General features: G+C 56.3%; 181 protein-coding genes, 10 tRNA genes, 2 pseudogenes and 1 riboswitch (1 of these 194 only partly in view). Of the genes and pseudogenes, 125 read left to right on the top strand and 68 right to left on the bottom strand.

Translation table 11 applies throughout. The features are described 5' to 3' along the window. Positions 1–533, top strand: a 533-nt coding sequence (locus BM155_RS17275; RefSeq protein WP_217641420.1) for a DUF8616 domain-containing protein, incomplete at its 5' end; no start/stop codon positions are given. Positions 534–552: 19 nt separating this feature from the next. After that, positions 553–960, top strand: coding sequence for an SEL1-like repeat protein (locus BM155_RS04920; protein WP_139223137.1), 408 nt, complete (start codon positions 553–555; stop codon positions 958–960). A gap of 438 nt (positions 961–1398) precedes the next feature. Here BM155_RS04920 and BM155_RS17515 read toward each other — a convergent pair whose 3' ends face one another. After that, complete coding sequence (locus BM155_RS17515) at positions 1399–1563, bottom strand: hypothetical protein (RefSeq protein WP_254773111.1); 165 nt, start codon at positions 1561–1563, stop codon at positions 1399–1401. Between BM155_RS17515 and BM155_RS04910 the strand changes: the two genes are divergently transcribed. Further along, positions 1546–2388 carry an RHS repeat domain-containing protein gene (locus tag BM155_RS04910; RefSeq protein ID WP_074901364.1) on the top strand — a complete coding sequence of 281 codons (843 nt, stop codon included), beginning with the start codon at positions 1546–1548 and terminating at the stop codon, positions 2386–2388. The genes BM155_RS17515 and BM155_RS04910 overlap by 18 nt on opposite strands. A 366-nt stretch (positions 2389–2754) precedes the next feature. Continuing rightward, positions 2755–3066 carry an immunity protein CdiI family protein gene (locus tag BM155_RS04900; protein WP_074901359.1) on the top strand — a complete coding sequence of 104 codons (312 nt, stop codon included), beginning with the start codon at positions 2755–2757 and terminating at the stop codon, positions 3064–3066. Between the two features lie 92 nt (positions 3067–3158). Here BM155_RS04900 and BM155_RS04895 read toward each other — a convergent pair. Beyond that, positions 3159–3784 (bottom strand): annotated as a pseudogene (locus BM155_RS04895) (transposase). A gap of 607 nt (positions 3785–4391) precedes the next feature. Here BM155_RS04895 and BM155_RS04890 point away from each other — a divergent pair. After that, positions 4392–7307, top strand: a complete 2916-nt coding sequence (locus tag BM155_RS04890; protein WP_074901354.1) for an RICIN domain-containing protein — start codon at positions 4392–4394, stop codon at positions 7305–7307. A gap of 489 nt (positions 7308–7796) precedes the next feature. Here the strand turns inward: BM155_RS04890 and BM155_RS04885 are convergent. Then, positions 7797–7873: transfer RNA gene (locus tag BM155_RS04885), tRNA-Arg, on the bottom strand. 324 nt (positions 7874–8197) lie between these two features. Here BM155_RS04885 and ftsH point away from each other — a divergent pair. Beyond that, positions 8198–10147: an ATP-dependent zinc metalloprotease FtsH gene (ftsH, locus tag BM155_RS04880; protein WP_074901351.1), complete on the top strand. Its 1950-nt coding sequence runs from the start codon at positions 8198–8200 to the stop codon at positions 10145–10147. 200 nt (positions 10148–10347) lie between these two features. Here ftsH and BM155_RS04875 read toward each other — a convergent pair whose 3' ends face one another. Continuing rightward, the gene (locus BM155_RS04875) at positions 10348–11337 is read right to left on the bottom strand and encodes a tRNA dihydrouridine synthase (protein WP_083421081.1); all 990 of its coding nucleotides are present in this window, start codon (positions 11335–11337) and stop codon (positions 10348–10350) included. A gap of 389 nt (positions 11338–11726) precedes the next feature. Here BM155_RS04875 and BM155_RS04870 point away from each other — a divergent pair, with 389 nt between their 5' ends. From BM155_RS04870 to BM155_RS04860, 3 genes are read left to right on the top strand one after another with little or no spacing between them, the layout of a single operon-like run. After that, a complete protein-coding gene (locus BM155_RS04870; protein WP_067153893.1) occupies positions 11727–11960 on the top strand; it encodes an OadG family protein in 234 nt (77 codons plus the stop codon). 51 nt (positions 11961–12011) lie between these two features. Next, a complete protein-coding gene (gene oadA / locus BM155_RS04865; protein WP_074901345.1) occupies positions 12012–13796 on the top strand; it encodes a sodium-extruding oxaloacetate decarboxylase subunit alpha in 1785 nt (594 codons plus the stop codon). Between the two features lie 20 nt (positions 13797–13816). After that, entirely contained in the window at positions 13817–15130 is a 1314-nt protein-coding gene (locus BM155_RS04860) for a sodium ion-translocating decarboxylase subunit beta (protein ID WP_067153880.1), read from the top strand. A gap of 191 nt (positions 15131–15321) precedes the next feature. Here the strand turns inward: BM155_RS04860 and BM155_RS04855 are convergent, their stop codons facing one another. Together BM155_RS04855 and BM155_RS04850 are read right to left on the bottom strand one after the other, a co-directional pair. Continuing rightward, positions 15322–16248: a hypothetical protein gene (locus BM155_RS04855; RefSeq protein WP_074901342.1), complete on the bottom strand. Its 927-nt coding sequence runs from the start codon at positions 16246–16248 to the stop codon at positions 15322–15324. Positions 16249–16250: 2 nt separating this feature from the next. Then, complete coding sequence (locus BM155_RS04850; protein WP_074901339.1) at positions 16251–17276, bottom strand: isopenicillin N synthase family dioxygenase; 1026 nt, start codon at positions 17274–17276, stop codon at positions 16251–16253. Positions 17277–17871: 595 nt separating this feature from the next. After that, positions 17872–17974: riboswitch (guanidine-I (ykkC/yxkD leader) on the top strand. Positions 17975–18037: 63 nt separating this feature from the next. Between BM155_RS04850 and BM155_RS04845 the strand changes: the two genes are divergently transcribed. The 12 genes from BM155_RS04845 (at position 18038) to ligB (ending at position 33608) form a co-directional block, all read left to right on the top strand. After that, positions 18038–19078, top strand: a complete 1041-nt coding sequence (locus tag BM155_RS04845) for a putative urea ABC transporter substrate-binding protein (protein WP_074901337.1) — start codon at positions 18038–18040, stop codon at positions 19076–19078. 78 nt (positions 19079–19156) lie between these two features. Further along, positions 19157–19975 carry an ABC transporter permease gene (locus BM155_RS04840; protein WP_067153859.1) on the top strand — a complete coding sequence of 273 codons (819 nt, stop codon included), beginning with the start codon at positions 19157–19159 and terminating at the stop codon, positions 19973–19975. Next, positions 19975–20760: an ABC transporter ATP-binding protein gene (locus BM155_RS04835; RefSeq protein ID WP_074901335.1), complete on the top strand. Its 786-nt coding sequence runs from the start codon at positions 19975–19977 to the stop codon at positions 20758–20760. The genes BM155_RS04840 and BM155_RS04835 overlap by 1 nt, the downstream gene beginning before the upstream one ends. Continuing rightward, positions 20757–21473, top strand: a complete 717-nt coding sequence (locus tag BM155_RS04830) for an urea amidolyase associated protein UAAP1 (RefSeq protein ID WP_067153854.1) — start codon at positions 20757–20759, stop codon at positions 21471–21473. The genes BM155_RS04835 and BM155_RS04830 overlap by 4 nt, the downstream gene beginning before the upstream one ends. 10 nt (positions 21474–21483) lie before the next feature. Beyond that, positions 21484–22128: an urea amidolyase associated protein UAAP2 gene (locus BM155_RS04825; RefSeq protein WP_074901334.1), complete on the top strand. Its 645-nt coding sequence runs from the start codon at positions 21484–21486 to the stop codon at positions 22126–22128. Positions 22129–22256: 128 nt separating this feature from the next. After that, entirely contained in the window at positions 22257–25886 is a 3630-nt protein-coding gene (gene uca / locus BM155_RS04820; RefSeq protein WP_074901332.1) for an urea carboxylase, read from the top strand. Next, positions 25883–27685, top strand: a complete 1803-nt coding sequence (atzF, locus tag BM155_RS04815; RefSeq protein ID WP_074901329.1) for an allophanate hydrolase — start codon at positions 25883–25885, stop codon at positions 27683–27685. The genes uca and atzF overlap by 4 nt, the downstream gene beginning before the upstream one ends. Before the next feature lie 148 nt (positions 27686–27833). Further along, positions 27834–28619, top strand: a complete 786-nt coding sequence (gene djlA, locus BM155_RS04810) for a co-chaperone DjlA (protein WP_067153846.1) — start codon at positions 27834–27836, stop codon at positions 28617–28619. Between the two features lie 63 nt (positions 28620–28682). Continuing rightward, positions 28683–28988, top strand: a complete 306-nt coding sequence (locus tag BM155_RS04805) for a BolA family protein (RefSeq protein ID WP_067153844.1) — start codon at positions 28683–28685, stop codon at positions 28986–28988. Positions 28989–29497: 509 nt separating this feature from the next. Then, a complete protein-coding gene (locus BM155_RS04800) occupies positions 29498–30295 on the top strand; it encodes an OmpW/AlkL family protein (protein ID WP_139223136.1) in 798 nt (265 codons plus the stop codon). Positions 30296–30682: 387 nt separating this feature from the next. Further along, positions 30683–31504, top strand: coding sequence for an OmpW/AlkL family protein (locus tag BM155_RS04795; protein WP_067153841.1), 822 nt, complete (start codon positions 30683–30685; stop codon positions 31502–31504). Positions 31505–31877: 373 nt separating this feature from the next. Next, positions 31878–33608 carry an NAD-dependent DNA ligase LigB gene (gene ligB, locus BM155_RS04790; protein WP_217641418.1) on the top strand — a complete coding sequence of 577 codons (1731 nt, stop codon included), beginning with the start codon at positions 31878–31880 and terminating at the stop codon, positions 33606–33608. A 220-nt stretch (positions 33609–33828) separates the two neighbouring features. Here ligB and BM155_RS04785 read toward each other — a convergent pair whose 3' ends face one another. From BM155_RS04785 to recQ, 3 genes are all read right to left on the bottom strand, one after another. After that, positions 33829–35325 carry a CoA-acylating methylmalonate-semialdehyde dehydrogenase gene (locus BM155_RS04785; protein ID WP_074901324.1) on the bottom strand — a complete coding sequence of 499 codons (1497 nt, stop codon included), beginning with the start codon at positions 35323–35325 and terminating at the stop codon, positions 33829–33831. 76 nt (positions 35326–35401) lie between these two features. Next, complete coding sequence (gene aptA, locus BM155_RS04780) at positions 35402–36736, bottom strand: omega-aminotransferase AptA (protein WP_067153831.1); 1335 nt, start codon at positions 36734–36736, stop codon at positions 35402–35404. A gap of 166 nt (positions 36737–36902) precedes the next feature. Continuing rightward, complete coding sequence (gene recQ, locus BM155_RS04775; protein WP_074901322.1) at positions 36903–38720, bottom strand: DNA helicase RecQ; 1818 nt, start codon at positions 38718–38720, stop codon at positions 36903–36905. A 163-nt stretch (positions 38721–38883) separates the two neighbouring features. Between recQ and BM155_RS04770 the strand changes: the two genes are divergently transcribed. Beyond that, on the top strand, positions 38884–39321 hold the full coding sequence (locus BM155_RS04770) for a hypothetical protein (RefSeq protein ID WP_074901320.1): 438 nt from the start codon (positions 38884–38886) through the stop codon (positions 39319–39321). Positions 39322–39364: 43 nt separating this feature from the next. Here BM155_RS04770 and BM155_RS04765 read toward each other — a convergent pair whose 3' ends face one another. Further along, positions 39365–40168: a glutaminyl-peptide cyclotransferase gene (locus BM155_RS04765; protein WP_074901318.1), complete on the bottom strand. Its 804-nt coding sequence runs from the start codon at positions 40166–40168 to the stop codon at positions 39365–39367. Between the two features lie 12 nt (positions 40169–40180). On the opposite strand from BM155_RS04765, the gene BM155_RS04760 reads away from it, so the two are divergent. Then, positions 40181–40801 carry a DUF502 domain-containing protein gene (locus BM155_RS04760; protein WP_074901316.1) on the top strand — a complete coding sequence of 207 codons (621 nt, stop codon included), beginning with the start codon at positions 40181–40183 and terminating at the stop codon, positions 40799–40801. 321 nt (positions 40802–41122) lie between these two features. Here the strand turns inward: BM155_RS04760 and mnmC are convergent, their stop codons facing one another. From mnmC to BM155_RS04740, 4 genes are all read right to left on the bottom strand, one after another. Next, a complete protein-coding gene (gene mnmC / locus BM155_RS04755; RefSeq protein WP_074901314.1) occupies positions 41123–43150 on the bottom strand; it encodes a bifunctional tRNA (5-methylaminomethyl-2-thiouridine)(34)-methyltransferase MnmC2/FAD-dependent 5-carboxymethylaminomethyl-2-thiouridine(34) oxidoreductase MnmC1 in 2028 nt (675 codons plus the stop codon). Positions 43151–43165: 15 nt separating this feature from the next. Beyond that, positions 43166–43699: a flavodoxin FldB gene (gene fldB, locus BM155_RS04750; RefSeq protein WP_074901311.1), complete on the bottom strand. Its 534-nt coding sequence runs from the start codon at positions 43697–43699 to the stop codon at positions 43166–43168. 11 nt (positions 43700–43710) lie between these two features. After that, entirely contained in the window at positions 43711–44181 is a 471-nt protein-coding gene (gene trmL, locus BM155_RS04745) for a tRNA (uridine(34)/cytosine(34)/5-carboxymethylaminomethyluridine(34)-2'-O)-methyltransferase TrmL (protein ID WP_074901308.1), read from the bottom strand. Positions 44182–44289: 108 nt separating this feature from the next. Further along, positions 44290–44820 carry a glycine cleavage system transcriptional repressor gene (locus BM155_RS04740; RefSeq protein WP_067153811.1) on the bottom strand — a complete coding sequence of 177 codons (531 nt, stop codon included), beginning with the start codon at positions 44818–44820 and terminating at the stop codon, positions 44290–44292. Between the two features lie 92 nt (positions 44821–44912). Between BM155_RS04740 and BM155_RS04735 the strand changes: the two genes are divergently transcribed. The 4 genes from BM155_RS04735 to BM155_RS04720 all read left to right on the top strand — a co-directional run bounded on the left by BM155_RS04735 (position 44913) and on the right by BM155_RS04720 (position 47007). Continuing rightward, positions 44913–45236, top strand: a complete 324-nt coding sequence (locus tag BM155_RS04735) for an MTH1187 family thiamine-binding protein (protein WP_074901306.1) — start codon at positions 44913–44915, stop codon at positions 45234–45236. Beyond that, positions 45233–46039, top strand: a complete 807-nt coding sequence (locus BM155_RS04730) for a class I SAM-dependent methyltransferase (RefSeq protein WP_074901304.1) — start codon at positions 45233–45235, stop codon at positions 46037–46039. The genes BM155_RS04735 and BM155_RS04730 overlap by 4 nt, the downstream gene beginning before the upstream one ends. A 112-nt stretch (positions 46040–46151) precedes the next feature. After that, a complete protein-coding gene (locus BM155_RS04725; protein ID WP_067153805.1) occupies positions 46152–46376 on the top strand; it encodes a YheU family protein in 225 nt (74 codons plus the stop codon). Beyond that, positions 46369–47007, top strand: a complete 639-nt coding sequence (locus BM155_RS04720; RefSeq protein WP_074901302.1) for an alpha/beta family hydrolase — start codon at positions 46369–46371, stop codon at positions 47005–47007. The genes BM155_RS04725 and BM155_RS04720 overlap by 8 nt, the downstream gene beginning before the upstream one ends. On the opposite strand, the gene BM155_RS04715 is transcribed toward BM155_RS04720, so the two are convergent. After that, the gene (locus BM155_RS04715; RefSeq protein WP_074901300.1) at positions 46982–47269 is read right to left on the bottom strand and encodes an antibiotic biosynthesis monooxygenase family protein; all 288 of its coding nucleotides are present in this window, start codon (positions 47267–47269) and stop codon (positions 46982–46984) included. The genes BM155_RS04720 and BM155_RS04715 overlap by 26 nt on opposite strands. Positions 47270–47372: 103 nt before the next feature. Here BM155_RS04715 and tusA point away from each other — a divergent pair, with 103 nt between their 5' ends. Beyond that, positions 47373–47621, top strand: a complete 249-nt coding sequence (gene tusA, locus BM155_RS04710; RefSeq protein ID WP_074901298.1) for a sulfurtransferase TusA — start codon at positions 47373–47375, stop codon at positions 47619–47621. Positions 47622–47851: 230 nt separating this feature from the next. Here tusA and BM155_RS04705 read toward each other — a convergent pair whose 3' ends face one another. Further along, positions 47852–48538 carry a hypothetical protein gene (locus tag BM155_RS04705; RefSeq protein WP_074901297.1) on the bottom strand — a complete coding sequence of 229 codons (687 nt, stop codon included), beginning with the start codon at positions 48536–48538 and terminating at the stop codon, positions 47852–47854. 313 nt (positions 48539–48851) lie between these two features. Here BM155_RS04705 and BM155_RS04700 point away from each other — a divergent pair, with 313 nt between their 5' ends. From BM155_RS04700 to BM155_RS04680, 5 genes are read left to right on the top strand one after another with little or no spacing between them, the layout of a single operon-like run. Then, positions 48852–49424 carry an elongation factor P hydroxylase gene (locus BM155_RS04700; protein ID WP_074901295.1) on the top strand — a complete coding sequence of 191 codons (573 nt, stop codon included), beginning with the start codon at positions 48852–48854 and terminating at the stop codon, positions 49422–49424. Then, positions 49421–50314 (top strand): 5'-3' exonuclease, encoded by an 894-nt coding sequence (locus BM155_RS04695; protein WP_074901293.1) that lies wholly within the window; start codon positions 49421–49423, stop codon positions 50312–50314. Before BM155_RS04700 ends, BM155_RS04695 begins: the two co-directional genes overlap by 4 nt. Beyond that, positions 50311–51456, top strand: coding sequence for a 4-phosphoerythronate dehydrogenase (locus tag BM155_RS04690; RefSeq protein ID WP_067153782.1), 1146 nt, complete (start codon positions 50311–50313; stop codon positions 51454–51456). Before BM155_RS04695 ends, BM155_RS04690 begins: the two co-directional genes overlap by 4 nt. Further along, positions 51435–52598, top strand: a complete 1164-nt coding sequence (locus tag BM155_RS04685; RefSeq protein WP_067153779.1) for an ATP-NAD kinase family protein — start codon at positions 51435–51437, stop codon at positions 52596–52598. Before BM155_RS04690 ends, BM155_RS04685 begins: the two co-directional genes overlap by 22 nt. Continuing rightward, entirely contained in the window at positions 52588–53520 is a 933-nt protein-coding gene (locus tag BM155_RS04680; RefSeq protein WP_074901290.1) for a class I SAM-dependent methyltransferase, read from the top strand. Before BM155_RS04685 ends, BM155_RS04680 begins: the two co-directional genes overlap by 11 nt. Before the next feature lie 15 nt (positions 53521–53535). On the opposite strand, the gene BM155_RS04675 is transcribed toward BM155_RS04680, so the two are convergent. Further along, positions 53536–53934 carry a hypothetical protein gene (locus tag BM155_RS04675; RefSeq protein WP_067153773.1) on the bottom strand — a complete coding sequence of 133 codons (399 nt, stop codon included), beginning with the start codon at positions 53932–53934 and terminating at the stop codon, positions 53536–53538. 6 nt (positions 53935–53940) lie between these two features. Next, positions 53941–55155 (bottom strand): pyridoxal phosphate-dependent aminotransferase, encoded by a 1215-nt coding sequence (locus BM155_RS04670; RefSeq protein WP_067153770.1) that lies wholly within the window; start codon positions 55153–55155, stop codon positions 53941–53943. Between the two features lie 82 nt (positions 55156–55237). Here BM155_RS04670 and msrB point away from each other — a divergent pair, with 82 nt between their 5' ends. From msrB to BM155_RS04620, 10 genes are all read left to right on the top strand, one after another. Continuing rightward, positions 55238–55663 carry a peptide-methionine (R)-S-oxide reductase MsrB gene (gene msrB, locus BM155_RS04665; protein ID WP_074901288.1) on the top strand — a complete coding sequence of 142 codons (426 nt, stop codon included), beginning with the start codon at positions 55238–55240 and terminating at the stop codon, positions 55661–55663. Next, positions 55660–56415 carry a DUF1499 domain-containing protein gene (locus BM155_RS04660; protein ID WP_083421080.1) on the top strand — a complete coding sequence of 252 codons (756 nt, stop codon included), beginning with the start codon at positions 55660–55662 and terminating at the stop codon, positions 56413–56415. The genes msrB and BM155_RS04660 overlap by 4 nt, the downstream gene beginning before the upstream one ends. A gap of 175 nt (positions 56416–56590) precedes the next feature. Next, positions 56591–56666, top strand: a tRNA-Glu gene (locus BM155_RS04655). A gap of 2 nt (positions 56667–56668) precedes the next feature. Next, positions 56669–56744: transfer RNA gene (locus BM155_RS04650), tRNA-Gly, on the top strand. A 125-nt stretch (positions 56745–56869) separates the two neighbouring features. After that, positions 56870–56945: transfer RNA gene (locus BM155_RS04645), tRNA-Glu, on the top strand. A gap of 44 nt (positions 56946–56989) precedes the next feature. Continuing rightward, a tRNA-Gly gene (locus BM155_RS04640) sits at positions 56990–57065 on the top strand. 152 nt (positions 57066–57217) lie between these two features. Continuing rightward, positions 57218–58153, top strand: coding sequence for an ABC transporter ATP-binding protein (locus BM155_RS04635; protein WP_074901286.1), 936 nt, complete (start codon positions 57218–57220; stop codon positions 58151–58153). Further along, positions 58153–58923, top strand: coding sequence for an ABC transporter permease (locus BM155_RS04630; protein WP_067153758.1), 771 nt, complete (start codon positions 58153–58155; stop codon positions 58921–58923). The genes BM155_RS04635 and BM155_RS04630 overlap by 1 nt, the downstream gene beginning before the upstream one ends. Positions 58924–58995: 72 nt before the next feature. Continuing rightward, the gene (gene queF, locus BM155_RS04625) at positions 58996–59823 is read left to right on the top strand and encodes an NADPH-dependent 7-cyano-7-deazaguanine reductase QueF (RefSeq protein WP_074901285.1); all 828 of its coding nucleotides are present in this window, start codon (positions 58996–58998) and stop codon (positions 59821–59823) included. Between the two features lie 74 nt (positions 59824–59897). Beyond that, positions 59898–60422, top strand: a complete 525-nt coding sequence (locus BM155_RS04620; protein WP_175487759.1) for an HdeD family acid-resistance protein — start codon at positions 59898–59900, stop codon at positions 60420–60422. 215 nt (positions 60423–60637) lie between these two features. Here the strand turns inward: BM155_RS04620 and BM155_RS04615 are convergent, their stop codons facing one another. After that, positions 60638–62038 carry an adenylate/guanylate cyclase domain-containing protein gene (locus tag BM155_RS04615; protein WP_067153751.1) on the bottom strand — a complete coding sequence of 467 codons (1401 nt, stop codon included), beginning with the start codon at positions 62036–62038 and terminating at the stop codon, positions 60638–60640. Between the two features lie 230 nt (positions 62039–62268). Here BM155_RS04615 and BM155_RS04610 point away from each other — a divergent pair, with 230 nt between their 5' ends. Beyond that, positions 62269–62832 (top strand): nitroreductase family protein, encoded by a 564-nt coding sequence (locus BM155_RS04610; RefSeq protein ID WP_074901282.1) that lies wholly within the window; start codon positions 62269–62271, stop codon positions 62830–62832. 185 nt (positions 62833–63017) lie between these two features. Beyond that, positions 63018–63105, top strand: a tRNA-Ser gene (locus tag BM155_RS04605). A 91-nt stretch (positions 63106–63196) separates the two neighbouring features. Here the strand turns inward: BM155_RS04605 and BM155_RS04600 are convergent. From BM155_RS04600 to BM155_RS17265, 5 genes are read right to left on the bottom strand one after another with little or no spacing between them, the layout of a single operon-like run. Further along, complete coding sequence (locus BM155_RS04600) at positions 63197–63556, bottom strand: hypothetical protein (RefSeq protein WP_139223135.1); 360 nt, start codon at positions 63554–63556, stop codon at positions 63197–63199. A gap of 11 nt (positions 63557–63567) precedes the next feature. Continuing rightward, complete coding sequence (locus BM155_RS17270; protein WP_175487758.1) at positions 63568–63732, bottom strand: hypothetical protein; 165 nt, start codon at positions 63730–63732, stop codon at positions 63568–63570. Next, positions 63732–64070: a hypothetical protein gene (locus BM155_RS04595; RefSeq protein ID WP_074901269.1), complete on the bottom strand. Its 339-nt coding sequence runs from the start codon at positions 64068–64070 to the stop codon at positions 63732–63734. The genes BM155_RS17270 and BM155_RS04595 overlap by 1 nt, the downstream gene beginning before the upstream one ends. Beyond that, positions 64067–65029 carry a hypothetical protein gene (locus BM155_RS04590; protein WP_083421079.1) on the bottom strand — a complete coding sequence of 321 codons (963 nt, stop codon included), beginning with the start codon at positions 65027–65029 and terminating at the stop codon, positions 64067–64069. The genes BM155_RS04595 and BM155_RS04590 overlap by 4 nt, the downstream gene beginning before the upstream one ends. Beyond that, complete coding sequence (locus BM155_RS17265; protein WP_175487757.1) at positions 65016–65159, bottom strand: hypothetical protein; 144 nt, start codon at positions 65157–65159, stop codon at positions 65016–65018. The genes BM155_RS04590 and BM155_RS17265 overlap by 14 nt, the downstream gene beginning before the upstream one ends. A gap of 146 nt (positions 65160–65305) precedes the next feature. Here BM155_RS17265 and BM155_RS17260 point away from each other — a divergent pair, with 146 nt between their 5' ends. Then, positions 65306–65467: a hypothetical protein gene (locus BM155_RS17260; RefSeq protein WP_175487756.1), complete on the top strand. Its 162-nt coding sequence runs from the start codon at positions 65306–65308 to the stop codon at positions 65465–65467. A 223-nt stretch (positions 65468–65690) separates the two neighbouring features. On the opposite strand, the gene BM155_RS04585 is transcribed toward BM155_RS17260, so the two are convergent. The 7 genes from BM155_RS04585 to BM155_RS04555 form a co-directional block, all read right to left on the bottom strand. Then, the gene (locus BM155_RS04585) at positions 65691–65918 is read right to left on the bottom strand and encodes a hypothetical protein (protein WP_074901266.1); all 228 of its coding nucleotides are present in this window, start codon (positions 65916–65918) and stop codon (positions 65691–65693) included. Further along, positions 65911–66414 (bottom strand): terminase small subunit, encoded by a 504-nt coding sequence (locus tag BM155_RS17255; RefSeq protein ID WP_175487755.1) that lies wholly within the window; start codon positions 66412–66414, stop codon positions 65911–65913. The genes BM155_RS04585 and BM155_RS17255 overlap by 8 nt, the downstream gene beginning before the upstream one ends. 357 nt (positions 66415–66771) lie before the next feature. Beyond that, positions 66772–66975, bottom strand: coding sequence for a hypothetical protein (locus BM155_RS04575; protein ID WP_139223133.1), 204 nt, complete (start codon positions 66973–66975; stop codon positions 66772–66774). 62 nt (positions 66976–67037) lie between these two features. Next, positions 67038–67451 carry a hypothetical protein gene (locus BM155_RS04570; RefSeq protein ID WP_074901260.1) on the bottom strand — a complete coding sequence of 138 codons (414 nt, stop codon included), beginning with the start codon at positions 67449–67451 and terminating at the stop codon, positions 67038–67040. Positions 67452–67633: 182 nt separating this feature from the next. Next, positions 67634–69640 carry an AAA family ATPase gene (locus tag BM155_RS04565; protein WP_074901258.1) on the bottom strand — a complete coding sequence of 669 codons (2007 nt, stop codon included), beginning with the start codon at positions 69638–69640 and terminating at the stop codon, positions 67634–67636. A gap of 61 nt (positions 69641–69701) precedes the next feature. Further along, positions 69702–69893, bottom strand: coding sequence for a helix-turn-helix transcriptional regulator (locus BM155_RS04560; RefSeq protein WP_074901436.1), 192 nt, complete (start codon positions 69891–69893; stop codon positions 69702–69704). Between the two features lie 204 nt (positions 69894–70097). Next, positions 70098–71402: a tyrosine-type recombinase/integrase gene (locus BM155_RS04555; protein ID WP_074901256.1), complete on the bottom strand. Its 1305-nt coding sequence runs from the start codon at positions 71400–71402 to the stop codon at positions 70098–70100. Positions 71403–71761: 359 nt separating this feature from the next. Between BM155_RS04555 and BM155_RS04550 the strand changes: the two genes are divergently transcribed. Continuing rightward, complete coding sequence (locus tag BM155_RS04550) at positions 71762–72778, top strand: isoaspartyl peptidase/L-asparaginase family protein (RefSeq protein WP_139223132.1); 1017 nt, start codon at positions 71762–71764, stop codon at positions 72776–72778. 199 nt (positions 72779–72977) lie between these two features. Here BM155_RS04550 and BM155_RS04545 read toward each other — a convergent pair. Next, a tRNA-Arg gene (locus tag BM155_RS04545) sits at positions 72978–73053 on the bottom strand. Positions 73054–73408: 355 nt separating this feature from the next. Here BM155_RS04545 and BM155_RS04540 point away from each other — a divergent pair. After that, positions 73409–73672, top strand: a complete 264-nt coding sequence (locus BM155_RS04540) for a PA3496 family putative envelope integrity protein (RefSeq protein ID WP_074901254.1) — start codon at positions 73409–73411, stop codon at positions 73670–73672. 431 nt (positions 73673–74103) lie between these two features. Further along, a complete protein-coding gene (locus BM155_RS04535) occupies positions 74104–74457 on the top strand; it encodes an STAS domain-containing protein (protein ID WP_067153742.1) in 354 nt (117 codons plus the stop codon). A 161-nt stretch (positions 74458–74618) separates the two neighbouring features. On the opposite strand, the gene BM155_RS04530 is transcribed toward BM155_RS04535, so the two are convergent. Next, positions 74619–75320, bottom strand: a complete 702-nt coding sequence (locus tag BM155_RS04530) for a 2OG-Fe(II) oxygenase (RefSeq protein ID WP_074901252.1) — start codon at positions 75318–75320, stop codon at positions 74619–74621. 270 nt (positions 75321–75590) lie between these two features. Here BM155_RS04530 and ccmA point away from each other — a divergent pair, with 270 nt between their 5' ends. The 8 genes from ccmA to BM155_RS04490 all read left to right on the top strand — a co-directional run bounded on the left by ccmA (position 75591) and on the right by BM155_RS04490 (position 81649). After that, positions 75591–76268: a cytochrome c biogenesis heme-transporting ATPase CcmA gene (gene ccmA, locus BM155_RS04525; protein ID WP_067153736.1), complete on the top strand. Its 678-nt coding sequence runs from the start codon at positions 75591–75593 to the stop codon at positions 76266–76268. Continuing rightward, positions 76255–76959 (top strand): heme exporter protein CcmB, encoded by a 705-nt coding sequence (gene ccmB / locus BM155_RS04520; RefSeq protein ID WP_082817465.1) that lies wholly within the window; start codon positions 76255–76257, stop codon positions 76957–76959. The genes ccmA and ccmB overlap by 14 nt, the downstream gene beginning before the upstream one ends. Before the next feature lie 11 nt (positions 76960–76970). Further along, a complete protein-coding gene (locus BM155_RS04515) occupies positions 76971–77714 on the top strand; it encodes a heme ABC transporter permease (protein WP_067157775.1) in 744 nt (247 codons plus the stop codon). Further along, complete coding sequence (ccmD, locus tag BM155_RS04510) at positions 77715–77942, top strand: heme exporter protein CcmD (RefSeq protein ID WP_231902343.1); 228 nt, start codon at positions 77715–77717, stop codon at positions 77940–77942. Positions 77943–78054: 112 nt separating this feature from the next. After that, positions 78055–78504: a cytochrome c maturation protein CcmE gene (gene ccmE / locus BM155_RS04505; protein WP_074901250.1), complete on the top strand. Its 450-nt coding sequence runs from the start codon at positions 78055–78057 to the stop codon at positions 78502–78504. Next, the gene (locus BM155_RS04500; RefSeq protein ID WP_074901248.1) at positions 78501–80483 is read left to right on the top strand and encodes a heme lyase CcmF/NrfE family subunit; all 1983 of its coding nucleotides are present in this window, start codon (positions 78501–78503) and stop codon (positions 80481–80483) included. Before ccmE ends, BM155_RS04500 begins: the two co-directional genes overlap by 4 nt. Positions 80484–80499: 16 nt before the next feature. Further along, on the top strand, positions 80500–81084 hold the full coding sequence (locus BM155_RS04495) for a DsbE family thiol:disulfide interchange protein (RefSeq protein ID WP_067153727.1): 585 nt from the start codon (positions 80500–80502) through the stop codon (positions 81082–81084). Further along, positions 81047–81649: a YigZ family protein gene (locus BM155_RS04490; RefSeq protein ID WP_074901246.1), complete on the top strand. Its 603-nt coding sequence runs from the start codon at positions 81047–81049 to the stop codon at positions 81647–81649. The genes BM155_RS04495 and BM155_RS04490 overlap by 38 nt, the downstream gene beginning before the upstream one ends. 125 nt (positions 81650–81774) lie before the next feature. Here BM155_RS04490 and BM155_RS04485 read toward each other — a convergent pair. Both BM155_RS04485 and BM155_RS04480 read right to left on the bottom strand, forming a co-directional pair. Further along, a tRNA-Asp gene (locus BM155_RS04485) sits at positions 81775–81851 on the bottom strand. A gap of 37 nt (positions 81852–81888) precedes the next feature. Beyond that, a tRNA-Val gene (locus tag BM155_RS04480) sits at positions 81889–81964 on the bottom strand. Between the two features lie 373 nt (positions 81965–82337). On the opposite strand from BM155_RS04480, the gene BM155_RS04475 reads away from it, so the two are divergent. The 13 genes from BM155_RS04475 to BM155_RS04415 all read left to right on the top strand — a co-directional run bounded on the left by BM155_RS04475 (position 82338) and on the right by BM155_RS04415 (position 99991). Continuing rightward, positions 82338–82877: a cytochrome c-type biogenesis protein gene (locus BM155_RS04475; RefSeq protein WP_254773107.1), complete on the top strand. Its 540-nt coding sequence runs from the start codon at positions 82338–82340 to the stop codon at positions 82875–82877. After that, complete coding sequence (gene ccmI, locus BM155_RS04470; protein WP_074901244.1) at positions 82874–84100, top strand: c-type cytochrome biogenesis protein CcmI; 1227 nt, start codon at positions 82874–82876, stop codon at positions 84098–84100. The genes BM155_RS04475 and ccmI overlap by 4 nt, the downstream gene beginning before the upstream one ends. 179 nt (positions 84101–84279) lie before the next feature. Further along, positions 84280–87783: a chromosome segregation protein SMC gene (gene smc, locus BM155_RS04465; protein WP_074901243.1), complete on the top strand. Its 3504-nt coding sequence runs from the start codon at positions 84280–84282 to the stop codon at positions 87781–87783. 24 nt (positions 87784–87807) lie between these two features. After that, positions 87808–88902 carry a cell division protein ZipA gene (gene zipA / locus BM155_RS04460; protein ID WP_074901241.1) on the top strand — a complete coding sequence of 365 codons (1095 nt, stop codon included), beginning with the start codon at positions 87808–87810 and terminating at the stop codon, positions 88900–88902. Between the two features lie 106 nt (positions 88903–89008). Then, positions 89009–91048, top strand: a complete 2040-nt coding sequence (gene ligA, locus BM155_RS04455; protein WP_074901240.1) for an NAD-dependent DNA ligase LigA — start codon at positions 89009–89011, stop codon at positions 91046–91048. A 466-nt stretch (positions 91049–91514) separates the two neighbouring features. Next, entirely contained in the window at positions 91515–91949 is a 435-nt protein-coding gene (locus BM155_RS04450; RefSeq protein ID WP_067153712.1) for a hypothetical protein, read from the top strand. A 98-nt stretch (positions 91950–92047) separates the two neighbouring features. Continuing rightward, positions 92048–92491 (top strand): DUF4399 domain-containing protein, encoded by a 444-nt coding sequence (locus BM155_RS04445; protein ID WP_067153710.1) that lies wholly within the window; start codon positions 92048–92050, stop codon positions 92489–92491. A 20-nt stretch (positions 92492–92511) separates the two neighbouring features. Continuing rightward, positions 92512–93897 (top strand): class II fumarate hydratase, encoded by a 1386-nt coding sequence (locus tag BM155_RS04440; RefSeq protein ID WP_074901238.1) that lies wholly within the window; start codon positions 92512–92514, stop codon positions 93895–93897. Between the two features lie 291 nt (positions 93898–94188). Continuing rightward, the gene (locus BM155_RS04435) at positions 94189–94392 is read left to right on the top strand and encodes a hypothetical protein (RefSeq protein ID WP_067153706.1); all 204 of its coding nucleotides are present in this window, start codon (positions 94189–94191) and stop codon (positions 94390–94392) included. Next, entirely contained in the window at positions 94393–95445 is a 1053-nt protein-coding gene (locus tag BM155_RS04430) for an AraC family transcriptional regulator (RefSeq protein ID WP_067153704.1), read from the top strand. A 157-nt stretch (positions 95446–95602) separates the two neighbouring features. Next, positions 95603–97396, top strand: coding sequence for an acyl-CoA dehydrogenase C-terminal domain-containing protein (locus tag BM155_RS04425; RefSeq protein WP_067153702.1), 1794 nt, complete (start codon positions 95603–95605; stop codon positions 97394–97396). Positions 97397–97724: 328 nt separating this feature from the next. After that, positions 97725–98060 (top strand): SCP2 sterol-binding domain-containing protein, encoded by a 336-nt coding sequence (locus tag BM155_RS04420; RefSeq protein ID WP_067153700.1) that lies wholly within the window; start codon positions 97725–97727, stop codon positions 98058–98060. A 293-nt stretch (positions 98061–98353) separates the two neighbouring features. Beyond that, positions 98354–99991 carry an AMP-binding protein gene (locus BM155_RS04415; protein WP_067153698.1) on the top strand — a complete coding sequence of 546 codons (1638 nt, stop codon included), beginning with the start codon at positions 98354–98356 and terminating at the stop codon, positions 99989–99991. Between the two features lie 380 nt (positions 99992–100371). On the opposite strand, the gene BM155_RS04410 is transcribed toward BM155_RS04415, so the two are convergent. Beyond that, on the bottom strand, positions 100372–101493 hold the full coding sequence (locus BM155_RS04410; RefSeq protein ID WP_067153696.1) for a M14 family metallopeptidase: 1122 nt from the start codon (positions 101491–101493) through the stop codon (positions 100372–100374). 469 nt (positions 101494–101962) lie between these two features. On the opposite strand from BM155_RS04410, the gene BM155_RS04405 reads away from it, so the two are divergent. After that, a complete protein-coding gene (locus BM155_RS04405; protein WP_067153694.1) occupies positions 101963–102445 on the top strand; it encodes a hypothetical protein in 483 nt (160 codons plus the stop codon). Positions 102446–102674: 229 nt separating this feature from the next. Here the strand turns inward: BM155_RS04405 and BM155_RS04400 are convergent, their stop codons facing one another. Further along, complete coding sequence (locus BM155_RS04400) at positions 102675–103673, bottom strand: AraC family transcriptional regulator (protein WP_074901236.1); 999 nt, start codon at positions 103671–103673, stop codon at positions 102675–102677. 104 nt (positions 103674–103777) lie between these two features. Here BM155_RS04400 and BM155_RS04395 point away from each other — a divergent pair, with 104 nt between their 5' ends. From BM155_RS04395 to BM155_RS04380, 4 genes are read left to right on the top strand one after another with little or no spacing between them, the layout of a single operon-like run. Beyond that, positions 103778–105133, top strand: a complete 1356-nt coding sequence (locus BM155_RS04395; protein WP_074901234.1) for a flavin-containing monooxygenase — start codon at positions 103778–103780, stop codon at positions 105131–105133. Next, on the top strand, positions 105133–106065 hold the full coding sequence (locus tag BM155_RS04390) for a bile acid:sodium symporter family protein (protein ID WP_231902339.1): 933 nt from the start codon (positions 105133–105135) through the stop codon (positions 106063–106065). The genes BM155_RS04395 and BM155_RS04390 overlap by 1 nt, the downstream gene beginning before the upstream one ends. 2 nt (positions 106066–106067) lie before the next feature. Continuing rightward, on the top strand, positions 106068–107048 hold the full coding sequence (locus BM155_RS04385; RefSeq protein ID WP_231902338.1) for an SDR family oxidoreductase: 981 nt from the start codon (positions 106068–106070) through the stop codon (positions 107046–107048). Further along, the gene (locus BM155_RS04380; RefSeq protein WP_067153690.1) at positions 107045–107869 is read left to right on the top strand and encodes an SDR family NAD(P)-dependent oxidoreductase; all 825 of its coding nucleotides are present in this window, start codon (positions 107045–107047) and stop codon (positions 107867–107869) included. Before BM155_RS04385 ends, BM155_RS04380 begins: the two co-directional genes overlap by 4 nt. Positions 107870–107934: 65 nt before the next feature. Here the strand turns inward: BM155_RS04380 and BM155_RS04375 are convergent, their stop codons facing one another. Both BM155_RS04375 and BM155_RS04370 read right to left on the bottom strand, forming a co-directional pair. Beyond that, positions 107935–108387, bottom strand: coding sequence for a hypothetical protein (locus tag BM155_RS04375; RefSeq protein WP_074901233.1), 453 nt, complete (start codon positions 108385–108387; stop codon positions 107935–107937). A 267-nt stretch (positions 108388–108654) separates the two neighbouring features. After that, on the bottom strand, positions 108655–109248 hold the full coding sequence (locus BM155_RS04370; RefSeq protein ID WP_067153686.1) for a LysE family translocator: 594 nt from the start codon (positions 109246–109248) through the stop codon (positions 108655–108657). A 61-nt stretch (positions 109249–109309) separates the two neighbouring features. Here BM155_RS04370 and BM155_RS04365 point away from each other — a divergent pair, with 61 nt between their 5' ends. Then, positions 109310–110080, top strand: a complete 771-nt coding sequence (locus tag BM155_RS04365; protein ID WP_074901232.1) for a TatD family hydrolase — start codon at positions 109310–109312, stop codon at positions 110078–110080. Then, positions 110077–111720 carry an aminotransferase class V-fold PLP-dependent enzyme gene (locus tag BM155_RS04360; RefSeq protein ID WP_074901230.1) on the top strand — a complete coding sequence of 548 codons (1644 nt, stop codon included), beginning with the start codon at positions 110077–110079 and terminating at the stop codon, positions 111718–111720. Before BM155_RS04365 ends, BM155_RS04360 begins: the two co-directional genes overlap by 4 nt. Positions 111721–111772: 52 nt before the next feature. On the opposite strand, the gene tcdA is transcribed toward BM155_RS04360, so the two are convergent. From tcdA to BM155_RS04340, 4 genes are all read right to left on the bottom strand, one after another. Continuing rightward, positions 111773–112606: a tRNA cyclic N6-threonylcarbamoyladenosine(37) synthase TcdA gene (gene tcdA / locus BM155_RS04355; RefSeq protein ID WP_067153681.1), complete on the bottom strand. Its 834-nt coding sequence runs from the start codon at positions 112604–112606 to the stop codon at positions 111773–111775. Then, complete coding sequence (locus tag BM155_RS04350; RefSeq protein WP_067153679.1) at positions 112596–113033, bottom strand: thiol-disulfide oxidoreductase DCC family protein; 438 nt, start codon at positions 113031–113033, stop codon at positions 112596–112598. The genes tcdA and BM155_RS04350 overlap by 11 nt, the downstream gene beginning before the upstream one ends. Before the next feature lie 95 nt (positions 113034–113128). After that, positions 113129–113593, bottom strand: coding sequence for an FKBP-type peptidyl-prolyl cis-trans isomerase (locus BM155_RS04345; protein WP_067153677.1), 465 nt, complete (start codon positions 113591–113593; stop codon positions 113129–113131). Positions 113594–113722: 129 nt separating this feature from the next. Then, on the bottom strand, positions 113723–114082 hold the full coding sequence (locus BM155_RS04340) for a globin family protein (protein WP_067153675.1): 360 nt from the start codon (positions 114080–114082) through the stop codon (positions 113723–113725). A 498-nt stretch (positions 114083–114580) separates the two neighbouring features. Here BM155_RS04340 and BM155_RS04335 point away from each other — a divergent pair, with 498 nt between their 5' ends. The 4 genes from BM155_RS04335 (at position 114581) to BM155_RS04320 (ending at position 118703) form a co-directional block, all read left to right on the top strand. Continuing rightward, complete coding sequence (locus BM155_RS04335) at positions 114581–115003, top strand: HIT family protein (protein WP_067153673.1); 423 nt, start codon at positions 114581–114583, stop codon at positions 115001–115003. Positions 115004–115230: 227 nt separating this feature from the next. Next, positions 115231–116031: a GIN domain-containing protein gene (locus BM155_RS04330; RefSeq protein WP_139223131.1), complete on the top strand. Its 801-nt coding sequence runs from the start codon at positions 115231–115233 to the stop codon at positions 116029–116031. A 114-nt stretch (positions 116032–116145) separates the two neighbouring features. Continuing rightward, positions 116146–117585: a YcjX family protein gene (locus BM155_RS04325; protein ID WP_083421076.1), complete on the top strand. Its 1440-nt coding sequence runs from the start codon at positions 116146–116148 to the stop codon at positions 117583–117585. Next, entirely contained in the window at positions 117585–118703 is a 1119-nt protein-coding gene (locus tag BM155_RS04320; protein ID WP_074901227.1) for a TIGR01620 family protein, read from the top strand. Before BM155_RS04325 ends, BM155_RS04320 begins: the two co-directional genes overlap by 1 nt. A 148-nt stretch (positions 118704–118851) precedes the next feature. Here the strand turns inward: BM155_RS04320 and BM155_RS04315 are convergent, their stop codons facing one another. Continuing rightward, positions 118852–119361, bottom strand: a complete 510-nt coding sequence (locus tag BM155_RS04315) for a hypothetical protein (RefSeq protein WP_067153666.1) — start codon at positions 119359–119361, stop codon at positions 118852–118854. A gap of 282 nt (positions 119362–119643) precedes the next feature. Between BM155_RS04315 and gorA the strand changes: the two genes are divergently transcribed. After that, positions 119644–120999 carry a glutathione-disulfide reductase gene (gorA, locus tag BM155_RS04310; RefSeq protein WP_074901225.1) on the top strand — a complete coding sequence of 452 codons (1356 nt, stop codon included), beginning with the start codon at positions 119644–119646 and terminating at the stop codon, positions 120997–120999. A gap of 52 nt (positions 121000–121051) precedes the next feature. Here gorA and hpf read toward each other — a convergent pair whose 3' ends face one another. Beyond that, entirely contained in the window at positions 121052–121396 is a 345-nt protein-coding gene (gene hpf / locus BM155_RS04305) for a ribosome hibernation-promoting factor, HPF/YfiA family (protein ID WP_067153662.1), read from the bottom strand. 546 nt (positions 121397–121942) lie between these two features. Here hpf and BM155_RS04300 point away from each other — a divergent pair. After that, positions 121943–122875 carry a coiled-coil domain-containing protein gene (locus BM155_RS04300; protein WP_074901223.1) on the top strand — a complete coding sequence of 311 codons (933 nt, stop codon included), beginning with the start codon at positions 121943–121945 and terminating at the stop codon, positions 122873–122875. A gap of 266 nt (positions 122876–123141) precedes the next feature. On the opposite strand, the gene thpR is transcribed toward BM155_RS04300, so the two are convergent. Then, positions 123142–123729: an RNA 2',3'-cyclic phosphodiesterase gene (gene thpR / locus BM155_RS04295; protein ID WP_074901221.1), complete on the bottom strand. Its 588-nt coding sequence runs from the start codon at positions 123727–123729 to the stop codon at positions 123142–123144. 144 nt (positions 123730–123873) lie between these two features. On the opposite strand from thpR, the gene BM155_RS04290 reads away from it, so the two are divergent. Together BM155_RS04290 and BM155_RS17675 are read left to right on the top strand one after the other, a co-directional pair. Then, entirely contained in the window at positions 123874–124347 is a 474-nt protein-coding gene (locus BM155_RS04290) for an Hsp20 family protein (protein WP_067153656.1), read from the top strand. Next, positions 124313–124996 (top strand): class I SAM-dependent methyltransferase, encoded by a 684-nt coding sequence (locus BM155_RS17675; RefSeq protein ID WP_067153654.1) that lies wholly within the window; start codon positions 124313–124315, stop codon positions 124994–124996. Before BM155_RS04290 ends, BM155_RS17675 begins: the two co-directional genes overlap by 35 nt. A 118-nt stretch (positions 124997–125114) precedes the next feature. On the opposite strand, the gene BM155_RS04280 is transcribed toward BM155_RS17675, so the two are convergent. Further along, positions 125115–126101 carry a GlxA family transcriptional regulator gene (locus tag BM155_RS04280; protein ID WP_067153652.1) on the bottom strand — a complete coding sequence of 329 codons (987 nt, stop codon included), beginning with the start codon at positions 126099–126101 and terminating at the stop codon, positions 125115–125117. A gap of 139 nt (positions 126102–126240) precedes the next feature. On the opposite strand from BM155_RS04280, the gene BM155_RS04275 reads away from it, so the two are divergent. The 12 genes from BM155_RS04275 to BM155_RS04225 all read left to right on the top strand — a co-directional run bounded on the left by BM155_RS04275 (position 126241) and on the right by BM155_RS04225 (position 141850). Further along, positions 126241–128097 (top strand): beta-ketoacyl synthase, encoded by a 1857-nt coding sequence (locus tag BM155_RS04275; RefSeq protein WP_067153650.1) that lies wholly within the window; start codon positions 126241–126243, stop codon positions 128095–128097. A gap of 73 nt (positions 128098–128170) precedes the next feature. After that, complete coding sequence (locus BM155_RS04270; RefSeq protein ID WP_231902335.1) at positions 128171–128758, top strand: cupin domain-containing protein; 588 nt, start codon at positions 128171–128173, stop codon at positions 128756–128758. Positions 128759–129079: 321 nt separating this feature from the next. After that, a complete protein-coding gene (fadB, locus tag BM155_RS04265; RefSeq protein ID WP_067153648.1) occupies positions 129080–131236 on the top strand; it encodes a fatty acid oxidation complex subunit alpha FadB in 2157 nt (718 codons plus the stop codon). An 11-nt stretch (positions 131237–131247) separates the two neighbouring features. Continuing rightward, positions 131248–132423 carry an acetyl-CoA C-acyltransferase FadA gene (gene fadA, locus BM155_RS04260; RefSeq protein WP_067153646.1) on the top strand — a complete coding sequence of 392 codons (1176 nt, stop codon included), beginning with the start codon at positions 131248–131250 and terminating at the stop codon, positions 132421–132423. A 328-nt stretch (positions 132424–132751) separates the two neighbouring features. Beyond that, positions 132752–132836 (top strand) — tRNA-Leu (locus BM155_RS04255). A 74-nt stretch (positions 132837–132910) separates the two neighbouring features. Further along, entirely contained in the window at positions 132911–133033 is a 123-nt protein-coding gene (locus BM155_RS17670; RefSeq protein ID WP_266002332.1) for a hypothetical protein, read from the top strand. Between the two features lie 22 nt (positions 133034–133055). Beyond that, positions 133056–134369 (top strand): trigger factor, encoded by a 1314-nt coding sequence (gene tig / locus BM155_RS04250; protein ID WP_067153644.1) that lies wholly within the window; start codon positions 133056–133058, stop codon positions 134367–134369. Positions 134370–134541: 172 nt separating this feature from the next. Further along, positions 134542–135183 carry an ATP-dependent Clp endopeptidase proteolytic subunit ClpP gene (gene clpP, locus BM155_RS04245; protein ID WP_067153642.1) on the top strand — a complete coding sequence of 214 codons (642 nt, stop codon included), beginning with the start codon at positions 134542–134544 and terminating at the stop codon, positions 135181–135183. Between the two features lie 172 nt (positions 135184–135355). Beyond that, the gene (clpX, locus tag BM155_RS04240) at positions 135356–136642 is read left to right on the top strand and encodes an ATP-dependent Clp protease ATP-binding subunit ClpX (RefSeq protein ID WP_067153640.1); all 1287 of its coding nucleotides are present in this window, start codon (positions 135356–135358) and stop codon (positions 136640–136642) included. Positions 136643–136921: 279 nt separating this feature from the next. Continuing rightward, positions 136922–139327, top strand: a complete 2406-nt coding sequence (lon, locus tag BM155_RS04235; RefSeq protein WP_074901219.1) for an endopeptidase La — start codon at positions 136922–136924, stop codon at positions 139325–139327. Positions 139328–139580: 253 nt separating this feature from the next. Further along, complete coding sequence (locus BM155_RS04230) at positions 139581–139853, top strand: HU family DNA-binding protein (protein WP_067153636.1); 273 nt, start codon at positions 139581–139583, stop codon at positions 139851–139853. Between the two features lie 119 nt (positions 139854–139972). Continuing rightward, complete coding sequence (locus tag BM155_RS04225) at positions 139973–141850, top strand: SurA N-terminal domain-containing protein (RefSeq protein WP_074901217.1); 1878 nt, start codon at positions 139973–139975, stop codon at positions 141848–141850. A gap of 578 nt (positions 141851–142428) precedes the next feature. On the opposite strand, the gene BM155_RS04220 is transcribed toward BM155_RS04225, so the two are convergent. Both BM155_RS04220 and gloB read right to left on the bottom strand, forming a co-directional pair. Beyond that, positions 142429–143982: a LysM peptidoglycan-binding domain-containing protein gene (locus tag BM155_RS04220; protein WP_074901216.1), complete on the bottom strand. Its 1554-nt coding sequence runs from the start codon at positions 143980–143982 to the stop codon at positions 142429–142431. A 222-nt stretch (positions 143983–144204) separates the two neighbouring features. Then, positions 144205–144987, bottom strand: a complete 783-nt coding sequence (gloB, locus tag BM155_RS04215; protein ID WP_074901214.1) for a hydroxyacylglutathione hydrolase — start codon at positions 144985–144987, stop codon at positions 144205–144207. A gap of 205 nt (positions 144988–145192) precedes the next feature. Between gloB and BM155_RS04210 the strand changes: the two genes are divergently transcribed. The 3 genes from BM155_RS04210 to dnaQ are packed head-to-tail and all read left to right on the top strand — an operon-like array spanning position 145193 to position 147201. Further along, a complete protein-coding gene (locus tag BM155_RS04210; RefSeq protein WP_067153627.1) occupies positions 145193–145981 on the top strand; it encodes a class I SAM-dependent methyltransferase in 789 nt (262 codons plus the stop codon). Positions 145982–146020: 39 nt separating this feature from the next. Continuing rightward, positions 146021–146458, top strand: coding sequence for a ribonuclease HI (gene rnhA, locus BM155_RS04205; RefSeq protein WP_067153625.1), 438 nt, complete (start codon positions 146021–146023; stop codon positions 146456–146458). 14 nt (positions 146459–146472) lie between these two features. Continuing rightward, positions 146473–147201, top strand: coding sequence for a DNA polymerase III subunit epsilon (dnaQ, locus tag BM155_RS04200; RefSeq protein ID WP_067153624.1), 729 nt, complete (start codon positions 146473–146475; stop codon positions 147199–147201). Positions 147202–147459: 258 nt separating this feature from the next. On the opposite strand, the gene nhaB is transcribed toward dnaQ, so the two are convergent. After that, positions 147460–148995 (bottom strand): sodium/proton antiporter NhaB, encoded by a 1536-nt coding sequence (gene nhaB, locus BM155_RS04195; RefSeq protein WP_067153622.1) that lies wholly within the window; start codon positions 148993–148995, stop codon positions 147460–147462. Between the two features lie 274 nt (positions 148996–149269). Here nhaB and BM155_RS04190 point away from each other — a divergent pair, with 274 nt between their 5' ends. The 7 genes from BM155_RS04190 (at position 149270) to BM155_RS04160 (ending at position 157023) form a co-directional block, all read left to right on the top strand. Beyond that, complete coding sequence (locus tag BM155_RS04190) at positions 149270–150988, top strand: FimL-related protein (RefSeq protein WP_074901213.1); 1719 nt, start codon at positions 149270–149272, stop codon at positions 150986–150988. Positions 150989–151020: 32 nt separating this feature from the next. Beyond that, entirely contained in the window at positions 151021–151836 is an 816-nt protein-coding gene (gene nudC, locus BM155_RS04185) for an NAD(+) diphosphatase (protein ID WP_067153620.1), read from the top strand. 123 nt (positions 151837–151959) lie between these two features. Then, positions 151960–152610: a cation/multidrug efflux pump gene (locus tag BM155_RS04180; protein WP_067153619.1), complete on the top strand. Its 651-nt coding sequence runs from the start codon at positions 151960–151962 to the stop codon at positions 152608–152610. Positions 152611–152697: 87 nt separating this feature from the next. Beyond that, the gene (sohB, locus tag BM155_RS04175; RefSeq protein ID WP_067153617.1) at positions 152698–153882 is read left to right on the top strand and encodes a protease SohB; all 1185 of its coding nucleotides are present in this window, start codon (positions 152698–152700) and stop codon (positions 153880–153882) included. A 49-nt stretch (positions 153883–153931) separates the two neighbouring features. Then, a complete protein-coding gene (locus BM155_RS04170; RefSeq protein ID WP_067153615.1) occupies positions 153932–154933 on the top strand; it encodes a YhdH/YhfP family quinone oxidoreductase in 1002 nt (333 codons plus the stop codon). Between the two features lie 163 nt (positions 154934–155096). Beyond that, entirely contained in the window at positions 155097–156362 is a 1266-nt protein-coding gene (locus tag BM155_RS04165) for a patatin-like phospholipase family protein (RefSeq protein WP_067153613.1), read from the top strand. Beyond that, a complete protein-coding gene (locus BM155_RS04160) occupies positions 156343–157023 on the top strand; it encodes a DUF4919 domain-containing protein (protein ID WP_067153611.1) in 681 nt (226 codons plus the stop codon). The genes BM155_RS04165 and BM155_RS04160 overlap by 20 nt, the downstream gene beginning before the upstream one ends. Positions 157024–157159: 136 nt before the next feature. Here the strand turns inward: BM155_RS04160 and BM155_RS04155 are convergent, their stop codons facing one another. The 5 genes from BM155_RS04155 to BM155_RS04135 form a co-directional block, all read right to left on the bottom strand. Then, complete coding sequence (locus tag BM155_RS04155; RefSeq protein ID WP_074901211.1) at positions 157160–159376, bottom strand: ATP-dependent helicase; 2217 nt, start codon at positions 159374–159376, stop codon at positions 157160–157162. A 90-nt stretch (positions 159377–159466) separates the two neighbouring features. Further along, positions 159467–161185, bottom strand: coding sequence for a SulP family inorganic anion transporter (locus tag BM155_RS04150; protein ID WP_074901209.1), 1719 nt, complete (start codon positions 161183–161185; stop codon positions 159467–159469). A 107-nt stretch (positions 161186–161292) separates the two neighbouring features. Next, positions 161293–161745 (bottom strand): YeeE/YedE family protein, encoded by a 453-nt coding sequence (locus tag BM155_RS04145; protein WP_067153605.1) that lies wholly within the window; start codon positions 161743–161745, stop codon positions 161293–161295. Between the two features lie 4 nt (positions 161746–161749). Then, on the bottom strand, positions 161750–162187 hold the full coding sequence (locus BM155_RS04140; RefSeq protein ID WP_074901207.1) for a YeeE/YedE family protein: 438 nt from the start codon (positions 162185–162187) through the stop codon (positions 161750–161752). Positions 162188–162192: 5 nt separating this feature from the next. Then, complete coding sequence (locus tag BM155_RS04135; protein WP_067153601.1) at positions 162193–162507, bottom strand: ArsR/SmtB family transcription factor; 315 nt, start codon at positions 162505–162507, stop codon at positions 162193–162195. Positions 162508–162603: 96 nt separating this feature from the next. On the opposite strand from BM155_RS04135, the gene BM155_RS04130 reads away from it, so the two are divergent. The 4 genes and pseudogenes from BM155_RS04130 (at position 162604) to BM155_RS04115 (ending at position 167090) form a co-directional block, all read left to right on the top strand. After that, a complete protein-coding gene (locus tag BM155_RS04130; protein ID WP_067153599.1) occupies positions 162604–163482 on the top strand; it encodes an MBL fold metallo-hydrolase in 879 nt (292 codons plus the stop codon). Positions 163483–163592: 110 nt separating this feature from the next. Next, positions 163593–164015 (top strand): protein tyrosine phosphatase family protein, encoded by a 423-nt coding sequence (locus BM155_RS04125; protein WP_074901206.1) that lies wholly within the window; start codon positions 163593–163595, stop codon positions 164013–164015. A 30-nt stretch (positions 164016–164045) separates the two neighbouring features. Beyond that, complete coding sequence (locus tag BM155_RS04120) at positions 164046–165764, top strand: SulP family inorganic anion transporter (RefSeq protein WP_074901204.1); 1719 nt, start codon at positions 164046–164048, stop codon at positions 165762–165764. A gap of 383 nt (positions 165765–166147) precedes the next feature. Beyond that, positions 166148–167090: pseudogene (locus tag BM155_RS04115) on the top strand (IS5 family transposase). Positions 167091–167614: 524 nt separating this feature from the next. Here the strand turns inward: BM155_RS04115 and ahpF are convergent. After that, on the bottom strand, positions 167615–169201 hold the full coding sequence (gene ahpF / locus BM155_RS04110) for an alkyl hydroperoxide reductase subunit F (RefSeq protein WP_074901427.1): 1587 nt from the start codon (positions 169199–169201) through the stop codon (positions 167615–167617). Between the two features lie 86 nt (positions 169202–169287). After that, positions 169288–169854 carry an alkyl hydroperoxide reductase subunit C gene (ahpC, locus tag BM155_RS04105; protein WP_074901202.1) on the bottom strand — a complete coding sequence of 189 codons (567 nt, stop codon included), beginning with the start codon at positions 169852–169854 and terminating at the stop codon, positions 169288–169290. Between the two features lie 245 nt (positions 169855–170099). On the opposite strand from ahpC, the gene BM155_RS04100 reads away from it, so the two are divergent. From BM155_RS04100 to BM155_RS04085, 4 genes are all read left to right on the top strand, one after another. Beyond that, entirely contained in the window at positions 170100–171416 is a 1317-nt protein-coding gene (locus BM155_RS04100; protein WP_067153591.1) for a DUF2157 domain-containing protein, read from the top strand. Further along, positions 171413–171940 carry a GDYXXLXY domain-containing protein gene (locus BM155_RS04095; protein WP_074901200.1) on the top strand — a complete coding sequence of 176 codons (528 nt, stop codon included), beginning with the start codon at positions 171413–171415 and terminating at the stop codon, positions 171938–171940. Before BM155_RS04100 ends, BM155_RS04095 begins: the two co-directional genes overlap by 4 nt. 57 nt (positions 171941–171997) lie before the next feature. Beyond that, positions 171998–172552 (top strand): CPBP family intramembrane glutamic endopeptidase, encoded by a 555-nt coding sequence (locus BM155_RS04090; RefSeq protein WP_175487752.1) that lies wholly within the window; start codon positions 171998–172000, stop codon positions 172550–172552. A 338-nt stretch (positions 172553–172890) separates the two neighbouring features. After that, complete coding sequence (locus BM155_RS04085) at positions 172891–175188, top strand: TonB-dependent receptor (protein WP_067153588.1); 2298 nt, start codon at positions 172891–172893, stop codon at positions 175186–175188. Positions 175189–175632: 444 nt separating this feature from the next. On the opposite strand, the gene pgmB is transcribed toward BM155_RS04085, so the two are convergent. Together pgmB and BM155_RS04075 are read right to left on the bottom strand one after the other, a co-directional pair. Beyond that, complete coding sequence (gene pgmB / locus BM155_RS04080; RefSeq protein WP_074901195.1) at positions 175633–176313, bottom strand: beta-phosphoglucomutase; 681 nt, start codon at positions 176311–176313, stop codon at positions 175633–175635. Further along, positions 176310–178661: a glycoside hydrolase family 65 protein gene (locus BM155_RS04075; protein WP_074901193.1), complete on the bottom strand. Its 2352-nt coding sequence runs from the start codon at positions 178659–178661 to the stop codon at positions 176310–176312. The genes pgmB and BM155_RS04075 overlap by 4 nt, the downstream gene beginning before the upstream one ends. Positions 178662–179061: 400 nt before the next feature. On the opposite strand from BM155_RS04075, the gene BM155_RS04070 reads away from it, so the two are divergent. Both BM155_RS04070 and BM155_RS04065 read left to right on the top strand, forming a co-directional pair. After that, complete coding sequence (locus tag BM155_RS04070; protein ID WP_067153586.1) at positions 179062–180327, top strand: MFS transporter; 1266 nt, start codon at positions 179062–179064, stop codon at positions 180325–180327. A gap of 69 nt (positions 180328–180396) precedes the next feature. Beyond that, entirely contained in the window at positions 180397–181455 is a 1059-nt protein-coding gene (locus BM155_RS04065; RefSeq protein ID WP_067153585.1) for a LacI family DNA-binding transcriptional regulator, read from the top strand. A gap of 29 nt (positions 181456–181484) precedes the next feature. On the opposite strand, the gene BM155_RS04060 is transcribed toward BM155_RS04065, so the two are convergent. Continuing rightward, the gene (locus tag BM155_RS04060) at positions 181485–182069 is read right to left on the bottom strand and encodes an exopolysaccharide biosynthesis protein (RefSeq protein WP_074901192.1); all 585 of its coding nucleotides are present in this window, start codon (positions 182067–182069) and stop codon (positions 181485–181487) included. Positions 182070–182285: 216 nt separating this feature from the next. Here BM155_RS04060 and BM155_RS17665 point away from each other — a divergent pair, with 216 nt between their 5' ends. Beyond that, positions 182286–182411 carry a hypothetical protein gene (locus BM155_RS17665; protein ID WP_265964811.1) on the top strand — a complete coding sequence of 42 codons (126 nt, stop codon included), beginning with the start codon at positions 182286–182288 and terminating at the stop codon, positions 182409–182411. A 176-nt stretch (positions 182412–182587) separates the two neighbouring features. On the opposite strand, the gene BM155_RS04055 is transcribed toward BM155_RS17665, so the two are convergent. Further along, on the bottom strand, positions 182588–182962 hold the full coding sequence (locus BM155_RS04055; protein ID WP_067153580.1) for a SpoIIAA family protein: 375 nt from the start codon (positions 182960–182962) through the stop codon (positions 182588–182590). 49 nt (positions 182963–183011) lie between these two features. On the opposite strand from BM155_RS04055, the gene BM155_RS04050 reads away from it, so the two are divergent. Continuing rightward, positions 183012–183506 carry a SixA phosphatase family protein gene (locus BM155_RS04050; RefSeq protein WP_067153578.1) on the top strand — a complete coding sequence of 165 codons (495 nt, stop codon included), beginning with the start codon at positions 183012–183014 and terminating at the stop codon, positions 183504–183506. A 250-nt stretch (positions 183507–183756) separates the two neighbouring features. Here the strand turns inward: BM155_RS04050 and BM155_RS04045 are convergent, their stop codons facing one another. Next, positions 183757–184041, bottom strand: a complete 285-nt coding sequence (locus BM155_RS04045; protein ID WP_074901191.1) for a hypothetical protein — start codon at positions 184039–184041, stop codon at positions 183757–183759. A gap of 865 nt (positions 184042–184906) precedes the next feature. Here BM155_RS04045 and BM155_RS04040 point away from each other — a divergent pair. Continuing rightward, complete coding sequence (locus tag BM155_RS04040; protein ID WP_067157749.1) at positions 184907–186616, top strand: cation:proton antiporter; 1710 nt, start codon at positions 184907–184909, stop codon at positions 186614–186616. 295 nt (positions 186617–186911) lie between these two features. On the opposite strand, the gene BM155_RS04035 is transcribed toward BM155_RS04040, so the two are convergent. After that, entirely contained in the window at positions 186912–187739 is an 828-nt protein-coding gene (locus BM155_RS04035) for a hypothetical protein (RefSeq protein ID WP_074901189.1), read from the bottom strand. Positions 187740–187967: 228 nt separating this feature from the next. Continuing rightward, entirely contained in the window at positions 187968–189047 is a 1080-nt protein-coding gene (locus BM155_RS04030; protein WP_082817461.1) for a linear amide C-N hydrolase, read from the bottom strand. 541 nt (positions 189048–189588) lie between these two features. Here BM155_RS04030 and BM155_RS04025 point away from each other — a divergent pair. Continuing rightward, positions 189589–190164, top strand: a complete 576-nt coding sequence (locus BM155_RS04025; RefSeq protein WP_074901187.1) for a GIY-YIG nuclease family protein — start codon at positions 189589–189591, stop codon at positions 190162–190164. Positions 190165–190390: 226 nt separating this feature from the next. Here the strand turns inward: BM155_RS04025 and acnB are convergent, their stop codons facing one another. Continuing rightward, positions 190391–193006, bottom strand: a complete 2616-nt coding sequence (gene acnB / locus BM155_RS04020) for a bifunctional aconitate hydratase 2/2-methylisocitrate dehydratase (protein WP_175487751.1) — start codon at positions 193004–193006, stop codon at positions 190391–190393. 300 nt (positions 193007–193306) lie between these two features. On the opposite strand from acnB, the gene BM155_RS04015 reads away from it, so the two are divergent. After that, positions 193307–193780 carry a DUF1289 domain-containing protein gene (locus tag BM155_RS04015; protein ID WP_074901184.1) on the top strand — a complete coding sequence of 158 codons (474 nt, stop codon included), beginning with the start codon at positions 193307–193309 and terminating at the stop codon, positions 193778–193780. 133 nt (positions 193781–193913) lie between these two features. On the opposite strand, the gene BM155_RS04010 is transcribed toward BM155_RS04015, so the two are convergent. Beyond that, positions 193914–194864, bottom strand: coding sequence for a hypothetical protein (locus BM155_RS04010; protein ID WP_254773105.1), 951 nt, complete (start codon positions 194862–194864; stop codon positions 193914–193916). A gap of 83 nt (positions 194865–194947) precedes the next feature. On the opposite strand from BM155_RS04010, the gene BM155_RS04005 reads away from it, so the two are divergent. Beyond that, the gene (locus BM155_RS04005) at positions 194948–195727 is read left to right on the top strand and encodes an iron-containing redox enzyme family protein (protein ID WP_083421075.1); all 780 of its coding nucleotides are present in this window, start codon (positions 194948–194950) and stop codon (positions 195725–195727) included. A gap of 59 nt (positions 195728–195786) precedes the next feature. Then, positions 195787–196428 carry a MiaE family protein gene (locus BM155_RS04000; RefSeq protein WP_067153564.1) on the top strand — a complete coding sequence of 214 codons (642 nt, stop codon included), beginning with the start codon at positions 195787–195789 and terminating at the stop codon, positions 196426–196428. Between the two features lie 62 nt (positions 196429–196490). Here BM155_RS04000 and BM155_RS03995 read toward each other — a convergent pair whose 3' ends face one another. Beyond that, positions 196491–196751, bottom strand: coding sequence for a DUF3081 family protein (locus tag BM155_RS03995; RefSeq protein WP_074901182.1), 261 nt, complete (start codon positions 196749–196751; stop codon positions 196491–196493). A gap of 76 nt (positions 196752–196827) precedes the next feature. Between BM155_RS03995 and BM155_RS03990 the strand changes: the two genes are divergently transcribed. Further along, on the top strand, positions 196828–197460 hold the full coding sequence (locus tag BM155_RS03990; protein ID WP_067153560.1) for a malonic semialdehyde reductase: 633 nt from the start codon (positions 196828–196830) through the stop codon (positions 197458–197460). A 21-nt stretch (positions 197461–197481) separates the two neighbouring features. Here the strand turns inward: BM155_RS03990 and BM155_RS03985 are convergent, their stop codons facing one another. Then, positions 197482–198013 carry the 3' portion of a saccharopine dehydrogenase family protein gene (locus BM155_RS03985; RefSeq protein ID WP_067153558.1) on the bottom strand. 572 nt of this gene lie beyond the right edge of the window, so only the last 532 of its 1104 coding nucleotides appear in the window; its start codon lies beyond the right edge, outside the window; its stop codon occupies positions 197482–197484.

Genomic DNA, 198013 nt, shown 5'->3' with positions numbered 1-198013 from the left:
GTGGCCTGAATAACTATATCTACGTAAAAAACCCCGTTAGATGGGTCGATCCATTAGGCCTAACATGTAAAGAAATCCCAGAAAATTATGACCCCCTGACAGACACCTATACTGGTGTTGATATTAATTTATTCCCGACAAATGAACATATTCACTACTATGCTAAAAAAGTTCCAAACAACCATACTAGCTTAAGCATTGGGGCTCATGGGGATCCGCATGAAATTATCGATCAAAATCACAATCCAATTTCAGCAAATAAATTGGCCCAAATGATATTAAGTCATCCCAAGTATGAACCCGGGATGCGAGTGAACTTGCTATCATGCAACACCGGAAATTTCAAAGCCAACAGCAACTGCTATGCACAGCAATTGGCTAATGAAATAAAGTCAGATGTATTGGCGCCAGATACTACGTTATGGTATTGGCCTGATGGAAAGGTAGCCCCTTATGAGGAATTAGAAATCGGGGGCATAGACTACAATAGGCCTGGAAATTTTTATCTTTTTAAACCTCAAAACGGCTTATAAGAAAAGGATAGATAGCACCATGTCACAAGAAAAACCAAAACCTGTTGAAATGCCAGAGATAACTAAAAGTAAAGAAAGCGCCATTATCTCCGATGAGCAACCAATTTCTACTGCCTCGATCTATTTCCTGAACCCTGATGAACTTTCTAGTTATATAAAGAAGGGGGAGTCTGGCGACGTAGTAAGTGCCACAAAAGTGCTAAATTATTATACGTTCTCCCGTTTAGACCGAAAAAAACAAATTTATTGGATGAAAAAATCCGCAATCTTGGGGGACGCCATATCCCAATTTCGTTACGCCATTTTTTTAAGAGAAGAAGGTCAAATTAAAGAATCAATAAAATGGGCTGAGAAATCAGCATTATCAGGAAATGTTGAGGCTAAAGCTTTTCTTGCAGAAATTAAATCCAATGGCTATAACCCATAGATCATTTCCGGGAGCATTTTCGGGGCGCCCAAAACTTGGAAAGATAAAGAAAATTAGCCATAAACGCCATCATTTCGGGACACCCATAAAAATGTAACCCCAATGTATTTCGGGACACCCATAAAATGTAATCGAAAAGCCCCAGCGCCCGCTGTCTGCGCCAATGGGGCGCCCCCATCGACAGCCAGCCCACCTACAGCTACCAATTCGACTACGACATTTCGGTACGACATTTCGGGACACCCATAAAAATAGAATACCCTCCTTAGCTTCATCGCCGACTGGCAAGGCCAGGCCAAAATCACCCACCACTACGACGCCGCCGGCAACCGCATCGCCACCACACTGCCCGACGGCGAACAACTGAAATTTGCCTACAACGCCGCCGGCCAATTCCAAAGCCTCCACCGCCGACTCGCCGGCGCCGAAGCGGAACAGCTACTCGCCGCGATAGCCCACGACAACCTCGGCCGCGAAATCCAGCGCCAGCACGGCAACGGCCTTGCCACCGAACACCAATACGACCCCCAGGGCCGGCTGCAACAAATGCGCCTTGGCAAAGCCCAAGGCACCACCGAAAAACCCGTGCAGAACCCCCTGCACCAACGCCGCTACCGCTACAACACCGCAGGCCAACTGGCACAGATCGAAGACAGCCTGCGCGGCACCCGCAACTACCACTACGACCCCCTCGACCGCCTCACCCAGGTCGAAGGCCCCAACCCCGAACACTTCATCCACGACCCGGCCCACAACATCCTCGCCGCCGCCGGCTCCGTGGAAGAAGCCAAACAACAAGCCGCCAACACCCAAATCCGCGGCAACCGCATCGCCAAAACCGACAGCGACCAACACACCGACTTCCTCTGGGACGGCGACCTACTCCTGCGCGAAACTGCGCGCGACCTGAACACCCAACAGCAACTCAAAACCCGCACTTACTACTTCGAACCGGGCACCTTCAAACCCATCGCCCTGGACGAAAACGGCGAGCTCTACCACTACCACCTGGACCACCTGGGCACCCCCGACACCCTGACCGACAGCCAGGGCGAAATTGCCTGGAGCGTCAGCTACACAGCCTATGGCAACCTAGCCATCAAACACTGCAACCGCATCGAACAACCGATCCGGTTCCAGGGACAGTACTACGATGAAGAAACTGGGCTGCACTACAACCGGTTCAGGTATTATGATCCGGAGGTTGGGGCGTTTACGCAGCAGGACCCGATTGGGCTTTTAGGTGGGGTTAATAACTACCGGTATGTGCCGAATCCGGTGGGTTGGGTTGATCCGCTAGGATTGACGTGTAAAGAAGAAACGCAGCATCCTAATGTTTCAGGCAATAGTAGTACTGTAAATAGTGCGTTGCATGCTAAGTACGTGGATGAACTAGCTACGCTGAATAAGCAGCTATTATTTAGATGAGCTTAGCCAGAGAGTTATTAAGCATACTGCGGAAAACATCGTAGACATACGTAAGGCTCAAGATGGAAAAATTGTCTTCCTCGAAACGGGAAATAAACGAGCTGGCCTTGAGCATATACTAACTCGACATAAGCAAGATTTTGCCAATGTCGGAATACATTCAGATCAGATTCCAGACGCAGTAATGACTGCGGTCACTCAAGGGAAAATAATAGGATATCAAGGTAAGAATCGGGGTAGACCAATCTATGAAACTGTGTTTAACGATACTAGGCATCGAATTAGTGTCACTGTCTCTGATAACCGATTCATCGTTGGAGCTAATCCTCAATCACGGCCTTCACCATATACAACGGAGTAAGATACATGGTTAAAAATTTAAAGCTTATGCCGGATTACGAATGTTTCGCATTGTGGGATATCGATAGTACTGACAATATTAATCCAGCTAGCTTGCCGATCTCAGAAGATCTCAAAAAAAGAATCGAAAAGTGGCAAGATGTATATGACGCCACTCTAAATGAAGTTGATCCAACCTCATCTGGCTTTGAAAGCCCTGATGCAGAACAAGCTTTTGACATCGAGGGCAGGGCAATTTGGGAAGAACTTAAGAATGAGTTGGGACGATCATATAATATACAGTACTTCAGTGTTATAGAAAATGACGTGATCAAGTAAACACGGGCATTCCTTGCAACATTTCGGGACACCGATAAAACTGTAATTGAAAAGTTCGAGGGTGTTCAAAATTCTGTGTCAGCCAAATAGCCTCACAGACTGATGTATTTCTCCAAGCGCTCTGGGAAGTGGTTTGCCAGCTGTGACAGCGTCAGATTCCAGTTCTGGATTGGGTGCGTCCAGCGCTCGGAGGCCTTCAGTATACCGGCGTACAGCAGCTTGAGTAAGCTGTTCGCATTGGCGAAGCCACCCTTGGTTTTGGTCAGTTTTCGAAACTGCCGGTGCACGGTTTCAACGGCGTTTGTGGTGTAAATTGGCTTGCGTACGTATTCCGGATATTTGAAGTAGGCCGATAGTGTGGGCCACTTGCTGCCCCAGGATTTGATTACCATTGGGTATTTATTGCCCCACTTGGCATCCAGTTCGTCGGTAAGCTGCGTTTGACGCTTTTGGGTGATCTGTGGTTCTAAGGTGCCGGCACGGTCCCGCGGCGTATCCAGTTCAAAGCTGCCAGTGTAGCTCTTTATGGTCTTAGATGTATGGCCATTCTTTCGGTTGGGCTTGTCCTCGCTTGTGAGGTGCTCCTCCTGCTCCGCCCGCATGGCCGCTTCGGTAAGCTGTTTGATCAGTGGGGTCAGGATGCCGTCTTTGCCACTGAGGTCTTTGCCCTCACGCAGTGCCTTGATGCGGCATCCATATCGAAGGTAGGTTTGGTCATGGGTCATCTCTTTTTTGTTAATGGTAAAGAAATGACGCAGAATTATGAACAGTATTTCCAAACCGTATGCCCACTTTTTCAACTCGTGAGCAAGTATTGGCAAATATTGCTGGTAGTCGTGATGATTGCGAAGTCTTTAATTCCATCGGCCTGGTCGATACGAAACTGTATATGATTTTTATCGTCAGGCTGGGGTCGTGTAGACCAAGCACTGAGTCACCTTGATGGGTGAACCTTTCAAAAATAAAAATTTTTTTAACAGAAGGATGAAGTTGCACTGGATTTTTAGAATCCGAAGCAAGTCTGTTGATGAAATTGCTCGATCTAAATGCTGGGTAGTTTAAGAAAGTGCCAAAAAAACAAAATTTATAGCATTGTTTCACATTTTAAGCGGAGGCTCTTTGCTACGGTACTGGGGCTTATCTTCTAATTGGGTTAGAAGTCATTTTTTTCAAAAAATATAGTATGCCTAGCCCAATGGTGTTAATTGAAAAGAGTGTGTTTAGGATGCATAACTAATGCGTAGTTCCTATTAACAATAATTTTTGTTAGATCGCTGCTAAAAAATATTCGATCTAAATGCCGAGAACATTGCTCAGGGAACGCTATGTTGAAAATATGTCGCATTTTGTTGGCAATCACTATGGTTGCCGTCAGCTCGTTTACGCTATCAGCACCTATGGTGTCTATTGATTTAACCGCCGAGAAAAAAATTGGTGGGGTCTCATCACTTGATCGCAGTAAATATTTTAATCTGCACTCAACCCACGCCTCTGCAGGAATGACTGAATCTGAATTGGACTATTTAGTCAATCATCTCAATATTGGCTATGGCCGTCAATTCTGGAGCCCGTTTTCAGTTTATAAAGGTAATGCACCTTACCCTAGCGAGGCCTTTGCCAAAGAGAATGGTCCAAAAAATATTTCCAATACCAAAAAAAATCCAAAGTATCGTTTTTTTTCTAATCGAGTTGTCGTGACAGATCATCCTAAAGCCGTTTTTGTTGCCAATGAAGACCCGACTAAAGGGGCCAAATGGGCTGCTAACTATTTTAAATATTATTTTGACGACGAAACCCGTCCTAAATTTTATGAGCCAATCAACGAGCCGTTTGTGCACGCTGATGAGTTTGGTATAGATGATGATATTGCTCGAAAGCAAATAACGAATTTGTACAAAGAAATTGGTAAAGAGTTTGATCGGCAAAATATTGATACAAAAGTCCTCGGGTATGCCAGTGCATGGCCCTCATTGGAACTCTGGGATTTTGATCACTTTAATTCACGCATGAAAATGTTTATGGATGAGGCTGGTCCTTACATGGATGGTTTTTCCTTGCACCTATATGATGGTGTAAATGTTACCGGCGCCAATAGTCAGCGTTCTGGTAGCAACCTGGAAGCCATATTGGACTTAGTGGAAACCTACAGCTATGTGAAGTGGAACAAAATCAAACCGCTCGCCATTACGGAGTATGGTGGAATTGAAGAAGGATATGGCGATACTTACAGCGATGTTAAAAGTGTTCAGTCTATCCGTTCAATTAATCACATGTTGTTCCAGCTTATGGAACGTCAAGATCGTCTGCTGACTTCCATTCCCTTTATTAGCGATAAATCCGCATGGCACTACAGTGCTGAAAACAATTGGGAACCATATGTTGCAGTACTTTTGCGCCCCGATAAAAACAGCATTGTAAATGGAAAACCAACACGGTTTATTTGGACGCCGCGCGTTCACTTTTACCAGCTGTGGTCAGAAGTAAAAGGTAAGCGAGCCTATGCCGTTTCTGACAACCCTGATATTCAAGTTCAAGCTTTTGTCAGCGGTAGCAAAGCCTATGTGGCATTGAACAGTCTATCTGAAACAAACCAGTGGGTTGATTTGGGGTTTGTGAATGATATGGGTTCAGTCACCAATGTACGAAAAAAGTCTTTGAAAATATATACCCAGTCTAACCCAATATATTCTGACCAAAGTAACCTTTCTGCACCATCTTCTGTCCAGTTAATTCCTGGAGAAACGGTGGTGCTGGAATACTCTTTTAATTCCCCAATCGAGTTTACTAAGACTGTCGATGTGAATTCTTATTATTCGAAATCGCATTTGACTCCCATTGTTGCGAACAAGACGCTTAACTTCCCAATTAATGGCATTAAAGTGTCAGAGGGGACATCGGTTTTAAAATTGAGTGTTGGTCGAAAGCATGGAATGTCTTTAAAGCCCGTTGTAAAAGTAAATGGGCATACGGTAGGCGTCCCAAACAATTGGATGGGTGGCGATCAGGCGTCTCGCAATGACTTTTTTGGTTCGCTCCATATTCCGGTAAATAATGACATACTGAAATCCAACAATACTATATCTGTTACATTTCCGGACACTGGTGGTCGAGTAAGTTCGGTCGTTCTTAAGGTTGTTAACGGTGGTGCGATAGAAGCTGGTAACGAATCAGTATCCTTCGTTAGTGCCTTGCAGTACCTTGAACCGGCCAGTCAATATACACTTGACGTGAAATACAGCGCTCTTCAGCAGAGAGACTTGGTTCTGGAATTGTGGAAAGACAATATTTATCTGAACCAAACTCGTGAAACGGTGCCTGCTGGCAGCGGCAGCAAGTCTATGACAGTATCGCTCCCTAACCCAACCATAGATGGTGAGCAGGGCTATTACTTCAAAGTCAGTATTCGACCTGTAGGCGGCGACTGGCATACTAATTTAAATATTGCAACGACAGACAAGTTGGCGGTCAAGAAATCATTGGGCGCAGTGATCGATGAGTTTCGCTTTGCTGACGCGTTGACCTCGTTACCGAGTCAAAAAGAGTATCACTTCAAAGTGAATTTTAAGGCGAAGCAACGAAGAGATATTGTTGTTGAAATTTGGAATGCCGCCGGTTGGTTGAGCCAAGGTAGAACGACGGTTTCTGCGGGCGAAAGTATCGCTACAGTGACTGTTCAATTGGAGGCTGATGCGGTTCCAGGAAATGATTACATTTTGAAAGGGTCAATTCGTCCCGTAGGGGCGGATTGGAAGCAGAATCTTGATACTGCACAGATAAATGGTATTCAAGTGACGAGTGTGGGGTCTACTGTCCCTACAGGCTGGACCCAAATACAGGTTCGCCATTCCTCAAAATGTGTGGATGTTGCTGGTGGAAAAACTACCAATGGCAGTGGCTTGCATCAGTGGACGTGTGACGCTTCGAATGTGAATCAACGGTTTAAGTTTGAAAGCCGTGGCGATGGGTATTATAGCATCCGTGCGCAAGTCAGTGATAAGTGTATTGATCTCGCGTATGGGGGAAGCGCAAATGGCCAGATGATCCAGCAATACAATTGTGGTGTGGCCAATGAAAACCAGCATTGGTTGCTAACTCCGGTGATTGATGGTTGGTTTGAGTTAAGAGCCAAACCCAGTGGAAAGTGTATGGATATCGCTGGTTTTGGTCAGAACAATGGAGCAGCTGTACAGCAATGGGCGTGTACGGCGGCTAACAATCAACAGTTCAAATTCTTACCTTAGAGAAAACAGCGAATCGATTCGAATACAGATGGGTTCTTAACTCAAAGCGCCGCCAGTGGCGCTTTGAGTTAAGGCATTAAGGCCCCACCACCGGTGCAGTCCTCAATCGGGGTGGTTGATTCGATTTTACTGGACGGGAACCGGCACCTGAATGGCTTGCAAGTTGTTGCACAAAAGTGCCGGGATCTAAATGCTCTTAGTTGGCTACTGAATTGTGCGAGCAATGGCACCTTGGCAGGACACTGCTCTCAGGTGCAAGTTGGCGGGTTGCTCAGATACATTGGCTTTGGGTACGCCTCTCATGGGCGCGCGTGCTCGCCCTGAAACTGGCTTTTGTTATCAGAGGAGGTGAAAGAGGGGTAGTGTTCTGGTGGTGTCTCTGCACCGCATTTTGATTAGCGTTGACACTTCAACGAAAAAGGGCGGTATCAATTGGCTTGATACCGCCCTTTTCTTGACTTTAACCCATTGATTTTCAATGGATTTATATGGCGCGCTCGGGAGGATTCGAACCTCCGACCGCCTGGTTCGTAGCCAGGTACTCTATCCAGCTGAGCTACGAGCGCGTTACGTTGTGGTTGCGAACTATAGTGAGTTGGCTTTGCGGTGTCAACTCTTTTTTAAGATTTTTTTAAGAAAAAAGTCTTAAAAATCCGCAACTTACCGAAACTCCAAGGGGCCTTTGGGGGCACCGCTGAAGCTCGACAGGGCGCGCATTCTGCCGCGACACGCGGCGCTTTGCAAGCCCTAATTTTAGATTTTTTCACACGCGTGGGAGACGGGGTCCAAAGGCGCGGGAAACTATACTGGTGACGGGTGCCATCCTGTGCCTGTTTGCACGGGGACTAGTAGTCACTGTCCGGTTCCGGTAGTGGCGCCGCGGAGGGTATATGACAGAAGAGCAGGGCGAGGATAAACAGACGCGCGGGCCGGGCCCCCCGCCGGTTCAGCCGCCTCCACCGCGGCCCATGGCTCCTTGGGGGCAGTATCTGATCTGGATGTTTCTGGTGTTCCTGGTTGCCCAATTCTGGATAGGAATGGTGCGGGACCAGGGTCAGCAGTCCCTCTCCTATACGGAGTTCAAGGAAAAAGTGCGCAGCGGCCAAGTTGTCGTTGTGACCATCAAGGGGGACCGACTCACTGGAGAATACGAGGAGGCAACGGGCGGGCAGATAGCGTCCGGCCAGCCCCGCGAGAGCCGATTTACTGTGATCTTGCCGCCCGTGGAAGACCCGGAGCTGATGCCGCTGTTGGAGGAGCAACAAGTTGAGATTAGGGCCGAGTCAGAGCAGGCTGATTTGTGGACGCGGGTCCTGATTGGGGTATTGCCCTGGATTCTGATTATCGGCCTGTTTATCTGGGCCGGGCGCCGGATGCAGGAGCGCATGGGGGGAGGTGTTGGCGGCGGCGGTGCTTTCGGTTTCGGCCGCTCTCGCGCTAGGCGGTTTGAGCGGGGTGAATCCAATGTGACCTTCGACGATGTGGCGGGACTGGAGAACGCCAAACGCGACCTGTGCGAGATTGCAGAATACCTGAAGAATCCAGAGCGCTTCCAGCGGCTCGGTGCCAAGGTGCCAAAGGGCATTTTGCTGATGGGCCCCCCCGGCACCGGTAAGACACTGCTGGCAAAAGCGTTGGCGGGGGAGAGTGATGTGCCTTTCTACAGCATCAGCGGCTCCGAATTTATTGAGATGTTTGTGGGGGTCGGCGCGTCTCGAGTGCGGGACATGTTTGCCGACGCCAAGAAGGAGGCGCCATCGATTATCTTTATCGATGAGATTGATTCCGTGGGCCGGGCTCGTGGCACGGGTCTCGGTGGCGGCCACGACGAGCGCGAGCAGACGCTAAATCAAATCCTCAGCGAGATGGATGGTTTTTCCCCGCAAGAGACGGTCGTTGTGCTTGCCGCTACCAACCGCCCGGATGTGCTCGATGCGGCGCTGCTGCGCCCTGGCCGTTTCGACCGCAAGATCACGCTGGACTTACCGGATAGAAAGGCGCGCAAAGCGATTTTGCATATCCACGCGCGCGAAGTGCCGCTGGCTGCGGACGTGGATATGGAGCGGCTGGCGGCGCTGACGGTGGGCTTCTCCGGCGCGGATCTGGAAAACCTGATTAACGAGGCGGCCCTGCTGGCGGGGCGCCAGGACAGTGAAGCGGTGGATATGGCCGCAATGCTTTCCGCCCGCGATAAGGTGGTACTCGGTGGTGAGCGGGAGATGGTCATCAGCGATGAAGACAAGAAAACCATTGCCTACCACGAGGCCGGCCATGCCCTGGCTGCCAGCCTGCTTCCCCACGCTGATCCGCTGGATAAAGCCACAATTATTCCCCGTGGGCACAGTCTGGGGGCCACAGAACAGATTCCAGAGGAGGAGCATCACAATTTGCGCGCTAGCTACCTTTGCGACCGCATCGGAGTGATGCTGGGTGGACGTGTGGCGGAGCAGGTGGTTTTCAATGAACTCAGCTCCGGGGCTGAGGCAGATCTGAAGCAGGCCACACGCTTGGCGCAACATATGGTGACGCACTGGGGAATGAGTGAGAAACTGGGCCCGGTGGCGTTTCGCCGCGGTGAGGAGCATATTTTTCTCGGCAAGGAAATGGCGCAGTCGAGGGACTTCAGCGAGCACACTGCGGAGATTATCGATGAGGAAGTCGTCAAGCTGATTACCGGTATCGAAAGCCAAGTGCGGGTATTGCTGGAAAGATATCGCGACAAGTTGGACGCATTAGCCGAGGCACTGCTGGAAAAAGAAACGCTGGAAGCTGCGGAAATTCAAGCGATTGTCACTGATTCTGGTCGGGCTTCAAAGAACGCAACAGGTGTCTATAAATAGTTAAAGCTCAAATATTTAAGGTGTCTTAGACGTATTTGTGCGAACCGTCTATCTGGGTTAGAGCAGCTATTTAAAATTCTTCTATTGCGAAGATAAAAATAATTTGTGCATTTCTCAATACTTGTTTTTTTACCTTTTCGCTCCAAGACCGTTCGCAGTGATTGCGCAGCTTTGCACAACTTTATCGGTTACAACGGGCGTTACGCGGCTTCGGTTTTTGTAGACAGTTCTCGGGAAAATTCCGCTTCAATGCATTCTGCATCGCGAAGCCGTTTAATGCGCTCAAAAAATAATTGCGCCTCTGGAAAAGTGAGTTTGAGATAGGCCAGCCACTGCTTGATGCGGTTGCCCAAGTATTTGGCCGGATATATTTCGCGGGTCGTTAGATAGTAATCCCACAGTAGCGCTACCACCTGTTTCCATGTTATGGGTTCATAGTGGCGCCCTTCCGTGAAGGCTTTGACCTGCAGTCCCAGGTCGGGCCGCGCCAACAGGGTACGGCCGAACATAAAGCGGCGGCAGCCGGTCACTTCGCGGCAGCGTTGGAAGTCTTCCAGTGTCCAGATGTCGCCATTGGCGATTACCGGTATGGCCAGCTGTTGACGGATCTCGCCGATATACTCCCAGTAAGCTGGCGGGCGGTAGCCGTCGGCCTTGGATCGGGCGTGCACGGCCAGCTCGGCGGCGCCGCCATTCTCCGCCGCGCGAGCGTTGTCCATGTAGCTGCTTCTGTCCAAATAGCCGAGGCGGATTTTCGCGGTCACAGGGATGTGATCCGGCAGGGCACGGCGCACGGCGCCGACGATGGCTTCCACCCGGTGGGGGCTCTGCAGCAGGCAGGCGCCGCCGTCGCTATTGTTGACTGATTTGGCCGGGCAGCCAAAGTTGAGGTCTATGGCGCGGGCCCCGGTTTCCGCTGCTTTGACCGCATTGATGGCCATGGCCTCCGGATTGCCGCCCAGCAGTTGTAGGCGCACTGGAACCCCGCATGCGGTCACCGCACCAGCTTTCAGCTCCGGGCACAGGCGGGTAAAAACCCGGCGCGGCAGCCGGGTGTGCGTGACGCGCACAAATTCGGTGACACAGATATCCACGCCGCCGAGGGCGGATAGCAGGGCGCGCATATGGTGGTCTATGACCCCTTCCATTGGGGCCTGGTAGATCATTGGCGTATCTGAGCTGGTGGTCATTTGTGCGCGTTTAAGTGATGGGTTGGATTAGACGCCCATTCTAAAGGCGATCAGGGAATCGCAAAAGATAGGGTGGTAAATCGATATCGGGAAGATATTGATCACATTTTTTCGGGATTTACAGGGTTTGTGTTTTCTGCGTCATCGTTGCGGCTGAAACTAATAAGTGTTTGATTTTAAAAGGTTGTTGTATTGATAATAGCGCCCGCGGTGGCGCCTAAAGTTGTCATAACAATCTGCTAGGGAATTTGACCGGATAGGATATTGCAAATCTCCCGCGAGCCACACTGCGCCAATATATCCGTGCGGTTAAGCGGATATTATTGCGGACGGAAATAAAACCATTCAGGATGTCCGGTTTTATCGCCCGATTCGAATAGGGGAATAAAGTGCAAGACACGCTTCTACAACAGGGGCTGGACATTACGTTGTTCGGCATGGGGATTGTTTTTGCTTTCCTGCTTGTGCTGGTAATTGGAACCAGCATTATGTCCCGCATTATTACCCGCAATTTTCCTGAGGAGGAGCCGTCGGCTCCTGTACCCGGCAGTGCCAGCGGTGAGGATGCGCGCCTGCGCGCCATTATCAAGGCGGCCATCGATCAGCACCGCAAAAGACGTTGATACGTAAAACTGCTGAGTCACTTCCTGTAAATTTGCCGAGAGAGACGACCCATGACTGAGGTTAAAAAGCCACTGGGCATTACTGACGTAGTCCTGCGCGACGCTCACCAGTCACTGTTTGCCACGCGCCTGCGACTGGACGATATGCTGCCGATTGCGGAAAAACTCGACAAAGTGGGGTTCTGGTCATTGGAATCCTGGGGCGGTGCTACTTTTGATGCCTGCATCCGCTATCTCGGCGAGGACCCCTGGGAGCGTATCCGGGAGCTGAAAAAAGCTATGCCCAATACGCCGCAGCAGATGTTGTTCCGCGGGCAGAATATCCTCGGTTACCGCCACTATGCCGATGACGTGGTGGAAAAATTTGTCGAGCGGGCGGCGAAAAACGGCGTGGATGTTTTCCGTGTTTTCGACGCAATGAACGATATGCGCAACTTGGGGACAGCGCTCAAAGCAGTGAAAAAACAGGGCAAGCACGCCCAGGGGACTATTTCCTACACTGTAAGTCCGGTGCATACCATGGATTTGTGGGTGGATCTGGGACGCCAGATCGAGGACATGGGCGCAGACTCTATCTGCATTAAGGATATGGCCGGTTTGTTGCGCCCCTATGAAGGCTACGAGCTGGTTAAGCGCCTGAAGGCGGCGGTGGATATTCCCATCCATATGCAGTGCCATGCCACCACCGGGCTTTCTACCGCTACCGCACTCAAGTGTATTGAAGCCGGTATCGACAATGTGGATACCGCGATTTCCTCCATGTCCATGACCTATGGCCACAGCCCCACCGAGGCGCTGGTGGCGATTCTCGAAAACACTGATCGGGATACCGGCCTGGATATCAAACTGCTGGAGGAGATTGCGGCCTATTTCCGCGAGGTGCGCAAGAAGTACGCTAAGTTCGAGGGCTCACTGAGAGGTGTGGATTCCCGCATTCTGGTGGCTCAGGTACCCGGTGGCATGCTCACTAATATGGAAAATCAGCTGCGCGAGCAGGGCGCCGGCGACCGCCTCGACGAGGTCCTGGAAGAAATCCCCCGTGTGCGAGAAGACCTGGGGTTTATTCCGCTGGTTACACCGACTTCTCAGATCGTCGGCACCCAGGCAGTGCTCAATGTGCTCACCGGCGAGCGCTACAAATCCATCTCCAAGGAGACTGCAGCGGTGCTGAAGGGCGAGTATGGTTCTACGCCGGCTCCGGTCAATAAGGAACTGCAGGCGCGGGTATTGGAAGGTGCTGAGCCTATCAGCTGCCGTCCGGCGGACCAATTGCAACCGGAATTGGAGAAGCTGACCGCAGAGTTGAAAGAGAAGGCTGCGGAGCAGCAAGTCGCACTAACTGAAGGTGAAGGGGAAATCGACGATGTCCTCACTTACGCACTGTTCCCGCAGATCGGTCTCAAGTTTTTAAGCAATCGCGGAAACCCTGATGCCTTTGAGCCTGTACCTACGGGCAATGAAGGCAGTGCGGTTAAAAACGACAAGGGTGAAGAAGTCTACACCGTGACAGTGGAGGGTAAGAGCTACACGGTGACCGTTGCCGACGGCGGCGACCTGACCAGTGTCACCCCCGTGGCCAGTGAGGCTGCGTCGCCTGCTGGTGCGGCGGCGCCTGTCTCCGGCGGTGAACCAGTCAAGGCACCTCTGGCGGGCAATATCTTCAAGGTACTGGTCAAACCCGGTGACCAGGTGACGGAAGGGCAGACCATCATTGTGCTGGAAGCCATGAAAATGGAAACCGCCGTCAGCGCGCCTCGCGCCGGCAGTGTGACCAGCGTGTCTGTGAAAGAGGGCGATTCCGTGGCGGTGGGCGATGCCCTCCTGTCCATCGCGTAAGGTCGTAACAGGAGTCGCAAGTGGAAAATCTACTGAATCTCTGGCTGTCGTCCGGCGCCAATCAGATCACGTCAGGTCAGTTTACGATGATCCTGATCGGGTTGGTGCTGCTGTTTTTGGCCATTCGCAAGAACTTTGAACCGCTGTTGCTGGTGCCCATTGGTTTCGGGGGCATTCTCGCCAATATCCCCGGAGCACATCTGGCGCTGTCGGCGGCGGAGACAGCATTGACCTCCGGCGATGCGTTGGTGCTGGCGCAAATGGCTCAGATCCTGGGCGTGGAAAGTACAAGTGATATCTACGCGCTAAAAGCGGCTCTATCCAGCGCGCCGGCGGCAGTGCACGCCCAGGCGACGCAATATGCGCTGGATGCCGGCTTCAGCAATGGCATGCTTTATAACTTCTATTCCGTTGCCATTGCGTCCGGCGTTGCACCGCTGGTGATTTTTATGGGCGTCGGCGCCATGACAGACTTCGGTCCGCTGTTGGCCAATCCGCGCACCCTGTTTCTAGGGGCCGCGGCACAGTTCGGTATTTTTGCCACTGTGCTGGGAGCGGTGGGCCTGTCTGTGGCGGGAATTATGGATTTCTCTATCGCCGATGCTGCGGCCATTGGCATTATCGGCGGTGCCGACGGGCCCACGGCCATCTATGTGTCCAGCCTGCTGGCTCCGGATCTTCTCGGTGCCATCGCGGTGGCGGCCTACTCCTATATGGCGCTGGTGCCCTTGATTCAGCCGCCGATTATGCGCGCCCTGACTACGCCGGAAGAGCGCAAAATCGAAATGGTGCAGCTGCGCCATGTGAGCAAGCGCGAGAAGATCGTATTTCCGTTGTTGTTGCTGATTCTGGTGGCTCTGTTTCTGCCGGATGCAGCGCCGCTGCTGGGTATGTTCTGCTTCGGTAACCTGATGCGCGAGTGCGGCGTGGTAACCAGGCTGTCGGATACGGCTCAGAATGCGCTGATCAATATCACGACGATTTTCCTTGGCCTGTCTGTGGGCTCCAAGCTGGCTGCGGATAAATTTCTGGACCCCAAAACCCTCGGCATTCTCGCACTGGGAATTATCGCCTTCGCGATCGGTACCGCCGCAGGTGTATTGATGGCGAAACTGTTAAACCTAGTGAGTAAGCACAAGGTCAACCCGCTGATCGGCTCTGCCGGTGTTTCCGCAGTCCCCATGGCTGCGCGGGTATCCAACAAGCTGGGCCTGGAAGCCAACCCGCATAACTTCCTGTTGATGCACGCTATGGGGCCCAATGTGGCCGGTGTGATCGGCTCAGCGGTGGCCGCCGGTGTGATGATCACCATGGTGCGGGCGATGACAGGCTGATGTATCTTCGACAACACTTCTGATTTATTTGCTTCAGATGCGCTGAGAGAGCGATTTTTTGAAGCCGCTGGATACAGGGATGTGTCCGGCAGCGCAACAGAAATCAGTTTTCCAAATTCACAAAGCCCTCTAGAAGCGAATACGCCTTTCCCGCGAGCTTATCAGTCGTTGCTTGAATTCAGGCCGGCTTTTCAATTCTGATAAAGCACACGGGTATAGCGCGTCAGAGTCGGTGCCTCCCGCTGGAACCACTCGAGGCTATCCTCTGACGACGGTGTACACGGGGTAAAGGGAAATTCCATTTCGCAACAATCAATACGAAAGAGCCGCTCTACTGCTTTGCCGTTGTCTTCTGTGCGCTGGCGCAGGTAACCCGATTTTGCATCGAGCTCAAACCCGGTCAGAGAAAGCAGGGGTTGTTGCAAGCGGTATTTATGCAGGCTGTGCTGTACGGTGAACCCTTCAGACAGCGATCCCAAAGCCACTGAAGTTTCAAAGTCCAACAGATTGCTCCGTTCGCTTTCATCAATCTGTAGATTCGTCAATCGTTGCTTTAACAGGCCTCCACTATCGCTGATCGGGTGGGGGCGGTCGATTACCAGTCCGGCATGCCGGCCGCAGATAATCAGTGCCCCCTTGCGCGGAGACGTTGTGCCGCTGCTGAGGTCTGTCTCACTGATCAGCTCCAGTCCAATGAGTGGCCCAGGTTGATCTGAAAGTAACCGCCAATCCTCGACATAAATACCACTCGGGGCAAATTCCATCATGCAATTGCCGATGCGCTGTAAAATCGCCGGTTCCGGCCAGCGATTGTGCAACTGATAAGTGGCACCACCACGCCACTGAAGTTGTTTTCCATCCCAGTCGGCATGCGCATACCAACCTTCGTAATCTGCTTTTTTTTGAATATCGTCGCCTTCTTTTTCCTGCTGTGCGGTGACCGGTAAACGCAGGTCAATGGTCAGAAGGTTAGACTGCAGCCAAAATACGCGGGTATCTGTATCCGTCTGGCCGTTGGCAAAACTGATACTGCGCCGCTGAAAGCAGCCGCGCATCCAGCGCGGCACAGTGTTAGCAGTGGGTGAATTGATTACAGAAGTGAGCTCGGCAAGGTGCATGATTATAAAACCTCCCGCAGTTTGCCGAAGGATGATGCATCGGCCGAGGAATCTGGGAATTGCAACTCGCCTTTTGCTACCCGCTCCTTCAAGTAGTGAAACGTATGCATGGTTTGAGCGAGTAAATGATCTCCACAGCACATGGGTTGATAGGTCCCAGGCTTAATTCCGGGAGCAGGATCGACGAGAGGTTCAATGATCGTGTCGTAGTCACAACTGCAAAACAATGGGAAAGAATAGCGCTCTTCTTTTACTTTGCGGACTCTATGTGAGGTGGCGATAAAACGGCCATTACTGAGTATTTCCATCATATCGCCGATATTGACAACAAAGCTCCCAGGAATTACGGGCGCATCAATCCATTCTCCGTTATCGTTTAGAACTTCCAAGCCATCGGTAGTTGGTAATAGCAGGGTAAAGCACTCGTAATCTGTATGAGCACCGATGCCCTCCCGGTCCTGAGCATCGGGGTTGTAAGGGTAATGGATCAGTCGAAGCTGGCTGGGAGGGTTTTTGACTTTATCGTCAAAGGTATCTTCCGGCAGGTCGAGTGCAAGCGCAAAGCCCCGGAAGAGTAACTGACCTAAATTTAACGCAGCCTGGTAATAAGCGCTGACATCCTCTTTAAAACCAGCCATATCCGGCCATTGGGTCGGGCCTATCATTGGCCCTTGCTGGCTCAGATGGCCAAGATCATTATTGATGTCATAGGCTTCTTTGTGATCGATTTTCCCACCGTAAAACTGCTCTTCGCCTTCGGGGACATAACCGCTATGGTTGGATGAATTGCCGATGTAGTAGCGCATTTTTTCCCGGTGAGGGCGGGCGAAGAATTCCTTGGTGCGGATTAGCAGGGCATCGATCAACGACTGTGGAATTCTGTGGCCCGTAATGTACAGGAAGCCCACGTTGGTGGCTGCATCAGCGATTTGTTTGGCCACTTGCTGCCGATCTGCCAATTTATCGGAATAAAGGCCGCTGATATCGACAACAGGGATGTGGTCAAAGGTGCGGGTGGGTTTGCTCATGCTCCAGTCTCCTTTGTGCAATAAAAAGGTTTCTGGCCGTCCAGAGCGGTTCCGGCGGATGCCGGCCGGGTCGTCCCGGTTGGGGGGAATACTTTATGTAACTATGTAACTCAATTTTTATGCACTAATTATGCCACTCGGCCACTGGAGAGTATGTTTCCCGGTGTGCAGGAATATGCTGGCGGGTATAGGAAGCGCAAGTGATGGGATAGCTCTTCTGAAAGAGAGGGTTTTAAGAGTATTTTCAGAGGGATTTGGTGCATCTTTGTGGAACAATTTTATTGTGATAGAGGCTGGTGAAGCGAAGAAAGCACCAACAAAGGTTGGGTCTTGGCTACATGCATGGAATATTGGTTTATTCCATGGGTAAAAATGTATGTGCTTTGGAGTAATGCGATGTCGGCGCATTGTGTTGCGCCAAAAGTGGGCGTTCAGAGGTTTAGATTGATTCAAAGTGGTGCGCAAAAAGGCTGGATATTGTTCTGTTTGGACTTTTATATGGAAATGAAGCGCAAAGACAGACTTTTATGTTTGGCACGTATTTTGATTGTTTATTTGTGTCCGTACTCCTGACACTACGTGACAGACAATTCGCAAAATGGAGCGCTAGGGTTCCGGCTGTTTTATAACGGTGACTGGTCCGAGAGCACTCGACCTTTCAGTGAAAGGTTACACGGCGGGATAAAAGCCCGGGAGGACTACAGGCGTGATGCCGGGAGTACTCCGTGAGCAACCGACCGAAGCCAACTGAGAGGTGCGCCATGAAGCGACTTTCCATTCTTCTACTTGCATTGACGCTGTCGTCGACAGCTTCCGCCCGCGATACTTTCAAAGTGTGCTGGTCCATCTATGCCGGCTGGATGCCATGGGCATATGGTGTCGAGCAGGGGATTGTGCAGAAATGGGCCGATAAGTACGACATCGATATCGAAGTTGTGCAGTTCAATGACTATATCGAATCGATCAATCAGTACACGGTCGGCGAATTCGATGCCTGTTCCATAACCAACATGGACACGCTGACCATTCCCGCAGCAGGTGGTGTCGATAACACCGTCTTGATTATCAATGACTTTTCCAACGGCAATGATGGCATTGTGCTCAAAGACAAAACGTCATTGGCGGATATTAAAGGCCAGAAAGTGAATCTGGTCGAGCTCAGTGTATCCCACTACTTCCTCGCCCGCGCTCTGGAAACGGTCGGCTTGAGTGAGCGGGATATTCAGGTGGTCAACACTTCTGATGCTGATATGGTCGCGGTCTATGGAACGCCGGAAGTTACGGCGGTGGCGACCTGGAATCCGCCGTTGGGTGAGATTTTGTCCATGCCGGGCGCAAACCAAGTATTTGATTCGTCCCAAATCCCCGGGGAAATCCTCGATATGTTGGTGGTTAAAACCGAAGTTCTGGAGAAAAGCCCCGAGCTCGGTAAAGCTTTGACCGGAGCCTGGTTCGAATTAACGGAAATTATGCAGGCGAAGGATGCCACCGCTAAGGCAGCAAAAACCTTTATGGCTCAGGCCGCAGGTACTGATTTGGCAGGCTATGAAGCACAGCTTGCCACTACCGCGATGTTCTACACCCCTGAAGCGGCCTTGAAATTTACCAACAGTCCAGACCTGCGCACCACGATGCAAAAAGTGGCCGAGTTCTCCTTCGAGCACGGTCTGCTTGGGGAAGGCGCACCAGATGCCGGTTTTATCGGTATCGAAACACCTGCCGGTATCTATGGCGATCGCAACAATATCAAGCTGCGTTTCAACCCAGCCTGGTTGCAGATGGCCGTTGATGGTGATCTCTGAAGCCCTGCGTGCGGGCGTATTAAGCCCGGTACCCCCGAGCCCTTAGGAGGGAAGTTTGTGCTTCCCTAAGGACTGAAGATGAAACGATTTATTAACCTGACGCCGGCACCGGCAACGCGCATGATGTTCGGTTTGCTGCCTTTTGTATTGCTGGTGATTCTTTACATTGTTGCGTCGGATGCACGCCTGGCCGAAAACCCCAGTGACAAACTGTTGCCGGGCTTCAGTCAGATTGGCGACGCTATCCAGCGTATGGCGTTTGAACCGAGCAAGCGCACGGGGGAATATTTATTTTGGGGGGATACCACCAGTAGCCTGACCCGTCTGGGGCTGGGTGTATTGATCGCAGCGTTTGTCGGTTTAGTGCTGGGTTTACTGACCGGTGCATTGCCCAGCGTTTCTGCGGTGGCCAGTCCACTGCTCACTGTGGTATCGCTGATTCCCCCGCTGGCTCTTTTGCCGGTGCTGTTTATTGTCTTCGGTTTGGGGGAAGTATCCAAAGTGGCGTTGATCGCCATTGGGATCACACCCTTTATCGCGCGTGATATCCAGCGCAGAACACTGGAAATTCCCCGTGAACAGCTGGTAAAGGCACAAACCCTCGGTGCCAATACCAGCCAAATTATCTTCCGCGTATTACTTCCGCAGTTAATGCCGAGACTGATTGACGCCGTGCGCCTGTCGCTGGGCGCCGGCTGGTTGTTCTTGATTGCGGCGGAAGCCATTGCCTCCACTGATGGCCTCGGCTACCGGATTTTTCTGGTCCGTCGCTATATGGCCATGGACGTGATATTGCCTTATGTGGCCTGGATCACTGTGTTGGCCTTTTTGATCGATTCGGTTCTGGCCTGGGTCAGTCGCCGTCTCTTCCCCTGGCAGAGTAAAGGAGTGCAGTAATGATAGAGGCGCGCAATCTGTGGAAGAAATACGGTGACAAGGTTGTTTTGGAAAGACTCAATCTGCGGGTTGAAGAAGGTGAATTTATTACGCTGGTCGGGGCGTCCGGCTGTGGTAAGAGCACCTTTCTTAAAATGCTATTGGGGACAGAGACCGCCAGTAGTGGTGAACTTCTGCTAGACGGAAAACCGATCCCCGACGAGCCGGGTCCGGATCGAGGCATTGTTTTTCAGCAGTACTCGGTTTTTCCTCACATGTCAGTGCTGGAAAACGTCATGGCGGCCCGCGGTTTCGGGCGCCCCGGCGTGACCGGTTTGTTGTTTGGGGCGGCCCGCCAGCAGGCGCGGGATGAAGCGCGGGCAATACTGGCGGAAGTCGGTTTGGGAAATGCGGAATCGCTTTATCCGGGGGAGCTTTCAGGGGGAATGCGACAACGTCTCGCCATTGCTCAGGCATTGTTGGGACAGCCGCGTATTCTGCTCCTGGATGAACCTTTCGGCGCACTGGACCCCGGTATTCGGGCCGATATGCATGATCTCGTGTTGCGTCTTTGGCGCGAATACGAGCTCACTGTGTTTATGGTTACCCATGACCTCACCGAGGGGTTTTATTTAGGTACCCGGTTGTGGGTGTTTGACAAGACCCGTCTCGACCCCCAGGCGCCTGATGCCTATGGCGCCACGATTACTTACGACCTGCCGGTGGGTCAGATGGACGGCAGAAAGCTTAAGAAAATTGATCGCGATCTCACGCTCACTGCAAGAGAAACAGAAAAGGCATTATGAAAAGCATTGAATACACCACCGAAATTCCGGCGGGTGGCCACTGGTCGCTGCGCATGCGCAAAGGCACCCTGATGCGCCTGACCGATCTCGAGGGCGGCGCCAATGTGGGCATGCTGTTCTACAATCCGGAGAACCTGCTGGAGCGCTACAACGCACCAGATACGCTCAAGTGCCAACATACCTTTAAGCTCACCCGGGGCAACTGTCTCTACTCCGATATGGGACGTATTTTTGCCTCCATTGTTGAGGACAGCCTGGGTTGGCACGAAACCGTCTGCGGCAATATCCGCGCCGATCAGGTCACCGGGCGCTGGGGTGTGCGTGATTATCAGCACGACCGCAATAACTGGCACCAGAATGGTCACGACGCCTTTCTTGTCGAGCTGGCTAAGTACGGTCTCGGATGTGCGGACCTGGCGGCCAATATCAACTGGTTCAGCAAGGTGGCCGCCGACGCTGAAGGTCGTATGCAACTGGTGGAGGGACACAGCCAGCCGGGCAGCCATCTGACCCTGCGTTTCGAGATGGACACCCTGGTGGTGCTGCACAACTGCCCGCACCCTCTGTGCCAGGAGCCCACCTATCCCCAAAGGCCGGTCCGTATCGATCTGGGTGAAGCAGATCCCGTGTCCGACGACGATTACTGCCTGAATTTCCGCCCGGAAAACCGGCGCGGTTTCCAGAACAACGCCTTGTATCACCTGGGCAAATAAGGAGGCGAATATGTTGACTGAAAGTACACGTCAGGCAGAGCAGGCGGTTTCCCGTACCAAGGTGGATGCTGGGGATTACTTTATCGGTATTGTCCGTGAGGGACAGACATTGCGCATCCTGGATCTGGAGGGCAACCAAGCGGCGGATACGCTCTTTTACAGTGCGGCCGACCCTGCCGAACGCTACAGTGCCATGGATACCATCCGCGAGCAGGGCAACCTCTACCTGACCACCGGCAGCGTACTGCGCTCCAGCGAAAACCGCCCGATGCTGGAAATCGTGGCTGATACTTGTGGCCGCCACGATACCCTGGGCGGCGCCTGCGCCACCGAAAGCAACACAGTGCGTTACGCCCTGGAAAAGCGTTGCATGCACGCGTGCAGGGACAGTTGGATGCTGGCCATCGCCGAGCACCCGGAATATGGCATCAGCAAGCGCGACATCGGCCACAACATCAATTTCTTCATGAATGTTCCGGTCACCGAAGAGGGCGGACTCACCTTCGAGGACGGCATCTCGGCCCCCGGCAAATATGTGGAGCTGACGGCTCTGATGGATGTGGTGGTACTGATCTCCAACTGTCCACAGCTAAACAACCCCTGCAACGGCTACAACCCCACGCCGATTGAACTGCTGGTGTGGGATAACGAATAAGGCACTGCCAACCATCCCCGTTTGCTCCCTGTCAGCAACGGTCTTCAGACACCACACCGGATACACACCTTCAGCGGACGACCGCTGTCGTATAGAAGTTCACGGGACGGCCCGTGCGGGATACCACCATGTTTACCAAGGTTCTGATTGCCAACCGCGGCGCTATTGCAACCCGCGTGATTCGCACGCTGCAGCGTATGGGTATCGCCTCGGTGGCAGTTTATGCCGAGTGCGATGCCGACAGTCTGCATGTGCGTCACGCCGATGAAGCCTACAGTCTGGGGGAAGGCGCTGCGGCTGATACCTATCTGAATGTCGAGCGCCTGCTGGAGATCGCCGCCGACAGCGGCGCTCAGGCCATACACCCCGGTTACGGATTCCTCAGTGAAAATGCCGCCTTTGTGGAACGCTGTGAGGCGGCGGGCATCACCTTTATCGGCCCCACCGCTGAGCAGATGCAGGCGTTCGGTCTGAAGCACCGGGCCCGTGCCCTGGCGGAGGCCGCCGGTGTGCCCCTGCTGCCGGGCTCGGAGCTGTTGACCGATCTGGCCGCGGCCCGCGCCGAAACACAACGCATCGGTTATCCGGTTATGCTCAAGAGCACCGCCGGTGGTGGCGGCATCGGTATGCAGTTATGCCATGACGTCGCAGAGCTGGATGCGGCCTTTGATTCTGTCAAACGCCTGGGCGCCAACAACTTTGCCGATGACGGTGTTTTTTTGGAGAAGTTCATTGCCCGTGCCCGCCATATCGAAGTCCAGGTGGTGGGCGACGGCTCCGGCAGAGCCCTGGCCATCGGTGAGCGGGACTGCTCCAGCCAGCGCCGCAACCAAAAGGTGGTGGAGGAGTGCCCAGCGCCCAATCTGAGTGAAGCGGTGCGCACCCGCCTGCACAGTACCGCAGAGAAGCTGCTGGCCAGTGTTGAGTATCGCAACGCGGGCACGGTGGAGTTCATCTACGACGCTGACAGCGGGGATTTCTACTTTCTTGAGGTCAACACCCGGCTGCAGGTGGAGCACGGGGTGACCGAGGAGGTGTACGGCGTTGATTTGGTGGAATGGATGCTGCGTATCGCCGCTGGCGAAGCACCGGATCTGGAGGCGCAGCGGGCACAGCTGAAACCGACGGGGCACGCTATCCAGGTGCGCCTCTATGCGGAAGATCCCTGGCGCGATTTCCAGCCCTGTGCCGGCCTGCTGAGCCATGTGTCCTTTCCCGAGGGGGAAGGTGTGCGGATTGACCACTGGATCGAATCCGGCATCGAGGTTCCTCCTTTCTTTGACCCCATGCTGGCCAAGGTCATTGTCCGCGCCGGCGATCGCCCCGCAGCATTGGAAAAACTGCAACAGACACTGGATGCCACCGAACTGTACGGCAGCGAAACCAACCTGGACTACCTGCGTGCGCTCAGCCGTGACGATACCCTGGCCCGGGGCCAGGTCACCACTCGCTACCTGAACAGCTTCCGCTATCAGCCGGCCCGGATCGATGTGCTTCAGGGGGGCACTCAGACCACCATCCAGGATTTTCCGGGGCGGCAGGGGCACTGGGATGTGGGCGTGCCACCCTCCGGTCCTTTCGACAGCCGCTCCTTCCGCCTGGCCAACCGATTGCTGGGTAACCCGGACAGTGCAGCGGGACTGGAGATCACCCTGCAGGGACCCACGCTGACCTTTGCCTGTGATACCCGGATTGCCCTCACGGGCGCCACCATCGATGCCACCCTGGACGGACAGGCAATACCGGGCTGGCAGGTAGTTCCGGTGGCGGCGGGACAGACTCTGCAGCTGGGGCGAGTCCGGGCGGGGGCGCGGGCCTACCTGGCTGTGTGTGGCGGTATTCAGTGTCCCGGTTACCTGAACTCCCGCTCCACCTTCACCCTCGGTCAGTTCGGCGGCCACAATGGCCGCGCTCTGCGTACCGGTGATGTACTGCATCTCGATGCGGCCGCTGACCCCGGCTCTGTTCCCGTGCGGGGGGTCGCGGAGGCGCTGCGGCCTGTTCTGGACCATCACTGGGAGCTGCGCGTGATCTACGGCCCCCACGGGGCTCCGGACTTCTTTACCGATGAGGATATGCGCACCTTCTTCGATACGGATTGGGAGATCCACTACAACTCCAGCCGCACCGGTGTGCGTCTGATCGGCCCCAAGCCGCAATGGGCGCGCCGCGATGGGGGAGAAGCCGGTTTGCATCCCTCCAATATCCACGACAACGCCTACGCCTTCGGCACCGTGGATTTTACTGGCGACATGCCGGTGATTCTGGGGCCGGACGGTCCTTCCCTGGGCGGCTTTGTCTGTCCGGCCACGGTGATCACGGCGGACCTGTGGAAACTGGGCCAGTTGCGGGCCGGGGACAAGGTGCGCTTTGTGCCGGTCAGCCTGGAACAGGCCGTGGCCCTGGAAGCGGCTCAGAACCGGGCGATCGAAACACTGCAGGCACAGACGTGCAGCTGGCAGCCGGTGGAGCCGGACACCCCAATACTGGCCCGATTTGACGCTGAGACTTTTGGCGACGAGATCGTCTGCCGCGCTGCCGGGGACCATTTCCTGTTGGTGGAGTACGGCCCCCAGGCGCTGGATATCCGCCTGCGCTTTCGCGCCCATGCGCTGATGCAGTGGCTGCAGCAGCATCCCTTGCCCGGGTTGCGCGAGCTGACCCCGGGTATCCGTTCCCTGCAGATCCACTTCGACACTCAGGAGCTCAGCCATAAACATCTGCTGGCCCATATAGAGAAAGGCGAGCGCGAGCTGTCACAGCAGCTGGCGCAACTGAGTGTGCCGTCGCGTATTGTCCACCTGCCACTTTCCTGGGATGACGCGGCCTGCCGGCTGGCTATTGAGAAATACGAACAGAGCGTGCGCAGGAATGCTCCCTGGTGTCCAAGTAATTTGGAGTTTATCCGTCGCATCAACGGCCTGGACAGCATTGACCAGGTCAAACAGATCGTATTCAACGCTTCCTATATGGTGATGGGGCTGGGGGATGTCTACCTGGGGGCACCGGTGGCCACACCGGTAGACCCGCGCCACCGCCTGGTGACTACCAAATACAACCCGGCGCGCACCTGGACCGCGGAGAACTCCGTGGGGATTGGCGGCTCCTATCTCTGCGTGTACGGCATGGAAGGGCCCGGTGGCTACCAGTTTGTCGGCCGCACCCTGCAGATGTGGAATCGCTACCGGCGCACCGATGCTTTTGAAAAACCCTGGCTGCTGCGTTTTTTCGATCAGATACGTTTTTACGAAGTCAGCCATGAGGAGCTGCAGCAGATTCGGCGCGACTTCCCGCAAGGTCGCTACCCGTTGAAGATCGAGGACAGCCATTTCTCCCTGGCGGAATACGAGCAGTTTGTTGCGGACAACGCCGGTGACATCCAGACATTCCTTGAACAGCGCAACGAGGCCTTTCAGGAAGAGCTGGAACGTTGGCATGCCAACGGCCAGTTCAACTTTGAAGTGGAGGAGGCAGAAGCCGAATCCATTGAGCAGAGCTGGCCAGAGGACGCCACTCTGGTGGACAGCCCTGTGTCCGGCAGCGTCTGGCAGACGGAAGTCCGGGCCGGTGACACGGTGGAAGCCGGACAGCTGCTGATGATTCTTGAGTCCATGAAAATGGAAATCCCCATCTGCGCCCCCTGTAGCGGCGTCGTCAGCCAGCTGCTCTCCAACCAAGGCGGGCGGGTCAGCGCCGGTCAGGCGCTGGTGGTGCTGGAGGATGAAGCCACACTGACAACCGGGGAGGACAAGGTATGAGCATTGACATGAGTATTTCTGCGCTTCAGCGTGCCTTTGCCGAAGGCCGCCTGACACCGGCGCAGCTGATGGCGGATATCCGCCGCCGTACAGCTGAATATGAGGCGCACAATATCTGGATTCACCTGCTGACGGCCGAGGAGCAGCAACCCTGGCTGGAGGCCCTGGCACAGAAGGACCCGGCCAGCCACCCCCTGTGGGGTATTCCCTTTGCCATCAAGGACAACATTGATCTGGCCGGGATACCCACCACCGCGGCCTGCCCAACTTTTGCCTACACACCGGAAAGCTCGGCACAGGTAGTGCAGCAGCTGATCGATGCCGGCGCCATTCCCGTCGGCAAGACTAACCTGGACCAGTTTGCCACCGGGCTGAACGGCACCCGGTCACCTTATGGACCATGCCGCAACGCCTTTGATTCGGATTACATCTCCGGAGGTTCCAGCTCCGGCTCTGCTGTAGCGGTGGCGCTGGGGCTGGCCAGCTTCAGCTTGGGCACGGACACTGCGGGCTCTGGCCGGGTCCCCGCCTGCTTCAACAATCTGGTTGGCCTCAAGCCCACACGGGGACTCTTGTCGTCCACGGGGCTGGTGCCCGCTTGCCGGTCGCTGGATTGCATCAGCATTTTCACTTTGGACACTGATGACGCCAATACGGTTTTGGCCTGCGCTGAAGGTTTTGATGCCCGCGACGGTTATAGTCGTCGCAACGGGTTCGATAACGCCGCCCGCCAGTACGGCCTGCGAAGCGGTCCGTTGCGAATCGGCGTTTTGCCTCAGGAACAGCTGAAATTCTTTGGGTCTGACCACTATGCGCGGGCCTATGCGGATACCCTGGCGGCACTGACTGGCGCGGGCATCGAACTGGTAACCGTTGACTTCACCCCCTTCGATGAGGCGGCGCGGCTGCTCTATGAAGGCCCCTGGGTGGCCGAACGCTATATCGCCTGCGAGTCCCTGTTAAACAGTGATCCCGAAGCGATCCATCCAGTGGTGCGCGCCATCATTGAGCCGGGCAAGACGCCACCTGCCACAGACCTGTTCCGAGCCCAATACCGCTTGCAGGAGCTGCGCCTGGCCTGTTTCGAGCAGATGGAAGGGCTGGACTGTCTGCTCACCCCGACGGCGGGACGTCTCTTCCGCGTAGACGAAATGCTGGCCGAGCCGGTGCGCTTCAATTCCCAGTTGGGTTATTACACCAACTTCATGAATTTGTTGGATATGGCGGCGGTTGCCATTCCCACGGCCTTTACAACGCGAGGTTTGCCGTTTGGCGTGACCCTGGTGGGGGATCACTTCAGCGATCGCAGACTGCTATCCATCGGTAATCGGATACGCCAGATATTGCCGCTTCCTCAAGGTGCTCTGGGCACAGAAGCTGCGCCCACAACGGCGCCAGACTGCGGCGGAAGCGAACGCACAGATCTGTTAGTTTGCGGTGCCCACTTGCAAGAATTGCCTCTGAACTGGCAGCTGACTGAGCGCGGGGCTGTTCTGAAGGCCCGCGCCCAAACCGCGGCTTGTTACCGGCTGTTCGCCCTCGCCGGAGGTCCGCCGTTGCGACCGGGACTTATGCGCGATGAAAGCGGCGGCAGAGGTATCGAAGTGGAAGTCTGGTCTATTCCCACCGCAGAACTGGGCAGCTTCGTCGCCGCCATCCCGGCCCCCCTGGGTATCGGCAAGGTGGAATTGGCCGATGGCCGTTGGGTGAGCGGGTTTATCTGCGAGGCGTCTGGCCTCAAGGGTGCCGAAGAAATCACCCACTATGGCGGTTGGCGCAATTGGTTACAGAGTCAGTAAGCAGTCGCCGATAAAGGAACCCCGGAGTGCCATGAATTTGGGTATGGGGGAATGACTTTCCCGGCAGGGCACCAGGGCGCTGGAGGCGCGTGGTATCATAGGCGCCTTTTTGTATGAGGGGCGCGGTGAGGCGCCTGGAGGAACGATTATGTCCTGGTTGGGCGCGGGAATCGGAGCCGGTATCGGCCTGATGTTTGGAGGCCCTATCGGTGCGGCACTGGGCGCCTGGATAGGCAGCTCTTTTGGCTCCGGACTGCAACGGGCGGCTGGTGCCGCGGTGGCAGGTCTGAACCGTGAAGGAGCACAGACGGTATTTATCGTCACCGTTTTTTCCATGTTGGCGAAGATGGCCAAGGCGGACGGTCTGGTTTCGAAGGCGGAAGTCAACCTGATTGAAGACTTCATGCAGAATAATCTGCGCCTCAGCGCCGAGGATCGGGCGCAGGCCATCAAGATTTTCCAAAACGCGAAAACCGACGCTTACAGCATCTACGACTACGCCCGTCAGTACCGTCAGCTGGTGCGCAACGAGGCCATGCGCGAAATGGTCTACCGCCTGCTGTTCGCAGTGGCCTGTGCGGATGGTGAGCTGCACGCGGCGGAAGAGGAGATACTGCGCCGTATTCCCGAAGATCTGGGGTTACATAGCTCCATTTTTTCCGCCATGCAGGGGGAGTTCGGCCATCGCGCATCGGTTTCCGCGCAGAGCCTGAAGCAGCATTACGATGTATTGGGCTGCACTCCCGATGTCAGCGACCGAGAGCTGAAACTCGCCTATCGGCGCAAGGCTGCGGAATTCCACCCGGATAAGCTCGCCGCCAAGGGGTTACCGGAAGAGTTTATGCGGCATGCAGAAGACCAGATGAAAAGTATCACTCTGGCTTACGAAACCATTGTGGAGGCGCGCAAACGCAAGGCGGGGGCTTCGGCCTGAGCACCCGTAACTACCTACGACACTTCACAGGAATGGATCAGCGATATTTTGAGAGGTAGTGGCATGAGCTTGGCAAACCAGATTAAAGAGAAGCTTACCGAGGCGCTGGCGCCTGAATATATCGATGTACAATGCGAAAGTCATATGCACAATGTGCCGCCTGGCGCGGAGATGCACTTTCGCGTCGTTTTGGTCAGTGACGCTTTCACTTCGATGAGTAAAGTGCGACGCCACCAGCGGATTTACGCAATACTGGCCGAGGAAATGGCAGGGCCGGTTCACGCCCTGGCGCTACATACATACAGTCCGGAAGAGTGGCCGGGTGAGGCGCCGCAGAGTCCGGAGTGCCTCGGTGGCGGCAAACATTGAATTTGCTAAGTCATCCTGAATAAATCGTTTCATGACGGTCAAGATACATTGAGATCCGATGAGAAGCTCAGCTGATGGGGATGGATATTTCGAAACTGTTGGGCATAGGGGTGCACCTGGGCGTTTTCAAAATGCCCATCCCATTGACTGAGTGTCCCAGAGCCATTACAGCTCCCGTGTGAATTAATCAAAGGCATTTTTGTTATCGGGCTGTTCCTTTCACGTCGGCATATTTTTCCACGTATGGCGTTCGCTTCTTTTCCGATGGAATTAGGGCCCTCTGCATAGTTCGTGCGAACGCTGTCGCTGGTTTCACAGCCTTAGGGCAGGGAGTATGGCAAGTGACTATGCGTGCCAAAAGAACTTTTCTTGCGCCAAAATCTCCGTGACTTTTTTTTTGACGCCAATAATTGGTTGTTTTTTCTACAGCTGTATTACCCCGCGACTAAACTGACCATTGATTGGGCTGATTGCTGTTTAATCCGCTGAAAATCAATGGAGTTACCTCAATGAAGATGATGCGTATTCTGACCCCGGTTCTGGCACCTCTGGCACTGGCGGTTTCTACTAATGCGTTAGCCGGTCCTTCGGGTTATATACCCGCACCGCCTCCGCCTAAAACTCAGGAGTTTATTATCCGGATCGGTGCCTCTTATATTCATCCGAATTCGGAGCAAGTAAGTTTTGTCGATGATTCGCTACAGTACTTCGACGCTTTTCGGGCAACTATAGACCCGGATGATGAGTGGGGCTGGAATATCAGCGGTGTCTGGAAGCCTCACGATCATTTCGGATTCGAGTTGATGTATGTTGACGGCGATGATCATGTTGGCGGCAACAGCAAAGGATTCGTAACAGTAGCCGGATTCGACGATGTGGCACTGCGGAACCTCGCTAAATTTGAAGCCGATATGAGCATGGCTTATGTCAACTGGTATCCGCTGGATCCATCCTGCATGTTCCAGCCCTATGTCGGTGTTGGTATTAATTACACGGACTTTGGCGGTGAGAGCTTCAGAGGGGTTGCACGTGCGGACCTCAATGACCTTGGCCTCACTTCTCGCATGTCTCTGGGAAATTCCTGGGGATACACTTGGCAGATTGGTGCCGATATTAACTTTGGCCACGATAGTGCGTGGCTGGTGAATATGGCTGCAATCTACGTGGATTCGGAGACCGATTTGGGATTCACCGTCCGCAATAACGCCTCAACCAATACCGATTTCTTCCTGGAATCTTATTCCGGTGATTACCTTTACAATCCGTGGGTGTTCAACTTGTCCATCGGATACAAATTTGATTTTTGAATCTGATGATGAAAGGTTGTGTTAAAGGGCGCTTCGGCGCCCTTTTTTATAGCGGCTATGTAGGGTTATTCACTGAAATGCAGCGGTCGGGAGAATAGTGCTAATGAGAGGAAAGTGATTGTTCGCACCGGAGCCAACAATGACGCTCAAATGAAAAAGAAGGGGGTTGCATAGCAAAGCGGAGGGCCAGTGAAAAGGTTGGCACAGCATGCAATGGAGAAATTCGCGCCAAAAGATGCGAATAAAAATGCGCCAATACCACACTATATGGGCTGTCGGTGAATGGCTGGGGGAGGAATTTCTACAGAGGTGTTTTTTCGTGTCTAGACTGAAAAGTGATTGGGTTGATTGTTGTTGAATTAGCCGAATATCAATGGAGTACTTCAGATGAAATTGACGCGCATTCTGACACCTATGGCGATTGCTGTAGCCGCGGCGGTCAGTGCTGAACCGGTACTGGCCGGCCCGTCCGGCTATGCAGCACCAATACCTTCAGCTCCTCCGGCGGTGTATGAGGCGGGTACTGTGATGCTTCGCATTGGCGCCTCCTATGTCGATCTCGACGATGACTCAGGTAAGTGGCGCTACGACCGGGATCTGCAACCGTTTTTTGATGGGCTCAGATACGACCTGGATGGAGAGACAACCTGGAATTTCTCTGTGGGGTTTATGCCGATTGACCATATGTCCGTAGAACTGGGCTATATCGGAAAAGCGGAGCACGATCTGGATTTAACGGGGCTGGATGCCACTTTTGTGCAGGATTTTGGCGTCAGCAAAATTCGCGCCGGCAGTATCGACCGCCGCTCGGCAACACTGATGTTCAACTGGTTCCCTGTTTGCAAGGAGTCCTGGGTGCAGCCCTACGTGGGCATCGGAGCGCACTATACCGATTACGATAGTGTGCGCTTTCGAACTGCGGCCAATGACTATCTGGCAGAAGTGGCCGGAGCCATAGGGCCGGCAAAACTGTATCTGGAAGATGATTGGGGCTGGGCTGGTCAAATAGGGATCGATATTATGCTGGGCCGCGAGAGTAACTGGCTGGTCAATGCGGCTGTCCAGTACCTGGATTCAGATGTGCAAACCGATTTGCACTATCAGGCTCCCAATTTTTATTTTTCTCCCACTACCGTTATTAATGCGGCGAGAACAGACATTGAACTGGATTCCTGGGTATACAACTTGGGTATCGGATATCGATTCTGAATCGTTTGCATTACAGTGCAGATGAAAAAGGCGCTTCGGCGCCTTTTTTTGTATTCCTGATTGCTAAGGAACCTCTGATTAATTCGCGTGAACACTATGGTAGGTCCCGGGGCGCTCAGGCGATAGGGCGGATATTTCGAAAACGCTCGAGTACTTCCCTGTAGCTCCGACGGATACATCCCTGTATCCGACGGTTTAGAAATAGCCGTCTTATCACTTGAGCTTCACATCCGCCCCTGAAGAGCCTCTACCACCAGGACATGAATTAACCAGAGATTCCCTAATGCATCCGCTGTTTTCCGGACTCTATCACTCGCGTTGGCAAATCGGTTAATGTAGAGCCTCAGTCAATTACGATGACGGAGTATGGCAAATGGAATTGTCACCTCCCTCAGGCGCGCGGGGCCTTATTCGCGGACTAATGTTCGCGGTTTTCTTTGTTCTATTCAGTAGCGCTGGAGCGGGAAACGCTCTTGCAATCGAGTGTCCCGACTGGACCGCTTCCCGCGCAGAGCGGGAAATCAACCGGCTTGCCGATCAGATCAGCCAGTGGGATCAGGCCTATTACCTGGAACACCAGTCACTGGTGGACGATGCGGTGTACGACCGTGCGCAAGCGGTGCTGGCGGCCTGGAACCGCTGCTTTCCGGAGCAGTCGCGGGCACAGGAGGCGCCACCGCGTCAGGCTGGGGGCCTTCTCGTTCACCCGGTGGCTCATACGGGCCTGCGGAAACTGCGCGATGCCGATGCGGTGGAGCGTTGGTTACAACGAGATGGTGACATTTGGCTGCAACCCAAAATCGATGGCGTTGCCGTGACCTTGGTTTACCGGCGGGGATTGTTGCACCAAATGATCAGTCGCGGCGATGGCCGAAGCGGTCAGGATTGGACCCGGCATGCGCGCAGAATGCCGGCTATTCAGTTGGAAATTCCCGACCAGCGGGAAGAACTGGTATTACAGGGAGAAATCTACTGGCGCGTGGAGAATCATGTGCAGGCAGAGGGCGGCGGCAAGGCGCGGGGTCTCGCCAGTGGGGCCATGGCTTCCCGAGTCTTGTCGCGCCCGCAGGCGCAGTCCCTGGCGTTGTTTGTCTGGGATTGGCCCAATGGCCCCGCGACAATGCCCGAGCGGCTGCGTGCTCTGAGGGCGCTGGGGTATGACGTCAGTGATTACACACACCGGGTGCGCTCGCTGGATGAAGTGCGCCGCTGGCGCCGGCACTACTACGAGTCCCCTCAGCCTTTCGCCACAGATGGGGTCGTTCTGCGGCAAAGTGAACGTCCAGCGGGAGATAGCTGGCAGCCCCAGCCGCCGGAATGGGCGGTGGCTTGGAAGCACCCGGCGGCCACAGCGTTGGCGTCGGTAGTGGGGGTGCAATTTCCCGTAGGTCGTACCGGTAAGATTGTGCCGGTGGTGGAGGTTGCGCCAACGTTACTGGATGATCGCGAAATCCGCCGCGTCAGTGCCGGTTCCTTCGAGCGCTGGCAGTCTCTGGATATCCGCCCCGGTGATCAGTTACGCCTAACACTCGCTGGCCAGACGATCCCGCAAATTCGAGACGTGGTTTTGCCCGCGCTGGAAAGGACGGCACTGCCAGTGCCGGACCCCGATGCCTATGGCCCTTTGACTTGCTGGCAACCGGAGCCGGGCTGCGAGGATCAATTCCTGGCGCGGTTGCTGTGGCTTGGGAAAAGTCTGAAATTCCGCGGTATGGGTGAGGCGCGCTGGCGCTCGTTGCAAGAGACAGGTCTGTTGACAGACCTATTGGCCTGGACATCGCTTTCGGAGAAGCAATTGGTCGCTGTGCCCGGTGTTGGCCCGAAAAGGGCGCGGCAGCTGCTGGATAATTTTAACCGGGCACTGGCACAGGATTTCCGCAGCTGGATGCTGGCTTTGGGCATGCCGTCAATCCACTTGTTGCCGGAGGCGGCCTGGCGGCAAGGTTCGTTTTCTATTTTTTCCAAACGGGGAGAAAAAGACTGGCGACAGTTTCCGGGTATTGGGCCCCAGCGGGCGGGGGAGCTCGTCAGCTTTCTGCGCCACGAAGAGGTGCAGCTCCTGGGGGTGAAGCTGCAATCGCTCGGTGTAGCGGGGTTCCGCTAGGGAACCTCTGATTAATTCGCGTGAACACAATGGTAGGTTTCGGGGCGCTCAGGCAATAGGACGGGTATTTTGAAAACCACAAGTACTTCCCTGTAGCTCCGCCGGATACATCCCTGTATCCGCAGTATTGAAATTTCCTTTCCATCACTTGCGTTTCTTATTTGGTCTCGCAGTATCTTTACTGCGACTAAGCAAACGTATCAGACTGCCGGTAGAGTCTTTAGTCGTTACTGGGAAAGTTGAATTGGGCTCCCTCGCGCAGGCCGCTGGCCGGCCAGCGCTGGGTCACCGCTTTGCGCTTGGTGTAGAAACGCACGGAGTCAGGGCCATAGGCGTGCAGATCGCCGAATAGTGAGCGTTTCCATCCACCGAAACTGTGGTAGGCCACGGGTACCGGCAGCGGTACATTGATACCCACCATGCCCACTTTTATATTGTCGGAGAAGTAACGCGCGGCCTCTCCGTCGCGGGTGAAGATGCAGGTACCGTTACCGTATTCGTGGGCGTTGATAATCTCCATCGCCTCTTGCAGGGTGCGAACCCGCATCACGCAGAGCACCGGGCCGAAGATTTCGTCGCGGTGAATCGTCATGCCTTCTTTGACTTTGTCGAACAGGCAGGCGCCTAGAAAATTGCCATCCTCGAAACCGGTAACCTTCAGATCACGCCCATCCACAACCAATTCCGCGCCTTCCTCAATGCCCTTGGCGATGTAGCTGCGGATTTTTTCCAGATGGGCGCGGCTGATCAGCGGTCCCATATCGTTGTTGTTGTCCATGCCGTCGCCGACTTTCAGTTTGGTGATGTGGGCTTTCAGTTTCCCAATCAATGCATCGGCGACGGCGTCGCCGACGGCCACTGCGACGGAGATGGCCATGCAGCGCTCGCCGCAAGAGCCGTAAGCGGCGCCCATCAGTGCATTGGCCGCGTTGTCCAAGTCGGCGTCGGGCATGATCACCGCATGGTTCTTGGCACCGCCGAACGCCTGGACCCGCTTGCCGCTGGCGGTACCTGTGCGGTAGACGTACTCGGCAACCGGCGTGGAGCCCACGAAGCTGACCGCCTGTATCCGCTGGTCCGTCAGCAGCGTATCCACCGCTTCTTTGTCGCCGTTGACCAGGTTCAGCACGCCGGCGGGGATGCCCGCTTCAAGGCCCAGCTGGGCAATAAACAGCGCGGAACTGGGAGCCCGCTCGGAGGGCTTGAGTACGAAGGTGTTGCCGCAGGCGATGGCCATGGGCCACATCCACAGGGGCACCATGGCGGGAAAGTTGAACGGGGTGATACCGGCGCAGACGCCCAGGGGCTGGAATTCGCTCCAGGCATCGATGCCGGGTCCGACGTTCCTGCTGTGTTCGCCCTTTAGCAGTTCTGGGATGCCGCAGGCGTACTCGACATTTTCGATGCCGCGCTGCAATTCGCCCATGGCGTCGCCCAGTACCTTGCCGTGCTCGCGGGTGATCAGTTCGCAAATCTTGTCGGCATTGGTTTCCAGCAATTCCTTGAAGCGAAATAGGATGCGTGCGCGCTTGATGGGCGGAGTGTCCCGCCAGGCGGGATAAGCGGCCTCGGCGGCGGCGATGGCGTCTTCCACGGTAGCGCGGCTGGCCAGGGCGACTTTGGCGATCACTGCGCTGGTGGAGGGATTCATCACTTCCTGCTGACGAGAGTCATTGGCGGTGGTAGTGCCATTGATCAGGTGGCCGATGGTGTTCATGTTTGTGCTCCTTCGGATGGCTCCGGTGCTCCGTGGTCGTAGTGCTGCGGTGATTTTTGCCAATGCGCGGTGGGGGTCAGTCAACTTTTTGCAGCACGGCTCGCAGGGTCTTTGCAATCGTTTCAATCTGAGCGGTATCGATAATAAACGGCGGCGCCACTGCGATGGTATCGCCGGTCCAACGCAGCAGCAGTCCGCGCCGGTAGGATTCCAATACCACTTCCATCGCGCGCTTGGATGCCTCCCCGGCGCGGGGTTGCAGTTGGATGGCACCGGCCAGGCCGCAGTTGCGGATGTCGATCACATGGGGGCAATCCCGGAGGCTGTGCAGGGCTTCTTCCAGGTGCGGCGCCAGCGATTGTACGCGCGCGAACAGCTTTTCGTGCTCGTAGATATCCAGAGTGGCCATGGCCGCGGCGCAGGCCACCGGGTGGGCGGAATAGGTGTAGCCGTGGGCCAGTTCGGGGATATGCTCGGGACCCTGCATAAAGGTGTTGTAGATTTCTTCCCGCGCGAAAACGGCTCCCATTGGGACAGCGCCATTGGAAATGCCCTTGGCGGTGGTCATGATATCCGGCACCACGCCGAACGCTTCGGCTGCAAAAGCTGCGCCGGTTCGGCCAAAGCCGGTAATCACCTCGTCAAAAATCAGCAGAATTTCGTATTGGTTGCAGAGTTCGCGCAGCCGCTGCAGATAGCCTTTCGGCGGCAGTATCACTCCGGCTGAGCCGGCGAAGGGTTCAATCATCACCGCGGCGATATTTTCTGCGCCGTGCAATTCGATAATGTCCAGCAGCCTCGCCGCCATGGCCTCGCCGCCATGCGCGGGCAGGCCGCGGGAAAAGCGGTTCTCCGGCAGCAGAGTGTGGGGCAAATGGTCCACATCCAGGGCCGGGCCAAAGTGTTTGCGGTTGCCCGGCATGCCGCCGATGGAGATGCCGCCGAAATTCACACCGTGGTAGCCCTGGGCGCGGCCGATTAGGCGAATCTTTTCCGGTCGGCCTTTGGCGCGCCAGTAGGCACGTGCGATTTTCAACGCTGTGTCCGCCGCCTCTGAACCAGAGTTGCAAAAGAAAATGCGGTTCAGATCGTCGGGCGCCATATCGGCCAGGCGCTTGGCCAGTTTGAAAGACAGTGGATGGCCGAACTGAAAGGCGGGGGAGTAATCCAGCTCAACCAGCTGCCGGGCCACCGCGTCGGCAATCTCTTTTCGGCCGTGGCCGGCGTTACAACACCAGAGGCCGGAAAATCCGTCCAGCACTTGGCGGCCGTCGGCGGTGGTGTAGTGCATTCCTTCGGCGCGGACAAACAGGCGCGGGTTGGCCTTGAACTGGCGATTGCCGGTGAAGGGCATCCAGTGCGCGTCGAGTTCGTCGGGGCTCAGACCGGCAAAGCTGTCGATCTCGGCCATGATTCACCTCGTACGGTTTTGTTATCGTATCGCGGTGAGTCTAGGGATGATTAATAAAATTTACAATAGGTGAAGGATTATTCAGTTTTTTGTGTGGCGTCTCTTGCAGCAATGGTGAGCCAACGGGCGATATCCTGGGGTTTTTTATAACCATGTGTTAAATATATTAATCGACAGCAGAGGGGTTGAAGTCTCGTAACACCGCCAGAAAAGCGTCCCCGAATTTTTCCAGCTTGCTGTCTCCGATACCGGATACGGCGAGCATTTCTTCGCGGCTTTGCGGTCGGGCGGCCACCATGCCGCGCAGTGTGGCATCGTGGAAGACCACATAGGGCGGTACACCGTGTCGGTCCGCGAGCTGTTTGCGGCAGGCGCGCAGCGCTTCCCACAACGGCAGATCGGCGGGCGCTATCTCTGCGGGTGGAGTGGCCTTACTGGCATCACTTCGGGCCCCTTTGGCTTTCGGCGGCAGCTTGCGCAACTGAATGCGCTCCTCGCCGCGCAGTAGTGGGCGGCAGGCTTCGGTCAGGCGCAGGCTGTGGAATTCACCCTCAACTTCGAGGTAACCGCGTACCACAAGTTGCCGCGTCACTGCCCGCCATTCGCTGGCGGACAAGTTGGTTCCGATGCCGTAGGTGGACAGGGTGTCGTGGCCGAACTTGCGTACCTTCTCGTTTTCCGATCCGCGCAACACGTCGATGACATGGGCGGCGCCGAAGCGTTGGCCGGTGCGGTAGACGCAGGACAGCAACTTCGCCGCGGCTTCCGTACCGTCCCATGTTTGCGGCGGGTTTAGGCAGGTATCGCAGTTGCCGCAGGGTTCCGGCAGCTCCTCGCCGAAATAGTGCAGCAGGGCCTGGCGACGGCAGCTGGTGATTTCGCATAGGCCCAGCATGGCATTCAAGCGCGCGCTCTCTTGGCGTTTGTGCTCTTCGCTGCCGTCGGAATCTGCAGCCATTTGCGACAGCTTGACCACATCTTCGAGGCCGTACAGCAGGAGTGCCGTCGACGGCTCGCCATCTCGTCCGGCGCGGCCAGTTTCCTGGTAATAGGCTTCAATGCTTTTGGGTAAATCCAGGTGGGCGACGAAGCGCACGTCCGGTTTGTCGATGCCCATGCCAAAGGCGATGGTGGCGACGACGATGATTCCGTCCTCGCGCAGGAAGCGACGCTGGTGCTCGGCGCGCATTTCAGCGGGTAGTCCGGCGTGGTAGGGCAGGGCGGTATACCCCTGCTGGCAGAGCCAATTGGCGGTGCTCTCTACCTTGGTCCGGGACAGACAATAGACGATACCCGCCTGCCCCTGGTGCTCCGAGCGCAGAAATTGCAGCAGCTGGCGGCGTGGATTGTCCTTTTGCGCGATGCGGTACTGGATATTGGGCCTGTCGAAACTGCTGACAAAGTGCTCGGCGTTTTCCAGATCCAGGCGCCGGGCAATTTCCGCGCGGGTGCGCCGATCGGCGGTGGCAGTAAGCGCGATACGCGGTACATGGGGAAATTGTTCGTGCAGGCAATTGAGCTGCAGATAATCTGCGCGGAAATCGTGGCCCCATTGGGATACACAGTGGGCCTCGTCGATGGCAAACAGCGACAGCTCCGCGCGGCGCAACAGTTCCAGTGTGCGCGTTTGCGACAGCCGTTCGGGGGCCAGGTAGAGCAGGTCCATTTCTCCGCGCACCAGCGCCTCTTCGACTCGCTGGGCCTCGCTGAAAGGCAGGGAAGAGTTGAGGTAAGCCGCGCGCACACCGGCGGCCCGCAGTGCTTCCACTTGGTCCTGCATCAGGGCGATCAGTGGTGATATCACCACACCGCAGCCGGGGCGGGCCAGGGCCGGTATCTGATAGCACAGGGATTTGCCGCCTCCAGTGGGCATCAGTACCAGAGCGTCGCGACCTGCCATGAGTGTGTCGATGATCTGTCTCTGTTGCCCTCGGAACCGGGTGTAGCCGAAAACGTGTTCGAGAATTTCTTGTGGTGCGTCCATGGCGGCGGAGTATAGCGCGTGCAGGTGCCGGGGACGCTACCGGTGGGACAGGTGAGGGAGGCTGGAAGGGTATTCGCCCCTTGATTGTGTCATCTACTTGTTTCTGTGACGTAGTTCTCAGGTCTATAATCGCCGCACCGCATGCACAGACAAGGATAAGGCGATGCGAGCTTCAGTAATCTTGGTGCTGGTGATGATGGGGGTGGGCGTTGCGGGATGTTCCGCCACTTCCCCTCATACCTTGGTGCAATCGGCGCTGGCCGACACTCATCTGGGCTGGCACCCGGCGCCGGAGAATCAGTTAGCGTTTGCACTTGCCACGGCGTCTGGTATTGGTCGTGTGACCTTGCGGCCTCTGCCGGATCATTTGGATACGCTGACACTGGAACTGCCGGGTATGCGCAAGGTAAAGGAGGTACAGTGGGTCGGTGATGAAGGTGAGCAGATGCGGCTCTACGATGGTGTCAACGGTTTTGACGGCGTAAGCCTGGAGAGCCGTGGACACGGTTACCGTTTGCGGATTGTGGGCCAGGCGCTGGATTTGATACGCGACGGCGGACTGTTGACGGTGGTCGACCACCGCGCCGGACCCAATCCTTAGTCCACGTTATTTTTCGCAACGGCTCGCGGGATAGCGCCTGGGTTTAGTTGCCGGGTGCTGTTGATTTTGCTGGGGCTGACTTTGACCGCGGCGCAAAGCCCAGTCCGTGCGGCCGGATCAGGTAGAGCTTCGGCCAGTATTTCCCCGTCACCCACAGGCCATTGCGTACCCGGTCCCAGGCGATACCGTTGGCGACTGCGTCCGGGTGATGCAGGGATGGCGTCAATTGTTTCAAGTCGATCAGTCCGCGCACTTCTCCGCTTTTGGGGTCTATGGCGATAAGTCGACTGTCCTGCCAGATATTGGCCCAGATCAACCCGTTCGCGTATTCCAGCTCGTTTAACCATTTCCACTTTTCCCCACCGCCGTGCACTTCCACACTGCGCAGCACGGCAAAGGTTTCCGGGTCGCGGAACGTCAATTTGCCGCTGCCGTTACTCATAATCAGGTGCTCGCCGTCGCTGGTGAGCCCCCAGCCTTCGCCAGCATAGCGGCGCAGGCCCAGAGGCGACAGGTCGGCGGCGCGGTAAATTTGCACTTCCCCCGCTTTCCAGGTAAGCAGGTATAGCCTGTCGCCGAATACCGTCAATCCCTCGGCAAAGCGGTTCTCCGCCAGCCATTTACGCCTTAGGGGACTGGCGCCGGGATCGCTATACTCCGCCAGCCAGGATCGGCCGTAGAGACCGCTGCTCTCCCACCAGCGCTGGCCGTCGAAATAGAGCCCCTGTGTGAAGTGATCGGCTGGGCGCTGGCGCTCTTCAAGGACCGAGAAGGGGACGCTTGGCGGCGTTTCGGCCAGTGTGAGGGGAGAGAGCAGAAGCAGAAACAGAATCGTGAATTTACGCATTAGAAGAAAGTTATGACCAGAGTAAAAACCTTTGTGACGTTGACCCTTCTCGGGGGGCTGGCGGTGGTGTTGCCCATCGCCATCTTTATTTTGCTGTTTCAATGGTTGTTCGGCCAGATCAGCGAGCTGGTGGCGCCCGCTGTCGCCTGGCTGGAGGCGCACACAGATTTCAAGGATACCCTCGCCAAACTGGCGGTGATAGTGCTGATGTTGGGCGGGTGCTTTGTGATCGGCCTTTTGGTCAAGACCAGTGTGGGGCGCTGGTTGCATCGGCACTTGGACCACTGGCTCGGCCGGTTGGCGCCCGGTTACAACACCATTAAGGAACTGGTGCTGCAGTTTATTGGCGGCGGAGCCGGGGAGGGCGTGCTGTCGGGACCAGTTGCCAGGGTGCGGATTCACGGCCCGGACCACCCGCTGTCGGTGACGGCGATCGTCACCTCCCGCCATCCCAACGGTGATTACACCGTTTACGTGCCCACAGCGCCGGTGCCCACTTCCGGGCTTGTATACCATGTGCCGGCGGGGTGCGTGGAGATTTTGCCCGAGGTCACGGTGGAAGCGGCCATGAAGTCCATTGTCGCCTGCGGAGCTGGAAGCGGCAGCCTGTTGGCGCCAAAGGAGCGGATCTAGGGAAATGGCGGCTCATTCGCGTGTATGCAGCTGCAGATGTGTGCAAGCGCGGCTTCTAATACTCGGCTGACATGGATTCCCTAAGGAACCTCTGATTAATTCGCGCGAACGCTTTGGTTAGTTCCGTGGCGCTCAGGCAATAGGATGGCCATTTCGAAAACGCACGAGTACTTCCCTGTAGCTCCGACGGATACATCCTTGTATCCGACGGTTTCGAAATGGCCATCCTATCACCTGAGCTTCTCATCTAGCTCCAAAGAATTTTTACCGTCAGGAAGCGAATTAATCAGAGGTTCCCTAAAGGTTTCTGATTCCACCCCGCTAGGATGCCACTCCCTTGCGGTTTTTACCGAGATCCCTGACCGCGAAACGGGCCGGGTGCAGCGCTTTTGCCAAAGTGTTGCAAACCGGCATGGCTTCGCCGCACAACCAAGCGGCGATGACCTCCGCTGCCAGGGGCGCATAGGCGAAGCCGCGCGAGCCCAGACCGCCAAGCGCATACAGGTGCGGCTGGTAAGGCGCTTTTTGCGGAATTAGGCGTTTGCGGTTTTTTCGCAGTTCCGCGTAGGTTTCTTCTAACGAATCCCAAATTGGAATAGGGCCTGCAATCGGCAGGTAGTCGGGCGTTGCCGCACGCAAAGCCGCTCGCCCACTGATCGATTGGGTGGAAAATGCGTCGGCTATCGGGGGCAGCATTTCCGCCAGGGTATGCAGATTTTCCCGGTGTTCCTCCGCGCGCAAGTCCGTCGCAGTTTCTTTCAATTTAAAGGTGGCGCCGAAGCAGTGGCGCCCGTTGTGAGCCGGGGCGATATAGCCTTCGCCGCAGAGGGTGATTTTCAGTTGTCGCGACAAATCGTCGGCGGGGGCGCTGGACACCTGGCCTCGGATGGGGCGCAGGGGCAGGGCGGCGGTTTGCAGGAAATGACGTATGCCGTTGGCGGTACAGATTACCACTGCGTCCGCAGTCAATACGCTTTCTTTCGCCGTCTCCTCTTGCAACCCGGTTTCCGCACTTGTGAGTTGCCAGCCGCAATCCGTCGCAGTGAGCTGGTCGATTTTGCGCGTGTAGTGCAGGTGGATATTGCGGTGCCGCAGCAGTGCCTCGCAGACCTTTTGCGGCTCCAGCCATCCCGCCTGGGGAAAGTAGAGCCCGCCAAACGCCAGTGGAAGCCCCGCGATCTCACTTGCCTGTGCCGGTGTTACTTCTGTTGCCAGTGATTTGCCCCGGTACGGTGCCAGCCACTGGCCGATCTGTGCCTGCAGCTGGCGTTCTTTGTCCGTCTGTGCCAGTTGCAGCAGCCCGGAGAAATGCACGGATTCAGGGCAGTGCCGCTGGTAGTAGCGGAGCGCATACATCAGTGCGTGCAGGTTGAAGTCCCCGTTAGGGCCGGGCTTGGGGGAAAGCTTCGCGTACAGGACGCCTTGCGCATTGCCGGATGCCCCGGCACCCGGTGTCGGGGCCTGGTCGAAGACGTGAACCTCGATCCCGCGTTCGGCCAGGGTGCGGGCAGTGGTGGCGCCGGAGATGCCCGCACCCACCACGGCTACTTTGCGGATCTTTATTTCGGGATTTCCACCCGGCAGGTGCCAGGGGGTGGCGGTGATTTGGCTCGGCTTTCGCGCTTCCAGCCGGCCGCGCAACATTTCCCGTTTCCGACCGAATCCGGGCACTTTTTGTATTGTGAAACCGGCTGCCTTGAGGCCTCGTTTTACCAGCCCCGCACAGGTGAAAGTTGCAAAGGTGGCGCCGGGTCTGCTGAGTGCGGCGAGATTTTCGAACAGCTCCGAGGTCCACATGGCGGGATTTTTCGCCGGGGCAAAACCGTCCAGGAACCAGGCATCCACTAACTGGTCGCGGCTGTCGTCTTCCAGGCGAAGGTTGTGGAAGGCTTCGCTGGCTTCGCCGACAACGAGGGTAAGGGTGGCCTGCTCTAAGTGCAGCCGGTGTACACCCTTGGCCAGCAGTGGCGGATATTCTCGTATCAACTGTTCCGCCAGCGGCTGCAGCTGGGGCCACAAGTCCAGGGCGCGGCGCAGATCGCTGGGGTGGAGGGGATATTTCTCCACCGAGATAAAATGCAGGCGCGCGCCGGCTGGCGCCCGTTGCCGCCACAGCTCCCAGGCGGTGAGGAAATTGAGGCCGGTACCGAAGCCGGTTTCGCCGATAGTAAAGGTGTCGCTCGGTTTCAGAGTCGCCCAGCGTTGGGGCAGGTCGTTTTGTTGCAGGAAGACGTAGCGGCTCTCTTCCAGGCCGGAGCTGGTGGAGAAATAGATGTCGTCAAAGGCCCTCGATAACGGCTGGGCGTCGTCGCGCCAAAGGATGTCTGCGTAGGGGGATTCTTCGCGCATTGCTATTGTGTCCCCTCAGGATTGCAAGCCGAACTCGCGCATTATCTGGGTGCACCATTGGTCGAGGCGTGCGTCACTCTTTTCGAATTCGCTTTCCTCATCCAGGGCCAGGCCGACAAAGTGTGTGCCGTCTTCTGTCAGCCCCTTAGAGGCTTCAAATGTATAGCCTTCCGCGGGCCAGTGTCCTACGGTGCGGGCGCCGCAGGCGCGCACTTGGGCGTGCAGGTAGCCGAGGGCGTCCTGAAACCACTGCGGGTAACCGGCCTGATCGCCGAGTCCATAAAGGGCCACGGTTTTTCCAGACAGATCCAGCTGGGCCAACTCGTCCCACACGTTTTCCCAGTCTTCCTGCAATTCGCCGTAGTCCCAGGTGGGGATACCGAAGATGAGAAAGTCGTATTGCTCGGCCAGGGCGATATCGCTGTCGGCGACATTGTGCAGGTCTATCCACTCGGCGCCGATCCGGTCGCGGATTTTCTCCGCGGCCATTTCCGTGTAACAGGTGCTGGAACCGTAAAAAAGCCCAATGGGGGCAAGAGGTGTTTGCATATCCGGTAAAACTATTGCGTTGCGGCGCCGGCATAGTCCAGCTGGCGCCAGGCCTCGTAAATCACCACCGCAGCGGCGTTGGAGAGATTCATGCTGCGGCTCTCTGGCCGCATTGGGATGCGCAGCGTGTGCGCGGAGCCCACTTGTTGGAGAAAGTCTGCCGGCAGACCGCGGGTCTCCGGTCCGAAAACGATGGCGTCGCCGGGGCGGTAGTCGATATCCGTATGTCTGCGCCTGCCCTTGGTGGAGAGCGCGAGGATGCGTGTCGGCCGCTCCGCCTCGGCGAATGCCGCCCAGTCGCGGTGGCGCCGCACGCGGCTGTATTCGCCGTAGTCCAGACCCGCGCGGCGCAGGCGCTTGTCGTCCATCGCAAATCCGAGTGGTTCAATCAGGTGCAGCTCGGCACCGGTATTGGCGCAGAGGCGGATGATGTTGCCGGTGTTGGGGGCGATTTCCGGTTGGTAGAGGACGATCTTGAACATTGGCCGATGGCGTACCACTGAGTTGCTGCGCGAGCCCCCCACCGCGAGCCGGTTGATTGCGCGCGGGTATCTGTTTCGGGGCGGGCTCCCGCAGAAAGTGGGGGCGGATTATACCGCGGTGGGCACTTCTTCGCAGTCGATATCGACTCCTAATTCGTCGGCGATCTCGTCCAGCTCGTCGCGGAGCCCCTCGAGATCCATGTCGCCCGCCACGCTGATCATACATTCGGCGGTGAACAGTGGTTCTCCGCTCCACGGGGTGCTGCCGTAACCGGTTTCCAGCTGTTCCATATTGATCCGGCGCGCGGCGAGGGCGCGGGCGATTTCGTGTACGATACCCGGGCGATCGTTGCCGACCAGTTTTAGTCTCAGTGTTTGCTGCGGGCCTGCGGCTACGGCAAGGGCCTCTTCGATCTGTAATTTGAAGCCCTCGTCGGCGAGAGCCGCGAGCGCGTCCTTCAACCCCTGACTGGCTTCGCTGGGCACGCTGACGCGCAGTATGCCAGCGAACTTTCCGGCCAGGTGTGCCATGCGGCTGTCTTCCCAGTTGCCGCGATTGTCCGCGATCGCGGCGGATAATTTTTCCACCACGCCGGGTTTGTCGTCACTGATCAGGGAGATAACGAGGTGCTGTTGCATAGCCTGTTCCTTTGCTGTCTAGGGGGCGGTTACACTGCATTGTATTTGATAACGCCCGCGAGCTGGTCGTTTCACTTTGGGAGATTTTGTCGATGAAAGTACACGCAGATTTGTGTCTTATCCCCCTGGGGGTCGGGGTGTCCGTCGGCACCTACATCGCCGAGTGCCAGCGGGTGTTGGATGAGGCCGGGCTGGAGTACCGGTTGCACGCATATGGTACCAATATCGAGGGGGACTGGGACAGGGTAATGGCAGCGGTAAAGCGCTGCCACGAACGTGTGCACGCCATGGGTGCGCCGCGCATCAGTACCAGCCTGAAACTGGGAACTCGTACTGACCGCCAGCAGTCTTTGCAGGATAAAATCGACAGTGTTCAGAGGAAATTAAACGGTAATAACAAACAGGAGACAGTATGAATATCAAGCAAATTCTGGCCGCGGTGCTTTGTTCCGCGGCTTTTGCTGGTGCGGCTCAGGCGAACGACCTCGAGCCGGTGATCGCAGGTAAACACCGCACGGAAGCCTATGTAGCGCGCGACAAATACCGCCATCCGGCGGAGACCTTGGCGTTCTTCGGCATAGCGCCGCATATGACGGTGGTGGAGATTTCCCCCGGTGGTGGCTGGTACACCGAAATTCTCGCGCCGTATCTGAAGGACAAGGGGACCTTCTACGCAGCCCATTTTCCGCAAGATAGCGATGTCGGTTACTACCAGCGCTCTCTCGCTGCCTTTAAGGAAAAGTTGGCCGCGGACAAGGACAACTACGGCAAGGTGATTTTGACCGAGTTTGACCCGGCTTCCGCTAAAGAAATTGCGCCCGCGGGCAGTGCCGATGCGGTGCTGACATTCCGCAATGTGCATAACTGGATGCGCAGTGACAACGATCAGAAAGCGTTTAATCAGTTTTTTGCCGCGCTGAAACCCGGCGGCATACTCGGCGTGGTTGAGCACCGGGCCAAGCCGGGCACTTCCCGAGAGCGCATGATCGAGAGCGGTTATGTCACCCAGGCTTACGTGATCGATCTGGCGGAAAAAGCGGGTTTTGTGCTGGAAGCGTCCAGCGAGGTAAACGCCAACCCCAAAGATACCGCCGATCACCCGAAAGGCGTCTGGACTCTGCCTCCCTCGTTGCGTCTCGGCGACAAGGACAAGGATAAATATCTTGCGATCGGCGAGAGTGATCGTATGACCTTGCGCTTCCGCAAGCCGAAAATGTAAGCGGGGCGACGGCCGCGACTGAGTTGGGCTTTGCCTGGGGGCGAGAGCGAACGCGTCAGGCGCTCCCAAGTCGCGGCCACCGCTTCTCCTGAATTTATTTCCCTTCAATTTTATGATTATTCCCTTTCAACAACTCGATCCAGATACGCTGCAGAATCTCCTGGAGGAGTATGTGACCCGCGAAGGCACCGACTACGGTGAGCGGGAGTTAAGCCTGAGTGATAAGGTGGCGAATTTACGCCGGCAATTGCAATCCGGCGAGGTGGTAATCTGGTTCGAGCCCGGAGAAGAATCGGTCAATCTGGTGTTGGCGCGGGATGTGGAAGGCTATGTCTGACCTGCTGATTGACCGCCCGTCCCGGCCGCGGGCCCGCTTTCTCTTTGCCCATGGCGCCGGTGCGCCCATGGACAGCGATTTTATGCAGACCATCGCCTCCGGCCTGTGTGTCCGTGACATTGAAGTGATCCGCTTTGAGTTTCCCTATATAGCGGCGAGGCGCGCGGGTGGCGGAAAGCGTCCACCGAACCCGATGCCGGTATTGCTGGACTGCTATCGCGCACAGATAGCGTCCGCGAGCAGCCCGTTGCCGCTCTTTATCGGCGGTAAATCCATGGGAGGAAGAGTGGCCAGCTTGTTGGCACAGGAATATTCAGACAGTGGCGATGTGGCCGGTTTGATTTGCTTGGGTTATCCCTTCCACCCGCGGGGCAAGCCGGAAAGATTGCGCACTGAGCATCTGCAGCGGCTCGAGTGCCCGGCACTGATTGTGCAGGGCAGCAGGGACCCGCTGGGTAGTGCGGAAGAGGTGCCGGGCTACGGTTTGCCGGAGGCTATCCGCTTTCAGTGGCTGCAGGATGGCGACCATGATTTCAAGCCCCGTCGCGCCAGCGGTTTCACCCGGGAGCAGCACTGGCAGGCGGCGGTGGATGAAGTGGCGGATTTTATTCTGCAGCTTGTAGAATCGTAATTTTTTCCCTTTCCAACAAAAGCGGCCTTAGTTGAGACATTTGCTCGCGCCGCTCTTCGCTGCTGTACCAGCGTTGCCAGTGGAGTTCCGATTGCCATTTTGACAGCGTGAAGCGGCGCAGGGGATTCCCTTTTTCGATATAGGTTTGACCCTCCACGAAACCCGTGGTGCGGTAGGCGGAGGCGAGTATTTTGCGCGCGGCTTCTTCGTAAGTGCTTTGCATGTCCGGGGCGATTTCCCGTTCGATCAGTACGTGAATCATCTTCCTCTCTTATCTGGCCTATGCTCTCTCAAGTGTGGCTGTCCGCCGGGTGGTCAGGGGCGCAGCAGGTGACTACAGCGGGAAAATCCCGGAAAATGGCGCCATGAAATCAGATCATACCCTAGATGCCCGTGGTCTTCTTTGCCCTGAGCCCGTCATGATGTTGCACACCGCGGTGCGCAAGCTGGCTCCCGGAGAAATTCTGCAGATGGTTGCCACCGATCCATCCACTCAGCGGGATGTGCCCAAGTTTTGCCAGTTTCTCGGCTATGAACTGGTGGAGCACGCCGAGGAAAACGACGCGTTCTTCTACTGGATCAAAAAGGCCGGGTCTCGGGAAAGCGCTGACTGACTAAGCTCTGATTCGTTCGCCTGAGCACTGTTGCTGGTCCTGGGGCTTAGGTATGGGATGGTGTGGTCAATGGGCGTGTGTTGAGAAGCCCGCGCACGGGGTGAATCCTGTGGTGCCTGGGGGTGAGCCCGCGTTCCTCCTGCGCAGATCTGGGTGCCCGCACAGAAAATCGGGGGATTCCGCTTAAGCCGGGCCTCCCCCGAAAGTGGGGGAGGCGTTCAGGTTGCGGATTAGGGGGAAGTAACCAGCGCCGCAATGGCCGCCAGGGCTTCCGGGTCTTCGGATTTGATTTTGTTGGCGATATGGTGCTGAAAGAAGTAGCGGAAGCCACTGCTCTCCTGAGCTGGGTAGAGGCACAGATCGCCCGGCAGCACCGGGGTGGTTTCCACTATGTCGTGGTCGATCAGCATGCCGTGAATTTCGCCGCTGGCATACAGCCGCCAGCTCACAACTTCGGCGAGCGTCAGTTTCTCCCGCTGATCATCCATAAACACCGCGTGGGTGCCGATGGTATCCGGGATCTCCTGTAGCACTTCCTCGGCTTTGCTGCTTTCGTATTCGAAATATTCCGCTGCTGTTTCCAGCTCGACGATTTTGTGAATGGGGGGGTCGTAAAAGATTTCCTCAATGCCGGGGTCGTAGTAACCCTCGAAACGTCCATCCAAGGGGTCCTTGATTTCCGGGCAGGCGACAATGGAATTTAACCAGGGGACGAGTCCTACCACCTCGCCGTTTGCTTTGAGGCCCCAGCACAGAATTTTCAGGCTGTAGAGATCGGAGCCACTGGAGCTGTTGGAGTAGAGCATTTCCAAGCCGTCTAGCTCCGGCGACAGGCGGATAAACCGCCTGCTCGCTGAAGTTTCGATCGGCTCGCCGGTGAAGAGGTCAACCACGTTGGAGAGTCTGTGGTCGGTCATGGAGCACCTCCTTGCAGGGCCGGTTGTATACCGTCTCCGCCCAGAGTGGTGCCTGTTGCGACCGCTCTCGCGAGGGCCCCTTCGGGACGAAGACCGGGGCAGGAGGGCGTTTGACTGCTTATTCCCCCCTGTGGGTGCCGAAGCAGGGCTGGGGCCCTTGTCCGGCATCCCTGCGAATAAAGGTATATGCTGAATTCCCGAAACACAACTGGCCTTTTAGATTGGTTGGTTATCTTTGCAAGAGTTTTAGGTGACTTTCATCACGAAGGTGGCATTGCTATAGTCCCTGCCTTTTCCGTTAGCGGAGGACTACTTGGCTGTTACCTGTCCCGATTCGGTCCATCTGCCACCTTGCGACCGAATAGTCACAGTATTCAATCGCTGCTTTGCCGATCCGGCGGGTTTCAATACCCGGCTGTGTGGCGGCTTCCCGGAACCCTACTATCGGCCGGCGGAGGGAGAGCAGGACTATCACCGGGTGGAATTTACCCGCGACTACCCAGCCAGCGCGCTGCACGAGGCCGCCCACTGGTGTGTGGCGGGAGAAGCGCGGCGCCGGCTGCCGGATTACGGCTACTGGTATGCTCCGGATGGCCGCAGCGCTGAACAGCAGGCGGAATTTGAACGGGTGGAAGTGGTGCCCCAGGCACTGGAGTGGATTTTTGCCTGTGCCTGCAGCCTGCGCTTTCGGGTCAGTGCCGATAACCTGGAAAGTGGCTTGGGGCCGAGCGTTGGGTTCAAGCGCGCCATATGGCAGCAGGTACAGACGTTTTGCCAAAGGGGGGTCAATGCTCGCGCCGAGACATTCGCCCGCGCACTGGCCGCGGAGTTTGGACGCCCGGACCCACTGGACCCGGCTCTGTACCAGTTGACGGACTTATCGTGACTACCTATCTCGTTGATGCCTCTGTCTATATCTTTCGCTACTACTTTGCCCTGCCGCCGAATTGGACGGGGCGGCAGGGGTATCCCACAGAGGCGGTGTACGGCTTTACCAACTTCGCACTGGATCTGCTCGGCCGCGGCCCGAGATATATGGCCTGTGCCTTCGATGAGTCGCTTGGCAGTTGCTTCCGCAACGAACTCTACCCCGATTACAAATGCAGCCGTGCTCAGCCGGACGAGGCCTTGGCTTTTCAATTGGCGGCCTGCAGAGAGATGGCGGAGGCAATGGGCATTGCCTGTTTCGCCAGTGAGCGTTATGAGGCGGACGATCTGCTCGCGGCCCTGACCCGCATCAGTGCTGATCAGCGGCCGGTGATCGTCAGCCGCGATAAGGACCTGGGGCAGCTGTTGGCCCGCGGCGCGGCCAGCTTGTGGGACTTCGCCGCTGACATACATATGGGCGCCGCGGCGGTACAAGCGAAATTCGGTGTGCGCCCGGAGCAAATCGCCGACTATCTGGCGCTGGTGGGGGACAGCAGCGACGATATTCCCGGTGTTCCCGGAATCGGTCCGAAAACGGCGGCGCGGCTGCTTATGGAATTCGATGATATAGAGGCGTTATTGCGGCACACCGAACGGGTGGCCCGTCTGCCGCTGCGTGGGGCTGCGGGCATTGCCAAGCGGCTTTTAACCTACGCGGAGCAGATACGTCTGGCCAAGCGCCTGACCTCGTTGGAAGACGGGATTGAATTGTCCGTGGGCGTCGACGACTTGGTACCGCGGAAGGCCGATATCCATTTCGTCCAGGCACTCGCGGACGAATTCGGTATTGGAGGGCTCAAGGCAAAAATTGGCCGGACACTGGCTGCCGTTAATGGGGAAACACTTTGAAACACTCAGAACTGACCATTGTCGCCGACGAAAATATTCCCGCGCTGGAGACGTACTTCGGCGATCTGGGTCGGCTGCTGCGCCTGCCGGGGCGGACCTTGTCCCGTGAACAGCTGATGGATGCCGACATACTGCTGGTGCGTTCTGTCACGCGGGTAAACGAGGAACTGCTCAGCGGCACCCCGGTGCGTTTTGTCGGCAGCTGCACCATCGGCACGGACCACCTGGATACCGCCTGGCTGGAAGGGCAGGGCATCCGCTGGAGCGCGGCGCCGGGTTGCAACGCCAATTCAGTGATCGAGTATGTTTTTTGCGCGCTGGCGGCACTGGGAATTGATTGGAACGGGCGTGAATTTGGCATCGTCGGCTGTGGCAATGTCGGGGGGCTGTTGCGTGAGCGGCTACAGGCAATGAATATTCCCTGCGCGGTCTACGACCCCTGGCGCCCGGACGACCCCGATAGTGCGAGCCTGGAAAGAGTGCTGGAGCAGGATGTGGTGTGTCTGCACGCGCCGCTGGTGAAAGGTGGGCCGCATCCCAGTTTTCATATGATTGGTGCCGGGCAGTTGGCACGGATTAAAGATGGTGCCACGCTGATCAGTGCCGGCCGCGGGGCGGTGGTGGACAACCGGGCGCTGCTGGAGCTTCTGCGGGCGGGCAAACGTTTTAACACAGTGCTGGATGTGTGGGAGAACGAGCCGGATATCGACACTGCTCTGCTCGATCTGGTGGATATCGGCACGCCCCATATCGCTGGCTACAGCGCAGACGGCAAGCTTGCGGGTACCCGGATGATCCGCGGGGCCTTGGCGCGGGCGCTCAAACTCCCCCAGCAACCGGCGGCCGATGAGCGGCACCTGCCGGTGCGGCAACTTGGGGTGGGGGCAGAGAGCAGCTTTGCGGAATTTTCCGCGATGGCTGACTACTTGTTGCAAATATACGACCCCCGCGCTGACGATCGCCGCCTGCGTGCAGCCGCAGGCGGTGATCAGCCGATGGGCGGGGCCTTTGATCGGCTGCGCCGGGAATACCCCGAGCGGCTGGAGTTCTCTCATTACCGCATCGATGGCGCCCCGTTGACGGAGCACCAGCGGAGGCAGTTGGCAATACTGGGGTTGAAATGCGAAGAGAAGTGCAACTGAAAAAACTCGGACTCATCATCAACCCCTGGGCTGGTGTCGGCGGCCCCGCAGGCTTGAAGGGCAGTGATGGTGTCGAAACCGTGCGTCAGGCACTGGCGGCGGGCGTAGAACCCCAGTCTCACAGGCGCGCGGCGGTGGCGCTGGAAGCGCTGAAGCCCTACGCGGATGGTTTGGAGATTCTCTGTTATGCGCGCGACATGGGCGAGTCACTGGCCAGAGAGTGCGGTTTTCGGGTGACAGTGGTCGGCGAGGCTGAGTCCAGCCCGTCAACTCCAGCGGACACAGAGCGGGCGGCTCGGGTGATCCGCGACGCCGGTGCAGACCTGATTGTATTTGCGGGCGGAGACGGCACGGCGCGCAATATGGTGAACGCGCTCGGAGATGATTTCCCGGTGCTGGGCATCCCCGCCGGCGTGAAAATGCATTCCGCCTGCTTTGCGATTTCCCCCAAGGCCGGCGGCGAGGTGTTGCGGCGCCTGATGGCTGGCCAGCTTGTGGATCTGCACCAGCGCGAGGTGAGAGATATCGACGAAAAGTCTTTCCGCGAGGGCCGTGTCAGTACGCGTTACTACGGCGAACTGCTGGTCCCCGAGGAGGGCCACTTTCTACAGGCGGTAAAGAATGCGGGGCGCGAGGTAGAGGAACTTGCGGTGGCGGATATCGCCGCGCATGTGATCGAGGAACTGGACCCCGGTACCCTCTATCTGGTCGGACCCGGCTCCACCACCATGGCACTGCTCGATGAATTGGGGTGCGGGGGCACTTTACTGGGCGTTGACCTGTTGCGCGATGGGCAGCTGATCGCTGCAGATGTGGGAGCGGCACAAATCGAGCGGGCCATTGAAGCGCACAGCGGGCCGGTAAAAATTGTGCTCACCGCCATCGGTGGCCAAGGGCATTTGATCGGCCGCGGTAACCAGCAGTTTTCCCCCGGAGTGCTGCGCGCTGTGGGCCGGGATAATCTGATGGTTGTCGCTACCAAAACCAAGATCACCCAACTCGGTGGCCGGCCGCTGCTGGTGGACAGTGGTGACCCGCAACTAGACGAGGCGTGGGCCGGTTTTATCCGAGTGATCACTGGCTACCGGGATACGATTTTGTATCCGCTGGGCAACGGGGAGGGTTCGGTGCATGTCCTCTGACTGGGGCGTCCTGTTGGAGCAGGTGGAATGCAAGTTAGCGGAAACCGGGCGGGACAGCCGGCGCCTTTTCCACGGCCGTGGTCGCTGTTTTCCAGGCCTGGAGCAGGTCTGTGTAGATAGCTTTTTCCCCGCGCTGCTGGTGACTTTTTTTGAAGCCTGTGACGGAGAAGAAGGGCTGTGTCAGGCGCTGTGGCAATTGGTTGAAGCGCGCGGCTACCAAGGGGTGGCGGTGCAGCGCCGTTACCTGCGGGGTGCGCCTGTGCGCTGGCACTGCGGTCAGCCGGTGGCAGCGCCGGTGGCGCGGCGCGGCGATTTGCAGTTTCCGCTGACGTTCGAGCGGCAGAATGTGGGTTATTTCCTCGATATAGAGCCCGGGCGCCGCTGGCTGGAAGCGCAGATCCGTGCCCGCGCCGGCCGGGAAAATCTCAAGCTGTTGAACCTGTTTGCCTTTACTTGTGCCTTTTCCGTGATCGCCCGCGCGGCGGCGGAATTGGAAGTGGTGAATATTGACGTTAACCGCGGTGTGCTAAACCGGGGGCGGGACAATCACATAGCCAACCAGTTGCCGCTTGCTGGCATCCACTTTTTGCAACTGGATGCACTGCGGCAATTCAATCGTTTCGATCGCCGCGGTCCCTTCCAATTGGCGGTGGTGGATCCGCCCACCTGGCAGAAGGGGCGCTTTGATATCAATCTGCACTACGAGAAATTGCTGCGGCTGCTGCCGGGGTGTCTGGCCGGGGAGGCCGATTTGCTGGTGGTGATGAATTCGCCGCGTCACGGCGAGGCACATTTTCGCAGTCTGATTGAAGGTGCCGACAGCCGCTTCGAAATCGTGGAGCGCTTGCCGCAGAGCCCGGACTTTCCTGACCGGGATCCGGACGCAGCACTGAAAATGCTCCACGTCAGATTTCGTCAATAAAGATGGGGGCGGTGGTCACAGGGCGGAAAATGCCCGCATCAACCGCTCCATCAACGCCTGCATTTCCATCGACGAACCGTGGCGCACCGCTTCGTCCAGCAGTTGTGCGTTGCTCTCCCCGGACTCCACTTTGTTTATCAACAATAGAAAACCCTTGTGAGTCAACACGGCTTCCTCTATGGCCTCCTGGCGCACCAGTTGCGAAAAGTGGATGTAGCCACTTTGTTTCAGCCAGGTCATGGCGCCCAGGCAGGCCAGGTGGCGGGGGGAGTGCAGGCCGTATTCATCCGGAGTATCCGGGCCGGAGATATCCTCCACGTAAACCGTCGCCGGTGTCGGGAACTGGTTGAACAGCGCCAGCAGAATCCTGCCGGCGTTGCGGTAGAAGTCGTGAATATGCAGGTCGTCGAGCATGGGCTGTTATTGTGAGTAGCGCTCGAGGAAGTGCCCCAGGCGCTCAATTGCGTGGGACAGGTCATCGGTGCGCGGCAGGAAGACGATGCGCAGGTGGTCCGGCGCATCCCAGTGGAAGGCGCTGCCTTGTACCAGAAGAATTTTTTCCTGGCGCAGGAAGTCGAGCACCAGTTGCTCGTCGTTGTGGATCTTGTGTCTGTCCAGGCAAATTCTGGGGAACAGGTAGATAGCGCCTTCGGGTTTGACGCAGCTCACTCCGGGAATATCGTTGAGCATCTTGTGGGCCAGGTCCCGCTGCTGGCGCAGGCGGCCGCCAGGTAATACTAGATCGCGAATGCTCTGGTAGCCCCCGAGCGCCGTTTGCACCGCGAACATGGCCGGTACATTACCACACAGGCGCATGGACGAGAGAATATCCATGCCCTCGATAAACCCTTTGGCGCGGTGCTTGGCACCGCTGACGATCATCCAGCCGGAGCGGAAGCCCGCCAGGCGGTAGGCCTTCGAGAGACCGTTGAAGCTGAGGCAAAGCAGATCTTCGGCCAGCTTGGCCATGGGGGTGAACTCGGCATCATCGTAGAGAATCTTGCTGTAGATCTCGTCGGAGAAAATAACCAAGTCGTGGGTACGGGCAAGCTCTACAATTTCTTCAAGAACCGCACGCGGATAGACAGCGCCGGTGGGGTTGTTCGGGTTGATCACGACAATACCGCGGGTGCGCGGCGTGATCTTGGCCTTGATGTCGTCGATATCCGGCATCCAGCCCGCGCCCTCATCACAGCGGTAGAGTACCGGCTGAGCGCCGGTCAGATTGGTGGCGGCCATCCACAGGGGATAGTTCGGCATCGGCAGCAGCAGTTCGTCGCCGGTGTTCAGCAGTGCCTGGGTGGCCATGGTGATGAGCTCGGAGACGCCGTTTCCGAGGTAGATATCGTCTATCTCGATCCCCTCGATACCGAGGGTTTGGCACTCCTGCATAATGGCCTTGCGCGCGGCGAAGAGGCCCTTTGACTCAACATAGCCCTGAGCCTGAGGGAGATTGTGGATCACATCCTGAATGATTTCGTCCGGGGCGTCGAAACCGAAGGGCGTGGGGTTGCCGATATTCAGCTTGAGGATACGGTGCCCTTCCTCCTCCATACGGTAGGCCTGCTCCATAACGGGGCCGCGAATTTCGTAACAGACGCCGTGTAGTTTTTCCGACTTGAGAATATCCTTCATGGTGTGGTCCCGGACACTACTTTGCGGCAGCAGCCAATCGCTTGCTGTTACCGCGTAAACTGGGTGGAATGAGGAGCAGAGTATGTCAAAAGTACAGGATGATAACTACTGGCGCGACGTGCTAACCCCGGCAGAATTTCACGTTTGCCGCGAGGGTGGGACGGAGGAACCCTTTACCGGTGAGTATTGGAATGTCTACGAAGATGGCCTCTACCGCTGTCGCTGTTGCGGCGACGTGCTTTTCGATTCTGATCGTAAATTCGATGCCCACTGTGGCTGGCCAAGTTTCGATGCTGTAGCCAGGCCGGGCGCGGTGAAAGAGCGGCCGGACAATAGTTTGGGCATGTTGCGTACCGAGGTCGTCTGTGCCAATTGCGGCAGTCATCTGGGGCATGTGTTCCCCGACGGCCCGACGGAAACCGGGCTGCGGTACTGTATCAATTCTCTGTCGATCAAGCTGGATATCGAGGCTAAGCGCAAGAAAGTGGCCCAGGGCGGGAAACATTGAGAGAAAAGAAACACTGGAGCCGTTGGCTGCTGGTAGTGCAGTGCTTGTTGTTAGCGGCAATGTTTATCGCCGGATTGCTGCTGCGGCTGGATGTAATTGACTTCAGGCCGGCTTTCCAGGTTTTTAAATTTTCGGGTTTGGCGGCCTTGGGGGTGGCGCTGATCAGTATGCCGGTCTTTATCTGGGGGCTGGTCAGTCGGCGCGCGGACAGCCGCCGCAATGCCATTTGGGCTGTGGTGCTGGGGGTGTTGCCAGTGGCGGTGCCGCTCCTGACAGTGGGCAAAGGCAATTTCGATGTGCCCCGGATTCACGATATCAGCACTGATACTCAAGATCCGCCGCGCTATGAAGTGGTGCTTTCTCTACGCGAGGAGGGAGACAACAGTCCACTGTACGGCGGTGAAACGGTGGCTGCTAAGCAGCGCGGTGCGGAGATATATGCGGATATTCAGCCGCTGCTACTCGATATGCCGGTTGCGCGGGCTACGGAAATGGCGGCACAGGTTGCGAAATCCCTGGGCTGGAGACTGGTGGCGTTTGAGCCGCAGCGCGGCCACTTGGAAGCAGTGGACAGGACTCTGCTGCTGGGATTCACCGATGACGTCGTCGTGCGGGTGAGGCCTGAAAATGGCCGCGCTCGGGTGGATGTGCGCTCCAGCTCCCGTGTCGGCATCAGTGACCTGGGGGCCAACGCCAAGCGTATTCGCCGTTTCCTCGGGGAACTCGGGCAGCGCGCGGCCGCAAAAGACTAAGGCGGGACCGCGAGCGGTTTCTGGGGTCTCGGTAAGTGACTGACTGCAAAAGAAAAAAATACAAAAAAAGTTTTGTCGTGGGTGTTGACAGTCCCCCGGGTGCTACATAGAATGCGCCCCACTTCTGACGCAGAGCGGTCCTTGAGGCGCCGAGCGGAACAGAAGTAAGTCCGGGGTCCCCTTCGTCTAGAGGCCTAGGACACCGCCCTTTCACGGCGGTAACAGGGGTTCGACTCCCCTAGGGGACGCCAAAGCGGGAATAGCTCAGTTGGTAGAGCGCAACCTTGCCAAGGTTGAGGTCGCCGGTTCGAACCCGGTTTCCCGCTCCAGATTTTTTTGCTCTTTGTGGCGTGGTTGTGTCACGATACAGAGAGTAGCTACGGGGTTAGAGTAGCGTTGTCACCGAGAGGTGACTGCATTGGCTTTCCAGAGAGGGGCCAGGTGCAAGTTTTACGTCCCCATCGTCTAGAGGCCTAGGACACCGCCCTTTCACGGCGGTAACAGGGGTTCGACTCCCCTTGGGGATGCCAACATGTCCCGGCAGCACAACAGTGCTGTCGGGCAGACAGAAAAAGCGGGAATAGCTCAGTTGGTAGAGCGCAACCTTGCCAAGGTTGAGGTCGCCGGTTCGAGCCCGGTTTCCCGCTCCAATTAAAAAGCCGCTCAATTGAGCGGCTTTTTTATTTTCCGTGTACGGCTGTGTGCCGTTTAAACAAGGGCGTCACTCGGGGCCCGAGTCCTGCCAGTTGCAATCATCCGCCCGAGCGCGTTGAATACGCCCTCAAACCCATCGGAGGCAGTAATGACCGCCGCGCTTTCCATCCGCAATCTAGAAAAAACCTACGACAACGGCTTTCGAGCCCTTAAGGGTATCAGCTTCGAAGTGCAGCCGGGTGACTTCTTCGCCTTACTAGGGCCCAATGGCGCCGGCAAGTCCACCACTATTGGCATTATTTGCTCCCTGGTGCGCAAGACCGGGGGGCAGGTGTCCATATTTGGTATCGATATCGACCGCGATTTTCCGGCGGCCAAACGCCTTTTGGGGGTAGTGCCGCAGGAGTTTAATTTCAGCCAGTTTGAAAAGGTCTACGACATAGTGTGTACCCAGGGGGGCTTCTACGGCATGCCGCGCAAATTGGCGGCAGCGCGCACAGAGAAGTACCTGAAACAACTGGATTTATGGGATAAGCGCGGTGTTCAGGCGCGCATGCTGAGCGGTGGTATGAAACGCCGCCTTATGATCGCCCGCGCGTTGATCCATGAGCCGGAATTGCTGATTCTGGATGAACCCACCGCAGGTGTGGATATTGAACTGCGCCGGTCCATGTGGACTTTTCTCGAAGAGATCAACCGCCAGGGTACGACCATTATTCTCACTACCCATTATCTAGAAGAGGCGGAAAGTCTGTGCCGCAATATCGCGATTATCGACAAGGGCGATATTGTGGAGAACACCTCCATCAAGTCCCTGCTGAAAACGTTGAACCGGGAGACGTTTATTCTCGATTCTGCTGAATCCTTGAGCAAGTGCCCCGAGCTTGGGAAATTCGAGGGTAGGCTGATTGACGAGAATAGTCTGGAGGTAACGATTGAAAAGGGGCAGTCGCTCAATGCGCTGTTCGCTACTCTCGAAGAGCAGGGGGTGGCCATCACCAGTATGCGCAATCGCGCAAATCGCCTGGAGGAACTCTTTGTCTCCCTGCTCGCGGAGGGTAAACAGGTGGAGGATAACAAGTGATGAACACAACAATCTGGATCTCCTTCGCCACCATTTTGCGCCGCGAAGTACGCCGCTTTACCCGGATCTGGCCACAAACCTTGGTGCCGCCAGTGATTACCATGTCGCTTTATTTCGTCATTTTTGGCTCTCTGATCGGTAGCCGTATCGGTGAAATGGGCGGGTATTCCTATATGGAGTTTGTGGTGCCTGGTCTGATCATGATGTCGGTGATCACCAACTCCTATGCCAATGTGGCTTCTTCCTTTTACAGCGCCAAATTCCAGCGCAGTGTCGAAGAGCTGCTGGTGTCTCCAACGCCCAATTGGGTGATCATGGCCGGTTATGTGTTGGGGGGTGTGGCCCGCGGCCTGATAGTCGGGCTGATTGTCACACTGATAGCGCTTTTCTTCACTGACCTTACCGTGCAGCATGTCGGGATCACTGTGGCGATTGTCTTCCTGACGGCGGTACTCTTTTCCCTGGCTGGATTTATCAACGCGATCTTCGCCAATAGCTTCGACGATATTTCGATTATTCCGACCTTCGTGTTGACGCCGCTGACCTATCTGGGCGGGGTTTTTTATTCAATTGATCTGCTGTCCCCCTTTTTTCAGGGGCTTTCGAAATTGAATCCCGTTCTATACATGGTCAACGCCTTCCGCTATGGCGTGCTGGGTGTGTCTGATATCAACGTGATCTGGGCCTTTATCGGAGTATTGGTCTTTATCGGATTTTTGTTCGGCTGGGGCATGCACTTGATGAGCAACGGCAAGCGCCTGCGGCATTAAACATTTGATTCTCGCGTTCAGATTCCGCTATCTGTCCGCGAGGCGGAAAAGCGATTGGGCAGCGACAATTCAATGAACCGAGAAGATTGGCAAAACCTTCCCCTGGGCAAGGAAACCCGCTATGAGTCGACCTACAACCCGGGGTTGTTGTACCCGATTCCGCGTGCGGTTTCCCGCGCGCAATTGGGCCTGGGCGACGAGCTGCCGTTTGTCGGTGAGGATGAGTGGTGGGGTTATGAACTGTCCTGGTTGAACCCGAAGGGTGTACCTCAAGTAGCGGTGGCCAGGTTCTCCTTCCCAGCCTCGAGCTCGCGGATGGTGGAATCCAAGTCATTCAAACTGTATCTCAATTCCTTTAACCAGACCGAGTTTGCGTCTTGGGATGCAGTGCGTGAAACGCTGGCAAAAGACCTGAGTGAGGTTTCGGGCGCTGCGGTCGAGGTTAACCTCTACAATGTAGAGGATGCGGTACTCGCGCCGGAGCCTCCGCGGGGCATCTGCCTGGACCGGCTGGATATAGAGACCCGCCGCTACCAGCCGGATGCCTCGATACTCAAACTGGCGGGCGGGGCGGAACCTGTTTCTGAGACACTATACAGCCACCTGCTGCGCAGCAACTGCCCGGTCACAGGTCAGCCGGATTGGGCGACGGTGAGTGTCGAGTACCAGGGGCCTGCGCTCCATCGGGGGGCGTTGCTGGCCTATATTATTTCCTTCCGTGAGCACCAGGACTTTCACGAGCATTGCGTTGAGCGCATTTTCTGCGATCTGCATCGATTGGCGGCCTTCGAGGCGCTGACTGTCAGTGCGCGGTATACCCGCCGCGGAGGGCTGGATATCAATCCCCTGCGCAGTACCATTGCCGGAAAACCATTACCGCCGAGGTTCGCACGTCAGTAGATTCCTTGTCCCGTCGTCAGAATGGTCTTTAATGAAGGAGATAGTTCCTGATTCTGATGGAGCGGGAGGTGTTTATGATTGGTGCGGATGCGAGCGGCAAGACCATGACCGCACTCGGTATTCTGACGATAGTTCTGGGTGTGATCGCCTTGATGGCTCCGGTGATGACCGGCATTTCCGTGGCTATGTTTGTCGGTGTGCTGGTTCTGGTCGGAGGTATTTTTCGTTTGATCTGGGCGTTTCGGGCCGACAGCCTGGGCAAGGGAATTCTGGGGGTTCTCCTCGGAGTGTTGACGATAATCGCCGCGGTGGTATTGCTCAGCCATCCACTTTTGCTTGCCCGAACCCTAGTTATTCTTCTGGCGATTTATTTTATCGTCGATGGCGTTGTGGAGTTGATGGCCGGTTGGCGCGCCAGCGCGGAAAGCGGAAAAATGTGGTTGGTGCTGGGGGGGATTGTATCCATCCTCCTGGGCGTGATCCTTTGGATGCAGTCTCCACTCGCCGGCAGCTGGGTACTGGGAATTCTCTTCGGTATCAAGTTGATTTTTGTCGGGATTATTATGATCTCGGGGCGTCGGCAGCAGGTAAGTGGATAGTGTATCCGGTTGACACTTTGGTACCGCGGTGGCACCTGATTCTGCCGGGACCGACAACCGAGATGTGGGGCGGGCGGCCTGGTAGCTGCTGTATGGAGAGCGTGCGCATGGCTGATTCATGAGCGTAGGCGTTGCCATTGGATTCGCGGAGCTCGAGGGATATTTTGCGCTGCGGCTCCGCATCCGGGCAAAAATTTACGCGAATGAATCAGCCGCTAAATAATGACCTTGCTTTTTAAGGTTGAGGCAGCTTTTTCCAGTGTTTGCAGTACGCGCTCTTTGTCGTAGTTTCGGATCTTATCCAGGTCCAGGTGCATGGAAAAGCCGGGGGCGTGGTCTTCGAGATAACTCTGTTGCCCGCCCAGGTTTTTGCGCAAATCGGTGACCTGGTACACCTTCACCGGAGAGCTGAAGCCTTTGACGGTAATATGGCCCTTGTCGCGGCACATCACTGAGTGCTTGATCATGGCCCAGGTCTCGTGGCTGATGAGAATTTCTCCCGGCTGTGCCGCGCCTTCGAGGCGCGCGGCAAGGTTCACATGGGTGCCCATCACTGTGTAGGACTGATAGTTGGCGGTACCGAAAATCCCCACAGTGCAGTAGCCGGTATTGATGCCCATACGCACCTGCAATGGCCGCGATATCCCTTTGTTGTACCACTCCTGTTTCATTTCGCGCACCCGCTTGCGCATGGCCAGAGCCATGGCTACACAGCGCAGTGCGTCGGACTTGGGCCCCTTGCTGTCATCGTCTCCGAATACCACCATCACCGCGTCGCCGATGAATTTGTCGATGGTGCCGCCGTACTGGCCTGCGATTCGGGCCATTTCCGACAGATAGTTGTTGAGTAGTTGGGTAAATGTTTCGGCTTCCAGCTCTTCGGTTAATTGGCTGAAGTCTTTGATATCGGAAAAGAATACCGTCAGCAGCTTGCGCTCGGTCACCAACTCGCCTTCGCGCCCGGTGGTCACAGCGCGCCACAGGCGCTGGGGTAGATACTTGGACAGCTTGTAGGTGCGCATTTTGCTGGTGCGCTGGTCTTGAATGAGGGTGTGGTTGGCTTCCTTGAGCTGGTTTATCTGTTTTCGGGTGTAGAGGGTATAGGCAAAAACGTAGGTGAACACTCCGATCAGGCTGGCGGCACTGACGGTCAGGTTCACACTGGTAGTAAAGGTGGGTTTGTGAATCAGGTAGCCGGCGGCCATGCCTGCCAGCAGACTGGTGTTTTGTTCAAGCCAGTGTCGCAGGCTGCCTTCGGTCAACGCTTTGAATTGAATCAACGCGGCGAGCATCAGCGAAGGCAGCAGATTAAAGTCCACCAAGTCGATAGCAACACCGACCAGTGCGGCATCGGCGAAAGAGAGCAGCTGTTGAGTGCGGGAGGGGGACACACTGTCAGCACTGGCTTTAACGCTTATCTGGTAAGCGATAGCGGTATAGACCAGCAGTAGCACTGCCATACCGATGGGGATTAGCTTGTCGGGATTCCAGGTGGACGACCAGTTGACGGCGCTCGCCAGGGTGGCTGCCGCGACAAAACAAATCAAGGGGCGGAAGTAATGCAAATAGCGGGAGTCAATGGTCCGCCCTGAGTTTTCCCCGGATTGGTCCTGCATTGTTGTTGTAGCGTGTCCTTTTGAACAGAAATTGTACATATTTGAGGCGGCGCTCCTGCGGTGCGGATCGGTCTCGCGGGAAGCCGCCGTGACTGACTGCGGGGAAGTGTACTCCGCTAGAGCGAATAATGCGAAATATCTATGAAGTGACGCAAAGTTTGGAAGCGTTGGCTGTCTGGGGCAGGGGAGTGCAGTAGAATTCACTGCTCTCGCACTGACTGGAGAGTATCATGGACGCCCTGACGGCATTGCATAACCGAGTTTCCACGGGTCTTCTTACCGATCCTGCCCCCAATGAACAGCAGCGTAGGAATATATTCCGCGCCGCTCTGCGTGCGGCGGATCACGGTTGTCTTCGCCCCTGGCGCTTTCTCCTTATCGAAGGAGAGGCCCGGGAGCGGCTGGGAGAAATATTCCTGCGTGCCGCCGAGGGGGCCGGGGACGGCATGGATGAAGCCCAGAGGGCGCGCACCCTGGCCATGCCTCTGCGGGCGCCCCTGATTGTTGTCGCTGTCACCCGGTTGCAGGAGCATCCCAAGGTGCCTCACCTGGAACAGCGGATGTCCACGGCTGCGGCGGTGCAAGCAATGTTGACTGCGGCCTACGCGGAAGGTGTCGGTGCCTATTGGCGCACTGGGGCCCTGGCCTACAACCCCATTGTGGCAAAAGAGTTGGGCCTGGCGGAAAACGAGCGCATTGATGGTTTTCTCTACTGCGGGACACCGGTGAAACCTCCACGCCCGGCACCGCAGTTGGCGGTGGAAGAATATTTCTTTAACTGGGATGCACCATAAGACTTGCACACCAGCTCGTGTTTGTGTAGAGTGCGCGCTCGCTGAACGGGAGCTATGTTCCTGATTAGCAAAGCAATTTTTCTCTATGGCCAGTACGCGGTCGGCTTTTGGGAAGAAATGCAAATAGCGCAGGCGTGCGCCGCCGGACTCAAATCAGGCCGGCCAAGAACGCGACAATTCCTTCCGGTGAGGTGTCCGAGTGGTCGAAGGAGCACGCCTGGAAAGTGTGTATGTCGAAAGGCATCGAGGGTTCGAATCCCTCCCTCACCGCCATCTAATATATGTAACCCGTTGATTCTAAAAGAAAATCAACGGGTTTCTTTTTTTCTGCCCCACAATCGGCCCCACACCGTGGGGGTGAAGATCAGCATCCGTGGGTGATCAGCCTCACCCCGCGAATGCTCATGTCGAAAATTTCTGCCAATTCGGAGTTTTTGTAACCCTGTCGGGCCAGCCGCCGCACCGCGATGTGGCGCCAGCGAACAAGCAGACCCCGGCAGACAGCTGGCTGCAGGATCTCCCCGCCGAAGACCTCGCTCATCCTGCGCGCGTCGTCCCAGCCCAGGATCTGCACCAGCTGGTGGTCAGCCGTCAGGCGTGCTGGCTTCGGCACGGAAATACACCGGCGCCGTTTCCTGGCGCCGATCTGCGGGAGCTGGCCGATCAGATACAGGGCACGGTCCCGGCCTATCACGTCTGCAATTTCCTGCACGGATTCGGGCAAGGGGCAATCCATCAACGCCCCCCTTCGCGCTCCAGGGCGCGGGTCAGCAGACCAGTGGCAACCTGATTCATGCTGATCTTAGCCCCCAGCTGCTCGCTCAGCTTGCGCTGGCGCTGGCGGATCTGTTCCACCAGCTTACTGTCAGCAACGATTGATATTTTCGTCTTGTCGGTCATCACAATGTCTCCCATCCGCTGAAAACCCAACTGCTCCGGCGCTGGCGCGGCTGGCGGTATTCGGCCCGGTTCCGACTGGCCACCACGGACGCCAGCAAACGGGCGGCCTTACGTGCGGTTGCCGGCGGCAGGTCGTGCATACGCTGGAACCGTTCGGCGGCCTCGTTGGTGCCGGACCAGTACCAGGCGCCAGTTCCAGCCACGCGAACCAGCAAACGCCCCTCACCATCCTCGCCGCCAAAGTCGCGGAAAACCACGCTGGCAGCTTCAATCGCCGTGCTCAGATCGGCAGGGATGCCGTGCTCCGGCTCCTGCTTATTGAACGGCCACCAGGTCATGACACGCTCCAGAATTTGCTGGCGGTCGGCAGCAGCGCCTGCATGCCAGCCCAGACAGTCAGCGCCAGACCACCCTGGGCGTCGGTGCGCTCGGCCAAAACCGTGATTTCCGGCTTGATCGCCAGGGCAGCGGTTCCAAAGTCGCCAATCAGTGAGCCGGGCAGATCCTGGCTCAGCTCGGCAGGCACGCCAGCCAGGCGCAGCTGTCCATCATCGGCAACGGTGGCCCCAGTGCCATCGGTCAGGGCTCGCAGGTCGGAAAAACGGCAGCCAGCAGCGGCAGCAGCGGCCAGGCTGAAGGCGTCCGGCGCGGCGGCACTAATCGCGGTCAGCAGCTCCTGGTCTGCGGCATGGCTCAGGCCAGCGCCAATGGCGATCAACAGCTCATCCACCACCTGCGGATTGTCGCGCATCTCGGCTCGGCTGATCTCGAACCGGCAGGCGCGCTGGGTCCAGGCGTCCGGGTCAATCTCGGCTTCAGCGATCGGCAATGCCTGGGCGGTTGCTGTGCCCTCGCCGTTGGCGTCCAGGGTCAAGGCGTCCACGGTGGCGGGCGAAATGACACGGAAGCCAGCCCTCTGCATCCGGAATGCCCCGGCCCCCTCGATGGGCTCCATGGCGGGTTCAACCACAAGCAAGTGCGCACCGGCCTGGCAGGCGCGAGAATTGGCCAGAATGCTGGCCTCCAAGGTTCTGGTTTCACCGGCAGGGGTCGCGGCCGGGGTCTTGGTCAGGACGCCTTCGGCGTCCAGCAGCTCCGGCAGCAGGCTGCGCATATCCAGCCAGCCAGTCTGGCCGGCCAGGCCGCTGCGGCGGTGGTCGATCTTGAACGACGCGGGGCCGGTCTGGCGGATGTTGCGCGGCTGTGCGGTTTTGGCGCGTTCAATCAGCTGCGCCAGCTCCACGGCTGCGGATTGCTGGCCGCGGGTCAGGCGGCGTTCGATTTCAGTTTTTTTCACGGGCGTCTTCCTTTGAAGGGTTTTCGATTTTTTCCGCGACGGGCAGGCTGATAAAAATCGGCCCCACACTTGTGTGGACGCTGCCGGTGGCGAAAATTAATTGGGGCTCTTGAGTGTTTTTGTCGTCCATGGCTGGCTCTGCTTTCCGAACTTTTCAGCATTGTTCCGAATGCGCGTTACAGCGTCCTCTGGCGGAATTTCCGCGCTGGAATCGCAGGCAAAAAAAACCGCGCAAATTGCGCGGAAAACCCGAAGGAGGAGGCAAAGAGATGTTAAATGAAAGGAATGATTGAAATTTATCTCGGTTCGCCGCCGGGTTCCTCTGGCGGAATTTCCGAGTTTTCCCGGGCCGATGCGATCAACATCTCTTCGCTTTCGGCCAGCCAGCCAGGCGCGGTCGATCCGATTTTCCAGCCAAGGGAAGCCGCGGCTATGTAAATCGCAACCATGCGTGTGATAATTAATTTCATCGCGGAATCTCCGGTTCGCGGTGACAGCCCGGCACCGTTGCAGCGGTCCGGGCGTTTTTGTTTTTTTGTTTATGCCCATTCCAGGCGCTTCCAACCTTTCTTCAGCCGGCGGCGGGTGATCCGGGCCGCTGGGTTCTCTCGGCGGCTCGGCGCGCGCCATTTGCGGCGGCGGTTTTTTTGGCGGTCTGCAATCATGGTTCGACGCCCTCCTCGGCCGGAAACAGCCTGGCGGACAGGCTCAGGATTTTTTTCTCGGCTCGCCAGCTGTACGGCGGCTCCAAGGCCTCGCGGGCAGCCTCGGCGGCCTCGGCCAGGGCTTCGCGGGCGCGCTGCTCGGGCTCGACCCAATCCGGGCGCAGGCGCTTCTGGGCTTCGCGAATTGCGGCCACGATGCCGCGGGGGTTTGAAAAATCAGCCATCGGCAAGACCTCCAAACTCTTCGTCATTCTCGAACAGATCAGCGAGAACCAGTCCGCTAAGCGCCTGGCGAATTTCGTCACTCATCGCTGCCTTCAAGAGGCTCTCGTCTGTCTCGCCCAGAATTCGCGGAGCAACCCTCTGCGGCAGCGCCAGGAGGCGGGTGCGCAGCTCGATCACCCAATTTGTCAAGGCGCGCTCGATGTGCTCCAGCGGGGCCAGCTGGCCAGCCTCGCGGGCCAGTTGCAGCTCCTTGAGCCGCGTTTCAACGCGGATCTTCTCGCCGCGCAATTCGTCCAGGTCTCCGGCATCGGCGCGGGCTGCGGCCTTGGCCTTCTCGCGGTTGGTCAGCCAGCGAATGACATCGCCGCTGTCAAACTCAGCGGCCTTGCCCTGGCCGGGGCGGTGCTCAACCGGGCAGCCCTCACGGGTCCAGGCGTCCAAGGTGGTCGGCGCAACGCTCAGACAGTCGGCCATTTCGGTTCTGTTCATTTTCACGGGTGCAATCTCTTTTCCGTTGGGACCCGATAAAACTAGATGTTTTCTTCTCGGCAATCCTCTGGCGGCTTTTCCATGCGGCATTGCGCAAATGAGATAAGTTCGCATCTTCTTGTTGTGTCGGAATTTTGGGCCCTCGCACAAGTGAAAAACCGCGCACCGTGCCACCCGCATGGTGGCACCCCCTAGAAAGTACCTTTTGTGCGCCACACAGCGCCCCGCTGCCCGTCGATCAGCAAGCACCACGACCACCACACCACCGACCAACAGCGCCCCGCCTGTGGCCGTTCTGGTAGCCCTGCAGGTGGCCTGCAACAAGAAACCCGGCGCCGTGGCCGGGCTCTATTGGCTTGGCGCTCAGCCGGGAACAGTGACCACAACGAACCGCCTGAGGTTACACAGCGCACACTCCCTGGCGAGCCCGCTCAATTCTGCCCTTCCGCCATCCAGCCTGATAATGAAGGTGAGGGATTCGCGATCAAAATCAACACTGTGAATTAAGTCATACGCCACGTCCGGGTGCTCGTCTTTAAAGGAATAAAAATCACCCAGAAAGGACATAATCCTTCTGCTCGCCTCCACGTCAGGGCTCGTGTGGAGCGCATAAGTACTTGGCATCCTCATTACTTGCATCCCTCCATTCTGCGTTGCCTGGCCTCGTGCTGAGTGTCCCGCCAGTGCTTCACGTTGCGCTTTGATACACCAATAAGACAGTTCGGGCTTTCGTGGAAAGCGTCCCGCCTGATTGTGAGCCCCAACGCCAGTGCCGCGGCTATGGTTGCTCCATTGGAGATATACCGCCCCGCATGGATCTCCAGAAGGTGCTTCAGACTGTAACTGTGGGCGCTAGGCGTTTTGATCGGAGTCGCCGTCTCCAGCAGCGCCTTGGCGGCCTCAAACTGCGCCTTGAACTCTTCGGACGCGGTTTCCTCACGCCATGCTTTGAAGTCGGAAAGATTCATGCACCAGTAGCGCCAGCCATTGGGAGTCAGGCCGGGGTTTTCAGTCAGTACTTGCTCAAGTGTCTTGGTGTTCATGGTTTGGAAAGTCTCCGTTGTATATCTGTTTCTGCAGCCGTCACCGTCCCCGTCACCCGTCCCCGTCCCCCTCCTTATAGGGAGGGGGACGTTTGGGGACGCTTCGGGCTGGCGGTTTGGGGACGCTTTGGGGATGTTTGGTGACACGTTTGGGGACATGTTTGGGGACATGTTTGGGACGCTCAAAATACCGGCTCCACGTACCCGCCGGGCAGGAAAGCCACCTTTCCGCCTTTTTCGAGCGACGTTTTCACCTTGTGCCATGTCTTGCGGTCGAACCCGCACCGATCGCGCCAGTCGTCAATTCGCACCCTGGCACCATCAGGACTCTGTCCGCCGTCGATCAACCGTTGTTGGTGTTCATCCAGCAGATCATTCAGTGCCGCCAGCGCCTTGGTTTGGTTCTTGCCTCTGCCCTCGCTGCCACGCTTGGCCGGCGCCACGTATTCAATGCCTCGCAGCGCAGCGCCAAATACTGGGGAACCGTCCTCCTCCGCCAGCGGCAGTTTCACGCCCTCCAGCTTGAACGCCAGGGGGTCAGGTTGCTCTGCGTCCTTCATCTTGTGCGCCTGCATGCGAACAATGCCGGTTTCGTCACGCTCCACCTGGTATTCAGCATCCACGGCACCACGCAGCGCCGTGGAGCCCCTCGCGCCCTTGGTGGCGTCCTTGCCGCTGTGGTGAACGACCATCACCGTGGCGCCCCAGGGTACGCGCAGATGCCTGTCCAGGTTCCCAACAAACTGCCCCATATCGGCGGCGGAGTTCTCGTCCGCGTTGAAGTTACGCGCCAGGGTGTCAACGATGATCAGGGCGGGCTGTTTGCCGGTCTGGTCCACCAGGGTGCGGACGGCATCGGCCACGTGGCACGCGGCCAGAACGTCATTCAACGGCGCGGCCATGGTGGACACGAACAGCGGAGCCCCGGCCAGGTCCACACCGTTGGCGAGCTCCCAGGCCTTGAACCGTCGCGCCAAGCCGTTGTGGCCCTCACCGGCGATATAGGCCACGGATCCAGACTTCACTTGGTGACCGTGCCAGTCGGTACCGGTAGCTACGCAGCACGCCACGTCAATCGCGCAGAAGGACTTGCCGTGCCCAGGCTCGCCGTACACAACGGCCAGCGAGTCAGACTCGAAATAGCCCTTTACCAGCCAGTCAATAGGTTTCAGTGTTCCGACCAGATCACCAATGGCCGTGAATCCGAATTGACGGCCAGCGTCCGGCTTGTCGTCCTTCAGCGGCAGGGCATCCACCAGCGCATCCATGCCGTAGCTGGCTGCGTAGTCGTTCCAGTCGGTTCCCTGTTCACCGGGGGCGAATTCAGGCAGGGCGACAGTCGCACCAACGGCAGCGGCCGCATCCTCGGCAGCGGTCTGACCAGGGTTGCCCTCGGTTTTGTGGTCGTTGTCGCCTGCAATCACCATATCGGCGTCTGGATGTATACGGCGCACGGCCTCTGCGACTCTGCACAGGTTGCCAGCATTGAAAGCCACGGCCACGGTGGCCCCGGTAGCGGTTTGCAATGTCGCGCCGGTGGCGTATCCCTCGCAGCAGATGACGCGGCCTTCGTCGCCAGGGATCAGCAGCATACCGCCAGCCATACGACCGCCGGCCAGAAACCACTTGTCGCCGTTCGGGGTGATCGCCTGCAGCGACTGAATCCGACCGTCCACGCCACGAACGGGGATCAGCAGACAGTTGGCCAGGGCTCCACGGCGCGTGTCGTCATCCATCCATACACCCTTGGGGATCGCGTCCGCCTGGCGAATGTCGCCAACGGGGTCAATGCATTTGGACTTTAGGTAGGGGTGCGCAGGATCAGGTGCGCCAGCAGCGTTCCATATGTCACCAGCCACGGCAGCACGCGCCTTGTAGCGCCGTTCTCGCTCACGTTTGGCATCATCACGTGCAGCCTGCAGGCGCTGGCGGTCCTGATCGCTCAGTCTGCGGCCACCGCTGGCGGTCCATGTTTGGTAGGTGCCGGATCGCCAGCAGCCAAAGAATCCAGCAGGTGTGCCATCGGTGTGCAGCGCATAATATCCGGCCTTGTCGCCGGCCTTGCCGTTGGTGGTAAACCGGTGTAGTTCGCCGTCTGTATCAATGTGGTCAGGTGGCGTTATGCCGGCTTCCTGCATCGCGGCACGGAACCCGTCAACAACCTGGTGCAGGGTTTGCGCATCCGGCAAAGCATGGTTATAATTTGTTCGATGATTTGAGGGGGTCTTGCTTTCCACGGCGGCCCCCTTTTTATTGCCCGACGCGCATGGTAGCGCGCTGATCGATCCACTTTTGAATATCCGACTGCCTCCAGCCAACGGCACGCTTGCCGATTTGTACCGGCTGAGGGAACCCCCCATCGCGGCGCATCATGTAAAGGCTGGTTCGCTTAAGGCCGGTGGCCTCAAGTACGGCAGGCAATCTCAGAATCTTGTCGTGCATGGTTGTCGTTCTCCGAATCAAATTGAACGACCCCATTAAATTTTCATGGCTGACCTAAACCCTCTGGCGAAATTTCCCTTTTTCCCCGCACAAATTAACCCCCGCTAACGAGGAATAACGGCCCTTTGACGCTAATCTCGAAAAATATTTATTCAGGCAATAAAAAACCGGCCCAAGGCCGGTTCCGAAAGGGGGAAATTTGGTCTAATCCGACGTTTGCAAAATCTCCAGCAGTCTCTGGCGCTGATCCTCGTCCAGCTCCGCCAGCTGGCGCGCAAGGTCGGCGGTGTCGGGCTGTGCTTGGTCCAGGTCCGGGGCGGTGGCGTAGGGTTTGCCTTCCAAAAAGTCGCTCCAGGCCTGCATCAGCTGGCGGCGCTTCGCCAGCTGTTCCCCGCGCCTGTAAGCGGCTTCGGCGGCGTTGCTGATTGTGTGTGCCAGAGACTGCTCGCAAGTGGCGTGATCAAAGCTTGTGCAATCTGAGGCCCAGTCTCTGAAAGTGCTCCTCATGCCGTGCGGCGTTACGTCGCCATGGCCGTTTTTGCGCAGGAAAACCAGCATGCTCATATTCGACATGTGCGGCACCTTGCGCCCCCGGCCGGGGAACAGAAACGGGCTTTTTGTCCTGGGGATGCTGGCCAGCACCTCCAGCGCCTGGGTGCTCAGGGGCACGGTGTGCGGCTTGCGGGCCTTCATACGCTCCCGCGGCACGGTCCAGACCGCTGCATCAATGTCGATTTCGTCCCAGCGCGCCCCCAGCACCTCGCGGGTGCGGCAGGCGCTCAAAATCAGCAGCTTCAGGGCTTGGGCGCTGGCGCTGTGCTTGTCCTTCAGCCATGCCCAAAAATCCGGGGCTTGCTGGTGCGGCAGGGCGGGGAAGTGCTGCACTGGCTGGATTTTCCGGTGTGGCGGCAAAACATTATCCAAATTGCCGCGCCATGCTGCCGGGTTCGGCTGGCTCCGGTCGCGGTGGCCTTGCGCAGCGGCATAATTTAAAACGCGCTCGATCCGCTGGCGCACCCGGCTGGCGGTTTCCGGTCTCTTGGTCCAGATTTTGCGCAGCAGTGCCAGCACGTCATCGCCGCTTATCTGGCCTGGCGTCTTGCTCCCGATATACGGAAAAACATATGCCTTCAGCGAAGCGCGCCATTGTGGCGCTTGCTTCGGGCCGCTCCAGCCGGGTTCCTGCTCGCTGATAAACCGCTCGGCCAGCTCGGCAAAGGTTGGCGTCTCACCAACTCGGGCGGCGGCTTCGCGCTCGGACTTTCGCCATTCAATTGGGTCTACGCCCCTTTGAGCTTGCGCCCTCATTTCTGCGGCCATCCTTCGCGCCTCGGCAAGGGAAACCGCCGGGAAACTCCCGAGGCCGCAATCTCGACGCCGGCCGGCAATCTGGTATCTGAAAATCCATGATCTGCGCCCGGTTTTTGAAACGCTTAGCAGCAGGCCGCCGCCATCCGAATGTCGCCCCGGTCCCAGCCCTTTTATTTGGCTGACTCGTAGTTTGTTCATGATTTTATCCCACAAATGGCCCCACACTTTTACGCTTCACAGAATACCATTTGAGATAATTTCAGGTAACAGGATTGGGGGATGTGTTCGTAAGCCTTTGAAAATTAAGGATTTTTATTATTCGTGATTATTTGGCGTTATTTTGGTTAGGCGGCCTCCCTCACCGCCACTTTGAAAAACCCGGCTTTCTGCCGGGTTTTTTTATGCCAGTCTATGCTTGACAGCGCCTAACTCAAGAAATCTTCCTGCCGCACGCGCCTGTCTGGGGGCTGATTGTCTCGCCCGGGGGGCTCTCTGTATTCAAGGTGAAGCAATCAGGGGTACCCTAATACTTTTCTCAGGATAAAAGGTTAAGTGTCATGGCAAAAGTGATGCGGCCACTGCTGTTCTTGCTGCTGTTTTTCTGTTCACTCTCTCAGGCCGCCGAGCAGCCGCTGGCGATCGTTATTCACGGTGGCGCCGGTACCATCGACAAGGGCGCCATGACCCCGGAGCGGGAACAAGCCTACCGCGATAAATTGCGCCAGGCATTGGACGCGGGCTTCGCAGTGCTTGAAGATGGCGGGACCAGTCTGGATGCGGTCACTGAGGCAATCACTCTGTTGGAGAATTCCCCCCTCTTTAATGCGGGAAGGGGTGCTGTTTACACCTATGACGGCCATCACGAGCTGGACGCCTCGATCATGGACGGCCGAACCCGTCAGGCTGGTGCTGTGGCCGGGGTCAGGCGTGTTGAAAACCCAATTCGTTTGGCGCGTCTGGTGATGGAACAGTCCCCCTTTGTGATGTTGTCCGGAGCGGGGGCTGAAGCTTTCGCCGAGTCTCAGGGGCTGCGATTGGTGGACAATCATCTCTTCGACAGCGAACACCGGTACCGGCAGTTGCAGAGGGCTAAGGAAAGGTTGGAGCGACAGCGGGGTGAAGATTACCGGGCCGCTGTGGAGGGGCTGCCGTCGCCTCTGCGCATGGGTACTGTCGGGGCTGTGGCTTTGGACAAGTTCGGCAATCTTGCCGCTGGCACTTCTACCGGCGGCATGACGGCCAAACGTTATGGCCGCATCGGGGATTCGCCGGTGATTGGGGCCGGTACCTTTGCCGATAATTCCTCCTGCGCTGTTTCCGCCACTGGTCACGGAGAGTACTTTATACGCTATAACGTGGCTGCCGATATCTGTGCGCGGGTGGGTTACCTGGGCAAGTCGGTTGTGCAGGCGGCGGATGAGGTTGTCCACCGGGTTCTACAGCGGGCCGGTGGTACCGGCGGGGTGATCGTGTTGGACGCCGCCGGAAATTTCGCCATGGTCTTCAATACCGAAGGAATGTACAGGGCTAGCCGCACCTCGGCTCAGCCCGCGCGGGTGGCTATATTCGAGTAGGGTGGGCGCGCCCAATCCATATGGCTTATCGATGACTGAGATGGAGTTCAATCATGGCAAAAAGCAGCAGGAAGAGACTAAACCGGAGGGAGATAGAGCGCTCGGTGCGACTTTTCTGGGGCGGAGTGCTACTGGCGGGCTTGTTCGCAGTTTTACTCATGCATGCCGCCCTGGCTTGAAATATTGCCCTGGAGAAGGGTGGCGCTCCCGGGTGGACTCGAACCACCAGTCCGGACTTAGGAGGTCCGTGGTTTATCCTGTTAACCGACGGGAGCGTAAGCCTATCTTTGTAGGCGGGGGAATGCCCACCGAGGCGTGCGGGCGGCTATTCTAACGGCTTGTCGCGCGTGTGTCATGCCGGTTATCTGCATCGCCCAGTTGGCCACCTTCCCCGGGTGGTAGGCAGTGGTGTTACTGCCGGTAACGTCAGTCGCCCGCTGGTTACATGGGGATACTTGTTTCGCTGTCAACAAATTGTCGAAAAACTGTCGAAAATTAGTCACTGTTCGGCGGTAATTTGCCGCCAGAGGCCGAATTTTGTGGGATGTTTTTGCGCGCCCGATTCGGCTTCGGAAACGGCGAAAAAAAACCTGGTTACAGCGGTAAAATTTTTCTTGACCAGGCTTGGCAGTGCTGGCTAATCTGCAACGGCACAACAAAAAAACACCGCAGGTTTTTCTGCTTTCGCAGATCGAGATTGTGGAGTTTCGTATGAGCGGCAACGTTAGCGGAAATGACTACGATTTTGATTACGAGGACCTTCCCCAAATAGCAAACGAGGTGCTTAGACAAGCCACGTCAAAGCCGCCTCGCGATGCCCGGCGAATGGTCGAGGATAAGTTGGAGGAAATGCGCCTTAGACGGGAGCTTATGGACTACGACTTCGACTTATAATATTGGAAAGGCGCCCTTAGGGGCGCCTTTCTGCGTTTTGGGCCGTGATGGGCTTATGTGTGGGCAATCCCTGGGTTGCTGTTGGAATCTATCCGGTTTCTTGAGCGGGGCAGGGGGGCCTCGAAAATCCACAGGCGCGGCTGCAAATATTGGTGTGTGCAGCTAGCGGGTTACTCCGCGACTTAAGCTTTCCATCCGGGCGTAGGTTCTCGCTACCCTCCTGGTATGTATTGATCAGGGGGTGGCTACCTAATTTGTGGCGCTATCGAGTGTAGAAGCAGTGGGCGGCAGAGGCGCCACAGGAAACCGTCACTGCAAGCGTTGTTACTTGTCCGACAAGAAATCCCACTCTTGCGATTTCTTGTCGGGCGGCAATTGCGTGGATCTGGATGATCCGGTGAATTGTCGAGATACGGAAAGGGAAATTCGCAATGGCGGTTTCGGAACAGTTTACGGCCAGGATCTCCACTGAGCTGTCGGAGAGTGGGGACGCATTGACCATCCGAGTGACTGGAAATTTTGACTTCAATATACACCGCGATTTTCTGCGGGCTTACCAAGATTTGTCACCCGCGCCAAGGCGCTACTGTATAGACCTTTCGGAAACGCAGCATATGGACAGTGCGGCTCTAGGGATGCTGTTGCTGTTGCGCGACCACTGTATGCGTGAGTGTACCTATGCGGGAGAGTGCTGTATTGAGTTGAGAAACGCCAATACGGATGTATGTCGGCTTTTGGCAGTATCCAATTTTGATAAGCTGTTCACAATTTGCCCCGGACTTTAAATGTGTTCCTCCGTCAGGTGTGATCAGAAGGCGATGAATCCCAATGTCCGAGTAACCTGAAATCAGTAACGTATATTAGGTGAAATAATTAGAGGTGTTCAGGAGACGTATGGGCCGCCGTGGCAGAGCTGGCGGCCCGCTGCTGCGGAGAGTGGGTGTGGTCAGGGCTGCCCGGCCTGTTTTTCCCTGCCGAAAATCCGACTCAGCCATCCTTGTATCCGCTTCAACTTATACGAAAGGCGTCCATCTCTGGCTTTGCGTGCTTTGTCTGCCTCACTTGCCAGCCAGGCAACCTGGATCACCAGGCGCTCGCCTTCAAAGGGCAAGTGGCCGTGAAACGAATTTTCCGTCCGCTTGAAAGCTACCAGAGTGCCGTAGGTGGGTTTGATCTCCGGCACTACCATATCGTCATAGTCGTCGATTCGGTTCAGAAAGCGCAGGCAGCCGTTGCCGTCCACAGTCCACTCGGGATTTAAGTACAGCAAAGCGGTGGCTATTTTGGATTTGCCATCGGTGTGAATATTGCCATGACGCTTCTTTAGGAAGCGGCTGATAGAGACATAGGTAGGGTATTGAGACAGCTTGTCGATACCCAGGTTATCGCCGATGGTGTCTGCAAAGTCAGGAGCCACCAACTGCTCAATCAGTTTGTTAATGGCATCACCGCAATGGGCTTTTTCATAGGGCAGGTAGCCGGCACCCCGGAGCCGGGGAAAGTCCTCCAGTAGCTTCGGCAGCAGATCTCGGGATAAAACGTCTCTGCCGACAAAAAAGGGGAAAGGGGCTGATCTGACCAGAGTGTTCCCGTTAGTCAGAGTGGTGGGCTGCAGCCAGCTGCTGCGCTCGGTGGCGATGGTTGTCATTGTTATGCGTCCTCATTGCATGGCACTCCCCGGTTTCCTCAAGGAGTAGATCGCGAAAACATCACGAAATCCCCGGCCTTGGAGGTAGTTACCCTTTGACTGCGCATCACCGACACCGCAGTCCCTCGCGGCCGAAGGCGCCAACATAGCAAAGCCGGTACCCACTGCCAACCGCCCAAAGTGTGCACGTGAGCACCAAGTCCAATGCATTTGCTGCCGGTGCCGGTATAATGCCGCTCAGTTTTTCAGCAACACCGGCAACAGCGGACTATGCCCTCCAACTCACCCCATCTACTGCAAGTGCGCGATCTGTCCTGTGAAAGGGATGGTCGGGACCTGTTTGCGGGTCTCAGTTTTGACCTGGCTTCTGGTTGCGCGGTGCAAATTGAGGGCGCCAATGGCGCAGGCAAAACCTCCTTGCTGCGCACATTGATCGGTTCCGCCGCGGATTTTTCCGGTGAGATCCTCTGGAATGGTGAGTCGTACCCCAAAGCGTTGCCGAAGTTGCGCGAATCCCTGCTGTATATCGGTCACCGGGCCGGTGTTCGTGGTGGTTTGACGCCGCTGGAGAATCTGGCTTGGTACGGCGCCAGCCGAGATGCGGCCTATAGGGCACTGGAGCTGCTGGATCTCTACGGGTTTGAGGATACTCTGTGCCAGCAACTATCCGCCGGTCAGAACCGCCGTGTGGCACTGGCACGCCTGTTTTTGCCGGAGGCACCGCCGCTTTGGATACTCGATGAACCATTGGCGGCGCTCGATGTGGCGGGTGTTTCGTGTCTGCAGGGGCAGATGGCCTGTCACTTGAGCCGCGGTGGCAGCATTGTGTTTACCTCGCATCAGCCGGTGGGTCTGACACCGCTACAGAGTATTCAGTTGGCAGATTATGCAGCTGGGGATACGGTTGCCGGAGGTGTGTTTGTGGGAGGCGAGGATGTCCATGCTTGATGCGCCCACCGGTAGACGGGTTGCCCCGGGATTCGGGGTGCTGTTTAAAACGGAGTTGCTGCTGGCGCTGCGCCACCGGGCGGATATTGCCAACCCGCTGTTGTTTTTTGTCACAGTTCTCGCGCTGTTGCCGCTGGGGGTGGGGCCGGAGCCTGCGCTGCTGGCCAAGATGGCGTCGGGCATGATCTGGGTGATGGCGCTGCTGGCAACCTTGCTCTCTCAGGAGAGTCTGTTTCGAGGTGATTTTGAAAACGGTAGCCTGGAGCAGATGGCGCTGTCCCCGCAGCCCCTCTATTTCGCCGTGCTGGCAAAATCGATGGTGCACTGGATGGTGACCGGCCTCCCGCTGGCTCTGTTGTCGCCGCTGCTGGGATTGATGTTGAACCTGCCCGCAGCCGGCTACCTATGCCTGTTTTTTTCCCTGCTGCTGGGTAGTGCCAGTCTGAGTCTGGTCGGGGCCGTGGGTGCCGCTCTGACGGTGGCGCTGAGCCGCCCGGGCCTATTGTTGGCACTGATCGTTATGCCGCTCTATGTGCCCGTGTTAATCTTCGGCACCGGTGCGGTGCAGGCGGCAATCGATGGCTACGGCTACAGTGCGCAACTTGCGGTTCTGGCTGCTTATCTGGCCGCCGCGGCGGCGTTGGCGCCTTTAGCAGCCGCGGGCGCTATCCGTATCAGTACAGAGACTTGATGGAGGTCTTCTTGGCTTGGCAATGGTTTCACCGCTTGGGTTCGCCGCGCTGGTTTTATCAGAAAACCGGCGCCTGGCTGCCTTGGTTGGCGCTGGCAAGTGCAGTGTTGCTTGCTACCGGTGCAGTCTGGGGCCTGGGCTTTGCGCCCGAAGATGCCAAGCAGGGCAACAGTTACCGGATCATTTACATCCACGTGCCCGCCGCCTTCCTGGCCTTGGCCGGGTACTACATCATGGCAGTTGGCGGTGCCATTGGCCTGATTTGGAAGATGAAGCTGTCTTTCGCGGTGATGCGGGCGGCGGCACCTATTGGCGCGGTATTAACGTTTATCGCCCTGTTTACTGGAGCCCTGTGGGGTAAGCCGACCTGGGGTACTTATTGGGTGTGGGATGCGCGCATCACCTCGATGTTGATACTGCTGTTCCTCTATATCGGCGTCATTGCGCTGGGCCGTGCTTTTGCCCGGGAGCAGGTGGCGGATAAAGCGTGTGCGCTCTTGGCACTAGTGGGCACTGTGAATATCCCCATTATTTACAAGTCGGTGGACTGGTGGTTCACCCTGCATCAGCCGGCAACGATCCGGCTGACGAAAGCGAGCAGCATAGACCCGAGCATGTTTTACCCTCTGTTGACGATGATCGCCGGTTTTTACTGTTTTTATGCCTGGACATTGATCGCCCATACGCGCGTACTGCTGCTGCAGCGGGAGTGGCGCACCCAGTGGGTTCGGGAAGCACTGGTGGAGGAGAAGTAGGTGGAAAACAGCATGGAATTCCAGTTTGCCACGCTGGCGGATTTTCTGGCGATGGGGGGGCACGGTTCCTATGTATGGGCGTCCTATGCCGTCACAATTGCCGCGCTGTTGGCGCTGGCCATCTACCCGGCGCTGCGCCGCCGACAGCTGCGGCGTGAGCTCTTGCGCCAGCAGCGAATTGAGCGGCGCCGGCAGGTGAAGCGAACAGAGATAGCGGAACCTGCCTGATCGCTGTCTGTCCGTGGAATATCATGGGACGGAAAATTCGCCAGTTGGTGTTTTTCTGTTCCTGCCCTGAAAAGAATCCCCTTGTCAAATTTTCCGGAGCACAAACGAAACAATGCATCCAGCACGCAAACAGCGCCTGATCCTGGTGATCTTCCTGGTGGTTTTCTCCAGTGCCGCGGTCGGTTTCATCACCTATGCGATGCGCAACAATATGGATTATTTTTACGCGCCGAGCGCCTTTGCCGCGGGGGAGGTCCCCTTTGATAAACGTATCCGCGCGGGTGGCTGCGTGCTTCCCGGCAGCGTCAAGCGGGCGCCGGATAGTTTGGATGTGCGCTTTGCAATTACCGACGGAAAAGCAGAGCTGCAGGTGGTTTTCGATAAAATATTGCCGGACCTTTTTGCCGAGGGAGAGGCGGCGGTTGTGACTGGGCGTCTGTTACAGGACGGCACTCTGCGCGCGGACCAGGTGCTGGCCAAGCACGATGAGAATTACACGCCGCCCGAGGTGGCTGAATCCATGCATGACAAAGCCAGCTGTGCCGGTGGGGCGAAAATATGATTCCAGAATTGGGCCATTTTGCCTTGATCGCCGGGCTGTTGCTTTCCCTTGTGCTTGCCTCGGTGCCGATGGTCGGCAGCTATTCCGGGCGGGCGCTGTGGATGGCTGCGGGCAGACCGCTGTCGCTCGGCGTGCTGACTTTTGTCTTCATCGCATACATATGCCTGACCCTGGCTTTTGTGCAGAGCGATTTCACCGTCAATTATGTCGCCGAGAACTCCAACAGTATTCTCCCATTACATTACAAGTTCACAGCGGTATGGGGAGGGCATGAGGGATCGATTCTGTTGTGGCTGATGATCCTGGCGGGGTGGACTGCAGCGGTGGCGCTTTTCAGCCGGAGGCTGCCGCTGGCACTGGTCGCAAAGGTGCTGTCGGTGATGGGCCTGGTGATGGTGGGGTTCTTTCTGTTTATCCTGATCACCTCCAATCCTTTTGAGCGCACCCTGCCTTTCCCGCCACTGGAGGGGAACGACTTGAATCCGCTGCTCCAGGACCCGGGGATGATTTTCCATCCGCCGCTGTTGTATATGGGGTATGTGGGTTTCTCGGTGGCTTTTGCATTTGCCATAGCCGCGTTGCTCAGTGGTCAATTGGATGCGGCCTGGGCCCGGTGGGTGCGGCCCTGGACTGCGGTGGCCTGGTGTTTCCTCACTCTGGGTATTGCCCTCGGTAGCTGGTGGGCATACTACGAGCTGGGCTGGGGCGGCTGGTGGTTTTGGGATCCAGTGGAGAATGCTTCATTTATGCCCTGGTTGGTGGGTACGGCGCTGATGCATTCTCTCGCGGTCACGGAAAAGCGTGGCCTGTTTAAAAATTGGACCATTTTGCTTGCAATTTTCACCTTCAGCCTGAGCCTGTTGGGAACCTTTCTGGTGCGCTCCGGTGTGCTCACTTCCGTGCATGCTTTTGCCACCGACCCCCTGCGTGGAGGCTTTATTCTCGCCTTTCTGGCGGTAGTAGTGGGTTTATCTCTGCTGTTGTTTGCTTTGCGTGCGCCCGCGGTCAGCGCGGTCAGCGTTTTTTCATTCCGCGCCCGTGAAACTTTCCTGCTCGGCAACAACGTCCTGTTGGTGTTGATCATGGGGGTAGTGCTGACCGGTACCCTTTACCCCCTGCTGGCCGATGCCTTGAACTGGGGCAAGATCAGTGTGGGGCCCCCGTTTTTTAATATGTTCTTCGTGCCGCTGATGGCGCTGGTATGTCTGCTGTTGGGGATGGGGGTTCATGCCAATTGGAAGGACAGCCGCTGGGACAAGCTTCTCGGTGCCTGGCGTTTGCCGCTGCTGGTCGCGGTCACCGCGGCATTGACTCTGCCGTTTGCGGCGGGCGGTTTCCACTGGGGCGCGGCTTTGGGCATTTTTGTCGGCGTATGGGTTGTCGCTGCCAGTTTGGCCGATATTCTCGCCAAGACCCGTCATGCGGCAACACTGGCTGCCGGTCTCAGGCGACAGCGCATCAGTTTTTACGGTATGCATTTGGCGCATATTGGCTTGGCGGTATCCGTGTTGGGCGTGGCTTTGACCACTATCTACAGTGTTGAAAAGGATTTGCGCATGGGGCCTGGCGACACCCACAGTGTGGCCGGCTACGATTTCCGGTTCGACGGTGTGCGCAAGGTACAGGGGCCAAATTTCAGTGCATTTGAGGGCATAGTGTCCGTCAGCAGGCGCGGGCGGGCGGTGGCGGAACTGTACCCGCAGAAGCGCAACTACTTCTCCGGCGGCAGTACCATGACCGAGGCGGCTATCGATTCGGGGCTGTTCCGGGATATTTATGTCGCCCTCGGCGAGCCGCTGGAGGAAAACAACCCCAATGGCGACTGGGCTGTGCGGCTGCAGTACAAAGCATTTGTAGTCTGGATTTGGCTCGGAGCGGTGCTGATGAGTGTGGGAGGAGGTCTGGCGGTTGCCGACAAGCGTTACCGCAAGGCAAAAGCGGTTCGGGAGCTAGCCGCCGGCCCCGCCGTGACTGCATAAGGGGAGGCAAGCGAATATGGCAAGGTTAAAGCTGTTTTTGCCGTTGATGATTTTTGCCGCGCTGGCACTGCTGTTTTGGCGTGGTTTGTATTTGAATCCGCAAAAACTGCCTTCTGAGCTATTGGATAAGCCAGTGCCGGAGTTTTCGTTGCCCAAAGTGCGCAACGAAGCGGAAATAATGGAGAGGAAGGATCTGCCTTCGCAACCCTATCTGCTGAATGTCTGGGCCACCTGGTGTCCCCCTTGTCGCGTCGAACATCCGTATTTGAACAAGTTGGCGCAGGACGGAGTGCCGATTATTGGCGTCAACCTGAGGGACGATCCGGCGGATGTCGAGAAGTGGCTGGATACTATGCACGATCCTTACCGCTTCAGTGTCGCCGATAGGGAAGGGCGGCTCTACCTGGACTTGGGAGCGACCGGTGCGCCGGAAACTTTTTTGGTGGATGCCGAAGGTGTTATTCGCTGCAGACATGTAAGTGTTGTGGATGAGCGGGTATGGTTGACCAAACTAAAACCACTGTACGAGAGATTGCAAGAACAACCCTGGGACGATTTCGCCAGTGAGCTACCGGATTCCCTGCTCGACAGTTGTCGCTGAGACGGAAGAAAAAAAGAGCCGCTTTATTTGCTGGCTGGGGCCGGTTGAGGATAAGGCAGATTTTCAACAGCAGTTGAATGTAGTGCGCACCCAATATCCGGATGCGACACATCATTGCACCGCGCTTGTCATCGGGAATCCCGCCAACCCGGAGGTGATGCTGTCCGATGATGATGGAGAACCCGGCGGCAGTGCTGGGCGGCCGATGCTTGAATTGCTGTTAAAACAGGAAATCGGCAATGTCGGAGCCATAGTTACTCGTTATTTTGGTGGTACCAAATTGGGTGTCGGAGGGTTGATGCGCGCCTATCGCGGCGCAGTCGGGGCGGCGTTACAGTCGGTTGAGCTGACAACGTTTATTCCCTTGCGACAGGTGAGTGTGACTTGCGACTTTGCGCAAGAATCCCGTCTACGTTTTCTCGCCGACCAGCATGGCGGTAAATGCATTGATGCCGTTTACAGTGAAAAGGTGACGGTGCAAATAGAGCTGCCGGAAGATCGCCTGGCAGCGTTTCGGAAGCAGCTGGTGGCGGAAGGGTTGCATATTTCAATGGCAGAGGAGTGACGCATTTCCTTTGAGGTCGGATTAATTTCGCGACCTCTGGTCACTGGCTGTCAGCTTTAGGCCTGGTGGAAAATCATTTGGTAAAACGAAAAAGGCTCACACTATTGTGTGAGCCTTTTGAAAAATGGCGGACCGGACGGGACTCGAACCCGCGACCTCCGGCGTGACAGGCCGGCATTCTAACCAGCTGAACTACCGGTCCGCATTTTTTCCAACCCCCGCCTAGCGAGAGAGGAAAATGGTGGGTGGTACAGGGGTCGAACCTGTGACCTACGGCTTGTAAGGCCGTCGCTCTCCCAACTGAGCTAACCACCCCGCGTCAGGAGCTGCGTATCTTAATGAAAAATTTTGCCGCGTCAACGCTTTCGGAAAATTTTTTTTGTCTTTCAATGAGTTAAGGAATCTCTGATGAAGTTGCTTCGAAGCGCTCAAGATACTTTGAGGTCTGTTGATAGGCCCGGGTGATGGGGAGGGTATGTGGAAGCCCACTGCAGCAACGGCCCTTTATGAATTAATCACAGGTTGCTGAGGTGGCTCGGAAAAATTTGCCTGGGTGCTGCGGCTGGCGCCTCCTGTCACATGCATATTTTATCCTCGAGCGGGCGCGGATAGTGGCCGCTGCTGGAAAACTGTCAGTGATCGCGGCGGCGTTGCTATAATCGCGCGAAATTCCGGCGGAACGACGATTGTGAGAGAACCCCTGATCCAGAGAGGCTGGCTGGCCCGAGTTTTAGAAATCCTGTGTGCCTTGAGTTTGTCCACGGCGGCGTTGGCAGCGGTGGAGGCGGAGCAGTTGTCCACGCCGGAGTTGCAGGCGCGTTACGAGGTATTGATCGAAGAATTGCGCTGCCCTAAGTGCCAAAATCAGAATCTGGCGGATTCCGATGCACTGGTGGCAAAAGACTTGCGCCGGGAGATTCGACGCCTGTTGGAGGAAGGGTTTACTGACGGAGAAGTAACGGACTATATGGTGGCGCGCTATGGGGATTTTGTGCTCTACCGGCCGCCCCTGCAGCGCAATACACTGGCTCTGTGGTTGGCGCCGGGAATTTTTGGCGCCATCGGGCTGCTGGCGCTGATCGTTATCGTTTTGCGCTCGCGCACTGGCGTGGAGGGTGGTCAGCAGGATGCCGGAGGTGCTTTGACAGAGGGTGAACGGCAGCGGCTACGGCAGTTGCTGGGAGATGAAATCGATGAATCGGCCGGCAGCGGGGCAGACAAAAAATGATTGGACTCTGGTTTGGTGTGGCGTTGCTGGCGCTGTTGCTGGCCTGCGTGATTCTGTGGTCGGTCTTGCGCGGTGCGGGCAAGGGGGAGGAGGTGGACAAGCGCACTGCCCTGGCGGCCCTCTACCGCGAGCAGCGGGCAGAGCTGCGGGCTTCTCTGGACAGCGGTGCCATCCATAAAGAACAGTATGCGCAGTTGGAAGCGGAGATGGCGCGCAACCTGTTGGCCGCAGGGCAGTCCGCATCCGGCCTTGCCGAATCCGACCGAGGGCGCGGTCTACTGTTTGCCTTGGTGCTGATTATGCCGTTGGTGGCAGTGGGACTGTACCGTTGGTCCGGCAATGCCGGCGACCTGTCGCTCTACCGGGATATGCTCGCAGCTCAGAAAGGCTCGCCCAGTGCAGAGAATCAGGCGAGCATCATTGCCCGACTGAAGGCGCGAGCCGAGCGTCATCCGGACGATCTGACCGGGCGCTATGTGTTGGCGCAGTGGTTGCTGGCGGAAGGGGACTTGCAAGGAGCGGTGGAGTCTTACCGCTACGTGGTGGAGCGCGAGCCACAGGCGGTGGTCGTCAAGGCCGAGCTGGCGCAGGCCCTGTTTTTTGCTAACGGATCCCGCATCGACGGCGAGGTGCGCGGCTTGGTGCGCCAGGTGCTGGATGTGCAGCCGGACAACGGCACGGCACTGGGGTTGGCGGGGATCGAGGCGTTTGAACGCGGAGATTTTCGCATGGCGAGGCAGCATTGGCAGCGCGCCCTGAATCAGCTGCCAGCGGAATCTGCCGCTGCCCAGGCGTTGGCCGCCGGTGTGGCCCGGGCTGAACGGGCGCTGGCGGATAGTGGCGAGCCCATGGTGCCGGTTGGATCTGAAAGCGATTCGGTGGCGGGCCCTGCGATTCACGTGCGGGTAAACCTGGCGGAGGGCGTTTCCGCGGAGCCGTCGACGCCGGTATTTGTCTATGCTCGCGGCGCTGACAGCCCTATGCCGCTCGCAATTGTACGCCTTTCAGCCGGTCAGTTGCCCGCGGAAGTGGTACTGGATGAGTCCCGCGCGATGATGCCGGGGCGCTCCATTGCCAATGTCGACACGGTGCAGCTGGTGGCACGCCTGGCAGTAAATGGCGATGCACGCCCAGCACCGGGAGACTGGCAGGGCAGCATTGAAACACTGCCGAAGTCGGCCTGGGGTGATCCGGTCGCTATTACTATCGACTCGGAACTCTAAGCGCTCAATAGCGAGGTAGGAGGCCCTGGGTGGTTTCCAACGCACTTTGCGTGAAACGTGCAGCGATGCGCTTTTGGTCCGATAAATTTCCGCTGAAACCCCCGCCGCCGCCATGTACAATTAGCGGTTTGGCGAGCCGCTGCCTGACGGCATAAAACAAATACCGAGTTAACAATTACATGCGTCTGAAGTGCATCAAGCTTGCGGGTTTCAAGTCTTTTGTTGACCCGACCACTGTTTATTTCCCGTCGAATCTGAGTGCCGTGGTCGGCCCCAATGGTTGCGGCAAGTCCAACACCATCGATGCGGTGCGTTGGGTTATGGGGGAGTCGTCGGCCAAAAACCTGCGCGGCGACTCCATGACCGATGTGATATTCAATGGCTCCAGTGGCCGTAAGCCGGTGGGACAGGCCTCAATCGAGTTGGTGTTCGACAACTCCGACGGCAAGCTCACAGGACCCTACGCCGGTTTTGCCGAGATTTCGGTCAAACGCAAGGTAACCCGCGATGGTCAGAACAGCTACTACCTGAACGGCGACAAGTGTCGCCGCCGCGATGTGACCGACCTCTTTCTGGGGACGGGCCTGGGGCCGCGCAGCTACGCCATTATCGAACAGGGCATGATCTCCAAGCTGATTGAGGCCAAGCCCGAGGAACTGCGCGTATACATCGAAGAGGCCGCCGGTATCTCCAAATACAAGGAGCGTCGCCGCGACACTGAAAATCGTATGCGCCGAACCAAGGAGAACCTGGAGCGCCTTACGGATATCCGCGACGAGTTGGACCGGCAGCTGGCGCGCCTGGAGCGCCAGGCTGCAGCTGCGGAAAAGTACAGCCGGTTCAAGGAGGAAGAGCGCGCCCATAAAGCGCACTTGCAGGCACTCAAATACCGCGATCTGGACGATCAGTCCAAGGCCAAGCAGCAGCAGATATCTGAATTGGAACTGACGGTTGAAGAACTCGTCACCCGCCAAGTCAGTTGCGATACAGAGATAGAGCAGAAGCGCGTCGGCTACCACGAACTGTCCGATGGCTTCAATGAAGTGCAGGGCCGGTTTTACGCCGTCGGCGCCGATATCGCGCGTCTGGAGCAAAGTATTGCCCACGCGCGCGAGCGCAGCAGCCGACTGCAGTCGGACTTGGCGCAGACCGAGCAGGAATTCCGCGAGGCGGAAACGGCCCTGGAGGCGGACAGAGAGAAAAGCGCCCAATTCGAGGCCGAGCTGGAAATGGTCACGCCGGATCTGGAACTGGCTCAGGCGGCTGAGGAGGAGTCGGCGCAGAAGCTGCTCGCCGCGGAAGATGCGATGCGCGAATGGCAAAACGAGTGGGACCAGTTCAACCAGGGCGCTTCCGGCTCTCGCCAGAAAGCTGAGGTACAGCAGTCTCGCATACAGCATCTGGAAACTTCCCGCCAGCGTTTGCAGGAACGTATCAACAAACTGCAGGCGGAGCAGGCCGGGCTGCAGAGCAGTGGTGACGACGGTGAGACGGAACAGCTCAGAGAGCAGCTGGCGGAGTTGGAGCTGCAGACTGGCGAACGCCGCGAAGCGGTGGCAGAAAAGAACGAAGCTCTGACAGAACTCCGCACGCGCGAGCGCGAGATCGCCGCGGAACTGGACCAGCTGCGCCTGCAGCTGCAGACCAGTCGAGGTCGTCAAGCCTCTCTGGAAGCTTTGCAGCAGGCGGCACTGGGACAGGGCCGGGCCGTGGAAAACTGGTTGCAGCAGCAGGCCCTGGCGGACAGGCCGCGTCTGGCGGACCAGATCAGCGCCCAACCCGGCTGGGAAAAGGCGGTAGAGACGGTGCTGGGGCCCCAGGTGCAGGCGGTGTGCGTCGATCAACTGGAAAGTGTGTCCGAAGGGATTGCCGCTCTCGAAAGCGGACAGGCGGTATTTGTCGATGAGTATCGGGTGAGCGAAGCCCCGCGTGGAAACCTGCCGGCCCTGGCGGATGTGGTTGAAGGTCCCGCTTCACTGGCCGGCCTGCTCGCTGGAATTTATACCGCGGAAGATCTGACCGCGGCGTTGGCGGTTCGAGCACAGCTCAAGGCCCACGAATCCATCGTTACCCGCGATGGGCTCTGGCTCGGCCCCAACTGGTTGAGAGTCAGCCGGGCCTCCGATGCTGAATCCGGGGTACTGGCGCGCAAGCAGGAGCTGGAGGAGCTGGAGCGCGCGATTACCGCCACCGAGGAGCAGATCGAAACTCTGTCCGAACAGCGTGAAACCTTGCGCTTGAAAGTGGCTGAACTGGAGCGGGAGATAGAACAAGCGCGCGGCGAATTGGAGCAGCTGGGCCGCCGGGAAGCGGAGCTGCGCAGTCAACTGTCCGCCCACCGCGCCCGCGCCGAACAGATGAATGAGCGCCGCACCCGCGTGGAGCAGGAAATCGTCGAAGTGCGCGAACAGCTGGAGCTGGAGGGGGAGTCCCTGTCCGAGGCGCGGCTGTTGCTGCAGGAGGCCGTGGAGGCCATGAGCGTTGACACCGACCGCCGCGAAGCACTGCTGGCGCGTCGCGACGAGCTGCGCGAGGCCCTGGAAGCGGCGCGAACCCGCGCCCGCGAAGACAAGGATCGCGCCCATGAGCTCGCTATGCGCGAGCAGTCGGTACGCACCCAGATGATGTCCTTGGAGCGCACCCTGCAAGTAATGCGCGAACAGCTTGAGCGGCTGCGCAGCCGTCGCGAACTGTTGCAGGAGCAAATGGCGGAAAGCCAGGACCCATCTCAGGATTTCCAGGTGGAGCTGGAAGAGAAGCTCGCCGAGCGGATGGAGGTGGAAGCGGAACTCGCCGACGCGCGCAAGAAACTGGAGGAAGTGGAGAGTGGGCTGCGTGAGCTGGAGCAGGAGCGCCACAAGGTGGAGTCCGCTCTGCAGGGCGTGCGCGCCCAGTTGGAGCAAGAGCGTCTGGCGGCGCAGACCCTCGAAGTACAGCGCAACGGACTTGTAGAACAGTTGCACGAAACCGGTCACGAAGTGGAGCAGATCCTGGCGGAACTCCCAGGCGACCTGACCATCTCACAGGTGCAGGAGGAACTGGAGTTAGTCGCCGCCCGCATCTCGCGCCTGGGGGCGATCAACCTGGCGGCCATCGATGAATACAAGCAGGAGTCCGAGCGCAAAAGCTATCTGGACCGCCAGTACAGTGATCTGACAGAGGCGCTGGAAACTCTGGAAAATGCCATCAAAAAAATTGACCGAGAGACCCGTACCCGCTTCAAGGAAACCTTCGATCAGGTCAACGCCGGTCTGCAGGAGCTCTTTCCCAAGGTGTTTGGCGGCGGTCACGCCTATCTGGAACTCACGGGCGAAGATCTGCTGGATACCGGTATCGCGATTATGGCGCGCCCGCCGGGCAAGCGGAACAGTACTATTCACCTTTTGTCTGGCGGAGAGAAGGCGCTCACAGCCATCGCGTTGGTGTTTTCTATATTCAGACTCAACCCGGCGCCTTTCTGCATGCTTGACGAAGTGGATGCGCCGCTCGACGATGCCAACGTGGGCCGCTATGCGCGCATGGTTAAAGAAATGTCAGAGTATGTGCAATTCATCTACATTACCCATAACAAAATTGCCATGGAGATGGCCGACCAGCTGTTGGGGGTAACCATGCACGAACCGGGTGTGTCGCGCCTGGTATCCGTGAATGTGGAAGAAGCGGCCGAACTGGCGTCCGCATGAGGGGCGTAACGGAGAGACGCTGAAATGGGAAACTGGCTGATTACAATCCTCGGGTTGATCGTGTTGCTGGCGGTGCTCGACGGCGTGCGCCGCGCAATTTTAAAGCACCGTGCGGCGATGAAAGTCTCGGACAATCTGTCGCGGGCTATGCGCCAGGAGAGTGATGATCACGATATCCTGTCTGCGCCTCGCCGGGCGGCGCCCCGCCGGGCGGACAATCCAGCGGTAGGGGAAAGTGGGCAACCAGATCCGGAGGAGGCGGAGAAGCGCCGCCAGATCGCCGCGGAACTGCCCGGCCAGGTGCGCGTAGTACAACGGCGTGCTCTGGAAGATGCGCTGCGGGTAAACCGCAAAGTCCAGGAGAGCTTTATGTCCTCCCGCAAGCCGTTGGCCGGCAGTAACCCCAATCGGGAAGCGCCGGAGCAGGCATCGCTCAATCTGGAAGAACAGGTGCCCACGCTGATGGATTCGGTTGCCGACGACGAGCGCCGGGAGCCGGAACTCGACGAATCGGAAAGCCTCGAAGCCCTCTACACGGCGCCGGAAGAAGAGACGCCTGTGTCCAAGCCCGCAGTAGGCAAGGCAGCGCCCCAGGCGCGCAAAGAGAAGCCCGTGAAGAAACATACCGTGGATGCGGAGGTCGGCGAGGAACACAAGCGCGAGCAAAGGGAAAAATCCCCAGTGGAGGAGGTGCTGATTATCAACGTCGTAGCGCCCGACGGGGATAGTTTCGACGGCAAGGATATATTGCGCGCGGTAATGGCTGCCGGCATGCGTTTCGGAGAAATGGATATCTTCCACTATCACCAGGGCGGCGCCGACGACGGCCCTGTAGTGTTCAGCCTTGCGAATATGGTGGTGCCTGGCGTGTTTGACCTAGCGCGTATGGAGGCGTTTTCCACCCCCGGCCTGAGCCTGTTTCTCGCACTGCCGATCGAGGAAGAGGCCATTAAGGCTTTCGAGCAGCTGTTGACCACCTCGCGCCAGATCGCGGAATTGCTCGGCGGTGAACTGAAGGATGAAAACCGCAGTGTTTTCACCGCTCAGACCGCGGAACACTACCGCCAGCGCGTGGTGGAATACCAGCGGCGCAGAGCACTGGCGAAGGCACAAGCCTAATTCCATTTCCCCATCTCACCGTCAGGGAGGAAACCGCGGCTCCGCCTGTAGCGAGCGCGGTTTTCCCTGTTGGTGGCGGCAATCCCCAGTTTTTGATAGCACCAAAATGACGGATAAAAAAATTCCCAGCGAAATACAGCAGCGCGCCCAGGAGCTGCACGAAATTCTCCAGCGCGCCAATCACATGTACTACGTACTCGACAACCCGGAACTGCCGGATTCCGAATACGACCGTCGCCTGCGCGAGCTACAGGCCCTGGAGCAAGAGTATCCGCAACTGATCACCCCGGATTCCCCCACGCAGCGCGTTGGCGCAGAGCCGTTGAAAGCGTTTGCGGAGGTGCACCACGAGGTGCCCATGCTCTCCCTGGACAATGCGTTCAGTGATGAGGAGTTGCGGGAGTTCGACCGCCGTGTGCGCGAACGCCTGAATAGCAGTGAACCGGTGGAATATGCCTGTGAGCCCAAGTTGGACGGCATTGCCGTTAGCCTTCTGTACCGCGGTGGTCTTCTCGAACGCGCGGCAACCCGTGGGGACGGCACAACAGGAGAGGACATTACCCGTAATGTGCGCACCATTGGCTCGGTGCCGTTGCGCCTGCTGGGCGGCGATCCGCCCGCGGTTCTCGAAGTGCGTGGAGAAATCTACATGCCCAAAGCGGGTTTTGCAGAATTGAACAAAAAGGCGGCAGCGGCTGGAGAAAAGCTCTTCGTCAATCCGCGCAATGCCGCCGCCGGCAGCCTGCGACAGCTGGATTCGCGGATCACTGCACAGCGTCCGCTCGAATTCTGTGTTTACGGTGTCGGCCTGGTAGAGGGCGCCGCCTTGCCTGAGCGGCATACGGAAATTCTACGGCAGCTCAGTCGCTGGGGGTTTCGCATCAATAGCGAAATGTCGGTGGCAAGGGACATCGGTGAATGTATTTCCTATCACCGCAAACTCGGCGAGAAGCGCGAAGCGTTGGCCTACGACATAGACGGCATCGTGTTCAAGGTGAACGATACCGCCCTGCAACAGCGCCTGGGGTTTGTCGCCAGGGCACCGCGCTGGGCTATGGCCTATAAATTTCCCGCTCAGGAGGAAATGACCGAACTGCTGGATGTGGAGTTTCAAGTGGGTCGCACTGGCGCTGTGACACCGGTGGCACGCTTGAAGCCGGTCTTTGTCGGCGGCGTGACAGTATCTAATGCCACCTTGCACAATCGCGATGAAATTGAGCGCCTCGGTGTCAAAATCGGCGATACAGTCGTAGTCCGCCGAGCTGGTGACGTAATCCCACAGGTGGTCTCGGTAGTGGCGAGCAAACGCCCGCGGGATGCGCGTACCATCGTATTTCCAACGCATTGCCCGGTTTGTGGTTCGCCGGTGGAGTCCGCCCCCGGAGAGGCGGTGGCGCGGTGCAGCGGTGGTTTGATCTGTAGCGCGCAGCGCAAACAGGCGATCAAGCACTTCGCTTCGCGCAAGGCGATGGATATCGAAGGACTCGGAGACAAGCTGGTGGAGCAACTGGTGGATGAGGGGTTGTTGCACTCTGTTTCTGGTCTGTATCACTTGCAATTCGAGCAGCTGGTGGCGCTCGAGCGCATGGGGCAAAAATCAGCGCAGAACCTGCTCGATGCCCTGGAGCGCAGCAAACACACAACCCTGTCGAAATTTCTCTACGCGCTGGGCATTCGCGAAGTGGGGGAGGCCACTGCGCGCAACCTCGCCAAGCACTTTGGCGATCTGGCCCCACTGATGCAAGCCGATGAAGCGGAATTGCAAGAAGTCGAGGATGTAGGGCCGGTGGTGGCGCACTTTGTCGCCGAGTTTTTCCGCCAGCCACACGCCCAGGAAGAAATTGAGGCGCTGCGTCAAGCCGGTATCTTTTGGGAACCGGTGGAACAGGGCGGCGAGGCGCAGCCGCTTGCGGGCCAGACCTGGGTATTGACTGGCAAGCTGGAAACGCTGTCGCGCAGTGAAGCCAAGGACCATCTCCAGCGTCTCGGTGCCAAGGTGGCCGGTAGTGTTTCCGCCAACACCGATACAGTCGTCGCTGGCCCCGGTGCCGGTTCAAAGCTGAATAAAGCTCGGGAGCTGAATATCCCCACGATGGATGAGGGTGAATTCCTAGCCATGTTGCGGGGCCGCGGCATCGCCATTTAGGGACCCTCTGGTGCATTCGCGTGGGCGCTGTAATTGGTTTTAAGCGCCCAGGCAGTCGGATCGAGGTTTCGAAAATATACGAGTACATCCCTGCGGCTCCGCTGGATGCTTCCCTGTATCCGACGGTTACCCCATCATCTGAGCTTCTTCTCTGGCTTCGATGTATCTTTGCCGTCAAGGAGAGAGTTAATTAGTGGTTCCTTGGTTGCGGGCATAACACAAAAAGGAAGTGGTCATTTGTGTGATTATAGGGTTCGATTTGGCGCACAAATCCGCAATCACAGAAGGCCGCTGGTGGATACTGTACACGGGCTGTGCTCCGTGCTCGTTATCTGATCGGCAGGTGTTGTTCTGCGGGTGAGATTTCGGTTGTAGCTTTCTCTCCCCTTGGCCGTTAAAGTGGAGCCCAGGTTTTATTCGCGCAGGATAATTTTTATCCAAAGCGCCGCTGTAAGGATAGTTTCAAGTGCTTCAGGGCGATCAGGAATCTATTGTCTACGGTTGTATCAAAGACAGTAACAGCCTCGCGGGTGGTGCCGAGCGCAGGCGTGTTAATCGCGCGGCGGTGCTGGCGTTGCCCAGTGCGGACGAGTGGCCCTTCCTATGCCGGGATATGTTTTCCATTCCCACGATCAAAGTGAAAAAGTCCCAGTACCAAACCGATGTTATTCACTTCGGCGCTTCCTACCGGGCCGTGGAATACGAGTGGAATCTTTGGATACAGAAATTTGAGGAGTTGCTGCGCAATATGTACTGGGTTTCTGCCACGGTACATTTGGAGACGGAGCTGTCCGGCATTCATTCGTTTACTTGGGAGGCTGCGGGCCTCTACCATGAGCCGGGCTGCGGTGGCATGCAGGTGCGCTGTGAGTGGACTCAGGAGGGACGGGTCAGCGTCTGACTGCGCTACCGGTTATCCCACCGTTTGGCTAAGATAACCGCGAGTTGCGCCCATCAGCGGCTTTTCCAGAATATTGATTACTGACGAAAGGAGTTGTTATGAATGTCTACCGGTCTGTGATTCTGACCAGTGCACTGTTGTTTGCCCCCTTCCTGCACGCCAGTGAGGATGCGGCGGCGAAGCTGATCTCCGAGGCCCCGGCAGATGCCAAGGTCTACATTATCTCTCCCAAGGACGGTGAAAAGGTCGGCACAACTTTTACTGTGAAATTTGGGTTGTCTGGAATGGGCGTGGCGCCCGCGGGCGTGGACAGAGAAAAGACCGGTCACCACCATTTGTTGATCGATGTGGATGAACTGCCGGATATGACCAAGCCGCTGCCGGCGTCGGAAAACATTATTCATTTTGGTGGCGGCCAGACCGAAACCGAGGTCACTCTGCCGCCGGGTAAGCACACCCTGCAGCTGGTGCTTGGCAATCATCTGCACATTCCGCACAAGCCGCTGGTGATCTCGAAAAAAATCACCGTTACCGTCGAATAGGGGATACCCTGGGAACGCGCATGGCCGGCAGTTTTCGCACTGAGAAAGACAGCCTGGGCGAAGTGCTTGTACCCAAGGACGCCTTGTACGGTGCCCAAACTCAGCGGGCGCTGGAAAACTTTCCAGTGAGCGGCAGCCGGCTGCCGACAGACTTCATCCGCGCCATCGTGCTGATCAAAAAATCGGCCGCCCAGGCCAATAGTGACTTGGGGTTGTTACAAGGTCAGTTAGCGGATGCTATCGTGGCGGCCTGCGATTCCCTGACGGAAGAAGACTTCGACTCTCAGTTTCCCGTCGATATCTACCAGACCGGTTCCGGTACCAGTTCCAATATGAACGTGAACGAGGTGCTGGCCCGGATCGCGGCTCGCGACAGCGGCCTCGCTGTTCACCCCAACGATCACGTCAATATGAGCCAGAGTAGCAATGACGTGATTCCCAGCGCCATTCACGTGTCTGCACTGCTGGCGGTGCGCGACCACCTGCTGCCGGCTTTGCGTCATCTGCACACCGCTGTGGGGGAGAAGGCGGCGGCACTGGAAGACGTGGTCAAGACTGGCCGCACCCATCTGATGGACGCTGTGCCTATGACGCTGGCACAGGAAATCGGTGCCTGGGGGGCCCAGGTGGAATCCTGCCGTGAACGCATTCGCGGTACATTGCCACGCTTGGCGCAGTTGGCCCAGGGCGGCACAGCAATAGGTACAGGGCTCAATGCGCACCCGGACTTTGCCCAGCGCTTTGCGCAGAAGTTGAGCAACAACTGCGGTCAGCAATTCCGGCCCGCCGATAATCTCTTTGCCGCTATTGCCTGTCAGGACACCGCGGTTGAGTTGTCCGGTCAGTTAAAAGTGTTGGCGGTCGCCCTGATGAAAATCGCCAATGACCTGCGCTGGATGAACAGCGGTCCACTTGCCGGCCTCGGTGAGATCGAACTGCAGGCCTTGCAGCCTGGCAGCAGCATTATGCCGGGCAAGGTCAATCCCGTGATCGCCGAGTCTGTGGCAATGGTGGCGGCGCGGGTGATCGGCAATGATGGGACCATTGCACTGGCGGGGCAGAGCGGCAATTTTCAGCTTAATGTTATGTTGCCACTGGTGGCGCATACATTACTTGAGAGTATTCGCCTTCTGAGCAGCGCCGCGCGGATTTTGGCGGACAGGGCGATCGCTGGATTCACGGTCAACCGCGAACGCATAGAACAGGCGCTTTCTCGCAACCCTATTCTGGTGACGGCGCTGAACCCGGTAATCGGCTACGCCAGGGCGGCGGAAATTGCCAAGGAGGCCTACCGCAGTGGACGGCCGATCCTCGATGTCGCGCTGGAAATGACGGATTTGGACGAGGAGACGCTCCGGAAACTACTGGATCCGGTGCGTTTGGCTCAGGGGGGGCTGATCGGATAGGCGGCCGCGTACCAGCCGCTTGCCGAAACTACGCAAGCAGGGCCAGCCCCATCATGATTGCGGCGATAAGCGCCGCCATGTATTCGAGCCACCTGAACAGATGCCAGACGGTTCTCCGGTCTTCCCGCTGCAGCATTCTCTTAGCCATGGGAACCTCCACGCGTTGACAGAAATTTGCCTATACCTCACGATTCGGCGCCGTGTCGGCAACACGTACCGACATTACAATGGTAGTGCCGCAGGCGGTGCGACCAACTGTCCACACAATACGAACAATCCGAACAGGTTCTCATGGCAAGAAAGAGTCGCCGCTCCTTTATCACCAGTGTGCTCGCTTGTATTGCCTTCGTTGCAGCGGCTATCTGGAGCTGGGATTTGCCGGTCAAAGACGTTGTCGCCTACTTGGTGCTACTGTTGGTTTTTCTCGCGGTAATTGTCGCCGCCGCGTTGGCGGGCGGTGCGTTGCTCAGTTGGTTGCGCAGGCGAAAAAAATAAATGGCAGTGTCTGAAGAGGACATCCGCATTCCCATAACCTACCTGGAGCGGTTGCTGGAAGAAGCGCAGCGCCGCGGCTGTGACCGCCGTGAGTTGCTCTCCTCGGTGGGTATCGAGGAGGAGGAGCTGACGGGAGTTGCGGCCTTTTCCGCATTGAAATACGGCCGCTTGTACCAGCGGGTGATGTGGTTGGCGCAGGACGAGTGGTTCGGCATGCTGAGCGGCGGCCGCGTGCGCTCCGGGTCTTTCCGCCTACTGTGTTTAACGGTGGTCAACTGTGCGACCGTGCGCCAAGCTATTACTCTATCCGCAGAGTTTATGGAGATTTGCCGCGGGTTTAAGGTAAAGCCCGCTATTGAACCTGCGCCAGGTGGCCGGGAAAGGGTGGTCATCCAAGGGATCAGCTCTCTGGCTGCTGGTGAGTTCGAGCAGTTGATCGCCGAGACGGACCCGGGGGTAATTCGCACCACGCTTGCGGTTTGGCATCGCTTCTACTGCTGGCTGGTGGGGCGCGAAATACCGCTGTCAAAATTGCATTTTTCCTTTCCCTGTCCCGAGGAGTTCCGCACGCTCGCCCAGAGCGAGGCTGAAGAACTCTTGTTTGAGCAGCCGGTTAACGCCCTGGAATACGATAGCCGCTACCTGGATTACCCTGTGGTGCAAAATCCGCAAACGGTTGAGGATTTCATCCGCACCGCCCCCTATCACTTGGTCATCAGCGATGGCAGTGCGAACAGCATCAAAACAAAGGTGAAAACGATTCTCAACAGGGATGTCAGTGAATCCATGCCGGCCGCAGAGGCCGTGGCCGAGCGGTTGAACATGTCAGTCACCACCCTGCGACGGCGCCTGCAGCAGGAGGGCACGTCCTATCAGAAGCTCAAGGATGAGTGTCGCATGGAGGCCGCTTTTCACTATCTGAGCTGTCCGGACCTGTCCAACGCCCAGATTGCCGAAATGCTGGGCTTCGACGAGTCCAGTGCCTTTTTCCGGGCCTTTAAGAAGTGGACCGGTATCACTCCCGGCGAATACCGCAGCCGCAAGGGTGCCTGACGCCTGCCCAGATTTGTCACTGCTTTGGACGGATTTCGCCATAGAGGCCGGCCTTGGCTTGCCACTATGATGAACAAAATGTAAATATGAGTCACAAATCCGACTGCCCGGTTTTGTCCGGGCGGTGGACATACAACGGTGAATTGAGGGTAGCAGGATGACCGATATCAAGATTCCACTGCGCGATATGCGTTTCGCCATGCGCGAGTTGCTGGACTGGGACAATCACTATGCGTCCCTGGGCTATGAGGAGGCCACTCCGGATCTGGTAGACGCCATCCTGGAAGAGGGCGCCAAATTCTGTGAGAACGTGCTGGCGCCGCTGAACCAAGTCGGTGACCAGCAGGGCTGCACCTGGAAAGACGGCGAAGTCACTACCCCGGAGGGCTTCAAAGAGGCTTACCAGCAGTTTGTCGAGGCCGGCTGGCCCTCCCTGGCGCATGATCCGGCTTACGGGGGGCAGGGGCTCCCGCCGTCGCTGGGCACGGTGATGAGCGAAATGGTCGGTACTGCCAACTGGTCCTGGGGTATGTATCCCGGCCTGTCTCACGGTGCCATGAATACCCTTGAGGCGCACGGTACCGAAGAGCAGAAGAGCATTTATCTGACCAAGCTGGTGGAGGGAAGCTGGACTGGCACAATGTGCCTCACCGAGCCTCACTGCGGCACCGACCTGGGCATATTGCGCACCAAGGCCGAGCCTAATGACGATGGCTCCTATTCCATCACTGGCACCAAGATCTTTATCTCTGCCGGTGAGCACGATATGGCCGAAAACATTGTGCACATCGTGCTCGCGCGCCTGCCTGACGCACCGGCTGGCACTAAAGGGATTTCCCTGTTTATCGTACCTAAATTCCTGCCCCAGGCAGATGGCTCTGTCGGCGAGCGCAACGCTGTGGTTTGTGGCTCTCTCGAGCACAAAATGGGTATTCACGGCAACGCTACTGCGGTGCTGAACTTCGACGGTGCCAAGGGATTCCTAATCGGCCCGCCCAATAAGGGGCTTAACTGCATGTTCACCTTCATGAACACTGCGCGCCTGGGTACCGCCCTGCAGGGGCTGGCGCATGCCGAGGCCGGCTTCCAAAAATCGCTCGCGTACGCGAAAGAGCGCCTGCAGATGCGCTCCCTGTCCGGCCCGAAAAACCCCGATGGCCCCGCCGATCCGATCATCGTACACCCCGATGTGCGCCGTATGCTGCTGACCCAAAAAGCCTTTGCTGAGGGTGGCCGTATGCTGACCCTACTGTGTGCGCAACAAGTGGATCGTCTGCACAAAGGCAGCGAGGAAGATAAGAAGGAAGCTGATGACCTGCTCGCCTTCCTGACACCGATTGCCAAGGCTTTCCTGACAGAGACCGGTTTTGAATCCGCCAACCTCGGCCTGCAGTGTTTTGGCGGCCACGGTTATATCGCTGAGTGGGGTATGGAGCAAAATGTGCGGGATGCGCGCATCTCCACCATTTATGAGGGCACCACCGGTGTTCAGGCCCTGGACCTTCTGGGCCGTAAGGTGCTGATGAGTCAGGGAGAGTTGCTGCGTAAATTCACCAAGATTGTGCACAAATTCTGTCAGGCGGAGATAGACAATGAAGCGCTGGCACCGTTTGTTACCAAGCTGCAGGAACTGAACAAGCAGTGGGGTGATCTGACGCTTCAGGTGGGTGCCAAGGCGATGGAAAATCCGGATGAAGTGGGCGCGGCTTCCGTTGACTACCTGATGTTCTCAGGATATGTCGTGCAAGCTTACCTCTGGGCCCGAGCCGCCAAGGTGGCCAATGAGAAATTGGGTGAGGGCGCAGGTGAAGCGGATTTCTACCGTGCCAAGCTGGCTACTGCGCGTTTCTATTATGACCGGATACTCCCCCGTACCAGCAGTCATGCCGCGGCAATTCTGAGTGGGGCCGATAATCTGATGGCGTTGGATGCTGAGCATTTCGCCTTTTAATCTCGCTCGGGGTAAAAAAACCGCCGCACCGGCGGTTTTTTTATTGTGTGTTGTGCCACCCATGATGCTTATTGCTATAAGTGCCATTGCTCGGGTTGCCAGTGACGGCTGTGCAACTTGCTAGTGGGACTCCCGACTGCGGGGCAGCGATGAAATATCGCCGCGGGGCAAAGGAGCGTGGACTTTTAGCGATGCCAAAACAGTGGGGGTCTGTTGAGGCGGGGAAGTGAAAGGCTAAACTGGGCCTTTCAGCATTGACAAGGCTCGCAGCCAGGGGCCGCCCCGGGGCGAAAACCGAAAAACAAGTACTTTCTGGAGTCCACTGCCCATGCAGCTGCCGGATCATATAATCGCCCGTTTGAAGCACTTGGCTTGTTTGTACCCACTTGCTCGGGTACAGTTTCGGCTTCCGGATGCGAGTGATTTTTTTCTCGAGATGTCACCTAAATCCGGCGATGGCGGGGGAAAATCGCATCAAGTGGTGTCTCACTTCGGGCACACGCAAAACCCCGCGTTGACCCTGGAAATGGCAAAAGGCACTCTGAGTGCTATATGGGAAGGTCGTTTAAGTGCACGCCACGCCTTTTTGTTGGGCGACATCCGCTATTCCGGTAACCGGGAACTGGCCGCTTCACTGGCAGATCTTTTTCCCGCGGAGCACTGACGGAGTAATAAATAACACTGCGAACAATAAATATACGCCTGCATATTCCCGCTAGCTGGCAGTTTTCGTCTATAAAAACGGAAGATGTGGGCAAGTCCGCATTTCCCACAGGGATCCATAGTGAGGTGGCTTTAGAGCGGCATGGTCGGCTAGTGCGACAGCCAAAATGCGCGCAAACTGCGGTACTTCGCTCAGAACTGACGAAAACCAGCCTCGCGTACTTTGATGTCGCAGCAGCGGGAGGCTTGTAACAATGCAGGCCAAAGACAACAAATAGGACTGGGAGAAGACAGTTGGACATCGACCGCAGCATACTTGACGTATTTAAAGGTGCCTGGAGCAAGTACAGTGACAGGCCAGCCTTCACCTGCCTCGGACACACACTCTCTATCGGTGATATCGACAGACTCAGTGCGCAGTTCGCATCCTACCTGCAGAACCACACGAACCTGGAGCCCGGAGATCGCATTGCGGTACAGCTGCCCAACGTACTGCAGTACCCAGTAGTGGTATTCGGTGCTCTGCGCGCGGGTTTGGTTTTGGTCAATACCAACCCGCTCTATACCCAGCGTGAGCTCAAGCATCAGTTGAACGACTCTGGCGCCAAAGCGATGGTGGTGTTGGCAAACATCGCTGATACCGCCTCTGCGGTTGTGTCGGAAACCTCGGTGGAAAAGGTGATAGTGACCGAGATTGCTGACCTGCACAGCCCCCTCAAGCGCACCTTGATTAATGGCGTGGCCAAATACATCAAAAAGATGGTGCCTGACTTTTCCTTCGACAACCAAATCAGCTTTCGCGAAGCCATGTCTCTCGGTGCCAAACTGCCACATCAAGATGTACAGCGTGCGCCGGAGGAAGTCGCCGTGTTGCAGTACACGGGCGGCACCACAGGCGTGGCCAAGGGCGCGATGCTCACCAATCGCAACCTGGTGGCCAATATGGAGCAGGTGCGCGAGGCGTTGGGGGACTCTATGAAAGAGGGCGAGGAGTTCTACGTGGCACCGCTGCCGCTGTACCACATTTACGCCTTCACTATTCATTGCATGTGCCTCTTCGCAACCGGCAACCACTCTCTGTTGATTCCGAACCCGCGCGATATCCCGGGCTTTGTCAAGTCACTAAAGGGTAAGCGGTTTACCGGCTTTTGCGGCTTGAACACTCTGTTCAACGGCCTGATGCGCAACCCACAATTTGCTGAGTTGGATTTCAGTAAGTTGCACACCACTTGCTCTGGCGGGATGGCATTGACTCGCGACACTGCCAAGCGCTGGGAGGAGATGACCGGTTGCGTGGTGCTGGAAGGCTATGGCATGACCGAAACCTCTCCCGTTGTGTCCTTCAATCCCACTGAAGCTGTCCAGCTGGGCACTGTCGGTGTACCCGTGCCTGGTACTGAAGTCAAAGTGGTCGATGAAAATGGCAACGACCTGCCGAACAACTCCCCTGGAGAACTCTGTGTGCGCGGTCCGCAGGTAATGAAAGGTTACTGGCAGCGCCCGGAAGCCACGGCCGAAGTGCTCGACAGCGAAGGCTGGTTGCGCACCGGGGACATGGCGGTCATTCAGGATGACGGATACATTAAGATCGTCGACCGTAAAAAAGACATGATTATTGTTTCCGGTTTTAATGTTTATCCCAACGAAGTCGAAGATGTGGTCAGCACGCACCCCAAAGTGGCCGAAGTTGCCGCCATTGGTGTTCCGCATGACAAGAGTGGTGAAGTGGTTAAACTCTTTGTCGTCAAGGCGGACGCCTCTCTGAGTGAGGAGGAAGTGATCGCTTTCTGCCGCGAAAATATGACGGCGTACAAGGTGCCGAAACAGGTGGAGTTTCGAGAAGACTTGCCGAAAACCAATGTCGGCAAGATTTTGCGTCGGGAATTACGCGATGAGGAGCTGAAGAAAATTGAAGCTGCCGTAAGTGTTTGATTTTTCTTCTAAAGGAGCCACAGATGAAGTCGCTTTGCGACGCTAAAGAGGCATCGAGTTCAGGGGACAGGCTCATCGCCTAAGTGCCCTGGAACTTGTCACTGTAGTCACGCGATTTTTCTGAGGCTCCTTAACAAAAAGCCCCGCTATTGAGCGGGGCTTTTTGTTGCTGCTTTTAAGCGAGCAGAGTGTCAATGGTTACCAGCTTTCCAATTCGGTGTGGTTGGATTTGCGGCGCTCAGGCAATCGGGTAGGCATTGATAAAACGCGGGAGTGCGTCCCTGCAGCAACGGTGGATGTATCCCTATATCCGACGGCTTCGAAATGTCTATCTCATCTCGCTTGGCAGTTTGCCAGGAAGTGAGTTAATTAGAGACTTCTTAGAGAACTTTCAATGTTTCGCGAATTGGGAAAAAGATGTCCCTTGCGAGCTGCTTGCAGCGAGCTGGAGACCATCCCTCGACCGGGTCGGGCAGGTTATCGTTATCTTTGAACGGCATTTCCAGTGTCAGGGCTAGGGTGCGGAATTGGTGGCCGAGCCAGTTGGTGGCGACCGTCATGTTGGCACAGCCGGGGTTGCTCGTTCCATAACCGCGCTCGGTCTGGAAGTCGGGACTGGCGGCGACAAAGGCGCGTTTGAAAGTTTCCTCTAACATGGCATGGCGCTCATCATAGCCGGGAATGCCCTCACAGGCCGCCACAAAATTGAAGGGTAGGGCCTCGTCGCCATGGATATCGAGGAAGAGATCACCACCGACTGCCAGCATTTTTTCCCGTACCAGGTAAACTTCCGGGCTGCGTTCCATACTCGGGTCTTGCCACTCGCGATTCAGGTTGGCGCCAGCGGCGTTGGTGCGCAGGTGGCCGCGCACGCTGCCGTCTGGGTTCATATTTGGCACTATGTAGAAGACGGTGTCTCTGAGCAATGCCTGTGCCGATGCATTGGCATCGTCCAGTAGCGCTTCCAAAAAGCCCTCTACAAACCATTCCGCCATCGTTTCACCGGGATGTTGGCGGGCAATCATCCACACACGGTGTTTTGCTGTTTTCGCGTCGCCCACGGTCAGCAGACTCATGTCGCGGCCGTCCAGAGTTTTGCCGAGGGTTTCCAGTTGTACCCGGTCATCGAGCTGGGCCCAGGCCAGCAGGTCCAAATGACGCTCCCAGGAAAAGGGGGCGAAATAGGCCAGGTAGATGGCCGGCCGATCCAGATCCACCGTGAAGTCGAGGGACTCGCCGTTGTATTCGGCAGGGATTCGGAACCAGTTGTGGCGGTCGTAAGAGGCGCAGACACGGTAGTTCTCCCAGCCTTCAGGGTAGGCTGATTTCCCCGCGTTAACGATGCGCAGGGGATAGCTGTTGCCGGCCTCGCCCTCCAGGCGGAAATGGAACCACTGGTAGAAGTCTGAGTTATTGTCTTTTCGGATAGCCAGCTGCACCGGGCTGCTCTCGGCATTGATCACTTCTATATTGCCGCTGTCAAAATCGCTGGTGATGTACATATATCTGCTCCAGTTGCTTTTTCGCGGCCAGGATACAGAGGATGTAAGCGGGGTAAAAGTCGCGGGCAAATAAAAAGGCACGGTACCGGAATCGGCACCGTGCCTTTGCCACTCCTTGGCGGCACCCGCTGCGATTACTGCTCCCTGAAAAATTTCCGGTGATGGACCCGTGGCGACTGCTGACTGCCTGGCCTGATCACAGGTGCAGAAACCGGCACCATCAGAAATCGTTTACTTCATCCCTTGACTCGCAGCTGGCGCTGATCAAAGTTTAGGCAGATTCGAGGCGGGCATAGGCGGGTTTCCACCAGGTTGGCGCGGTTTTGGTTAACTATTACGGCGGATGGCAGGAAATTTTGTCATCTTTTGCGATCCAGGCCGCAAAGGTGGCAGCCGGCGCCACTTCCGGACCAGGCAGGCTTTAGTTAAGCTAACCGCTCTTGTTTTGTACAGCAAAAAGAGAAAGGCCATGAAAAGAAGTATCAAACGTGGAGTCGTTATCAGCAGCCTGTTGGTGCTGATGATGAACCTCACTGCCTGCGGCTATTTCCTCTACCCGGAGCGTAAGGGGCAGCAAGGTGGTCGTGTGGACCCGGTGGTTGTCATTTTGGATGCTGCGGGGCTCCTGTTTGGGGTTCTGCCGGGTGTGGTGGCTTTTGCAGTCGATTTTACCAACGGGACTATCTATCTTCCTCCCGGTGGCTCTTCTGCCATTGACCGTCACCTTAGCCACTTGGATGACGGCGAGGTGCGTGAAGTGATAGATCAAAATGGACAGGTCTGGCTGGAAATACCGCTCGACAGCTTGGCGGGCGAGGGTGAAGGATTGCAACGTCTGGGTGAAGCGCTCTCTACCGCGACCGGCCGCCACGTAGTGATGAATGATATTGTGTGGTTGGAAAATCTGGCGGCGCTACGCACGGCAATGACTGAGCAGATGGCGGCGCGCTAGGCGATATCACTTTGTGCGTTAAATTGGGGTCGCTGTAGGCTTGCGGCTAAGTGCATTTCTTATCCGGATGCACAGCACCCCGAAGGCCCGTGGAGGCATTGATTCACGCAGTGCCACTGTGGTTCCCGGGTGCTTATTCGATTGGCCAGACCGCTTGAAATCGCATCAAAAGGTCTCCGTTGTCTGCGCAGGAGTATTCTTGGTCCATGCACCCAGAGGTCTTGCGCAATCAGTCGGAGGTCTCTGCGCGTTTGTAGGCCTTGGGAGAAAGGCCGGTCCAGCGGCGGAAAGCCTTGCCGAAGGCGCTTTCGTCGCAGTAACCCAGAGCGGCGGCAATTTCCGCATTGTTCTTATCACCGCGGCGCAGCCACTGGCGCGCGTAGTGGCTGCGTACCTCGTCTTGAATTGCCCGGAAACTGGCGTTTTCCTCCTGTAACTTGCGCCCTAGGTGGCGAGGGCTGATACACAATTGACTGGCCACTTGCTCGCGTGTCAGCTGGGGTTCCTGCTGCAAAAGGTGCGCGACCTGCAGTTGCAGACTCTTGTTGGTTAGGGCGCGCAAAAGGGCGTCGGCTTCAGGTTTAAGTCGCGCCATCACCTGGTGATCGGCGGCCACCAGTGGAATATCCAGATCTTGGGGGCGAAAGCGGATCGCGGATACCGGTGCGTTGAATTGCACTGGCGTGTTGAGCAGCTGTTGGTACCTCTGTTGAATAGCCAGGGAGGGCGCCGGATAGGCTAGCAGCAGGGCCTGGGCGTGGAAAGGGGCTCCCGTCATACTGCAGGTTTGGCTCAGGCACGCGGACAGCACGGTTTCAACCCGCAGTTGCGCACAGCGCAAATAATTGGGCAGGTAGCAGAGATCCGCGTGATGGGCGCCGCGGCGCAGTTCGAAGCGGCCGCCTTCGCCGACCAGTGGGTGATAGATCAGCAATTGATCTATGGCGGCACCGAGGGTTTTTTGAGTCATCAGCAGATAACCCACCAAGCCCATCTGGCTGCTGTGCATAGCTGTGCCTAACTTGACGCCCAATAAGGGATCCGGGTGTGCCTCGGCCAGGGCCAGCCATAGTTGTTCCTGGAGTCCCATCGGCACTCTCTGATTTTCGTCTATCCCGGACAAAATCTCTTTGGCGACAGAAGGGATTTCCAGTTCCAGACTGTTTAAAGCTGCTGTAATTGCCCGTGTATAGCTCAGAGTGACACTTCTGCAGTCCGCTGCTTTCATCGCTGGCGTCCGGAATTAACCAATGATCGCCCGATTATGACGATCTGTCTGGGAGTTGTCACGGTATATTGCAATCGACGCAGCGAACGAAAGCGAGAATAACAATGAAACCCTACGCGGTGATCGGCGCCGGGCCCATGGGGCTGTGTACGGTGCGCAATCTGATGAAGTACGGCATTCCCTGTATCGGCTTTGAAATTCACAATGATGTGGGGGGGCTGTGGGATATCGACAGTCCCACCAGTACCATGTACGAGTCTGCGCACCTGATTTCGTCAAAGAAAATGACGGAGTTCGCCGAGTTCCCCCTACCGGATCATGTGGCCCAGTTTCCCCACCACAGTGAGTTGCGGGATTATTTCCGGGCCTATGCGAAAGCCTTTGGCCTCTACGAGCGTTACGAATTTAACACCGAAGTAGTACGTTGCGAGCGTGATGGCAATGACTGGCGCATCACCACCCGCATCGTCAGTGGGGATGGCAAGGGGAGGGAGCAAACACGGGTTTTCGGTGGTCTCTTGATCGCCAACGGCACACTGCACCATCCGAATATTCCCAAACTGCCGGGGGATTTTGCCGGTGAAGTACTGCACTCGTCCGCGTATCGTGACCCGGTAATCTTCGACGGCAAGCGGGTGCTTTTGGTGGGCTGCGGCAACAGCGGTGCGGATATTGCCGTGGACGCCGTGCACCGGGCGAAGAGCGTGGATATCAGCCTGCGCCGCGGTTATTACTTTTTGCCCAAGTTTATCGGCGGCGTTCCCACCGATGCAGTGGGTGGCAGAATCAAATTGCCGCGCTTTATCCAGCAGCGCATCAGTGTGGCCTTGTCCCGTTTGATGCTGGGCCGCCCCAGCCAGTACGGCTTGCCCGAGCCGGACTACAAGATGTTCGAGTCTCACCCGGTGATCAATTCGCTGATTCTGCATCATATTGGCCACGGCGATATCCACCCGCGGGGGGATATTGCTTCCATCGATGGCCATAAGGTGACTTTCAAGGGTGGCGACAGCGGGGAATACGACATGATCCTGCTCGCCACCGGTTACAAGTTGCACTATCCGTTTATTGACCAGGACCTTTTGAACTGGGTTGGCTACGCGCCCCGGTTGTATCTCAATGTCTTTCACCCGGAGTATGACAATCTGTTCCTGATGGGAATGGTGGAGGCGGTTGGTTTAGGTTGGGAAGGGCGCAATGAGCAGGCGCAGCTGGTGGCTCTTTATATCCGCCAGTTGTCCCTGGGGGCGGAGTCCGCACGGCGCTTTAAGGCAATCAAACGCGAACGGGCAGCGCAGCGCACTGATGGTGGCGTGAACTATCTGGATCTCGAGCGCATGGCTTATTACGTACATAAGGACACCTATCTGAAGGCACTGCGCAGTCACACAGCAGACTTGCAGCGGGATTTGCAAACTGAGGATACTGATGCGTTTACCGGCAACGCAGAGGCTATCTAGTGGACCAAAATCTTGCCAGTAGTTTTCAGATGTCTCCGGCGGCGCTGCTGCTATTAAATGCGGTGTTGGCGTTTATGATGTTTGGCGTATCCCTGGGACTGCGGCCCGGGGACTTCGCGGAGGTTTTACGCCGGCCGCTGGCTCCGGCTACCGGACTGGTGGCCCAGTTCCTGTTGCTGCCGGGCGCGACCTGCCTGGTGACCTGGTGGCTGCGGATAGATCCAGATTTGGCGTTGGGCATGATACTGGTCTCGTGTTGTCCCGGTGGCACTTTCTCTAATGTCATGACATGGATAGGGCGCGCCAACGTCGCTACTTCTGTCAGCATGACTGCGGTTTCCAGTGTGGCCGCCGTGTTGTTGACCCCCCTAAACTTTGCGCTTTACGGCAGTTTAAATCCCTATACAAGGGAACGGCTGCAGGCCATCACACTACCCGCAGACAATATGATCTTATTGGTTGTGGCGGTACTGGCACTGCCGATGCTTTTCGGGATGATTACGGGGGCGCGTTTTCCACGCTTTGCACGACGCAGTGAACGCATTTTCCGGGCCGGGTCGCTGCTTGTTTTCCTTCTTTTTGTAGCCGTTTCCATCAGCAGGCACTGGCAGACAGCGGTACAGGTGGCCGGTTCGGTGTTGCTGTTGGTCGTCGCACACAATGCATTGGCATTTTTGATCGGCGACCTCAGTGGCCGCGTGATGCGCCTGCCGTTGGGCGACCGACGGGCGGTAACCATGGAGGTAGGGATTCAGAATTCAGGGCTGGCCTTGGCGATACTTTTTACTTTTTATCCTTCCGCAGGCCCCATGTTGGTGGTGGCGGGTTTTTGGGGCGTATGGCATTTGGTATCCGGTTTGAGCCTGGCCGGACTATGGAATGTCCAAAATCAAAGGTGGGCACCAAAAAGCGCACCGCAGCAGGATCTGTAACCTTGAACAGCGACAACATTATGACGGGAAAGAGGGTTTTGATTACTGGTGCCGCTGGCTACATAGGGCACCAGTTGGGAGCGCTTCTGGTGCAAGAAATGCCGGTGGTCGGTGTGGATATTCGCACCCGGCCCGCCCCCTTTCCGATATTCACCCTGGATATCTGTGATCCGGCCTTGGGCGAATTGTTGCGGGCGGAATCTATTACCCACGTGGTTCATCTTGCCTCGGTGATGGCCGCAGGGCGGGACAGGGAGGCCGAATATCGCATCGATGTCGAAGGTACGGAAAATCTGCTCAAGGCCTGCCTCTATGCCGGGGTTGAACATATCACCGTGGCCAGTAGTGGTGCCGCCTACGGCTATTACCCGGATAACCCTGAATGGCTGGATGAACAGCACCCATTGCGCGGTAACCCGGAGTTCGGGTATTCGGATAATAAACGCCGAGTGGAAGAGATGCTGGTGGTCTACAGAGAAAAGCACCCACGCCTAAAGCAGTTGATTTTCCGCCCCTGCTCCATTGTTGGCGCTGCCACAAAGAATAAGATTGGTGAACTGTTTTCCGGTGGGTCGGTCCTCGATCCGGGTGGCCATAATTCGCCTTTTGTTTTCGTCTGGGACCAGGATGTAATTCGGGCGATAGAGTTCGGTGTGCGGCGCTCCGCCAGCGGTATTTACAATCTGGCCGGTGACGGTGCTCTGACGCCGGAGGAGATTGCCCGGTTACTCAAAAAACCGCTGCGTAGGCCGCCAGTCTGGCTGGTAAAGCTGATATTGGGGATCGGCTATTTTCTGCATTTGACCGACAAACAACCCGGGCAAGTGATTTTTTTGCAATACCGACCGGTGCTTTCAAACCGCCGATTGAAAGAAGAGCTGGGATTTGTTCCGCAAAAAAGCTCCCGCCAGGCCTTTGTCTATTTCGCCCGCGAGGCACTTGGTATTGAGCCTTGGGGAGATGAGGTTGGGAGCGGGACATGAAAGGAGGAGACGTTGTTGTTGTTACGGGGGCGGCCGGTGGCCTGGGGTGGGCCATCGTTGAAGCGCTGGTAGCCCGTGGACGGTCCCGCTTTGCACTGGTGGATATCAGTGTTGAGGCTCTCGAGGAGCGGGTAAGGGAGCTGCATCAGCGCAGAATCTCGGCGGAGTGCTTTGTGGCGGATTTGTCCTGCGAGCACGCCGTGGCGGAACTGGTAAAGCAGCTGCGGGCCAGATACCAGCGGCTTGGCCTGTTGGTGAATAACGCGGGTATCACTCACCGCAGCTTGTCAACGCAAACCAGCAATGCAGTAATCCGCCGGGTGATGGCTGTGGACTATCACGCACCGGTTGAGCTGGCGCAGGGACTGCTGGAGGAATTACGCGCAGCCGAGGGTTGCATCGTAAATATCAGCTCCATGGCGGGTTGGATGCCGGTGTTGGGGCGGGCCGGTTACTGTGCGGCCAAAAGCGCTTTGCACCAATATTTTGAGACCTTCCGTGAGGAAGTGCGCGATTTGGGGATCAAGGTATTGATGGTCTATCCCAGCTTTGTGGCCACCAATATCGAGCGCAATGCGCTGTCTGGGGACGGCGGACGCGCGCGTCACAAACAGAGCACTGTCGGCCGCGTGCGTAGTGCCGAATGGATGGCAGAAAAGATTGTCACTGCGCTCGAGCAGGGGCGGGAGCGTCTGTTCCCCCGCGATAGAACCCTGCTGGGCGCTTATCTGTACAAATTCTTCCCGCGTTTGTTTATGAAACAGATGGTGAAGCGTTTTCGCGTGGAGCTGGATGTGGCTCGGGGGACCGGGTGTAAATGAGGCGGCAGCCGTTGCCGCCACACCAATAGTCCCCGATGACACCCAGTAGCTCAGTGCGGGCCATTTCAGAGGGCCGCGTTGGCGGCCGGGTCAGAGTAGTGACGGTAGGGTTCGTCAATACGCCAGGTCAGGTAGGCTGATTGAGGGTTGGACGTGTCACTGGTTTCGAAGCGCATGGCCTGCGCCCTGTCTCCGATCATTGCTTCGATGACGTAGGCGCCTTTAGGAACATCGAGCAGGAAGATGGGGCCATTGCTAGTAGTGTTCAGCAGCAGCGCACCCGTCGCATCCCTGACTTTGATTTGTCCACCCCCGAGAAAATGCCCGGTGTCGGTGCTGAGTATCACTTTGATATCGAAGTCCGCCGCGAGTTTTTCCAGTTCGCGCCGCTCGTTTATCCCGATGCCGCCAGACACGTAGCGCAGTTTTCCCTGGTGCTGGATTTCGGGTGTTTGCGCTCCGGTGGCGGGTGCGGTCAAGAGACAGAAAATAAATGAAATAGCTCGGCAGATTTCCATAAAATCCTCCAGAAAACTACACTGTATTCCTCTTTTCCCGGTAGGTTTTCAAGATGATATGAATCGCTGTGGTGTGGCTGCTCCGATGCGTGCCATGATCCACCCATTCGTGGGGATATACACCCTTACTGCGGAAAATCTGTGCCATCGGACATGGGCCATCCACGTCTTTCGATATAGGAAACGGGGACAAAAATTCAAGACTGGAAAAGGCACAAGTTTCTATAAATCCGTGCCTTCAAGATCTCCCGCGCGCAGGCCCTGAGTCTATTCAAATGCAATGGGTATGATACTCGCCGCTAGCAACATCCCCATTGCGAGATTGAACCGGCGCAGGTTCCGCGGCTCGGTCAGAACCCGTTGCAGGCCAACGCCAAACAGCATCCAGACAATGATGCAGGGGCTGCCTACGGCGAAAAAGGTCAATGCGATGCGCGCGACCTCCAGCCACATTTCACTGCCACTGTCGGTGAAAGCCGCCAGCGCACCGATAGCCATAATCCAACCCTTGGGGTTTACCCATTGAAAGGCTGCAGCCTGAAGAAAGGAAAAGGGCCTGCTGTTGCCGGCGCTGCCCACTTTCCGGGTATTGGCGATGCTCCACGCCAGGTAGAGCAGATAGGCGATTCCCAACCAGCGAATGACTTCGTGTAGCAACGGGAACCGCGTAAAAACCGTACCCAGCCCGAGTCCTATGGCGATGATCATCGCTGGAAAGCCGAGGCAGATGCCGAGCAGATGGGGTAGCGAGCGGCTTACACCGTGGTTCAGGCCGGATGACATTATCATCAGGTTGTTGGGGCCCGGTGTAATGCTCGTGGAGAAAGTGAATAGCGCTATGGGGAGCAAGGACTCTAACACGGCTGCCTCGGGGCGGAAAATACAACCGTGGTAAGATGCTGATAAATCGAGGAAATCTCAAGTGCGACTGATCGACAGCCACTGTCATTTCGACTTTGCTGCCTTTGACAAGGACCGCGCCAGCGTTTGGCGGCAGTGCCGGGAAGCTGGGGTGGAGAGGATCATTATTCCCGGTGTCAGCCCGCCGCGTTGGCGAGCCCTGCTAGATTTGGTTCGGAGTGAGCCTGCTTGGCATGCCGCGCTGGGGGTGCATCCCTGGTGGGTGGCAGAATCGAAGTGCGGAGCGGCGCAACTGCAGCGGGATCTGGCGGCATCGTTGGAAGCGAACGCCTGTGTGGCGATTGGCGAGTGTGGTCTGGATGGCGCCATAGCCACGCCCCTGGAAAAACAGGAAGAGGTCTTCCGCGCGCAATTGGCCCTGGCGGAGTCATTGCAACTGCCGCTGATTGTGCACGCTCGCCGCTGCCACAATGAGATGTTGCATCTCTTGAAAGCGTATCGCCCCAGCCGTGGTGGTGTTATTCACGCTTTCAGCGGCAGCGTGGAAATCGCGCGAGAGTATTGGAAGCTGGGGTTCTCCCTGGGTGCCGGCGGTACCATTACCTACGACCGCGCCGCCAAGACCCGCAGAGCCTTTGCTGCCCTCCCGTTGGAGGCCATAGTGCTGGAAACCGATGCGCCGGATATGCCCCTTCAAGGCCACCAGGGGCAGCGCAATAGTCCAGCTTGTCTGCCGCGTATCGCCCGCACATTGGCGGAGCTGCGCGGAGTCTCTGTTGAAACGGTGGCTGATCAGACGCGCAGAAACACTGAAGCATTATTTTCTCTATGACGTTTTCCCCCGAAGTTTTTAAACGCCATTTTCCTCTTTTCTCCCAGCCCGAGAACAAGCGGCTCGTATACCTGGATAATGCCGCTACGACGCAGAAGCCGCAGGCGGTGATTGACGCCTTCGGCGACTTTTATCTGCATAGTAACGCCAATGCCCACAGGGCCAGTCACCGGCTGGCCCGCCGCGCGACGGAGACAGTGGAGCGGGTACGTGCCGAAGCCGCAACCTTTATCAATGCTGCAAGCGCAGCGGAAATTATTTTTTGCCGTGGTGCCACCGAAGCGCTCAACCTGATCGCCAACAGTCTTTGCAGTGAACTGCGTGCAGGAGACGAAATCGTGGTTTCGACTTTGGAGCACCACGCGAACATTGTTCCCTGGCAGATGATGGCGCAACGCTATGGGCTGCATCTGCGTTATATCCCGCATACCGCGGGTGTTCCCCACTTCAACCGCCTGGACGAAGTGCTGAACGAGCGCACGCGCATTGTCTCTTTAAGCGGTGGTTCCAATGCGCTTGGCCTACGCCCGGATCTCGCGCATATCGCACGACAACTGCAAGGGCGCAATTTGCGCTGGATCGTCGACGGTGCACAACTCGCCGCCCATGAGAATGTTGACGTAAGAGAGATCGGCTGTGATTTTTTTGTCTGTTCGGCGCATAAATTTTATGGCCCCAGCGGTATAGGTTTACTTTATGGGCGTGAGTCTTTACTGAAGACGATGCCCCCCTGGCAAGGTGGAGGTGAAATGATCGCGGAAGTCGATCTGTTCGACAGCCGCTATGCAGAGCCTCCGCACCGGTTCGAGCCGGGAACTTCGCCACTGGCCTCGATCGCCGCACTAGGTGCGGCTCTGGCGTTTCTCGATCAACAGGATCGCGCTGCCATGGCCGCACACGAGCAAAAGTTGACGGCGTGGCTGCACGGTCAGTTGGAAAAGCTTTCCGGGGTGCACTTGCTGAGTGAAGCTCGGAACAATTTGGGGATTACTGCATTTATCCCCGAGCACGGCAATGCGGCGGATTTGATGCACTGGCTGGACGAGAGGGACATCGCAGTGCGGGTCGGCCATCACTGCGCACAGCCACTGATTCGTGCTGTTGGGGGAAGTGCCACTGTGCGGGTGTCTGTCGCCGGATACACCACGCAAAGTGATGTGGAGCAATTGGTGCAGGCGGTGGCGGATTATCTTGCGGATTTGAGCGCACCAGTGACAGCACGGCGTGAGGTCTCTGCTTGGTCAGGTGACGATCTATCTGCCTTGAAGCTTGAACAGCTTAGCGCCCGGCGCAACTGGCAAGACCGCTACCGGGAACTGATGCGTTGGAGCAGGGCAATTGCGGAAAAACCGCAAATCCGCCAGCCCGAACACTTGGTGCAGGGTTGCGAGTCCCACGCCTGGCTGGTGTGTCGCGAAGAAGAAGGCCGCTACTTTTTCGCCCTGGACAGTGACAGTCGGGTCGTCAAGGGGCTTGGCGCATTGTTGTTATCGCAAGTGGATGGGCGGACGGCGGATGAGATTCGGACGCTGGATATCAAATCACTGTTTACTGAGTTAGGTATGGAAAAGCACTTGAGTGAATCCCGCAGCAACGGCTTCTATGCGCTGGTGCGGCGCGTGTTGGCTCTTATTGGTTAGGGCGCTTTTGCTTAAGTGAGCGCCCCGGAATCAACTACAGTGCTTACTCATATTATTCAGTGGCTGCGAGAGGTTCCTTGGCGGCAGCCGCCCGGGCTCGCTGCAGTAGCCGCTCTATGCCGCGTGCTGCCGCCGTGAAACCGAAGGTGCCTGTGACCATGGTGGCGGCGCCAAAACCGCCGCTGCAGTCGAGTTTTACTCCGTCCTGCATAACACTTTTCTGCTGGCAGACACGGCCGTCCGGTTGGGGATAAACCATGGGTTCCCTGGAATAGATCGCGTCGACCCCGAATTGGCGCTTGCTGGACTTTTGAAAGTTGTGGAAGCGATACAAATGGCTGCGCACCTTGGCCAGCATGGGATCGTTGGTCGTCCGGCCCAGGTCGGCGCTGTCGATCAGGCGAGGATCCCGCTTGCCGCCGGCCGAGCCGACCGTAACGAGCCTCAGTTTGCGGGCCTTGCAGTAGGCGATCAGTGCAGCCTTGACCCGAGCTGCGTCTATGGCATCAATGACCACATCGATGGGGCGCCTGTATGGATCGAGCAGCTCGGAGAAATTGTCCGCGGCGATAAACTCTTCTTCCGTGTGTACCTTGATCTCCGGGTTGATCTTGCGGAGCCGCTGCGCCATGACATCCACCTTGATGCGGCCGATGGTGTCGGTGAGAGCGTGACTCTGCCGGTTGCTGTTGGTGATACAGACGTCGTCCAGATCAATCAAAGTGATACGTCCGACGCCACTTCTGGCCAAGGCCTCGGCTGTCCAACTGCCGACGCCACCTACCCCGATCACTACGAAGTGGGCGCTATGCAATATCGGTAGGGCATCTTCACCGTAGAGGCGGGCGATACCGCCAAAGCGTTGCAGGTACTGCTCAGTCAACATCTATCTCTTCCAGAAACCGCGCTAATTCCCCAGGGGATGGCAGTCGGCACTCGTTGCGCTTACCGAACAGGCGGTAGCGGTTGCGGGCCACTGCGTCGTAGACAAAATTCCGCAGTCTTACAGGGAGCCGGCGCAACAGCGTCAAATGGCGCCAAGGGACGGGCAGTTGTGCGAAGATGCGCAATACCGCCTCGCTCTTGTGGTAATCCCGGTAGCCATCTGTGCCCCGTTCCAGCAGTATGACCGTCTCGTAAGTGTCCAGAGGCAGTCCGAGTTGCGCCAGCAATTGTTGGCCGGCGGGGGATTGTACACGGCAAAGGATGAAGATGCCTCTCTTGTCATGCGTGAGGATAAATCGGCTCCACCCATTGCAGAGGTTGCAGAGGCTGTCGAAGAGGATGATTCGGTCCGGAAGTTTCTCGGGCACGGCTGCTTGAGGCCAGTGATTGCGTGCCTTGGAATGCTATCTGGAGACGTATTGCGGAGTAAAGGGCGCGGCGGAATTGCCGCCGCGCAGATGTATCAGTGCACGTGGCCGTGCTCGATCTCTTCCTGGGTGGCCTCGCGTACAGAAATTACCTCGATATCGAAGTGCAGTTCTACTCCGGCCAGGGGATGGTTGCCGTTGATGGTGACGTTGTCACCGTCGATATCGATGATCTCTACTTCGATCGGCTGGCCTTCTGCGCCCTGGGCGTGGAACGCCATCCCAACTTCGAGTTCGTCGACACCGCCGAAGGCGGCGCGCGGCAGTGTTTGGATGAGAGCGGGGTTCTGGGGGCCGTAGGCATCTTCCGGTGGCACTACCGCGGTAAATTTGTCTCCTGCGGATTTGTCCAGCATTTCCTTTTCCAGGCCGGGAATGATGTTGCCCACACCCTGCAGGTATTTGAACGGTTGGCCGCCGGAGGAGGAGTCAATGACTGTACCTTCTGCGTCTTTGAGGGTGTAGTGCATCTCCACTACGGAGTGGTTGGCAATTTTCATGAGAACTCTCTGGAAATGATGACAGGTGGGTTGAATAGCGCTTACCGGATGCGGTAACAAACGGAAGATAAGGCTGTGAAACCACCATTGTATTGAGGGTTCCGCCCAATCGCAAGAGCGGAACCGGCGTTAACAGGCGATGGAAAGGTGCTGCTCACAACGGTCGTAAAGACCGCCCGCGGTTTTCACCAGCTGCTTGCTCAGTTGCCAGGAAAATCCCAGCTCCAACAGGCGCGCTTCTATGTATTCGAGCAGTGCCTCGAACAGGGCGGGATTTAAACCGCGGGCGAGAAAGTTGGCGCGGTGACTGAGCACGGGTTCCGGCTGAGCGGAGAGTGCGTGATTGATAAATTGGGCTTGGCGACTTTGCTGCTTTTTGTGATCGCAGGCTTCGAAAGAGGAGAGCTGGCGGCCGATGACCTGATAGAATTCGCTGACTGTCTGGTTGACAAACTGAGTGCCACCAACCTGATCCAACAGGCATTTCATAAGACTTCCCCCCGGCGAGAAGTTAACTTGGACAAAATTGTTAGTGTTTGCGTTGAGCCGGCAACTGTCGTATGTAAATAATCGCTCGGATTCGCGGCTCCACGGCGGTACCTCTTTATGGGGTGGAGCCTAAGGCATCTGCCCTGTGCTGCCAACGCGCTTTAAGAAAATTGTCATCATGTTCGACGGGTTGTCAGCGAAGGAAAAATAGCGGGTTTAAGGTCTTCGGCGCTGTATTTTTTGCAGCGTTTTTCGGTGATCAGGAAATTCAGTAACTTGGCGTGTAAAGGTGGTGAGTTTTGTAAGCAAGCATGCTGGAAGGCTGTCGTTGGTGGTGCGTGCTTTCCGCTCCTTCGCACAGTGTTTTTACATTGGTTGTGCCACATTGTGCGCCGCTCATTGGATCTACGATACGGTGGCTGCGACGCGCGCCACTCATAACAAACTGTTAGACTCAGTGGTCGAACGTTTTTTTCACAGTTGATACCGAGGTACTGTATGGCGAGCATTTTCACGAAAATTATCAATGGTGAGTTGCCTGGGCATTTCGTCTGGCGCGATGACAAAGCAGTGGCCATTATGACCATTGCTCCGATCAAGCCCGGACATTGTTTGGTGATTCCCGTGCAGGAGGTGGATCATTGGGACGATGTGCCCGCTGATCTGGCAGCCCATCTGATGCAGGTGGCACAGAAGGTGGCCAAGGGACTCAAAGCGGTTTATTCACCGAAGCGGGTGGGGGTTATGGTGGCGGGCTTGGAAGTGCCTCATACCCACCTGCATTTGATTCCGGTGGATGCGCTCGAGGACTTTGACTTTTCCCTACAGAAGCCCACCGAGGCGGAGCAGCTCGCCGCCGAGTCGCAAAAGATTCGTGCCGCTCTCAAAGAGCTGGGGTACGCTGAGGCGGAGTGTGGTTAAGGGAGCGAACGCATCTATCTGAGCCTGAGCGCTTTAGATAGGTCAGGGAGGCTCGGGTGGTGGGATAGGTATCCTATCACCTGAGCTTCTCTCCCGACTGAGGAGTATCTTTATTTCTCCAGAACGAATGAAACAAAAGCTCCTTTTTTTTGCCAGAGGTGCATCCTATTGCCCCCATTGGCGCGTCTATCACGCATAGCAACAGTAATTTGATGCGAGAGGAAACCATGGCTGTGAACAAGAGTTGTTCATCCCTGCTGATAGCTCTGCTGCTGATTTTCGCAGCCCCCGTTAGGGTCGCCGCAGAGGACGAGACCGCGAGCAAGCGGTTCGACGTGTCGGGCTTTACCCGTATTGCCCTCGAGGGTAGTTCCCAGGTGCAGATTGTCCAGGGGGACCACTATGAAGTGGTGGCCACCGGTCCAGCAGATGCCATGGCCTATGCCAAAGCGGAAGTGCGGGGCGATACATTGGAGCTGTCAGTGGAGGCGGAAAAGAAAAGTTGGTTCGGCGTTATCACGGTCAGCATCGACCCCGGTGTTGAATATCGAGTGACCATGCCGGTAATAGAGGGGGTCAAAGTGGCGGGTTCCGGTGCAGCGCGAGCGGAAACCCTGGAAAGTAAAGATCTGGAATTGCGGGTGACAGGCTCCGGCTCCATCCGGATAGACAAGGTCGCCGCAGAAGCGCTATCCGCCTCGGTGACCGGCTCCGGGGACCTGTCGGCAGGCACTGTTCTTGCGGTGAACGGCCAGGCTGCCATCATGGGATCAGGCGACTTGCGCATGGATAACTTCGTCGGTGAGCAGCTCACCGCCAGTATCAAAGGGTCTGGTGACATGGCGGTCGGTGGACGTGTGGTCGATTTGCAGATCAATCTGATGGGGTCCGGCGACTTCATCGGGCGCCGTTTGCACGCGGATATTGCCGTCGGCTCGGTGATGGGCTCCGGTGATATCGTGATCCGCCGTCCGGCCAAGGATTCCTTTTCGGTCATGGGGTCGGGTGACGTGGCTCTGATTGACTGATTCGGTGCAGCGAATAATTATGGCGCCTGCCATTGAGCTGGTGCCTTTTTTATATCCAGCTGATCACACCAGGACGCATAGTCCTGCCCATCTAGTCCAGACACGGAATTGCAAATGAGCGAGCGCGACGCCAGTTTTGATTCAGGGCGCGGTCGGCGTGTAAAACACAGGCTGCGCCGACTGCACCGCGAGGTGCGTGACAAGTCGCTGTGGGTCGCGGAACGACTGCTGGATCGCCGGGTTTGTGTGGGGATTACCGGCTTGAGCGGTGCCGGAAAATCCACTCTGCTCACCAGCCTCATCTATCAGCTCAGCCATCCACAAAAAGCACAACTGCCAGGATTCGCGCCAGCGCTAAACGGCGATTTACTGGGGGCTGAACTAAAGCCTGCGCTGGATTCCGGTTTACCCCCCTTCGACTATGAACAGTGCCTTGCGGCACTGATGTCACAGCCCCCACGTTGGCCTGAGAGTACGCGGGAAGAATCGGCGATGGAGCTACATATCCATTTGCGTCGTCGCCGGCATCTTACTGGTCGAGACACCAAGACATTGATTCTGGAGCTGCGGGACTACCCCGGTGAGTGGTTGATGGACCTGCCACTACTGCGGATGGACTACAGGGATTGGTGCAGGCATCAAGCCCACCTCATCGGCACAGATAGTCGCGCCGGGCTGGCGCCCCAACTGATATCAGAGTTGGCGGCGCTGGACCCAGGTGCTACCGCTCAACCCGCGCGCCTAGAGGCGCTCTGGCAAGATTATCGTCAATTTCTGCTCGATTGCCGCGGTCAGCGCAAACTTTCCTACCTGCAGCCAGGGCGGGCCCTGCTCGACCGGGAAAACTATGGTCTGGTGCCTATGCTGGACCTCCGAGGTTACAGTTCTGAGCAGCTGGAGGCCTTGTCGGAAGAGACTAACTATCAATTTTTGGCGCAGCGCTACCGAGATTATGTGCGTAAACGGGTGGTGCCTTTCGTCGAGAATCATTTTCGACACTTGGACCGGCAACTGGTGTTGGTGGATATGATCGGGACCCTGTTTGCCGGTGAACAGGCGCTGGACGATATGCGTTTGGCCTTTGATCACATTGCCGATACTTTCCGCTATGGGCAGTCCGGCTTTTTGCGCAAGCTCTGGCGCCCGCGGGTGGATCGTCTGCTGTTTGCCGCCACAAAGGCGGATCAAGTGCTGGCTGCAGACCACGATAACCTGCGGCAGCTGCTTGGCCAGCAACTGCTACAGGCCTTTGCTGGCGCGCGACACCGGGGGCTGCCGCTCTACTGCGAAGCAATAGCCGCTGTGCGCTGTTCTAATGAAGGGGTACGCAATGGACGGCGAATGTTGATGGGGCACGACCTGGAAGGGCGTTACCTGGGGTTTGAAAACGCGGAAATCTGCGCCCAGGTTCCTCGCGATGGCGAGGCGTGGAATCATTACTCCGGCACGGCGCCTCCACAGTTGCGCCCGCCTGCAGGGATGGCCGCTGGCGGTTGTATCCCACATATTCGCGTCGATGCTCTGCTTAATCTGTTGCTGGGAGACAAAGTCTGATGAGTGGCGAACAAAAGCCAAAGCTTCGGCAGACCCGCATTGAACCCTTAGAGGAAGTGGAGAGCGTATCGCGCCATCGGGATTCCACCCGAGTGGAAACATTAGGGGAGGGCGGTGAGGAGCTGCCGCGCTCCATTACTACCGGTGAATCCCTGCCGGATAAGACCTCATTCTCAGAACTGCGTTTGCCACGGTACCGCTTGCGTTTCTGGAAGCCTGCGCTAGTTGCGGCACTGGGACTGGCCATTGGCGCTGTTGTCTGGGAGTTGCGCGATCTCTACAACTGGGCAGCGGACAAGCACTGGAGCTTGGGGCTGCTTGCCGGAACAGTAATTGCGAGTTTTTGCCTCGTCATTGTTAGTGCGGTGTGGGAGTATTTTAGCGCTGGCAGACCGTTGCGCGAATTACACAAGACCAGGGAGCTGGCCGCGCAATTACGCGACTGCCGCAGTTATGAGGAAACGCTGCCATTTCGTCGTCAATTGCGGGATCATTTCGCCGGTAAACCCCAGGGAGTATTGTTGAGCCGGGTGTTGGAGGAGGCGCCAGACTACTATGACAGCAGCGAACTGCTTCAGCACCTGGAAGTTACTTTTTTAGAAGCGCTGGATCAGGAGGCATTGCGCCGCATTGTGCGCCACGGCACCACCACTGGCGCATTGGTGGGGCTGAGCCCTTTTGCCAGTCTCGATATCCTGGTGGCGCTGCGTCAGTCGCTCCGTATGATTGACGATGTGGCACAGATCTACGGTGTGCGCCCTTCACTGGTAGTGCGTTGGCGACTATTTAAGCAGGTGTTGGCACTGGTCGCCTATAGTGGTGCGAGTGAATATGCGGTCAGTGAACTGTGGCCCGAATTAGTCGGTGACAGTGTCCTCAATACCTTGTCTGCGCGTCTGGGGCAGGGTATGGGAGCCAGCCTGTTTATGGCCCGCATCGGCCTGGCTGCTATGCAAAGTTGCAGACCGATCCCCTTTGCTGATAAGTGCCGCCCGCGCCTGGGCACCCTGGCCAAGCGCATAGCAGCGAGCCTTAGTGAACGGGTATTGAGGGGCAAGGGCGATGGCCGTACTGGGGTAGAGTCGGGGGATACTCAACAGGCACCTGCAGGACGCTAGTAAGATCGAACCTCAGGGAATCTCCGATTTGTTTGCGAGAGTGCGGGATTGGTTTGGGATAGTGTCTGGCTCTTTTTGCAGAAGAGCCGTGCGGAACTCAGAGTAGTAAGCGGGCGGCCGGAACTGGCTGCCCGCACGACATTCCGAATTACTGAAACTGCTTTTTCATCAGCATGCGGGTATGGTGCTGATCGATCAACTTGGCTAGCGTTTCATACCGGCGCTTGATAAAAGGTGTCGGGTTGTTATTGCCCGTTTCGTCGGGGTATTCCACGCCTTGCCTGACATGTTGCAACTCCTTGGCCAGAGCGTCTATAGCCGCAAAAATGTCATTGGTGGTCTTTTCACTGTAAAAGAGATAATTCTTCCCTGTATCGAGTAGATAGTCGTTACATTCGCCGAGCCAGGCGGAACGCTGCTCCAGGAAGTGAATAGTGTTGCGAATGCCGCCCTTGTACTCTGGGCTGAAGTGCTCGTTGATGTACTTGCCCAGACTGCGCATCCCTGAGTCGATAAACTGTTCGACCAGACCGTCACAGTATTCCTCACTCAGGTAGGACGGGTGGGTTTTGGCATTGCTGACGCTGCTGACCAGCAGCAGACAGGCAAACCAGAGAACTCGCTTGATGTAATTGCTACTGAAGAATCGGGGTTTCATTGTTCTCGCCTACAATTTGTTGTTCTTGCTGGTGGCTATTTTATTCGTTAAAGCACCCTGTTCTCAGAATCAGGTCGCTTTTGTGAAAAACATCACATGGATATCGAAAGCATGGGTAGATGTCAACGGGTATGAGGTAAAAAATTGTCAACTTTGTTCTGACTGCATTTTTATGTGTAATCCGCGCTATCGGGCTGGGTAAAAGAATGGCAATTTGTTGCCGTAAACTATTCGCCGCTCCCGCAAAGCGGGCAGTGGCCGCACTTTGAATAGGAGTGATTTGTGGTTGAGTTTGATTTTGATTTGTTTGTCATCGGCGCGGGTTCAGGTGGTGTACGCGCCGCGCGTATGGCGGCTGCGTCCGGCATGAGGGTGGCGGTGGCGGAAGATCGTTATATGGGCGGTACTTGCGTCAATGTCGGTTGTGTGCCGAAGAAACTGTTTGTCTACGGGAGTAGCTACGGAGAAGCCTTTGAAGATTCCGCCGCCTACGGTTGGTGCAACCGCGGAGCAGAGTTTGAGTGGGAGACCTTGCGCAATAATACCGCCAGCGAGGTTGCGCGCCTAAACGGTATTTACCGCAAGTTGCTGGCAGATGCCGGCGTCGCTGTGATCGAGGGGCGGGCGAGCCTTGAGAGCCCCAATGCCGTAGTAGTAAACCAAAAGCAATATACCGCTGAGCGTATCCTCATTGCCACCGGCAGCTGGCCCTTTGTGCCTGACTTTCCCGGGCGCGAACATGTGATAACGTCCAACGAAGTGTTTTCCATGCCTGAATTTCCACAGCGCATGCTTGTTGTGGGCGGAGGTTACATAGCGGTGGAGTTTGCCGGAATTTTCGCCGGTCTTGGTGCGGAAACTCATCTCTCTTACCGACGAGACCTTTTTTTGCGCGGCTTTGACGGCGAAATCCGCGCATTTGTGCGCGAGGAAATGCGCAAAAAAGGGGTGCGGCTGCATTTCAACCACCGCATTTGTGCGATAGACAAGCGGGATAATGGCAGTCTTCTAGTACGTGCAGAAGACGGGTCCACATTAGAAGTGGATGCTGTGCTCTACGCTACTGGGCGACAGGCCAATACCAAGGGATTGGGATTGGAAAAACTCGGTGTGGTATTGCACCGGGATGGAACAATATCCGTGGATGATAACTTCCGCACTAGTGTGCACTCTATCTATGCGCTTGGAGATGTCACAGGAGAACCACAACTGACGCCGGTGGCTTTGGCGGAAGCAATGGCGTTGGTTAAACATCTGCGCACTGGGGAGCCAGTGGAGATGGACTATAACAATATTCCCACCGCCGTTTTTTGCCAGCCGAATATCGGCACGGTAGGTCTCTCGGAGGAGGAAGCGCGGGATTCGGGGATCCCTGTGGTCGTCTACAAGTCGGAGTTCAGACCCATGCGTCACACTGTCAGTGGCCGCGACGAACGGACCCTGATGAAGCTAGTGGTGGACTCGAGAGATGACAGGGTTGTGGGGGTTCACATGGTGGGGCAGGACGCTGGAGAAATTATCCAGGGCATGGCGATTGCGCTAAAAGCCGGAGCCACCAAAAAGACGTTTGACCAGACTGTCGGAATTCACCCGACTGCCGCTGAAGAGTTTGTAACCATGCGTACGCCCGCATCTTGATGGGTGCAAAAAAAGGCGGTGCAACTGCACCGCCTTATCGTCTGATCGTGAGTTATTCAGTTGAACTGAGAGCCTGGTGGCGTTGGGCCTTGCGGCGCTCTGTGCGCTTCTTCAGGCAACGCTCGGCAGAGGCAAAGGCATCGCTTACCGCGCGATGAATGGATTCGTTTTCACTTGTGATGGTCACTGGGTTACCGCTGACCGCGAGTTCGACGGAGGCCTTGAACTGCTTGCCTTTGGATTTGTGTTGGTGGGGGGCCTCAAGAACGACGCGGCTTCGTATGATGTCGCCACAATAACGTTCCAGCTTATGTAGTTTTTTCGACACGGTGGTGGCTAGAGCTGCTGACCTGTCGATATCCCGGAACACGATGTTATTGTTCGGCGCAGATTTCATGGGCAAATACCTCCGGTTAAAAGAGACCATGCAGGCCGCCTATAGCGGTTTGCAGAAAGAAGGTAGGGCGCCCTTGAGGGAGTGGTAGGAACCGCCTGTGGAAATCGGAGCACCGGGAACGCAACGAATTTTTGCTGACTGAACAGCTGAGGGTGTTTTACGTCCGGGCCGGCTTCCGCCGGGTTCACTGATCTCCTCCCTGATACCCATAATGCGCCCGTGTAAAAAAAAATCAAGCACCTGGAAGGTAAAATGTCACAAAAACTTAGTAGAGCTGTTATCGCTGTGAAATATGACGCTGAAAAACCGGTGGCTGTAAGCCGAATGTGAATGAATCGGCACCGATCAGTCATTGCCCGGCGGCGGAGCGCTGCGTAAAATTGCGGGCTCGTGCATCGGCTGATCGTCCGGCTGTGCAAAATTTGATCTGCGCATGATTTTTCTATGGACATCACAAAACCAAGTAACAGGTTCTCTATTATGGCGGTAACGAGGTATCGCTCGCTGCTTTTGGCGGGTCTTCTAGCTCTTGGAAGCGCGGTAGCTGTGGCGCAAACACAGGCATCCCTGACGGCGGAGCAAAACCGCTTGGCGCGAATGGAGCAGTCACTGGAAAACCGGCGTGTCGAAGTCGAGGATATTGAAAACGAATTACTTTCCTACGAGTACAAGCTCGAGAAAGCCAGAGAGGCTTTGGACAAAGCCCAGCAGAAATTCGAGGAAAGCCGCCGGGAGCTGCAGCAGGCGGAGCTGGCACATCAACAGCAGGCCAACTCGGATACGGAGCGGGCGCTGAATAAGGCCAAGCATGCTTTCGCTATGGCGGAGAGAGGCGTCGACAGCCGGACCCGCAGGGTAGAGTTCATTCAGTCCAACTACGATGAGCTGCAGGGGCAACTGGAAGCGGGGCGCAAGGCGATCGCGCAGACAGAGGGGCGCCTTGCTGCTCAAAAAGAGAAAGTTGATCAGATGATCAATGCCATGCTTGCGAAAGTTGATACCGCAGAGCGTAAGTCCGCTCCGGTCCGCAGTGCACCTCCGGTGAAAAAACCGCCGTTGCCAGCACCGAAACCCGTGGCTGCCAATACAGATGCGGCGAAAGAGGCTGACATCTCTAAGGGGGCGACAGAGCGCGAAGTGGACCCGGAGCTGCTCGATTACGTTAAGCGCGAGCGTGCCCGTATGGAGAAGCTGCTGGCAGACGGAAAAGAGGGCAAGCATACTTTCCGCTCCCTTGAGTTAAAGCCAGCCAAAGGGGATCCCATTCCCTTTGAGTTTCTCGGTCATAACCAGTACCGTCTGGTAGCGCCTGTAGAGGCGGGTCGGCAGACATATAAAATCAACACCTGGAAGTTTCGCCGCACAATTCCGGCCGATGACGACGGTGAACGCTACGTATTTATATTCGATGGACGGCGCCTTTCCCGGCCGCGCTTGGTAATGTATCCCGAGTATGTGTTGCCTTATCTGGATAAGTGATTAGCTTCTTTTCTCCAAGGCCCGCTGAGTGCGGGCCTTTTTGTGTTTGGGCTAACGCTTGACGGCAATAGTCTTGGGGGCGGGCTCTGATGTTTCCCCTTGAGTGCTGTATAACTGACTCGGTGTGCTCAGGCAAAAGTATTGCCGTTTGGAAGCGGCTTTGTATCCGGCGGTGTCGAAATCTCCTCCCATCACCAGCGCTTCACATGTGGGCGCGAAGCATCTTGGATTGTGAGCAGATAAATCGGCCAGAGGCTTCCTAACTTTTATCGGCTTCCCTCTAGCTCGATAGCGAATAATGACGAGTATCGGCTTCCAGCTTGGGATGTGTGGCTTTTATAGAGCGTTATATTGCCCAGCGACACTGTGATATTCAGTACCTGCGGGCTCAACTCGGCAAAACCATTGCGACTGCGAGCCAGGGTGAAATGAGGTCGGAAGGCGGCCGATTCGGGTTTCATGTCCAGGCTCAGCATCAGCTGTCGGCACGTTTCGTGCATTCGTTGTAGGTCTGGATTGTTTGCGAGTTCGGCAGCGAGTCCGGGGGAGTGCGGGTGTGGGAAGGAGGCTATCGAGTTTATTTGGCCATAACAGGCGGGCAGATAGGAGCCAATCTGCGTCAGTTGTTCCCGGATAAGGGGGATTAGTTTGTCGGGGGTTGCTCCGAGGAAGGCCAGCGTCAGGTGGCGGTTTTCAGGCTTAGTCCAGCGAACCTGCTTGCATTTTTTCGTTCCTAGTTGTTGCCGGCACTGCTCCACTAGTTCATCAAGCCGCTGCTGTGTGTCTTGGTCCGGACGGACACCGATGAACAAGCGCGATATTCCCTTATCCAATTCTTTTGTTTTTTTTTGCATTTTTCCTCTCTCGCCACTTGAAACTCTATTGTTAGGCCTTATCTATATGGCATGGGAGGCAGGCTCTGCATAGAGGTGTCTCTCAAACCGCCCGGTCTTTAGACGGGCACAACGTAAATATTGCTCTGAATTGAGGATATGACAATGCGAACTCTCGATTTTTCTCCCCTCTACCGCTCCGCAATTGGCTTTGACCGTATGGCAAATCTGCTCGATGCAATGCTTACCAGTGAGCAGAAGCAGCCGACCTATCCCCCTTATGATATAGAACTGACAGGGGAGGATAGCTACCGTATCACCATGGCAGTGGCCGGTTTCGAGCAATCGGAATTGGATATTCAAGTGGAGCAGAACCGCCTGACCGTAAGTGGTAAAAAGGCAGAGGAAAAGCAACAGCGCAACTACCTGCACCGCGGCATCGCCGCGCGCAATTTTGAACGGCGCTTTCAGCTTGCCGATCATGTTAAAGTGACCGATGCGAAACTTGCCAATGGGCTGTTACATATCGAACTGGTGCGCGAAATTCCGGAAGCAATGAAGCCGCGCAAGATTGAAATTACCGAGGGCAACCTGTTGCAGCACAATGACCAGGACAGAAAGGCCGAGGCTGCCGCCTGATTTGGCCGACCATTGCCCGCTGTGCCGCCAACCGGCGGCACAGTTTTATCACCGTGACAGATCTCGCGATTACCTCCAATGTAAGCGTTGTGCACTGGTTTTTGTGCCTTCAGAATTTCATCTGCCTCCGGAACAGGAGCGGGCCTATTACGATCTTCATGAGAACTCCCTACAGGACCAAGGTTATCGGCGTTTTTTGAGCCGCTGCGCAAATCCGCTCGTGGCAGAATTGCGGCCCGGCAGTGAAGGACTGGACTTTGGTTGTGGCCCCGCGCCGCTTTTGGCGCGAATGCTCGAAGAGGCAGGGCATCGAGTGGCGCTGTATGATGCGTACTATATGCCGAATCCCGCGGTGATGCGGAAACCCTATGATTTTATTGTTTCCACGGAGGTGGTGGAGCACCTTGCGTCACCGGGAGCAGAATTGCAGCGCTTGTGGGGCTGCCTCAAGCCCGGAGGACTGTTGGCACTGATGACCAAGCTGGTTATTTCGCCTGAGCGCTTTACCACTTGGCACTATATTCGCGATCCCACACATATCTGTTTTTTCAGTGCGCACACTTTCCGCTGGCTGGCGGATTGGCTGTCGGCAGAACTAAATTTCGTTGCCAGTGATGTGATTTTTTTGCGCAAAAAATTTCCGGGCTAAACACAATATGCATGCGGGTCGGCTAGGTCGGGTCCCATCACTTGTGTTCCTGGCGTAGGTGGGAGTCTCCTCACGTCTCCAGAGCGAATGTATCAGAGATATATTTTGTGTCCGCTCGTCAAGTATCCACCCGAAAGAGCTTTGCGCGTACAGTGGTGCGGTATTCACTCGGTGTGGTGGAGAGGAATTTTTTGAAGAGCGCGGTAAAATGCCCCATATCCTGGTAGCCCACCTTTTCCGCAATCTCGTTTACCGAGAGATTGGTTGATTGCAGCAGCTCTCGCGCCATATCTACACGTACATTTTGCAGATACTGGAGTGGCGTCTGTCCAGTGGCGAGTTTAAAGCGGCGGTTGAAAGAACGCACGCTCATCTCAAATCGCTTGGCGACAGTGCTCAGGCGAATATCCTCGCTGCAGTGCTCCTTGAGCCAGGTTTGTGCTTGGATAATGTCTTCGTCGGGGTGTAGCTGTACTGCGCCCTCTGAATAAGCGATTTCCTCAAAAGGACGCCGTATTTCGTGGGAGAAATTGCGTTCAACATGGCTGGCGACCGCGGGGCCGTACAATTGGCGGATCAAGTAGACGGTGACATCTGCCAGCGCGTTGACGCTCGCGGCGCAGAAAAGCTTGTCGGCCCGGGTAATAAAGTATTGGCGCTTCAGCTTGATTTGCGGATAGTCTGTGGCAAAGCGCTCGAAGTAGTGCCAGTGTGTAGTGGCGGGTTTACCGTCGAGCAATCCGGCCTCGGCGAGAAAGCAGACACCGGTGCCTACCGCACTGATGGCTGCGCCCGCCTCCGCCTGGTCGCGAAGCCACTTCAGCAACGGTCCGCTGCGTTTGAGTGCGGGGCGTGGATTGCGCCACAGGGCGGGAATATAGATGAGGTCACTGTCCGGTGTGTTTGCCAGAGGCGCGTCCGGAGTAAACGAGAAGCCGGAACTGGTGGTGACTGGTTTTCCGTCTTGGCTGGTGGTAACCAGTCGCATTGCAGGGCCTTCGCCCTCGACACGGGCGCGGCTCTCGGCGCCACGCAGCATTTCCAGTGGCAACACCGTGCCAGTGGCGAGCATCTGGTCTATCAACAGGAAGGTGACTGTACGCATTACATCTCAGTCCGAATTGGGCTCGTGGCCAAAAACTCATTTTTGCTGGCCAGTATGCCCATAACTCGGCCGAATCGCCACCCCCTAAACTGACCCTGTTTGGAATTCGTTAGTTTTCAGCGCTTTGCTGGAGGTCAGGATGCAGCGCCTTCCCGTAATTACCGCCTTTGGTGGCTATAACCCCGCCGGCCGCAGTTCCTTTCACCGCGGCTATCGTCGTCTGGTGCTGGACAAGCTCAGTGCCGCGGATCGAACCGATACCCTATCCGATCTGGCGGTTTTGATGGGGCTGCGCTCCGGTTCAGAGGCTAACACCCCCCTGGATCCGGCCTTGGAGCAGCAGGTGTTGAACGGCACTTTGGTGCGGGAATTGGAAAAGCGCTATTACGATTACCGCAATTGCCACTTTCACCAGCCGGCGGACTTGAAAGGCGTAGAGGCCCTGACTTTTGAAATGTCTGCGCGTCAGCTTCCGGATCCGCTGCCGGCAGATTGGCAGGTCGAGTCTCTCGGTGATGGCCGTGTGCGGGTGCGCGCGGAACGCCTGTCGGTGATGCTGGACAGCTATCGCGAGATTCCGGTGGCCGCGGCCGGCCAACTGCCGACCGGGTTTGAACCGGGAGAGCGGTACAATTCGCGCTTCCACCCCCGAGGGCTGCAGCTGGCCATTTTGGGGGCATCCGACGCGGTACAGTCCCTTGGTATTGACTGGGACGCCGTGGCCGCTGCCGCCGGGCCGGATAAGATCTCCGTTTACGCCAGTTCCGCCATGAGTCAATTGGATCCCTACGGTAATGGCGGCTTGTTGCAGTCTCGTCTGCGCGGGAGTCGGGTCAGTTCCAAGCAGCTGGCGCTTGGGTTGACCAGTATGCCTGCAGACTTTGTCAACGCCTATGTGCTGGGCAGTGTGGGCACTACCGGCGCTGTCGCTGGCGCTTGTGCCACCTACCTCTATAACCTGCGCTCTGCAGTGGAGGATATCCGCTCCGGTCGCGCCCGTGTGGCTGTGGTAGGCGCTGCGGAAGCGCCGCTGGTGCCAGAGGTTGTGGATGGTTATGCAACCATGGGTGCCTTGGCAAATGTCGATGGCCTGCGCAAAATTTTCGACGGTGAGATCGATTACCGGCGCGCAAGCCGTCCCTTCGGGGAAAACTGCGGTTTTACGCTGGGGGAGGGCAGTCAATGGGTTATTCTGATGGACGATGCCCTGGCCCTGGAGCTGGGCGCGAATATCCACGGCGCCGTAGCCAATGTGTTTGTCAATGCGGATGGGACCAAGAAGTCCATTTCCGCGCCTGGGCCGGGCAACTACCTGACTATGGCGCGGGCAATGGCGGAAGCTCGTGCCATCGTCGGTGAAGAAAGCCTTAGGAAGCGCAGTTTTGTGCAGGCGCACGGTTCCAGTACGCCTCAGAACAGGGTGACCGAGTCGGCGATCTTTGATCGGCTGGCGGGCGCTTTCGGCATTGAAAATTGGCCTGTGTGTGCAGTCAAGGCGTTTCTCGGCCACACGGTGGCAGCCGCCAGCGGCGATCAATTGATCACCAGCCTGGGTATATTTGACCGTGGTATTTTGCCTGGCATCACCACGATAGACCGGGTGGCTGACGATGTTAGTTGCAAGAACCTGGATATCCCCCTCCAGCACTCCGAGCGGGATCCGGAATCTCTGGATGTGGCCTTCCTCAACTCCAAGGGATTCGGCGGCAACAATGCCACCGCCTGCGTACTGGCGCCGCACCTGGTGCGACGCATGCTTGCCAAGCGCCACGGGGCGGCTGTGATGCGAGATCACGCCAATCGCAATGAGGTGGTGGGGGAGAAGTCCCTAAACTACGACACCCGCGCCAGCCAGGGAGACCTCTGTGCCATCTATCGCTTCGGCGAAGGGTTGGTGGACGAGTCCGAAATAGATATTTCTACGGAACGCCTGGTGCTGCCCGGAGTTCCGCCGGTGGAACTTCCGGATATCAATCCGTTTGCGGATATGGTTTGATCCTGCCCTGTGGCCAGGTACTCATCTTTGCGGCACACTGGCCACATTACCATTAGAGTCACCAGGCGATCCCATGAGCATGGATTCTGTGATTCAGCGGCCAGAGGTCCAGGACGGCGATGATGTGGGTGTGCGGCTGAAGGCTGTGCGTAAGATGCATGGGTTATCCCAGCGCGAACTCGCCAAGCGAGCCGGGGTAACCAATGCGACCATCTCTCTGATTGAACAGGGCCGCGTTAGCCCTTCGGTTGGATCTCTAAAAAAGGTGCTCGATGGGATTCCAATGTCCCTCGCGGACTTTTTCACGTTGCGTTTTGACGACAATCCACAGGTTTTCTTTCGCGCCGAGGAGATGCCCAATGTGGGCACAGGCCCCATTCAGTACCGATTGCTGGGAGTGACCAACAGCAAGCGAAAGATGTCCATTCTCTACGAGGTCTATCCCCCGGGGCAGGACACTGGCCCCGATCTTCTGAGTCATGAAGGCGAAGAAGGTGGAATAGTGGTGGCCGGAGAGTTGGAGGTAACTGTGGGAGGTGAGGTCGCCTTGCTAGGGCCGGGTGATGGCTACTACTTCAACAGCCGAAGGCCGCATCGTTTCCGTAATCCTGGAGAGTCTGACTGCATACTAGTCAGTGCAAATTCTCCTCCGAGCGTCTAATTCTCATCATCAGTCGGTAAGTCAACGCAGGCGGCGCCAGGCGGATACTCCACTGTCGCCTGGGAATGTAGACTTGCTCCGTTCTCCGCGCCCCCGTCCGCTGTCGGGCTGGTGCATATATGACCCACGGCATCTATGGTGCCATTCAAAATGTAGGGAAATGGTATTCAAACAAATGTTTGAATCTGGCTATACTAAGGCTGGCTGACCGCAATGGCTTTTTGCGTCATTCCTCCTTCAGTGGGTGGCGCAGGCTATGCGATCACAGAAAAATCCGACCCCGGGCCAGGTTTCCAGGCCCCGAATCAATGAGGTCAATCCATGTTATTTAGTGGCAAAGCGCTTACGGTGCAGATGCTGGACAACGGCATCGCCGAGCTCAACTTCGACCTGCAGGGCGAGTCCGTCAACAAATTCAATCGCCTGACAGTATCAGAATTTTCCCAGGCTCTGGACGCTATTGAGGCGGCGGATGGCGTTAAGGGCGTGCTGCTGACCAGCGGCAAGAGTGTGTTTATCGTCGGCGCCGATATTACCGAATTCGGCGATGCCTTTGCCGCGGGACCGGAGGGTGTCGCGGAGCTGATGAACAAGAACAATGAAAATATCAGCCGGCTGGAAGAGCTGCCTGTGCCGAGTGTTGTCGCCATTAATGGCTACGCGCTGGGTGGTGGCTTTGAGGTGTGCCTGGGATGTGACTTCCGCGTAATGAGCGATCAGGCCAAAGTGGGCCTGCCGGAAGTGAAGCTGGGCCTGATTCCCGGCTGGGGTGGTACAGTGCGCCTGCCGCGACTGGTGGGCGTGGACGTGGCGGCCGAGTGGATTGCCGCTGGTAAGGAGCAGCGTCCGGACGCGGCTTTGACCGTGCATGCCGTGGATGCGGTGGTGCAGGCCGACAAGCTGAAAGAATCTGCGCTCAAACTCCTTGAGCGGGCGATAGGTGGTGAGCTGGATTATCAGTCCCGTCGCGAGATCAAGAAATCACCGATTCCGCTGAATGACACGGAAGCGCTGATGGCCTTCTTTACCACCAAAGCGTTTGTCGGTCAGCAGGCGGGCCGCAATTATCCTGCGCCCCTGGCGGCGGTTGAATCCATCGAGCAGGGTTACAAGCTCGGCCGCGACGAGGCGCTAAAAGTCGAGCAGCAGCAATTTATTAAATGCGCGCAGACAGGTGCAGCCAAATCATTGGTGGGCTTATTCCTGAATGATCAGGCCATCAGTAAGGTTGCCAAAGGTTGGGAAAAGAAAGCGGACAAGCAGATCGAGCGTGCGGCCGTGTTGGGTGCGGGCATTATGGGTGGTGGTATCGCCTATCAATCCGCGTATAAAGGCGTGCCGATCAAGATGAAGGATATTGATCAAAAAGGCATCGATCTGGGGCTGAAAGAAGCCAATAAGTTGCTGTCCAAGCTGGTGGAGCGCGGTCGCATGACACCGGCGAAGATGGGGGAAACCCTGAATCGTATTGAACCCACGCTGAGCTACGATGGCTTCGATAATGTCGACGTGGTGGTCGAGGCCGTGGTGGAAAATCCGAAGGTGAAGCACGCAGTGCTGCAAGAGGTGGAAAAAGTCGTCAGTGAAGATACGGTGATCGCCTCCAATACTTCCACCATCTCCATCGATTTCTTGGCCGAGCCGCTGTCCAGGCCGGAAAACTTCCTCGGAATGCACTTTTTTAACCCCGTGCACAAGATGCCGCTGGTGGAGGTGATCCGCGGTGAGAAGACTTCCGAGAAGGCCATTGCCCGAGTGGTCGCCTATGCAAACAAAATGGGCAAGAAGGCCATCGTTGTACGCGATTGCCCGGGGTTCCTGGTCAACCGGGTGCTCTTCCCTTACTTCGCCGGATTCTCAATGCTGGTGCGGGATGGGGCCGATTTCCAGCAGATCGACAAGGTAATGGAGCGCTGGGGTTGGCCTATGGGGCCGGCTTACCTGATGGATGTTGTCGGTATCGATACTGGCGTACACGCTGAGAAGGTGATGGCTGAAGGCTTCCCTGAGCGTATGGGTAAGACTTTCACTGCAGCATCTGATGTGATGTTTGAAGCCGGCCGCTATGGCCAGAAGAACGGCAAGGGCTTCTACAACTATGAAGAGGACAAAAAAGGCAAACCGAAAAAGGTTGCAACTGAAGAGTCCTATGAGTTGCTCAAGCCCCATGTGGCAGAGCGTCGTGAATTTGAAAATGATGAAATTATTGAGCGCATGATGGTGCCAATGGCCACTGAGCTGGCCCGTTGCCTGGAAGAGGGGATTGTCGATTCCCCGGCAGAGGCGGATATGGCCTTGATCTACGGTATTGGTTTCCCGCCCTTCCGCGGCGGTATTTTCGCCTGGCTGGACAGCATCGGCCTGGACGAGTTCGTGAAGATTGCCGACAAATACTCAGACCTGGGCGAGCTGTACAAGCCCACGGAGCGCATGCGTGAAATGGCCGCCAGTGGCAAAACCTACTACGGCGACAAGTGAGGAGAATTGCGATGAGTTTAAATCCTAGAGATGCCGTAATCGTCGACTACGCGCGCACGGCCATGGGGCGCTCCAAGAATGGCGTCTACCGCAATGTACGCGCTGATGACATGTCGGCGGAATTGCTGAAAAAATTTCTGCAACGTAACGACAAACTGGATCCGGCTGAGATCGATGATCTGATCTGGGGCTGTGTGATGCAGCGGGATGAGCAGGGCTTTAATGTGGCGCGCTTTATCGTTTTGCGCGCAGGCCTGCCGCACACTATTCCGGCACAGACAGTCAATCGCCTTTGTGGGTCTTCCATGTCGGCGCTGCATACCGCTGCGGCGAATATCCGTGCGGGGCTTGGCGACGTCTACGTCGTAGGCGGTGTCGAGCATATGGGACACCTGAACATGATGGAGCATGTCAGCCCCAACCCGATGCTGGGCCGCAATATGGCCAAGGCTGCTGGCTCTATGGGGATGACGGCGGAATACTTGGCGATGATGCATGGTATCCAGCGTCAACAGATGGATGAATTTGGTGCCCGTTCCCATCAGCGTGCTGCCGCGGCGACCCGTGAGGGCAAGTTTGACCGCGAGATCATCGCTATTGAGGGGCATGACGATAACGGTGTCCCCTTCCTGGTGGAAACCGATCAGACTATCCGGCCGGACACAACGGTTGAGGCGCTCGCGCAGTTGAAGCCGGCCTTCGATCCGAAACATGGCCAGGTAACTGCCGGCACCTCATCTCAGATCACCGATGGTGCCTCCGTCATGCTGGTTATGTCCGCTGAGCGCGCACAGTCTCTGGGTATGACGCCCATTGCGAAGGTGCGCGAGATGGCCCTGGCGGGTGTGGACCCGTCGATCATGGGCTACGGACCGGTGCCTTCCACTCAGAAAGCCCTCAAAAATGCGGGTTTGACTATCGACGATATCGACAAGGTGGAGCTGAACGAAGCATTTGCTGCGCAGTCGCTGCCGGTGTTGAAAGACCTCAATCTGCTCGATGTTATGGATGACAAGGTGAATCTGTACGGCGGAGCCATCGCCCTAGGTCATCCGTTTGGCTGCTCTGGTGTGCGTATTACCGGCACTCTGCTGTCTGTAATGCAGAACGAAGGGGGAACTCTCGGCGTATCCACCATGTGTATCGGACTGGGGCAGGGGATCACCACCATCGTTGAGCGTGTGTAAACCTGGAGCGGCGTTGTAGTGCAGCGCCGCTTCGAGCCTTCACCGCGGCAACTTGTGTGGCTGCTGTTGGATTTGGGGCCGCTTTGGGCTGATTCGAAAGCCTGGGCGACAGTGGAAAGCCTGAGAAAACAGTAGTCATTGATGGGGTTGCCGCGGTGTTTTTATGTCCGTGCCCGGTTGAGAAGACCATTCTTCCAGCGGGTAGTTGAGGCAATTTGTTGAAGCATGCCCTCTGCCTGTGGCACAATCTGCTCCCCTCGTCGCCAGGACCCGATGCTTTTGCACGAAATTGCAGAAATATCAACAAGTTAGCGCCGAGGTGGAATTCGGGGACGTGGTGGAATTGGTAGACACGCCAGATTTAGGTTCTGGTGCCGCAAGGTGTGGGAGTTCAAGTCTCCCCGTCCCCACCAAACAAATACTCCGCAGCCCGCCGCCTGCCCCATAGGCAAGGTGCGGGCTGCTTGCATTTGGCATCGGTTGGCGATTGCAGGGCAATCTCGAAACCGTGCCGGCAGACGGTTACCGGTTGAATTTCGGCGGCCGGCTAGCAGTGGCGCTGCGCGCGCTGGCAACAACAGAAGAGTCTAATGCGCTGTGGCGCGAGTAGAGAAAGTCTCACGAGGATAAACATGCAGGTTTCCATCGAAACAACTTCCGGCCTGGAGCGTCGTTTAACGGTTAATTTGCCGGCGGAAATCGTCGACAAGGAAGTGGATAAGCGGCTCCAGCAAGCTGCTAAAACCGTTCGAATCAATGGCTTCCGTAAAGGTAAAGTGCCGCTGAAAGTTGTTCGTCAGCGCTTTGGTGCCGGTGTGCGCCAGGAAGTGCTGGGCGAAGTGATGAGCCGTTCTTTTTACGAGGCGGTCCAGCAAGAGCAGGTCAAGCCCGCTGGACAGCCGAGTATCGAGGCGAAACAGACTGCTCCTGGTGAAAATCTTGAATACGTCGCTACCTTTGAAGTCTACCCCGACGTGGAGCTGGCGGACTTGTCTGAAATTAGTGTCGAACGCCCGGTTGCTGAAGTGACTGAGAAAGATGTCGACAACATGATTGGCGTGTTGCGGAAGCAACAGTCCGGCTGGAAAGAAACCAAGCGCAAAGCCCAGAAGGGTGACCGGGTGACCATCGATTTTGTCGGACGCAAAGATGGTGAGGAATTTGAGGGCGGCAAGGCCGAGGGGCACAAGCTGGTATTGGGCTCCGGTCAGATGATCCCCGGGTTTGAAGACGGCATCCTCGGTATGAAGCCGGGCGAGGAAAAAGATATTGATGTCACCTTCCCGGAGGATTATCAAGCGGAAAACTTGCGCGGCGCAGAAGTGACTTTCAGTATCAAGGTTACCGCCTCCGAAAAACCGGAATTGCCGGAGCTGGATGAAGAATTTTTCCGCGCATATGGTGTGGAAGAGGGTGGTGAAGAAAAATTCCGTGAAGAAGTACGCGCCAACATGGAGCGCGAGCTCAAGAATGCGGCCTTGAACAAAATCAAGACCCAGGTGATGGATCAGCTGTTCGAAAAGCACCCCGTGGAACTGCCTTCCGCTCTGGTTGCTGGCGAGGTGCGTGCGCTGCGCGGCCAAATGGTGCAGCAGTTTGGCGGCCAGATCAAAATGGAAGATGCGGAAAAGATGCTGCCGGATACCATGTTCGAAGAGCAGGCCAAACGTCGTGTTGTGCTCGGTCTGGTAGTCGGAGAGATCGTTAAGCAGAACGAAATCACTGTGGACGCAGATCGCGTGAAGGCAAAGGTCGAAGAATTGGCTTCTACCTACCAGCAGCCGGAAGAGGTAGTGGACTACTACTACAACAATCGCGAGCTGCTTTCCGGTGTGGAATCCGTGGTTCTGGAAGACCAGGTCGTGGATTTTGTGCTTGAGTCTGCAAAAGTGAAAGATGTCGAGAGCAGCTACGACGAAGTGATCAAACCGCAGAAGCAAGCTTAACTCTGCTGAATGGCGGCCGCGATCGCGGTCGTCTTTCTCCCCTTCCTCATTTGACCCGCTGGCTTTCTCGCCTTCGACCGGTTAAGCTCAGAAAAAGTGAACTTTCAGCGAATGGCGGCCCCAGCCACCAGGTTGCTCGCCAAGTACGCCACAAAAGGAATCTAAGGTACTTATGGCTCGTTTTGATTATCCTTTTTCATCAATAGATCCCACAGCCACTGGTCTGGTGCCCATAGTGGTGGAGCAGACCGCCAGAGGGGAGCGCTCATTTGACATATACTCCCGTCTGCTGAAGGAGCGGGTGATTTTTCTCGTGGGACCTGTGGAAGATCACATGGCCAATCTGGTCGTGGCGCAATTGCTTTTCCTGGAGGCGGAAAATCCGGACAAGGATATACACTTGTATATTAATTCTCCGGGTGGATCCGTGACGGCGGGCATGTCCATTTATGACACCATGCAATTTATCAAGCCCGACGTCAGCACTATGTGTATTGGGCAGGCCTGTAGTATGGGGGCATTTCTGCTATCGGCTGGTGCAAGCGGCAAGCGCTATGCGACGCCCAACTCCCGGGTGATGATCCATCAGCCCAGCGGCGGTGCTCAGGGGCAGGCGAGCGATATACACATCCACGCCCAGGAAATTCTCAAGATCCGCCAACGCTTGAATGAGCTAATGGCATCCCATACTGGCCGCAGTGTGAGCGAAATTGAGCGCGATACGGAGCGGGATCACTTCCTGAGTGCAGATGAGGCTCGGGAATACGGTCTCGTCGATGATGTGCTCACGCGCCGCCAGACGTTGGAAAAATAACCTCTCTTTGGTGAAAATAGTGGACTGTTCGGCGGTGTGGCCGCCGATTCTGACAGCCCTGTGGCCTGCCGGTGCACAAAGGGCTTGAAAAAGCCGTCAAAAGACAGCATCTTGCAATAACACAAGTAATCGCGAAAGGGCCCCGGCTGGCCGAAGACCACGGAGTATTTTGATGACCGACCAGAGCAGCGGAGAAGACAACGGCAAACTGCTGTACTGTTCTTTCTGTGGCAAGAGCCAGCAGGAAGTTCGCAAGCTTATCGCCGGGCCGTCCGTTTTCATTTGTGACGAGTGCGTCGAGCTGTGTACCGATATCATTCGCGAAGAGGTGCAGGAATCTTCCGAGGGGCCTGAGGGGCGTCTGCCTACTCCGCGAGAGATCACGGAGATTCTCGATCAGTACGTAATCGGCCAGGAGCGCGCCAAGCGCGTGCTTGCGGTGGCTGTCTACAATCACTACAAGCGCTTGCGCAGCAAATCCAGCGTCAAAAGCAAGGACGATGTTGAACTTAGTAAGTCCAACATCCTGTTGGTGGGCCCCACTGGCAGCGGTAAAACGTTGTTGGCGGAGACTCTCGCACGGCTGCTTAATGTGCCTTTTACCATCGCCGATGCCACTACTCTGACCGAGGCGGGTTATGTCGGCGAGGATGTGGAAAATATTATTCAAAAGTTATTGCAGAAGTGTGATTACGATGTCGAGAAAGCCCAACAGGGTATCGTCTACATTGATGAGATCGACAAAATATCACGCAAATCTGACAACCCCTCCATCACCCGGGATGTATCCGGTGAGGGTGTGCAACAGGCGCTGCTCAAGCTAATTGAGGGCACTGTGGCTTCCGTCCCGCCTCAGGGCGGCCGCAAGCATCCCCAGCAGGAGTTCCTGCAGGTCGATACCACTAACATATTGTTTATTTGTGGGGGCGCTTTCGCGGGGCTGGACAAGGTCATTCGCGACAGGTCGGAAAAAGGTGGCATTGGCTTTAATGCCGAGGTCAAATCCAAGGATAGCAAGAGCAATTTTGGTGAAATCCTGCGAGACCTGGAGCCCGAGGATTTGGTGCGCTATGGACTGATCCCCGAGTTTGTTGGTCGTTTGCCTGTGACCGCGACGCTCGATGAGTTGGATCGTCCCGCTTTGGTCAAGATCCTAACAGAGCCGCGCAATGCCCTGACCAAGCAGTACGCCAAGTTGTTCGAGATGGAAGGGGTTGAGCTGGATTTCCGTCCTGACGCGCTGGACGCGGTTGCCGCCAAGGCGATGGAGCGCAAGACCGGTGCCCGGGGATTGCGCTCGATTATGGAGTCGGTGCTGCTGGAGACTATGTACGATATTCCGTCCACCGATAATGTCGCCAAAGTTGTTATTGACGAGGCGGTCATTAAAGGCGAGTCTGCGCCGCTGCTGGTGTACGAAAGTGACTCCCAGCCGCAAAAGGCCGCTCCGGAAGAGTGATATCGCCGCTTGACTGTGTGGCTCGGTCGAACACACCGGGCCTGGAGCCCGGCAGAGAAGCCCCGCAACGGGGCTTTTTTTGTGAGCCGGTTGGCGAGTTTTCAGGTTTTTCACATAGGGTCGGCACAAATCCTCGATTGGAATAGACTAAGGGCTTGTAATCCGGCTGTTGCTCCCCCATTTCTAGCAACCAACGGGCGGCGGCCCAGATTAAGCTGTAGATTCCAGCAGCGAATGATGCCGCGCCAATAACCCAGTGACCGGGCCGAGAGGAGTTCTATGGATCAGCCATCCGATACCCAACTTGAATATCCGCTGTTGCCGTTGCGGGACGTGGTCGTCTACCCCCACATGGTGATTCCTTTGTTTGTCGGCCGGGAAAAGTCGATTGATGCCCTGGAAGCAGCGATGCGCAGTGACAAGCAGGTACTGTTAGTTGCGCAAAGGCAGGCGTCGGAAGATGATCCCGGGGCCGAAGATATTTACCGTGTCGGCACTGTTGCGAGTGTGCTGCAGTTGCTCAAGTTGCCTGATGGCACCGTCAAGGTGCTGGTGGAGGGCGGCCAGCGCGTCAAAATTCTCGATGTCGTTGACGGCGATGGGCACTACCGTGCGAAAGTAGAGCCGATGCAAACAGAGGATCTGCCCGAAGCGGAGGCGGAAGCTCTGGTGCGTTCAGCGATGGCCCAATTTGAGCAATATGTCTCCATTAGCAAAAAGGTCCCAAACGAGGTAATCACCTCGCTCTCGGGAATCGATGAACCCGGCCGCCTTGCCGACACTATCGCAGCCCATATGTCGTTGGAACTGGCGCAAAAGCAGGAACTGCTGGAAACCGCTAGTGTCAAGGAACGCCTGGAGCAGCTGCTCGGTCTTATGGATTCGGAAATCGACCTGATTCAGGTGGAAAAGCGTATCCGGGGCCGTGTCAAGAAACAGATGGAGAAAAGCCAGCGCGAGTACTACCTGAATGAGCAAATGAAAGCTATTCAGAAAGAGCTGGGGGAAATTTCCGAAGAGCCGAATGAAATCGAGGAGTTGGAGAAAAAAATCTCCGAGTCCGGCATGAGTGCTGAAGCGGAAAAGAAAACCCGCGCGGAATTGGCAAAACTTAAAATGATGTCTCCGATGTCTGCGGAGGCGTCAGTGTTGCGTAGCTACATTGACTGGATGCTGAATGTCCCCTGGAAAAAGGCGAGCCGTGTCCGCCATGACTTGATTAAGGCCGAAGAGATTCTAGAAAAGGATCACTACGGACTGGAGGAGGTCAAGGAGCGGATTCTCGAATATCTCGCGGTCCAGAAGAGGGTGAAAAAGGTTAAAGGGCCGATCCTCTGCTTGGTGGGGCCTCCAGGTGTGGGTAAGACTTCTCTCGGCCAGTCAATTGCCCGGGCCACGAATCGTAAATATGTACGTATGGCGCTTGGCGGTGTACGCGATGAAGCAGAAATCCGCGGCCATCGCCGAACTTATATTGGTTCCTTGCCCGGTAAGCTGATACAGAAAATTGCAAAAGTCGGGGTGAAGAACCCGTTATTCCTCCTCGATGAGGTGGACAAAATGGGCATGGATCACCGCGGAGATCCGGCGTCTGCACTTTTGGAGGTGCTGGATCCTGAGCAGAACAAGACGTTCAACGATCACTACCTGGAAGTGGACTACGATCTTTCTGACGTGATGTTCGTTTGTACGGCCAACTCCATGAATATCCCCGGTCCGCTGCTGGATCGCATGGAGGTGATCCGTATTCCCGGTTACACCGAGGATGAAAAGCTGAATATTGCTCAGCGCTACCTGGTGCCAAAACAGCGCAAAGCCGCGGGCCTGAAAGACGATGAACTGGCACTGGCCGACGATACGGTACGCGATATAGTCCGCTACTACACCCGTGAGGCCGGCGTGCGCAACCTGGACCGGGAGATCGCTAAAATCTGCCGCAAAGTGGTTACCAAGCACGTGCGCGAGAAAACCAGCCAGAAGGTGACGGTGACGCCGGAGCAGTTGGAGGAATTGCTTGGAGTACGCAAATACGACTTTGGCCGCGCGGAAGAGGAAAACAAGATTGGCCAGGTTATCGGGCTTGCGTGGACGGAAGTCGGTGGAGACCTGTTGACAATCGAGGCCTCCGCTGTTCCAGGAAAGGGGCGGGTGATCAAGACGGGATCTCTCGGCGACGTGATGCAGGAATCCATACAGGCAGCACTCACTGTCGTGCGCACGCGGGCGCAAACCTTAGGCATCGCGCCGGATTTTCACGAAACAAAGGATATTCATATCCATGTTCCGGAAGGCGCCACGCCGAAAGACGGTCCCTCCGCGGGCATTGCGATGTGCACTGCTTTCGCCTCTGTGCTTACCGGTATCCCGGTGCGTTCCGATGTGGCTATGACTGGGGAAATCACTCTGCGTGGAGAAGTGTTGCGCATCGGCGGACTAAAAGAGAAATTGCTGGCGGCCCACCGCGGTGGGATTAAGACAGTGCTGATTCCCGCGGACAATGAGCGAGACCTGAAAGATATTCCGGACAATATTCTGCAGGATTTGGTTATCAAGCCGGTCAAGTGGATAGATCAGGTGCTGGAATTGGCACTTGAGCACAAACCGGAGTCTCTGTCCGACGAGGAATATTCGGCCCTGCAAAAGCAGGCTGAGGAGCGCTCGCAACGCTCAGTGCACACGCATTGATCACTTTGGCGGGGCGCGACCAAGCGTCCCGTATGTCTCGTTTAAAAAATAGTCTGCGAAAATCGAAAAGCAGGCCTTGGTTTACCCAACTGCCCGGAAACCCGCATGGTTCCTTGACCCGCTATCGGCCAGTTGGTATAAAACGTGCCTTATTGCCCAACGCCCAGTAACTGCCGGCGATTGAAGGCGTGAACGCATTGGTGTCCAAAAGCGGGCACTCCAACATATCCAGAAAAGAACAGAGGGATTAAGTGTGAATAAGTCCGAACTGATTGAAGCGATTGCCGCATCTGCAGATATTCCAAAAGCAGCCGCCGGCCGCGCTCTGGACGCAATGGTAGAGAGCATTACCGACGCTCTGAAAAAGGGTGATCAGGTAGCGCTAGTGGGTTTCGGCACTTTCTCTGTCAAGGAGCGCGCCGCCCGTACCGGTCGCAATCCGCGCACTGGTGATCCGATTCCGATTGCCGCGGCAAAAATCCCTAGTTTTAAGGCCGGCAAGGCTTTGAAGGACGCTGTAAACTGAGTAAAGCGGTAGGATAGGAAGCCTCGTTAAATAGTCGAAGCTTCAAAGAGGCGTATCACATGGATGCGCCTTTTTTGTATCTGATAATCAATTAAACGTTATAAGTTTCGGAGCTGACAATGCTTCAGTCCATGCGAGATAACCTGAAGGGTACAGCGGCAATTATCGTCGCCGGCTTTTTCGGTTTCATAATGGTCATTGGAGGGATTGATTTTTTCACTGGTGCCAGTGGCGGTGCGGCCGATGCGGTGGCTGAGGTCAATGGTGAGAAAATCACTAACCTGGATCTCCAGCGCGCGATACAAAATCGCCGCAATATGATCATGAGCCAGTACGGTGAGAATGTACCGGCTGACCTGCTGAGCGATGAGCAGCTCCGTGAACCGGTGTTGCGGCAGTTGGTAAGCAGCTCAGTGATGCGCCAAGCTGCGCAGGATAGTGGCATGGTGATGAGTGCCGCCGCAATCGACAGAGAAATCGTGCAGATTCCTGGTTTTCAAGTGGGCGGCAAGTTTGATGCGCAGGTTTATCGCGATGCGTTGCGGCGTATGGGCTACAGTGCCGTTGGTTTTCGTCAGGTCATGGAGCGTGACTTGGTGATGCAGCAATATATCGATGGAATCACGAACAGTGCTTTCACCACTCGTGCGGATGCCGAGCGTGTAGTGGCTGTTTCCATGGAGGAGCGCGATTTCGATTATGTCATTTTGCCAGTCCAACAGCTGCTCGATGAGACAACTGTCAGCGATAGCGAAGTAGAAGAGTACTATCAGGACAATCAGGATCGGTTTCAACGCCCTGAACAGGTAGCGATTGAATATATTGAACTGACGCCGGAACTGTTTGCCGACAGTATCGATGTGTCTGAACAGGACGTTCGCGCCCAATATGAGCAGGAACTAGCCAGTTTCCAGGCCAAGACTCGTCGCCGTGCTGCGCATATATTGCTGGAAGGTGACAACGCGGGCAAAGTTGCCGAAGTGCAGGCCAAGCTCAACGCCGGTGAGGACTTTGCAGAACTGGCGAAATCTTACTCCGATGATCTGGGGTCTCGGGATGAAGGCGGGGATCTCGGTTTTACCAGTGGCGATGTTTTTCCTGAGTCTTTCGAGGAGGCGCTGGCCTCTCTGGAAGTAGGGCAGGTTTCCGGCCCTGTGACCACAGACAGCGGTACCCACTTTATCAAGCTGCTAGAAGTGGAGAATGCCGAGCCGCCCTCCTATGAGGAGCGCAAGGATGCCATTGCCGCACAGTTGCGTAGTGCGGAGGCTGAACGTGAGTTTGTGGGGGCTCTGGAGCGCTTGGCCGATCTTGCCTACAACGCCGATACGCTCGCAGGGCCTGCCGAGGAGCTGGGTGTACCGCTACAAACCAGCGAATTGTTCAGTCGTCAGGGTGGCGCCGGTATTGCCGCGAATGACAAAGTGGTGGCCGCGGCCTTCGCCCCTGAAGTGAAAGAGGATGGGAATACATCGGATGTAATTAATCTTACCGATAATCATTCGGTGGTACTGAGGGTAGTTGAGCATAAAACAGCGGGCATCTATCCTCTGGAAGAAGTGAAGCCGCAGATTGTTGAGCGCCTGAAGCGAGAAAAGGCCAGCGAGCAATTGGCTACCCGCGCTAAGGAGCTCAAGGCACAGTTGGAAGAGGGCGGTGATTTTGCCGAATTAGCTGAGGCCAGTGAGCTGACACTGGAGACCAGCGATAAGACCCGTCGCGGAGGCTTCGGGCAACGCGGCGAAATCATTGCAAAGGCATTTGAGCTGCCAGCACCGGACTCCCGCGGTGAACGTATTACTACCTTTGCCGTCAGTGACGGCGACCAGGTGGTGTTGAAACTGCGCAGTGTTAACCCTGGTCAGCTATCCCGTCAGAGCAGCGAACAACGACGCGCATTGATACAGCAGTTGGCATCCATCAGCGGCGGTGCGGAGCTGGCGGCGGTGCAGCGTTATCTGTCCGATGAGGCGGATATTGAACTCGCTGAGCAGTGATGTAAGTCGCAGAGTCCGATTAGTTTGAATAAAAAGCCCGCGTTAGCGGGCTTTTTTTTGCATGCTAGCGTGCTAGGTAGGGGCTCTCCTTAAAGAGCTGACAGCTTTCTCGGCTAGGGAGCCTCTGATTAATTCGCGTGAACACTATGCTAGGTTCCGGGGCACTCAGGCAATAGGACGGACATTTCGAAAACGCACGAGTACTTCCCTGTGGCTCCGATGGATGCATCTCTGTCCCCGATGGTTTCGGAGTATCCGTCCTGTCACCTAAGCTTCACATCCGCCCCGGAAGAACCTCTACCACCAGAAAGTAAATTAATCAGAGGTTCCCTAGGTGGCAGGTTGGGCGTTTTGAAATTGTCGGAGTCAGGGGCTGGGCAAATACTCGCTCGCTTGAGAAAACCTTTAATTCATGGGCGTGGGACTTTAGTGGGCTGAGCTACTTATTTGGTCCGAAGGTGTCTTTACCGCCATGAGGCGGTTAATTAGAGATTCCTTGGATATTTTTTCCGTCTCATGCCCGAACAGCACTGAGCGCAGGGTTACTGCGCTCAGGCGAATGGAGTGCAGGGCGTTATTTAGCCACTGGCGGCGCTGTCCACAAACAGGGTCAGCCTTTGTCCCGGCTGCAGGTAGTGGGACTTGCTGATCTTATTCCAGCGCAAGATATCATCGATATCGATACGGAATTTGCTCGCGATTCGGTACAGAGAGTCACCCTTGCGCACCTTGTAGGAGAGCTTGCGGGTGGTTCGGCTGCTGTCAGTACTACCGTTATAAGCTACCAGTTGACGTCCCGGACGCAATGTGTCTGCGGGAGCCATATTATTCCAGCTGGCCAGCTGGCGCACACTGACATTGAGTGAGCGGGCGATATCCCACAGAGTGTCACCCGGGCGCACTGTATAGCTGGTTTTGACGCCCTTGCCGGCGTTCTGGCTGCGTTTAACGCGTTGATCCAGGGCATAGGCATACTGGGATGCCGGGCCCGATGCACTGGGGATGAGTAAGGTGCTACCGGCGCGGATGTTGTTGTTGCGCAGATTGTTGGCCTCCCGGATGGCGGCCACCGTAGTTTCATATCTGCGGGCGATGGTTGAGAGGGTATCGCCGCGGGCAATGCGATATCGCTGCCAGGTGACGCGCTGGTCGACGGGGAGTTTTGCCAATGCGCTTGCAAAGGCCTCTCCTTTTTCCACTGGTACCAGCAGCCGGTGATTGCCGTTGGGGTCGGTCGCCCACCGGTTGAAGCCGGGGTTCAGTAGGTAGAGCTCTTCAATTGGGATGTCGGCGAGTTCGGCAGCTTGGGCCAAGTCGATTTGGCTGCCCACATCTACTTCGGTGTAATAAGGTGCATTGGCCACATCATGCAGCGGCACCTGGTAGTGGTCCGGTCGGGATACCACTTCCGCGAGCGCAAGAAGTTGCGGCACGTAGCGCTGAGTCTCACGGGGTAGCTTTAAGTCCCAGAAGCTGGTGCCGAGCCCTCGGCGCCGGTTTCGCTCGAGTGCGCGGCTGACAGTGCCTTCACCGCCATTGTACGCGGCAAGAACCAGTTCCCAGTCACCGTCGAAGCGTTCGGACAAATAGGTGAAATAGCGAATCGCAGCGCGGGTGGATTCCTGTACGTCCCTGCGCCCGTCGTACCACCAATTCTGATTCAATCCGAAAGAACGACCGGTGGACGGGATAAACTGCCACATGCCTGAAGCGCGGGCATGGGAGTAAGCAAAGGGATCATAGGCGCTCTCGACGATTGGCAACAGTGCCAACTCCAGTGGCAGGTTGGAGTCCTCTAGCTGCTCTACCACATGGAAGATGTAGCGGCGCGAGCGTTCAGTCACTCGTGCCATATAGCCTTCATTGCGGGAGAAGTAGGCAATATAGTCTTTAACTTTGGGGTGATCGATGTGTCGATCCAATTGGAAGCCACGGCGCAGCCGGTCCCATATATCCACTGGCGGCAATGCCGCTTCCTCCGGGCTGGGGGCGTTTGCGTTGTCGCTATCCTGTGCGGTATTTTGCTGCGCCTGCTGTGCAGAATCTTCCGGCGTTACATTTTGTTCCGGTATCTGCGCACAGGCCCCCACCGCCGCGGCCAGAATGGCGATGGTAAGTTTTTTATGGACCATGCTTGGTGTTTCCGCGGTCGTTTTGTAATTTTCACCCAGCGTGCGCTTATTTCGTATAGCACCTGAGCTTTGCGTGGTAATTGTCTGATTCTAAAGATCTGAATTGGTTTCGGTCAACGATTGCGCGATGCCCAAAGATACTGGGGTGTCGCCGATTATTTCGCGCGGACGTACAGTTTATTCGGGGGACCCTTGTCTGCACTGTGCACAGCGCGTCGTTGGTTAAAAATTGTCCTTCCAGCTTCTTAGCAGTGTGAAGACTTGCACTTCATCCGGGTTTTCGAGACTGCCGTCGGCACCGTGATTGAGTGCGCGGCGGGCCACGGCGGGAATATGGCAACGCAAAAACGGATTCGTGGCCAGCTCTTCTCCAATGGTAGAGGGAAGAGTGGGACGGTCGTTCGCCCGCAATGCTTCAGCCTCGGCAAGGCGATTCACAATGGCCGTGTTGCCCGGTTCGGCAGCTTCCGCGAAGCGCAAGTTCGCCAGGGTGTACTCGTGAGCGCAATAAACCTTGGTCTCTGGCGGCAGTGCGCCCAGCTTGCTTAGGGAGGCGTACATCTGCGCCGGGGTGCCTTCAAAGAGGCGGCCGCAGCCAGCGGCAAAAAGGGTATCACCGCAGAAGAGGTGCGCCCGGGGGGCTCCGCCGGGGTTCTCCTCCTCGAGTAGCAACGCCAAGTGGTCTAAGGTATGGCCGGGCACGGCCATTACCCGCAGCGGCAGGCCGAGGAGCTCGCGCTGGTCGCCGTCAGTCAGTGGTTCCGTGACCCCCTTGATGGAAGCGGGACCATAAACTGGACATTGAAAACGGGTGCTGAGCTGTGCGACACCGCCGGTGTGGTCCAGGTGGTGGTGTGTGATTAGTATGCCGCTCAGGGCACTGTCGCCCAATGCCTCAATCACCGGGCGGGCGTCGCCGGGGTCCACGACCCAGTGCTCGTCACCACGGGTAAGGTGCCAGATATAGTTATCGCTGAATGCCGGAATTGGGGAGAATTTGAGCATTTCGTCGTGACGTCAATAATCTGAGTGCTGAAACGATACCATTAAGGTAGCCTGCAATACACAAAGGTGAGATTCCGGTTGCACTTAGATAGGAGCTGGCCTGTGGTATGACACGCGTTTCCACAATGATGAATTGTGAAGAACTTGCGTCTCATTTTTTCGGTGTCACTAATACGCTGTTCACACGGACTCGCATGGAGCCAATATGACGAAGAAGTCCTATTCGCGTGGGCGTGCTGAAATACCCCCGTTCGCGAAGTCCTGTGCAGCCGTGGCGCATTGGTTCACCAGCCCACTGGGGCAGGAGATTCTGTCGCAGCAGCTTGCGCTGGCGCAGCCATTCGTTGAGCGCATGTTTGGATACCATCTAATGCAAGCCGGGGTAACTAGCGCCGTTGATTTTTCCGCATGCAGTCGTATCAACCACCGGTTCCGTTTGAGTGGCTGTGCCGGACAGGAAGGGGCTGCGTTGGTGGAATTTGAGCAACTCCCCTTGCCTTCCGAGTCCATCGATGTGGTGCTCTTACATCATCTGCTCGATTTTGCCCAGCAGCCCCATCAGGTGCTGCGCGAGGCAGCGCGGGTATTGATACCCGGCGGTCACTTGCTGCTGATTGGCTTCAATCCATTTTCTCTTCTGGGGTTGTCGAGGCTGTTATTCGCCCGCAGCGCCTACCAGCGCGGGAATCAACTGCGGGCGGCACGGATAGCCGACTGGATGCATCTGCTGGATCTACAGGCGAGTACTTTGGAACGGGGGTTCTTTCGCCTGCCGCTACAGCAGCGGGACTTACTGGCGAAGACGTCGTGGATGGAGCGCCTGGGCGCTCGTTGGCACTTGCCTTGGGGGGGCTTTTACATCATAGTCGCGCGCAAAGAAGTGGCACGCATGCGCGCGATAAAAATCAACTGGCGCGGGGAGCAGAAGCCCTCACTGACTGCTGTGCCCTCCAGTTCGCGCGTGGCGGCGCGCAGGCATCATCGCAAGCGTTAAACGTGCACTCCAAGGTTTTAGCGGTAAAAAGTATTCAATTTGAAACAGGTTACGATTTTCACTGATGGCGCTTGCCGCGGAAACCCCGGCCCCGGAGGCTGGGGGGCGCTGCTGGTTTGTGGAGACGCAGAAAAAGAACTCTACGGTGGTGAAGCGCACACCACCAATAACCGTATGGAGCTATTGGCAGCGATACAGGCCTTAGCGGCGTTAAAACGGCCGTGCCGTGTCGACCTGCATACGGATTCTCAGTATTTGCGCCAGGGAATTACGAGTTGGATTAACAACTGGAAGAAGAACGGCTGGAAAACTGCCAGTAAAAAACCGGTAAAAAATGCTGATCTCTGGCGAGCGCTGGATGAGCGTATTGCTGATCATGAAGTGCATTGGCACTGGGTCAAGGGCCACTCTGGCCACCCGGGCAACGAGCGGGCCGACCGGTTGGCAAACCGCGGCATTGATGAAATGCGGAATTGAAGGGGGACACCGCTATGCGCCAGGTAGTTCTGGACACTGAAACCACCGGCCTGGATCCCAAGGCCGGGCACCGCATTATCGAAATTGGCTGCGTGGAGCTTGTCAATCGCAAGCTGACCGGGCGCCACTACCACCAGTACATTAATCCCGAACGCGAAGTCGACGACGGTGCTATCGAGGTACACGGTATCACCAATGAGTTTCTTGCCGACAAGCCGGTTTTTGCTCAGATTGCCGATGAGTTCATGACATTTTGTGATGGTGCGGAACTGGTAATCCACAATGCACCTTTCGACGTGGGCTTTATCGACTGGGAGTTAAAGCTGCTGGGAAGTCCGCGTTGGCAGAGCGTGGCCGCGCATTGCACTGTTTTGGATACCCTCGCGTTGGCGCGGGAGAAACATCCGGGACAGAAGAATAACCTGGACGCACTGTGCAAGCGCTATTTCGTCGACAACTCACAGCGGGATCTGCACGGCGCTTTGCTGGACGCAGAGATACTGGCCGATGTCTACCTGATGATGACGGGAGGCCAGACGGATCTGGCGTTAGCCCAGGGGGGCGACCAACAGTCGGGTGAAGAAGAGAGCGGTGAGCAGCGGGATGCGGCGCCAGGCGCCATTCGTCGATTGGCAGCAGATCGGAAACCACTGCGCGTTGTGAAGGCTAGCGCAGAGGAGGTTGAGGCACATCAGGCTATGTTGGCTATGTTGGAAAAAAATGCGGGGAAGCATTTTTGGTGAAGGCATTCGGAATCCATGGGTTCCGTATAGGCCACCAGGCGGCGCAACGCTCTTTGGGCGCCGCCTGAGGTGTCCCTTTCATTCGCGCGAGCCAGTAGCCTGTTCAGGCGCGCTGAGGTAGCGGGATAAATCATTCGAAAACGCACGGATACTTTCCCTGTATCCATTGCCACTACTCAGTACGCCACCTGGACTACGCATTCCACTACTGGGCGTTACTAGGGCTCAAGGAATGCTTCAGAGTCTCTAAGGCCCCTCTCAAATTGCATAAATCACACAGAGGAGCGCTGTTGCGCTCAGGACAACGGTATAGGGCAGGGCCATCAGTACCATGCGACCGTAAGAAAGGCGAATCAGCGGTGCAAGCGCCGAGGTCAGCAGAAACAGGAAAGCCGCCTGGCCGTTGGGCGTAGCCACGCTCGGCAGGTTGGTGCCGGCGTTGATGGCGATGGCGAGCTTGTCGAAGTGCTCGCGAGTGATCTCGCCAGCGAGCAGCGCATCCTTGACTTCATTGATATACACGGTGGCTACGAACACGTTGTCGCTGATCATCGACAGGATTCCGTTGGCGAGAAATAACATGCCCGGCTGGTGGCTGGGTTCTAGTTCAAGCACAAAGTGGGTGACCGGTGCGAACAAGTGTTGCTGGTGTATTACAGCGACTATGGCGAAGAAGACCACCAGCAGTGCCGTGAATGGCAGTGCCTCCTCGAAGGCATGACCAATGCGAGCCTCCTGTACCACGCCGTTAAATGCGGTCAGCAGCACAATGATCATCAGGCCAATAATGCCCACTTCTGCAATGTGGAATGCCAGGGCCAGCACCAGCAAAACCGCTACGACTCCCTGTACCCAGAGTTCTGCCACATCACTTGGAGAGCGCTTTTTTTCCTCTTCTCGGGAAAAGCTTTCCAGCACTTCCCGCACTGTGGATGGCAGTTTGGCGCCGTAGCCGCAGATGCCCGTCTTTTCCAAAATCACACAGGTGGCGAGTCCGGCGAGGAGAGTGGGTATGGTGACCGGGGCCATATTGAGGAAAAACTGCACGAACTCCCAGCCGGCTTTTTCTGCAATGAGCAGGTTCTGCGGTTCGCCGACAAGCGTACAGACGCCCCCCAGGGCCGTACCTACCGCACCGTGCATAATAAGGCTGCGCAGATAGGCGCGGAACTGATCCAGATCCTCGCGGTGATATTCCACAACGTGCTCATCATTGGAGTGGTCGTGATCTCGATGGTGGTGGGGCTGATTGGACGCGACCCGGTGATACACAGTGTAAAATCCGATCGCTACAGCAATTAGTACCGCGGTCACTGTCAATGCGTCGAGGAATGCGGACAGTAAGGCTGCCACAGCACAGAACAGCAGTGACAGCAGAGTCTTTGAGTTAACGTTGATGAGAATTTTTGTGAATACAAAAAGCAGCAGGCTCTTCATAAAGTAAATGCCGGCCACCATAAACATCAGCAGCAGAATCACTTCGAGGTTTTCGCTCACCTCATGGTAGATAGCGTCTGTGCTCGTCATTCCCAGGAGCACCGCTTCTATGGCCAGCAGACCACCGGGTTGTAGGGGGTAGCACTTGAGTGCCATCGCCAAGGTAAAGATAAATTCACCAATCAGCACCCATCCGGTGACAAAGGGGCCGCTGAGATACAGGAGTATTGGGTTGATGATCAAAAAAGCGGCGATGGTGGCCTTGTACCAGTCGGGTGCCTCCCCCAGAAAGTTGTCGGTAAGGGCGCGACCGAAGCCGCTGCCGGAAGCGGTGAGAGCGTTATTGTAGGTATTCATTGATTACTTCCTTGGGTTGACTTCTGTGTTGGGCCGCCCGCTGGTGTTTTTGTGCGAGGATCGATAGGCTGCAGCAGTAAGAAGTAGAAAACGCTACCCAGTTTGTAGGAAAATTCAAGTGGTTTTACCAATTTGCTGTCCTGTTAGTCAGTTTTGCAGATTACTCGATAGAATTTGCCTGCGGAAAGCTGGATTCTTGGCAGCTTTGGTATAAATTGCCTTTTTCGGGTCAGAATTACACCTGATCGAGCGGGATTTGTACAACAAATAGTGAATGAGTGCAGCGGTGCAGTCAGTGACGGAATTGCGGGATATCAATATAACCTCTGTTAATGTGGTTAAGGACGAGCTGGTGGCAGCGGTGGACGCCGCCGCGGCTCATCTTGACCAGTTTGCAGTGGATCAGAATAACAAGCAGTCGGTGGACCAGTGTCTGGCAGGGCTGCGCCAAGTCAGCGGTGTTCTGCAGATGGTGCAACTGCACGCAGGGGAGCTGCTGGCTCAGGAAATGCAGACCGCCTTGACGGATATCCGCGAGGGGCGCCAGAAAGCGGCTGGCGACCTTATGGAGGGGCTTGGCACCGGCTTTTATGTACTTACGCGCTACCTGGATTTTGTGCAGAACCGCGGCATGGCACGCCCAGAGTTGCTCATCCCCTATATCAACAATCTGCGTTTGGCGCGCGCACAGCCGCCGGTTCCCGAGAGCCACTTTTTCCGCTGTAACCTGGATGGCAATGTCCCCGGCGTGGTCGCGTCATCGGTGATGTCCGAGGATCTGTCCAGTTTCGTGCGCCGTTTTCGCCACATGTACCAGGTTGGTCTGTTGGCCCTGCTGAAAGGCAAGCCGGCCAAGCCCGCGTACACCATGATGGCGCGCGCGCTACAGCGCGTTGCCAGCATTTGTGCCGGCCGTCCCAACGGCAAGCTCTGGGCCGTGGCGGGTGCAGCCTTGGGCGGTATGGCATCGCGGGAAATGCATATCAACCGCTCGCGGGTCATGGTATTCAGTATGTTTGACCGGCGGCTGCGCGTTCTGCAGAGGGAAGCGGATGCTGCGCTGGACCAGCCGCCCCCGCCGGTACTACTGAAAGAGTGTCTCTACTGGTTGGCACTGTCTGCCCCCAGTGGTCAGGGGGCGAAGATGCTGGAAGCCTTCTCGGCCAAACCGCTCGGCTACAGCGAGGCGGAGCTGGAGCGTGAACGGGCCAGTCTCGGCGGGCCGGGCGCCACCGCTATCACCGCGGTGGCGGGTGCTCTGGACGAAGAGCTTTCCGGAGTGCGCCGTATGCTCGACGATGTGGAGATGCTTGGCATTAGCGGCCTGGACGGTGAAGACGGATTAGCGGGCACCTTGAAGCGCATTGCAAGCATTCTACGCCTGCTGAATTTCAAACAGGTTGGCGATGGCTTGAGCCTCGCGGTGGAGGAATTCCGCACCGCCGCCCCTGCCGGGGGATCTGCCGCAGAATCAGCGCTACAGAAGCTGACGGACCAGGTGTTAATGGTGGATAGCGCCATTCGCGCTCTGCGGCAAAGCTCTTCTCTCGACCTGGATGAATACGGACAAGTAGATTTGGTCCTCGAGCGCAGCCAGTTGGCGGAGGCGGAGTTGGCCGTGCTGAAAGAAGCTGAGGCCGGACTCTCACTGATCAAGCGTGCGTTGGGTTCCTACGCTGAATCCGGCTTCGATCATGGTCATATTCGCAACGTTTCCACCACCCTGAACTCCGTACGTGGCGGCTTAATTGTACTTAATCTGCGCCGTGCCTCGGCGGTGGTGGCACGGCTGGTGGATTTTGTCGAGGCGGTGATGGAGCAGCGCGAAGCAGCACCGGGTATCGAGCAATCATTGGATATTTTCGCGGATGCCATTATCAGCCTCGAGTATTATCTGGGCGAGGTGAAACTGCATCGCAACGCGGATATCCAGTCCTTGAATTTGGCTGTTGAAAGCCTCGAAGCTCTCGGCTATCCGGTCGAGGAAGATTGATCGGGCTGCCCAGGGTCCAGAGGAAGTGTGTTTTGAGCGATATTTTCGTCCCCGCCGCCCGTGTATTGCCTCTTCCGCCATTGACACTACACATTCTGGTTGCCGATGGGCAACTACTCTGTCGCGGTGATAGTTTTTTACACGCTAAGCCCTTGCTGCCGGCGGCGATGGTCGAGAGCAGCCACTACTTGGGGGAGCTGCGGGGGGAAGCCTGTGGAGTACACCAGATCGCCACACCGGCGGATGTTGAGGGCTGTGAGTGGCGGAGTTTGCGCAGTCTGCTGGGACGGGTGGATGATCTGCACTTCGCGCTTGCCGGGCGGGCCTTGCAAGTTGTTGATTGGGACATAAATCACCGCTTCTGCGGCCGTTGTGGCCGGGGTACGGAGTATCACCCCAGGGATCGAGCGCGCGTGTGCCGCGACTGTAACTTGGCGGTGTATCCGCGCATTTCCCCTTGCGTCATCATGTTGGTTACACGCGGTGACGAGTGCTTGTTGGCGCGACATACCCGCCATCCTCGGGGTATCCATACGGCTTTGGCCGGCTTTATCGAGCCGGGGGAAAATGCCGAGCAGGCACTGGCGCGGGAAGTGCGAGAAGAGGTGGGGCTCGAAGTCGGTAAAAGCCGCTATATCGGCAGTCAGTCCTGGCCCTTCCCGGGGCAATTAATGCTCGGTTACCACACGGAATGGACTGGTGGCGCGTTGGTGCCCGACCGGGAAGAGATCGCCGAGGCAGGCTGGTTTCATTACAGTGCGCTGCCGGAAATCCCGCCGCCGCAGACCTTGTCCGGGCAGTTGATCCGCCTGTTTGCAAAACGCGCATCCGGTGAAAAGCGCTGTTAGGGCTTCTCTGATTAAGGCGTTTATTGGCAGTAAAGGAAATTAAGGCCTGTGCGCTCCCAAGCCAATTACCGCACCCCAGCGAATTATTCTGAGGTTCCATAGGTCCGGACGGAGCTAAATAATATGTATATTGCCATCACCTTTCTCATCGCATTGCTGGCACTGCTGCTGGTTTTCTGGGGCGGCAGGATCCTGTTAAGCGGCAAGTGGATACTCGGTTTTATCCGCGGCACACTCGGTTTGCTGTTTCTTGCGACAGCTCTGTTGATCGTGTTGGTGGCAGCGGATGTGTACAGTTACAGAAATCTTGCGGAGGAGCACAGTGTCGGCACAGTGTCTTTCCGCAAAACGGGTGAGCAGCGTTACGAAGTCACCTTTTCCGATGCGGACGGATTGGCGCAGCGTTTCGAATTGCACGGTGATCAGTGGCAGCTGGATGCGCGCATGTTGAAATGGAAGGGCGTTTTGGCCCGTTGGGGCATTCAGCCTGCCTACCGCCTGGACCGGCTCAGTGGCCGCTATTTGACGCTGCAAGATGAACGCATCAAGGAACGTTCGGTGCATCAACTAGATAGCAGCGCCTTTGGTATCGATATTTGGCAGTCATTGCGCGGTATCGACAAAAAATTGTCGTTTGTCGATGCGGTCTACGGCACAGCCACCTTCCTGCCGATGGAAGACGGCGCGGTCTACGATGTACGGATTACCCACAACGGTCTGCTGGCGCGGCCACTCAATCAACAGGCCACTTCAGCGGTAGAGGAGTGGCAGTAACCTAGGTCTGAACGGCAGGCCTTGTAGCCGCGCACTGTCTGCCTGAATATTTATCATTTTTACAAGCTAGAGCAATCTGGAGTTTCAGTGGAATTTCTCAGTGAATATGGCCTTTTTCTGGCCAAAGTAGTGACGCTTGTTGTCGCCTTGCTGGTTCTCATCGGGTTTATTGCCGCCAACCGCGAGCAATTGAAAGAGCGAGTGCCCGGATATATCAGTGTCACCAAGCTCAACGATCGCTATGAGCAATTCAAAGAAACCCTGCTCGAGGCGGTGATGGATAAACACGAGTTTTCGCGGCGTAAAAAGCAAATGGCCAAGGACAGAAAAGCGCGGGATAAAGCGCTGGCGAAAAAGCACAAGGAGGTGTTAAAGAAACAGCCTCAGGAAAAGGTTCGGCAATCGGGCCTGGAGCGCACTGATACACCTGTGCCGGAGCAGGGTGCCGCCGATGCGGAAGCGGGGGAGCAGCATGTTCAAGCCTTGGTTACGGAAAAGCCTGCGGGTGAACGCAAGCGCATTTTTGTGATGCACTTTGACGGTGACATCAAAGCCAGTGCTTTGTCTAACCTGCGCGAGGAGGTCACCGCTGTTCTGCAGGTCGCCGAACCCGGTGATGAGGTACTGGTGTGCCTGGAGAGCCCCGGCGGCATGGTTGCGAATTACGGCTTGGCTGCGAGCCAGCTCTCAAGAGTGCGCAGCGCAGGTATCCAGCTTACAGTGGCTGTAGACAAGGTGGCGGCCAGCGGCGGATACATGATGGCCTGTGTGGCTGACCGTATTCTAGCGGCCCCCTTCGCAATGGTCGGCTCCATTGGGGTGGTGGCTCAACTGCCGAACTTCCACCGGTTGCTCAAGCGCCACGACGTGGATTTTGAGTTGTTCACCGCAGGAGAGTACAAACGCACAGTGACCATGTTCGGCGAAAACACCCCCGAGGGGCGGGAGAAGTTCCAGAGTGACCTGGAAGAGATCCACGCGCTCTTCCAACACTTTGTAGCAGAGTACAGGCCGGCACTGGATATTGCCAAAGTGGCCACCGGTGAGGTCTGGTTTGGCCAGCGGGCGTTGGATTTGGGCTTGGTGGATGAATTGAAAACCTCCGACGAATATCTTACCCACTGTGCGCAGGAAGCAGATCTTTACCAGGTGGAATATAAGGAGCGGCGGAATATCGCTAAAAAAATTGGCCTCGCCGCACAGGGGGGAGTAGAGTCAATGCTAATGCGCCTTTTTTCCCGCTTGGCAGCATGGCGTCACCAGGCGCAGTGACGACTGCCATTGCGTGGCCTGTAAGATGTATTTTTAAGAAGTTGTAGTTATGAAAGATACCTTTCGCGCTGTCTGGGTCGAGGAAGTGGCACCGGGCAAATTCGATCAGCGGATTGTTGAGCGGCAAGTTGGTGACTTGCCTGACCACCCGCTGCTGCTGGCGGTGACCCATTCATCTCTGAATTACAAAGACGCACTTTCCGCTTTCGGAAACCGCGGAGTCACGCGCGAGTATCCCCACACGCCAGGTATTGACGCTGTGGGCAAAGTGATCGAAGACAAGAGCGGTACATACGCCCCTGGCGATGAGCTCCTGGTCACTGGCTACGACCTGGGAATGAACACCTGTGGCGGCCTGGCGGAATGTATACGTATCCCCGCTGGCTGGGCCCTGCCGTTGCCTGAGGGGCTGAGCGCGAGGGAGTCGATGATCCTGGGCACCGCCGGTCTCACTGCGGGTCTCTGTGTTGAGAAACTGCTGGAGGCCGGCGCCAAGCCGGAAGATGGTGAGGTATTGGTCACCGGGGCCACGGGAGGTGTTGGCTCCATTGCCGTCGCCCTGTTGGCAAAACTAGGGTTCCGTGTGGCGGCGGTTACTGGCAAGCTGGAATCGGCGGATTTCCTCACCGAGCTAGGTGCCTGGAAAGTGCTGGATAGGGAGACACTGGCGCCATTTGCCAGTAAGGCGATGGCGAAGCCGATGTGGGCCTGGGCCGTGGATACTGTCGGTGGCGACACTCTGTTTAATGTCATCAAGTCTTTGGCCTATGGTGGCGGCGTTGCCGCTTGCGGAATGGCCGCCGGGGCTCAGTTTCAAGCCAATGTGTTCCCGTTTATCCTGCGAGGTATCAGCCTTCTCGGAGTGGACAGTGTTGAGTTGCCGTTGGAGAAAAAGGCGTCCGTGTGGCGTAAGTTCGCTGCCGAGTGGCAGAATAGTGAACTGTTGAACCGCATCGCCGAGGATATTTCTTTGGAGCAGGCGCCGGAGTTTCTCGCCAGGCTGCTCCGAGGGCATGGAATCGGTCGCTATGTAGTGGATATGGCGCTCTAACAACCCGACCCTGCAGCCCTTATTTACGCTGGCGTGGCGCATATTCCGCGCTTGCTGGCTGCTAAGCTGAAATTCCCCGGTGGAAACCCGCCTGGAAGCGGGTTTCTCATTGTGTCGATTGTGGGTACAGTTGTTCGGGCTTTGTTGCTACTGGTAGAACAGATTGTCCGCGAATAACGAATTACCAAAGTTAACCCACCAGGCTAGTGCGCTGGTTCTGTCCGGTGGTGGCGCCCGCGCCGCTTACCAGGCCGGCGTGCTCAAGGCATTGGCGGAGTTGGCACCCGAATCCAATCCACATCCGTTTCAAATTATCTGTGGCACCTCTGCCGGTGCCGTCAACGCGCTGTTACTCGCTTCTCATCCGGGTACCTTCAAGGAGGCAGTGGAGCGTCTCTGCACCTTATGGCTGCAGCTCACGGTCGATCAGATCTATCGCAGTGGCTGGTTCAGTCTGATGGGTAATATGCTCGCCATCACCCGCTCGCTCTTTAACCAGGGGGTGGGGCGCCAGAGGCCTCTGGCGCTGCTGGACAATACGCCGTTGCGGGATCTGGTTACTGAGGTGATCCAGTTCGACAATATTCAGCGCAATATCGATGCTGGAATTCTGCGAGCTGTCTGTGTCAACGCCTTGTCGTATGGCGCAGGGGAATCTGTCAGCTTTTTCCAAGGGGCGGAAACGTTGAGTGAATGGCACCGATTCCGCCGCTACGGCGTGAGGACCAGGCTGACCGTCGATCACCTGATGGCGTCGGCGGCTATTCCGACGTTATTTTCTACGGTTAAGATCGGTAATGACTACTTCGGTGACGGCGCCGTGCGCCAGCTGGCACCCATCAGTCCGGCGTTGCACCTGGGTGCCAATCGGGTGTTCGTGGTGGGGGTGTCCAATAACCGTTCCCCGGTGCATTGGGGCAAGCAGCGCAGTAAGCCGCCACGCCACTCCCCATCCATAGCGCAGATCGCCGGTCAACTGTTTAATGCGGCTTTTATCGACAGCCTGGAGGGGGATCTGGAGCACCTCGACCGGGTCAATCTGCTGCTGGATAGCGTGGAAGGGGAGAAACTCGGCGAACTGGCGCCACTGCGTCCGGTAGAATCCGCTGTGATAGAGCCTTCTCAAAGCCTTGACCGCCTGGCGGGACGCAAGGTCCGCTTTCTGCCACCTGCTTTGCGCTGGCTGTTCCGCGCCACGGGTGCCACCACATCCGGCGGCGGCGCCTCCGCCGCCAGCTATCTCTTGTTTGAGAAACCTTTTATCAGTGAGCTGGTCGAACTGGGCTATCAGGACGCCATGTGGGAGCGGGATAAACTGCGCGCTTTCTTGCAACCGGAAGCCGACTCCGTTCAGGAGGCGCGCAGAGGCCTGTTTGGCCGTAGAGTAAAACCGGTAACGGAAGCAAATGATGGCAACACGCAATCTTAAGCGCATTGGAATAGCGGCACTTTTGGGAACTGTGGTTTTTCTCTCTGCCTGCAGTAGTTCGGCAGGCAAAAGCGCACCGCAACTGGTATTGCCTCAGGCGGAGGAAAGTGAGTACAGACGCTTGCTTGCACAGGCGCGGGCGCTGTCCTTCACCCTTGATTTCGACCAGCTGCGGCGCGCTTACGTGGCATCGCCGGAATACAACCCCCGCGGTGGTGCCGAGCTGGTCGGGCTGACCGAGGCATACCGCGCGGAGGAGAGGGGCGAATACGGTGAATGCCTGAAGCAGGTGGACAGAGTGCTGGACGTTAGTTATATGAGTCTTGAGGCCCATATGATCGGTGTTCTCTGTGCTGCTCGCAGTGCCAATTTGCAGCGCGAGGATATTCACCGCTATATGACCGAAGGGTTGATGGATTCCATCGAACGCAGTGGTGATGGCCGCAGTCAGGAAAGTGCTTATCAAACTATTAGCACATCGGAATTGAACGGTTTTGTGCGCCTGAAAGGGCTCGAGGTACTGGATCAATCTATCGTTTACGACCAGCGCGGTATTTACGACAAAATACAAGTGCGGAACTTGGTATCCGGCGATGAGTACGCCCTCTATTTCAATGTCAGCCGACAGTTTGTGCACGGTGTGGAAAGTGCTGCGGACTAGGGCGTGTACGGTATGAATTTGCTGGAGGCCGTTGCGCTATTCCCATTTCGCGCCTGAGTTTGCCATCTGGCCTCAACTAGTATCGTTCACTGTCACGAAGCGACTTAATCAGAGGTTCCTTGTCTGTTAGCGGGCACTACAGCAGAAACTGTTGTAGCTTCTCCCAGACAAAAAGGCGCACCTGGCGGTCGCTGAACAGCACCTCGACCCTGTCGTCTTCCCATTTGATAACTCGCCCGTGGCCCAGCTTGCGGTGGCGTATACCTTCGCCGGGGATGGGTTTACGCACTGGTGCTCGGGGACCTTGGATTTCCGGGTTGTAATCGCAGGCCTCCATATAGCGCAGTGCTTGACGAGTGACAGGGAAGGGACTTTGGATCTGAGCCGGGCGCTCGCGCAAGGCGTTGTCGATCAGTTTGCACAGCGGAAGCTGCATTTCTTCGATAAACAGCGATGGCTGTTGTTCCGCGCCTCCACTGTTTTTATCGGGTGCCAGTGGTGGTGCGAGCAGATAGAGGCGGCGGCGTGCACGGGTCACGGCCACATACATCAGGCGGCGTTCGCTTTCCACTGAAGCCGGCGTGGTGAACTCCCGCTGTGGCTGATAGGGCATGGTGTACTGGCTTAGGGAAGGAATAATGACATCATCCCATTCCAGCCCTTTCGCTTGATGCATGGTTGTAATCTGTACGGCATCCGCTTGCGCCTGTTCACCTTCGCGGTGCTGGCGTTGCAGTGCTTGCAGGTGCTGCAGAGCTTCGGCGGGGGGCTGTTTGAGGGTATCCAGGAACTGGCAGAAGGCGAGAATCGTCTGTTTGCGCTCCTCTCCCTGCTGGCGGGTGAAGCTGTCGTCACTGATGCCGTTGAGGTAGTCCAGGGCCGCCAACTGGCGGCGGAGAAGTTCGCCGGCCAGGCCGCGCCAGTTTTCCACCTCCATCAAAAGTTCGGCGCGTTGCCGCATCCGTTTTTTTTGTCCCTTGCTTAAAGACTCCGGAATCAGTTCCAGCAAGTATTTGCCCCAGTCACTGTCGCGCTTGGCCAGTCGAACGCAGACAGGTTCCAGTACCTTGCGCGGAACGCGGATGTGGGGAGCCGTCAGCCATTCGTAGATGCCTTGTTCGCGTTTTTTCGCGGGCAGTTGGGCAAAGCGGCCGGCGGCTATATTCAGGCTCCAGAAAAGCGGGCGCAGTTCGCGCCGCGACAGTACCGTATTACTGTTGGCCGACTTGTAGGGAATGTTGTTGGCCAGCAGCGCCAGTTCCACAGGGGCGGCCACCGACCAGAGGCGAACCAGAATTGCGGTTTGCCCCAGGGGTTGAGCGTGTTTTTGGCGGCGGCGCAGGTGCTCCACCAGCCAATGAGTTTCCCGGTCTGTTTGAACCAGTTCGATATCCGTGCGCTGTTTGCAATCCGCAGACACGCAAAATATATCCGCACGCTCGCGGTTGTGACCGATAAAGTGGTTTGCGGCCAGGGACAACTGATGTCCGTAGCGGAAGGTGCGACTCAGGTGATAGACATTGGACGGTGGGAAATCGCCGTCGAAATAGGTGAGCAGGAATTTCGGTTTGGAGCCGCGCCATTCGTAGATGGTTTGATCCGGGTCGCCAATGGCGATCACATTACCGGATTTTCCGTACAGTACGCGCAGGAGAAAATGCTGTACTTCATTGATATCCTGGTATTCGTCCACCAGGATATCCTCGTAGTGGCTGCCGTATTGTTCGGCGATATCCGGTTCCAGGCTGAGCAGAAGTGCCGGATCGTAAATCAGGTCCGCATAAGTTACGGCATTCTGGCTGCGGCGCCAGCTTTCGAAAGCGCGGAATACCTTGAGGAAATATAAATACTCGTCGCCGAGCTTGAGCTCCTGGTAAGCGCTGAGGTCACCGCTGAGTATCGTCTTGGTATAGTCGATAAAAAATTCCGCAGCCTCCACTTCCGACTGCTTGCGGGCGCGGATTTCCTCCAGCTCATAAGGAGGAGCACACTTTTCGATCGCCTTCCAGATCTGTAACTGCACCACTGATTGGGGCAGGGGAGTAAGGTTGGCCGGTGTTATATGGCCGCTGGCGATCATGCGCTGGTAGAGACGGTAGCCGAGGCTGTGGAAAGTGTGCACCGCCGGGGCTGCGCCGTGCACCAGCGATTGCAGGCGACGCTCAAAATCCTCCTTCGCGCTGCGGTTGTACATAAGCACCAGTATCCGTTCCGCGGGTACTCCAGCTTGCAGGCGTTTTTTGACATAGTGCAGCAGCGCGGTGGTTTTGCCGGAACCGGCGACCGCAATGATCTTGGCGTGACCGCCGGGGTGGTCGGCGATGGCCTGTTGTTCTTCTGTGAGTTGCTGCATAGGAAAGGGGGGTTCAAATACTGGATATTTTGCCAGTAGTGAGCGGTGGGGTACAAGAGCGCAGGTGGTGGTCGCTATCGCCAGCGGGATTTACTGTTTGCTTTGATCCCTGGAGAGTGCCAATTCGGCAATGTAGGATGACAAAAAGACCCGTCCGCTCAACTCCTCAAGAAATTTAGAGCGTCCCAGGCGGTCTAGTACCGGTCCCTTTACTTCCGACAGGTGTAGCCGAATATCCCGCGCGAGAAGATCCCGGTTCACCTGCTGCAATCTTTCCAGTGCGGTACCGTCGATTCGATTGACCGAAGACAATATCAGCACCAGCTCGCGGATATTGGGGTGGCGTTTCAGTTCGCTTAACAGCCGCTCCTCAACCGCACTGATATTGCTGAAAAAAAGACTTTCGTCGATGCGCAGGAAGAGGATGTTCGGTTGTGTTTCCACTGTGTGCCTGAGCACGTTGCGGAAGTGCTCCGTGCCTGGCACTCGGCCGACCACGGCGATATGTGGGCGGCTGGTGCGCCAGATCAGTGTGGCGAACGAGAAGCCGATGCCCAGCCCTATGCCCGCCTCGACCCCGAATAGCAAGACACCGAAAAAAGTGCCCGCCATGGCGACGCCGTCGGTGCGATCGTAGCGCCAAGTATTGAGAAACCCCCGCACGTCGATCAGGCTGGTTGCGGCGACGATAATAGTGGCGGCCAATACACACAGGGGCAACTCGGTAAATGGGGCGGTAGCGAACAATAGGACCAGTGCCAGCAGCCCCGCCGCGATTAGGCTGCTCATCGGAGAAACCGCGCCGCCCTCATCGTTGATAGCGGTGCGGGCGAAGCTGCCAGTAACCGGAAACCCGCCGGACAGGGCGCTGAGCAAATTCGCTGCCCCCAGACCCCGCAACTCGGCGTCAGCGTTGAGGCGTTCCCCGCGGCGCAGGGCAATGGCGTGGGCAATGGACAAGCTTTCCACAAAGCCCAGCAGTGCGATTATCACCGCGGGCAATAGCAATTTGTAAATCAGCTGCCAGTCCAGCGCCGGTATCTCCAGCTTCGGCAACCCCCGGGGAATCTCGCCGACGACAGGCATCTGCTCTTCCCAGTGAAATAGCGTTGTCAGGGCAATCGCTATCAGTACCACCGACATGGGCGCGAGCCTCGCGAACAGTCGCGCGCGCGATTCGGAAAGCCCCAGTAATTTGAGTGCTGGCGTTAGCCATATCCGTGCCGCCACCAGGGTCAGCACCGATGCCAGCCCCAGCCCGGTGGTGGCCCGGTCGGCGTTGGGGACTTCCTTCAGTGTGCTTAGAAACAATTGCAGCGCTGTGTCCCCTTCCGCCTCGCTGTTGATGCCGAGCAGTGGCGCTATCTGCCCGGCGATAATCAGCGCCGCGGCACCAGAGACAAAGCCGCTGATCACCGGGTGGCTGAGGAGGTTGGACAAAACGCCGAGCCGCAGTAACCCCATTGCAAACAGAATCAGTCCGCTCAGGGTGGCGAGAAGGACAGCGCCGGCGATGTATTCTGGGCTGCCCGGTGCGGCCAGGGGGGATAGAGCGTGGGCGGTCATCAGCGCGAGCACTGCCACCGGCCCTACTGACAGCACAGAGCTGGTACCGAATAAGGCATAGCCTACGAGAGGTAGAAGCCCCGCGTATAGGCCGATATGGGGCGGCAGGCCCGCCAGGGCCGCATAGGCGAGGGCCTGGGGTACCAACATCATGGTGGCCACCAGCGCAGTGGTGGCATCCCCCGCCAGCCATTCGCGCCGGTAGTGCTTAAACCAGTGGGGGACTAATTTTCTGGCCGGCATCCCAGGCTATCTTTCGGTTGAACAAGACTCTCAGACAAGATAGACGGGATTGGTTTCAGAGTAGGGGGCCGTCACCACTCCCACCTGTTCCGGCCCGTGGTCTCAACTTAGACACTGGCTTGTCGCCGGCTTAACAAGTGAAAGATCCCCATGCCCGCGAGCATGGCCGCGGTGAATATCACCGCTTTTATCGCGCCTGCGCCAGTTGCCACTATGGCTGGTCCCGGGCAAAAGCCAGCTAACCCCCAGCCGATCCCAAACACCAGGCTGCCGATCACTAGTGGTCGGTCAATATCCCGCCTTGTTGGCAGCTGGATATTTTCGCCGATCAAGGACAGGCCGCGCCACTTTTCTCTGCGCGCTCCTACCAGCTGGAACACCGGTAAGCCAACGCCGATAGCACCTGCCATCACCAGCGCCAGGGATGGGTCCCAGACCCCGGCCAGGTCCAGAAACCCGAGGACTTTTTCCGGATTGGCCATTCCGGAGGCCAGCAGCCCCAAGCTAAACACCAAGCCGGCGGCAAAGGCAGAGATTAGGGAAAGTTTGGATTGATGCATCGGGTCAACCTCCCAGCAAGTGGCGAGTCACATAGACAGTGGTAAATCCTGCGCCCATAAACATCAGTGTTGCCACCAGCGATCGCGGCGACAGGCGCGACAGGCCGCAGACCCCGTGGCCGCTGGTACAGCCAGACGCGTAACGAGTACCCAATCCCACGAGCAGACCGGCGACTACCAGCAGCGGGTAGTCGGCCTCAATCTGAATCGGCGGCAGTGTGTGGAACGCGGCCCATAGGGCAGGGCCGGCCAGCAGGCCTAGGGTGAAGGTAAGACGCCAGCCGGTCTCACCTGCTGCACGGCCAAACAGACCGCCCACGATACCGGAGATACCGGCGATGCGACCATTCAGCAGCAGTAGAATTACCGTTGCCAAGCCGATCAGAGCGCCGCCTGCGAGGGCGGACCAAGGGGTAAATGCGTTCCAGTCTATGGTTATCATTGCAGTTACTCCTCACAGTAGAGTTCATAAAGGGTTTGCAACAGTGCCAGCACCCGTTCATCCGCTATTCGGTAGTAAATGTGCTTGCCTTCGCGGCGAGTGCTCACCAAGCCTTCCCGACGCAGCACACCCAGCTGTTGGGACAGGCTGGGCTGATGGATACCTAGGCGGCTCTCGAGCTGGCTCACATTGAGTTCCTCCTGGCTCAGCTGACACAGCAGCAGCAACCGGTCTTGGTTGCCAATGGATCGCAGCAATTGCGACACCTCCCCCGCTGTGGCACGCATTTTGTCCAAGCTGATATTGGCGGTATCTGGCATCGGATCTCCGTAATGTCACTTTACGTAAAAACATTATATTGATTTATATATTATTTGCAAATATATTGTTTGTGTTGCTAATAGGGAGGACATGTTATGTCTGCGACCAAACCTATCACCCAAGTGCGCCCGTTTTTTGACCGCGATACAGAAACCTGGAGCTATGTTGTGTACGACCACCCGGGCGGTAGTGCCGCGGTGGTGGATACGGTGCTCAATTTCGATCAGGCCTCCGGGCGCACCAGCACCACCGGTGCGGAAGAGATCATTCAATTTGTGCGCGCAGAAAAGCTCACCGTGGAGTGGATACTGGAAACCCACGCGCACGCTGACCATTTGTCCGCAGCGCCGTATATCCGGGAACAAGTGGGCGGCAAGATCGCCATTGGCGATCAAATCCGAAAAGTGCAAACCATCTTCCGCGACTTGTTTAACCTGGAGCGGGAATTTTTGGTGGACGGCAGCCAGTTTGACCACCTGTTTCACGACGGTGAAACCTTTACCGTCGGCGAGTTGCAGGGGAGGGTCATCTATGTTCCCGGCCATACACCGGCGGATATGGCCTGGTTGATCGGCGACGCTTTATTCGTGGGAGACACTCTGTTTATGCCTGATGTGGGTAGTGCCCGCTGCGATTTCCCCGGAGGCGATGCCACCACCTTGTACCGTTCGGCACAGAAACTGCTGGCACTGCCGGAAGATACGCGCATGTTTATGTGCCACGACTACCCGCCCGAAGGCGGGCGTGAGTATCGTTGCGAAACCACCGTGGGCGAACAGAAGCGCAATAACATTCACCTGCATGAAGGGATCAGCGAGGAGGAGTTTGTCGCCATGCGAAACAAACGCGATGCAACCCTGCCGATGCCGCGCCTGATCATTCCTTCTATTCAGGTAAACATTCGCGCCGGACAAATGCCGCCCCCGGAAGATAACGGCACCACCTATCTGAAAGTGCCGATCAACACACTCTAACGAGCACTTGGTGAACATTGGGTGGGCAGGTGAAATGGCTTTTAGCGTACTCATACAGGCCCGTTCCCCTTTTCCCACCCACAAATTGAGCCACTACGGAGAGCGTTGAAGTGACGACAGAGATCAAATATTTGGATGAGCAGGTCAGTGTTTCCGAGCAGTTGGACTGTGATGCTGTAGCCCGTTTAGCGCTGGCAGGTGTAGAGCTGGTTGTGTGCAATCGGCAGGAAAATGAGAGTGAGGATCAGCCGACATTTGCAGAGTTGGAAAAAGCCGCTCGCGAGAACGGCATGGAATTTATTGCCATTCCTTTTGCTCGCGGGCAGATGACGTTACAGCACTGTCGAGAATTCTCTGAATTGCTGGCGTCCGGCAAGAGGATTCATGCCTTTTGCCGTACCGGAAACCGCTCCTGCAACCTTTGGGCAGTTGCCTGCCGGCTCAAGGGGGCGGAGGATAAGTCTCTGCTTGCAAGCGCCCGCGCGGCGGGATTCGAAATCCGTGATGTGCTGGTTGCTTTTGATACTGAATAAACCAGATATCCACTAATAAAGGAAAACGCCATGCGTGCATTGTCGACCTGTCTGCCTGCCCTGGACTGGCTGGCAAACTACAACGCTCGCACATTCAGCCGCGATTTGATGGCCGCGATTGTCGTGACCATTATGTTGATTCCCCAGTCGCTGGCTTATGCGCTGCTGGCGGGGGTACCGGCACAGGTCGGGCTCTACGCGAGCATAGTGCCGCTGCTGGCCTACGCGGTGTTTGGTACCAGCCGGACTTTATCGGTGGGACCGGTTGCGGTGGCATCATTGATGAGCGCTTCGGCGCTCAGTGAAGTGGCGCTGCAGGGGACTACTGAGTATTTGCTTGCCGCCGCGCTATTGGCGTCTTTATCAGGTCTGTTTCTTGTTCTTCTCGGGTTGCTGAGACTAGGGTTTCTTGCCAACTTCCTCTCCCATCCAGTGATTTCCGGGTTTATCACTGCCTCTGGCATTTTGATTGCGCTAAGTCAATTGGGAACCATCCTCGGTGTTGGGGGGCGCGGTGACAATCTCCCCCAGTTGCTACTTTCGATAGCGGAAAAACTGGACAGCATCAATCCTTATACACTGGCTACTGGTGGTGCGGTCATACTGTTCCTACTTTGGTCGCGGGCTGGGGCGGTCCGGTTTCTCAAAGGGTTATCGTTGCGTGCACATACCGCCGACCTACTGGCTAAAGCCGCACCGGTGGTGGGGGTGTTGGCCAGTATAGCCGTTGCTGCGCTGTTTGATTTTGAAGGCAAGCAGGTGGCCCTGGTAGGAGAGATTCCTCCCGGTCTGCCAGGGTTACAGATTCCCGTATTTTCCCGAGAACTGTTTGAGGCACTGATAACACCGGCGATAATGATCTCCATTATTGGCTATGTGGAATCTGTGTCGGTTGGGAAGACACTCGCCGCCAAGCGCCGGCAGAAGATCGATGTAAACCGGGAACTGATCGCTCTCGGGGCGGCAAACGTCGGCTCCGGTATTTCCGGAGCTTTCCCTGTCACCGGAGGCTTTTCCCGCTCCGTGGTTAACTTTGATGCGGGGGCGGAGACGCAAATGGCAAGTGTCTTTACCGCTTTTGGCATTGCCTTGGCATCAGTATTTCTGACGCCTTTTCTCTACTATCTTCCCAAGGCCACCCTTGCGGCCACTATTATCGTTGCGGTAGTGTCGCTGGTGGATTTTACGATCCTGAAAAAGACTTGGCACTTTTCTCGCAGCGATTTTTTTGCGGTATTGGTTACCATAGCAATAACGTTGCTGTTTGGTGTTGAAGTCGGTGTATCCTGTGGTGTGGCAGCTTCCATACTCCTCTTCCTTTACCGCACTTCCCGCCCCCATATTGCCGAGGTTGGGCTGGTGGAAGGCACTGAGCACTTTCGCAATATTAAACGGCACAAGGTACTGACTGTGCCGGAGATACTGACCATTCGCGTTGACGAAAGTCTGATGTTTTCCAACGCAAGTTACCTGGAAGACCGTATCTACGCAGACTTGGCGGCCAATACGCAAGTGAAGCATGTGATATTGATGTGCAGTGCTATCAACGAGATAGACTGGAGTGCACTGGAAGTGTTGGAAGCGGTTAATGAACGGCTGGCAGAGCAGGGGATGCAACTGCATTTGTCCGAGGTAAAAGGCCCCGTGATGGACAGTCTACAGAAAAGCGGATTCCTGAAACATCTGTCCGGAAAAGTTTTTCTGACACAGTTTCAGGCATTTTCTCAGGTCCGGGCCAATTTGGTTTAGCCCATGAGCTCGAAAGGCAAGCCTTGATGAGTGTGCAATGAATTTGTAGCGGGGTGAGATTCTTCTTTGAATTCAAAATGGCTTAACGTCAGGAAGCGAATTATCCAGAGATTACTTATTGCTCGTTAAATGCTGCATTAGCTCCTTATTATTCTAAGGAACCTCTGATTAATTCGCGTGAACACAATAAGTAGGTTCCGGGACGCTCAGGCAATAGGACGGATATTTCGAAAACGCGCGAGTACTTCCCTGTAGCTCCGTCGGATACATCCCTGTATCCGACGGTTTCGAAATGTCCGTCCTATCACCTGAGCTTCACATCCGCCCCCGAAGAACCTCTGCCACCAGGAAATGAATTAATCAGAGGCTCCTTAGGTAAATCTATGAGCCAACTGACTTTTGCCGAAGCAGAATACACAACCAAAAAGCGGAAGACACGACGGGAACTCTTTCTCGAACATCTGGATAAGCTATTGCCTTGGAAACAGTTGGAGACACCTATAGCCAAGCACTATGCCCGTGGGGGAATAGGTCGCCCTCCCTATCCACTGTCTATGATGTTGCGTATTCACATTATGCAGCTGGTTTATAACCTGAGCGATCTGGCAATGGAGGATGCCCTGTACGAAATCGAGTCCATGCGCCGATTCGCCGGTGTCCGCTTGGACAAAATCCCGGATGAAACAACAATCCTAAATTTTCGGCACTTGTTGGAGAAACACAATCTGGGCAAGAAGCTGTTCCAAAAAATCAACAAACATCTTGATCAGCACGGCTTGATACTACGCGAAGGCAGTATTGTAGATGCCACTATCATTTCTTCTCCCAGCTCAACCAAGAATAAGAAAGGTGCTCTAGATCCAGAAATGCATCAGACTAGGAAAGGCAAGGAGTGGCATTTCGGCATGAAAATGCACATTGGCGTAGATGAGTCTCTGGGGCTGATACACAGTGTAGAAACAACACCAGAGAACGAACACGACCTGAATGTGGCACACAAGTTATTGCACGGCGATGAACAACGAGTTTGGGCCGACGCAGGCTATGGTGGCGCAAAGAAGCTAAAGAGCTTAAAAAACGGAACCTGGAATGGTTTATTGGTATGCGCCCAGGCTCACGTAAAAAGCTTGGTTGTTCACATACAAAAAAGCAGAGAAGATAAAGGCCAGTGTTCGGGACAAAGTAGAGCATGCTTTCTTTTATATCAAACGCATGTTTGGTTACAGCAAGATTCGCTATCTCGGTTTGGCGAAAAACACCAATCGCCTTTATGTGTTATCGGGGTTGGCGAACTTACTTCGCTGTCAAAAATATCTGCTGGCCTAGGGCCAGTGTGCCTGAAATCCGCTTGAAAGCGGATTTCAGGCAATAAAATGATCAGTTTTGGGAAGGAATCTAAAAAAATTTAGCTTCAACGTAAAAAATTTCATGAACACTATGAAATGGAGGGGTTATTCAGACCTTCCTTAGGTGCGTTGACCATGGGCCTCATGATTCATTTTGAGAGAGTGGTATTAAGAGAACCCGGGTGCGTACGGAAGGGGCGTTACAGCGGATATTGTCGTACATTTGTGGGGGGCGATTGGAACAGCACCTTAAAAATGAGAAGTGCGACTACTTTTTTGACGTTTAAATTGTCTATGAGCAGATGGCTCGGGTCAGTAGTCAGACATTAGGACAATACATACAAACGTGTAGTAAATCGTTCAGAGAGACATGCAGGTCAGTACAGGGAGGGTATCTTGGGCATCGACAGGGGGAGCTTTACCTCGCATTTTTCAGCCGATTTGGGACTGTATAAAAAAGCGACCGAAATATGCTCGGCCGCTATTTTTCCCCTTTTCAGACTATTAGCCGTAAGCCGCTGCCGGTACCTCATTTGTTTCCGTTTCCGCGGAAGTACGGATCAGATAATCAAAGGCGCCCAGGGCGGCGGTAGCGCCAGCGCCCATGGAGATAATAATCTGTTTGTAGGGCACTGTGGTTGCGTCGCCTGCGGCGTAGACACCGGGCAGGCTGGTGGCACCGCGTTCGTTGATCACGATTTCCCCCAGACGGTTGCGTTCCACCTCCGAATCCTGCAGCCATTCCGTGTTGGGGACCAGGCCGATTTGCACGAAGACACCAGCCAGTTCCAGCTGCTTGCTTTCACCACTGACCCGATCGGTGTAGCGGAGGCCGTTCACCTTGCTGCCGTCACCGAGTATTTCGGTGGTTTGTGCATTGGTGATGATGTCGATGTTATCCATGGATTCGGCCTTGCGTACCAGTACTTCGTCGGCGCGTAAGGTGTCGGCGAATTCCAGCACGGTAACATGTTTGACAATACCGGCGAGATCAATTGCCGCTTCTATGCCGGAGTTGCCGCCGCCGATCACCGCCACGTGTTTACCTTTGAAGAAGGGGCCATCGCAGTGAGGGCAGTAAGCGACGCCACGGGTTTTGTATTCCTCTTCACCGGGAACGCCCAGTTGTCTCCAGCGGGCGCCAGTGGCGAGCACTATCGCACGGCTTTGCAGGGTGGCACCGCTCTGTAGTTCAAGGTCAAGTAGTTGATTGCGGCTCAAATTCGCTGCACGTTGACCGGTAATAATATCCACGCCGTATTCTTTGACATGCTGCTCCAGACTGGCGGCGAGTTTGGGGCCTTCGGTGTAGGGAACAGAGATAAAGTTTTCAATACCTACGGTATCCATGACCTGTCCGCCGAAGCGTTCCGCGACCAGTCCGGTGCGGATGCCTTTGCGTGCCGCGTAGATAGCCGCTGCGGCTCCCGCCGGGCCACCACCTACAACTAATAAGTCGTAAGGCGCTTTTTCATTCAGTGTTTCGGCTTCGCGTTTGGCCGCATTGGTATCGAGCTTAGCGACAATTTCCTGCAGAGTCATACGACCCTGGGCGAAGTGTTCGCCATTCAGGTAAACGGAGGGTACGGCCATAATATTGTGCTGTTCAACTTCCTCCTGGAAGAGTGCACCGTCGATCATTTCATGGGTGATATTCGGGTTCAGTGTCGCCATCAGGTTGAGGGCCTGCACCACGTCCGGGCAGTTTTGGCACGACAATGAAATATAGGTTTCGAAGTGGTATTCGCCCTCCAAATTGCGGATTTGCTCCAGCAATTCCGGGTCGGCCTTGGCTGGGTGGCCGCCCGTTTGCAGCAGGGCGAGCACCAGAGAGGTGAATTCGTGTCCCAGGGGAATACCAGCGAAGCTTACACGGGCTTCTTCGCCTTTACGGGCGATAGCCATGCTCGGTGTGCGTTTGCCGTTGCCTTGCCGGGTTTCTATTTTGTCAGAGAGACTGGCGATTTCATCGGCCAGGGTCTCGAGCTCTTTGGATTTAGGTGTGTTGTCACCGGACACACGCAGTTCGATTGGCTCGATGATATTGCGCAGGTAGGTGTCCAGTTGCTGTTTCAGATTGGCGTCCAACATCGGTGTGTCCTGTTCATTGTGGGTTCGGTCAAAAAAGGCCCACCCGGAGGTGGGCAAATGGGATGGCAGTCCCGGTTGAGGGGGGGTTAAATCTTGCCGACCAGGTCCAGAGACGGCGCCAGAGTTTCGTCACCTTCTTTCCATTTGGCCGGGCATACTTCTCCCGGGTGGGCGGCGATGTACTGAGCGGCTTTGATTTTGCGCAGCAGCTCCTGGGCGTCGCGGCCGATTCCACCGGCGGTGATCTCTACGATCTGAATCTTGCCTTCCGGATCGATAACGAAGGTGCCGCGGTCGGCGATGCCTTCTTCTTCAATCATCACACCGAAGTTGCGGGTGATGGTGCCGGTGGGATCGCCGATCATCGGGAACTGGATTTTGCCGATGGTGTCGGAAGTGTCGTGCCACGCCTTGTGGGTAAAGTGGGTGTCGGTGGATACTGAGTAGATCTCGACGCCCAGCTTCTTGAATTCTTCATAGTTGTCCGCCAGATCGCCCAGCTCGGTGGGGCAGACGAAGGTGAAATCGGCGGGATAGAAGAAGAACACTGCCCACTTTCCTTTTACGTCGGCATCGCTGACGTCGATGAAGTCGCCACCTTGGTAGGCTTTGGCAGTAAAGGGCTTCAGTTCAGATTCAATGTAGCGGGACATAGATAGCTCCTTGTTCGCTCGTTTGCGTTAAATTGCTTGGACGCGATTAATACTATGGGTTAATGGCAGTTGATAAAAATAATCTATTTAAATGGCTCTGATAGCTTCAGTTGATTAAGCGAGATCCCTCCATAGTTGATTCCTTCTTGATATCAGGATTGCAGTGTCTGCTCTCATTGCAGATACTCCGGTAGTGACCAATGGTCCGGATCTGGTCCGGTGCCAGCAGTAACCCCGGGGAGCCTATGAGATTGATTCGTTTGTTGAAAAACGACTTGGCGCGTGAGGCCAAAGCGTGGGTCGAAGAAGGCTTGATCAGTGAGGCTCAGGCGGCACGGATCTGCGATCGCTATGGCGTAGACCTCCATCAAGATGGGAGCCGTTCCCTGGGTTACAGAGTGTTGGTGGGATTGGGATATCTCTTTATCGGCTTGGCAATGATCACTTTACTCGGTGCCAATTGGGATGAGATCCCGAGGGCGCTGCGCATGTGGGGCTTGATCCTGCTGACGGTATCTACTCAGGTAATCGCGTTGCGCCACTGTCTCAGCGGAAAGCATAACGCCGGAGTCGGATTGTTTCTGCTTGGTAACTTCTTCTATGGCGCGTCGATTATTCTAATTGCACAGATCTATCATCTTGGCGAGCATATGCCGGATGGGGTCTTTTGGTGGGCACTGGGGTGTCTGCCGTTCGCTGTGATGACAAAGAGTCCCTGGCTGGCGCTGCAGGCCAACACGCTTGCGTTGATCTGGTTCTTTATAGAGATCAGTCTCGGTTATTACCCGGGCCTGTTCCCGCTATTCGTGCTCAGTTCAGTGTATGTATTGTGGAAAGGGCCTCGGAGCGTATTGCTGCTGTTGGCGGTGCTCGTCAGTAGTGGTCTTTGGCTGGAGTATTCGCTGGCCGTGCTGTGGCGGGAAGATGATCAGTTTTTCTTATTCGATTTCCACGCCGAGCACCTGGTAGTGGCAGTGGCCTTGTTTATCTTGCTGTTCGCCACGGCTCAGCGGCTTGCCAGCCTGCCATCCTCGGCAGCCCGCGACTACGCCGCAATCATTTCTGTTTGGAGCTTACGCTTTGCACTGTTGCTGTTGTTGGTATTGAGCTTTTCCGGCCCGTGGAAAGACTTGCTGGATGCGGACTGGAAGCATCTGCCGTCTATGTGGGGGGTAACCGCATTACTGGGCGGCGGGGCTTTGTGGCTGGCGGAGAAAGCAGGGCGTACATCTTCGGTTGCCGCACTGTTGGTGGCTCTTCTACTTGCCGTTTCTGCAGTGCTGTTGTCCCGAGACCAGACTCACGCGGTGTACTATCAGGTTGCAGCAAATTTCTGCCTGATCGCGACAGGTATCTGGCTGGTTGTACGCGGTATCCACAGCGGTATCTCCCATTATTTCTTCCTCGGTGTGTTGTCTATTTTGGTCACCGCGCTGCTGCGTTATTTTGACTTGATCGGTGATTATGTGGGTGGGGCGGTGATGTTTATTGTGTTTGCCGCACTGCTTCTTGGCGCCGCCAAGTATTGGAAATATCAGCAATCGAGGGAGAGGTTGCTATGAAGCGGAAAATCCTGCTCGGTCTCGCCGCCGCCATTGGCTTTCAGTTTCTGACTTTGATTGGCATGTATCTGAGTGCGCAAATGCCACTGTGGACTGGAGAGGCAATCCGTCTGGAGGCGATACCGGTGGACCCGCGTTCACTGTTTCGCGGTAACTACGCGCGCCTGGAGTACGAAATTTCTCACTTGGATATCGCACTCTTTCCAGCGGGGAAAAGGCTGCGCGAAGGGGAGGTGATTTATGTTGCACTTACGGCTGACCGGCGTGGTATCTACCGGTTTGCCGGTGTCAGTCTGAAAAAACCACAGCAGGGCAGATTTCTGCGTGGCAGGATTGCGGGTAGCGGGTTCCGGGGTGCAATCAGTAGCTACAGAGTCCGCTATGGCATCGAGGCCTATTTCGCGCCTAAGGAAAAGGCTCTGGGGCTGGAAACGGATTTGCGCAAAGGGGGGATTGCTGAAGTGATGGTGTCAAAGAGCGGTCGGGCGCGGCTTAAGCATGTTTCGGCCAATCCCGCGAAATAGACAGTTACTGGTGGGGCGATGAGCGGCACCGGAATTTACCCCCGCGATATTTTCAGATTGATTCTGCTGCTGGAACTGGTGGCTCTAGTGGTGGGGTTGGTGGGTGTTTTCGTCTCTGGCGTTCAAGTGTATTGGCGGAGAGAATCGGTTTACGGGGACACTCTAACGGGCCTTATTTTCGCCACACTCAGCTTTCTGCTTGTGCTCTGGCTGATTCGCTCCAATTCGCATATTGGGGGCGTATTACGCAGGCATTGCGCTGACCTGCGCCACTTTATGGCCGCTTGTTCCGCCGTGCAGATTGTTGTGATTTCTCTTGCCGCCGGTATTTGCGAGGAGGTCTTGTTCCGCGGCTTTTTGCAGTCTTGGTTATCCCACCTCAGCTCACCTGCGGCTGGTTTACTGGTGGCGTCGCTGGTATTTGCCTTACTCCACTACGCCTCCTTTATCTATTTTGCCGCTACGTTTCTAGTGGGCATCGCCTTTGGGGTCTGCTACCGGATGACGGAGAGCCTGCTCTGTGTCGCGGTGTGGCATGCCGCCTACGACCTGTTTGTTCTCACGGTTATGCTCCGCTTTCCGCATCTGCTGCGGTTAGCAGAGGCGCGCTGAAGCGCATGTTCAACTTCAACTCGCACAGGTATCGAACATGCCCTTTCAATAACATTCCCTATAACGCTTCCAAAACACCCCACATTTACGGTTTTTAATTCCCATTTGTAATAAAAATATGATTTTAATAACCAAAGTATTCTAAAATTTTTCTCCTTTCTATTGCAATCGATTGCAATGCCGAATTATAGTGCAGGGGTGGTGTACGACCTTAAGAAAGCCCATTCTTGGTGCATGCAATCGTTTGCATGCGGTCGCAGTATAAAACGACCTGTTGTCGGAAAAATGACACCGCGAACAATAACTTGCATAAAAGCGAGGACGAGAGGGAAGAGTAGATGAATAAGAATCCTTTGGCCCAGGCGGTATCCCTGGCTGTAATTTCCCTGGGGTTCAGCGGGGGCCTGGTGGCTCAGCAGCTAAGCCAGGAACCCACTTCGGACACTATGGTGATTGAAGAGGTGGTGACCACTGGAACGCCCGGTGGCGCCAGCATTCGCAAGCTGGATGCCAGCTTCTCCATTACCACCTTGAATGACGATGAAATCGCAAAAGTCTCCCCGACCAGCACCGCGGATTTGATGAAGTCGATTCCCGGGCTTTGGGTAGAGAGCTCTGGCGGTGTTTCGGGCGCCAACATCGACGTGCGTGGCTTTCCCGGCGGCAGCGACGCACCTTTTGTAACCGTATCTTTGAATGGATTGCCGGTTTATCCCGCCCCGACATTGTCCTTCCTGGAAAACTCCTCGCTTTTTCGCATCGATGAGACCATTCAGCGGGTAGAGGGTTTGCGCGGTGGCCCCAACCCAGTCTACTCCAATGGTCAGCCTGGGTTGACCACGAACTTTATCCTGAAAGAGGGCACCGAGCAGACAGAAGGACGGCTGAAGTATTCCACCTCCGACTACGATCTGCAGCGGGCGGATGCACTGCTGACCGGCAAGCTGAGCGATGATGTCTACTACATGATTGGCGGTTATGTTAGCTCCTCTCCGGGGGTTCGCGACGCCGACTTCAGTGCAGAAGAAGGGCATCAGCTTACAGTACACCTGACTGCCGAGCTGGATAACGGTAAGGCCGGTTTCTATCTGCGGGATACTGACGATCACGGAACCTGGTATCTGCCTGGGGCCTCCACGCTCCCGGCGGATTACACCCAAGTAGGCCCCAGTAACCGCCGAGTACTGGTGCCCGTCAGCCAGGCGGATGGCAATGGCGGCTCCAGCACAGCGTGGCAGAGTTTCGATATGGGCGAAGGCCGTGGCTGGGATGGTAGTATCGGCGGCGCATACTTAGAGCTGGATCTTGGAGACGGCTGGACGCTCAATGAGCGTTTCTCTCTGACTTCTGGCAATGCGGATACTCTCGGTTTTGTACCCGATGGCAGCCCCGTGCGCCTGGATAGCCTGACGGATCTGAATGGCGACGCCATCACTTCTGCAACCACTGTCTCCGGCGCTACCGTCAGTGGAGATACCTTGGTGCAGCAGTTCGGTGCCTGGGTTGTACGCAAGGACATCGAGGCCGTGACCAACGACCTCAGCATTGCCAAACAATGGGATACGTTCAAAATCACTGCGGGCTATTACACTTCCAGTTGGGAGGTCAATGAGTGGTGGTCCATCGGCAACCAGAAATACTATGTCCTGGGGCATGACGGTGAACAGATTGCCAGTGTTGGCGGTGTTGGGGAGATCGCCTGTAATGCGGCCGGGGTGGCAACCTGCGGCTGGAGTTACGATGTAGATGCGAGCGGTGACGCCCGTGAAAACGCGCTTTACCTCGCCGGTGAGTTTTACCTTGGAGACTTCACATTCGACCTAGGGGTGCGTTCCGCAAACCGCGAAACCAATTATTCGGTGGATGATGGCGCGCTCGACGGGGTCTTCACCACCTACAAAGCAGACGAAGATGGTACAGCTTATACCGCTGCGGTGGACTGGGCGTTCGCCGACAATATGGGCAGCTTCTTCCGAATCAATTCCGGATTCAAATTTGCCGACTTCGATAACTACCGCGAGTTTGGCGATAGCTTCCGCGCTGGTTCCGATTTGGTGATTGATGTGGACCAGGCCGAGCTGGGTTACAAGTTGCAGGACGACAACTATTCCCTGTTCGCGACCTTGTTCTACAACGAGACCCAGGGGATGCCCGACTGTGTTGTCGGCAGTGATGTTTGCACCCGGCTGGAAACCGAAGCCACGGGCCTGGAGCTGGACGGCAAACTGTATTGGGGCGATTTCACTCTGGGGCTGAATGCCACCTTCCAGGACGCGGAAATCACCAGTGGCGAGTTTCAGGGCAACCAAGTACAGCGCCAGCCCGAACACCAGGTACGCCTGACTCAGAACTATGACTGGACCTTGAGCAACGGGGTGGAGGTATCCCTTTACGGGGCGGTCAGCCGGGTTGGCGAACGCTATAGTGATAGCAGTAATCTCACAACCCTGCCTGCCTACACCAAAGTGGATTTGGGCACGGTCTTTTACATCAATGACCTCAATGTTCAGTTGGCGGTGAACAACCTTACTGACGAAGAAGGTGCGACCGAAGGTGATCCTCGCGACCCGCTCGCAGCCAACGTGCGCTACATTTTGCCGCGCAATATCAAGTTGAGCGTCGCTTACGACTTCTAAACGTTTTATTGGCAGCACTAGTGCTCTCATCATCGCTTGCCGCATGGAACCCCACCATGCGGCTTTTTTTGTTTTGAGCACATGGGATGCGCTTGCGCAAATGAAACAGCGGTTCCTTGGTGCGGATTATCGATAAGTTGAAACTTCAGGCGCCGGGGCGGGGTATGTGGCAGATTTTCATCCCCAGAGGGGGAAGCCGGAGGCGGGCATTGCCTCCGGACTGGCTGCTTTAGGGAATCTCTGATTAATTCGCTTGAGCGCTATCGTTGGTTGCGGGGCGCTCCGGCAACGGGATGCTATTTCGAAAACACACGATGATTTCCCTGTAGTTTCGACGGATAGCTCCCTGTATCCGGCGGCTTCAAAATAGCCACCCCATCAACCGATCTTCTCATTGTGAGTAGACGTCTCGTTATCGTCAGGAGCGAATTAACCGGAGGCTCCTTAGGCGATAGAAGCGGAGATTGGGCTCGGTGTGTTGTGCGCTGAAAAAAAGCGTTCAGGCTCGAATTCAACCAGGCTGTTGAGAAGGTGGTCTGCGCTTTGTAGGGCGTTCCGGTCGCCGACTCCGACCGCAGTCATGCCCGCGGCCTGAATGGCGTCCACGCCCGCGGCCGCGTCCTCGAAGGCCAGACAGACGGCCGGCTCCGCCGCGAGCCCTGTGGCGGCGGCGAGGAAAATATCCGGTGCCGGTTTGGGGGCTGCCGCGCTTGGGTCCGCGATATAAGTAAAACAATCCGCGATTTCCAGGGCATTGAGTACCGCCGGTGCATTTTTGCTCGCGGACGCAAGGCCGATGGGGATATGGCGGCTGCGGAGCCAGTGCAGCAGTTCCCCGGCACCGGGCAGAAGATCGGCCGGCGAGAGTGTCTCGATCAGCGCCCTGTAGCAGTCGTTTTTACGCGAGGCCAGGGCCACTTTTTCCCCGTCGGTAAAATCCGGGCTGCGGTGGCCCAGGATCACTTCCAGTGAAGCCATGCGCTCAAGGCCTTTGAGGCCTTCTTCCATGGCGTCGTTCCAGGGCAGTTGCAGCTCTTTAGCCAATTGACGCCATGCTTGCAGATGCAGTCGGGCGGTATCGGCGATCACGCCGTCCAGGTCGAATATAGCCGCGTGGAAGCTCATACCAGTGCCTCCTGCACATTTGCCTGTTGGGCGGTAAGCGACTGCCCGGGTTGGGACAAGAGCAGGGATTCCCCGGCGTGGCGTAGTGTCAGCGGCGCACCGCTGACCAGGGTATAACGGGTTGATTCCCTATCCGCATCCAGCTCCAGAATGCTTTCCCGGAATTGCAGGCGGAAGCGGTAGCCTTGCAGCCCGTCGGGAATTGTTGGATTGAAATGTAAGGTGTCGCCGTGCAGCCGCATTCCGGCGAATCCTTGCACTAGGCACAGCCAGGTGCCGCCCATGCAGGCAGTGTGTATGCCGTGCTGGGTATTATTGTGGAGGTTGTCCAGATCCATACGGGCTACTTGTTGAAAGTAGCTGAGCGCCTTTTCGTGATAGCCCACTTCATTGGCAATAATGCTGTGGATGCAGGCGGATAGGGTGGAGTCGTGGGTGGTTCTCGGTTCGTAATAATCGAAATTACGGCGCTTTTGCTCCACGGTGAATTCCGGGCTCTGTAGAAAGAGTCCCAGAATTACATCTGCCTGCTTGCATACCTGGTGGCGGTAGATCACCAGAGGGTGATAGTTCAGCAACAGCGGATAGTGATCTGCGGGTGTATTTTCAAAGTCCCATTCCGGCTTGCCCAGAAAACTGTCGTCCTGGGGGTAGATGCCTAGGGTCTCGTCCTGCGGCAGGTACATGGCATCCGCCGCGCGGCGCCAGGCCGCGGGTTCGTCGGCGTCCAACCCGATGCGCTGCGCGAGCGCGGCGGCGGCTTGTGGTGCCTGGGCTTGCAGCCATTCATAGACTTCACAGGCGTAGTACAGGTGCGCGCGCGCCATCAGGTTTGTGTAGAAATTATTGTCCACCAGTGCCGTGTATTCATCCGGGCCGGTGACTTCATTGATGCAGAATTGGTTGTTGCGGCGCGGATTGTAGTGGCCGATTTCCAGCCACAGGCGCGCGCCCTCAATCACAATTTCCGCGCCCTTGTCTCGCAGGAAATCCGTGTCGCCAGTGACGCTGCAGTATTGTCGCACTGCGTAGGCGATATCCGCATTGATGTGAAATTGCGCGGTGCCCGCTGGATAGTAGGCCGAGCACTCTTCACCGCCGATGGTGCGCCAGGGGAAAAGTGCGCCTTTCTTGACAGCCAGTTCGCGAGCCCGGGACCGGGCGGCGTCGAGAATAGAGTGGCGATATTCCAGCAATCCCCGTGCCAGCTGCGGTTGGGTGTAGAGGAAAAATGGCAGGATGTAGATTTCCGTATCCCAGAAATAGTGGCCTTCGTAACCGTCTCCAGATAGTCCCTTGGCGGCGATATTGGTGCGGCCGCCCCGTCCCAGAGACTGGAACAGGTGGAAGAGGTTGAAGCGCATACCCTGCTGCAGGGTGTCGTTTCCGCGCAGCTCCAAATCGCTGCCGGCCCAGAATTCATCCAGCGCGCGGCGTTGTAGCGCGGCGTAATCTTCGAAATGCTTGCCGCTGCACCGCTCTAAATAGTCGCTCAGCTGAGTGGTGCTGATTGCGCTTTCATCCCGGCTCGCGAAATGTGCAACGTATTTGGTTAGCTGTATCGGCTTTCCGCGTTGGGCAGCCAGGCGGTATTCCACTGACACGCGGCAGTCATCGACAAAATAGCGCCGTGTACAGTCGGAAGCGCATTCCACCCGGTGCAGTGCCCCAGTGCCTAGGGTGAAGCCGCTGCTGTGGACCTTTTGTATGAGCGCCAGGGAATCGCCTTCAGCCAGTGTTTTCTGCAACTGGATATCTGAGCTATCGATGGGGGAGGCCAAGCGTGGATCATCGCTTTTTTCCGCTTGCGCGAGCCCTGCGTCCACCGATGAGACAAGCCGCACTTCGGCGTCGAAATCCAGCGGTATAAGGCGGAAATCCAGCGCGTAAAGATGCTTTTCAGTGAGCGACACCAATCGGCGGCTGTGCAGCTCCAGTGTCTTGCCCTGGGGAGAGCGCCAGCGGAGTTTTCTGTGCAGCAGGCCGGAAGCCATATCTAGGCGTCGTTCGTAGTCGAGTAGTGTTCCCTCCGCCAGGGAAAAGCGTTCCCCATCCAGCCATATTTGCAGCGCTTTGCCATTGGGCACGCTGAGCATGCGCTGGTTGTTCTTGGCATAGCCATAGGCACTCTCACCATAGGTGATAGGCTCACTGGCATAGACTCCGTTGAGGTAACAGCCGTCGGCAAAGGGTTCCGGCTCATAGCCTTCCTCGAAAGCGCCGCGCAGACCGATAAAGCCATTGCCCAGGGCAAACAGGGTGGCGTTTAGGTTGTAGTCCTGCGGCTGGAATTCGGGCTCCACCAGTTCCCAGGGATGCACCTGAAGTTTTGGTTGTTGTTGCTGCATAGCACCATCGCTTGTCGGATCTCAGAATTGGGGGCTTCCCCTTAGGCATGGGTATTGCCTTACTCTCAGTTTATCGTCTGTCCAGGTCTAAATGCAATCGATTGCAATACGTTGGATGAGACGCTTTGAGGGGCGGGTAATCGGCATCAAATTGCCTAAATTTATAGATAACCTATTGTTTTATAAGGGTTTTATAGAAAATCAGGTAACGGAGTGGTGAATTGGAGACGGGTTTTGGGTTCACTCTTCGGTTGTTTGTCTGCAAACGATTGCAGTAGTATCGCAGGACAGTCGCCCAATCGCTGTGCCAGCCGCAGCCTTAGCCATTCGCGGTGTGGGTGAAAAATGTACAATAACGGGCCGGCGAAGTCCCGGCCGCAGCAATGATGAAGAAGCCGCTATGAAGAACCCACGCGTACTTTTGTCCCTGTTCGCTATTTATCTGGTGTTCGCGATTTTGTTGAACAGTGTCGGCACTGTAATTTTGCAGGTGATCAATACTTATGGTGTCAGTAAATCCGCTGCCAGTGTGCTGGAGGGGTTTAAGGACATTCCCATCGGCATAGTATCTTTCCTGGTGGCCTCCCAGTTACCTCGCTTTGGTTTTAAAAACGCCATGTTGGTCGGGTTGGCGATTGTCACCGCGGCCAGCCTCTGTATGCCTTTGGTTCCCGCTTTCTGGACTGCAAAGTTGCTCTTTTTTTCTGTGGGTGTTGCCTTTGCGTTGGTAAAGGTCGCGGTCTATTCCTCTATCGGCTTATTGGCACGGGACCGCAAGACACACGCATCCATGGTAAACACACTGGAGGGGGTGTTTATGGTGGGTGTACTTGGGGGTTACTGGTTGTTCAGTGCATTTATCGACTCCTCCGACCCTGAGTCTACCGCGTGGTTGAACGTATACTGGGTGCTGGCTGCCATTTGCGCGCTCACCTTTGTGTTGCTGTGGACGACAGCACTAGATGAAACCGGTACGCGTATCGAAGGTGAAAGCCCCATGCGGGAGTTTTTTGCCATGCTGCGCCTGGTGGCCAGGCCGCTGGTGTGTATTTATATTATTTCAGCCTTTTTTTACGTGTTGATAGAGCAGGGCATAGGCACCTGGCTGCCTACTTTCAATAACGAAATCCTAAAACTCCCTCCCGCCATGAGTGTGCAGGCCACGAGTATTTTTGCCGCCGGTTTGGCGATCGGTCGGCTGGGGGCGGGCGCGATGATGCGGCGCGTGCATTGGTACCCCGTATTAAATGGGTGCCTGGTGGCGATGGCGGTTTTGATTCTGCTGACTCTGCCGCTGGCGGAGGGGATAGTGCCAAAGGCAGAGATCAATTGGCTGAACGCACCGGTGGCGGCCTTTATTCTGCCGTTGATTGGCCTCTTTATGGCCCCCATCTACCCGGCGATTAACTCCGTGATGCTGAGTTCGCTGCCAAAGCACCAGCACTCGGCGATGACCGGTTTATTGGTGATTTTTTCCGCACTGGGCGGTACTACTGGCTCATTGATTACCGGCACAGTCTTCGAGGCGTTTGACGGTCGTTTCGCCTTCTATCTGTCACTGGTACCAATTGGCGTCATCCTATTGAGCCTGTTCTTTTTCCGCCGTGCGGTGGAACGCGTGGGCCGGCCAGATTACCCCGAAGCTGCGCTCTCCTCTTCCCAGTGAACGCGGTTTTACAAACCCCTGAAGCGCGCCTAAGATGGCGCCTTCTTTGTTTTTCTAGGTAATGGCGCCATGCGCAAGGATAGCTCTGCTCCTGTATCCATGTCTGATATTGCGCGTTTGGCCGGGGTGTCTGAATCCACCGTGTCTCGCGCGCTGAATAACAGTCCGCTGATCAACGAAAAGACCCGTGAGCGCATTCAAAGCATTGCTCGCTCGGTGAATTACAAGGTCAATGAAAGCGCGCGCAATTTGCGCCTGCAGCGCAGCCATACCGTTTCAGTGGTTATCAATACCGGCAAAACTGGTGGCCAGTCTTTTTCCGATCCTTTTATGATCGATATGATCGGGGCTATCGCCGATGAGCTGGCAAGGTATAAATACGATCTGCTGTTTGCCAGCAGTGTCGTCACCAGTGCCGACTGGCACTCTTACCTGTTGGGTGCCCGTCGTGCGGATGGTGTTATCGTGATCGGCCAGGGGGTCGATGACACCCCGCTGCGTGAATTGCAGCGGCTCGGCGATCCGCTGGTAGTGTGGGGAGGGATGCACAGGGCTGGGGCGGATTACTGCATCGTCAGCAGCGACAATAAAATGGGTGGCCGTCAGGCCACTGAGCACCTGATCGGCCTGGGGCGCAGGAAAATCGTCTTTCTCGGCGACATCGCCCACCCCGAGATCGAAGCGCGTTACCAGGGCTATCTGGCCGCTCTGGATGGTTCTGGTCTGCAAGCGAGCGCCTGGCAGGTAGGCTCCGCTTTTTCCATTGAAGCCGGCTACCAGAGCGTGACGGATTTGATCAAAAGCGGGCCTGCCGGTTTCGATGCCATCTTTGCCGCCAGTGACAATATCGCCATGGGGGCGATCAAGGCGTTGCAAGACTGTGGTTATCAAGTACCCCGAGATGTTGCCGTCGTTGGCTTTGACGATATTCCCATAGCCCCTTTCTACACTCCGCCGCTGACCACTGTGCGACAAAATATCCACCGGGGTGGTGAACTGCTGGTAGACCGGATAATGCGCCTGGTATCCGGGAAACAGGCGGATTCGGAGGTCCTGCCCACTGAGCTGGTGGTCCGAGCTTCCTGCGGTGCTGGTCCGGGCTACCAGCCCCCTACGGATGCGTTGTAGGGGGCCAGGTCTGGCTGATTCTCCGGCAGTTAAAGCAGCGCTCCGGCGATCAGTGCGAAAACCAGTGCGGTAAAGGTGAACGCCAGAACAGCAAGCACGCCGTCGTGGGCCACCAGCGCCAGTCCAAAGGCGGCCAGTGCCATACCGGCAAAAGTCGCGGAGAAGGGCACTATTTCCATTACCGGCAGCCCCAATGCAATCACGGTGCAGATCACCGCTATGACATAGGTGCCCGAGCGGTGTACCAGGAACATCAGTCGCGGCCGCAACCAGAGGTCGCTCCAATAGGCTGGTTTATGCAGCCAGTCCAGTGTTTTTAACAGTTTTTCTTTCGACATTGACCGGTTCAGTAACCAGTGCGGCAGCCAAAAGCGTCGCCGCCCCAATAGCAACTGCACGGTAACGAGCAGTACCAGAATAGCCATCAGTGTGGGAACGCCGGGAATTCCGGAAAGCGGTGAGAAGAGAATAATCCCAGCCAGCAATAACAGCGGCGCAAATGCGCGTCTGCCAACGGCCCGGACCACCAAGTCCAAAGAGACGCGTTTGCGGCGCTTGGCGGTTTTTTCAATGTGTTCCAGCAGCTGGGTCAGACTGGTGAATTCTCGAGACATCTGGGCCTGCCGGTAGGCGATTGTGAGCGAGCAGTGCAAACCGAAGCGGCGATTCCAGTATATCTAGCTGAACTTTCTACCAAACCGCCATAGGGTCCCAGCGCGCTTTGAATAACAATAGTTTATCAGGGTTAACAAAAAAATTTATTTAAACTATAGCATGCCTTCCGCTATTCTGGCCGGGCGTTTGAGAAACGAGTAGAAGAGGAGGCTCACATGAAAACCCTGATCAACATCGTCAGCCAATCCATTGGTGCCGGCAATCGCAACCGGGCCGAGGCGGTCAAGTGCAACTACGCGGACAACTACTACGGAGACCAAGTCTGCACACTGAGCCGCTAAGACAAGCTTGTAACCGGTCTAGCGAGATTTGGACACAGCTGGCCTTGGTCCGCGGGGGACACACCTCGTGGCCGTTCCACCTGGGGGCATATGTTAGCCACGTTGCGCAGCGCATAGGGCAGGGGGCAAAGCGTGGGTGGCGATGCCCCGCAGTCTGGTGTAAGTGCTGGAGCGCCCTAAGCGGTAGTGGCATTGAGCCAGGCTTCCGCTTCCGCCCGCTGTGCGCGGGTAAACGCTTTGATATGCAATCCAGGGATCAAGGCGCCCTCCAATTCGCTGATTTTGGCGATCCAATTTTGGTCGGTGAGCACGGCCGCCTTATTGAACTTGCGGATGAAGCGCAACATTTCCGGAAGGCGCGCGAGCTCGATTCCGATAGCTCCGAGTGAGGGTAGGTAGTATTCGATAACATCAAACAGCATAGTGCCATTTTCTATGCCATCAGACTGTTCTACCAGCGCATTCAACGCCCGCTTCATCTCCTCGGCGTCCAGTTTTCCGCTGAAAATAATATCCAGGCGATTGTCCGCGACCCTTTTGACATCAAACATATATCCTCCTTAGAACTGCATCCTAAAGTTCGGCTTGTAGCTACACCCAATGAAAGCGCTAACCCTGATTCGCCATGCGAAATCCAGCTGGAGTGATCCTCGGCTGGCAGATTTCGACCGGCCACTCAACAAACGCGGGATACGGGACCTTCAATCCATGGCACGGCGTGTGCGTGACTTCGGGCTAGCGCCGGATCAATTGGTGACCAGCGGCGCTAAACGCGCGCTTGAAACGGCTAAAGCGCTGGCCTGCGAGCTGGCATTAAGGCCGGATCAAGTGCTCGTACAACCTGAGTTCTACACCGCAGGCTTGCAGGAACTATTGTGCCTGCTGCGGCGGCAGAACGATCAATGGCTGCACCTTATGGTAGTTGGGCACAACCCTGGCCTCCAGGATTTGGGTGGCTATCTCACAGGCTGGAAGCTGCCTAAATTTCCCACAGCTGCCGTGGTGCATATGCATCTGCGTATTGACCGCTGGTGTGACCTGGATTTGGCGCATGGTACAGTCGAACTTCTCGACTATCCCAAACTGCACCGATAATTTATCCATTGGACAGGCTGTAGGAGCGCTTCTTACCGGCGCGGAGTATCATAAAGTGCAACAAAATTGGACACCCATCAATTGAAAATTTGATGGAAAGGATCTGCATATTCAGTCCGCTGTTGCCAAGGCGGTCTATTTGGCTAGGTGGGCTCAGGCTTCTGTGTGGAGTTGCACCAAACAGTTTTGTTAAGGTGCAGCAGTTCTTCTCAGAAGCCTGCGACGGAATTTTTCAAGGGAAGACAAAATTTTAGGAAGTGATCGGCGGGGAGAGACAGCGCGCGCAGTCGCGGATTCCTTGAGAACAGTGTTTGCCGAGCTGCTCGCAGACGTTGCGCATTGAGTGTGCGGCGCCAACCAAGGACTTGAAGTGGCTTTCAAAGTTTCGGTTCAGGTAGAGCCAGTGCCGCGGGTCGATCTGCAGCCGGTCGAGAATCGGCGGCAGTTGCTCGTCGATCGCGCCGCGCTTGTCTTCACGAAGGCAACGGTCACTCCAGCCCACTAGTTCGAGATAGTCCTGTATCTGAAATAGCAATTCCGTTGGTATGGATTGTCGGGGCTTGCCAGAGAAGAGCAAGCGCCGCTGTGGCTGTTTGCCATCCTGAGCGGTAGGAATACGCCGTTGAGGGAGATCAGGGGTTTTCGCGGGCTTTCCATTCGCACTATTTACCTGGATGTATAGATAAGCAGTATTTTCGGTGAGGTAGAGAATGTTGATGAACTGCTTTCTTCGGTCTCAAGTAGATGCTGGCAATGGTCGATTCGCCCGGATGGTTCAGGGGGGGCATACGAAGATATACTCAATGTTCTACTAAATAGTGATAGAGCGCTAATCGCCTGTTGAGCGCCTTTTAGATTCTCCGCTTCCTCTGGTATTTCACTGAAAGGTATGCCATTCATGACTGTTTCTCGGGTCTGCAGTTTTTCAGGACGATTACAAGCCGGGCGCATTGGAGTGGGTAGTAACAACCACAGCTTTTAGGCAGTCTCAGAAGTTAAGGTTCAGATGCACTGGTATCGCGCATCGCTTTTTTCCCAATATAGAGTCAGAGGCGTTTTTTTCGTAGATAGTAGCGCGTCTATATTCACGAAACACTCACGCTGTAATCTATATCGGTATTGATGACATCGAAAGCTTCCTGTGAAGTCTATTCATCGACTACAGTGCTTTACGAGTATCTCCAGGAGTTAACAGAAGTCGCATAAACAAACAGAACGTTTCTGAATAAACAGTTGCAGTAATATTTTGTCGCTTGAGACTTTTATTTGGCGGAATTCGTTTTCTCATCTTTCGATAGTTTTTCTTGAAAGCCAATAGTAAGGACTCATTCCGGTCGATTCCCGTTGGTACTCTAGCTGGCGTTTTATTTCTGTTGTCAGGTTTGGGAACTATTGAGACTATGATGGAGCATCTTGCACAAATCCTGTTGCTTCTGTCCTTGGCGATTGCCGTCGTAGTCATTTTTCAGCGTTTACATATTCCCACCAGCTTGGGGTATCTATTAGTAGGTATTATTCTCGGCCCGTACACACTAGGGCCGACACTTTCCGTTCCTGAGTTCGATTCAATCGCCGAGTTTGGTGTTGTCTTTCTGCTTTTTACTATTGGGCTTAATTTCTCCCTACCGCAGATACACGCATTGCGACATCAGGTTCTCGGTCTGGGAACAGGGCAGGTCGTACTTACAACACTGATTATTGCACTTGTTTTATGGCTTGGTGGATTTCCCGGTTCTGCTGCGTTTGTATTCGGTGCAGTGTTTGCTCAATCTTCGACCACGATCATTGCCAGCCTTTTGAAAGAGCAAGCTGAGGAAAATACCCGGCACGGGCGCTTGGGTCTCGCTATGTCTGTTTTTCAAGACGTCACGGCGGTTCCGTTTCTGGTGATTATTCCGGTTTTGGCTTCAACTGTAGATATCGGTTTGTTAGCTGGTGCTTTGGGATGGGCGCTCGCAAAAGCCATACTGGCACTCGTTTTAGTGATTCTGGCGGGAAGATTGCTGCTTCGTCCATTATTTCATCTTGTTGCTGAACGAGGTTCACTTGAGATATTCACTCTGGCGGTGCTCATGGTGGCATTGCTCGCAGCATGGACAACAAACCACTTGGGCCTTTCTTTGGCATTTGGGGGATTTCTGGCTGGTATGATGTTGGGGGAAACAGAGTTCCGCCATCAGGTGGAATCAAGTGTGCGCCCGTTTCGTGATGTGTTGCTCGGTATGTTTTTTGTGGGGATTGGTATGCGTTTTGACCCGGCGGCAATACCCCCAATATGGCTTTGGGTTGTGCTAGGGGCATTGCTCATATTAGTAAGCAAGATACTGATCGTTGCTGCTCTGTTACACCGGACTCGGGTTGATCCCTATGTTGGTTTGCGCACAGGCCTACTGTTGAGTGTGGGTGGTGAGTTCGGTCTTGCGCTCACAGCCATTGCGCAGGACTCCGGCGTCATCGATATGCGACTGGGGCAAATTGCCATCACTTCGGTATTGCTCGCGATGATTGCGGGCGCAATACTCATTCGCTTTAATAAAAATATCGCATCATGGTTGATAAGAAAGCCAGAAGCCAAGCAGCTTCCAAGTACTGAGCTACCGGATGTACCGGAAAAACAGGTGGTAATCGGCGGATATGGGCGGGTAGGGCACACAATCGCTGTCTTATTGCATGAAACAGGTATTCCGTTTGTGGCCTTTGACTGTGATCCGAAGCGAGTGGCTCAAGGGAGGTCTGACGGTTACGCGGTGTCTTTTGGTGATATTTCAGACCCCGAATTACTATCAGCAATCCATGTGGAGCGGGCTTCACTGGTTGTGATTACTGTCGATTGCCCAGGCACGGCTTTGCGCACTCTATCTTATTTGAGAGCCAGCTGTCCGCAGGTCCCGGTGATTGCGAGGGCGCGAGATCTGGAGTCCAGTACAAGATTACTGGAGGCCGGAGCGGCTCACGCTTATCCAGAAACAATTGAAGCCAGCCTTCGACTCGGCGCGGCAGCTTTGGAAATGTTGCAAGTTTCTTCTTCAAGTATCGATGATGTTATCCAGGGGGTGAGGGATTGGGGCTATAAGCCGGTGCAGGAAGAAGAGGGCGAAGAAAAGAAATAAGCAACTGTATTGCTATCTATCCTTTGGGGTGTATTTCTTGGAAATTGCACAAAGTCGGAGGTTAGAAAAAAAACGGGTATATCCCTGTATCCGCCAGTTTCGAAATATTCATTCCATCACTTGAGCTTCCTCATATGGCCCCGATGTGTCTTTATCATTGGGGCGTGAATTAGTCGGAGGCTCTTTAAGCTTCTTTGCCGATAATGCACAGGGAAAGTGGAAAAATTTTACAGGACTGGCACCAGGGCTCCATAACCTCACGTGTACTTCATCCTGTACTGTATTTGTATGGGGCTTATTGCTTGCTCTGCCTCATTTCGTACTGTTCTTTTGCCAGCAAGTTGTAGCGTTCGAGCAAGCTGAGCTCCGAAACCTCTTCCGATAATTGGATTAAGTCGATCTTGAGGTTTCCCTCACTGTCAAACTGGCTGGCGAAGGTGCCCATATCCGGCATTTGCACCTTCCACCCTGTCAGCCTTCCGATCACATAGTTCCCAAACTGGAAGGCTTCGTATTCATTTAACAGTGTCAGAAAGTCACTGAAGGAGAACCCCTTCAGTGACTTCTGTGCCTTAAAGGCATTGGCGTAGCCTGAGGTGATCGGGTCATCCACCTCAGGTCCGGTGGAGAAGGCTCTCTGGAATTGGTAGGAGTGGCGTGTTTCGTGGATCAGGAATGCCAGAGAGTCGAACTTGTCCCTTTCGACCAGTTTGTCTGGATTCAGATAGACGGTTCCTGTTGAAGGGGCTTCCGGATCAAAATCAAAGTATACGGTTCGGTCAGGGTAGCTATGGTTGTCGATCAGCAGTGTCGGCGGCTCTATGCCCATTACTGCGGCTTCCAGTTTGAAGAGGCGCTTAAGGTGGGGGATTTGTTCTTCAATCGTGAGGTTGGGCCATTGCAAAATGGCTTGTTCGAGCTGCTGGTCCTTGCGTATGGCGGAGACCAGTGCATCACCCTGTTGCTGTGTTTGCCTGAACGCAGGTTGGAGAAAGCTCTGTGCCTCTGGCTGCAGTGCGAAGGCGTGGGGCATCTGTCTCTGTAGCTGCGGGTTGGCGTAGAAGTTGGATGCGGCCACTGCAGCCGAGCTACAGAGGATCAGGATCAGGGGGATGATACGCATGGCTACTCCTGAGTTGCTGATAGGGTACGCGCACATAATGAATCTACAGGTTAGGAATTAAAGGCGGGTGCATTGGGTGGCTCCCGCAGTCTGGGCGCTGCGTATTTTTATCGTCTGAGAGCGAATTAATCAAAGGTTATCTAGATATCGTGAGGTAGGATGAGTTGGTTTTGAGGTGTGGCCTCAGTAGCTGTGGTTAACCATAGGTGTTTATGGGTTTCCCTAGGCTCAAGGTGCAATAAATGTAAAGGGGACGGCGGGTTTCAGCTTCCCACTAATCTCTCCGCCCGCATCGTTCGGGGCGTTGAGGTTGAGGGTCAATACCTTTCCGCTTTGACTGAGGTCGAGCTTGTCGAGGTCCACCCAGAGGACGACCGGATTGATCACGGAATCGAAGTAGTAGCGTTTAGACTCATGGTCGGTGACCGAGCGCCATAGGGTGGGGGCAATATTGGGCTTGTTCGGATCGCTCATGCCCAGGGGCGTGCTGACCCAGCGCATCTGGGAAAAAATGGAAGCAACTGCGTCTCGTTTGTCTTTAAATTTCGGGCTGGTTTTCAGGGCGTAGCTGGCCCGTACATAGCGGTCGGGAGCGGAGATGGTGCCAGGCAGGAAGTGGTCGCCACCAATAAGGTTCCAGTAACTATTGATCGCTAGCTGCTGATCGTAAACTGGTGAGTTGGTCATTACCTGGTATTGGCGACCGTGGTGGATATTTAACTTGCCGTCGATAAACTCAAGAATTGCCGAATCGCCACTGGGATCTGACAGGGATAGGTGCGCCAGGGCTGGGGCCCCATTCGGCGCTGTGGCTGGAATAACCGTAAGTGGGTCGGAATGCATGGCCTTTACGGCTTCGGCCACGGTGGCGTAGTTGTCGAGCATATACTGCAGCCAGGCGCCAACGGAGATCAGTGGTTTGCCGCGGTTCTTGGCGTTGCCGAAGTCTGATTCCGCCAGATAGAGCATATTACCGGCCAACCCCGCCTCGTTGACACCATCAGACGTTACGCTGTCATAGATACTGATAATCACTGAGCCGTATTTCGAGGTCCACGTAGTGGAGCCCTTGCCGACACCGCCGTTGCGCTGCATTCCGCTGGGGAAAACCCAGAGATCCATCTGCGCTTTCATGTCGCTCCAATCCATATTGCGGCCAGTCAAGTAATTTCCGCTACCTGTCTCATAGAGTACCCGGGTACAGGCATCTGCCTGGATTGGGATAGCGCTGCTCAGTGCAGTGATACCGGCTGCGGCCAGGCAGCTTCTCGCCCGATTTGCCGCCCAGATTTGAAGGCGAAGGGTCATTCTGTGAACTCCTTGGACTTGTGAGCGCCGGCCCTATAGTGAAGGTCGTAAAAGGGCTGACGAAATAAGAGTAGCAGTCTGGGTTGGATATACAGGAAGCCGGTTTTACAGGGCTAGAGCTGCCAAAGGGTACGGTCGGGAGCGCCACTATTCGGGGGGCTGCAGTTGTGCAGGGAGAATCGGCTTGTTTATGTATGGGATACGCGGGCTCAGTGACGGAATGGATACATGTGGTCGCAGTGGGTAAGGGGCTGGGCGGAGTCTTCCTAGCTGGACCACATTGCCTGAGGCTCTCATCGGACTCCGAAGTATCTTTACCGTCAGTAAGCGAATAAATCAGAGGTTCCCAAGTAAGTGCTCAAGCTTTGAACTCACTTTTGTGCGCTGATAATCATCTTGGTTTGTCCGCAGTTATTTATATTCCGCCAAGTCAAGACTGCACTTTTATTTTTAACTCTTTAGAATGCGCGCCCTTTTAGCCTTTCAGAGTATTCTGAATCGGTGGTCTAATTTTTTTCGTTAAAAAGTTGTTTAAGGTTCTATGATCGTATTTACCCTTGTAAACGAGAGGACAGATGAAGTTTGGGTCGGCACTACGCGGGAAGGTGTGTCGCCGGAAGCCCGGTTCAAGCAATTCCAGGAGGCGCTCGCCCTTGGTGTCGACCATCCGTTTTATGAAGAGCTAAAGACATTTGGTCCGGATGCTTTCTCGGTGAATATGTTCGCAGCGGCTGAAGACCCGGCGGAACTGAAGATGTATTTGGAGGAGGCGCTCGAGACCTATGGTGGTAAAAGTCTTGCTGGTATCAAAACCGTCCGGCCCGGTACAGGCAACGCATCCCTGACTCCCAAGCCAAAGTCCAGATCTGCAACCACAGCTGCCAGGAAGTCCGCGACACAGGGGAAATCGCGTGCTGGCACAAAGCCAGTCAAGGAGAAGCTGTCGAGCGGTCGCACTGGCAGCGCCGCTAAAGAGCGCAGGATCAAGGAGGCCATAGAGGCAGAAAAGGCAGCCATCGCAGCCGCCAAAGCCAAACAGGCGGCGGAAGAGGCTGCTGAGATGAGGGCGATTATGGCGCGCCTGGATGCCCGTGGGTCGACCCTCAGAAAGCGCTGATACAAAAATTGGCGCTCATTTTCCACGCGCGATGATTTCGGTGTTACTCTCGTCGCCAGGGCCCGCGCCGCTTGGTTTTGTCGGCGATCGGTGAATGCATGAATTGGCTCATCTCGCCATGAGTGGGGCAGAGGTATATTTCACTTTATTTCCAGATGTTTTGCCCACCGTACAAAAAAGCCCCGCTCGTCAGAGCGGGGCTTTTTAACGTGGTTCAGGTTATCGCTTAAGCAGAGACTTCCTGAATTTCAGTGGCGGCGATGCGCTTGCCTTCTTCGGCAGATTTTTGGAATTCCGCAATCTGGTCGAAGTTCATGTAGCGATAGATCTCGCCCGCCATGGAGTTGATGTTTTTCGCATACTCCATGTATTCCTCTGGAGTGGGCAGTTTGCCGAGGATAGCGCCCACAGCTGCGAGTTCTGCCGAGGTCAGATAGACGTTGGCACCATCGCCCAGGCGGTTGGGGAAGTTGCGGGTGGAGGTGGACAGCACGGTGCTGTTGGGGGCCACGCGAGCTTGGTTACCCATACACAGGGAGCATCCAGGCATTTCGGTGCGGGCACCGGATGCGCCGTAGATGTTGTAGTAGCCTTCCTCCATCAGCTGGTGTTCGTCCATCTTGGTGGGCGGTGCTATCCACATGCGGGTGGAGATGCCGCCTTTGTGCTGGTCGAGCAGTTTGCCCGCAGCGCGGAAGTGGCCGATGTTGGTCATACAGGAGCCGATAAACACTTCGTCGACCTTGTCGCCGGCCACTTCGGAGAGCAGGCGGGCGTCGTCCGGGTCGTTGGGCGCGCACACGATCGGCTCTTTGATCTCGGCCAGGTCGATTTCGATCACTTCTGTGTATTCAGCGTCGGCGTCCGCTTCCAGCAGCTCCGGGTTTTCCAACCAGGCTTCCATGGCGCGGGCGCGGCGCTCCAGGGTGCGTTTGGAGCCGTAGCCTTCGGCAATCATCCAGCGCAGCAGGGTGATGTTGGAGCGCAGGTACTCGGCAATGGTCTCCTCGGAGAGCTTGATGGTACAACCGGCACAGGAGCGTTCGGCAGAAGCATCGGACAGTTCGAATGCCTGTTCAACGGTCAGGTTCTCCAGGCCTTCAATCTCGAGGATGCGGCCGGAGAAGATGTTTTTCTTGCCTTTCTTCTCTACGGTCAGCAGGCCTTGCTTAATCGCGTAGTAGGGAATGGCGTGTACCAGGTCGCGCAAGGTAATGCCCGGTTGCATTTCGCCCTTGAAGCGTACCAGTACGGATTCCGGCATATCTAGCGGCATAACGCCAGTGGCGGCAGCGAAGGCTACCAGGCCTGAGCCGGCTGGGAAGGAGATGCCCATCGGGAAGCGGGTGTGAGAGTCGCCGCCAGTACCGACAGTATCGGGCAGCAGCATGCGGTTCAGCCAGCTGTGAATAATGCCGTCACCGGGGCGCAGGGAAACGCCGCCACGGTTCATGATGAAGTCCGGCAGAGTGTGCTGGGTGTCGATATCCACCGGCTTCGGGTAGGCGGCGGTGTGGCAGAAGGACTGCATTACCAGGTCTGCAGAGAAGCCCAGACAGGCGAGATCCTTCAGTTCATCGCGGGTCATGGGGCCAGTGGTGTCCTGGGAGCCCACGGTGGTCATCTTGGGTTCGCAGTAGGTGCCGGGGCGAATGCCTTCGACGCCGCAGGCCCGGCCAACCATTTTCTGTGCCAGGGTGTAGCCCTTGCCGGTGTCTTGGGGCTGCTCAGGCTTGCGGAAGAGGGTGGAGGGCGGCAATCCCAGAGATTCGCGGGCTTTGCCGGTCAGGCCGCGGCCGATAATCAGGTTGATGCGCCCGCCGGCTTGGACTTCGTCCAGCAGTACTTCGGACTTCAGTTTGAATTCGGACAGTACCTTGCCGTCTTCGCTGAGGATCTTGCCGTCATAGGGGCGGATCTCAATGATATCGCCCATGTTCAGCTCGTCCACCGGCGCTTCGAATACCAGTGCGCCAGCGTCTTCCATGGTGTTGTAGAAGATAGGGGCAACCTTGCCGCCGATGCAGATGCCGCCGGACTTTTTGTTCGGTACGCCGGGCATTTCGTCACCGAAGTACCAGAGTACGGAGTTGGTTGCGGATTTGCGGGAAGAACCGGTGCCGACCACGTCGCCCACAAAGGCAACCGGTAAGCCCTTGGCTTTTACTTTCTCGATTTGCTTCAGTGGACCTTTGACCCCGGGTTCTTCCGGCTCCAGCCCTTCGCGCGGCATTTTGTACATGGCCAGGGCGTGCAGGGGGATGTCCGGGCGGGACCAGGCATCGGGAGCTGGGGACAGGTCGTCGGTGTTGGTTTCGCCGGTTACTTTGAACACGGCGACTTTGATGCTTTCCGGTACTTTGGGGCGCTTGGTAAACCACTCGCCATCCGCCCAGGACTGCAATACAGCCTTGGCGTTTTCATTGCCGGCCTTGGCCTTCTCTTCCACGTCGTGGAAGGCATCGAACATCAGCAGGGTGCCTTTCAGTTGCTCCGCGGCCAGGGCGCCCAGGTCGGCGTCTTCCAGCATTTCCACGAGGGTGGCGATATTGTAGCCGCCCAGCATTTGGCCGAGCAGTTTCACGGCGTGTTCACGATCGATCAGCGGGGAAGATGCTTCGCCCTTGACGATGGCGGATAGAAAGCCGGCCTTGACGTAGGCGGCTTCATCCACACCAGGCGGCACCCGGTGGGTGATTAATTCAACCAGTTCCTCTTCCTCACCGGCGGGAGGGTTTTTCAGCAGTTCCACCAGGCCGGCTACTTGCTCGGCATCCAGCGGTTTCGGGGGTATGCCCTGTTCGGCGCGTTCGGCTACGTGTTTGCGATAGGCTTCAAGCACGGATAAGTCCCTCTTGGTGTGTGGGGTGGCACCAACAGCGGATGGAATTCCCGATCGTTTTTTTCTGTGCCGGGATTTCTTTGCATTCGTGCCGCTGGAGGCGGGTGGCGAATTCTACAGCAAAGCCCTATAGCTGTTAAGTTTATTGAAAAATCAATAACTTGCGCGAATTGTGGCTATTTGTTTGATGAATTTTGGTTGCTGCGTGTGCAGCGACCTTTTCTTCCGCATCCAAACAAAATAGTCTAGCGGCCAAATTTTTTGACCGGTTTACACCGGGCAGGCGGATTTGGTTGATTGATGTACAAAAAGGTCCGAACGCCCTGCATTGGGGTCTGTTCCACTGGTATTGGCGACGATGTGTGCCGGGGTTGTAAGCGCTTTTCCCACGAGGTGATCCACTGGAATGCATACTCGGAGGAGCAGCGGCGCATTATTGCCGAGCGTCGAGAGGGTTATTTAGCCAATGCGGTGCGTAGTCAGCTGGAAATTGTAGACCGGGATCTGCTTCTGGCGCAGTTACGCCACCAACAGATCCGCTTTGATGAGGACCAGAACCCCTACTGCTGGGTTTTCGAACTATTGCGGGCTGGTGCCAGCCAGATAGATGATCCCGCTCACTATGGTCTCAGGCGCACTCCCCAGGCGCGCGGAATCTCTCTCGTTGCTCTGCGCAAGCGCATTGATGAGGACTTCTATGCCTTATCGGTTGCCTACTACCAGCGCTATGTGGTGCCGGGGCTACAGAATGCCGGCGAAGGGTCCTCTGATTGATGCGCTTCCGGAGCTCTGCCCATCTCCTGCGGTCCTTGTCTTACGCTTTGGCTCCGGGCGCTAACTGTGAAGTGGCCGAAATGTGTTGTTAACCGTGTATTCCTGGACCTTGCGCCGGGGCACGCGCCCTCTATCACTTGGAGTCCGATTGTCGCAGGAAGACGCGTAGAGCGGGCAGCAGTGGCTCAGTGGGAAGCGCCAGATCGCGCCGTTGCCGCCGCCGGCCAGGGCCGGGCTGGTGGTCTACGCGGGTGAAGTCAGGCAGTTGTCCCCGTTCGTCGGCCGGAACAAGCACGGGCATGGCTGAGTAGCCAACCTGGCGGTAAGTTTCTCCCTGATCGTCGCGGAATATCTCAGCCACCTGCAGGTTGGGGCGGCTTTGCACCTGAACCTGGCGCAAATCATCGTGGCGGCTATTGGGCAGCTCGGCCAGCAAATGGCGCTGGTATTGAATACCCGGATCGGCGCCTTGTGGGTCCAGCTGTACCAGTTTTCTCTCACACCACTGAACCGTGACTTTACGAATTGACTTGCGCGCCTTGATCCAAGACAGCGCGATGGCGTCCGGCCGTTTCGGGCACAGCAAAATTTGGCGGTAGCACTGGCGCAAGTGCGCACGGGGATAGCCGGCAGCACTGAGCAGTTCCCGTACACTCAGGTCCCGCTCCGGCGCGGTGCGGTCTTTGAGGGCGGATTTGAAATCGCTGACCGCCTGAGCAAAGGCGGCTTTGTCTGTGTTCAGTTGACGGGCCAGGGCGATAGTGCTCTCTGGAACGGCCAGCAGACCGGGAATCTGCAGGGTGCTGCGGGCGTCCCCCGCTGTATCGCAGTAATTCAGCTGTGCGAAGAGGGCGCCGGTCAGCGCGAAGGGGCGATCAAACGTCATATCCAGTTGTGCCGCTGCATCCCGGGCGAAGGGGGGTTGAAGTAGATAGGACTGCCAGGGCCTGGGGGATTCCTGCAGTTGTTCTAGGCTGCAGCGCAGAGCGGCAGTGCTGGTGTAGAGTTTTTCCAGCAGCGGCGGGATGGCTGCCGCGAGCTTTTGATGATCAGTCATTTCCAATGCGTACAAAAATTTACGCATAATATTATCCACTTAATAAGTCGTTATCAATTTGCGCCGCTGATGCCAACCCCAAGAATCGTGCCACACAACAAGTCGCCAGTGTGCGTGTACTGGGCGAGATGGCGGGGGCCTATCATTGGCCCATGAACCGCTGTGAATTCAAAGAGGGACTGCTGCGGGTGATGGAGCGCAAAGTCCACTGGTCCTGGCCGGCATTCACTGGCGGGCAGGTTGCAAAGGAGTTATTGCATATCCACCTGGAACAGGAATACGGCACTTACGTGCGTGACTATCCCATTCTGGTCGCTCGGGCATATGTGCAATGCCCCGTGCCTGCCGCGCGCCGGGTATTGGCTGAGACCATTTACGAAAGAGAAACTGGCGGTCTGAGCGGTAGTGAATCTCATGCGGCGTTGTTTCTCGAATATCCGCGGGGCCTGGGTATGAATCTGGAGCGCTTCCGGCATATACGTCTTTTGCCCGCAGCGGCGCGCTTTCGGGCGCTCTTGGATGAAGCCTGTTGTGGGCATGGCTGGGAAGTCGCGGCGGCGGTGACAATGATCTTTCTCGAGGGTTCGGAATACGAGCGGGGTGTGCTGGAGCCGAAGGTAGAGCGGCAGCCGCAATTTGCGCCGTCGGAGCACCCTCTAGTCAAGTATTATGGGCTGCCGGTTCAGAACCTAGCGCTCAGCCGGATTCATCGGCAGGAAGTGGGACGCCATCGCAAGGCCGCTTGGCACCTGATGCTGGACTGTGCGAGTGAAGCCGCGCGCCCGCAGGTGCTGCAATGGATGGGGCAGGTGTTGCACGCCTGGTACAGCTACCGCGACGAGGTGGCTGAGCATTGTGGGTTGGTGCGGGCTGTGCAGGCGCGGCACTGAAAAAACCGCTTTGGACGGATATAATGCGCCTCTTTTTTTGTTGTTGCGTTTCAAAGCCTATGAGCGATCCGATACCCGATCTGTCCGCTATTCGCGATTTCCTGCTGTGCCCGACGCCAGACGCCTGGGTGCAGGCGGCCCTCGCAGAGCCTGAGCTGATGCTGGTGGACCACGCCAATTGTGAGAAGAAGGCGGCAGGTACGGCGTTAAATCTGATGTTCCGCTATCTAAATGACTTCGAATTGTTGAACAAGATGTCGCGCCTGGCGCGAGAGGAGCTGCGCCATTTCGAGCAGGTGTTGGCGATTATGGAAAAGCGGGGTATTGACTATCCGCATATCAGTGCATCGCGCTATGCGGCCGCGTTGCGCGCCGAAGTGCGCACCCGGGAGCCGGACCGCCTGGTGGATACGTTGATTTGTGGGGCGATTATTGAGGCGCGCTCTTGCGAGCGGTTTGCGCGTGTTGCTCCCTATCTGGACGAGGAACTACAAAAATTCTATGTGTCACTGCTCAAGTCCGAGGCGCGTCATTTCCGTGATTATCTGTCTCTGGCGCGCAAGGCGGCCGGGCGGGATATCTATTCGCGTGTGCAACAGTTGCTGGAAGTGGAGCAGGCATTGGTTGAGGGTGAGGATGGCGAATTCCGTTTTCACAGCGGCGTACCCGCAGCCCGGCCAACCGCTGAATCAGTCACATAAGCGTTGTAGCTGATAGCGGGGCACTCAGCCAACAGGGCGCGAATTCATCAGAAGAGCCCAAACTAGTCGCGGTCGAGTATTTGAAGGAGATCCACGAACTCCTGCAGGTCGCGCGCACTACTGTACTCGACGGAGTACTTGTTGTGAAAAAATATCGTTAATGCCACTTTGGCGGATTTGATGAATACGGTGTAGCCATCAAAATCCGCGCTCGCGGTCAGCCCCCGGTAGCGCCATTGGTCGCCTTCTTTTTGCCCCTCCCTGGTGATTCGGTTGAACACCCGCAGCGCCTGCTTGACGTCGATCTTGTGCTCTTGTTCCACGATTGCGCTCTTTTTTCAAGGTTAAACCACACTATAGTGTCTCAAGTTAGGGGCTTTGTTCACATTGGAGACCGTTATGGGTGAGAGACTTCCCGAGGCGTCCCTGAAGCAGTTATTCACCGAGGCGCGAACTCACAGTCACTGGCTCGACAAGCCGGTGAGCGATAAGACACTGAAACAGCTTTACGATCTGATGAAAATGGGTCCCACCAGTGCCAACTGCTGCCCCATACGCATAGTGTTCGTTAAAACAAAGGAAGGCAAGGAGCGATTGAAGCCGGCGCTGAACGAGGGAAATGTACAAAAAACCATGGCGGCGCCGGTTACTGCGATCATCGCTTATGATCTGAAATTCTACGAATATCTGCCTAGGCTGTTTCCACATGCGCCGGCGCGGAACTGGTTTGTGAATAATCCAGAGTTGGCAGTCACCACGGCTTTCCGCAATGGCTCACTGCAGGGCGGATACTTTATTCTCGCTGCCCGTTCTCTCGGGCTGGATTGCGGTCCCATGTCGGGTTTCGACAACGCTATGGTGGATCGGGAATTTTTTAGTGAGAAGGCGTTTGGGCGGGATTTCCAGCAGGAGTGCTGCTCAGAGGGTTACATTAAGTCGAACTTCCTGTGCAATCTGGGTTATGGAGATCACAGTATACTACACCCGAGAAGCCGCCGGTTTGAATTTGACGAGGTTTGTAAAATCTTGTGACGGGCGCGCGGCAGTCGATATCTACAGTTCCAGTCGTTCAGTAGCGGTGACGATGGGGTAGGGTGTCAGTTCCGCCAGGATCTCCTCCAGGTCGAGCAGTTGCCAACAGGCGCTGGCACCGATGAATTCAGAACCTTTGTGCAACAGTTTGCGGGCCATGACGGCCGCCGGAGCGGCGGCCATCCACGGGCCCTGGCCGTTCAATCCGAGCATTTGCCACTGAATGCCCGCCGGGGCGTCGCGGGTATCTTTGCCTTCGGCGCGGATCAATATGCCGCTGTGTCCGTTAGTGCGGGCTCTGTAACGGGCCAGATTGAGGCTGAGGCTCCTGCCGGGGGTGGGGAAATTCATTTGCATTAAATGCGCACAGAGGGTCGATCCGATTTGAGTGATACGTGATTCGACGCCAGTGGCGAACCGCACGCTGCGCAGCGCGGGTATCCATTGGACACAGAGTTCCAGGTCCGGCACATCGGCATCGAATAGCCAGCGTTTCCCAACCGGGTGCGCGAGACTGATCCTGCGCAGGCGGTTGCCGGTAAAGGTTTCCCGC

The sequence above is a fragment of the Microbulbifer thermotolerans genome (assembly GCF_900112305.1).
GTDB classification, from domain to species: Bacteria; Pseudomonadota; Gammaproteobacteria; order Pseudomonadales; family Cellvibrionaceae; genus Microbulbifer; species Microbulbifer thermotolerans.
This window is presented reverse-complemented; position numbering and strand designations above follow the sequence as displayed.

Bases quoted from the DNA above. Each gene is read 5' to 3' on its own strand.
- BM155_RS04920 (WP_139223137.1), top strand. From the start codon at position 553: ATGTCACAAGAAAAACCAAAACCTGTTGAAATGCCAGAGATAACTAAA.
- BM155_RS04900 (WP_074901359.1), top strand. From the start codon at position 2,755: ATGGTTAAAAATTTAAAGCTTATGCCGGATTACGAATGTTTCGCATTG.
- BM155_RS04890 (WP_074901354.1), top strand. From the start codon at position 4,392: ATGTTGAAAATATGTCGCATTTTGTTGGCAATCACTATGGTTGCCGTC.
- ftsH (WP_074901351.1), top strand. From the start codon at position 8,198: ATGACAGAAGAGCAGGGCGAGGATAAACAGACGCGCGGGCCGGGCCCC.
- BM155_RS04875 (WP_083421081.1), bottom strand. From the start codon at position 11,337: ATGACCACCAGCTCAGATACGCCAATGATCTACCAGGCCCCAATGGAA.
- oadA (WP_074901345.1), top strand. From the start codon at position 12,012: ATGACTGAGGTTAAAAAGCCACTGGGCATTACTGACGTAGTCCTGCGC.
- BM155_RS04855 (WP_074901342.1), bottom strand. From the start codon at position 16,248: ATGCACCTTGCCGAGCTCACTTCTGTAATCAATTCACCCACTGCTAAC.
- BM155_RS04850 (WP_074901339.1), bottom strand. From the start codon at position 17,276: ATGAGCAAACCCACCCGCACCTTTGACCACATCCCTGTTGTCGATATC.
- BM155_RS04845 (WP_074901337.1), top strand. From the start codon at position 18,038: ATGAAGCGACTTTCCATTCTTCTACTTGCATTGACGCTGTCGTCGACA.
- BM155_RS04840 (WP_067153859.1), top strand. From the start codon at position 19,157: ATGAAACGATTTATTAACCTGACGCCGGCACCGGCAACGCGCATGATG.
- BM155_RS04835 (WP_074901335.1), top strand. From the start codon at position 19,975: ATGATAGAGGCGCGCAATCTGTGGAAGAAATACGGTGACAAGGTTGTT.
- BM155_RS04830 (WP_067153854.1), top strand. From the start codon at position 20,757: ATGAAAAGCATTGAATACACCACCGAAATTCCGGCGGGTGGCCACTGG.
- BM155_RS04825 (WP_074901334.1), top strand. From the start codon at position 21,484: ATGTTGACTGAAAGTACACGTCAGGCAGAGCAGGCGGTTTCCCGTACC.
- uca (WP_074901332.1), top strand. From the start codon at position 22,257: ATGTTTACCAAGGTTCTGATTGCCAACCGCGGCGCTATTGCAACCCGC.
- atzF (WP_074901329.1), top strand. From the start codon at position 25,883: ATGAGCATTGACATGAGTATTTCTGCGCTTCAGCGTGCCTTTGCCGAA.
- djlA (WP_067153846.1), top strand. From the start codon at position 27,834: ATGTCCTGGTTGGGCGCGGGAATCGGAGCCGGTATCGGCCTGATGTTT.
- BM155_RS04805 (WP_067153844.1), top strand. From the start codon at position 28,683: ATGAGCTTGGCAAACCAGATTAAAGAGAAGCTTACCGAGGCGCTGGCG.
- BM155_RS04800 (WP_139223136.1), top strand. From the start codon at position 29,498: ATGAAGATGATGCGTATTCTGACCCCGGTTCTGGCACCTCTGGCACTG.
- BM155_RS04795 (WP_067153841.1), top strand. From the start codon at position 30,683: ATGAAATTGACGCGCATTCTGACACCTATGGCGATTGCTGTAGCCGCG.
- ligB (WP_217641418.1), top strand. From the start codon at position 31,878: ATGGAATTGTCACCTCCCTCAGGCGCGCGGGGCCTTATTCGCGGACTA.
- BM155_RS04785 (WP_074901324.1), bottom strand. From the start codon at position 35,325: ATGAACACCATCGGCCACCTGATCAATGGCACTACCACCGCCAATGAC.
- aptA (WP_067153831.1), bottom strand. From the start codon at position 36,736: ATGGCCGAGATCGACAGCTTTGCCGGTCTGAGCCCCGACGAACTCGAC.
- recQ (WP_074901322.1), bottom strand. From the start codon at position 38,720: ATGGACGCACCACAAGAAATTCTCGAACACGTTTTCGGCTACACCCGG.
- BM155_RS04770 (WP_074901320.1), top strand. From the start codon at position 38,884: ATGCGAGCTTCAGTAATCTTGGTGCTGGTGATGATGGGGGTGGGCGTT.
- BM155_RS04765 (WP_074901318.1), bottom strand. From the start codon at position 40,168: ATGCGTAAATTCACGATTCTGTTTCTGCTTCTGCTCTCTCCCCTCACA.
- BM155_RS04760 (WP_074901316.1), top strand. From the start codon at position 40,181: ATGACCAGAGTAAAAACCTTTGTGACGTTGACCCTTCTCGGGGGGCTG.
- mnmC (WP_074901314.1), bottom strand. From the start codon at position 43,150: ATGCGCGAAGAATCCCCCTACGCAGACATCCTTTGGCGCGACGACGCC.
- fldB (WP_074901311.1), bottom strand. From the start codon at position 43,699: ATGCAAACACCTCTTGCCCCCATTGGGCTTTTTTACGGTTCCAGCACC.
- trmL (WP_074901308.1), bottom strand. From the start codon at position 44,181: ATGTTCAAGATCGTCCTCTACCAACCGGAAATCGCCCCCAACACCGGC.
- BM155_RS04740 (WP_067153811.1), bottom strand. From the start codon at position 44,820: ATGCAACAGCACCTCGTTATCTCCCTGATCAGTGACGACAAACCCGGC.
- BM155_RS04735 (WP_074901306.1), top strand. From the start codon at position 44,913: ATGAAAGTACACGCAGATTTGTGTCTTATCCCCCTGGGGGTCGGGGTG.
- BM155_RS04730 (WP_074901304.1), top strand. From the start codon at position 45,233: ATGAATATCAAGCAAATTCTGGCCGCGGTGCTTTGTTCCGCGGCTTTT.
- BM155_RS04725 (WP_067153805.1), top strand. From the start codon at position 46,152: ATGATTATTCCCTTTCAACAACTCGATCCAGATACGCTGCAGAATCTC.
- BM155_RS04720 (WP_074901302.1), top strand. From the start codon at position 46,369: ATGTCTGACCTGCTGATTGACCGCCCGTCCCGGCCGCGGGCCCGCTTT.
- BM155_RS04715 (WP_074901300.1), bottom strand. From the start codon at position 47,269: ATGATTCACGTACTGATCGAACGGGAAATCGCCCCGGACATGCAAAGC.
- tusA (WP_074901298.1), top strand. From the start codon at position 47,373: ATGAAATCAGATCATACCCTAGATGCCCGTGGTCTTCTTTGCCCTGAG.
- BM155_RS04705 (WP_074901297.1), bottom strand. From the start codon at position 48,538: ATGACCGACCACAGACTCTCCAACGTGGTTGACCTCTTCACCGGCGAG.
- BM155_RS04685 (WP_067153779.1), top strand. From the start codon at position 51,435: ATGCGAAGAGAAGTGCAACTGAAAAAACTCGGACTCATCATCAACCCC.
- BM155_RS04680 (WP_074901290.1), top strand. From the start codon at position 52,588: ATGTCCTCTGACTGGGGCGTCCTGTTGGAGCAGGTGGAATGCAAGTTA.
- BM155_RS04675 (WP_067153773.1), bottom strand. From the start codon at position 53,934: ATGCTCGACGACCTGCATATTCACGACTTCTACCGCAACGCCGGCAGG.
- BM155_RS04670 (WP_067153770.1), bottom strand. From the start codon at position 55,155: ATGAAGGATATTCTCAAGTCGGAAAAACTACACGGCGTCTGTTACGAA.
- msrB (WP_074901288.1), top strand. From the start codon at position 55,238: ATGTCAAAAGTACAGGATGATAACTACTGGCGCGACGTGCTAACCCCG.
- BM155_RS04635 (WP_074901286.1), top strand. From the start codon at position 57,218: ATGACCGCCGCGCTTTCCATCCGCAATCTAGAAAAAACCTACGACAAC.
- BM155_RS04630 (WP_067153758.1), top strand. From the start codon at position 58,153: ATGAACACAACAATCTGGATCTCCTTCGCCACCATTTTGCGCCGCGAA.
- queF (WP_074901285.1), top strand. From the start codon at position 58,996: ATGAACCGAGAAGATTGGCAAAACCTTCCCCTGGGCAAGGAAACCCGC.
- BM155_RS04620 (WP_175487759.1), top strand. From the start codon at position 59,898: ATGATTGGTGCGGATGCGAGCGGCAAGACCATGACCGCACTCGGTATT.
- BM155_RS04615 (WP_067153751.1), bottom strand. From the start codon at position 62,038: ATGCAGGACCAATCCGGGGAAAACTCAGGGCGGACCATTGACTCCCGC.
- BM155_RS04610 (WP_074901282.1), top strand. From the start codon at position 62,269: ATGGACGCCCTGACGGCATTGCATAACCGAGTTTCCACGGGTCTTCTT.
- BM155_RS17270 (WP_175487758.1), bottom strand. From the start codon at position 63,732: ATGACCGACAAGACGAAAATATCAATCGTTGCTGACAGTAAGCTGGTG.
- BM155_RS04595 (WP_074901269.1), bottom strand. From the start codon at position 64,070: ATGACCTGGTGGCCGTTCAATAAGCAGGAGCCGGAGCACGGCATCCCT.
- BM155_RS17265 (WP_175487757.1), bottom strand. From the start codon at position 65,159: ATGGACGACAAAAACACTCAAGAGCCCCAATTAATTTTCGCCACCGGC.
- BM155_RS17260 (WP_175487756.1), top strand. From the start codon at position 65,306: ATGAAAGGAATGATTGAAATTTATCTCGGTTCGCCGCCGGGTTCCTCT.
- BM155_RS04585 (WP_074901266.1), bottom strand. From the start codon at position 65,918: ATGGCTGATTTTTCAAACCCCCGCGGCATCGTGGCCGCAATTCGCGAA.
- BM155_RS04575 (WP_139223133.1), bottom strand. From the start codon at position 66,975: ATGTCCTTTCTGGGTGATTTTTATTCCTTTAAAGACGAGCACCCGGAC.
- BM155_RS04570 (WP_074901260.1), bottom strand. From the start codon at position 67,451: ATGAACACCAAGACACTTGAGCAAGTACTGACTGAAAACCCCGGCCTG.
- BM155_RS04560 (WP_074901436.1), bottom strand. From the start codon at position 69,893: ATGCACGACAAGATTCTGAGATTGCCTGCCGTACTTGAGGCCACCGGC.
- BM155_RS04555 (WP_074901256.1), bottom strand. From the start codon at position 71,402: ATGAACAAACTACGAGTCAGCCAAATAAAAGGGCTGGGACCGGGGCGA.
- BM155_RS04550 (WP_139223132.1), top strand. From the start codon at position 71,762: ATGGCAAAAGTGATGCGGCCACTGCTGTTCTTGCTGCTGTTTTTCTGT.
- BM155_RS04535 (WP_067153742.1), top strand. From the start codon at position 74,104: ATGGCGGTTTCGGAACAGTTTACGGCCAGGATCTCCACTGAGCTGTCG.
- BM155_RS04530 (WP_074901252.1), bottom strand. From the start codon at position 75,320: ATGACAACCATCGCCACCGAGCGCAGCAGCTGGCTGCAGCCCACCACT.
- ccmA (WP_067153736.1), top strand. From the start codon at position 75,591: ATGCCCTCCAACTCACCCCATCTACTGCAAGTGCGCGATCTGTCCTGT.
- ccmB (WP_082817465.1), top strand. From the start codon at position 76,255: ATGTCCATGCTTGATGCGCCCACCGGTAGACGGGTTGCCCCGGGATTC.
- ccmE (WP_074901250.1), top strand. From the start codon at position 78,055: ATGCATCCAGCACGCAAACAGCGCCTGATCCTGGTGATCTTCCTGGTG.
- BM155_RS04500 (WP_074901248.1), top strand. From the start codon at position 78,501: ATGATTCCAGAATTGGGCCATTTTGCCTTGATCGCCGGGCTGTTGCTT.
- BM155_RS04495 (WP_067153727.1), top strand. From the start codon at position 80,500: ATGGCAAGGTTAAAGCTGTTTTTGCCGTTGATGATTTTTGCCGCGCTG.
- ccmI (WP_074901244.1), top strand. From the start codon at position 82,874: ATGATTGGACTCTGGTTTGGTGTGGCGTTGCTGGCGCTGTTGCTGGCC.
- smc (WP_074901243.1), top strand. From the start codon at position 84,280: ATGCGTCTGAAGTGCATCAAGCTTGCGGGTTTCAAGTCTTTTGTTGAC.
- zipA (WP_074901241.1), top strand. From the start codon at position 87,808: ATGGGAAACTGGCTGATTACAATCCTCGGGTTGATCGTGTTGCTGGCG.
- ligA (WP_074901240.1), top strand. From the start codon at position 89,009: ATGACGGATAAAAAAATTCCCAGCGAAATACAGCAGCGCGCCCAGGAG.
- BM155_RS04445 (WP_067153710.1), top strand. From the start codon at position 92,048: ATGAATGTCTACCGGTCTGTGATTCTGACCAGTGCACTGTTGTTTGCC.
- BM155_RS04440 (WP_074901238.1), top strand. From the start codon at position 92,512: ATGGCCGGCAGTTTTCGCACTGAGAAAGACAGCCTGGGCGAAGTGCTT.
- BM155_RS04435 (WP_067153706.1), top strand. From the start codon at position 94,189: ATGGCAAGAAAGAGTCGCCGCTCCTTTATCACCAGTGTGCTCGCTTGT.
- BM155_RS04430 (WP_067153704.1), top strand. From the start codon at position 94,393: ATGGCAGTGTCTGAAGAGGACATCCGCATTCCCATAACCTACCTGGAG.
- BM155_RS04425 (WP_067153702.1), top strand. From the start codon at position 95,603: ATGACCGATATCAAGATTCCACTGCGCGATATGCGTTTCGCCATGCGC.
- BM155_RS04420 (WP_067153700.1), top strand. From the start codon at position 97,725: ATGCAGCTGCCGGATCATATAATCGCCCGTTTGAAGCACTTGGCTTGT.
- BM155_RS04410 (WP_067153696.1), bottom strand. From the start codon at position 101,493: ATGTACATCACCAGCGATTTTGACAGCGGCAATATAGAAGTGATCAAT.
- BM155_RS04405 (WP_067153694.1), top strand. From the start codon at position 101,963: ATGAAAAGAAGTATCAAACGTGGAGTCGTTATCAGCAGCCTGTTGGTG.
- BM155_RS04400 (WP_074901236.1), bottom strand. From the start codon at position 103,673: ATGAAAGCAGCGGACTGCAGAAGTGTCACTCTGAGCTATACACGGGCA.
- BM155_RS04395 (WP_074901234.1), top strand. From the start codon at position 103,778: ATGAAACCCTACGCGGTGATCGGCGCCGGGCCCATGGGGCTGTGTACG.
- BM155_RS04380 (WP_067153690.1), top strand. From the start codon at position 107,045: ATGAAAGGAGGAGACGTTGTTGTTGTTACGGGGGCGGCCGGTGGCCTG.
- BM155_RS04375 (WP_074901233.1), bottom strand. From the start codon at position 108,387: ATGGAAATCTGCCGAGCTATTTCATTTATTTTCTGTCTCTTGACCGCA.
- BM155_RS04360 (WP_074901230.1), top strand. From the start codon at position 110,077: ATGACGTTTTCCCCCGAAGTTTTTAAACGCCATTTTCCTCTTTTCTCC.
- tcdA (WP_067153681.1), bottom strand. From the start codon at position 112,606: ATGTTGACTGAGCAGTACCTGCAACGCTTTGGCGGTATCGCCCGCCTC.
- BM155_RS04345 (WP_067153677.1), bottom strand. From the start codon at position 113,593: ATGAAAATTGCCAACCACTCCGTAGTGGAGATGCACTACACCCTCAAA.
- BM155_RS04340 (WP_067153675.1), bottom strand. From the start codon at position 114,082: ATGAAATGCCTGTTGGATCAGGTTGGTGGCACTCAGTTTGTCAACCAG.
- BM155_RS04335 (WP_067153673.1), top strand. From the start codon at position 114,581: ATGGCGAGCATTTTCACGAAAATTATCAATGGTGAGTTGCCTGGGCAT.
- BM155_RS04330 (WP_139223131.1), top strand. From the start codon at position 115,231: ATGGCTGTGAACAAGAGTTGTTCATCCCTGCTGATAGCTCTGCTGCTG.
- BM155_RS04325 (WP_083421076.1), top strand. From the start codon at position 116,146: ATGAGCGAGCGCGACGCCAGTTTTGATTCAGGGCGCGGTCGGCGTGTA.
- BM155_RS04320 (WP_074901227.1), top strand. From the start codon at position 117,585: ATGAGTGGCGAACAAAAGCCAAAGCTTCGGCAGACCCGCATTGAACCC.
- BM155_RS04315 (WP_067153666.1), bottom strand. From the start codon at position 119,361: ATGAAACCCCGATTCTTCAGTAGCAATTACATCAAGCGAGTTCTCTGG.
- hpf (WP_067153662.1), bottom strand. From the start codon at position 121,396: ATGAAATCTGCGCCGAACAATAACATCGTGTTCCGGGATATCGACAGG.
- thpR (WP_074901221.1), bottom strand. From the start codon at position 123,729: ATGCAAAAAAAAACAAAAGAATTGGATAAGGGAATATCGCGCTTGTTC.
- BM155_RS04290 (WP_067153656.1), top strand. From the start codon at position 123,874: ATGCGAACTCTCGATTTTTCTCCCCTCTACCGCTCCGCAATTGGCTTT.
- BM155_RS17675 (WP_067153654.1), top strand. From the start codon at position 124,313: ATGACCAGGACAGAAAGGCCGAGGCTGCCGCCTGATTTGGCCGACCAT.
- BM155_RS04280 (WP_067153652.1), bottom strand. From the start codon at position 126,101: ATGCGTACAGTCACCTTCCTGTTGATAGACCAGATGCTCGCCACTGGC.
- BM155_RS04275 (WP_067153650.1), top strand. From the start codon at position 126,241: ATGCAGCGCCTTCCCGTAATTACCGCCTTTGGTGGCTATAACCCCGCC.
- BM155_RS04270 (WP_231902335.1), top strand. From the start codon at position 128,171: ATGAGCATGGATTCTGTGATTCAGCGGCCAGAGGTCCAGGACGGCGAT.
- fadB (WP_067153648.1), top strand. From the start codon at position 129,080: ATGTTATTTAGTGGCAAAGCGCTTACGGTGCAGATGCTGGACAACGGC.
- fadA (WP_067153646.1), top strand. From the start codon at position 131,248: ATGAGTTTAAATCCTAGAGATGCCGTAATCGTCGACTACGCGCGCACG.
- tig (WP_067153644.1), top strand. From the start codon at position 133,056: ATGCAGGTTTCCATCGAAACAACTTCCGGCCTGGAGCGTCGTTTAACG.
- clpP (WP_067153642.1), top strand. From the start codon at position 134,542: ATGGCTCGTTTTGATTATCCTTTTTCATCAATAGATCCCACAGCCACT.
- clpX (WP_067153640.1), top strand. From the start codon at position 135,356: ATGACCGACCAGAGCAGCGGAGAAGACAACGGCAAACTGCTGTACTGT.
- lon (WP_074901219.1), top strand. From the start codon at position 136,922: ATGGATCAGCCATCCGATACCCAACTTGAATATCCGCTGTTGCCGTTG.
- BM155_RS04225 (WP_074901217.1), top strand. From the start codon at position 139,973: ATGCTTCAGTCCATGCGAGATAACCTGAAGGGTACAGCGGCAATTATC.
- BM155_RS04220 (WP_074901216.1), bottom strand. From the start codon at position 143,982: ATGGTCCATAAAAAACTTACCATCGCCATTCTGGCCGCGGCGGTGGGG.
- gloB (WP_074901214.1), bottom strand. From the start codon at position 144,987: ATGCTCAAATTCTCCCCAATTCCGGCATTCAGCGATAACTATATCTGG.
- BM155_RS04210 (WP_067153627.1), top strand. From the start codon at position 145,193: ATGACGAAGAAGTCCTATTCGCGTGGGCGTGCTGAAATACCCCCGTTC.
- dnaQ (WP_067153624.1), top strand. From the start codon at position 146,473: ATGCGCCAGGTAGTTCTGGACACTGAAACCACCGGCCTGGATCCCAAG.
- nhaB (WP_067153622.1), bottom strand. From the start codon at position 148,995: ATGAATACCTACAATAACGCTCTCACCGCTTCCGGCAGCGGCTTCGGT.
- BM155_RS04190 (WP_074901213.1), top strand. From the start codon at position 149,270: ATGAGTGCAGCGGTGCAGTCAGTGACGGAATTGCGGGATATCAATATA.
- BM155_RS04180 (WP_067153619.1), top strand. From the start codon at position 151,960: ATGTATATTGCCATCACCTTTCTCATCGCATTGCTGGCACTGCTGCTG.
- BM155_RS04170 (WP_067153615.1), top strand. From the start codon at position 153,932: ATGAAAGATACCTTTCGCGCTGTCTGGGTCGAGGAAGTGGCACCGGGC.
- BM155_RS04160 (WP_067153611.1), top strand. From the start codon at position 156,343: ATGGCAACACGCAATCTTAAGCGCATTGGAATAGCGGCACTTTTGGGA.
- BM155_RS04155 (WP_074901211.1), bottom strand. From the start codon at position 159,376: ATGCAGCAACTCACAGAAGAACAACAGGCCATCGCCGACCACCCCGGC.
- BM155_RS04150 (WP_074901209.1), bottom strand. From the start codon at position 161,185: ATGCCGGCCAGAAAATTAGTCCCCCACTGGTTTAAGCACTACCGGCGC.
- BM155_RS04145 (WP_067153605.1), bottom strand. From the start codon at position 161,745: ATGCATCAATCCAAACTTTCCCTAATCTCTGCCTTTGCCGCCGGCTTG.
- BM155_RS04140 (WP_074901207.1), bottom strand. From the start codon at position 162,187: ATGATAACCATAGACTGGAACGCATTTACCCCTTGGTCCGCCCTCGCA.
- BM155_RS04135 (WP_067153601.1), bottom strand. From the start codon at position 162,507: ATGCCAGATACCGCCAATATCAGCTTGGACAAAATGCGTGCCACAGCG.
- BM155_RS04130 (WP_067153599.1), top strand. From the start codon at position 162,604: ATGTCTGCGACCAAACCTATCACCCAAGTGCGCCCGTTTTTTGACCGC.
- BM155_RS04120 (WP_074901204.1), top strand. From the start codon at position 164,046: ATGCGTGCATTGTCGACCTGTCTGCCTGCCCTGGACTGGCTGGCAAAC.
- ahpF (WP_074901427.1), bottom strand. From the start codon at position 169,201: ATGTTGGACGCCAATCTGAAACAGCAACTGGACACCTACCTGCGCAAT.
- ahpC (WP_074901202.1), bottom strand. From the start codon at position 169,854: ATGTCCCGCTACATTGAATCTGAACTGAAGCCCTTTACTGCCAAAGCC.
- BM155_RS04100 (WP_067153591.1), top strand. From the start codon at position 170,100: ATGAGATTGATTCGTTTGTTGAAAAACGACTTGGCGCGTGAGGCCAAA.
- BM155_RS04095 (WP_074901200.1), top strand. From the start codon at position 171,413: ATGAAGCGGAAAATCCTGCTCGGTCTCGCCGCCGCCATTGGCTTTCAG.
- BM155_RS04085 (WP_067153588.1), top strand. From the start codon at position 172,891: ATGAATAAGAATCCTTTGGCCCAGGCGGTATCCCTGGCTGTAATTTCC.
- pgmB (WP_074901195.1), bottom strand. From the start codon at position 176,313: ATGAGCTTCCACGCGGCTATATTCGACCTGGACGGCGTGATCGCCGAT.
- BM155_RS04075 (WP_074901193.1), bottom strand. From the start codon at position 178,661: ATGCAGCAACAACAACCAAAACTTCAGGTGCATCCCTGGGAACTGGTG.
- BM155_RS04070 (WP_067153586.1), top strand. From the start codon at position 179,062: ATGAAGAACCCACGCGTACTTTTGTCCCTGTTCGCTATTTATCTGGTG.
- BM155_RS04065 (WP_067153585.1), top strand. From the start codon at position 180,397: ATGCGCAAGGATAGCTCTGCTCCTGTATCCATGTCTGATATTGCGCGT.
- BM155_RS04060 (WP_074901192.1), bottom strand. From the start codon at position 182,069: ATGTCTCGAGAATTCACCAGTCTGACCCAGCTGCTGGAACACATTGAA.
- BM155_RS17665 (WP_265964811.1), top strand. From the start codon at position 182,286: ATGAAAACCCTGATCAACATCGTCAGCCAATCCATTGGTGCCGGCAAT.
- BM155_RS04055 (WP_067153580.1), bottom strand. From the start codon at position 182,962: ATGTTTGATGTCAAAAGGGTCGCGGACAATCGCCTGGATATTATTTTC.
- BM155_RS04050 (WP_067153578.1), top strand. From the start codon at position 183,012: ATGAAAGCGCTAACCCTGATTCGCCATGCGAAATCCAGCTGGAGTGAT.
- BM155_RS04040 (WP_067157749.1), top strand. From the start codon at position 184,907: ATGATGGAGCATCTTGCACAAATCCTGTTGCTTCTGTCCTTGGCGATT.
- BM155_RS04035 (WP_074901189.1), bottom strand. From the start codon at position 187,739: ATGCGTATCATCCCCCTGATCCTGATCCTCTGTAGCTCGGCTGCAGTG.
- BM155_RS04030 (WP_082817461.1), bottom strand. From the start codon at position 189,047: ATGACCCTTCGCCTTCAAATCTGGGCGGCAAATCGGGCGAGAAGCTGC.
- BM155_RS04025 (WP_074901187.1), top strand. From the start codon at position 189,589: ATGATCGTATTTACCCTTGTAAACGAGAGGACAGATGAAGTTTGGGTC.
- BM155_RS04015 (WP_074901184.1), top strand. From the start codon at position 193,307: ATGTACAAAAAGGTCCGAACGCCCTGCATTGGGGTCTGTTCCACTGGT.
- BM155_RS04010 (WP_254773105.1), bottom strand. From the start codon at position 194,864: ATGCGTAAATTTTTGTACGCATTGGAAATGACTGATCATCAAAAGCTC.
- BM155_RS04000 (WP_067153564.1), top strand. From the start codon at position 195,787: ATGAGCGATCCGATACCCGATCTGTCCGCTATTCGCGATTTCCTGCTG.
- BM155_RS03990 (WP_067153560.1), top strand. From the start codon at position 196,828: ATGGGTGAGAGACTTCCCGAGGCGTCCCTGAAGCAGTTATTCACCGAG.